Source organism: Pseudomonas sp. IT-P395 (assembly GCF_949767675.1).
Classification (GTDB): Bacteria; Pseudomonadota; Gammaproteobacteria; order Pseudomonadales; family Pseudomonadaceae; genus Aquipseudomonas.
Genome location: NZ_CATKPW010000011.1, coordinates 114,365 through 337,281, shown reverse-complemented (window position 1 = coordinate 337,281; position 222,917 = coordinate 114,365). Strand labels below are relative to the sequence as shown.

Genomic DNA, 222,917 nt, shown 5'->3' with positions numbered 1-222,917 from the left:
CGTGGTGCTGATGAATCCCGGCGATGTGCATGCGTGCAATCCGATCGATGATCAGCCCTGGTCGTATGTGATGCTGTACGTCGAAACGCCCTGGCTGACGGATTTGCAGCATCAGTTGGGGTTCGCCAGTGATCTTGAGTTTCGGCGTTTCTCCACTACTCATCTCGACGACACCGCGCTGTTCAACGACCTGAATGGACTTTATGAAACATTGGTCGACGAACAGCAGGACGTACTGCGCAAACAAAGCGCTGCGGTGGAGTTTTTCAGCGACCTGCAACTGCGGTTGAATCCCGCCGGCCCCTCGCTGCGCGAACCCAATTTCAAGCTGGAACGCGCGGCCGATTTCATCCGCGAACACTGTACCGAGCTGCTGAACCTCGACGACATCTGCACGGCGGCACAACTGTCGCCTTCGTACCTGATCCGTGCCTTCAAACAGCATTACGGCATGACGCCCCACGCCTTTTTGGTCAACCAGCGCATCCAGTTCGCCCGCGAGCGTTTGCGCAGTGGGCAGTTGATTGCCGATGTGGCGCTGGAAGCCGGGTTTGCCGATCAGGCGCATTTTCAGCGAGCCTTCAAGCAACATTTGGCGGCAACGCCCGGCCAATATCGCGGCTGATGGTTTGCCCCGATTGATCGCTGGCCAACACATTCAGATATTGACATATCGGTAAATTCCGATATCGTCGCGGCATGGACCTACTCGAAATCTTCAAAGCCCTCTCGAACCGCACACGCCTGGAAATCCTCAAAGGCCTGAAGGATCCCGAGAAACATTTTCCTCCCCAGGATGAAGGTGACGTGCACACGGTGGGCGTTTGCGTCAGCAGTATTCAGGAAGGCGTCGGGCTGTCGCAGTCGACGGTGTCCGATTACTTGGCGACGCTGCAACGCGCAGGCCTGGTCGAGGTCAGGCGCATTGGGCAGTGGACCTATTACAAACGTAACGAAGCAGCGATCAGTGCGCTGGCCGAGATCATCGGCAGCGAGCTGTAATTTTTTGCCCCAATATATCGATAATTCCCGATATCCCTTTTTACCGAAACGAGGAAATGCAATGAAAGCGATGATCCTTACTTCATTTGGCGGCGCACAATCGTTCGAACTTTGTGAAGTGCCCAAACCAGTGCCACACGCGGGAGAAGTGCTGGTCCGGGTGCACGCCACCTCCATCAATCCGCTGGATTATCAGGTGCGCCGTGGCGACTATGCCGATCTGGTGCCCCTGCCAGCCATCACCGGGCACGACGTCTCTGGCGTTATCGAAGCGGTCGGCCCGGGGGTGACAGCGTTCATGCCGGGTGACGAAGTCTGGTACACCCCGCAGATTTTCGACGGTCCAGGCAGTTATGCCGAGTACCACGTCGCGGCCGAAAACATTGTCGGCAAGAAGCCGGCCGCACTGAGCCATCTTGAAGCGGCGAGCCTGAGTCTGGTGGGCGGCACGGCGTGGGAAGCGCTGGTCGTGCGGGCGGCGCTCAGAGTCGGCGAGAGCATTCTGATCCACGGCGGCGCGGGCGGCGTTGGTCATGTCGCGATTCAGCTGGCCAAAGCCATCGGCGCGAAGGTCTTCACCACTGTGCGTGAAGGCAATTTCGAGTTCGCCAGGCAGATGGGCGCCGATGTGCTGATCGATTACGAAAAGGAAGATTATGTCGCCGCGATCCTGCGCGAAACCGAGGGTCGTGGCGTCGATGTTGTGTTCGACACCATCGGCGGCAACACCCTGGCGCGCAGCCCCGACGCCCTCGCACAACTGGGCCGCGTGGTATCGATCGTAGACCTTGCCCAACCGCAAAACCTGATTCAGGCCTGGGGCAAGAACGCCAGCTACCACTTCGTGTTCACCCGACAGAATCGCGGCAAACTCGATGAGTTGAGCGCATTGATCGCCAACGGTCAGTTGCGCCCGCACGTTGGCGCGGTCTATCCGCTGGCCGACATCGGTCTCGCCCATGCCCGGCTGGAAACGCCCAACAACGGCGTTCAAGGGAAAATTGCGATTGCTGTCGTGCCGTCGCCCGAACTCGCCAATCGCTGAACTCAGTCCCGAGGAGAACATCATGATTTATGAGATCGCTTTACTGCCCGTTCACACAGGGAACAGCGAAGCCTTCCGGCAGGCATTTGCCGGGGTCGAGCCACTGCTCAGGCGCGCCAAGGGTTACGGCGGGCACTTGCTTGCGCAGGGAATTGAAACGCCTGAGGTGTTCAATCTGATTGTGCGCTGGCAATCCCTTGAGGATCACACGCCGGGGTTTGAAGCGAGTGAGGACCATCGGCTGTTCATGCTGGGTCTGGAGGAATATTTTTCCGAAGAGCCGAAGGTGTATCACATTGAGGGCGGCGCCTTTCAGCAGCCGTTCGACTAATAATCTCTCGGCTACACCGCGATTCATTGTAGGAGTGAGCCTGCTCGCGATAGCGGCGTATCAGTCGACATCTATATTGACTGATACATCGCTATCGCGAGCAGGCTCACTCCTACAGGGTTTACGGTAGCAGCAGGTAGATAGCACTCAGCGCCAACAACCCCGCCATGCTCCGATTGAACCAGCGCATCCCCGCCGCGTTGCTCAGATACCCACGCAAAAACGTCCCGGCATAAGCCCAGCAGCCGACCGACAGATAACAGATCACCAGATACACCGCCGCAAACTGCCACACCAGCCGCGCCTCGCCATCGGCGACAAACGCGCCCATGCCCGCGACGCAGGCCAGCCAGGCTTTCGGGTTGAGCCATTGCATCACCGCGCCGTACAGCATAGATGGCGCCCGCCCGGAATCCTTGGCGTTCAACTGTCCATCATCCACGGCCAGCTTCCACGCCATGAACAGCAGAAACGCCACGCCGGCCAGTTGCACCACCCGGGTCATGAACGGCCAAAGCTTGAGCACCTCATGCAAGCCCAGCCCCATCAGCACCAGCAGCAACACAAACCCCAACGTGGCCCCGGCGACATGCCGCTGACTGGCGCGAAAACCGAACTGCGCCCCGGAACTCAACGCCACAATATTCACTGGCCCCGGCGTGATCGACGCCGCCAACGCAAACGCCGCCATCGAAACAATCAGACTCATCGCACACCTGCTTCAAATCGAGGAACAAGGTGCTCACCCTAACCAGCACCCGATCCCCGGTATTGAAGAAAATGCCCCTGTGATCCTGATCGTTCCCACGCTCTGCGTGGGAATGTAGCCTGGGACGCTGCGCGTCCCCTTCAGAGCCGAACGCAGAGCGTCCGTTGAGGTATTCCCACGCGAAGCGTGGGAACGATCACATGACCCACCGCTTTCGCGAGCAGGCTCGCTCCCACATTAAAATCTACGCTCAGTCCAGACGCGGCACGGTGAAGCGGAATTCGCTGCCCTGCCCCGGTTCGCTCTCTGCGAAAATCCGCCCGCCGTGGGCTTCGACGATGCCTTGGGTGATGTACAAACCCAGGCCGGTGCCGGTCGGATTGCCCTCTTTCACCGTCCAGTAACGATCGAACACGTGCGGCAGGTGCTCCTTGGGAATGCCCTCGCCGCTATCGCGCACGGTGAAGACAATGTCATCGCCGACCGACGTCGCATGCACGCCCACCCTGCCCAGTCGCGGAGTGAATTTGATCGCGTTGCCGACCAGATTGGACAGCACCTGGAACAGCCGCTCCGGGTCAGCATGAATGCGCAGATCAGGATCGGCCGCGAAGGAAATGCTGATGTCCTTGTCCAGTGCCAACGGTGCAAGCAGCGCCTGCGCCTCTTCGAACATCTGCGCGACATCGAGCTTTTGTGGGGTGATGGAGTAGCGCCCGGCGTCGATTTTCGAGGTGTCGAGCAAGTCCTCCAGCAGCGTGTTCATGCGTCCGGCAGCCTGCTGCATGGTGTCGATGGCCGTCGAGATGCGCCGCGAAGTGTGCGGGCCGTCGGAGCTGAAGGCCTTTTGCATCATGCCGCAGAGCATCGAAATCACGGTCATCGGGTTGCGCAGATCGTGGGAGACCACCGCCACCAGCTCATCGCGGGCGCGCACCGCTTCCTGCTCGCGGCGCACCTGCCGGGCCAGATCGTTTTCCAGTGCCGAACGGCGCAGGTCATTGGCAGCGAACAGGTCACCGTGGCTCCACTTGGTGGATATCCCGGCCATCTCGACTTTCCAGATTTCAAACGAGGTGCGCGGGCGCAAGCGCAGGCCGGCATCGGAGTTTTCCAGGTCCAGCGGCTTGCGTGGATCGCCGCTCCAATTGATGTTTTCCTTGACCTCGGGGCGGAACCAGAACACGCCGTTGTCCACCGGTTTCGGCAGGCTCATGGCGAGCACGCCGCTGGCCACCTGCTGGAACTGCGCGGCCGGCGGATAGACGCTGGCCAGGTGATGACTGGCAAACACCGCCTCGCCGCTGTCCTGCAGCCACTTGTGCAAGGCGCGAATGTCTTCCGGCTCCGGGCAGTTGCCGTAGCGGTGCAGTTGTTTGTCTTCGATGATTGCAATACCGCCGGCATTGGTCAGCGCCATCAGGGTCTGCGGCTGATTGGCGAGGCCGTCGAAGACATTCTGCGGCGAGTCGATCATCGCTTGATTGAGCAGCGCCAAGGCTTCGACTTTTTCTTCGCGCTGACGGCTGATCTCCAGCGCTTCCATGGCGCTGATCTGCAGCGACAGCACCTGGCCGATGGTCTGACACGCCGCGCGCAATTCGTGCGGCACGTGCAGTGGCTGACGATTGCCGCAACTGATCAGGCCCCAGAGCTTGTCACCCTTGAGAAGGGAAATGCTCATCGACGACAGCACGCCCATGTTCTTCATGTACTGACAGTGGATCGGCGACACGCTGCGCAGGGTGGCGAAACTCAGGTCCAGCGGCGTGTTCGTGTCCGGGCGCAACTTTGGCAGCAGCGGCACTGGTTGATAGTCGGCATTGGGGATGATCCGCAGCCAATTGGTGCGATACAGCTCGCGCGCTTGTTCGGGAATGTCCGAGGCCGGGAAGAACAGGCCATTGAACACTTCCATCGACGGGTCGGAGGCTTCGGCGATGACCTGACCGTGGCCCTCCTCCTCGAAACGATAGATCAACACCCGGTCGTAACCGGTCATGGCCTGGATTTCCTTGACGCTGATGTCGTACAGCGCCTGCAACGTGGTCGCCGCTTGCAGACGCTGAAGCATGCGCCCCAGATGAGTCTGGTTGCCGGCGACGTTGCGCGGCTGGAAGTTCTCGACGTGGATTTCCAGCTCCAGGATCAATACGCCCTGATGACGATGCAACAAGCCCTCGAACGCGGTGCCGTTGAGCCTGAAGCGCAGCGGCTGCAAGTCGGACAGCGACGGTTGCAGCAAGGCCTCGCGCACTTTTGCCGCTTCGGCGTCGCCGATCAGGCTTTCCAGCGGCTGGCCGATCAGGCTTTGCGGCTCTCGGGCCAGCAACGTTTCGACATTGGCGCTGACCTGAATGATCACCAACTCAGGCTCGCTCAGGGTCAGCAACAAACCGTGGGGCTGGATCGCACCGGGAAAACGGATCGGCTCATCGGCACAGTTGGCCAGCAGTTCTTCAAAGGCTTCTTTGTCTTGCGGGTTCATGCCAGTACCTCCCGGCTTTCGAGCCAGCGCTCGAAACAACTGAATGTGGTTTGTGCCGCTGTGACGACGGCGGCGCGCTCATCGGCGCTCATCGGCTGATTGCCCAGATATTCGATGAAATCGCGCCAGCGCCGGCCCGTGGCGGCGCCGTAGATATCGAGAAAGGCCGCGCCGTTGTTGGCTTCCAGGCCTAACCGTGAAGAGATTTCGCGGCGCAGAATCTGCCCGCCGAGCGTCGCGCCCTCGAGGACGTAGAGCACGCCCAGGCAGGCAGCGCTTGAGTCGATGATCGGCAACTGCTGGCAGTGCGGCAGGCTTTGCAGCGCTGCGGCGGATACGCCCAGAGCTAGCAGGTCGGCGCGCAGGGTTGGCGTTTTGAGGCGGGGCGCCAGATCAAAATCGGTGGGGATTGCATCGCTTTGCTGCAGTGCGTTTTCCAGCGGTAAATAGAAGCCGTAATAGGCCTGCACCAGCCGGACAAAGGCCTGGGTATCGAGGGTATCGGAGAAAAAGGGAAGGCGTTTTTCCAGCGCGATGTGCAGCTCGGCAGTGCCGGCTCGCAGATCTTGCAGCACCGGTGGCACATAAACTTCACGGGCCTTTGCTTGCATGTAGATCGCTCTTGGTGGGGCCGCCTGGGGCCAAACGGGGTGAGTGCAACGTCGGCGAAATTTTACACGGCTATCGCGGTTTCTGACCGGCCGGATAGTTATTTCTGCCGAAACCATCACCCTCTGAGTCATTCAGAGTGAAGGCATCTGCAAAAAGTTCGACCGCGTTGCCCAACGGCGCCGGGCGCTGTACCGCGACAGCACCGCGTGACTGTATGGGTCTGGGCGCCCGGAGGCTGTGATAAAAATATCGTTCTCGTTACTGGAGTGCCGCCATGGATCTCGCCACGCTCATCCTGTTTCTTCCGGCCTGTTTCGCCCTGAACATGGCCCCCGGGCCGAACAACCTGCTATCGATCAGCAACGCCACGCGTTATGGCTTTCGCCGCGCCTGCACGGCGGGTATCGGGCGGATTCTGGCGTTTGCCGGGATGATCGCGCTGGCCGGTGCCGGTCTGTCGGTGGTGTTGCAAACTTCAGAATGGTTGTTCCATGCGATCAAGATCATTGGCGCGGCGTATTTGCTGTACTTGGCCTGGCAGTTATGGCGGGCCAATCCTGAGGCCGAGCAGCAGATGACGGGCGCGACCGTTGGCTTCTTTGCGTTGGCGCGGCAGGAGTTTCTGGTGGCGGCGGGCAATCCGAAGGCGATCCTGTTATTTACCGCGTTTCTGCCGCAGTTCGTCGACCCGGCACGCCCGGTGCCGGCGCAGTTTGCGGTGCTGGGCGTGCTGTTTCTGCTGCTGGAGTGGATCGCCATCAGCGCCTACGCGTGGATGGGCCTGCACATGCGCCGCTGGTTCGCCGAGCCGCGCGGAAAACGAATGTTCAATCGTTGCTGCGCAGGCCTGCTGTCGGCGGCGGCTTCGGTGCTGTTGATGGCCAAACGCGCTTAAGCCTCGGACGGGCCTTTGAGTTCGACCTGATTGCCGTCCGGGTCGAAGCAGTACAGCGACAGCCCTTTGCCTTCGGCGCCGAAGCGTGACTCGGCTTTTGCCACGCTCAGGCCGAAGGATTGCAGGTGTGCGCTTAGCGTTTCTTCGTCGAACGGTTCGATGCGCAGGCAGAAATGATCAACGTTACGCCGCTCGCTGCCGGCCGCCCCGCCGCCCTTGCGGCCGAGTTCGCCTTGCAGGTCGACCAGATCAATCATCGAAGTGCCGGCGCGCAGGTGTATCAGGCCCAGCGGTTCGTTGCGTTTGACCACTTCGGCGCCGAAGACTTGACCGTAGAAGTCGATGCTGCGTTGCAGATCCGCGACGCGCAGGACGATGTGATCGATATGTTGGATGGAAAATGGATGCATCGGGCACACCTCAACAAACGGTAGGAGCTGCCGATAGCGGCGATCTGGGATTTTGGGACGCGGAGCGTCCCAGGCTGCATTCCCACGCAGAGCGTGGGAACGATCAAGATCGCAGCCTGCGGCAGCTCCTACACGGTAGTTCAGGGGATTTGAAAATTCACTGTCGATTTTTCGGTGGAGCCATCGACAAACTGGTTTTACTCTCGAGCCATGAACATACAAACCGCTGTCCTGCCGCCCCACGCCGAAATGGTTCGCGCCATGCTCGAACGCGACACTGCCTATGAAGGCGTGTTCTTTACGGCCGTGAAAACCACCGGAATCTTCTGCCGCCCCAGCTGCACGGCGCGCAAGCCGAAACCGGAGAACGTCGAGTTCTTCGCCCAGGCTGATGACTGTCTGTCGGCGGGCTATCGCGCCTGCCTGCGTTGTAAACCGCTGGACGCGGCGGCCATCGCGCCGGACTGGGTGCAGCGCCTGCTCACCGCCGTGGAGGCCGATCCAGAGCTGCGCTGGAGCGACGCACAACTGCTCGCTGAAGGCATCGAGCCGCTAAAGCTGCGCCGTTGGTTCAAGCAGCACTTCGGCATGACCTTCCATGCGTGGCTGCGAACGCGCCGCTTGGGCATGGCGCTGGGCGGGATCAAGCAAGGCACCTCGATTGATCACGCCGCGTTTGATTCCGGTTATGAATCGCTCAGCGGTTTTCGTGATGCTTTCCAGAAGTCGTTCCACATCACCCCCGGTCGCGCCGAACACAGCGAGCCGCTGCTGTTCACCCGACTGACCACCCCGCTGGGGCCGATGATTGCCATGGCCGAGCGGCGTGGCCTGGTACTGCTGGAGTTTCTTGATCGCCCGGCGCTGACCCGCGAAGTCGAAGAACTGCAACACCGCTACGGCTATGCGGTCGCGCCGGGGCACAACCCACATCTGCAACAGATCGAGCAGCAACTGGCGCAGTATTTCGCCGGTCAACTGACGACCTTTACCGTGCCACTGCACCTGCCCGGCAGCGAGTTCGCCCGGCAGGTCTGGTCGGCGCTGCTGCAGATACCTTACGGCCACACCAGCACCTACGGCGCCATCGCCGCCGGTTTGGGCAAACCCGGCGCCAGTCGCGCGGTCGGTCTGGCCAACGGGCACAATCGGTTATCGATTGTGGTGCCCTGCCATCGGGTGATCGGCGCGGATGGCTCGCTCACCGGCTATGGTGGTGGACAACCGCGCAAGGCGTTTCTGCTGCGGCTGGAAAACGCCGCCGTGCAACTCACCCAACAACTGGCATTCTGACCCACCGAATCAACTGACAAGAAGGATTTTTGATGAACGCGCTCGCTACGCAGTTTCACCAGTTGCACCAGCAAGGTCTGTTGATTCTGACCAATGTCGCCGACGCCACCGGTGCGCGACTGGTCGAGCACCTGGGCGGTAAAGCCGTGGCCACCAGCAGTGCGGCAGTGGCCTGGGCTCACGGTTACCCGGACGGCAACACCCTGCCCCTTGAACGTCTGGTGTCGACGGTGGAATCCATCGCCCGGGTGATCAGCATTCCCTTGACCGTGGATGTCGAGGCCGGCTATTCCGATGACCTCGGGCCCGTCGCCGAAGTGCTGGATGCGGTGATCGCAGCGGGGGCAGTGGGCATCAATATCGAGGACGGTTCTGCCGACCCCGAGTTGCTCGCGCGCAAGATCGAAGTGGCGCGACAGGTGGCCAACAAGCGCGAGGTGCAGCTGTTCATCAATGCACGCACCGATGTCTATCTGAAAAGCCTTGTGCCGGCCGAGGATCGCGTCGCCGAAACCCTGCACCGCGCGGCGCTGTATCAAGCGGCCGGCGCGGATGGTTTGTTCGCGGCGGGCGTCACCTCGGCCTATGAAATCGAGGCCATCTGCAAAGGCACGACGCTGCCGGTCAATGTCCTGGGTTTCGCTTGCCTGCCTTCGCCGCAAGAACTGCAAGCGCTGGGCGTGCGCCGCTTGAGCGCGGGTTCCGGCATCGCCGAATTCCTCTATGGCGCCATGGGCGGGCTGGTGAAAAGCTTTCTGGCCAGCGGCAAACTCGATACCCATGATCTCAAGGCTTTCACCTACGGCGAAGTCAACGGCTTGCTGAAATAACATGCCTGATGCCTATCAAGCGGCCAGCGAGTTTCTGTCCGCGCTCGATGCGGACTGGCAACGCCATATCGCAGCGGTCGGCCCGTGCCGGCATCAACCGCATCCGGCGCGTGATCCCTACGAGTCGCTGGTGCGGGCGATTGCTTATCAGCAACTGCATGCCAAGGCCGGCGATGCGATTGTCGGGCGGCTGGTGGGGTTGTTTCCTGGGCAGTCGTTTCCGCGGCCGGAGCAAATCCTTGCGACGGATTTTGAGCGCATGCGCAGTTGCGGGTTTTCCGCGGGCAAGATTGCGACGATCCAAGGGATTGCCCAGGCGACGCTGGATGGCGTGGTGCCGGATTACGCCACGGCGCTGGCGATGGACGATGAGGCGTTGATCGAACGTTTGGTCAGTTTGCGCGGGGTGGGTCGCTGGACGGTGGAGATGTTGCTGATTTACAGCCTGGAACGCATGGATATTCTGCCGGCGGATGATTTTGGTGTTCGCGAGGGGTATCGGCGGTTGAAGGGGCTGGAGGTGCAGCCAACGCGCAGGCAGATGGTTGAGATCGGGTTGGCCTGGAGTCCTTTTCGGACGGTGGCGGCGTGGTATTTGTGGCGGGTGCCTAAACCGCTGCCCTCACCCTAGCCCTCTCCCAGAGGGAGAGGGGACTGATTGGGGGAGATTGGAGATTCACGTCGACCTGAAATAACGTCTTTGAAACCATGAACGCCAAGACTTCTCAATTCCATAATCGACTGCCCTCACCCTAACCCGCCCGAAACGTCGGACCGCCCAAAGGTAGAGGGGACTGATTGGAGGATATTGGAGATTTTACGTCGACCTGAAATAACGTCTTTGAATCCATGAACGCCAAGACTTAGATCCATAATCGACTCGGTTTTTCAGGTCGATGTATAACGCAAGACTCCTCGCTCGGCTCCCTCTCCCTCCGGGAGAGGGCTGGGGTGAGGGTCTGCTTTTCACAGCCCGGACTTCAACCGGCTGAACGCCCGCATCAGCGCCCGATTGAACGCCTTGCCATTATCATTTTTGCTGTACAGCGTGGCCCTGACGGCGGCCGAGGGATACGTCCCCGGATCATTGCGTATTGCGGCATCGACCAAACCATCCGCCGCCGTGATCGCATTGGCGTAGTGAATGGTGTCGGTGATCGGCGCAATCACTTCCGGCGTCATCAGATAATCCATCAGCGCCATCCCGGCCTGGGGATGCGGCGCGTCCTTGGGCACGACCATGGCATCGAACCAGATCAACGTGCCCTCTTTCGGAATCCGGTAACTCAATGTGAACGGCTTCTTCGCCGCCTCCGCCTGCCCCGCCGCAATGGCGACATTGCCGTTCCACGACATCGCCACGCAGGTATTGCCATTGGCCAGATCGCTGATATTCAGATCATTGTCGAAATAGCGGATATACGGCCGGATCTTCGCCAGTTGCTGCTCGGCGAGTTTCAAGTCATCAAGATTTTGCCGATTGATGTCCAGCCCCATGTACTTCATGACAGCGGCAAATACTTCGTTGGGATCGTTGAGCAGACTCACCCCGCAATCGGCGAATTTCGAAACCACCGCCGGATCGAACAACATCGCCCAACTGTCCGTCGGCGCCTCGGGTAACCGCTGTTTTATCGCCTCCTCCTGATAGCCGAAGCCAGTGGTGCCCCAGGCGTAAATCCCGGCATAGCGATTGCCCGGATCGAACACCGCCATGTGCTGGCGAAACTCTTCACCGACCCCGGCGAAGTGAGGCACCCGGGCCTTGTCCAACGGCTGGATCGCGCCGCTCTCGATGGCCCGCGACAGGTGCTGTCCGGCGGTCAACACCAAGTCGTAACCGCTGCGCCCGGTAAGCAGTTTGGTCTCGACGGTTTCCAGCGAATCAAAGTGATCGGCGACCACATGAATGCCAGTCTGCGCCTCGAAATTCTTCAGGGTATCCGGCGCCAGGTACTCGCCCCAGATGTACAGATTTACTACCGGTTTGGCGGTGTCGGCAGCCTGCACACACAAGGGGGCGAGCACCAGCATCAAGGCTTGAGTCAGTTTGTGCAGGCGCATGGTCAGGCTCCTTTTTTCAGGCCGGCGTATTGCGGCATGGTGATGCACGCGACGTTGCCGCCGCCGAGAAGGATTTCCCGGGAGTTCTCGATGCCGACAATCTTGTGCTGCGGGAACAGTTCGGCCAGCGTCGCCATGGCAACCTTGTCGTTACGATCACCAAACAGCGGCACAACGATCGAGCTGTTGCCGGCGTAGTAGTTGATGTACGACGCGCAGATTTTCGTGCCGGCCTGACGAGTGTGGGTGCTGTCCTGCTGGTCGAGGCCGTCGGCTTCTTCGGCGGTCCACTCGAGCACGTCCGGTTGCGGCAGCTTGTGCACGATCAACTCGCGGCCACGGCTGTCGCGGGTGCTGCGCAGGATGTCGTAGGCTTCTTGATAAATTTCCCACTGCGGATCGTCGCGGTTGTCGGTCCATTGCAACACCACTTCACCGGGACGCGCAAAGCAGGCGAGGTCGTCGACATGGCCGTCGGTTTCGTCGAACTTGCAGCCGCGTGGCAGCCAGATGACTTTCTCGGCGCCGAGGTAATCGGTCAAGCGTCGGGTGACTTCGTCCTTGCCCAGATGCTGGTTGCGATTGCGGTTGAGCAGGCATTGTTCGGTGGTGAGGATGCTGCCCTCGCCGTCACTCTGGATGCCGCCCAACTCGGCAATCAGCGGCGCGCGGTAGCGGTCGAAGCGCTCAATTTCGAGGATCTTGCTGGCGATCTGGTCGTCCTTGTCCCACGGGTAATAGAGACCGCCGTCAAGACCGCCATAGGCGTTGAATTCGAAGTCGACGCCGCGCACTTCACCGCTCTGATCGTTGACCACAAAGCATGGGCCGCTGTCGCGAAACCAGGTGTCGTTGCAGGTCATCTCGACCACGCGCACTTGCGGCGGCAACTGCCGGCGGGCCGTGGCGAACTGCGCGGCCGATGCGCACACGGTGACCGGTTCGCTGTGGGAGATGGCGGTGACGATCTGCACCCAGACTTTCTGCGCCGGTTTGGCGCCGTTGCGCCAGACATCGGTGCGCTCCGGCCAGCCGAGCCAGCAGCCGGACTTGGTTTCGAATTCGCCGGGCAGACGGAAGCCGTCCTGTTTGGGGGTGGAGTCGAGCAAACGTGCCATGGTCAAACCTCGTCTTCGCGATGGGAATGACCACAGGCTAAGGGCGCACGCAGTACGCCCGCCAACGATGATTATTGCGGAACAGTTGAATTCAACTCATCAATCGGCCAGTTGATCGTTGAACCATTCGAGCATCTGCGCCACCGCCGGACGCTCCAGCCGCAGCCGTTCACAGACCAACGCATATTGGCCGAGGGCAGTCATGCTGGATGCGAAGGGCCGCACGAGGCGACCACTCTGTAAATCCTCCTGCGCGGTGAGGTTATCGCCCATGGCCACGCCCTGCCCTTGCGCCGCCGCTTCCAACGCCAAACCAGCGTGGGCGAAATACAACTGACGCTGCGGACGTAGATCACCGGCGTGGCTGGTCAGCCACGCGGTCCAGGTCTTGCCGTCCTGATCGTCGTGCAGCAGGCAGTGACGGGCCAGATCCTTCGGGGTTTTCAAGCTGCCCTGGTTGAACAGGCCGGGGCTGCACACCGGGAAGAACTGCAAGGCTGGCAGCGGCCGCACGAAGTAGGCGCTGCTGTCCACCGGGCCGGTGCCATAGGTGATCGCCAGGTCGATGTCTTCGCCGGGCGCCGTGGCGTCGATCGGTTGTTCGTAGAGGTGCAAGGTGATGTGCGGATAACGCGCGTAGAAATCAGTGAGGCGACTCATCAGCCACTTTTGCGCGAGTTCGGCAGTGACGGCCAGTCTGAGCACCGCCAGCGACGACGGATCGCGCAATTCATCGCAGGCATCGCCGATCAGTTCGAAGGCTTGTTGCAGGCTTTGCATCAGCCGCCCGGCGGCGATGGTCGGGCGGATTTGTCGGCCTTCGCGGATGAACAGCGAGACGCCGAGTTGTTCTTCGAGCTGGCGGATCTGATGGCTGACGGCGCTGTCGGTGACGCACAGTTCGGCGGCTGCACGGCCGAAATGCGCGTGGCGGGCGGCGCATTCGAAGGTGCGCAGGGCGGCCAGGGAGGGGAGTCGTCGCATGGGGGGTGGTCCGTTTTTTTAGTCATGCTGACTGGCTCGTCGATATGAGTCCAGCCCGTTACCCTCACCCCAGCCCTCTCCCGGAGGGAGAGGGGGCCGATCGGGGGATATTGACGATGTACGCCGACCTGAACGTGCTTGGGTGAATCCATAATCGACCGGATTTCCCAGGTCGATGGATGACGCAAGACAACTCGGTCAGTCCCCTCTCCCTCTGGGCGGTCCGACGTTTCGGGAGGGTTAGGGTGAGGGGCTTTTGCCTGTATCGCACTGTATACCCGGAAGCCGCAGACACACCCAACGCACAATTCCCCATCCTGCCGACACATCACCGATACACCCCAAAGCTGAAATGACCCGGTCGATTTCACTCAATTCACCGGAGACGCCTCATGACCACCACCCTTTCAACTGCGGTCAAATCCCTGCACCTGAACCTCGACCGCGCCGGTACCTGGCTCGCCCCACTGACCCTGCGCCTGTTCATCGCCTGGGAATTCTTCGAGTCCGGACTGGAGAAATTCAACGGGCAGAACTGGTTCGAAGACATCCAGGACAAATTCCCCTTCCCGTTCGATCACCTGCCGGCAACGCTCAACTGGGAATTGTCGATGTGGGCTGAACTGATCTGCGCACTGGCGATTCTGGTGGGCTTCGGCACACGAATCTCGGCGATCTCGCTGATCGTGGTCACCGTCGTCGCCACCGCCGCCGTGCACTGGCCGGCTGACTGGTCGTCACTGAGCGAGTTGGCGCAGGGTTATGCGATCACTAACAAAGGTTTCGGCAACTTCAAGCTGCCGGCGATTTACCTGGCGGCGCTGCTGCCGCTGGTGTTCGCTGGCGCCGGCAAGTTGAGTGTCGATGCGTGGCTGGCGCGGGTGTTCTGGAACCAGAGCACCCGCTGAGGCTCAATGCGCCCGATCAAGGCCGGCGAGCAAGGCGCTGTCACGGCTGTAGATGTCCGGTGAGTAACGCACGCGGCCGCTGCTGTCGACCTGTGCCGTCCAGTAAGTCATCAGGATCGGCACCGGCGCTGACAGGCGAAATTCGTGGGTGGTGCCGGTGGCCAGCAGGGTTTCGGTGCGGGCCTTTTCTGCGGGTGTGAGCAACAAGTCGCGCAATTGCATCGGATGCTCGACCCGCACGCAGCCGGAGCTGAAGGCGCGCGGGCCTTTTTCGAACAGCGCCTTGCTCGGCGTGTCGTGCAGATACACCGAGAACGGGTTGGGGAAGCGGATGACCATTTGCCCCAACGGATTACGCGGCCCGGCATCCTGACGCAGCATGATGTTGCCGGGGTTGTCCCAGTCGATGTCCGCTGCCGCCAGCGGCTGACCGTTGGCGTCGAGCACTTGCAGGTTCTGGCGGCTGAGGAAGGTCTGGTCCTTGCGGATTTCCGGCAGTTTGTCTTCTTTCCAGATGGTCGGCGGCACGGTCCAGGTCGGGTTCAGGGTCAGGCGTGTCACCCGGGATTTGAGCAACGGCGTCTGGCGCTCGGCGCGGCCAACCTGAGTGCGCGTTTGCCACACCGCCACGCCGCCCTGATACAGCGTCAGTTCAGCGGCGGCGACGTTGACCAGCAAGCCATTGGGCTCCAGGTCCTGGGCCATCCAGCGGAAACGCTCGAGGTTGACCCGCAACTGTTCGCGGCGGGTCAGCGGACTGATGTTGAGTTCAGCAATCGTTCCCGGCCCGACCACACCGTCAGCCTGCAAGGAATGGTTGGCCTGAAAACTCTTCACGGCGTCGACCAGCACGCCGTCATACGCATTGCCGGGTGTGCCAATGATCTGGGTCAGATAGCCCTCGCTGTACAGACGCTGGGCCAGTTCCGGTACGCGTTTGTCTTCCATGGCCGGGCGCAGCAGCGGCCCGTTGCCCACCGCTTGCCATTGCGGCAAGGTTTTGAGCCGTTGCGCCGCATAGAGCTGACGCAGGTCCTGATATTGCGCCAGACGCGGACGGGCAAGGTCGAACGCAGCGGGAATGTCGTGCAGGCCGGGAACGGCGATGGCCAATAATTCCGCCTGACGGTCGCGCGGAGTGGCGTCGGCATGCCACAGCGGTTCGAAGTGCGATTGCAGCAGGAGACCGTAGTGCAAATCCTGCAGGGCCTGGAGATAGTTGCGACTGATGTCGATGTCGGCACACAACTCGCCATCCTGAGGCGCAGTGGTGGCGATCGGATAGTTTTTTGGATTGAGGCCATCATCGGCCAACAGCTGTAATTGCGCATGCAACACCGGCAATCGTGCGGATTCGTTAGCCCACACCGGCATCCAGTCCTGCTGCTGGTAGAACGCTTGCAGTTGCGTCAGCGCCGGGCCGTTGAGGCGCGTGGCAATCGCCGGACACGACTGCGCCAGACTGATCAACACCGCCTGCAACGGACTTTGCGGCTCGACCGGCATTTCCGCCGGTGGTGTTGGCAATGTCTCCAGCGGTGGCAGCGGCTCATCGGCACAAGCGACAAACGGCGCAGCGAGCAAACAAATGCTCAAGTAGCATGCGTACTTTTTGAACAACTGCTTTACTCCAATCCATGGCCGTCTAGATGATGGCCAACCTTACATCAGGTGCGCTGAACAGTCAGGCTCGATCTGCGGGCTTGCGGGTATTGACTGGGAGTCAGGAGCCAAAGTGCCAAATATGTAGCAAGTGAGGACACTTTATAAAATGTTGACGTTTTTGCGCCGACTTCTGCTGACTGCCACCGCTATCGTCGTGACCAGTCCAGTTTTTGCCGCCGGCAAACCATCGCCGGTTCTCTTCACCAGCCTCGCGCACGCCGCGCCAGAACTCAATCCCCAAGCGCTGAAAGGTGCTTTGAACGCCATGCAATGCGCGGTCAACAACGGTGCGAAGCCGTCCCGCCATCTGGCGATCATCGACTATTCGCAACCGTCCACCGAACGCCGCCTGTGGATCTTCGACCTGAGCAAAAAGAAATTGGTGCTGCGCGATCTGGTCGCCCACGGCTCCAACTCCGGGGAAAACTTCGCCACGCAGTTTTCCAATGTCGAAGGCAGTTACCAGTCCAGCCTCGGCCTGTTCCGCACCCAGGAAAGTTACAGCGGCACCCACGGTTATTCGCTGCGCATGGACGGTCTGGAGCCGGGTTTCAATGACATGGCCCGCGATCGTGCGATCGTCATTCACGCCGCCAGCTATGTGAATCCGTTGTGGAGCAAGAAACAGGGGCGCATCGGCCGCAGCCAGGGCTGCCCGGCGGTACGACCACAGATTGCCAAGCAGGTGATCGACCGCTTGAAGAACGGCCAGTTCATGTTTTCGTGGTACCCGGATCAGCGCTGGTTGAAGTCCTCGCCTTATCTGAACTGCCAGCCGCAGCAGGTGGCGAGCATCCTCAATACCCACGCGAGCTGACCGACCACCACAAATCCCCTGTAGGAGCTGCCGAAGGCTGCGATCTTTCGACTTTGACTTTTAGAAGCAAGATCAAAGATCGCAGCCTTCGGCAGCTCCTACAGGGAGATTCGCAGTCACTTTCATTACAACTTTGTCATTCAGCTGTCGGTTTGCCGTGCGGATCGCTCGGTAGCCTGAAGTTGTCCCGGCGCCAATGCCGATCAACTTTGACCACTGAGTGACTGATCATGAAAAGCCTCCTGCTCGCCTTCACCGCCCTCCTCGCCACCGGCAGCGCGTTCGCCGCGAACATGCCCGACACCGCCGTGATTCATGACAAATCCGGCTTCTACGTCAAGCTGGATGTCGACAAAGTCCTGTCCAGCACCGATATTTCACAAGCGTGTGGCGTGGTCCCGGCGCAAATGAATTATCTCGACCATCAGGGCCGCGAGCATGTGCTGGACTATCAGGTACAAGGCAGCGGTTGCATCAATGACCATTGAGACTGATCGATGAATATTCTGGTTGTCGAAGACGAACCCAAGGCCGGCAATTACCTGCTCAACGGATTACAGGAACTGGGTTACAGCGTCAGCCTCGCCCGCGACGGTGCCGACGGGCTGCACCTGGCGCTGGAACACAGTTTCGATGTGATCGTGCTCGATGTGATGATGCCGAAAATGGATGGCTGGGAAGTCCTGCGCCGGTTGCGCAAGGAGGCTGACACGCCGGTGCTGTTCCTCACTGCTCGCGATGACATTGCTGACCGCGTCAAAGGCCTGGAACTGGGCGCTGATGATTACCTGATCAAGCCGTTTTCCTTTGCCGAACTGGTGGCGCGCCTGCGCACCCTGACCCGGCGCGGGCCGATCCATGAAGACGAACAACTGCAAGTCGCCGACCTGCAGATGGACGTACTCAAGCGCCGCGTGAGCCGTGCCGGTGTACGCATCACCCTGACCAACAAAGAGTTTGCGTTGCTGCAGTTGTTCGCCACGCATACCGGGCAAGTGCTGGCGCGTTCGCTGATTGCCTCACGGGTGTGGGACATGAATTTCGACAGCGACACCAATGTGGTCGATGTCGCCGTGCGCCGCTTGCGGGCGAAGATCGATGATCCGTTCCAGCTCAAGCTGATCCACAGCGTGCGCGGCATCGGTTATCGCTTCGATACGCAGCCATGAGCAGCCCTCGGCCGTATTCGTTGACCTTGCGCCTGGCGCTGGTGTTCGCCCTGCTTGCGTTCGCCTCGCTGGCTGGCCTCGGCGCTGCGCTGTACAACGAACTGGAGCAACAGTTGATCCGCCGTGATGACACAGCGCTGGTCAGCCGCGTCGATCAGTTGCGCACCTTTCTCAACGACAGCAACACTCTGGAGCTGATCAAGAACAAACCGGCGCTGTTCCAGAACATGCTCGGCAACCACGAAGCACTGCTGACCATCGGCACGCCGGGGCAACCGCCGCTGCTGGTGGTCAACCCGGGCAACCTGAATACACCGACGTTGCCAGCGGTGCCCATCGATCATGCGATGACACTCAAAGACGTACAGTATCTGCCGAGTGTCGACGGCGTGCCGTTTTCGGCGGTGGCGGCGAGTATCGATTCCGGAGAACTGGGCAATCTGCAAGTCACCACCGGGCGCCTGATGAGCGAGCGCACGGCGATGCTCGCCAATTACCGTTTGAGTGTTTATGGACTCGCCTCGCTGGCGGCACTGTTACTGGCGGTGGTTGGCTGTTTGCTGGTGTATCGCGGTTTGCTGCCGTTGCGGCAACTGGCGAAGCACGCTCATGGCATTGGTGTCGGCAACCTTGGCGAACGCCTCGCCAGCAGCGGTGCGCCGCGAGAATTGCAGCCGATGATCGAGGCGTTCAATGCCATGCTCGACCGCCTCGCCACGGGTTTTGCGCAATTGAGTCAGGTGTCCACCGACATGGCCCATGAACTGCGCACGCCGATCAACAATCTGCTCGGCGAAACCCAGGTCGCGCTGCAGCAGAATCGCAGTATCGAGGCTTATCAGCAGTTGCTCGCCTCCAACGTCGAAGAGCTCGAACGGCTGACGCGGATGCTCGACAACATGCTGTTTCTGGCCCGCACCGATCCGGACAGTGCCCTGAGCCAGCGCCAGGAGCTGGACGCGGCGGATGAGATGCAACGCATTGCCGATTACTTTGAAGGATTGGCGGCAGATGTCGGGATGAGTATCGAGGCCCGTGGCAGCGGTGTGATCTGGGCCGAGCCGATGCTGCTACGCCGCGCACTGGCCAATCTGTGCGCCAATGCGATCAAGTACGGAGAGGCGGATTCGACGGTGCAGGTGGAAGCGATTGCCGAGGCGGATGGCAGTTATTTGCGGGTGCGCAACCACGGCACGACCATTGCGCCTGAGCATCTGGCGCGGCTGTTCGAACGTTTTTACCGGGTCGATCAGTCCCGTGAACGCTCGGCGCAATCCAATGGTCTGGGCCTGTCGATTGTCGCGACCATCATGCAGTTGCATCAGGGCCGCTATAGCGTCAGCAGTGTCGATGGCATCACCTGCTTCGAATTGTTCTTCCCTGCCCGGCAATCACCTTCCTCGACTTTTCCGCCGTCATCGCTGGCAAGCCAGCTCCCACAATGATTGGCGCTGAATCCAGATTTCCGGCCAACCCAAAACCCTGTGGGAGCTGGCTTGCCAGCGATGAGGTCAGCTTGATCAACATCAACTTTCCCTGACCCGCAGCTACCGCGAGCAGGTCGAATCGGCGCGCTGTCGCTCCCACAGCTTGATCTCGGCTCGGCTGATGATCAGGGCTGTCAGCATCAGTGCTGAGGCGACGCCGAAAGTGATATGCAATCCACTGGCAATCGCCGTTGCCGGCGCTTGCGTCGGATCCCCCGCCGCCAGCGCAAACACCGCACCCATTACTGCCGCCCCGGTAATCAAGCCAAGATTGCGCGCCAGCCCGAGCATCGCCGAAACCACGCCGCGCTGCTCCTGACGAACTCCGGCCATCAACCCGGTGTTGTTCGCCGCCTGAAACAGCGCATAGCCGACGGCGACCACTGCAATCGGCAGCAAATAGGCGGGCAACCCCAGACTCATCGGCAACAGCGCCAGCAAGCCACAACCGCAGGCCATGCCAAGCAACGCGCCCGGCACGATCCGGCGCGCGCCGAAACGATCCACCAGACGCCCGGCCGGCACACCGCCAAACGCAGACAACAGCGGTCCGATCGATAACGCCACGCCGACCATTGTGCTGCTGAGACCCAAACCCCGGTGCAAGTAAAACGGACCGACCACCAGCGTGGTCATCATCACCGTGGTCACCAGCAACGTCAGCGTCAGACTGCTGCTCAATCGCGCGTCGCTAAACAGCGACAAACGAATCAGCGGCGACTTGGCCTTCATCTCGACCACGATGAACAATCCTGCGCCGCCCAGGCTGGCCAGCAGCAATGGCACGGTGAAACCTTCAAGGGTCATTGCCAGCGCATAGGCCGCCAGCGTCAACACCAGCACCACGCTGCCAGAATAATCGAACGCGACTCGCGGCCCTGTTGCCCGATCCGCCGGCAAATAGCGGTACACCAGCCACGCATTGAGCAAGCCCAGCGGTACGTTGAGCAAAAATATCGCCTGCCAGCCGACATGCGTCATCAACAGCCCGCCCAGCGACGGCCCGAGACTGGTGCCCGTCGCCGACATTGTTGCCAGCAACCCCATCGCGCTGCCCGCCCGCGATTTGGGCACCGCATCGGCCACCAACGCCACGGTCAAGGCGAACATGATCGCCGCGCCGACGCCTTGCACCGCTCGCGCACCGATCAGCCAGCCCAGTCCCGGTGCCAGCGCGCAGGCCAACGAAGCGCTGGTGAAAATGCCGATCCCGATCAACAGCAATCGACGTCGACCAAAGCCATCGCCCAGCCGCCCGACACTGACGATCAGCGTGGTGATCGCCAGCAGGTAAGCCAGCACGATCCATTGCACCTGTTGAAACGTCGCCTCGAACGCCGTCGCCAGAATCGGCAACCCTGCGTTGGCAATACTGGTGTCCAGCGACGGCATCAACATCGACAGGGCCAGACTGGTCAGCGCCCATCGGGCCGAAGTGCTCAGGGATTCTTGGGACATGGCAGGCTCACAGTGCAAAGGTGACCGGCCATAGCCTGAGCCTCGACAACACACGGCGCAAGACGCATGCTTTGCACTCAATACCTGCATGGAACGCCATGTCATGAGCGCCCCGGATCTGAACCTGCTGATTACCCTCGACGTGTTACTGCGTGAAGGCAGCGTCGCCCGCGCCGCCCAGTGCTTGCGGTTGAGCCCGTCGGCCATGAGCCGCGCCCTTGCCCGTCTGCGCGAAACCACCGGAGATCCGTTGCTGGTGCGAGCGGGTCGTGGCTTGGTGCCAACACCCCGCGCATTGGAATTACGCGAACGAGTCAGCCATCTGGTGCAAGACGCCGAGGCGGTTTTACGACCTGCCGAAGTGCTCGACCCCGGCCGCTTGCAACGCACCTTCACCCTGCGCAACACCGACGGTTTTGTTGAAACCTTTGCCGCCGCTCTGCTCGCGCGGATCGCCGAAGAAGCACCCGGCGTGCGCCTGCGTTTTGTGCAGAAAGCCGACAAGGACAGCACGCCGTTGCGCGAAGGCCGTGTCGATCTGGAAACCGGCGTGGTCGACGACAGCACCGACCCGACGCTGCACAGCCGCATCCTGTTTCAAGATCAGTGGATCGGTGTAGTGCGTGAGGGGCATCCGTTGAGCGCGGGAAAAATAACCAGCAAGCGCTTTGCCGGTGGCCAGCACATTCTTATCTCCCGACGTGGGCGCAGCAGCGGCCCGGTCGACGAAGCACTGCTCGCGTTCGGACTGACGCGGGACATCGTCACCTCGTTCGGTGGCTTCTCGGCAGCGCTGACGCTGGTGCGGGAATCAGACCTGATTGCCACCGTTCCACAACGTCATACGAGCAAACTGCGCACGGGCCTGCACAGTTTCGCCCTGCCCTTCGCGATGCCGGACATCAGCGTGTCGATGCTCTGGCACCCGCGCATGGACGCCGACCCGGCGCATCGCTGGTTGCGCGATTGTGTGCGGCAGGTCTGCGCTTAACGCGCGTCGCCACCCGCTGGTTTGTAGAAGAGGAATTTTTTCGTTTCGGCAGTCTTGCGGTACTCCTTGGCCCAGCTCGGATGCACGTTGCGGTCGTGGAAATACAGCGCGCCGTTGGTGCGATCCTTGAGTTGGCGGTTCAGCGCTTTGCGGGCGATGTCCTTGGCCAGCGTGTATTCGGCATCTTCCTTGACCTGATCCGGACGCCCATCGCACCACCAGGAAAACTGGCAGCTTTTGGTTTCCGAGCCTTGTTTGACGACAGCACACACCGTGTCGGGAAAGCCTTCGTGGCCGAGGCGATTCATCACCACACTGGCCACGGCTTCCATTTCCGGCGTGTCTTTGCCTTTGGCTTCCCAATAGATACTGCGCGCCAGGCAAGTGATCGGATCATCCAGCGGCGCGGCGCCGACCGGGTCCACTGCCTGCACTTCGGTGGGGGTAATGGCTTCGGCTTTCGGTGCCGGTGCGGCGCTGACTTTGTCCGCCGCTTTCTCTTCCAGTACTTGGGCTTTTTCTTCAGCCTTCGCTTTGATCGGGGCCTGATCGGTGGCCCATGCAGAGCCTGCCAACAAGGTGAATACGAGACAACCCGCCCATCCTTTCAATCCCATGTGTGTTCTTCCGGCAGCGCCCGAGTCGGGCAAGGTGTTACGTCGGGGAGACACCCGTATCCCGGGGTCTTCGGTGAGTGTAGACGGCAAATCCATCGGCAAAGTTGCGCAGAAAAACCGCTGAATGAAGAAAAAAGACATTGCACTCCCCGGGGGCCTTTCGCGCATCATGGGCGCATTCAGCTCCAGGGAGATTTCCATGCGCTTCATGCCATCCGTTTTGCGTCTTGCCGTTTTGTCCGTGGGCGTTATGTTTGCCATTCCGGCCATGGCTGGCGATGAATCGCAACTGATCGAGTCGATCAACAGCTACCGCAGCCAGCCGCAGCGTTGCGGCAGTCAGGCGTCGAATGAACTGCCACCGCTGTCAGCTGATCCACGGCTGAGATTACGCGCTACCGGTGCCGTCGATCTGCAGCAAGCCATGGCCAGCGCCAGTTACCCGATGGTCAATGTGCAGGCGATCACGCTCAACGGCCCGCGTGATGCGGCGTCGGCGATGAAGGCAATTCAGGAGAGTTTCTGTCAGGTGGTGCTCGATCCGCAGTTCGTCGATGTCGGTGTCAGCCGCGATGACCGTGACTGGCGCATCGTGCTGGCGCGGCCGCTGCTGTCGGCCAAGCTCGGTGACGCGCAAAGTGAGGGACAGAAGTTGCTCAATGAACTCAATGTCGCCCGTAGTCAGGCGCGTCAGTGTGGTGGTCAGGCGTTCGCCGCTGCCGCACCGCTGGCGTGGAACGCGACGCTGGGCACGATCGCCCAGGATCACAGCCGCGACATGGCCAACAACAACTACTTCGACCACAAGGACCGCGACGGCCGTACTCCCGGCGATCGCGCCGAACTCGCCGGCTACAGCGGCCAACAGGTCGGCGAAAACATCGCCGCCGGACAAGACACCGTGCACAAAGTCGTCGAAGGCTGGCTCGCCAGTCCCGGCCACTGCGCCAACCTGATGAACCCGCAATACCAGGAACTCGGCGCCGCCTACGCGACCGACCCGAAAAGCAGTGCCGGTATCTACTGGACCGCGATGTTCGGCGCCCAGTAACTCAAATCTCAAACACACCGCCCCCACAGGGGCTTGAGTTGATCAGTAGATCTTCGGCCGAACCGAGATCCAATGTGGGAGCGAGCCTGCTCGCGAAGAGGCCCTTACATTCAACATCAACATTGTCTGACCTGACGCCTTCGCGAGCAGGCTCGCTCCCACAATGATCGGTGTAATGCTCATCATCCCTGAACAACACAAAACCCTGTGGGAGCTGGCTTGCCAGCGATGAGGCCCGCCCCTTCAACATTGATGTCGACTGACCCACCGCTATCGCTGGCAAGCCAGCTCCCACAGGGTCAGCAGTCGCTCGGAAGATTGAGGCAATAAAAAACCGCAGCCTGGCTGCGGTTTTTCAGGCTCAGTGGGTCCTCATCCCCGCTGCATACATCGCCAGTTTCAGCAGGATCGCCACCACCGCCAGCGACACCACGCTGCCCAGCCAGATCAACAACAGCCAGCCCAGACGCTTGTACCAGCGGCTGTTCTTCACTTCGCGCGAATCAATGGTAGCCATCGCCAATCCTCACTTTGCCGCGGAATACGTAGTAGCTCCAGAAGGTGTACATCAGGATCACCGGCAGGATGAACAGTGCGCCGATCAACGCAAACAACTGGCTCGACGGCGGTGACGCGGCGGCCCAGATGCTCACCGACGGTGGGATGATGTTCGGCCAGATACTCAGCGCCAGGCCGATGTAACCGAGCAACATCAGCACCAGCGTAAACACGAATGGCCAGTGCGTATGGCGCTGACGCAACGTACGCAGCAGCCCGAACAGCGCCAGCGACGCCAACACCACCAACCCGGCAAACACCTGCAGATGCCCGTGTGTCGACCAGCGTGTCGCCAGCTCCGGATGCAGTTGCAGGGTCCACACGCCGATCACCAGCACCATCGCCATCAACAGCAAGGCCAGCGGCCGGGTGAACAGACGCATCCGCGACTCCAGCATGCCTTCGGTCTTGACCAGCAACCACGTACTGCCGAGCAACGCATACGCGATCACCAGCCCCACGCCACACACCAGCGGAAACGGTGCCAACCAGTCCAGACCGCCGCCGGCAAACTGCCGATCAACTACCGGAATCCCGGACACGTACGCGCCAATCACCACACCCTGGGAGAACGTCGCCAACAGCGAGCCACCGATAAACGCCTTGTCCCACCAATGACGTTTTTGCGGCGAAGACTTGAAGCGAAACTCAAACGCCACGCCACGGAAAATCAGCCCGCAGAGCATCAGGATCAGCGGCAGATACAACGCCTCGAGAATCACCCCGTACGCCAGCGGAAACGCGCCATACAACGCCGCGCCACCGAGCACCAGCCACGTCTCGTTACCGTCCCACACCGGCGCGACGGTGTTCATCATCACATCGCGTTCCTGCTCATCCGGGATCAGCGGAAACAGGATCCCCAGGCCCAGATCGAAGCCGTCCATGATCACGTACATCATCACCCCGAAGGCGATGATCACTCCCCAGATCAACGAGAGATCGATACCTTGAATACCCATGACTCAATGCTCCTTCATAGGGGCGGTAGCCGCCGAAATCGGTCGACGCGGCGCCTGCAACTCATCGCCCGCAGGCGGATGTTCGTAGTGCGGCTGCGGGCCTTTTTTCACCAGTTTCATCATGTAGCCGATGCCCACGCTGAACACGGTGAAATAGATCACCACGAACAGCGCCAGCGACGTGCTCATCTGCGCCACCGAGTGATGCGACGCTGCGTCATGGGTGCGCAACAAACCATAAACCACCCACGGCTGACGCCCGACTTCCGTGGTAATCCAACCGGCCAGCAGCGCAATCAGCCCGCTCGGCCCCATCAACAACACCAGTCGCTGGAAGCCGCGATGCTGATAAAGCTTGCCGCCCCGGCGCAGCGCCAACCCCAGCAAACCAACGAGGATCATCAACATCCCCAACCCGGCCATGACGCGGAAGCTCCAGAAAATCACGGTCGAATTCGGCCGGTCTTCTTTCGGAAAGCTCTTCAGCGCCGGGATCTGCTTATCGAGGCTGTGAGTAAGGATCAGGCTGCCGAGATAGGGAATCTCCAGCGCATACTTGGTCTTCTCCGCCTGCATATCAGGGATGCCGAACAGCACCAGCGGCGTCGGGCCGTTGTCGGCGTTTTCCCAGTGACCTTCGATGGCGGCGATTTTTGCCGGTTGATGTTCTAGCGTGTTCAAGCCATGGGCGTCACCGACCACTGCCTGGATCGGCGCAACGATCAACGCCATCCACAACGCCATGGAAAACATCTTGCGCACCGGCGCCGTGTTATTGCCGCGCAGCAAATGCCAGGCAGCCGAGGCACCGACGAAGAACGACGTGGCGACAAACGCGGCAATCGCCATGTGCGCCAGCCGGAACGGGAACGACGGGTTGAAAACGATCGCCAGCCAGTCCAGCGGCATCACCCGACCGTCGACGATTTCAAAGCCTTGCGGCGTCTGCATCCAGCTGTTGGACGCAAGAATCCAGAACGTCGAAATCAACGTACCGATGGCGACCATTACCGTGGCAAAGAAGTGCAAGCCACGGCCGACACGGTTCCAGCCGAACAGCATCACCCCGAGGAAACCGGCCTCAAGGAAGAACGCAGTCAGCACTTCATAGGTCAAAAGCGGCCCGGTGATGCTCCCGGCAAAATCCGAGAAGCCGCTCCAGTTGGTGCCGAACTGGTACGCCATGACCAGTCCCGAAACCACGCCCATGCCAAAATTGACCGCGAAAATCTTCGACCAGAAATGGTAGAGATCACGGTAGGTGTCATTGCGGGTTTTCAGCCACAGGCCTTCGAGTACCGCGAGGAAACTCGCCAGGCCAATGGTGATCGCCGGGAAAATAATGTGGAACGAAACCGTGAACGCGAATTGAATTCGCGCCAGGTCCAGTGCCTCCAGATTGAACATGATGATGTCCTCATCCAGGCTGAAAAGCGGCAGCACGAACCCGGGCCACCGCCAGACGCGAACGCCTGCAGCCAGTCAAATTGCCAATGTTTTTATGAGTCGCGGGTTACGCCAGCGACGACGGGATCAGGTTGCTGACCTTCGCGGCTTCGAGGCGGATCGCGACGAACTTGGAGGTCGGCGTATACGTGCGGTCGCCGTAGCTTTCCAGCGGTACCAGCGGATTGGTCTCCGGGTAATACGCCGCCGCCTGCCCTGGCGGAATGTCGTAGGCAATCAGGGTGAAACCGCTGACCCGACGCTCGCGCTCGTCGTCCCACAGCGCTACCAGATCAACCTTCTGCCCCGGTTCAAAGCCCAGGCGCTGGATGTCCTGCTCGTTGGCGAAGATCACATCGCGCATGCCGTAAACACCGCGATAACGGTCATCGAGGCCATACAGCGTGGTGTTGTACTGATCGTGGGAACGCATGGTTTGCAGAATCAGATGCGGCTTGACCGGCAGGTTGCGCACGCCCTCGCTGATCAAGTGCTCGGGCAGCACGCACGGGGTGAATTGAGCCTTGCCGCTGGCGGTGTTCCAGACCCGATCCGAAGCGTCGTTACCGAGGTGGAAGCCACCCGGAATCAGCAGCTTTTCATTGAAGTTTTCGAAGCCCGGAATCACGTCGGCAATCAGGTTGCGGATGCGCCCGTAGTCGCCCACCACCCACTCCCAATCGATCGGGTGTTTGCCCAAAGTCGCGGCGGCGATCCCGGCAATGATCGCCGGCTCGGATTTCAAATGCGCCGACTTCGGCTTCAGTTGACCGAACGACAAATGCACCATGCTGAAGGTATCTTCGACGGTCACGCCTTGCGGGCCTTCAGCCTGGATGTCGATGTCGGTACGCCCGAGGCATGGCAGAATCAGCGCGTCGCGACCGGTGACCAAGTGGCTGCGGTTGAGCTTGGTCGCAATGTGCACCGTCAGGTCGAGTTTGCGCATGGCGGCGTGGGTGCGCGGGGTGTCCGGCGTGGCTTGGGCGAAGTTGCCGCCCAGACCGATAAACACCTTGGCTTCGCCGCGTTCCATGGCGCCGATCGCCATCACCGTGTTGTGCCCGTGCATGCGCGGCACGTCGAAGTTGAAGCGTTTTTGCAGCGCGTCCAGCAAGTCCTTCGGCGCCAGTTCGTTGATGCCCATGGTGCGGTCGCCCTGCACGTTACTGTGGCCGCGAACCGGCGACAGCCCCGCGCCCGGACGGCCGACGTTGCCGCGCAGCAGTTGCAGGTTGATGACTTCCTGCAGGGTTGCCACTGAATGCACGTGTTGGGTCAGGCCCATGGCCCAGCACATGATCACGCTTTTGGCGCGGCCATACATGCGCGCGGCCAGTTCGATGTCATGCAACGGCACGCCGGACTGCTCGAGAATGTGCTCCCAACTTGTCGCCTCGACTTCAGCCAGATAGCTGTCGAGCCCTGTGGTGTGCTCGGCAATGAACGCATGATCGAACACCGGCTCGCCGCCAGTCGCCTGAGCTTCGCGTTCCCACTGCAACAGGAATTTGACCATGCCGCGAATCATCGCCATGTCGCCACCAAGGGCTGGGCGGAAGTACGCGGTGTTGGTCGCTTCCCAGCCGTTGCTGAGCATTTCGATCGGGTTCTGCGGGTTCTGGAAACGCTCCAGGCCACGCTCTTTCAGCGGATTGATACAGACCACTTGCGCGCCACGTTTCACCGCTTCACGCAGCGGTTCGAGCATGCGCGGGTGGTTGGTGCCGGGGTTCTGGCCGATAACGAAAATCGCATCGGCGTGATGCAGGTCCTCGTAGACCACGGTGCCTTTGCCGACACCGAGGGTCTCGATCATGCTCACCGCACTGGCTTCGTGGCACATGTTCGAGCAGTCGGGGAAGTTGTTGGTGCCGAAGGCGCGGACGAACAATTGATAGAGAAACGCCGCTTCATTGCTCGCACGGCCGGAGGTGTAGAACTCGGCCTCGTGCGGCGATTTGAGGTTTTTCAGATGATCAGCGATCAGCGCAAAAGCATCTTCCCAGCTGATTTCCACGTAGCGGTCGACCCGCGCGTCGTAGCGCATCGGGTGGGTCAGACGACCCTGATATTCCAGCCAGTAGTCGCTCTGCTCGGCCAGGCTCGACACCGTGTACTTGTTGAAGAACGCCGGGTCGACCAAACGCCCGGTCGCTTCCCAGTTCACCGCTTTCGCGCCGTTTTCGCAGAACTTCAACATGCTCGCGCCGGGCGCTTCACCCCAGGCACAACCCGGGCAGTCGAAGCCGCCGTTCTGGTTGGTCTTGAGCATGGCACGGATGTTTTTCAGGGCGTTTTCGCTGCCCAGCCAGCTTTTGGTCAGGCTGATGACAGCGCCCCAACCGGCAGCGGCGCCTTTGTAGGGTTTGTAACGGTCGACTTGTGACATGGGACTCTCCATGACGATGCACACAGGCATGAACCTGATTCGGTTAAACAGCGACGGCCGACTTTCAAGGTTGAAAAGGGGTCGTTGGGTTTGCCGGGGCAAGGATATGAACCGTTACAAAACATTGTCTAATCGCTATTAATTACCGCCTTATCGAAAGCATCTATCACGGATTAAAACCCTTTATTTACGGGGCTTTGCGAAACTAACGAAGCAACTTTTTGCGCAAAATAATTCATCATCGACGGGATCAATCAGCTGTTCATTAACAGTGATTGGACGGCACTTAAAGTTAGCCATAACCTGCGCTGACCAAACTCCTTCAACCGGGGTTTTCATTCCTGCGAGGCTGTCATGTCAGAGCGTGTCTTGATCGATGGTTACAACCGCCGCGTCGACTATCTGCGCATGTCGGTGACCGACCGCTGCGACTTCCGCTGCGTCTATTGCATGGCCGAAGACATGCAGTTTCTGCCCCGCCAACAAGTGCTGACGCTGGAGGAAATCTATCAACTGGCGCAGAGTTTTGTGGCGCTGGGGACGCGCAAGATTCGCCTGACCGGTGGCGAGCCGTTGATCCGCCCGGGCGTGGTCAAGCTCTGCGAGCAGATCGCCGCCCTGCCCGGCCTGCGCGAACTGTGCATGACCACCAACGGCTCGCAACTGGGCAAACTCGCGGCGCCGCTGTTCGACGCCGGGGTCAAACGCCTGAACATCAGCCTCGACAGTCTTGATCCGCAGCGCTTCAAACAGATGACCCGCACCGGCGATCTGGCGCAGGTGATCAACGGCATCGATGCTGCGCGCAAGGCCGGTTTCACCCGCACTAAACTCAATGTTGTGGTGATGCAGGGCCGTAATGATCAAGAGATCAACGATCTGGTCAGCTTCGCCATTGACCGTCAGCTCGACGTCTCTTTCATCGAAGAGATGCCGCTGGGGATCATCAGTGAACACAGCCGCGCCGAGTCGTTTTTCTCCAGCGCCCAGGTGCGAGAAAAGATTGCCGAACGCTACACCCTGATCGACTCGGCGGAGTCGACCCAAGGCCCGTCGCGCTACTGGCGGCTGGCCGAGGCGCCGGAGATTCGTCTGGGTTTTATCTCACCGCACAGCCACAACTTTTGCGGCACCTGCAACCGCGTACGCCTCACCGTCGAAGGGCGCCTGCTACTGTGTCTGGGTAACGAGCATTCGGTGGATCTGAAAGCGCTACTGCGCGCCCACCCGGGCCAACCGCAGCGGCTGGAGAAAGCCATTGTCGAGGCGATGAAGCTCAAGCCGTATCGACATAATTTCGAAGTGAACGACGATGTTCAGGTTGTGCGCTTCATGAACATGACCGGCGGCTGATCCCGCCAGTTTCATCGGTTATCGGAACCGCACAGCATGATCATCAGACCCAAGGTCAACCAGTTCGCCATTCTCTTCACCCTCAAGGGTTCGATCGCCAAGCGCATCGCCCTGCGCACGCTGATGGTCACCCTCCTTGCCTCGGCTATCGTGCTGGTGGAAATCCTCCATCCGAGCAACTTCACCAAGGTCAATGCCACGCCGTTTACCTTGCTCGGTTTGTCGCTGTCGATCTTCATGAATTTTCGCAACAACGCCTGTTATGACCGCTGGTATGAGGCGCGTAAAGCCTGGGGCGAAGTGATCGTGCACATTCGCTCGGTGATTCGCGAAACCCATGTGATTCGTGAATCGGCTGAGCGCAAGCCGTTGTTGCTCAATCTTTGTGGTTTTGCCCATGCGTTGAACGCGCGGTTGCGTAAAGAAAGCGAAGCGGATGCGAGCAGCCAATGGATCATGCCGAAACCTGATCCACAGACGCCCGATTACAGTGGGCGCATTCTGCAAACGGTCGGGCAGCAGTGTTCCGATTTGCATCAGAACGGTGAACTGACTGAGTGGCGCTACATGTTGCTGGCCAACCATTTGACCAGCCTGACCCAGGCGCAAGCCGTGTGCGAACGGATCAAGACCACGCCCCTGCCGTTTCCCTACACGCTGTTGCTGCACCGGACGATTTATCTGTTCTGCATCCTGCTGCCGTTTGCCATGGCCGAACCGTTGGGCTGGCTGACACCGTTGTTCACAGCGATTGTTAGCTACACGTTCTTTGGCCTCGATGCGATTGCCGATGAACTGGAAGACCCGTTTGGCCGCGACGAAAACGACCTGCCGACTGATGCGCTGGTACGCACCATCGAACGCGACATCCTCGCCGAACTCGGCGCCGAAGTGCCGCCGGCGCTGAAGCCAGTGGACTATGTGCTGAGCTGATCCGTAGCTCTCCAGACACCTCAAAACCCTGTGGGAGCTGGCTTGCCAGCGATGAGGCCGTGTCAGCCAACGTCAATGCCAACTGACCTGCCACCATCGCTGGCAAGCCAGCTCCCACACGTTCTGTGTACATCCTCAACATCAAGCATCACCACAAATCATTGTGGGAGCTGGCTTGCCAACGATGAGGCCGTGTCAGCCAACGTCAATGCCAACTGACCTGCCGCCATCGCTGGCAAGCCAGCTCTCACAGGTTCTGTGTACATCCTCAACATCAAGTATCACCACAAATCATTGTGGGAGCTGGCTTGCCAGCGATGAGGCCGTGTCAGCCAACGTCAATGCCAACTGACCTGCCGCCATCGCTGGCAAGCCAGCTCCCACACGTTCTGTGTACATCCTCAACACCAAGCATCACCACAAATCATTGTGGGAGCTGGCTTGCCAGCGATGAGGCCGTATCAGCCAACGTCAATGCCAACTGACCTGCCGCCCTCGCTGGCAAGCCAGCTCCCACAGGTTCTGTGTACACCGCGGATATTGATGCCCCCACAGTTTGATTGGTGGTGAGGTCAGAACAGTTCGTTGAAGGGGATGAAGCGCAGCGGGTCGCCGAGGCTGTGCGTGCTGTTCTCGGCGATTTCCACCAGGCCATCGGCCCAGGTCGCGCCAAGCAGGACGCCGGAGCTTTGATTGGGATAGAGCACCGCACGCCCCGCCTCCAGCCGCACCCGCAGGTATTCACGGCGGCCGCCAGCCTTGTGCCAGTCGAAACCTGCATTGACCGTAAAACTCAGCGGCATGACATCTTCCACACCCTGAATACGCAGCAAATACGGCCGCGCCAACAAGCCAAACGTCACCAGCGCCGAGGTCGGATTGCCCGGTAAACCAATCACCGGCACCGTGCCAAAATGCCCGACCGTCAACGGTTTGCCAGGCTTGATCGCCAGTTTCCACAACAGCGGTTTGCCGCTGTCGCGCAGCACTTGCCCGAGGCAATCGGCATCCCCGGCTGACACGCCGCCCGTAGTCAGAATCAGATCAACGCTTACTTGCAGTTGCTCAAGTTTGAGCCGCGTCTGCGCCGGGCGATCCGGGAGGATGCCGGCGTCGATCACCTCGCAGCCCAATTCCCGCAACCAGTGGCCGAGCAATACGCGGTTGCTGTTGTAGATGCTGCCGGGGCGCAACGGCTGACCCGGTTCGACCAGTTCATCACCGGTCGACAGTAGCGCCACACGCGGGCGACGCACCACGTGCAGTTGCGCCAACCCTTGTCCGGCGGCGACTGCCAGTTCGAACGGTCCAAGGCGTTTGCCGGCGCGCAGCAGGATGTCGCCGACGCGATTTTCCTGACCTTGCGCGCGGATGTTCTGCCCCGCCTTCAGCGGCTGCAAGAAGCGCACGCGGCCGTCCTCCAGCACTTCAACGTTCTCCTGCATTTCGACGCAGGTGGCGCCGGGCGGCAGCGGCGCGCCGGTAAAAATCCGTGCGCAGGTGCCGGGCAGCAACGTGTCCGGTGCCAGCCCGGCGTAAACCTTCTGTGAGACCTTCAGCGGCTGTCGGTGCAGATCGGCGAGATTGAGCGCGTAACCGTCCATGGCACTGTTCGGCCACGGCGGCAAGTCGAGGGTCGCCACCAGATCACTGGCCAGCACCCGCCCACGCGCCTCGTCGAGCGCCAGCAGTTCGCTGTCGGCCAGACGTTGCTCATTGGCCATGCACAGCAATTGGTCGAGGGCGTCCTCGACCGGCATCAACGGTGCTTTGCTCATCCGCGTGACCCGCAGGCTTGCACGGCTTTCAGGTGCGGGACGAAGTTGCACGGGCGATGACGGTTATCCAGCTGCTCGGCAAGAATGCCTTCCCACGCCGTGCGGCAGGCGCCGGTCGAACCCGGCAGGCAGCACACCAGCGTGCCGTTCGACAGCCCGGCCAGCGCGCGGCTTTGCACGGTGGACGTACCGATGTCCAGAATCGAAATCGCCCGGAACAGCTCGCCGAAGCCGTCAATCTGCTTATCAAACAAGCAGGCCACCGCTTCCGGCGTGCTGTCGCGACCAGTGAAACCCGTGCCGCCAGTGATCAGCACCACCTGAATGCCTTCGTCGGCAATCCAGTTCGCTACCTGAGCGCGGATTTTGTACAGATCGTCCTTGAGCAAGTTGCGCTCGCTCAACGTATGACCGGCTTCCAGCAACCGACTGACCAGCAACTGGCCCGAGGTATCGCTGGCGTAATCGCGCGTATCGCTGACCGTCAGCACGGCAATATTCAGGGGGACAAACAGGGCATCGGCTTTGGCACTCATGGCAGTTCTCCGGCAGCAGTCAATCAACATTGCCGAGCAGCCTAAGTGCCACTTATGAGTACTGTCTAATCACTCTGGCCAACCACATTATCGACCGGCTCTATCGGTGCCTTTCACGTTGTTCAGGGCCAGTAAAACCGGGCCTGATAGAGCTGATCGATAGCGCCTTAAATACTTCCGATTGGACGAACAACTGTTCAAGTGAGATCGTCGCACCCTGCGCTTTTCGTGCGTCTCGCGCATCCGCGTCAATACTCAATCAAAAAATCCAATCGAGCAGGTGCCATCGTGGACATCAAACAACTCAAGTTCCTGATCGCGCTGGACGAAACCCGCCACTTCGGCCAGGCCGCCGCACGCTGCCACATCACCCAACCGACGTTGTCGATGCGCCTGCGTAATCTCGAAGATGAGCTGGATCTGGTGCTGGTCAACCGTGGCCAGCGCTTTGAAGGGTTCACTCAGGCCGGCGAACGCGTGCTGGCCTGGGCGCGCACCTTGCTCGCCGCGCATGACGGTTTGTTCGCCGAAGCGGCGGCGTGTCGTGGGCAACTGGTGGGTAGCTTGCGTCTGGGTCTGGTGCCGCTGAGCAGCTTCAATCCGGTCAATTACATTCAGGGGTTGTCGGGGACGTATCCGGAGTTGAAGTTCAGCCTGTCGTCGCTCAGTTCCGACGAGATCATCGCCGGTTTGGGCAACAATCAGCTCGATCTCGGCGTGTGCTACCTCGATCACGTCAACCCGAACTATTTCGAGTTTTTCGAGATCGGCGAAACCCGCGTCGGCCTGCTCTACGACAACCGCCACTTCCATTTCGAAGGCTCGGAAATGAGCTGGGAAGACGCCGCCGAATTACCGCTGGGGATGATCACCGCCGGCATGCATTACCGTAAATCCATCGACTTGAGCTTCCGCAGCCGTGGGCTCAGCCCGCAGCCGATCATGGAAAGCGATTCGACCTATCAGCTGTTGCAGGCGATTCACCAAGGCTTCTGCTGCGCGATCATGCCGCTGGACAGCGGGCTTGAGGAGCCGATCGAGCACCTGTCGTTCATGCAGTTGCCGGATGCCAGCGTGCTGGCGCCGCTAGGCCTGGTGATGCGCAAGACCGAGCCGCGTTCGGCGATTGCCGAGAAGTGTTTTGCCGAGGCGCGGAAGTTGTTTGGGGTTGAGGTTTCTGCCGAATAAGCAAGGGTGGATGTCCCGGCCTCATCGCTGGCAAGCCAGCTCCCACAGTTTCCGATGTGATCACAGTTTCTGTGCACGACACAGAAACCTGTGGGAGCTGGCTTGCCAGCGATGGGGCCTGACCAGCCAAGACAAATCCTGGTTGATCGACCAAAGCAATCACCACATCGGAACAAGCGATTGGACGCACTTTTAACGCCCCCGTAGCCTGAACACTCTTCAGCGCTTCGGGACTTTTCAGATGCTCTGCCACGTCGAAACCCTCACAGAATCCACCAGCGAACCCAACGCCCCCGCGCCACAACCGGCGCAAGTGGCGTTTCGCGAATACCTGCCCGCCGCCGCCATCTCCCACGCCGCGCTGGCTTCGGAAATCGCCCTCGCCATCAGCTACAACGGCCTCAGCCAGGCAGTGATGATGGTCTCGCCCGGCAACCTCGAAGACTTCATCCGTGGCTTCAGCCTGAGCAACGCGATCATCGACAGCGTCGACGAGATCTACGACATCCGCCTCACGCATTTCGATCAGGCCTGTCAGGCCGATGTGCAGATTTCCAGCCGGGCGTTCTGGGCCCTCAAGGATCATCGTCGGCAAATGACCGGCACCAGTGGCTGCGGCATCTGCGGCGTCGAAGCGCTTGAGCAGGCGTTGCCGCAACTGCAGATTCTGCAACCGTCAGCACTGCCGCCGGCCGAACATTTCGACGGCATCCGCCAACGCATCGAAGCCGCTCAACAACTGGCCCGCAGCAGCGGTGCCTTGCATGCCGCGCTGTTCTTCGACGCTGACGGTGAAGCCTTGCTGTGCCGCGAAGACATCGGCCGCCACAACGCCCTCGACAAGCTGATCGGCGCGATGCAATTCGCCGCCGTCGATGCCGCTGAAGGCTTTGTCGTGGTCACCAGCCGTTGCAGCCTCGAACTGATTCACAAAGCCGTGCGCGCCCGCCTCGGCACCCTCGTCAGTCTGTCCGCGCCTACCGCGTTGACCGTGCGCTGGGCACTCAAACACCGACTCAATCTGATCCATGTACCGCACCGCAACGCCCCGCGAATTTACAGCCCGATCCAGGAGTTTTCCGCATGAGCCACACCCTCACCCACCTTGACGATCAGGGCCGCGCCAACATGGTCGACGTCAGCGACAAAGCTGCGACCCGCCGCGAAGCCACGGCGCAAGCCTGGGTGCAGATGCGCCCGCAAACCCTGCAAATGATCCAGGCCAACGGTCACCCGAAAGGCGATGTCTTCGCGGTGGCGCGGATCGCCGGCATCCAGGCCGCCAAACGTACCCACGAGCTGATCCCGCTGTGTCATGCGCTGCTGCTCAGTTCGATTCACGTCGAACTCACGGCCTGCGAACCGGACCGCGTGCAGATCACCAGCACCTGCCGCCTCACCGGCCAGACCGGCGTCGAACTCGAGGCGCTGACCGCCGCCAGCGTTGCCGCGTTGACCATTTACGACATGTGCAAAGCGGTGGACCGGGCCATGGTTATCGGCGATATCCGCCTGCTCAGTAAACAGGGCGGTCGCTCGGGACACTTTCAATGGGAGGACGCGCAATGATCCTGATCAACTACTTCGCCAGCTACCGTGACCGGCTCAATCTGGGCGGTGAAAAAATTCCGCTGACTGACACGCTGGGCTGCGTGGAAGACGTGCGGCAAATGCTCATGCAGCGCGGCGATCTGTGGCGTGAAGTGCTCGGCGCCGGCAACCTGATGTGCGCGGTGAATCAGGAGTTGTGTCAGCCGAGTCAGGTGATTGAGGATTTCGATGAAATCGCGTTTTTCCCGCCAGTGACCGGAGGTTGATCGATGGCTATTCGCGTCCAGCACAAAAGCTTCGACGTCGGCCAGTTGACGGCTGATCTGCACGCGCGCAATCCACGGGTCGGCGCGGTGGTGAATTTCGTTGGTTATGTGCGTGATCTGAATGTTGGTCAGAGCGTGAATGAATTGTTTCTTGAGCACTATCCGGGCATGACCGAAAAAGCCCTCGAACAGATCGCCGAGGAGGCCCGCGAGCGCTGGCCGCTGTTGGGTGTGGAGATTGTGCATCGGGTCGGTGCGTTGTCGGTGAGTGAGCCGATTGTGTTTGTCGGGGTCAGCAGCAAGCATCGGCATATGGCGTTCGAGGCGTGCGCGTTCATCATGGACGTGCTCAAGACCCGTGCGCCGTTCTGGAAGCGCGAGACTACGCCTGAGGGTTCTCACTGGGTCGAGGGCCGTGAGAGCGATAGGGATGCGGCGTTGCGCTGGAGCCTGGCGCATGCCTGAAAAGCAAAAGCCCCTCACCCTAGCCCTCCCGAAACGTCGGACCGCCCCGAGGGAGAGGGGACTGATTGGGGGATATTGCAGAGATTCACCGACTTGAAAGATTGGCTCTGAATCCATAATCGACTCGATCTTTCAGGTCGATGGATAACGCCAGACACCTCGGTCGGCCCCCTCTCCCTCTGGGAGAGGGCTGGGGTGAGGGTTAAAAGTCTGATTAGATAGCCACTCCGCCAGGATTCAACTCCGGAGTCTCGCTTGAGCACAGCGCCGAACAACCTGCCCCGCCCCGATCCCGTCACCCTGCGCCAGGCCTGGCGCTTCTGGCTGAAACTCGGCTGCATCGGTTTCGGCGGGCCGGCCGGGCAGATCGCGATCATGCATCAGGAGTTGGTCGAGCGTCGGCGCTGGATCTCCGAAAAGCGTTTTCTGCACGCACTCAACTACTGCATGTTGCTGCCCGGCCCCGAGGCTCAGCAACTGGCGACTTACATCGGCTGGCTGCTGCATCGCACCTGGGGCGGTGTCATCGCCGGTGCGCTGTTTGTGCTGCCGTCGCTGTTCATTCTGATTGGCTTGTCGTGGCTGTACGTCGCTTTCGGTGACGTGCCGGCGGTGGCCGGGGTGTTTTACGGGATCAAACCGGCAATCACCGCGATTGTGTTGCACGCCGCACATCGCATCGGCTCGCGTGCATTGAAGAATGCCTGGCTGTGGGCGATTGCCGGGGCGTCGTTCGTGGCAATTTTCGCCTTCAATCTGCCCTTCCCCTTGATCGTCCTCGGGGCTGCGTTGATCGGCTATCTGGGCGGACGGTTCGCACCGCAGCGGTTCAGCAACACAGGGGCGCGCAACAGCGAGAAATCCTTCGGCCCGGCGTTGATCGATGACGATACGCCGGCCCCCGAACATGCCCGTTTCAGCCTGCCGAAGCTCCTGCGTCTGGCTTTGATCGGCGCAGTGCTCTGGTGTTTACCGATGGCGTTGTTGACCGCATTATTCGGCTGGGACGGCACGTTCACGCAAATGGCCTGGTTCTTCACCAAAGCCGCCCTGCTCACGTTTGGCGGCGCCTACGCGGTGCTGCCTTACGTTTATCAGGGTGCCGTCGGGCATTACGGCTGGTTGACGCCGACACAGATGATCGACGGCCTCGCCCTCGGCGAAACCACCCCCGGCCCGCTGATCATGGTGGTGGCGTTTGTCGGTTTCGTCGGTGCCTACGTGCAACCGGCGTTCGGCCCAGAACATGCCTTTGCCGCCGGCGCACTGGCAGCAACGCTGGTGACCTGGTTCACCTTCCTGCCCTCGTTTCTGTTCATCCTCGCCGGCGGGCCATTGGTGGAATCGACGCACAACGAACTGAAGTTCACCGCACCGCTGACGGCAATTACCGCCGCCGTGGTCGGGGTGATTGTGAATCTGGCGTGTTTCTTCGCTTATCACGTGTTCTGGCCGAATGGCTTTAACGGGGCGACAGATGTTTTTTCAGTGGCGCTGGCCGTTGCGGCGGCATTGGCCTTGTTCGTGTTCAAACGCGGTGTGATCAGTGTGTTGATCGTTTGCGCCCTCGCCGGGCTGGGCTTTGAACTGATGCGCTGAACCCTGGCCTGCGAATCTCCCGTTTACACGCCCGCGAATTCCCCCTTACTATCCGGGCACACCGGTCGGCGGGCATCCCCCGCCACCGACGTTTTCCGCCAACGGAAACACGCGTTATGAGTACGTCACTACAACAACCAGAATCGTTGAACGTCTCTACCCTGCGCGCCCTCTCTCACAGGGGCGGCGTATGAATCGTATCGTCAATCTCCCCATGGCCCTGCGCCGTTCCAAGCTGCGTCACTCCGCACGCCCGCCGGATATCGCCCGGTCTGTCTGATCGCGTCCGCTAAAGAACCGCGACAGTCCCCTGCTTCTTGATATCCCTGCCAGGACACCTACGCCTTTTTGCCGCGTCGTGTCCGGCCCGAATCTGCGCGCCTGTGCGGCGCCATCGTGAGTGATTGATTATGAAATTCGCAGCCATCGAAGACGCACGCCTGTTCCTTGACCAGAACCCCGATATCGACATGATCGAGTTGTTCATTCTCGACGCCAACGGCGTGCCACGCGGCAAGCTGTTGCACCGCGAAGAACTGCTCGCCGTGTACCAAAGCGGTCGACCGCTACCAAGCACCATCCTCGGTCTGACCGTGCAGGGTGAAGACGTCGAGAACTCCGGCCTGGTCTGGGACGTCGGCGATATCGACTGCCGCGCCTATCCGCTGGAAGGCAGTCTGGTGCGCCTGCCATGGCGGCAGATTCCGACCGCCGCCGTACAGGTCAGCATGCACCCGACCGAGGGCATGCCTGCGAGCATCGCCGACCCGCGACACTTGCTGATCAAGGTCATCGACGGGCTCAAGGCCGAGGGTTATCACCCGGTGATGGCCTGCGAACTGGAGTTCTACTTGCTCGATGCCAAACGCGATCACAACGGCCGTCCGCAACCGGCACTGGACGCTGACGGTGGTCGACCGCGACACACTCAGGTGTACGGTTTACGCGAACTGGAGCAGATCGAACCGTTCCTCGCCGACCTCTACAGCGCCTGCAAACTGCACGGCATTCCGGCGCGCACGGCGATCTCCGAATACGCGCCGGGTCAGGTCGAAATCACCCTCGAACATGGCGACGCGCTGGAGGCGATGGATCAGGCGGTGCGCTACAAACGTCTGGTCAAAGCCATCGCCCACAAGCACGGCATGCAGGCAACGTTCATGGCCAAGCCGTTCGATGATCTGGCCGGCACCGGCATGCACATGCATGTGAGTCTGGCCGATGGCGCGGGACACAATCTGTTTGCCTCGGAAGACCCGGCCGGCACGCCGCTGCTGCGCACGGCGATTGGCGGCATGCTCGCGTCATTGCTCGATTCGCTGCTGCTGTTCTGCCCTAACGCCAACTCGTACCGGCGCTTTCAGGCCAACAGCTACGCGCCGCTGGCGCCGACCTGGGGCGTCGACAATCGTACTGTCAGCCTGCGCGTGCCCGGTGGCCCGGCCAACACCCGGCACATCGAACACCGCATCTGCGGCGCCGACGCCAACCCGTATCTGGCAGCGGCGGCGATCCTTGCCGGGATTCATCGTGGCATTCGTGAAGACCTTGATCCGGGTGCGCCGGTCGAGGGCAATGGTTATGCGCAGGCGAAGGAATTGCTGCCGACGGATTGGCTGACGTCGCTGCAGGCGCTGGAAAATTCGGTGTGGGCGCGGGATGCATTGGGGCAGGAATTTCTCGGGGTGTATCTGGCGGTGAAGCGTGCCGAGTATCGACAGTTCATGGCCGAAGTGGGTGAGCAGGATTGGCGGTGGTATCTCACCGACGCCTGAATATTCACCACTATCCCTTGTAGGAGTGAGCCTGCTCGCGATGAGGCCATGTCAGTCACATCATAGGTGAATGACACACCGCTATCGCGAGCAGGCGAAGGCCTACAGGGACCGCGTACAACCGAAGAATTTGTGTGGACACTGACATGACCGAACGCTGCAATTCCTACTACACCGCCACCCTTAACCAAGACACCGACTACCCGACCCTGCAAGGCCGGCACAAGGTTGACGTGGTGATCATCGGCGGCGGCTTTACCGGCGTCGCCACCGCCGTCGAACTCGCTGAAAAAGGCATCAAAGTCGCCATCGTCGAAAGCCACAAAATCGGCTGGGGCGCCACCGGGCGCAATGGCGGACAAGTCACCGGCAGCCTTTCCGGCGACGGCGCGATGCGCAAACAGATGCGCGCGAAACTCGGCAATGAAGTCGATGATTTCATCTGGCACCTGCGCTGGCGCGGACATGAAATCATCCAGCAACGCGTCGAGAAATACGGCATTCAATGCGACCTCAAACACGGCCACTTGCACGCCGCGTACAAGCCCAGCCACATGACTGATTTGCGTAAGGATCATGAAGAAGCCGTACGGCGCGGATTAGGCGATGAAGTCAGCCTGCTCGACCGCAGTCAGGTGCGTGATCTGCTGCAAAGCGACCTCTACCACGGCGCAATCAAGAATACCCGCAACATGCATCTGCACCCGCTCAACCTGTGCATCGGTGAAGCGCGGGCGGCGGAAAGTCTCGGGGCGCTGATCTTCGAAAACAGCGAAGTGCTGGAGATCATTCACGGCGCTACACCCGGTGTGCGCACGGCTCACGGGCAGATCGACGCCAATCAGGTGATGCTCGCCGGCGACGTCTATCACGAGCTCGAACCGGGGCAGCTCAAGGGCAAGATTTTCCCGGCCATGGGCGGCATCGTCACCACCGCACCGCTCGGCGATCTGGCGAAACAGATCAACCCCGAAGACCTCGCGGTGTACGACTGCCGCTTCGTCCTCGACTACTACCGCCTCACCGCCGACGGCCGCTTGTTGTTCGGTGGCGGCGCCAACTACAGCGGCAAGGATTCACGGGACATCGCCGCCGAGCTGCGCCCGTGCATCGAGCAGACCTTCCCGGCGCTCAAAGGCGTGCAGATCGATTACCAGTGGAGCTGCGCAATGGGCATCGTCATCAACCGCATCCCGCAACTGGGCAAGCTCTCGGATAACGTCTGGTATTGCCAGGGCTACTCGGGGCACGGCATCGCGACCACGCACATCATGGGCGAAATCATGGGCCGGGCGATCACCGGGCAGATGGAGCAGTTCGATACGTTTGCCCAGTGCCAGCACATTCGTGTGCCGATGGGGGATTTGCTCGGTAACCCGTTGTTGGCGGCGGGGATGTGGTACTACCAGATGCTTGAGCGACTTCGCTAAGCCTGTGTTGATCCTGCTGACCCCATCGCTGGCAAGCCAGCTCCCACAGTGTCCGTGGCGTACCCAAATTTCATGTACACCGCAAAAACCTGTGGGAGCTGGCTTGCCAGCGATGAGGCCATCAGCCCCACCCCAAAACCTCAATCCGGCAACTGCTCCACCACAATCCCCAACCGCCGATAATCCTCGACACTCCCCGACGCCACATGCCGCTCGGTAATCAGCGTATGCAGGCGCGAACACGGCGCCACCACAAACGGCTCCACCGCCCCGAGCTTGTCCGCCGTGGTCACCGCAATCACCCGCGCGGCGCCATCGAGCATCGCCTGCTTCACCGGCACTTCATCGAAATGCAGCGAAGTGATCCCCACTTCCGGATGAATCGCACAAACCCCGGTAATCGCCAGATCCGCCCTGATCCCGGCCAGCAGCCGTAGCGCCTCATGCCCACCCGCCGCCATCGTCCGCGGGTTCAACTGGCCGCCAGCGAGAATCACTTTCACAGCCTTGAATTCAGACAGGGCAATCGCCGTCATCGGTGAAGCGGTCACCGCCGTGATGCTGATATCTGCACGCAACGAGCGCGCAACTTGTAGCGTGGTCGAGCCGGAATCGAACAGCACAATCTGCCCGTCTTCAATTTCCTGCGCGGCCCGTTGCGCCAGGCGGACTTTCACTTCATCAGTCTCATCCAACCGCGTGAAGTAATCCTTGCCGGAGTCTTTCGGACGCGGCAATGCCCCGCCGTGTACGCGTTGCACCAGCCCGGCGTTGTCCAGTTCGGCGAGGTCGCGGCGGATGGTGTCTTCGGACACCGCAAAGTGCTGACTCAGCTCGGAGGCCATGACCTTGCCGTCACGTTCGAGGAGCAAAAGGATTTTCTGCCGGCGCAGAGAGGGCAGTTCGGCTGCGGAATGATCGTGCATGGTTATGCCTGTTTATGCTTGTAATTGCAGGTTTCGCAAGACTAGCGAAAGCCCCAAGTAAACACAAACCGACCGGGTATCAATCGTTTCGATCATTGGAATCGACAAGGCGAATTTTTTCTTTGCTTTCAACCTGTTCAGAATGGCCGCACTTCTAAAAGGCTCAGGATGAATACCTCATGAATCTAAATTTTGCGTTTGCGTGCATGATCGTCGTGTCGTTTGCGATTGCCCTCGGCCACGCCTGACTGCGCCTCAGACCGACGCCAGCAAATGCGCGCGCAGCCATTTGTGCGCCGGATCGCGATGCGAGCGTTCACCCCAGAACATCGCCATCTCGTAACCGGGTACTTCCAGCGGCGCGTCGACCACTTGCAACGCCGGGTTGCCACGCACCAGGCGTGACGGCAGCATCGCCACCAGATCGGTGGCCGCCAGCACCGACATCGCCATCAGAAAGTGCGGCACCGACAACACCACTTTGCGCATCAGCCCGACATCGGCCAACGCTCGATCAGTCACCCCGAAAAAGCCTCCGCCCTCGCGCGACACCATCACGTGTTCCAGCGCGCAGAACTGTTCGCGGCTCGGCGCATGCATCAAACCTGGATGCCCGACTCTACCGGCCAGCACATAACGCTCGGTGAACAGCGGCCGTCGATGCAGCTCCGGCGGCGCATCTTCGGTGATGTGCAGCGCCAGATCGAACACGCCTTGCTCGGCCTGTTTGACCAGATGCGCCGGGGTCAGATCGATCACCGCCAGCCGCGTGCCCGGCGCCTGTTCACGCAAACTGCTCAGCGCCGGCAACACCACCGTCGACTCGCCGTAATCGGTCGCGGCGACTTTCCAGGTGTGCGTCGCCAGCGCCGGGTCGAACGCACTGGCCGGCGCCACCGCCCTCTCCAACGCCTCCAACGCTTCGCGCAACGGCTCACGTAACTCATCGGCGCGTGCCGTCGGGCGCATGCCACGCGGCCCGGGCAACAGCAGCGGATCGCCAAAGATGTCGCGCAACTTGGCCAGATGCACGCTCACCGACGGCTGCGACAGGTTCAGGCGCTGCGCCGCGCGGGTGACATTGTGCTCCGACAGCAGCACATCAAGGGTCAGCAGCAGATTGATATCCAGTCGTCTCAAATTATTCATGGCTATACCAGACATATCAGACATTCATTTCCAATATACCGGTTGAACGCCGATCCTGCAGTCACTCAGCTAACGGAGCTTCAACATGAAAGTGCTACTGGTTTACGCCCATCCAGAACCGACTTCCCTCAACGGCTCGCTGCGCGACTTCAGCGTCCAGCGCCTGCAAGCCGCCGGCCACACCGTGCAGGTCTCAGACCTCTACGCGATGAACTGGAAAGCCAGCCTCGACGCCGAAGACGCCCCTGAGCGCGATGCGACGAAACCGTTCCACGCCTCCCTCGACTCGAAAGTCGCGTACGCCGAAGGCACTCAGGCTGCCGACATCGCCCGTGAGCAGGAGAAACTGCTGTGGGCTGACGCGCTGATCCTGCAGTTTCCATTGTGGTGGTTCACCATGCCGGCGATTCTCAAAGGCTGGGTCGATCGGGTGTATGCATACGGCTTTGCCTATGGCGTCGGCGAACATTCCGACAGTCGTTGGGGCGAGCGTTATGGCGAAGGGAAAATGAAAGGCAAACGGGCGATGTTGATGGTTACCACTGGCGGCTGGGAATCGCACTATGCGCCGCGCGGGATTAACGGGCCGATGGATGATTTGCTGTTTCCGATTCAACACGGGATTTTGTATTACCCCGGTTTTGAAGTGGTGCCGCCGTTTGTGGTGTATCGGACAAGTCGGATGGATGCGGCGCGGTATGCCGAGACTTGTGATGAACTGGGGCGGCGGCTGGATGAGCTGTGGAGTACGAGGCCGATCGGGTTTCGGCAGCAGAATGGTGGGGAGTATGAGATTCCTGCTTTGACTTTGAAGAGCGATATCGCGCCGGATAGCGAAGGCTTCGACGCACACATCCGCTAGTGCCGCATCGACCACGTAGAGCAAAAGCCCCTCACCCTAACCCTCTCCCAGAGGGAGAGGGGACTGACCGAGTTGTTTTTCCGAGCTACGCCGACCTGGAATATCGAGCCGAACTCAAGTTTTGAACAGCCCACAATCGACTCCCTTCCCCCCCTCGCCCACTTGGGAGAGAGGCGACTGACCGAGTTGTTTTTTCGAGCTACGCCGACCTGGAATATCGAGCCGAACTCAAGTTTTGAACAGCCCACAATCGGCTCCCTTCCCCCTCGCCCACCTGGGTGAGCGGGCTGGTTTTTTTTCGAGCTACGCCGACCTGGTATATCGAGCCGAACTCAAGTTTTGAACAGCCCACAATCGGCTCCCTTCCCCCTCGCCCCCCTGGGGGAGAGGGCTGGGGTGAGGGGGATGGATCTAACTGACACGCAGCAACATGCAGGCATCAGTGGCTCCGGTCAGGTTTCCTCCCGCGCCCTCCGCACCTGCACCAACAACGCCGGGGCAAAATGCAGCAACACCATCCGGCTCAAATGATGAGTCAGGATAAATACCACATTCAGCCCGCCACCAAACGCGACAATCGCAATCGTCTCAATCGCCCCCGGCATGTACGCCAGCCATAGCGACAGCGGATCACTGCCCAACCAGCGTGCCGCGACTTCAGCAAACACCGCCGCCACCACGATCATCAAACCCACTGAGACCAACGCCGTGCGGCCATGACGCCCCAGTTCCGCGACGCCAAGTCCCTGAAACCTTGAGCCGATCCGCACGCCGAGAATCAGCGCCGCCAGATTCAAACTCCAGTCCGGCATGTGAAAACCGTGCAGCCATCCCGACTTCACAAACACCGCCGTGATGATGATCGCGGTGAGCATGAACGGCGCCGGGACACCGATCACCAACAGCAAGCGTCCGAGCAGTACGCTCAATGCGATCACCGAAAACGCGGTCAGTGCCATGCCTGTCGTTAAAGGATCACCATCGGCAACCGCCACCGCAGCCGCCTGGCCGGGAATCAGGAAACTCACCAGTACCGTGATCAGCAGCAAGCGCATCAGATGCACAATGATGACCTTGCTCGACGCTTTCTCCGACTCGAGTAAATCGAACACCGCTGCCAATGCGCCGGGATAAACCGCCAACAGCGCATCGGTACGGTTCCAGCCTGCGCCGCGCGTCAGCCACCATCCGGCCAACGCGATTTGCACCGTCAGGCAAATCAGCAACACACCAAGGCTAGGCAACATCGTCGAGGCCGTCTCGCTGTCCCACGCTTCGAACATCAGCCCGGTGGCGATACCCAGCGTGACCTGGATGTAGCCCAGTCCATAAGGCGTTGCCGGCGCGATACCGGTTTTGCTGGCAAACAATGCGGTGACGACAATCGAGCCTAACAACAAACCGTGGGGCACGCCTTCGAACTGCAACAGCGCGCCGAAACCGGCAGCAATCAACAAACAGAGAATGGATTTCATAGTCGCCTTCCTGGCTATCTGCCTGACACACCACAACCCCTGTAGGAGCCTTCGGCAGCTCCTACAGGGAATGTATTCGTTTTCAGCCGCGCAACCGTCCAATCGCGCGACGGTATTTCTCGATCCGCTCCAAATCCTCCCAACTTGGTGAGGCAATTCGCGACAGGTCGCTGTTCTCCTCCAAGTCCGCCAGCTTCACCACCCGACCGATCGGGTTCTGTGCGGCGCGGTCGACGAAGTCTTCATAGGATTCGCCCGGCACTTTGGTCACGGATTCGATAGCGCTCAAAACGTCTTCGCTGAAGCCTTCTTTGCGCAGATCAACGAGGCTGATGCCGCAATCCTCAACCACATCGTGCAGCACAGCGACGATGCGTTCTTCCAATGTGGTCATGCGCAACATGACTTTCAGCGGATGCAAAATATACGGCGCGCCGCCCTTGTCGACCTGCCCGGCGTGGGCCGTGGCGGCGATGGCGATTGCACGTTCGAGGGTCTGGGTCATGGGGTTCTCCGAGGGTTAAACGCCGTAGCGGCCGCCGACATGGATGTTGCGTTTGAGCCAGTTGCCGATGGCCTTAAGACGCCCGACTGGCTTCGCTGACCCGCAATGCCGCTGAAGGATCAGCGACACCAAACCAGCCTGATCGGCTTTTGGATGGGCATCGATCAACTCGGCAACCCACGCGCAATCAGCCTTATTCAAATGCTCACGCCACTCTCCCGGCCAGGCGTCCAGCTCATCCAGCGCCAACCATCGCGCACCGCCATGCTCCATATGCCCGCCGGACATCGACTGTTCGAAACAGAAAGGCGTGTCTGGCTTTGCAGGGTCAATGTGAAACAGATAGATGTCGTGGAATGGATGCTGCGAGGGGGGCGCGTTATTGCGGCTGCCGATTTCAATCATGGGCAATGTTCCAATCCTTGGGCGCTGAATGTTTCCGATTGTTTCGCAGTGTACGCGATAGGAGCAAATCAAAAACCCGATGGAACCCCCTCCTCCGCACAATCTCGAAACTGTATCAGCGCCAAATCCTCGATCAGACACGGCGCCATTGGAGAGGAAAGCCCGATGAACATTCGATTCCTGCTTCTGATCGCCCCCTTCGCCGTCATCCCCACCTGCGTCATGGCCGAAGGCTGCGACGTCCAGACCCAATCCTCCAGCGCCTCGGTGCCAGCGGTGGAAACCCACAGCTGTTATGAATATGAAGGCATGCCGGTCAACTCAATCGACTGGTCGTGCAGCAACGAAAGCAAGGACATGCTGAGCAGCACTAAAACCAAGGTTGAACACTGCGCCGATCACTATCAGGCCACGTGTATCGCCACGATCACCCAGGAATCCCTGGCCAACCCGCATTCCACCAGCAAGGACAAAAACGCCAAAGCCCTGAATATCCCCGACAACGCGCAAGTGACCACGTATTACTACGACGTGGAGCATTTGGCGCAGGCGCGGATTGATTGTGAGAATGGTGGCGGGCATTGGAAAACGAAGTAAACGACTGATTTCCATGCCAGCGACAGGCAAAGAAAAGCCCGGCTCAAAAGGACCGGGCTTTTTAGTGCGCAATATCCGTTAACCACCGCCGTTACCACCACTGCTGCTACCGGACGGTTGACCCGCAGGGCTGGGCTTGGAGGCAGAAGGCACCGGCCCATTGTCGGTCTTGCCACCATCACCACCCTTGGGCAGCGAGTCGGCATCCGGGTCGGCATTGGTGGCTGGAGACGCCGGATCACGCGTCTGGCTGTTGCCGTCGTTCGCTGTCGGGGTCGGCGTTTCGCCGGCCGCGATCGCGTACAGCGAACTGCCGGACAGCAAGGCCGCGAGGGTTAACACCGCGATTTTATGGTTCAGCATGGTGGTTCTTCCTTTGCTGGGTGAGTTACAGCATTGGAAGAGTGGCTGGCTCGAAGGTGCGGTGTATTGGATGAATGGTCATGGTTTAGGCGAAAAAAAACCGACGCCTGTTCAGGCATCGGTTTCCCCTATTGGTGACAGGAACCGGATATCAGCGCTTCATCGCTTCACACTGGCTGCGCAGAATCTTTAAATCGGCACTCATTCTTTGGGCGTACTGACCAAGCAGGCAGAGAAGTATTTGTTCTGGAATTCAGTGGTCGCGGCCGTTTGCTGCTCTGCGGTTTCGCGCCGTGGCTCTTCATACGCATCTTGAATGAGCCTCTGATACATCTTGGTGATCAACTTATTCTCATTTTTTTCCGAAATGTCCCAAAGCGTCGCCATGGGAGCGCCATCCTGACGTGCCTGCATCACGACCATCGCGGCGTTTTCAAGGATCTTGCAGCCTTTCAGATATTCGGTTTTTGAGATGGCCTGTGCGGAAAAGCTGCAAGTAAGTAATGCAGCACAGACAAAGAGACGATTACGTAGCACAGTGGTCTTCCTTGGAAAAATGGCCCGGGACTCTATCATCGATATCGTAATGCCATCAATTCGAACTGATCTGCAAGGTTCAACGTTTCAGGGCTTCGCAGCGGGTGCGCAGGTCATGGTTGTCGATATTCCCGCAACTGCTGCCGCCGGTCGTGGCGTTGCAATAGGCTCGTTGATCATGGTCATCGATGTTGCCGCATGAACTGTTGCCCTGCTCCGCATTGCACCGCGCACGCAAGTCGTGATTATCAATATTGCCGCAACTGCTGCCGCTCTTCTTCGCGTTGCAGTAGGCGCGCTGATCATGGTCATCGATGTTGCCGCAGGAGCTGCCACCCAACTCGGCGTTGCACGAGGCGCGCAAATCGTGATTATCGATATTGCCGCAACTGCTGCCGCTCTCCCTCGCATTGCAATAGGCCCGCTGATCGTGGTCGTCGATGTTCCCGCAACTGGCGAACGTGTAACTGCTGAACATCAACAACATGGCGAGTAATAGTCTCATCACACACTTCCTTGGGTTGCCAGGAAACAGCCTGGCACTGGTTGATCCTGTTCAATGAGCGTCGCGACAAGCCATCAAATTGACATCGCTTTTTAGGAAAGTTCCAAATCGAGGGGTGTGCGGATTTGAGTTCTGAAAAAGGCGTAGGAAAACGCGTCGTGTGGTGAGGGGATTCGTCCGTCGAGGGCGATGAAGTGGCACAGACATGGCGAGCTTTTTTGCCCTGAGACTTCGAACGCATCGGATTACGTCGATTGCACCTTGAAACGCGGTTTTACGGCATTCCAACCGGCTCCCTCGCCGACCGGTTTTGCGTCCTACAAGTCGGTTGGGGCTGATGAGATTGCTGCCTAGGGGCTTTGTAAAGAGCGAATGAAAAACAACCGAAGAAAGGATAGGCATTAGACCATGAGAAAATCCTGACTTTTTGGTGATATGCCTTATCGCATATCGCTTTAACAACCTGTCAACTTTAACAGGTGTATTTTTCGCAGATATATATAAATTTAGTTAGGTAATATCTCATTCACTGAAATCACCGGAAGGAATAAAACATGAATATCTATCGCGACTCTATTCGAGCTCTCTTGGTAGCCAGCGCGATTGGCTATGCCAGCCTTTCGATGGCTGGAATGGTAGATACCGAACAATCAGTACGTGGCGATAAGGCTGTATATGTAACCTGTACGGAAGCCGAAAAACGCAATGGTCAATGCCAAGACAAATGACGCTTGCAGAACAGCAGACGAAAAGAAACCGCAATAACGCGGTTTCTTTCTAACTACCGTCTTCTGATAACTGCAATTAAACCACACACTAGCGTGTCAGAAATTCGCCGGCGTATTCGCACTAATAATCTCAGCCTCATCCGCCCCGATATTCCGAAACTTATGCGGCAGCGTGGTCGGGAAGTAATACCCATCCCCTGCATTCAACACACTCACCGACCCATCCACGGTCAACTCAACCGTACCCCGAGTCACCAGTCCACACTCCTCACCCTCAGCATGCACAATCGGCTCTTCCCCCGAACTCGCACCCGGTGCGTATTGCTCGCGCAGCAAGCGCATCTGCCGGCTTGGCACCGAGGCGCCAATCAGCAGCAGGCGCAGGCCGTGGCGGCCGAGGTCGGGTTGTTCGTTGGCGCGGAAGACGTATTGGTGTTCGCGCGGGGGTTGGTCGAAGGTGAAGAAGTCGGCCAGGGACATGGGTATGCCTTCGAGCAGCTTTTTCAGTGAGCTGACGGAGGGGCTGACGCGATTTTGTTCGATCAGGGAGATGGTGGCATTGGTCACGCCGCTACGCCGGGCCAGCTCGCGCTGGGAGAGTTTGTAGCTTTCGCGTACTAGTTTGAGTCGAGAACCCGTATCCATGACTGCCTTATGTGAGAAGTACTTAGGCTCTGCGCGAAAACTGCCTGCGCGACGATCATGCTGCGTTAAAAACAGGCTCGGAATGCTCATGTAGGGCCCTACACTCCGCTTCCTCGCCTGTTTTTGCCTTGCCTGATCGCCGCTCGGCGGTTCTCGCGCAGACCCACGGGTAATGGGGGGGGGGTGGCGGGTTCCGCGCGTGGGGCGCGGATCACGTTGCTCCCGTGTCCCGGAACCGTGAAAGGCGGCTATTAAATCACGTTTGCCGGTGTTGCTCAGCAGGTTCGATGGACGGTGGGTGAAATGAACCTGCCGGTGGTAATTCTGGGCTGAATACAAAACCTGTGGGAGCTGGCTTGCCAGCGATCGGGTGGCACATTCAACATCCCTTTTGCTGAAAGACCGCCATCGCTGGCAAGCCAGCTCCCACAGGTTTTGTGGTGTGTCAGCGGGAGTGATGGTGTCTTTTCTAACCTCATCACGAGCAGGCTCACTCCTACAATTTAAGCTTTAGTGTTTCGGTCGGATTGATGTTGTGTTTGCTGGCCTCATCGCTGGCAAGCCAGCTCCCACATTTGGATATCAGGGAGTGTTGCGATAAGAAAAACCGGCGGGGTCTTGGGGCCGCCGCCGGGGAGGTAACTTAGATGCCAAAGCGGTCGCGCAGCGAGTAGTAGACGGCGCCGAGGGCAGTCAGTGGCGCGGAGAAGGTGCGACCACCGAGCATTGGCATGTGCGGCAGCGATGCGAAGGCGTCGAAGCGTTCGGCGTCGCCGCGGATCATTTCCGAGATCAGTTTGCCGGCGAGGTGCGAGCAGGTGACGCCGTGGCCGCTGTAGCCTTGCATGTAGTAGGCGTTCTTTTCGATGCGGCCGAATTGCGGCATGCGTGACATGGTCAGCAGGAAGTTGCCGGTCCAGCGGTAGTCGATCTTGACGTCTTTGAGCTGCGGGAAGGTCTTGAGGATCTTCGGGCGGATCAGTTGTTCGATGTCGTCCGGTTCACGCGCGCCGTAGACCACGCCGCCGCCGTAGAGCAGACGGTTGTCGGCCGTCAGGCGGTAGTAATCCAGCAGGTAATTGCAGTCTTCGACGCAGTAGTTGTTGGTGATCAGGCTGCGCGCCTGTTTTTCGGTCAACGGTTCGGTGACGACGATCTGCGAACCGCACGGCATGCTTTTCGCGGTCACGCGGTTGTCGAGACCTTGTGGCAGATAAGCGTTGCCGGCGATCAACAGGTACTTGGCGCGGACCTGGCCTTTGGCGGTGCGCACAACGTTCGGCTCGCCGTATTTGATTTCCACGGCCGCCGATTGCTCGTAAATCTTGCCGCCCAGACGCGTGATCGCCGCCGCTTCACCGAGCGCCAGGTTCAACGGGTGAACGTGGCCGCCCTGCATGTCCAGCAGGCCACCGACGTAAGCATCGGAGCCGACTTCGCGACGAATGTCAGCCGCGTCGAGCATCTTCAGATTGCGGTTGCCGTAACGCTCCCAGCTGCGCTTTTGCTCAGCCAGACCGTTGAGTTGTTTTTTGTTCATCGCTGCGAAGATGCCGCCCGGGCGGTAGTCGCATTTGATGTCGTATTCCTTGATGCGCGAACGAATGATGTCGGCGCCTTCGAAGATCATGCTGCCGAGAATTTCTGCGGTCTTGTCGCCGTAGCGCTCTTCGATCACATCGACGTCACGGCTGTAGGAGTTGACCAGTTGACCGCCGTTGCGCCCGCTGGCGCCGTAGCCGACTTTCGCCGCTTCCAGCACCGTCACTTTGTAGCCGGCTTCGGTGAGGAACAGCGCCGAGGACAGACCGGTGTAGCCGGCGCCGATGATGCAGACGTCGCACTCGACTGACTCTTCCAGAACCGGAAAGTCGATGACTTCGTTGCGGGTGGCGGCGTAGTAGCTGTTTACGTGTTGTTGCTTCATTTTATTGTTCTCCGAAGGTCGCTCATCAAGAGCGACCACCGCTGTCGAAAATCAGAGCTTGATCCAGGTCGCTTTCAGCTCGGTGTACTTGTCGAACGCGTGCAGCGATTTATCGCGGCCGTTGCCCGATTGTTTGAAACCACCGAACGGTGCGGTCATGTCGCCGCCGTCGTACTGGTTGACCCAGACGCTGCCGGCACGCAGGCCACGGGCGAAGGTGTGCGCCTTGCTGAGATTGCTGGTCCAGACGCCGGCGGCGAGGCCGAAGATGCTGTCGTTGGCGATCTGCAGCGCTTCTTCCGCAGTGTCGAAGGTGATCATCGACAGCACCGGGCCAAAGATTTCTTCCTGAGCGATGGTCATCGCGTTGGTCACGCCGTCGAACAGCGCCGGTTGCACATAGAGGCCGCCGGTTTCTTCGAGGGTGCGTTGGCCGCCGGCGATCAGTTCGGCGCCCTGCTCGCGACCGATGCTGATGTAGCGCAGCACATTGTCGAGTTGACGCTGATCGACCACGGCACCGACGGTGGTAGCCGGATCGAGTGAATGACCGGGTTTCCACGCTTGCAGCGCTTCCACCAACAGCGGAATGAATTGCTCGCGAATCGAGCGCTCGACCAGCAAGCGCGAACCGGCAGTGCAGACTTCGCCCTGGTTAAAAGCAATGGCGCCGGCCGCCGCTTGTGCTGCCGCGCGCAAATCCGGAGCGTCGGCAAACACCACGTTCGGACTCTTGCCCCCGGCTTCGAGCCAGACGCGTTTCATGTTGCTTTGGCCGGCATAAATCATCAGTTGCTTGGCAATCGCTGTGGAGCCGGTGAAGGCCAGCACGTCAACGTCGATGTGCAACGCCAGCGCCTTGCCGACGGTGTGGCCGAAGCCTGGCAGAACGTTGAACACGCCTTTCGGAATGCCAGCATCGAGCGCAAGTTGAGCGATGCGGATTGCGGTCAGCGGCGATTTTTCCGAAGGTTTCAGAATGAACGAATTGCCTGCCGCCAGTGCTGGAGCGAATTTCCAGCTGGCCATGATCAGCGGGAAATTCCACGGCACGATGGCCGCAACTACACCGGACGGCTCGCGAGTGACGAGGCCGAGTTGGTCGTGCGGCGTCGCGGCGACTTCGTCGTAGATCTTGTCGATGGCTTCGGCGCTCCAGCGAATCGCATTGGCGGTCGCCGGGATGTCGATGCTCATCGAATCGCTGATCGGTTTACCCATGTCGAGGGTTTCCAGCAGCGCCAGTTCTTCCTGGTTCTGCAGGATCAGATCGGCGAAGCGGATCAGGATGCGCTTGCGCTCGGCCGGGGCTTTTTTCGCCCAGATGCCGGACTCGAAAGACTGACGCGCGACGTCAACGGCGAGGTTGGCGTCGGCTTCATCGGTGCTGGCCACGGAGGCGAGGAAACGGCCATCGACGGGGCTCAGGCATTCGAAGGTATCGCCACTGATGGCCGGGCGGTATTCACCGTTGATGAACGCGCGGGCTTCGATGGTCAGGGACTGGAAGCGTTGTTCCCAGTCGTTGCGGGTCGTTGTCATTGTTGTGGCTCGACAAGGGGGGAATTGGGGGGCTGTCTGGTTGCGATGTCTGGCTTGAGGTGGCTGCCCTCACCCTAGCCCTCTCCCGGGGGTAGAGGGGACCGATTGGGGGATGCTCAGAATCTCCGCCGACCTGAAAAATCTTTGCCGATTCCATAATCGACTGGATCGTTCAGGTCGCTGAACATCTCAAGACAACCCGGTCAGTCCCCTCTCCCTCGGGGAGAGGGTTAGGGTGAGGGGCTCTTCAGCTTTTGAGGGCCTCAGCCGATCACACCGTATGCAGATACCAGTTGTACTCAAGGTCTGAAATCGAGTTCTCGAACTCGGCCAGCTCGCTTTCCTTGCACGCGACAAACACGTCGATGTACATCGGGTCGATGTAGCGGGCCATGACTTCGCTGTCGTCCAGCTCGCGCAGTGCATCACGCAGGTTGTTCGGCAGGCTCTGTTCGTTCTGCTCGTAGCTGTTGCCTTCCACCGGGGCGCCCGGTTCGATCTGATTGGTCAGACCGTGGTGAATACCGGCCAGCACCGACGCCATCAGCAAGTAGGGGTTGGCATCGGCACCGGCGACGCGATGCTCGATACGCACGGCGTCGGCCGAACCGGTTGGCACACGGACCGCAACGGTGCGGTTGTCGATGCCCCAGCTCGGCGAGTTCGGTACGTAGAACTGCGCGCCGAAGCGGCGGTACGAATTGACGTTCGGGCAGAGGAACGCCATTTGCGCAGGCAGGGTCTCCAGCACACCGCCGATCGCGTGACGCAGTGCGGCGTTCTGCTCGGGATCCTCGCTGGCGAAGATGTTGTTGCCTTCTTTGTCCAGGATCGAAATGTGCACGTGCAGACCGTTGCCCGCCTGGCCCGGATACGGCTTGGCCATGAAGGTGGTGTCCATCTCGTGGTCGTAGGCGATGTTCTTCACCAGACGCTTGAGCAGGACGGCGTAGTCGCACGCCTTGATCGGGTCGGAGACGTGATGCAGGTTGACTTCGAATTGCGCCGGGGCGCTTTCCTTGACGATCGCGTCAGCCGGAATGCCCTGCTCTTTCGCGCCTTCGAGGATGTCTTGCAGGCAATCGACGTATTCGTCGAGATCGTCGATCAGGTACACCTGAGTCGACACCGGACGCTTGCCGGACACTGGCGAACGTGGCGATTGCGGACGACCGTTCACGTTGTCCTGATCGATCAGATAGAACTCGAGTTCGAACGCGGCGCAGATGGTCAGACCAAGATCGTCGAATTTGCGCACGACGTTGGCCAGCACTTCACGCGGGTCAGCGAAGAACGGCTGGCCTTCGATCTCGTGCATGGTCATTAGAAGTTGTGCGGTTGGGCGCTTCTGCCACGGCTCGATGCTCAGGGTGCCGGGGATCGGATAGCAAATGCGGTCAGCGTCGCCGATGTCCAGACCCAGGCCGGTGCTTTCCACCGTGGAGCCATTGATATCGAGCGCGAAAAGCGAGGCCGGCAGGTTGATGCCTTTCTCATAAACCTTATGAAGACTGGTGCGTTCGATGCGCTTGCCGCGCACCACACCGTTCATATCCGCAATCAGAAGGTCGACGTACAAAACCTCAGGATATTTCTTAAGGAATGCGTTTGCTTCGTTGAGTTGAACGGTACGCAGAGGGACCGACATGATGCACCTATTTAGCTGTTAATTATTATGTTCACTGCTGTTTCGCCGAGCCAGTCAACCCGAACGGCAAAGTGAAGTCAATAGCGAACAGATGGCCGCTCAGGGTTTATTTTTCGGGCTTTTTTTAACACTCGCGTGCCAATACAGGCGCCACAGACCCTGAAATCATGAAGATATGATGAACGGCGTTTAGAATTTTTTACATGACAGTTGTTAATTAAAATCAACGAGGCTAAGCTCCGGAAAAGCTCGTTCAAGTGTCAAACTTCGAGGTGAATAAAAATGGCATTCAAGCCATTGATCGGCGTTACTGCGTGCGTCAAACAGATTGGCCTGCACCCCTATCACATCAGCGGCGACAAGTACGTACGTGCTGTCAGCGTTGGCGCTGAAGGGCTGCCAGTGGTCATTCCTTCTCTTGGCAACCTGACTGAAATCGAAGACCTGCTCGGTCAACTCGACGGCCTGTTGCTGACCGGCTCGCCCTCGAACGTGGAACCCTTCCACTATCAAGGCCCGGCCAGCGCCCCCGGCACGGATCACGATCCGGCGCGGGATGCCACCACCCTTCCTTTATTGCGTGCAGCCATTGCGGCGGGCGTTCCGGTGCTCGGTATCTGCCGAGGCTTCCAGGAAATGAACGTGGCGTTCGGCGGTAGCCTGCATCAGAAGGTGCATGAGCTGCCGGGCATGCTCGATCACCGCGAAGCCGATAGCCCGGACGTGGCGGTGCAATACGCACCGGCCCACGCCGTGACCGTACTCGCTGGCGGTGTGTTCGAAGCACTGGAGCTGCCGGGCGAGTTCCAGGTCAACTCGATTCACAGCCAGGGCATCGACCGCCTCGCGCCCGGCCTGCGCGCCGAAGCGGTGGCGCCGGACGGTTTGATCGAGGCGATCTCGGTCGAGCACAGCCCGACTTTCGCCCTCGGCGTGCAATGGCACCCGGAATGGCAAGTGCTGGACAACCCGAACTACCTGAAGATTTTCCAGGCATTCGGCGCGGCTTGCCGGCAACGGGCGGCGCGGCGCAACAAACGCTGACACAACCCAAAAGATCACACCGATTTACTGCCCCCTCGGAAGTCGGGTGTGCCTGCGCGCATCCGTCATTCGTGAACAGCAACACCCGTAATAACAACAAGTACGACCCAGGCAGCCAGGACGGCGGCGCCGACCAAGCCGGATCGGTAAGTGCAATACCTGTCAGAACAATGCAAAACCCTGTGGGAGCTGGCTTGCCAGCGATGAGGCCGTCACCTTCAACATTAATGGTGACTGACCCACCGCCATCGCTGGCAAGCCAGCTCCCACAGGGTATTGCGGCGATTCGACCGGAGCAGCGCTTACAGGCTTGCAATCCACTTAAGCCCGGCCACATTGGCCAGGCGAACGAAACCTGTTGGGAGTTTCACATGGCAAACGCCTCCAGCACTTACAGGAAGGCACTTGAAGGTCATCAGCAACCGAAAAAGGTGCTGGTGAAAGTCGATCGTGTCACCAAGAAGTTCGACGAAACCGTGGCCGTGGACGATGTGTCCCTGGAGATCCATCAGGGCGAAATCTTCGCTCTGCTCGGTGGCTCCGGTTCGGGCAAATCGACCCTGCTGCGCATGCTCGCCGGTTTCGAGCGCCCGACCGAAGGGCGGATTCTGCTCGACGGCGTGGACATCACCGACATGCCGCCGTACGAGCGGCCGATCAACATGATGTTCCAGTCCTACGCGCTGTTCCCACACATGACCGTTGCGCAGAACATCGCCTTCGGCCTCAAGCAAGACCGTTTGCCCGCCAGTGAAATCGACGCCCGTGTCGATGAAATGCTGCGTCTGGTGCACATGACCCAATACGCCAAACGCCGCCCGCACCAGTTGTCCGGCGGCCAGCGCCAGCGCGTCGCCCTCGCCCGCTCGCTGGCCAAGCGTCCGAAGCTGTTGCTGCTCGACGAGCCGATGGGCGCGCTGGATAAAAAGCTGCGCTCGCAGATGCAACTGGAACTGGTGCAGATCATTGAACGCGTCGGCGTGACGTGCGTGATGGTGACCCACGACCAGGAAGAGGCCATGACCATGGCCGAGCGCATCGCGATCATGCACCTCGGCTGGATCGCTCAGATCGGCAGCCCGGTCGACATCTATGAAGCACCGGTCAGCCGCATGGTCTGCGAATTCATCGGCAACGTGAACGCCTTCGACGGCACCGTGGTGGAAGACCTTGAAGGTCACGCGATCATTCACAGCCCGGACTTGCAGCAGAAGATCTACGTCGGTCACGGCGTCAGCACCTCGGTGCAGGACAAGTCGGTCACCTACGCGATCCGTCCGGAAAAAATGCTCGTCAGCACCACCCAACCCGAGTTCCGCTATAACTGGTCCGAAGGCAAGGTGCATGACATCGCCTACCTCGGCGGTCACTCGGTGTTCTACGTCGAATTGCCCGGTGGCAAAATCGTCCAGTCGTTCATGGCCAACGCCGAACGCCGTGGCGCGCGCCCGACCTGGGACGACAAAGTCTACGTGTGGTGGGAAGACGACAGCGGCGTGGTACTGCGCTCATGAGAACCTTCAATCAGCAATTCCTGCGCCTGGTGCCCAGCGGGCGAAAACTGGTCATTGGCATCCCGTTCATCTGGCTGTTCCTGTTCTTCATGCTGCCGTTCTTTCTGGTGATGAAGATCAGTTTCTCGGAAGCCGCGCTGTCGATCCCGCCGTACTCGGAGATCTACACCTACGCCGAACAGAAATTCCAGCTGCTGCTGAACATCGGCAACTACACCATGCTCGGCGAAGACGAGCTGTACCTGTCGGCCTACCTCGGTTCGCTGAAGGTCGCGGCTCTGAGCACGATGATGTGTCTGCTGATCGGTTTCCCGATGGCCTACGCGATCACCAAGACCGGCAAGGAAACGCAAAACGTCCTGCTGCTGTTGATCATGATGCCGACCTGGACCGCGATCCTGATCCGCGTTTACGCGTGGATGGGCATCCTCAGCAACAACGGTTTGCTTAACGCATTTCTGATGTGGACGGGGCTCACCGATCACCCGATCGAGATCCTCAACACCAACACGGCCGTGTATATCGGCGTGGTCTACGCCTACCTGCCGTTCATGGTGTTGCCGCTGTACGCCAACCTCGTCAAGCACGATGGCAGCTTGCTGGAAGCCGCGCAGGATCTGGGCTCGAGCAACTTCAACAACTTCTGGAAAATCACCGTGCCGCTGGCCAAGAACGGGATTATTGCCGGCTGCATGCTGGTGTTCATTCCGGTGGTCGGTGAGTTCGTGATTCCGGAACTGCTCGGTGGCCCGGAGACGCTGATGATCGGTCGCGTGCTGTGGCAAGAGTTCTTCAATAACCGCGACTGGCCGGTGGCGTCTGCGCTGGCGGTGGTGATGCTGTTGATCCTGATTGTGCCGATTCTGCTGTTCAACCGCAGCCAGGCCAAAGAGATGGAGGCACGGGGATGAAACGCTTCGGTTTTTCCAAGTTCATGTTGATCTTCGGCCTGATGTTCATTTATCTGCCGATGCTGATTCTGGTGATCTACTCGTTCAACGCCTCGAAACTGGTGACGGTGTGGGGCGGCTGGTCGGTGAAGTGGTACGTCGGTTTGCTCGACAACACGCAACTGATGGGCTCGGTAGTGCGCTCGCTGGAAATCGCCTGCTACACCGCGATCGCTGCCGTCGCGTTGGGCACCCTCGCCGCTTTCGTGCTGACTCGCGTCACGCGCTTCAAGGGTCGCACGCTGTTTGGTGGTCTGGTCACCGCGCCATTGGTAATGCCTGAGGTGATCACCGGCCTGTCGCTGTTGCTGCTGTTCGTGGCGATGGCGCAGTTGATCGGCTGGCCGCAGGAGCGTGGCATCGTCACGATCTGGATCGCCCACACCACGTTTTGTGCCGCTTATGTCGCGGTGGTAGTCTCCGCCCGCCTCCGCGAGCTGGATCTGTCGATCGAAGAAGCGGCGATGGACCTCGGTGCGAAACCGTTCAAGGTGTTTTTCCTGATCACCATTCCAATGATCGCGCCGTCGCTGGCCGCGGGCGGGATGATGTCGTTTGCCTTGTCGCTGGATGACCTGGTATTGGCCAGCTTCGTTTCCGGACCAGGTTCGACGACGTTGCCGATGGAAGTGTTCTCGGCGGTGCGTCTGGGCGTGAAACCTGAGATCAACGCCGTGGCCAGCCTGATTCTGCTGGCGGTGTCGCTGGTGACTTTCCTGGTCTGGTACTTCGGCCGCAAGGCAGAAGCCAACCGCAAGCGGGCGATTCAGGAAGCGATGGATCAGACCGCAAACGAGTCGTGGCGACCACAGCAACAAGCCGCCACCGCATAACCCTGTAGGAGCTGCGGCACGCTGCGATCTTCTGATCTTGATGTGAAAGATCAAAAGATCGCAGCCTCGTTTCACTCGACAGCTCCTACACATGCTGGCGCTGTTAACCGAGTTTTGGCTTTGTGTTTTTGAATAAAAAGAATGGAGTTGTACCAATGAAAATGTTTGGCAGGACTCTGCTGACACTGTCCTTAATGGGCGCGATGGTCATGGGCGCCCAGGCCAACGACAAGGTGCTGCGTGTTTACAACTGGTCCGATTACATTGCACCGGACACCGTCAAGAAGTTCGAAGACGAGACCGGCATCCGCGTGACCTACGACGTCTTCGACAGCAACGAGACCCTTGAGGCGCGTTTGCTGGCGGGCAAATCCGGCTACGATCTGGTCGTGCCGTCGAACAGTTTCCTGGCCAAGCAGATCAAGGCTGGCGTCTATCAGACCCTGGACAAATCGAAGCTGCCGAACTGGAAGAATCTCAACCCGGTGCTGCTGAAAAACGCCGCCGCCAGTGATCCGGACAACGCCCACGCGTTCCCGTACATGTGGGGCTCGATCGGCATCGGTTTCAATCCGGCCAAGGTCAAGGAAGTGCTCGGCGCCAACGCCCCGACCAATTCCTGGGACTTGCTGTTCAAGCCGGAAAACGCTGAAAAACTCAAAGCCTGTGGCATCAGTTTCCTCGACTCGCCGACCGAAATGATCCCGGCCGCCCTGCATTATCTGGGCTATCCGGTGAACGACAAGGACACCGCGCACATCAAGGAAGCCGAGGCGCTGTTCATGAAGATTCGCCCGAACGTGGCGTATTTCCATTCCTCGAAATACATCTCCGATCTGGCCAACGGCAACATCTGCGTGGCGGTCGGTTACTCCGGCGACGTGCTGCAGGCCAAGGCCCGCGCCGTGGAATCGGGCAACAACGTGGTGATCGACTACAGCATTCCCAAGGAAGGCGCCGGCAGTTTCTACGACATGGTCGCCATTCCGCGTGATGCGGCGAACGTCGAGAACGCCTACCTGTTCATGGACTTCCTGATGCGTCCGGACATCATCGCCGAGATCACCAACAGCAACGGCTACAGCAACGCCAACGCGGCGGCCACGCCACTGGTGGATGAAGCGATCCGCAACGACCCGGGCTCGTACCCGTCGCAAGCGGTAATGGCGACGCTGTATGCGGTGCCGGATCAGCCGATTGCCACGCAGCGGATCATGACCCGTGGCTGGACCCGGGTGAAACTCGGGAAGTAAGACTACGGAGTTGGAGTTTCAACAACCCTGATGAACATGTGGGAGCTGGCTTGCCAGCGATGACAGTAGGTCAGGCAAAGGTGATTCGGATGTGCTGACCCCATCGCTGGCAAGCCAGCTCCCACAGGGTTTTGTGATCACATTCAGACAGTGCCAGGCCCAGGATTTCTTAGCTTAAATAATTCAATGATTTCCCGTTCACGCAGCGCCTTACCACCGCTGCACCCTGCTATGAACGGCCTCACCTGGCTCCCTCGGCTCAGGTGAATTCTCAGGCGCCTTCGGGCGCCTTTTTTTGTGCGCTCACATCAGCGACCAATCTTGCAGGATCCGATAGCGCCCCTTGTGTGATTCGAACAGGGCGAAGCGTTCGGCGCGCAGGAAGAACTCCGGCGGCGTGGCCGACTCAGGCTCCGGCGCACGGTAGTCACGGGCCAGCGTCAGATGCGGGCGAAACTCGCGGGTTGTTTCTTCAAAGCCAAACGGCAACATCGCCTGCTCCAGCGCGTAGACCAAGCGCAGCAACGCCTGCGGAGCCTGCTCCGGCGCCAGCGACAACACCCCGGCGCGATGCCAGACCTGCAAGTGGTTCAACGAAATCTTCAACGCCTCTCCCGGCGTGCGCACTTGTCCGGCCGCCTCGCAGACGTCGTTGATCTGCGCCAATGGCACCGCGCCGAGAAACAGCAGCGTCAGGTGAAAATTGTCCGCCGGCACCGGCTTACCGGTGCGCAACCCCAACTCCCCGCGCCACTGAGCGATCGCCTTGCGTTGCGCCGGCGGGCAATCGAGGGCGAAAAACAGTCGCTTCGCTTCATCGGTCATGGCCCTGCTCCCCTGTCCATCGTTATTCGCCGGATTCTACACAGCCTGATCAGACGACTCGTGACAGGAAGCTATAGTTCAAGGATTGCCATCAACCGGAGGCCGCCATGCGCGAGATCCTCAGCAAAGAACCATGGTGGGCGCGACCACCGCATCCCGGGCAGGACGAGAAGGAGCTGGAATGGGGCTGGCTGGTGCATTACAGCGAGGGTGAGCCGCGTTTCGAGTTCGTCCGCGAGCGGCCCACTGACGAACAGATTCGCGAGCGCAAAAGCTGCCGCATCACCCCCTCATTCGAGTGAGGCCCCCTGTAGGAGCTGCCGAAGGCTGCGATCTTTTGATCTTGTTTTTTTACAATCAACATCAAAAGATCGCAGCCTTCGGCAGCTCCTACGAGTTTCAGTGACCTTTTTGTTGACTGACACACCGCATTCGCGAGCAGGCTCGCTCCCACAGGGTTTTGTGGTGAAGCATGAATCTTGCCCATTTCAAAATCTGGTTCAAGGTTCGAGGATGTTCTTGAAGCCGCCAAAGATCATGCGTTGTCCATCGAACCCCATCGGATTGACGTCCGGTTGCATGCGCGGGTCTTCCATCATTTTGCCCATGCCGGCATCACGGGTGGCTTTGTCCGGCCAGATCAGCCAGCCAGATGAAACTGTTTCGCCTTCCTTGAGCTTGACCGCCATCGGGAACGACGTGACCTTGCCCTCCGGCACGTCATCGCCCCAGCATTGAACCACGTCCTGTGCGCCGTATTCCTTGAACAGTTTCGCCGCGATTTCACAGTGTTTTTTGTACTGCTCACGATTTGCATTCGGCACCGGTGCGACAAAAATATCGATGTAAGCCATGATCACTCTCCTTGCATGTTGGTTTCGATCTGCTGGTTAGTCGATTGCGGTGGCTGCCATTCGACAGGATTCACGCCCAAGCCGACCGACGGCTCATCGCCCCCACCCAGATTGCGCTCGACCTGCCCGGCCATGTGCAACGTGCCCGCCATGACGCCAGTCGTCGGGTTCTGCACCAGTTTCATCCAGGCCTTGTCGAAGGTGCTGCCCAGACTGCTGCGGATCAGCGCTTCGCTGTCAGGGCGGTCATTGGCCTGAATGATCGCGCGAATGCCGGCCACACCGACCGAAATCAGTCCGCCAGCCAGTTTTCCGGCCGCTGCTGCGACTGCGCTGGCAGCCCCACGCGGGGCCATTTCCGCTTCCATCCGCTGACTGGCGCGCTTGGCCACCGGGGCCATGCCGGCATCGGTCGAGGCAATCCCCTTTGCGCCGCCCTCAGTGTGGATCTTGTCGATCAGCGCAGCGTAGGCCGGCAGCGTATTCAGCGGCTCGGTGCTGATGACCTGAAACAGCGAGGCATCCCGCGCCGGTGGCGGGCCAAGCGCAATGGCCGGGACTTTCTGCAAACGTCCATTGAGCTGACCAACGGGCACACCATGGCGTTGGGCGATGAGCGGCATCTGCTGCGCCATCAACTGCGCATAGAACGCCGTGGCCTGACCAAGAATCGCATCCGGATCGATCTCCACCGCCACCGGCGCCAGCACCCTTTCCTGATACTGCTCAAGCAGATACGCCGCGAGACGCTTGGCCGAGGCGTCCTGCTCGCCACCGGCATTGATCGTGTACCAACTGACCTTCATCGACAGCCATTCCTGGGTCCAGTAGCTGCTGAACCACGGGATGAAATTTTCTTCAGTTTGCTGATAGACCCGAGTGCGCCAATGTTCCATCGAACCACGGGCGAAGACTTTGACTTGCTCGGTGGACTGCTGCGAAGCACTGACGATTTCCCGGTCGATCTGCTGCCAGGTCTGCGGCGAGACGAACACGGCCTGCGGCGCTGCCACCGGCACCCGCGCCGAGGTGGCGCAGCCGGCCAGCAACAACAGTGCGGCGACGAGCAGCGCACGCGGGTTCACGGTGGCGGTTTCCTTCAAATGTGTGAGAGGCAGATTTGATTATAGGTGGGTCAATTGAGCCTGATGTTGGAAGTACCGGCCTCATCGCTGGCAAGCCAGCGCCCACAAGGATTTCCAGCGGCCGCAGATTTTGTGATCACCTCAGAACCTGTGGGAGCTGGCTTGCCAGCGATGAGGCCATCAGCAACACCCAAAAAACCCCAACCATCACTGCCATCGATATTCACCATCGCCACGATTGCCTTCCGCCCACCGCCCATCAAAGGCACGATTGAGCCATCCGAAACACAGCGAGGAGTTCACAACATGATTCACACCCACGTCACACTCTCCGTGAGTTTCCCGGTGTTCGGCAGCAACTATTACGACCAGCACGCCGTGTCGCACAAAGCGCAGGCACTGGTGTTCAACGAAGATTTCGAAGATCTGTTGATGCCCGCTGCGACCAATCACTTCAGCAATGAAGTGGTCGGCATCAACGATCAATTCCGTTTTCTGAGCGACATTCTCGCCACCCATTTGCTGGACATCGAGGCCTCCGTGCCTGCGCGATCCAGCGTCCGGGCGAGCGCTCACTTTTCTTGAGTATCGAGTGCTAAACAAAGAGGGCGTCCCATCGCGGGACGCCCTCTTGCGTTCAATCAGTCATCATCCCGATCACGATAGTAACGACGCCCGTCGCGGCGATCATCGCGGTCATCCCAGCGCCGGTCATGGTCGTAATTGCGGCCATGATCGCGGTCGTAATGCCGGCCATGGCGGTGGTCATCATCAAAATCCGCGACACAGCCACCGAGCATTACGGCGGCGGTCACGGTCAGCAGCATCGTTGTTGCGCGCTTCATTCAACACTTCCCTAAAACCAAGGTCTTGACGACGGAATCGGCCACACTGCCCGCTCCTTCAGGACGCAGTGCGCGCAGCCGCAGATACGACCGGGCAAAACGCCGTTGATTCAATGGCCACTATCGACCGTTTGTCGCCCCGCCCGCGCTGCCCGAGCGGCGGCGAAATGCCACCTATACTGCTTGCAACCAAGCCCCACGCAATGGATCTGCGCCCTCAATAACAACAAGCAGAGGTGGACCATGGTCTGGCAGCAAATTTACGACCCGTTCGGCAACCCGGTGATCTCCACGCTCATGGCCGCCGTACCGGTGGTGGTGATGCTAGCGGCACTGGCGTTTTTCCACGTCAAGGCACATCTGGCAGCGTTATTGGCGCTGGCTTCCGCCCTTCTCATATCGATTTTCGCCTTCGGCATGCCGGCGAGCATGGCTGGCTCTGCGGCGTTGTTTGGCGCGGCCAATGGCTTATTGCCGATCGGCTGGATCGTCCTCAACATCATCTTTCTGCATCGCCTGACCACCGAGAACGGCTCGTTCAAAGTGCTGCAGGACTCACTTGCGCGCATCACTGATGATCGACGTTTGCAGTTGCTGCTGATTGCGTTCTGCTTCGGTGCATTTTTCGAAGGTGCGGCGGGATTCGGCACGCCAGTGGCGGTGACCGGGGCGATTCTGATCGGCCTCGGCTTTTCGCCGCTGGCCGCATCCGGCTTGGCACTGATCGCCAACACCGCGCCCGTGGCTTTTGGCGCACTAGGTACGCCGATCATCACCCTGGCCAAAGTCACCGGGCTGGATGAAATGGAATTGTCGATGATGGTCGGTCGGCAGTTGCCGTTTTTCTCGGTGCTGGTGCCGTTCTGGTTGATCTGGGCATTCGCCGGGTGGCGCAAGATGCTGGAGATCTGGCCGGCGATACTGGTGGCCGGGGTGAGCTTCGCCGTGCCGCAATTTCTGGTGTCGAACTACCACGGGCCAATGCTGGTTGACGTGATCGCCGCGCTGATTTCCATGGCCTGTCTGACGCTGTTTTTGAAGGTGTGGAAACCGGCGACCATTCACACCTCGGCAGCGCTGTCAGGGCGCGTCGACAACTCCAAAGTCGAGGAGGAAAAAGTCACCGCCAGCGCCGCGTTCAGTGATCAGGCACGGCCGGCGGTGATGCGCGCGTGGATGCCGTGGATCATCCTCACCGTGTTTGTGTTTGCCTGGGGCACGCAGGGCTTCAAGAACATGTTCGACACCCGTCCGGCGATTGATCCGGTCACCCAGTCGGCCAAGCTTGATCCCACAGGCAAACCGCTGCGCGAAGCCAACCCGATTTTCGCCCCGGCGGTGACCTTCACCACCCTGCACCTGCAAATCGAAAAAGTACCGCCCGTGGTTGCCACGCCGAAAGCGGAAGAAGCGGTGTACAAATTCACCTGGCTCACCGCCACCGGCAGCGGGATTCTGCTGGCGGCGATTGTCGGCGGTTTGTTGATGGGCTATTCGATTCCGCAACTGATCAAGCAATACCTGCGCACCTTGTGGGTGGTGCGGTTTTCGCTGATCACCATTGCAGCGATGCTGGCGCTGGGGTTTCTCACGCGTTACTCCGGACTCGACGCGACCATGGGTCTGGCGTTTGCAGCGACGGGGATTTTCTATCCGATGTTCGGCACGCTGCTCGGTTGGCTGGGTGTGGCGTTGACCGGCTCCGATACAGCGTCAAACGTATTGTTTGGCGGCTTGCAGCGGGTGACTTCGGAACAGCTCGGGATCAGTCCGGTGTTGATGGCGGCGGCCAACAGCTCTGGCGGGGTGATGGGCAAAATGGTCGATGCGCAATCGATCGTGGTCGCCTCCACCGCGACCCGCTGGTATGGGCATGAGGGCGAGATTCTGCGCTACGTGTTCTTCCACTCGATCGTGCTGGCGATTCTGGTCGGCGGGCTGGTGACATTGCAGGCGTATGTGGCGCCGTTTACCTCGATGGTGGTCGGCGGGCATTGAGACTGGATGATCTGGCCCCATCGCTGGCAAGCCAGCTCCCACAGGAACTCATGCTGTAAACAAAATTTCGTTCACAACATCGAAACCTGTGGGAGCTGGCTTGCCAGCGATGAGGCACTGACATTCAACACTCATGTTGACGGACAAGACGCCATCGCGAGCACGCGAAGGCCTACAGGGGATTGTGTCGTACCGTCGATTAATGAGCCACACGCATAACTCTATAGCGAAAATCCGACAAAACCTTTTCCTCCCTCCGGCAGTCACTCCTTAACGAGACCGGCGATGACGCTGGCTGCCCGCTTGGGCCAACCACGACCCTGCTGCCCTGATGAAGAGAGAAAAGGAATCGAACCATGACGATTTCCCGACGCGGATTTCTGATCCTCGGCGCCGTGACCGCCACCGCCTTCGCGATGCCGCCGTTTATCAGCCTCAAGGCCTACGCGGCCAATCTGGAGCAACCGGCCATGAGCAAAGTGACGATCAACGTCAACGGCAAGCCGCGTGCGCTTGACGTCGACACCCGCACCACCCTGCTCGATGCCCTGCGCGAGCATCTGCACTTGACCGGCAGTAAAAAAGGTTGCGACCACGGCCAGTGCGGCGCCTGCACGGTGATCGCCGATGGTCGACGCATCAATTCTTGCCTGACCCTGGCGGTGATGCATGAAGGCAGTGAGATCACCACCATCGAAGGCCTCGGCATGCCCGACAATCTGCACCCGATGCAGGCCGCGTTCATCAAGCATGACGGCTATCAGTGCGGTTATTGCACGCCAGGCCAGATCTGTTCGGCGGTGGCGGTGATCAAAGAGATCCGCGACGGCATTCCCAGCCACGTCAGCCCCAGCCTGACCGAGCAACCGCAACTGATCGCCAGTGAGTTTCAGGAGCGCATGAGCGGCAATATCTGCCGCTGCGGGGCTTACTCGAACATCATTGAAGCGATCACTGAAGTCGCGGAGGTGCCGGCATGAGACCGTTCAATTACAGCCGCGCCGACTCCCCCGCCGCTGCCGCTGCGCAAGCGGCACAGGTCGAAGGCGCACGCTTCATCGCTGGCGGCACCAACCTGCTGGATTTGATGAAGCTAGACATCGAAACCCCGCTGCATCTGATCGACGTCAATCACCTCGGCCTGGATCAGATCGAAGCCACCCCCGAAGGCGGATTGCGCATCGGCGCACTGGTGCGCAACACCGATCTGGCTGCCGATGCGCGCATCCGCAAAGACTACGCCCTGCTCTCCCGCGCGTTGCTCGCCGGGGCTTCCGGGCAGTTGCGCAACATGGCGACCACTGCCGGCAACCTGCTGCAACGCACGCGCTGTCCGTACTTTTACGATACGAATCAGGCCTGCAACAAACGCCAACCCGGCAGTGGTTGCGCAGCGATTGGCGGGGTCAGTCGGCAACTGGGGATTATCGGCGTCAGCGACGCGTGCATCGCCACACACCCGAGTGATATGGCGATTGCCATGCGTGCCCTCGATGCGCAGATTGAAACGGTGAAACCCGATGGCACGACACGCAGCATCGCCATGGCCGATTTTCATCAATTGCCGGGCACCACGCCGAACATCGAAACCAGCCTGACGCCTGGCGAGTTGATCACCTCGGTGACACTGCCCGCGCCCGTCGGCGGCACCCACGTTTATCACAAGGTGCGAGATCGCTCGTCCTATGCGTTCGCGCTGGTCTCGGTCGGCCTGATCCTGCAAAAGGACGGCAGCGGCCGCATCGCCGTCGGCGGTATCGCACCGAAACCGTGGCGGGTTGAAGCCGCCGAAGCATTGTTGCCCAAGGGCGCCAAAGCGGTCAGCGAACGCCTGCTCGATGGCGCCACGCCGACCCACGACAACCAATTCAAACTGACCCTGGTCGAGCGCACGCTCGGTTCGGTGTTGGCGCAAGCGAGGGATGAAGCATGAAATTCGACACGCCCGCCACCACCAACCCGATCGACCAGTTGAAGGTTGTCGGCCAGCCCACCGACCGCATCGAAGGGCCGTTGAAAACCTGCGGTCAGGCGCCTTACGCCTATGAGCAGCATGAAGCGGTGGCCAATCAGGCTTACGGCTTTATGGTCGGCTCGGCCATCGCCAAGGGGCGCATCAACAATATCGATCTTGAACAGGCGAAAGCCGCGCCAGGTGTGCTGGCCATCGTCACCGCCGCCAACGCCGGCAAACTCGGCAAAGGCCAATACAACGCCGCGCATTTGTTGGCCGGGCCGGAGATTCAGCACTACCACCAGGCGGTTGCGCTGGTGGTTGCCGAGACCTTTGAACAGGCGCGCGCCGCTGCGCAAATGGTCAAGGTCGACTACGTCGCGGCCAAAGGCGAATTCGATCTGGCCAGCGTGCGCGACCAAGGCGTCGAGCCGAAAGACGAATTGCCCGACGTCAGCCATGGTGATTTCGCCAAGGCGTTCGCCGCCGCGCCGGTGCAGTTCGGTCAGACGTACACCACGCCGGATCAGTCCCACGCGATGATGGAGCCGCACGCCACACTGGCGGCTTGGAAAGGCGATCAACTGACCTTGTGGACATCGAACCAGATGATCGCCTGGAGCGTCGACGACATCGCCACTACGCTTGGTTTGCCTAAAGAAAAAGTCCGGCTGATTTCGCCGTACATTGGTGGAGGTTTCGGCGGCAAGTTGTTCATTCGCGCCGATGCGATTCTTGCCGCCCTCGGTGCGCGCATGGCTGGCAGACCGGTGAAAGTCGCCCTCGCCCGCCCGCAGATCGCCAACAACACCACCCACCGCCCGGCGACGATTCAGCGCATTCGCATGGGTGCGACGGCGGACGGCAAACTCACCGCGATCGCCCACGAAGGCTGGTCGGGCAACTTGGCTGAAGGCAAGGTCGAGGTCGCGGCGCAACCGAGTCAGTTGTTATACGCCGCTGAAAATCGACTAGTGAGCATGCGCCTCGCGCCGCTGGATCTGCCCGAAGGCAACGCCATGCGTGCACCTGGTGAAACGCCGGGGCTGATGGTGCTGGAAATCGCCATGGACGAGATGGCCGAGCAGCTCAAGCTTGATCCGGTCCAGTTCCGCATTCTCAACGACACCCAGGTCGACCCGGTGAAAACCGAGCGGCCATTCTCGCAGCGGCGCCTGATCGAATGCCTGCAAACCGGCGCGGAGAAGTTCGGTTGGGACAAGCGTAATGCGCAACCGGGAACACGGCGTGAAGGTCGCTGGTTGATCGGAATGGGCGTGGCAGCGGCGATCCGCAACAACCTGCTGGTCAAGTCGGGCGCGCGGGTGCGGCTGGAGCACGATGGCAAGGTCACGGTGGAAACCGACATGACCGATATTGGCACCGGCAGCTACACGATCATCGCGCAGACGGCGGCCGAGATGATGGGCGTTGGTTTGAAGGATGTGAGCGTGCATCTGGGCGATTCGAACTTTCCGGTGTCCGCAGGTTCCGGCGGGCAATTTGGCGCTAACTGCTCAACGGCTGGGGTGTATGCCGCGTGTATGAAGTTGCGTGAGGCGGTGGCTGGCAAGTTGGGCATGGCGGCGGATCAGGCGGAGTTTGTCGACGGTGAGGTGCGCGTCGGCAGCAAGAGCGTGCCGTTACGCAATGCCGCGCAAAACGGCGCTGTGGTGGCTGAGGACAGCATCGAATTTGCCGACCTGGCCGAGCAGTATCAGCAGTCAACGTTCGGTGCGCACTTCGTTGAGGTTGCGGTGGATGCCGCGACCGGTGAAGTGCGTGTCCGCCGCATGTTGGCGGTGTGCGCCGCCGGGCGCATTCTCAATCCGAAAGCGGCGCGCAGTCAGGTGATCGGCGCGATGACCATGGGCGTCGGTGCGGCGTTGATGGAAGAGTTGGCGGTGGACAAGAAGCTGGGTTTTTTCGTCAACCATGATCTGGCCGGGTATGAAGTGCCGGTGCATGCCGATATTCCGCATCAGGAGGTGATTTTCCTTGATGAGACTGATCCGGTGTCTTCGCCGATGAAGGCCAAGGGGGTTGGTGAGTTGGGGATTTGCGGGGTCAGTGCGGCGGTGGCGAATGCGATTTACAACGCCACGGGGGCTAGGGTGCGGGAGTATCCGATCACCCTCGATAAAATCCTCTCTTCACTGCCGGAGATGATCTAAACGCCTGAAAAGAGCCCCTCACCCTAGCCCTCTCCCAAAGGGAGAGGGGACTGATCCGGGGATATTTGAGGGCTGCACCGACGTGAACGTCTTGCTGTGAATCCATAATCGATAGAGCATTTTCAGGTCGATGGATAACGCTTTGCTGTGAATCCATAATCGACCCGGTCTCTCAGGTCGATGGATAACGCCAGACACCTCGGTCGGCTCCCTCTTCCTCCGGGAGAGGGCTGGGGTGAGGGAAGCGCTTCACTCGGAACGCGAATACTGCTCATCACTCACCTGCTCCATCCAATCCACTACTTTGCCATCCAGTACTTCAGCGATAGCGATATGACTCATCGCCGTGCCAGGCGCCGCGCCGTGCCAATGCTTGGCCCCCGGCGCAATCCACACGGTATCGCCAGGACGAATCTCACGCACCGGCTGCCCCCATTCCTGTACAAACCCAAACCCCGCCGTGACGATCAAGGTCTGTCCCAACGGATGCGTATGCCACGCGGTGCGCGCGCCCGGCTCAAACGTCACCGTTGCGCCACTGACCCGTGCCGCGTCGGAGCCTTTGAACGGCGCATCGACACGCACAGTGCCAGTGAACCAATCTGCCGGGCCTCTGGCCGAAGCTTGTGAGCCATTGGGTGTCACGGTCACGCGCGGATTGTCATTGGCCTGCACCTCACCCGCCAACAGGGAAAGGGTCAACGCAGAAGCGGCAATCGGGTTCATGGCAATTCCTCCAGATAATCAATTCCACTACTTTACCCAGCCGAACTCTTCCGATAATCGACTAGAATTCAAAAAAACTTATGCAGGACACTCATCAATGCTTCGGGAAAACGCCACCGACCTCCTCGCCTTCCTCGCCGTGGCCCGCGAGCGCAGTTTCACCAAAGCGGCGGCCAAACTCGGCGTTTCGCAATCGGCGCTCAGTCACACGATTCGCGCGCTTGAAGCCCGTTTGGGCTTGCGCCTGCTGACCCGCACGACTCGCAGCGTCTCGCCCACCGAAGCCGGCGAACACCTGCTGCAAACCATCGGCCCGCGCTTCGAAGAAATCGAACTGGAACTGGCGGCGCTGAGCAACCTGCGCGACACCCCGGCGGGCAAGATCCGTATCAGCGCCACCGATCACTCGCTGAACTGGTTGCTGCGCCCGGTGCTCAAGGATTTTCTGCCGCAGTACCCGGACATATCCATCGAGGTCTGCTGCGATTATGGTTTCGTCGACATCGCTGGCCAGGGTTTCGACGCCGGTGTACGCCTGGGCGAAGACGTCGCACAAGGCATGATCGCCACCCGCATCGGCCCCGACATGCGCATGGCGGTGGTGGGCTCACCCGCCTATTTCGCCAAACGCACCCCACCGCAAACGCCACGCGATCTGACCGACCACGCCTGCAACAACCTGCGCCTGCCCACCAACGGCGGGTTGTACAGCTGGGAGTTCGAAAAGGCTGGCGAAAGCCTGAAAGTGCGGGTGTCCGGCCAGATCACCCTGAACGGCGTTTACCCGTTGCTCGACGCTGCGCTGGACGGTTTCGGATTGAGCTATATCCCGGAGAACGTCGTCGCGCCGTATCTGGCCGACGGCCGTTTGCTGCAGGTGCTTGAGGATTGGTGCCCGACGTTTGCCGGGTATCACCTGTATTACCCGAGCCGACGTCAGGCTGCGCCGGCGTTTGCGTTGTTGCTGGAGGCGTTGCGCTATCGCGGTTGATGGCTTGTCATTTTTTATAACAACCCGCAGCGCCCCAAAACGCCTTGGCTAACGTCGCCGCCTCTTTCACAGAATTCGCAGTCACGGTTGCAAACTGTCCACGCTGCGCTCCCATACACATATATTTTTCATCAAGCGCGTAAGCAGCAAACAGAATGAACACGAGGCAAACTCCGGTAAAACAGGCGAATCGACGGCTTTGCGCATCCATGATGATTCTTCCTGAGCGAAGTAGTGTCATCATGATTACGTGCTGACAAAGCCCCTCCAACTGTCAGATCTGACAGTTTCCAAGACCATTTGGAAATTAAAACCCTCCGCCATCGAAGCAAACGGAGGATCCCGGCTCGCTCAACCTGCCAACGCAATCAACTGATGCCGCTGCGCATCGGTGAGCATCGGCCCGAACCCGGCCCTGGCGTTGTCGGCCATGTAACGCGGATTACCCGTGCCTGGGATCACACAAGTCACCGCTGAATGCGAGAGCAGAAACTTCAAAGCCAATTGCGGCCAACTGTTGACCTGCACATCGGAAACCCAGCCTGGTAACGGTTTGCCCTTCAACCGCGCGAGCAGATCACCACCACCAAACGGCCGGTTGCAGATCACCGCAACACCGCGCTCACGGCACAGCGGCAGGATGCGTTTCTCCACGCCACGGTCATCGAGGGCGTAATTGATTTGCAGAAAATCCAGTGGTTCGGCCTTCAGCACCGCCTCAACTTCGTCGTAAGCCGAGGGCGTGTAATGGGTGATGCCGATGTAACGGATGCGCCCCTGCGCTTTCCATTCACGCAGGGTCGGCAAGTGGGTCTGCCAGTCGAGCAGGTTGTGGATCTGCATCAGGTCGATGTGTTCGGTGCGCAGCAGGCTGAACGACTGCTCCATCTGCGCAATGCCCTCCTCGCGCCCGCGCGTCCACACCTTGGTCGCCAGGAACGCCGGCGAACGTGGTTCGTGGATCGACAGCAGCTCACCGGTAGTTTCCTCTGCCCGGCCATACATCGGTGAACTGTCGATCAGTGTGCCGCCCTTTGTGAACAGCTCATCAAGCACCGCCGGCAATTGCCGATAGGCCGGGTCACCGGGAGCGACGTCGAAGCCGCGATAGGTGCCCAGGCCCACGATTGGCAGCGACTCGGCGCTGGACGGGATGGCGCGGGTCTGCATGGCGTGGCCTCCGGAAGTCGCGGACGTAGTGGTTGTGGCCAACGCCCGATCAAAGGTGAAGACCGCCGAAACCCCGGCAGCCAGCGTAAGCAATCGGCGACGGGAGTAACCCTCAGTGTGGCTCATGCTGGTTCCCCTGCTGCGTGGATCTGTTGCACGTTGTGTGTATGGCTCGTCCGTTGGCAGCGCTGGACTACACTGCGACAGCGATCCTCCACACCCCGTTAAAAGTAGCCGAATGTCCCGAACCCTGATGTCACTCGTCGCATTGATCGTTGCCGTGTACCTGGTGCTGTGTGCGGCGCTGTTCTTTTTTCAGCGTTCGCTGATCTATTTTCCACAGCCCAATGCCGTCACAAGCGCCGACTCACAACTGACCTTGTCGATGCCGGACGCGCAGGTTTCGGTGCTCACCCGCGAGCGGGTCGGGTCGCGGGCGCTGATCTATTTCGGCGGCAATGCCGAGGATGTATCGCGCAATCTGCCGGACTTTGCCGAGGCGTTTCCTGATTACGCGGTGTATCTGCTCAACTATCGCGGTTTCGGTGGCAGCGGCGGCTCACCGTCAGAGGCGGCGATTGCCGAAGATGCCTTGGCGCTGTTTGATCAGGTGTACGCCAGCCACCCGCAGGTTTCGCTAATTGGCCGCAGCCTGGGATCGGGCGTCGCCGTGCGTCTGGCCAGTCAGCGCCCAGTACAACAGTTGATTCTGGTGACGCCTTACAACAGCCTCGAAGAAATCGCGGCGCGGCAATACCCCTGGGTGCCGGTGAAGTGGTTGCTCAAGGATCGTTTCGAGTCAGGCAAGTACGCCGCGCATATTCGCGTGCCGACGCTGTTGCTGGCGGCCAGTGACGACGAGGTGATTCCGCGCGCCAGCACCCAGCGTTTGCAGGAGAGTTTCCCGCAAGGCGTGGCGGTGCTCAGGGTGGTGCCGGACTCGGGGCATAACTCGATTTCCGACCGTGCGCAGTATTTGCAGTGGATGGCGGATGTGTTGAATCGCTGATGTGTTGGCTGGGCGGGCGCCATCGCTGGCAAGCCAGCTCCCACAGTTTTTGTGGCGAGCACAATTTTGTGTACGACGCCGCACCCTGTGGGAGCTGGCTTGCCAGCGATGAGGCCAGTCCAACCACGCTTGATCTTCCTGAAACAACCAGCGCCTCGTCGCCCCACAACAAAACCCCTCCCCGCCCCTTGAACCAAGTCCAAAAAGCCCAGTCCTACCCGCGCCGCTTTCTGCGGTTCACTCAACTTTTGCGCTGTCCTCCTTCAGAGCTGCCCGTCTCATGCGCCACGCCGTTCGTTCGTCTCGCTTCGTTTCGCTGTGCCTGCTGATCCTTTCGCCGCTGTTCGCTGAAACCGCCCATGCCGGTGCGGAACGACAACTGGTGGCTGCCATCAACGACTATCGTGCCCATCCGCAACGCTGCGATCGACGCCCGGCGCAACGGCTGGCACCGTTGGCGCTGAAGTCCACCCTGGCTCTGCCGGTCGGTTATCGCTACGCCGGTGGCATGCGTGAAGCGTTGAAGTCGTCCGGCTATTCCGCCGTCGCGGTGCGCAGTATTCGCGTGATCGGCGCCGAGGATGCCGAAGAAGCCTTCGACCTGCTGCAGAACGACCACTGCGCCGCGCTGCTGGATGCGAGCTACGCCGACATCGGTGTCAGTCGTTCGCGCAATGAATGGCAGGTGGTGTTGGCGCAACCGGTGCTCGACAGCCGCGTTGGCGATAACCGCAGCGTCGGCAAGGCGCTGCTCGCTGAGGTCAACGCCGCGCGCGCCCGGCCACGGATGTGCGGACGCCAGCGCTTCGCCGCCGCCCGGCCATTGAGCTGGAACGCCGCGCTGGGCGCCGCCGCACAGGGACACAGCAAAGCCATGTCTTACGGCAACTATTTTGCCCACCGCGACCCGGATGGCGACCTGCCCGCCGATCGTGCGCGTGCGGCGGGTTATCGTGGTCGGCAAATTGGCGAAAACATTGCGGCTGGACAGAGTTCACCGGGCAAGGCCATGGCCGGATGGCTGGCCAGTCCCGGGCATTGCGCCAACCTGATGAACCCGATGTTTACCCAGGTTGGTGCCGGGTTTGCCAGTGAGGCGCGCAGTGATGAAGGGGTTTACTGGACGATGGTGTTTGGTGCGCAGTGACTGCCAGCGTCCAGCCCCAATCTCAACAGTTCCTTGCGCAGCATTGACGGCGATCGCACGGCCAATCCGGCCTGCCAGTCGAGTGGCAATAAGCGATTGAGCTTTTGCTGGCTGACCTCGGCTGGCGCCAGAAAGCAGCTTTTGCGGTCGCGGATACTGATCACATTCAGCAGCCCGTCATCGCCCTGCTCTGCCATCCAGCGCTTGATCATCGGCCGGTGTTTTTGCAGCAAGGCATCGGCATCCCACACCGTCATTTGTGCGAAGAAGCCAGGCAGGTTGCTCTCGGGTTTCATGCGCTTCGAGTCGGCTGCCAATGCAGCGGCCAGGTCCGATTCGATGCGAGTCTGGCATTCGAGAAAATATTGTCGGGGCCAGTCTGACGTCAGCTTTGAGCGTGAAGCGAGGTCGACGTAAGCCTCAATGTCCGCTGGTGTGGTCATCTGCCCGCAGAAGTTCAGCGTGTTGTCGAGAATCGCGGTGGCCAGCAAAGCGGCACTTTGTACGCTGATCTGCGGCAGCACACCGGCCGTCTGCCAGCGCTGAAAAACCTGGGTTGCCGCAGCGCCGATCGGACGAATATCGGCGGCAGACCCAAGCTTCTGCTGCCAATAGGTTTCGTACCCTGGATGGTGATCGATGATTTCTACCACCCGCTCGAGCACCACCATCGGGTCGAAATGGTGATAGTCCGAGACATCGACCAGGACAAACTCATCGTCCAGCGTCGGCGGGTAATCGTCAAAAGCAGCAGCCCAGCCGAGCACAGTGTGCGAAACGCTGGCGTTGGGTTGTGCGTTACTGGCGGCGCGGGCGGGAATGCCTTGCAGGTTGAGCAATTCTGCGTAGGCGATGCAGCAGGCGTAGGCGTCGATGTCCAGATAGGACGCGCCGGAGGTGATGATTTTCATGGGCCGGCAAAATCGCACATTGTCATGACGTTGTGGTGACAGCGAAAAGATCGCAGCCTCCGGCAGCTCCTGCACAGGATCTATGGTTTCCCTGTAGGAGTTGCCGAAGGCTGCGATCTTTTGATCTTCAGGCTGCGCGCTGTCCTCCCGCGACCATCGCCGAAGCCGCCAGCATCGCCCGCAACAACACCGCACAGCCGGCCGCCAGATCATCCGGCGCGGCGTTCTCGATTTCGTTGTGGCTGATGCCGCCCTCGCACGGCACGAAGATCATTCCGGCCGGGCCGAGTTCGGCGAGGAAAATCGCGTCATGCCCAGCGCCGCTGACGATGTCCATATTCGACAAGCCAAGCCCTTTCGCCGCGCCGCGCACCGCTTCCACACAGCCTTTTTCGAAGTACAGCGGCGGGAAGTCTGCTGTCGGCGTCAGTTCATACGTCAGACCGTGTTCCTCACAGGTGGCTTGGATGACTTGTTTAACCTCGGCAATCATCGAGTCGAGACGCGCCGGTTCCAGATGACGGAAGTCGAGGGTCATGCGCACTTCACCGGGGATGACGTTGCGCGAGCCGGGATAGGCTTGCAGGCAACCGACGGTGCCGCAGGCGTGGGGTTGATGGCCGAGGGCGGCGCGGTTGACGGCGCCGACGATCACCGAAGCGCCGACCAGTGCATCTTTGCGCAGGTGCATCGGTGTCGGGCCGGCATGCGCTTCGACCCCGCGCAGCTTGAGATCAAACCACTTCTGCCCCAACGCACCGAGTACCACGCCGATGGTTTTCTGTTCGTCTTCGAGGATCGGGCCTTGTTCGATGTGCGCCTCGAAATAAGCGCCGACCTTATGCCCGCTGACTTCGCGCGGGCCGGCGTAGCCGATGGCGTTGAGCGCTTCGCCAACGGTGACGCCGTCGGCATCGACTTTGGCGAGGGTTTCTTCGAGGGTGAATTTCTCCGCAAACACCCCGGAGCCCATCATGCACGGGGCGAAGCGCGAGCCTTCTTCGTTGGTCCAGACCACCACTTCCAGCGGCGCTTCGGTTTCCACGCCAAGGTCGTTGAGCGTGCGCAGGACTTCGACGCCGGCGAGCACGCCGAAGCAGCCGTCGAATTTGCCGCCGGTGGGTTGGGTGTCGATGTGGCTGCCGGTCATCACCGGTGGCAGATTCGGATTGCGCCCGGGGCGACGGGCGAAGATGTTGCCGACAGCATCGACCGTGACGCTGCATCCGGCGTCCTTGCACCATTGCACAAACAGGTCGCGGGCCTGGCGGTCGAGATCGGTCAGGGCCAGGCGACACACCCCGCCCTTGACCGTGGCGCCGAGTTTGGCCAGCTCCATGAGCGACGCCCACAGGCGATCGCGGTTGATGTACTGATGGCTCGATTGCAGAACGTCTACGGCTGCGTTCATGGGGATCTCCTCAGGCTGCTTTTCTTATGGATGTCGCTGTGGTGTCTGGTAGACCGCTATCGCTGGCAAGCCAGCTCCCACAGGTTCTTGAGTGAACACACAATTTGTGTACGACTCGATCCCTGTGGGAGCTGGCTTGCCAGCGATGGGGCCCTCATTCACACCGCTGTTTTCACGACCGAAGGCTGTGAACGCATCACGCACAACCCGTAATAAATAATCCCGCCCAGCGCCGAGCCGGTGAACCAGCCATAGCTGTAAAACCAGCTGAACGCATCGCTGCCCAGCGACAACAGGGTCAGTATCACCGGCACGCCAAACGCAACAAAACCGGCCCAGTTCCACGCTGGATAAACGTCGTCGCGGTACAACCCGGCCAGGTCCAGTTGCTGTTTCTTGATCAGGAAATAGTCCACCACCATGATCCCGGCGATCGGCCCGAGCAGGCTCGAATAGCCCAGCAACCAGTTGGAGTAAACGGTTTCCAGGCTGACATCGGAAACAATCAAACCGAGTTTTTTCAGCAGCTCATGGCCCATCAGCGCCAGCCCGACAAACCCGGTCAGCAACACCGCTTTGGTGCGGTTGATCACCTTGGGCGCGATGTTCTGAAAGTCGTTGGTCGGCGAGACGATATTGGCAGCAGTGTTGGTCGACAGCGTGGCGATGATGATCAACGCCATCGCCACCGCCACCCACACCGGGCTCTGGATGTGGCCGATCAGACTGACTGGATCAGACACGGTGACGCCGACCAGTTTCACCGACGCAGCGGTCATGATTACGCCAAGGGAAGCGAACAGAAACATGGTCAGCGGCAGACCGAAAATCTGCCCGAGGATCTGATCTTTCTGGCTCTTGGCGTAACGGCTGAAGTCCGGAATGTTCAGCGACAACGTCGCCCAAAACCCGACCATCGCCGTCAGCCCAGCGGCGAAGTAACTCACCACACTGGCGCCCTCCGGACGTTTCGCTGGAATCGCCAGCAGCTCGGTCATCGACACATTGGGCATCGCCCACACCAGCAGGCCGATGCCCACCGCTACCAGCAACGGCGCCGACAAGGTTTCCAGCCATTTGATCGACTCGGCGCCACGAATCACCACCCACAGGTTCAGCGCCCAGAAGATCATGAAGCCAATCACCTCCCCGGTGCCGCCGAGGGATTTCCAGCCCTCGAACACCGAGCCGAGAAACAGGTGTATCGCCAGCCCGCCGAACATCGTTTGAATACCGAACCAGCCACACGCCACCAATGCCCGAATCAAACACGGCACGTTGGAACCGAGAATGCCGAACGATGAGCGCAGCAACACCGGAAACGGAATGCCGTACTTGGTGCCGGGAAAGGCGTTCAGTGTGAGCGGAATCAGCACGATAACGTTGGCAAACAGAATCGCCAGCAACGCCTCACCGACGGTCAGGCCGAAGTAAGCCGTGAGTACACCGCCGAGGGTGTAGGTCGGCACGCAGATCGACATGCCGACCCACAACGCGGTGATGTGCCATTTGTTCCAGGTTCGTTCGCGCACCTTGGTCGGTGCCATGTCGTGGTTGTAACGGGGACTGTCGAGGACGTCGCTGCCGGCTTCGAGTTCATACAAGCCGTCGCGCTCGGTCACTTGCGATCTGTTCTGTTGCATGGCCGCTCCACTGTTCTTCTGATTATTTTTTGCTCATCAGGCGGCTTGCACACGAGGGTGCGAGCCGGACGATGGCCGGAGGAACTGACAACTTTCGTGCACCGGCCATGGTGTCAGCGGCGGCATCAATAAACGTGCCGGGTGCCCCGCTTGCGCATCGGGCCGAGCATTAAACGCTTTGCAACTTTCTGATATTCATCAGTTTTAATTATTCACCGGGTGAGTTCGCGGAAACTTGTCTGGGTGCTCAGGCTAAACACCTGGCAAGTTGTCCGAACAGACAGGACTCAATCTGGTGCACTGCATTTATTTTCATCGTGAGCGAGCAACCGCAGCTCAACTTCAAGCGGCTGATTTCACATAGGAAATCTTGCTCATATTTCCATCCTGTCAAGTGCGTCAAAATGGTGAACGGCCTCACCATTTTGGTGATTTACGTTTTTTATCGTTATTTTTCATACACTTAAAACAGTCATAAGCTTATAAAAAATAATCTTGATCTATTGCAAATCTGCGACTAGTTTCTATTCCTGACAGCGCTGACAGGAATACACCCTGCAACGCCGTACATCAATAAAACATCTAGAACCGACACAAGTCGGTCAATGCCTGCGAGGAACTCGGAATGTCTCTGTTGATCCGTGGCGCCACCGTTGTTACCCATGATGAAAGTTATCGCGCCGACGTCTATTGCGCCGACGGCGTGATCAAAGCCATCGGTGAAAACCTTGATATTCCCGCCGGCGCCGAAGTACTCGACGGCAGCGGCCAATACCTGATGCCCGGCGGCATCGATCCGCACACCCACATGCAACTACCCTTCATGGGCACTGTGGCCAGTGAGGATTTCTACAGTGGCACGGCGGCCGGTCTGGCCGGCGGCACCACATCGATCATTGATTTCGTGATTCCCAATCCGCAGCAGTCGCTGATGGAAGCCTTTCATCAGTGGCGCGGCTGGGCGGAAAAGTCCGCCTCCGACTATGGCTTCCACGTCGCGATTACCTGGTGGAGCGAGCAGGTGCGTGAGGAAATGGCCGAGTTGGTCAGCCATCACGGCATCAACAGTTTCAAGCATTTCATGGCCTACAAGAACGCGATCATGGCCGCCGACGACACGCTGGTGGCGAGTTTCGAGCGCTGCCTGGAACTCGGCGCGGTGCCGACCGTGCACGCGGAAAACGGCGAGCTGGTTTATCACTTGCAACGCAAGTTGATGGCCCAAGGCATCACCGGGCCGGAGGCGCATCCGCTGTCGCGGCCGTCGCAGGTTGAAGGCGAAGCGGCCAGTCGGGCGATTCGTATCGCTGAAACCATCGGCACACCGTTGTATCTGGTGCACGTTTCGACCAAGGAAGCCCTCGACGAAATCACCTATGCGCGCAGCAAGGGTCAGCCGGTGTACGGCGAGGTGCTTGCCGGGCATTTGCTGCTCGACGACAGCGTCTATCAACATCCGGACTGGCAGACCGCTGCCGGTTACGTGATGAGCCCGCCGTTCCGCCCGCGCGGTCATCAAGAGGCGCTGTGGCACGGGTTGCAAAACGGCAATCTGCACACCACCGCGACTGACCACTGCTGCTTCTGCGCCGAGCAGAAAGCCGCCGGGCGCGATGACTTCAGCAAGATTCCCAACGGTACGGCGGGTATCGAAGATCGCATGGCGGTGTTGTGGGATGAAGGCGTCAACAGTGGTCGTTTATCGATGCAGGATTTCGTCGCCCTCACCTCCACCAACACCGCGAAGATCTTCAACCTCTATCCGCGTAAAGGCGCGATTCGCGTCGGCGCCGATGCCGATCTGGTGCTGTGGGATCCACAAGGCAACCGCACCATTTCCGCCAAGACCCACCATCAGCAGGTGGACTTCAACATCTTCGAAGGCAAGACCGTGCGCGGCGTGCCGAGCCATACCGTCAGCCAGGGCCGGCTGGTCTGGGCCGATGGCGACCTGCGCGCCGAGCGTGGCGCCGGTCGGTACATCGAACGGCCGGCGTACCCGGCGGTGTTTGATTTGCTGAGCAAGCGGGCTGAGTTGCATAAGCCGACTGCTGTGAAACGCTGATCCCCCGAAGATGATCGTTCCCACGCTCTGCGTGGGAATGCAGCCCGTGACGCTCCGCGTCACTGGACGCGGAGCGTCCCTAGAGGCATTCCCACGCAGAGCGTGGGAACGATCAAACCACTGCCCATCAGAGGCAGAGATCCTCAATAACCGTGAGGCACAAACCCGTGATCGAGACCCTGAACCATCTCCCCCACCCGCACGAAAGCGCGGCCGCCCTTGCCGGGCATTTCACCGATCTGGCGCCGCCGCTCAACGACCGGCAGGCGCATCTGGAAGCCTCGCGCTGCCTGTATTGCTATGACGCGCCATGCGTGAATGCGTGCCCGAGCGAGATCGACATCCCGTCGTTCATCCGCAATATCCACCAGGACAACGTCCCCGGCGCGGCGCAGAAAATCCTCTCGGCGAACATCCTCGGTGGCAGTTGCGCCCGGGTCTGTCCAACCGAAATCCTTTGCCAACAGGCCTGCGTGCGCAACAACGCCCACGAATGCGCGCCAGTGTTGATCGGCCTGCTGCAACGCTATGCCGTCGACAACGCACACTTCACCGAACACCCGTTCCAGCGCGCCGCCACCACCGGCAAGCGCATCGCCGTGGTCGGTGCCGGACCGGCCGGTTTGTCCTGCGCCCACCGCAGTGCCATGCACGGCCACGACGTGGTGATTTTCGAAGCACGGGAGAAGGCTGGCGGCCTCAACGAATACGGGATCGCCAAGTACAAACTGGTCGACGATTACGCGCAGAAGGAACTGGATTTCCTCCTGCAGATCGGTGGTATCGAGATTCGTCACGGGCACAAGCTCGGCGAGAATCTGACCCTGAGTGAACTGCATCAGCAGTTCGACGCGGTGTTCCTCGGCCTCGGTCTCAACGCCAGCAAGCAACTCGGTTTGGCCCACGAAGATGCCCCGGGCCTGCTCGCCGCCACCGATTACATTCGCGAACTGCGTCAGGCCGATGACCTTACGCAACTGCCGCTGGCCGAGCGCTGCATCGTGCTCGGCGCCGGTAATACGGCGATCGACATGGCCGTACAAATGGCCCGCCTCGGTGCCCGTGATGTGAATCTGGTGTATCGGCGTGGCGCGGCGGATATGGGCGCCACCGACCATGAGCAAGACATCGCCAAAGCCAATCAGGTACGCCTGCTGACCTGGGCGCAACCGGAAGAAGTATTACTTGACGATCAGGGTCACGTGCGCGGCATGCGTTTCGCCCGCACCGATCTGGTCGAAGGACGCCTGCAAACCACCGGCGAAACTTTCGAGCTGGCTGCTGACGCGATCTTCAAAGCCATCGGCCAGGCCTTCGACGGCAGCGCCCTCGCCGACCCGCTAGCCCGCGAACTCAAGCGCCAGGGCGAGCGCATTCAGGTCGATGAAAACCTGCGCACCAGCATCCCCGGCGTGTATGCCGGCGGCGATTGCACCAGCCTCGATCAAGACCTCACCGTGCAAGCCGTGCAGCACGGCAAACTCGCCGCCGAGGCGATCAACGCTCAACTGATGCTTAACGTGGAGGCTGCGTAAATGGCCGATCTGTCGATTGTCTTCGCTGGCATCAAAGCGCCGAATCCGTTCTGGCTGGCCTCCGCGCCACCGACTGACAAGGCTTACAACGTGGTCCGCGCGTTTGAAGCGGGCTGGGGTGGCGTGGTCTGGAAAACCCTCGGTGAGGATCCGGCGGCGGTCAACGTGTCGTCGCGTTATTCGGCGCACTACGGCAATAACCGTGAAGTGTTGGGCATCAACAATATCGAGCTGATCACCGACCGTTCGCTGGAAATCAACCTGCGCGAAATCACTCAGGTGAAGAAGGACTGGCCGGATCGCGCACTGATCGTTTCGCTGATGGTGCCGTGCGTCGAGGAGTCGTGGAAACACATCCTGCCGCTGGTCGAAGCCACGGGCGCTGACGGCATCGAACTGAATTTCGGCTGCCCGCACGGCATGCCCGAACGTGGCATGGGCGCGGCGGTCGGTCAGGTGCCGGAGTACGTCGAGCAGGTGACGCGCTGGTGCAAGACCTATTGCTCGCTGCCAGTGATCGTCAAACTGACGCCGAACATCACCGACATCCGCGTCGCCGCCCGCGCGGCCCATCGCGGTGGCGCCGATGCGGTGTCGCTGATCAATACGATCAACTCGATCACCAGCGTCGACCTGGAACACATGGTCGCCCTGCCCACCGTCGGCAGCAAAAGCACGCATGGCGGTTATTGCGGCTCAGCGGTGAAGCCGATTGCGCTGAACATGGTCGCCGAGATTGCCCGCGATCCAGAAACCCAAGGCTTGCCGATCTGCGGCATTGGCGGCATCGGCAGTTGGCGCGATGCGGCGGAATTCATGGCGCTGGGCAGCGGCGCAGTGCAGGTGTGCACGGCGGCGATGCTGCATGGTTTCCGCATTGTCGAGGAGATGAAGGACGGGCTGTCGCGGTGGATGGACAGTCAGGGCTACGCCAACATTGCCGAGTTTTCCGGGCGTGCGGTGGGCAATACCACGGACTGGAAGTACCTCGACATCAACTATCAGGTGATCGCCAAGATTGATCAGGAGGCGTGCATTGGCTGCGGGCGCTGTCACATTGCTTGCGAGGACACTTCACACCAGGCGATCGGTAGTCTGAAGCAAGCGGACGGCACGCATAAATATGAAGTGATTGATGAGGAGTGTGTGGGTTGTAACTTGTGCCAGATCACTTGCCCGGTGGCGGATTGCATCGAGATGGTGCCGATGGAGACTGGCAAGCCGTTTCTGGACTGGAATCATGATCCGCGGAATCCGTATCACGTTGCGGTCTAGCCCCTCACCCTAACCCTCTCCCAAAGGGAGAGGGGACTGATTGGGGGATATTTTAGAAATCCACCGACCTGAACGATTTGCTTTGAATCCATAATCGATTCATGCACAAGCACGAACTGCCTTGAATCCATAATCGACTGGTTTTTTCAGGTCGATGTACCTCTCAAGACACCTCGGTAGGCCCCCTCTCCCTCTGGGAGAGGGCTGGGGTGAGGGTCAGCTTTTGCTTTCAGGGTTCCAGCCCGATCCCCCGCAATATCACACTTGTCACCGTCTGCACCGCCCGCTCGAACTGCATGTCCGACAACGGCTGGTGCTCATTCAGAATATTCACCTGATGATCAAAGTCAGCATAGTGCTGAGTCGACGCCCAGATCATGTACAGCAGACTCGACGGCTCCACCGGCAAAATCCGCTTGTCCTCGACCCACTGGCGAATCTTCGCTTCCTTCATCTTCGCCCAGTCATACAGGCTGACATCCAGCGCCTCACCCAACGTTGGCGCGCCGTGGATGATCTCATTGGCCCAGACTTTCGAACCGTACGGCCGGCTGCGCGAGTGGTTCATCTTGGCGCGGATGTAGCTGCTCAGCACCACGCGCGGATCATCAAACATCTCGAAGCACAGTGCGTCTTGCTTCCACACTTCCAGCAGGTCGAACAGCACCGCGCTGTACAGCTCGCTCTTGGTGCTGAAGTAGTAATGCAGGTTGGAACGTGGCAGTTGCACTTCAGCCGCGATGTCGGCCATGGCCGTGCCGCCAAAGCCTTTTTCGGCGAAGACTTTTTCCGCCGCGAGGAGAATTTTCTCGACGTTGTTGCGACGAATCTCGATCTTGTGATTGCCCATGAGGGCTCCCTGACAACAGCGTTGCCCAAGACTAGCATCCGCTCTGGTCCGCGGGCGACCGCTGCAAACAAAACTTCGTGCTGGCGTGAGCGGATGGCTAAACTGACGCTTCTTCACTCCTGCCTCAGAGGTATTCGCGATGCTGTTCAAGAACGTCCTGACCACCACTGCCCTGCTCGCTTCGCTGTTTGCCGCATCCTCGGTATTTGCCCACGCCCACCTGAAAAGCCAGACCCCGGCCGCCGATAGCACAGTCGCCGCTCCCGCCGATTTGCGCCTGACCTTTTCTGAAGGCGTCGAAGCCAGTTTCACCAAAGTCACCGTGACCAAGGATGGTGCGCCGGTCGCCGTTAAGCCGTTGACCACCGAAGGCGACAAGAAAACCCTGATCGTCACCCCGGCCGCTCCGCTGACCGCCGGCGAGTACAAAGTCGAATGGCACGCGGTGTCGGTCGATACGCACAAAAGCGAAGGCGCTTATCAGTTCAAGGTTGGTCAGTAATTCATGAGTGAAGCGCTGGTGCTGTGCCGCTTTGTGCATTTCATCGTGGTGTTGATGCTGTTCGGGGCCTGGTTGTTCAGGCCGTTGCTGCTCAGGGATGAAGCGCTGCAAGTGGACCGGCACCTGGCGCGACTGACGCGTTGGCTGGCCGTTGTGGCGCTGGTCAGCGGGATTGCCTGGGCGCTGTTGATCACTGCGAGTATGGCCGGTTCGGTAGCGGCGGCGTTTGATCCGGACACGGTTGCACTGGTGTTGGGCAATACGTTTTTCGGTCAGGTGTGGCGCTGGCATCTGCTGATCAATGCCGCGCTGTTGGCGTTGCTGCTTACGCCTTGGCATTCGAACATGCCGTTGCGGCTGGGCCTGAGCGTCTTGCTACTGGCAACCCTCGCACCGGTCGGGCATGGCGCCATGCTCGATGGTGTGAGCGGGCAATTGCTGATTCTCAACCAGATCGTGCATCTGACCTGCGTGGCCGCGTGGCTCGGCGGACTGTTGATGCTGGTGATGATTTTGCGTCAGCCGACGGAGCCGATGCGTGAAGTTTTGCGGCGTTTCAGCGGGATCGGTTATGCCTTGGTCGCGGGGCTGCTGATGACCGGTTTGATCAATGTCCGCGTGCTGACCGGCCAATGGTGGCCGACCCCGCTGTTCAGCGGGTTTGCGTTGATTCTGTTGATCAAGGCGCTGATCGTGCTGGGGATGCTTGGGTTGGCGCTGTTCAACCGCTTGCGGGTTGATGATTGCGAACAGCGCATGGGCGCGCTCCGGCGCAGTGTGATGCTGGAGTGGTTACTCGGCATTGGTGCCGTAGCCGCCGTATCCCTGCTCGGCACTCTACCGCCAATGATCACAACCTGAAACACGATCCCCCCTGTGGGAGCTGGCTTGCCAGCGATGGCGGTGTGTCAGGAACAGATATTTCGGATATGCCGACGTCATCGCTGGCAAGCCAGCTCCCACAGGGTTATCTGTTGATCAGTGAGGTTGGGTGTTGCCCGCTGCGGTGTCGATGCTGACCACCACCGACATCCCCGGACGCAACCGTTCCTCTTCCTGTTGATCCGGATCGATGGTGATCCGCACCGGCACCCGCTGGGCAATTTTCACAAAGTTGCCGGTCGCGTTATCCGCCTGCAACAACGCAAATTCAGAACCAGTCCCCGGCGAAATATGCTGCACATGCCCGGTGAATTTACGGTGGTTCAAGGCATCGACGGTGAAGCGCACCGGTTGCCCGACGCGCACATTGTCCATCTGGGTTTCCTTCATGTTGGCGATCACCCATTTCTGGTTCGGCACCAACGCCATCAACTGCGCCCCGGAGTTGACGTAGGCGCCGAGGCGCACGCCGATCTGCCCGAGCTGACCGTCACGCGGGGCAACGATACGCGTGTTCGACAGATCAATGCGCGCCAGTTGCACTGCCGCTTCGGCGCTGGCCACCGCTGCTTCCAGCGAGCCGCGATTGACGATCACCGTTTGCAGATCCTGGCGGGCAATTTCCAGATTGGCCTTGGCCTGCGCGACCGCCGCAATGCTTTGCGCATTGGCCGCCAATGCTACGTCCATCTCTCGTTTCGACACCGAACCGTCGCGCACCAACTCCTGATTACGGCGCAGATCGGCCTCGCTTTTACGCAACTGCGCTTCGCTGTCAGCCTGTACGGCCTGACGCAATTTGATCGTCGCCTCGGCGCTGTTGCGTTGCTGCACCACATTGGCCAATGCAGCTTTCTGCACCGCCAACTGCGCCAGCGACTGGTCGAGACGCTGCTGATAGATGCGGTCGTCCAGCCGCACCAGCAAATCGCCGGCCTTCACGTACTGGAAATCCTGCACCGGCACTTCATACACATAGCCGGCGAGTTGCGGGCCGATGATCGTCACCTGCCCGCGCACCAGTGCGTTTTCGGTGGTCTCGACCGCACTGCTGAACGGCGGCAATTGCCAGGCATACAGCACGATCAACACACCGACGATGGCAATCGCCGCGAAGCCCATTGAAGAGATGATGCGCACCCGCAGCGAGCGCGGCTCGGTGTTCGGTGATGACGGCGGCGCCACACCTTCAGGCGTGGCGGCAATGGCATTGGTGGTCGTGGTGGTCGATTCGGTCATGAAGAAGTGGCACCGCTCGAAGGTGTGGATGGCGCAGGGGCGACGGCTTTGGTGGTGCTCATCAGCCACAGCGCGCGAATGGACAGCCAGATCATGGTCAGCACCGCAATCACGGCGATCAGCATGAACACATCGTTATAGGCCAGCACGTTGGCCTCACGGGTGGCGGCATTGGACAGGCTGCGAATACCCGCCAGGTTGCGCAGACTCGGGTCGGCCAACAGCGAACCGTAGGCCGAGCCGCCGCTCTGCACGCGTGCAGCCACCAACGGGTCAGACAGCGTCAGGTGCTCAACGATGTGACTGGAATGAAATTTTTCCCGGACGATCTGGAAGGTGCCCAGAAGCGCCGCGCCCAGCAGGCCGCCGAGGTTATTGCAGATCCCGAACAGCACCGAAAAGCTCACCAGATTACGCGGATTGGTCAGCACGTTACGAGTACCGAAAACCATGGTCGGGCCGAGGAAAAACGTGCTGCCGAAGGCCAGCAGGAATTGACTGAAATAGAGGTTTTCCGGGCGCGTCAGGTTGTTGGAAAAACTATCCATCACCGACCCGGTGGCCATCAGACCCAGCGAGATGATCAACGGCATCAGCAGGTGCTTGGGGTCGATCGTCAGTGCGCTGGTCAACAGTCCCGCAACACTGCCGATCAGCATCACCACGTACAGGCTGTGCAACTGCTCATAGCCCATGTTCAGGTTCTGCATGAAACCCACCGCACCAGTGGACTGCTCCGAGGTGACCATGCGAATCAGGGTCACCGCCAGCGCCAGGCGGATCATCGTCCCGCTGCCCAGCCAGCGGGTCATCAGCAGCGGGTTGCTGCGGTTATGTTCGATGGCCAGACCGGCGATGATCAAGGCAATCGAAGCAGCCAACGCATAGCCGATCCAGTCGGCCTCCAGCCACCAATCGATCCGCCCGAGCGACAACACCGCACACAGCAACGCCACGCCAGTGGCGAGAATGGCAAAGGTGAGAAAGTCGAGTTTTTCAAAGGTTTTGAAGCGGTCGCCCGGCGGCAACTTGAGCATCAATACACAGCCCAGCGAGAGCAGCGCCATGCCCAATTCGAACAGGTACAAACCTCGCCATTCGGCAATCAGCAGCAAGTCTTCGGAGAACAACCGCGCCAGCGGCAAGGCCAGTTGCGAGGTGCCGAGGCCGAGCACCAGCGCCTTCATCCGCCACTTCGCCGGGAACGCCTGAACCATGTAATACAGACCCAGCGAACTCAGCGCTGCGCCGACCATGCCGTGGGCCGCGCGCACCGCCACCGCCGAATTGAGGTCATTGACGAACAAATGGCCGAAGGTCACCAGCGCATACAACACCAGGAACACTTCGGTGAACGCACGCAACCCGAACTGCTGGCGAAACTTCACCAGCAGCAGGTTCATCGACACGTTGGTCATCACGAACGCTGCCGGCAGCCAGGCCATTTCCGCGGTGGTCGCACCGAGTGCGCCTTGCAGGTAAGGCAGGTTGGCCACCACCAGCGAGTTGCCCAAACCACCGGTGACCGCCACCAGCACACCGACCAGCGCATAGGCCAGGCGCTTGGGATTGGAATGCAACGGCGTCGAGGGGGAACCGGGCAGACTGGGTTTTTCGTGGGGCTGCCAGTTGCGCGGGGCGTATTGATCCATTGCAAGGCCTTGTGCGGAAGGTGGGTGAAGTTTGCCGCAAATTCACCGGCAACACACATCCCATGGACAACACAGATACTTGTAGGAGCTGTCGAGTGAAACGAGGCTGCGATCTTTTGATCCTGTTTTTTTTAAAAAGCCAGATCAAAAGATCGCAGCGTTCCGCAGCTCCTACAAAGTGATCTGCGTCGCGACGGCAAGTCATCGTATAACTTGCTGTTGACATTCCCGTAAAACCTAGGAAATATCCGCACCCATGTTGTACGACGACGTATGACAAATAATAAAAACAACAAACGAAACAGGGAGCGTCACAGTGAGCACACTCGTCTGCAGTTCCGTCCGCCCTTCCCGCTTTGCCACGCTTCGCCCGCGTTCCACCCTCGGCCTGATCGGCTGCAGCAGCCTTGCCTTGGCCTTACCGATGAGCGCCGATGCCGAAGGCTTTCTCGAAGACAGCAAAGCCACGCTGAACCTGCGCAACGCCTACTTCAACCGCAACTTCGTCAACCCGGCCTACCCGCAAGGCAAGGCTGAGGAGTGGACGCAAAACTTCATCCTCGATGCCAAATCCGGCTTCACCCAGGGCACTGTGGGGTTCGGCCTCGATGTGCTGGGAATGTATTCGCAGAAGCTCGATGGCGGCAAAGGCACGGGCGGCACGCAACTGTTGCCGATCCACGATGACGGACGCCCGGCCGACAACTTCGGCCGCCTCGGGGTAGCGCTGAAAGCCAAGGTATCGAAGACCGAATTGAAGGTCGGCGAGTGGATGCCGGTGCTGCCGATCCTGCGCTCCGACGATGGCCGCTCGCTGCCGCAGACCTTTCGCGGCGGCCAGATCACCTCCACCGAGATCAATGGCCTGACTGTCTACGGTGGCCAGTTCCGTGGCAACAGCCCGCGCAACGACGCGAGCATGGAAGACATGTCGATGAACGGCCGCGGCGCGTTCACTTCCGACCGCTTCAACTTTGGTGGCGGCGAGTACAGCTTCAACGACAAGCGCACGCAGGTCGGTGTCTGGTACGCCGAACTCACGGACATCTACCAGCAGCAGTATTTCAACCTCAGCCACAGCCAGCCGTTGGGCGACTGGACGCTGGGCGCCAACCTCGGTTTCTTCACCGGCAAGGAGGACGGCAGCGCTCAGGCCGGCGACCTCGACAACAAAACCGCGTTCGCCCTGCTTTCGGCCCGCTACGGCGGCAACACCTTCTATGTCGGTCTGCAAAAGCTCAGTGGCGACGACGCGTGGATGCGGGTCAACGGCACCAGCGGCGGCACCCTCGCCAACGACAGTTACAACGCCAGCTACGACAACGCCAAGGAACGCTCCTGGCAGCTGCGCCACGACTACAACTTCGTCGCCCTTGGCGTTCCCGGTCTGACCCTGATGAACCGTTACATCAGCGGCGATAATGTGCACACCGGGACCATCACTGACGGCAAGGAATGGGGCCGCGAGTCGGAACTGGCCTACACCGTGCAGAGCGGCCCGTTGAAAAACCTCAACGTGAAATGGCGCAACGCGACGATTCGCCGGGACTTCAGCACCAACGAGTTTGACGAGAACCGGATCTTTATCAGTTATCCGATTTCGTTGTTGTAAAGCCAGTCGCCACACCGAGCTTCCCTGTGGGAGCGAGCCCGCTCGCGAAGGCGGCGTGTCAGTCGATACAAGAGTTACCTGGACCGGCCTCATCGCTGGCAAGCCAGCTCCCACAGGATTTTGTGGTGAATGCGCTAATTGAAAACAACGCTGATACCTGTGGGAGCTGGCTTGCCAGCGATGGCGGCGGCAGATTCAGCATTGATGTTGATTGATACACCGCTTTCGCGAGCAGGCTCGCTCCCACAAGGAGATTGCATTGCAACGAAGGAGTCGCGGTGATTGAAAAGTGAATGAGCTCCTTCCGTCATTTACACCAAAAGTCGCGTTGACAAGTTCCGGAAACCCTACCGATACTTCAGCGCAGTCATACGACAACCTACAACAAACCTAATAACAACGTGTAAGGGATTGCCATGACGTCTACCTCTACTCCCCGCGCCCCGTTCAACCGTCTGCTGCTGACCGGCGCCGCCGGTGGCCTGGGCAAAGTCCTGCGCGAACGGATGCGCCCTTATGCCAATGTCCTGCGCCTGTCGGACATCGCCGCCCTCACCCCGGCCATTGATGATCGTGAAGAAATCGTGGTCTGCGATCTGGCCGACAAACACGCCGTGCACCAACTGGTCGAAGGCGTCGATGCGATCCTGCATTTTGGCGGTGTCTCCGTCGAGCGGCCCTTCGAAGAAATCCTCGGCGCCAACATCTGCGGTGTGTTTCACATCTACGAAGCCGCGCGCCGGCATGGCGTCAAGCGGGTGATCTTCGCCAGTTCCAACCACGTCATCGGCTTCTACAAACAGGATGAACCACTCGACGCCAGTGCCGCGCGCCGCCCCGACGGCTACTACGGTTTGTCCAAGTCCTACGGCGAAGACATGGCCAGTTTCTATTTCGATCGCTACGGCATCGAGACCGTGAGCATCCGCATCGGCTCCTCGTTCCCCGAGCCGCAAAACCGTCGAATGATGCACACCTGGCTGAGCTTCGACGACCTCACGCAATTGCTCGAACGCGCGCTATACACGCCAAACGTCGGCCACACCGTGGTCTACGGCATGTCCGCCAACAAGGACGTCTGGTGGGACAACAAATTCGCCAGCCACATCGGTTTTGCCGCGAAGGACAGCTCCGAGGTGTTCCGCGAAAAGGTCGAAGCGCAACCGCTGCCGGCCGCCGATGACCCGGCGCGGATCTATCAGGGCGGCGCGTTTGTCGCCGCAGGTCCGTTCGGCGACTGATCACTCTGACAACGACGCAAGGGAATGAGTATGCAAGCCGATTTGATCGTCGATGCGCGCAACGCCGTGGGCGAAAGCCCGGTCTGGGTGGCAGAGGAAAACGCGCTGTACTGGGTGGATATTGCCAACGGCGGGCTGCAACGCTGGAGCGCCGAGACCGGCCATGTGCATGCCTGGAAAACCCCGCAGATGCTCGCCTGCATCGCGCGCCACAGCCGTGGCGGCTGGGTCGCCGGCATGGAAAGCGGCTTCTTCCATCTGCACCCGCACAGCGACGGCAGCCTCGACAGCGAGCTGCTCGCGAGTGTCGAGCACAACCGTGACGACATGCGCCTGAACGATGGTCGTTGCGACCGTCAGGGCCGCTTCTGGGCCGGCAGCATGGTGCTGAACATGGGCCTGAACGCGCCCGAAGGCCGGCTCTACCGCTACGGTGCCGGGCAGTCTGGCGTCATCGAAGCGCAGCTCGACGGTTTCATCGTGCCCAACGGCCTCGGTTTCAGCCCTGACGGCAAGACCATGTACCTGTCAGATTCGCATCCCGACGTACAACTGATCTGGGCGTTCGATTACGACACCGAGACCGGCACACCGTCGAACCGCCGCGTCTTCGTCGACATGAACCACTTCCCCGGCCGCCCCGATGGCGCGGCCGTGGACGCCGAAGGTTTCTACTGGATCTGCGCCAACGATGCCGGCCTCATCCACCGCTTTGCCCCGGACGGTCGTCTTGATTTCTCGCTGGAAGTGCCGGTGAAGAAACCGACGATGTGTGCCTTCGGCGGCAGCCGCATGGACACCCTCTTCGTCACCTCGATTCGTCCCGGCGATGACCACGATCCGCAATCCCTGGCCGGCGGCGTTTTCGCCCTCAACCCCAACGTCAAAGGCCTGCCGGAGCCGCTGTTCAACGATTCCCTGTAATACCCGCTTGTACTGCACCGCTGCGCCTTGAACACAAAAATAACAAGACTGGAGACTCACCCCCATGAACTTCAAACGCACCTTGCTGGCCGCTGCACTCCCGCTGATGGTTACCTTCACTGGCGCCGCTCAGGCCCTGCAACTCAAATTCGCTGACATTCACCCCGCCGGTTATCCAACCGTGGTGGCCGAAGAAAACATGGGCAAGACGCTGACCAAGGAGACCAACGGCGAGCTGACTTTCCAATACTTCCCCGGCGGTGTGCTGGGCTCAGAAAAGGAAGTCATCGAGCAGATGCAAGTCGGCGCCGTACAGCTGTCTCGCGTCAGCCTGGGCATCGTCGGCCCTGTCGTTCCAGACGTGAACGTGTTCAACATGCCGTTCATCTTCCGCGACCATCAACACATGCGTAACGTCATCGACGGCGCAGTGGGCGACGAGATCCTCGACAAGATTACCAACTCCGAATTCGGCCTGGTGGCCCTGGCCTGGATGGACGGCGGCACGCGCAACGTCTACACCAAGAAACCGGTGCGCAAGCTCGAAGACCTCAAGGGCATGAAAATCCGCGTGCAAGGCAACCCGATGTTCATCGACATGATGAACGCCATGGGCGGTAACGGCATCGCCATGGATACCGGCGAGATCTTCAGTGCCCTGCAGACCGGCGTGATCGACGGCGCGGAAAACAACCCGCCAACCCTGCTCGAACACAACCACTTCCAGAATGCGAAGTACTACAGCCTCACGGGCCACCTGATCCTGCCAGAGCCGATCGTGATGTCGAAAATCACCTGGGAAAAACTGACCCCGGATCAACAGGCGCTGGTCAAGACTGCCGCCAAGGCTGCCCAGGCCGAAGAGCGCGTGCTGTGGGACAAGAAGTCCGCTGCCAGTGAAGAAAAACTCAAGGCCGCCGGCGTCGAGTTCATCGAGGTCGACAAAAAACCCTTCTACGACGCCACCGCACCGGTGCGGGAAAAGTACGGCGCGAAGTATGCCGACCTGATCAAGAAAATCGAAGCCGTTCAGTAACGCCTCCCGCTCCGTCCTCATGAACAAGGCCCGGTGCGCCCGATGACTGCGGCGCGCCCGGTTACGGTGGAACCCGATGAAGAATCTACTGCTGCGTATCAACGACAAGATCTACATGACGTGCATCTGGGTCGCCGGCCTTTCCGTCCTGGCGATTTCCCTGATGATTCCCTGGGGCGTGTTCGCCCGCTACGTGCTGGGCACCGGTTCGAGCTGGCCCGAGCCCACGGCGATCCTGTTGATGATGGTGTTTACCTTCATCGGTGCCGCCGCCAGTTACCGCGCCGGCGCGCACATGGCCGTGGCCATGCTCACCGATCGCATGCCAGCGCACGTGAGATCCGCGGCGGCGATTTTTTCCCAACTGCTCATGGCGGCGATCTGCATCTTCATGACGATCTGGGGCGCCAAGCTGTGCATGTCCACCTGGAACCAGTTCATGGCAGCCCTGCCCGATCTGCGCGTTGGCGTGACCTACTTGCCGATTCCCGTGGGCGGCTTGCTGACGCTGGTTTTCGTGCTGGAAAAACTCTTGCTCGGTGACCAGAGCAAACGGCGGGTCGTGCAGTTCGATCTGGTTGAAGAAAGTGAAGGTGCCGCTTAATGGACGCTCTGATTCTGCTGGGCAGTTTTATCGTATTGATCCTGATCGGCATGCCGGTCGCCTACGCGCTCGGCGCGGCCGCGCTGATCGGTGCATGGTGGATCGACATTCCGTTCCAGGCGGTAATGATCCAGGTCGCTTCGGGGGTGAACAAATTCTCGCTGCTGGCCATTCCGTTCTTCGTCCTGGCCGGGGCGATCATGGCCGAGGGCGGCATGTCGCGTCGATTGGTGGCGTGTGCCGGGGTGCTGGTGGGTTTTGTCCGCGGCGGTCTGTCACTGGTCAACATTGTCGCCTCGACCTTTTTCGGCGCGATCTCCGGTTCGTCGGTGGCCGACACCGCGTCGGTGGGTTCGGTGCTGATTCCGGAAATGGAACGCAAGGGCTATCCACGGGATTTCTCCACCGCCGTGACTGTCAGCGGTTCGGTGCAAGCGCTGCTGACCCCGCCCAGCCATAACTCGGTGCTTTACTCCCTGGCCGCCGGCGGCACGGTCTCGATTGCCTCGCTGTTCATGGCGGGCATCGTGCCGGGCTTGCTGATGAGTGCCTGCCTGATGGTGCTGTGCCTGATTTTCGCGAGAAAACGCGATTATCCCAAAGGTGAAGTGATCCCGATGCGCCAGGCGTTGAAAATCGTCGGCGAAGCCCTCTGGGGCCTGATGGCGATGGTGATCATCCTCGGCGGCATCCTGTCCGGCATCTTCACCGCTACCGAATCGGCGGCCATCGCCGTGCTGTGGTCGTTCTTCGTCACCATGTTCATCTACCGCGACTACAAGTGGCGCGAACTGCCGAAACTGATGCACCGCACAGTGCGGACGATTTCGATCGTGATGATCCTGATCGGTTTCGCCGCGAGCTTCGGCTACATCATGACCCTGATGCAGATCCCGGCGAAGATCACCACGCTGTTCCTGACCCTGTCGGACAACCGCTACGTGATCCTGATGTGCATCAACGTCATGCTGCTGTTGCTCGGCACGGTGATGGACATGGCGCCGCTGATCCTGATCCTGACGCCAATCCTGATGCCGGTGATTCTCGGCATCGGCGTGGATCCAGTGCAGTTCGGCATGATCATGCTGGTGAACCTGGGGATCGGACTGATAACGCCGCCGGTGGGTGCGGTGCTGTTTGTCGGTTCGGCGGTGGGCAAGGTCAGTATCGAGAGCACCGTGAAGGCGCTGCTGCCGTTCTATGCCGTGCTGTTCCTGGTGTTGATGCTGGTGACTTACGTGCCGGCACTTTCGCTGTGGTTGCCGCACTTGGTGTTGTAACAACCTGAAAGATCGCAGCCTCGTTTCACTCGACAGCTCCTACAGGGAAACGCAATCCCTGTAGGAGCTGCCGAAGGCTCGGGCCGCGATCGGACGATCTTTTGATCTTCCAATACTCACGCCCGCAACAACATATACCCCGCCACCACCAGACAGACACTGGCAAAACCCACCTGCAACGCCCGCGCCGGCACGCGCGCGCAGAGCTTACGGCCGATGATCATGCCGACAATGCTGGCGACGATGAACGCCGCGCCCTGCCCGTCAATTCGCACACCGGCGTGAAACGAGCCGATCACCCCGATTGCCGAAATCAGACTGATCACCATCAACGACGTCGCAACAATCCCGCGCATCTGCACATCGGTCAGTTGCTTGAACGCCGGCACAATCAAAAAGCCGCCACCGACACCGAGCAATCCGGACACCACGCCGGTAATTGCGCCTAACGCAGCCAACGTTGCGGTGCATTTGGCGGTCCAGTCAAAGCGCCCGGTTTGTTCATTGAGCATGCAGTTCTTCTGGCCCCAACTGGCGTGACCGTGATCGCTCGGCCCCTCCTGCTGACGCTCGCGGCGCAGCATGCGCCAGGCCACCATGACCATCAGCAGACTGAACAGGATCATCAGGATTTTCTCCGGCAACTGGTGCGCGAAGTAGATTCCCAACGGCGAGAACACCGCACCCAACGCCGCAATCAACAACGCCGCGCGATAGCGCACCAGGCCATGACGCAGGCCGTCGATGGCACCGACCGCCGCCGCACTGCCGACCGCAAACAGCGCCACCGGCGCCGCTTGCGTCATCGTCCAGCCAAGCCCGAGCACCAGCGCCGGCACCGCAAGAATCCCGCCGCCGGCCCCGGTCAAGCCAAGGACCAACCCCATCACCACGCCAAACAGACTTGCCAGCAACATAGGGTTTTCTCAGTCAACCTTGGACAGACCAGTCAGCCACTCGCGGCCCTTGAGCATGCCGTTCCAGTAGAACCACGGCAGCAGCGACGCCTTGAGAAACCACGCCGAACGCCGCGCCACTGTCGGGTCTATCGGGAAGGTCGGCAGCAACTTACCGGCATAACCGAACTCGGCGAGGATCACTTTGCCCTTCTCCACCGTCAGCGGGCAGGAGCCGTAGCCGTCGTACTTCAGCGGTAGCGGTTGTTGCTTGCGCAGGGCCAGCAGGTTTTCCGCGACCACCACCACTTGCTTGCGCACCGCTGCGGCGGTTTTTGCGTTGCTCGTGCCGCAGATATCACCGAGTGCAAACACTTCGGAGTAACGCGGGTGCTGCAGGCTGTGAGGGTTGACCTCACACCAGCCAGCCGCGTCAGCCAAAGGACTTTGCGCGATGAAATCCGGCGAAACCTGCGGCGGCACGACGTGCAGCAGATCGAAGGTTTTCGCCTCGCGGATGACATTGCCATCGGCATCCTTGATCTCGAACCACGCGGTTTTCGCCGGGCCGTCGACCTTGACCAGATTCGAATTGAACGCCAACTGCGCGTTGTACTTTTCGATGTACTTCATCAACGGCGGAACAAACGTCGCCACACCGAACAGCGCGGCGCCGGCCAGGTTGAATTCGACATTGATATTGTTCAGCGCACCGTTTTTACGCCAGTGATCGCAGGACAGGTACAGCGCCTTTTGCGGCGCGCCGGCGCATTTGATCGGCATCGCCGGTTGGGTGAACAGCGCTTTGCCGCCGCGAAGTTTCTGCACCTGATCCCAGGTGTACTGCGCATGCTGATAGCTGTAATTGGAGGTGACGCCGTGCTGGCCGAGGCTTTCCTGCAAACCTTCGATTTTCTCCCAGGCCAGACGCAGGCCGGGGCAGACAATCAGGTTCTGATAGCTGACGGTACGTTGATCATTGAGGGTGAGTTGGCGTTTGTCCGGGTCGATCGCGGTGACTGCCGCTTGCAGCCAGTTCGCTTGCTTTGGCATGACCTTGTTCATCGGCCGTGCGGTGTCTTTGACGTCGTAGGCACCACCGCCGACCAGCGTCCACGCCGGTTGATAGTAATGCTGGGCGCTGGGTTCGATCACGGTAACGTTCAGAGCCGGATCACGTTTGAGCAGACTGGCGACGAAACCGATACCGGCCGTACCGCCGCCGATGACCACGATGTCCGCACTGATGGATGGGCCCCAGTGTTGATCGTTCATTGCTTGTTCCTTTTGCTGCACGCAAGGATTTCTCAGCCTTCACACAAATCCATTGTAGGGGTTGTGTGTTGGCTGGCATTTATTGATGGCCGAGACTTTTCAGCACTGCCCCGCAATACAGTCCGGAGAGAGTTTTCATGACCTGAATGACTTCCGGACTGGCAAGGCCGTAAAAAATGTATTTGCCTTCACGACGGGTCGCGACCAGGCCTTCGTCACGCAAGATGCCCAATTGCTGAGACAGCGTCGGCTGGCGCACACCGGTCATCTTTTCCAGTTCGCCGACATTGCGTTCGCCCTGGGTCAGTTGACAGAGGATCAGCAGGCGATCCTCATTGGCCATGGCCTTGAGCAAGGCGCAGGCCTTGGAGGCCGAAGCGCGCAGTTGGGCGACTTCACATTCGGTCAGACTGGATTGCATTTGCACGATGCCTTCAAGGTCACTTAAGCTGCGAACATTATGTTTTTAGATAAAGTGTTGCAACCCATTTTCCTCGTTCAGGTTGGTGTCCATGCCCGCGCAGATTGAAGCTTTCCTCGACCCCGCCTCCTCGACTTACAGCTATGTGGTCTATGAAGCCGACGGCGGGCAATGTGCAATCGTCGATCCGGTACTCGATTACGACGGCGCCGCCGGGCGCACCTGCACCGCCCAGGCCGACAAAATCATCGCCTTCGTTCGCGCCCACAACCTGCAAGTGCAGTGGCTGCTGGAAACCCACGCCCACGCCGATCACCTGTCCGCCGCGCCGTATCTGCGCCGAGAGCTGGGCGGGAAAATCGCCATTGGCGAATCGATCAGCAAAGTGCAGAACGTGTTCAAGGCGCTGTTCAATCTGGAGCCTGAGTTCTGCGTTGACGGCTCGCAGTTCGATCACCTGTTCGCGCCGAACGAATCATTCAGGATCGGCAATCTCAAAGCCACTGCCCTGCATGTGCCGGGGCATACACCGGCTGACATGGCCTATCTGATCGATGGCGAGCAGATTTTGGTAGGCGACACCCTGTTCATGCCGGATGTCGGCACCGCGCGCTGCGATTTCCCCGGCGGCAACGCCCATCAGCTGTTCAACTCGATTCACAAAATACTGGCCTTCCCGGCCAGCGTGAAACTCTACGTTTGCCACGATTACCCGCCCGAGGGCCGCGACGCGCAGTGCCAGACCACTGTCGGCGAACAGCGCAAGAGCAATATTCATGTGCACGACGGCATCGATGAGGCAGCGTTCGTCGAGATGCGCACAAAACGTGACGCCGGGCTGGGCATGCCGACGCTGCTGCTGCCAGCGATTCAGGTCAATGTGAGAGCGGGGAATTTGCCACCGGCGGAGGAAAACGGTGTGGTTTACCTGAAGATTCCGCTCAATTCCCTATAGGAAAAAACCACCCGCCCCATTGCAGGATTATTTTTCCTACGAACACTGGCGACAGTGATGAACTGGTGAAAATCCTGTAAGCGAGCAGACTCCATTGGGCAAACATTCAATGGAGTTTTCGCAATATGGATATTCGTCGTAATCACCGTGACATGACCGCGCAACAGAAATCCGCATTCATCGATGCCATCCTGAGGCTGAAAAACAACGTCGACAGCGTCCTGCGCCCCGGACAGCAGAGCCGCTACGATGACTTTGTGCAGATCCACAAGAATTCGATGGGCCGGGGCAATCCGCTGGTACCCAATCCGCATCTGAGTCCGCTGTTCTATCCGTGGCATCGAGTTCTGATTCGCCAGTTCGAACTGGCCCTGCAGTCCGCCGCCAGTGACACGACCATCACCCTGCCCTACTGGAACTGGCAACTGACCGGAGCGGACAACCCCTTCACCTCGGACTTCATGGGGTCAAACGGTGACAACCTGCAAGATCAGCGTGTCACCAGCGGCGCGTTTTCCAGGGAGCACTCGCAATTCGATGTCAGGGTCTGGGACGAGGGCGTTGGCAACACCGGCATTCGTCGAAATCTGGGGGCAAGCGGCGCACTGCCCACCCCGCTGGATGTTATTTCGGCCCTGAACAGAACGCCTTACTGGATGAATGAAAGCGGCTGGGAAAACATTTCGGAAAGCCTTTTGCACAATCCGGTACATGCCTGGATTGGCGGCAGCATGGCACAAGCCTCCTCACCCAACGATCCGATATTCTTCCTGCACCACTGCTACCTCGACTTGCTGTGGGAGCGCTGGAAACATCAGCATGCTGGAACCCCAGGCTTTACCAATGAGGCTGGCTCGGCCACCAACGAAACCGTGCTGGTCTTTCATCCGGCCAATGAACTGGCGCCCTGGGAGCAAACCTTTACCGTCCAACAAACCCTCTATACCGCGGAACTCGATTACCGATATGACTACATCTGACTTCAGTTACCTAACGTCAGGCCGTTCGCTGGCAAGGGCAATGCAGTCTTGTAGCGCACCTGTTTGAGCGCAAAGCTCGATCGGATATTCGCCACACCGGGAACCTTGGTGAGGAAGTCCATCATGAAGCGTTCGAGCGACTGAATCGTCGGCACCAGGACCCGGATGAGGTAATCCGGGTCTCCGGCCATCAGGTAGCACTCCATCACTTCCGGGCGATCGGAGATCGCCTCTTCGAAATGCTGCAGCGCTTCCTCAACCTGCTTTTCCAGGCTGACGTGAATGAACACGTTCACATGCAGCCCCAGCAGATCAGCATCCAGCAGCGTGACCTGCTCGCGAATCAGGCCCAATTCTTCCATGGCCTTGACCCGGTTGAAGCACGGCGTTGGTGACAGGTTTACCGAGCGTGCGAGGTCGGCGTTGGTGATGCGCGCATTCTCCTGAAGGCTGTTGAGAATGCCGATGTCGGTACGGTCCAGTTTGCGCATGAGACAAAACCACCTGTTTTTTATGTTTATGCAGAATTTCTATCTGCAAATCGTCTCCAGCGCAACGAAACAGAGATAAATATTCTTCTTGCCCGGGCCTATGATTGTTGTAGGACAAGATTTCTTCTACCGAAGAATGACTGCCAGCTCACTACAAGAAATTCACAAGATCGAGCGTAGAAGCCATGACCCAAGCGTATGAACCGCTGCGTCTGCACGTCCCTGAACCCTCGGGCCGTCCAGGCTGCAAAACCGATTTTTCCTACCTGCATCTGACCGATGCCGGTACGGTGCGCAAACCTTCCATCGACGTCGAACCTGCCGACACCGCCGACCTGGCGCGTGGGCTGATTCGCGTGCTCGACGATCAGGGCAACGCCCTCGGCCCATGGGCCGAAAACGTGCCGGTCGAGATTCTGCGTAAAGGCATGCGCGCCATGCTCAAGACGCGCATCTACGACAACCGCATGGTGGTCGCCCAGCGTCAGAAAAAAATGTCGTTTTACATGCAAAGCCTTGGCGAAGAAGCCATCGGCAGCGCTCAGGCCCTGGCCTTGAACATCGACGACATGTGCTTTCCGACCTATCGCCAGCAAAGCATTCTGATGGCCCGCGAAGTGCCTTTGGTCGACCTGATCTGCCAACTGCTGTCCAACGAGCGCGATCCGCTCAAAGGCCGCCAGTTGCCGATCATGTACTCGGTCAAGGAAGCCGGTTTCTTCACCATCTCCGGCAACCTCGCGACCCAGTTCATTCAGGCCGTCGGCTGGGGCATGGCCTCAGCGATCAAGGGCGACACGAAAATCGCCTCGGCATGGATCGGCGACGGCGCCACCGCCGAATCGGACTTCCATACCGCCCTCACCTTCGCTCACGTTTATCGTGCGCCGGTGATCCTCAACGTCGTGAATAACCAATGGGCGATTTCGACCTTCCAGGCCATCGCCGGTGGTGAAGCCACCACCTTCGCCGGACGCGGCGTCGGTTGCGGCATCGCTTCGCTGCGCGTGGATGGCAACGACTTCTACGCAGTTTATGCCGCCTCTGCCTGGGCCGCTGAACGCGCCCGCCGCAACCTCGGCCCGACCATGATCGAATGGGTCACCTACCGCGCTGGTCCGCACTCGACCTCCGACGATCCGTCGAAATACCGCCCGGCCGATGACTGGAGCCACTTCCCGCTCGGCGACCCGATCGCCCGCCTCAAGCAACACTTGATCAAGGTCGGTCACTGGTCTGACGAAGAGCACGCTGCCGTCAGCGCCGAGCTCGAAGCCGAAGTGATTGCCGCGCAGAAACAGGCCGAACAGTACGGCACCCTCGCCGGCGGCCAGATTCCAAGCGCCGCGACCATGTTCGAAGACGTCTACAAAGAGATGCCGGAGCACTTGAAGCGCCAGCGTCAGCAGTTGGGGATCTGACATGAACGATCACAACAACAATATTCAGTTGGAAACCGCTATGACCACGACCACCATGACCATGATCCAGGCCCTGCGCTCGGCCATGGATGTGATGCTTGAGCGTGACGACAATGTCGTGGTGTTCGGTCAGGACGTCGGTTACTTCGGCGGCGTGTTCCGTTGCACCGAGGGCCTGCAGACCAAGTACGGCACCTCCCGCGTATTCGACGCACCGATCTCGGAAAGTGGCATCGTCGGCGTGGCCGTCGGCATGGGCGCGTACGGTCTGCGTCCGGTCGCCGAGATCCAGTTCGCCGACTACGTCTACCCCGCCTCCGACCAGATCATTTCCGAAGCGGCGCGCCTGCGTTATCGCTCGGCTGGCGAGTTCACCGCACCGATGACCCTGCGCATGCCATGCGGCGGCGGCATCTATGGCGGTCAGACCCACAGCCAGAGTATCGAGGCGATGTTCACTCAGGTGTGCGGCTTGCGCACGGTGATGCCGTCCAATCCGTATGACGCCAAAGGCCTGCTGATCGCCTCCATCGAAAACGATGACCCGGTGATCTTCCTTGAGCCGAAACGCCTGTACAACGGCCCGTTCGATGGCCACCACGACCGCCCGGTAACGCCGTGGTCGAAACACCCGCAAGCCCAGGTTCCGGACGGCTACTACACCGTGCCGCTGGACGTCGCGGCGATTACCCGTCCGGGCAAGGACGTCACCGTGCTGACTTACGGCACCACCGTTTACGTGTCGCAAGTCGCTGCCGAAGAAAGCGGCGTGGATGCAGAAGTCATCGACCTGCGCAGCCTGTGGCCGCTGGACCTGGAAACCATCGTCAAATCGGTGAAGAAAACCGGCCGCTGCGTGGTGGTTCACGAAGCCACCCGCACCTGCGGTTTCGGCGCCGAACTGGTGTCGCTGGTGCAAGAGCATTGCTTCCATCACCTGGAAGCGCCGATCGAACGCGTCACCGGTTGGGACACCCCCTACCCGCACGCGCAGGAGTGGGCGTATTTCCCAGGGCCGTCCCGAGTGGGCGCAGCGCTGAAACGGGTTATGGAGGTCTGAATGGGCACGCACGTTATCAAGATGCCGGACATCGGCGAAGGCATCGCAGAAGTAGAACTGTCGCAGTGGCACGTCAAGGTTGGCGATCTGGTGGTTGAAGATCAGGTGCTGGCGGATGTGATGACTGATAAGGCGATGGTCGATATTCCGTCGCCAGTGCACGGGAAAGTGATTGCGCTCGGCGGTCAGCCGGGTGAGGTGATGGCGGTTGGCAGTGTGCTGATCAGCATTGAGGTTGAAGGTGCCGGTAACTTGAAAGAGTCCGCCGCACCCGCGCCGGTCAAAGAAGCACCTGCGGCGCCGAAAGTTGAAGCTGTTGTTGAAAGTAAACCTGCTCCAGCCGCCCCGCGTCCGGCTGCTGTTTGCCAAGGCCCGATGGTTGCTCGTGAAGCGGACGAACGCCCGCTCGCTTCGCCAGCCGTGCGCAAACACGCGCTGGATCTGGGGATTCAATTGCGCCTGGTACGCGGCACTGGCCCGGCCGGTCGCGTGCTGCACGAAGACCTTGAAGCCTATCTGGCACAAGGTCAGTCCAACGTTTCAGCACCAGTCGCCGCCGCTTACGCCCAACGTAACGACGAAGAACAGATTCAAGTCATCGGCATGCGCCGCAAGATCGCCCAGCGCATGCAGGACGCTAACCAGCGTGCCGCGCATTTCAGCTACGTCGAAGAAATCGACGTCACCGCGATTGAAGAACTGCGCGCGCATCTCAATGAAAAACACGGCGCCAGCCGTGGCAAGTTGACCTTGCTGCCGTTCCTCGTCCGCGCTCTAGTTGTGGCCCTGCGCGACTTCCCGCAGATGAACGCCCGTTATGACGACGAAGCCCAGGTCATCACCCGCCTCGGTGCGGTGCATGTCGGCGTCGCCACGCAAAGCGATGTTGGCCTGATGGTGCCGGTGGTGCGTCATGCCGAAGCGCGCAGCCTGTGGGACAGCGCCGCGGAAATCTCGCGTTTGGCCAACGCCGCACGCAATGGCAAGGCCAGCCGCGATGAATTGTCCGGCTCGACCATCACCCTGACCAGCCTCGGTGCATTGGGCGGTATTGTCAGCACGCCAGTGTTGAACTTGCCGGAAGTGGCGATCGTCGGCGTCAACAAAATCGTCGAACGGCCGATGGTCGTCAAAGGCCAGGTGGTGATCCGCAAGATGATGAACCTCTCCAGTTCCTTCGATCACCGCGTGGTCGACGGCATGGACGCGGCCCTCTTCATCCAGGCCATTCGTGGCTTGATCGAACAACCTGCCACTTTGTTTGTGGAGTAAGGCGCGCATGCAATCTCTGAACACTACGCTGCTGATCATCGGCGGCGGCCCTGGCGGTTATGTGACGGCGATCCGCGCCGGGCAACTGGGCATTCCAACGATTCTGGTCGAAGGCCAATCGCTGGGCGGCACCTGCCTGAACATCGGCTGCATCCCGTCGAAAGCGCTGATTCATGTGGCTGAGCAGTTTCACCAGACCCAGCACCACAGCCAGCATTCGGCGCTGGGCATCAGCGTTGCCGCGCCGAGCCTCGACATCACTAAAAGCGTCGAGTGGAAGGACGGCATTGTTGATCGCCTGACCACCGGCGTCGCTGCCTTGCTGAAAAAGAACAAGGTTCAGGTCATCAATGGCTGGGCCAAAGTCATCGACGGTAAAACCGTGGATGTCGGCGACACGCGCATCCAGTGCGAGCACTTGGTGCTGGCCACCGGTTCGACCAGCGTCAATCTGCCGATCCTGCCGATTGGCGGGCCGATCATCTCCTCCACCGAAGCGCTGGCGCCGACATCCGTGCCGAAACGCCTCGTCGTAGTTGGCGGTGGTTACATCGGTCTGGAACTGGGCATTGCTTATCGCAAGCTTGGCGCCGAGGTCAGTGTGGTCGAGGCGCAGGATCGTATCTTGCCGGCCTATGATGCGGAGCTGACGCAACCGGTGCATGACGCGTTGAAGCAACTGGGCGTTAAGTTGTATTTGAAACACAGCGTGCTGGGTTTCGATGGCACGTTGCAGGTGCGCGACCCTGAGGGCGAAACCCTCAACCTGGAAACCGATCAGGTGCTGGTCGCCGTCGGCCGCAAACCGAATACCCAGGGCTGGAACCTCGAAGCGCTGAATCTGGATATGAACGGTTCGGCGATCAAGATCGACAGCCGCTGCCAGACCAGTATGCGCAACGTTTACGCCATCGGCGATCTGAGCGGCGAGCCGATGCTGGCCCACCGCGCCATGGCCCAAGGCGAGATGGTTGCCGAATTGATCAGCGGCAAAACCCGCGAGTTCAACCCGACCGCCATCGCTGCCGTGTGCTTCACCGACCCGGAACTGGTGGTGGTCGGCAAGACGCCGGACGAGGCTAAAGCTGCGGATCTGGACTGCATTGTTTCCAGCTTCCCGTTCGCCGCCAATGGTCGGGCGATGACGCTGGAGTCGAAAAGCGGCTTCGTGCGCGTGGTCGCTCGTCGGGATAATCATGTGATTGTTGGCTGGCAGGCTGTGGGCGTTGGCGTGTCGGAGTTGTCGACAGCGTTTGCGCAAAGCCTGGAAATGGGCGCGCGGCTGGAAGACATCGGCGGCACCATTCATGCGCATCCGACCTTGGGTGAAGCGGTGCAGGAAGCGGCGTTGCGTGCCCTCGGGCATGCGTTGCACCTGTAGCTGCGTTGATCGTTCCCACGCTCTGCGTGGGAATGCAGCCGGGGACGCTCTGCGTCCCAAAAGCCGAACGCGGAGCGTCCGATGAGGCATTCCCACGCAGAGCGTAGGAACGATCAAGCGTGGGAACGATCAGTGGAGCGAATTCCGGCTGCGAAACCGCTCAAGAATGAAGTATTGTTGTGCCCATCCAAAAAACGTCAGAAGCCTTGAACCGTTTCGACGGTTGTTCAGTGATAGAGGGTGTCATGGGTAACGAAAGCATCAATTGGGACAAGCTGGGTTTTGACTACATCAAGACCGACAAGCGCTATCTGTCGTACTTTCGCGATGGCGAGTGGGACAAAGGCACCCTGACCGAAGATAACGTGCTGCACATCAGCGAAGGCTCGACGGCCCTTCACTATGGCCAGCAGTGCTTCGAAGGCATGAAGGCCTATCGTTGCAAGGACGGCTCGATCAACCTGTTCCGCCCGGACCAGAACGCCCTGCGCATGCAACGCAGCTGCGCGCGTCTGCTGATGCCGACGGTCGACACCGAGCAGTTCATCGAAGCGTGCAAAGCCGTGGTTCGCGCCAACGAGCGCTTTATCCCGCCATACGGTACTGGCGGCGCGCTGTACCTGCGTCCGTTCGTGATCGGCGTCGGTGACAACATCGGTGTGCGCACCGCACCCGAGTTCATCTTCTCGATTTTCTGCATTCCGGTCGGTGCCTACTTCAAGGGCGGCCTGACCCCGCACAACTTCCAGATCTCCAGCTACGACCGCGCCGCCCCACAAGGCACCGGCGCAGCCAAGGTCGGCGGCAACTACGCCGCCAGTCTGATGCCGGGCTCGAAAGCGAAGAAAGCCAACTTCGCCGACGCGATCTACCTCGATCCGATGACCCACACCAAAATCGAAGAAGTCGGCTCGGCCAACTTCTTCGGGATCACCCACGACAACAAGTTCATCACCCCGAACTCGCCGTCGGTGCTGCCAGGCATCACCCGCCTGTCGTTGATCGAACTGGCCAAGACCCGTCTGGGCCTGGAAGTGGTTGAAGGCGACGTGCTGATCGACAAGCTGTCGGACTTCAAGGAAGCCGGCGCTTGCGGTACGGCTGCGGTGATCACGCCGATCGGCGGCATCAGCTACAACGACCATCTGCATGTATTCCATAGCGAGACCGAAGTGGGTCCTGTGACCCAGAAGCTCTACAAAGAGCTGACTGGCGTGCAGACCGGCGACATCGAAGCGCCAGCGGGTTGGATCGTCAAGGTTTGATCTGACGGCTGCTTATGTAGAAAAGCCCTCCACCGAGTGATTGGTGGGGGGCTTTTTTATGGCGCTTGGCGCAGTATTTGTGGCGTGCTTGAGATTCTTTCCCCCTCACCCCAGCCCTCCCGAAACGTCGGACCGCCCCCAGGGGGGCGAGGGGGAAAGGGAGGCGATTTTTGTGCTTTTCAAAACCTGAGTTCGACTTGATCGTTCAGGTCGATGTAGTACGCGAGAACACCTCGGTCGGCCCCCTCTCCCTACGGGCGGTCCGACGTTTCGGGAGGGCTGGGGTGAGGGTAAGCTCTTAGCTCTTCAAGGCAATCCGTTTACCTGCGCGACTGGCAATCCCACTCGCCTGCCCATTCTGCTGCTTGCCCATCCGCGCCTGCGTAATCAACCCTGGAATCAACTCCCCCTCCGGCAAATTCTTCCAGAACCGCGCCGGCAAATGCCCCTGCATGACCTTCTCGTTCAACCGCGCCGGATTGAAGATGTGGCTGTAATAGGTCAGCCACAGATCCCCATGAGGATCGTCGACATTCTGCGCCAACTGCTGCCATTCCAGCGGGCATTGACGCTGATGGATCAGTTGCTCGCCATCGTAATAAACCCCATCGCGCGGCGTGGCGATCAACCAGCGATGCCGGCCCATCCTCCCGATGAAATGCTCACTGGCGCTGTGCAGTATGTCGTGGGCCGGCTCATGCCACGCCACGTATTGCGGACCCGCGCTGGATGACGGCCGCTCGATGAAACGCACAAACGCATGCAGATGATGGGCTTCTCGATTCACTTGTTTGATCCGTCGCTGCAACTCACTGCCGAGTTTGTCACCGGCCATCATCGCCGTGCGGTCGCCGTGGCTGACGCGCCACAACACTTCATACAACAGGCTCCAGCGTTGATCGCCGCGATAGCGTGAGGCTTGTTCCAAGGTGTCGATCAGTGCACGTGGGATTCTCGCCATAAACGGCCCCTGCCCTTCAGGCACCGGCTCATCACTGGCAAACAGATCAGCCACGCCTTGCGAAGCCCAGCTCACCAGACTCGGATCGACTTCATGGCTCAGCAGCCAGCGCGCCTGCTGGCGCCACGTGTCGAACAAATCGTCGCAATCAAGATTGATCATCCCCACAGCCCCATCTGCTGCGGCATCGGCCGGTCGCGCAATTGCTGATAGAGCATATGGCTGGTGACCTCGGCCTGCTGCGGGTGGTAGTCGCTGGTGATGATGAACGGCTTGGCCTTGGCCAGCACGCAGCGCATGCGCGCGACGTCTTCGTAACGAATGCGCCGCTGGCGACGTAGCTCGACCAGACGTTCGGTGGTGCGCAAGCCGATACCGGGAATACGCGCGATCAAGGAGGCTTCGGCACGGTTCAGATCCAGCGGGAACACCTCGCGATTCTGCAACGCCCAAGCCAGTTTCGGGTCGATGTCCAACGCCAGATTGCCCGGTCCCTTGAGCAATTCATCAGCGCTGTAGCCGTAACTGCGCAGGAGAAAATCGGCCTGATACAAACGGTGCTCGCGCATCAGCGGCGGCGCGGCCAGCGGCACGCTTTTCGGGCTGTCGGGGATCGGGCTGAAGGCCGAATAGTAGACCCGGCGCAGACGGAAGTTGCCGTACAAGGCCTGGGCGCTGTGGAGGATGGTGCTGTCATCAGTGTCGTCGGCGCCGACAATCAATTGCGTGCTCTGCCCGGCTGGAGCGAATTTCGCCGAGCGCGGTTCGTTCAACACGGTCTGCACGCCGGTGTAGATGGTGTTCATCGCCTGCTTGATCGACTTGATGTCCTTCTCCGGCGCCAGCACTTGCAGGCTGGCATCGGTCGGCAGTTCGATGTTGACGCTCAAGCGATCGGCGTAGCGCCCTGCTTCTTCGATCAATGCCGGATCGGCTTCGGGGATGGTCTTGAGATGGATGTACCCGCGAAACTCATGCTCTTCGCGCAGCAGCTTCGCCACCCGCACCAGTTGCTCCATCGTGTAGTCTGCCGAGCGAATGATGCCGGAACTGAGGAACAGCCCGCTGACGCAGTTGCGCCGGTAGAAATCCATGGTCAGCGCGACGACTTCTTCGGGGGTGAAGCGTGCGCGCGGGACATCACTGGAGCGGCGGTTGACGCAGTACTGGCAATCGTAAAGGCAGAAATTGGTCAGCAGAATCTTCAACAACGACACGCAGCGCCCGTCCGGCGTGTAGCTGTGACAGATGCCCATGCCATCGGTCGAACCCAGCCCGCTCTTGCCCTCGGAGCTGCGCTTGGGCGCGCCGCTGCTCGCGCAGGAGGCGTCGTACTTGGCGGCGTCGGCGAGGATGCTCAGCTTGTCGATGATTTGCATAGCGCGGGCTCTATACTGTTTGCATATACAGTATAGGGTCGTCTGCGGTGATACAAGGTGGCAGATGCGCCCCTCGTCGGTCAGAAGCTGAAAATCAAAAGATCGCAGCCTTCGGCAGCTCCTACATGGATTGGGTAGGGTCGAGATTTATCGGGTGTACGCAACTCCTGTAGGAGCTGCCGAAGGCTGCGATCTTTTGATCTGCCCGTCTACCGGCCACTCAACACCAAACCGCGCGCTGATCTCCTTGCGCCCCAGCGCCGTCAACGCCAGCGCCCGACTGTCCAGATCCTGGGTCACCCAGTTGCGCTTCAACGCGGTCTGCAACAACGCCGCGCCTAGCGAGCCACCGAGATGCGGCCGGCGCATGCTCCAGTCCAGGCACGGGCAGGCAAATTTGCGGCGCAGCGTCGTCAAATCCTGCACGTCTATTCCCAAACCAAGAAACAACGCCTCGCCACTGTCACTCAAGCGATACGCCTGCTCGTCGGTTGCCACCAGCCAACCGGCTGCGATCAAGCGGTCATGCAGCATCACCGCCAGCGTCCCGGCCATATGGTCATAGCAGGTGCGCGCGAATTGCAGGCGATCCGGGGTGTGAGGCTTGAACGTCGGCGCGGCGTTCTGGCCAATCACCATCAACGCTTCCAGCGCCTGCGCCACGCGCTGATCGGCAAGGCTGTAATAACGATGGCGGCCCTGCACATGCAGGCGCAGCAGGGCCAGGTCCTTGAGTTTCGCCAAGTGCACACTGGCGGTAGAAGCGCTGACTTCGGCGATCGTCGCCAATTCAGTGCTGGTGCGGGCGTGGCCGTCCATCAGCGAACAGAGAATTTTGGTCCGCGCCGGCTCGGCGATGGCGGCAGCCACCTGCGATACGCCGATGTCTTGATGTTCTGCGTGCATAGTTCGCTCCCGGACGAATCGTCGTCGTTGCGCAGTGGAGATAGTAGCAACACTTTCCCCGCCGACAAGGATGCAAACCATGAACCCGATCAGCGCCGCAACGCAAGTCGATCCTTATCCCTACTACGCCGAACTGCGCGCAGCAGGTGGGCTGACGTTTCATCCGGAGTTGAAACTGTGGGTCGCCAGCAGCGCCCGCGCGGTGTCTGCGGTGTTGGCCCACGCCGATTGTCGGGTGCGTCCGGCGCAAGAACCCGTACCCAAAGCGATTGCAAAAGGCATGGCTGGCAAGGTCTTCGGCCAATTGATGCGCATGAATGACGGTGAGCGCCAGCGCTGCCCGCGTTCTGCGATTGAGCCTGAGTTGGCCGCGCTCGACCTTGAGGCCGTCGACAGACTGGTTGCCACGCGGCTGATCACAGCGGACGCCGACGGTGTGTACAAGGCAATGTTTCGAGGCCCGGTGTGCGTGGTCGCGGCGCTACTGGGTTTCAGCCCTGCGCAAGCGCGGGCGATCAGTGAATTGACGGCGGACTTCGTCGCCTGCCTGTCGCCGTTGAGCAACGACCTGCAATTGGCCGCAGCAGATGCGGCGGCCGAACACCTGCGCGGCTACTTCATCGAACTGCTCGCCGAACCTGCCAGCGATTTTCTCGGCGCGATCCAGCAGCGCTTTAGCGGCGATGAAGAAACCCTGATCGCCAACCTGATCGGCCTCTGCTCGCAGACGTTCGAAGCCTGCGCCGGCCTGATCGGCAACACGTTGTTGGCGCTACGTCGTCAGCCAGCACTGCACGGCGAATCCATTGAGGCGCTGCTCAGCGAAGTGCAGCGCTTCGACCCGCCCGTACAGAACACCCGGCGCTTTGTCGCCGCGTCCTGTGAGATTGCCGGTGTGCGGGTCGAAGCAGGCGATGTGATTCTGGTGCTACTGGCCTCGGCCAATCGTGATCCGGCGCTTAACGAACGACCGGAGGAATTTGTGCCACAGCGCGCCAACCGCCGCAGTTTCAGTTTTGGCAGTGGTCGGCATCAGTGTCCGGGGCAAGCGTTGGCGATGAGCATTGCCGGGGCGACGGTGAGGGAAATACTCGAAAACGGTACCGATCTGAATCGCCTGAACTGGCACTACAAGCCTTCGCTCAATGGGCGCATTCCGCTGCTCAGCGACGTGGGCGCCTGACAGTCCGCCTTCGCGAGCAAGCTCGCTCCCACAGGGTTATCGGATGTGCGCACTATTGTGGTCACCCGATAGCAATTGTGGGAGCGAGCCTGCTCGCGAAGAGGCCAGCCCAGTCACTGCAAATGCTGGCTCAAACCGCCCACTGCAAAATCAACCAGCTATTAGCGCCGCTGATCACCACAAACAACCCCCAGGCCAGCACCCGGGTTGGCCAGCGGTTCACAAACGGCCCCATCAGCTTTTTATCATTGGTCATGCGGATCAATGGATACAAGGCGAACGGCAACTGCAGACTCAACACCACCTGACTCAGCACCAGCAACTTGCCAATCGCGTTATCGCCCATCAGCCACACGCCGATAAACGCTGGAATCAACGCCAGCCCGCGAGTGATCAAGCGTCGCTGCCAGCACGGAATCCGCAGATTCAGGTAACCCTCCATGATCACCTGGCCAGCGATGGTACCGGTGAAGGTCGAACTCTGCCCCGACGCGAGCAACGCCACGCCGAACAACACACTGGCCAGCGCACCGCCGACCAGCGGATCGAGCAAGTGGTAGGCGTCCTGAATGTCCACCACGTCGGTGTGCCCGGACTGATGAAACGCCGCCGCAGCGAGAATCAGGATCGCCGCATTGACCAGCAACGCCAAGGCCAGCGAACCGATGGTGTCGATGCGCGCCAGTTTCACCGCATCCTGCTTGCTTGCCAGGTCCTTGCCGATCATCCGCGTCTGCACGATCGAGGTATGCAGATAAAGGTTATGCGGCATCACCGTCGCGCCGAGAATACCGATCGCCAGGTACAACGGCGCCGCCTCGCCAATCGCCGCCAGCGACGGTTTGAAACCCTGGGCGACGTCGGGCCAGTACGGTTTGATCAGCAACAGTTCAACGAAAAAACACACGCCGATGGTTGCAACCAGCACCAGCATGATCGCTTCCAGTCTGCGGAAACCGCGATTTTGCAGGGCCAGCACCAGCAAGGTGTCGAACGCCGTCAGGGCAATGCCGAAGGTCAACGAACAACCAAGCAGCAAGTGGAACGCCAATGCGCAGCCGAGCACTTCGGCCAGATCGGTGGCGATGATCGAGATTTCCGCCAACACCCACTGCAGGCGCGCGGTCGGTGTGCTGTAGCGCTCGCGGGACAGCTGCGCCAGATCGCGCCCGGTGGCGATGCCCAGTCGCGAGCACAGGCACTGCACGACCATGCCCGCCAGACTCGCCAGCAACACCACGAACAACAGGCTGTAACCGAAGCGTGAACCGGCCTCGATGGCGGTGGCCCAGTTGCCCGGATCCATGTAACCGATCGACACCAGCAACCCGGGGCCGGCGAAACGCAGCACGCGTTTGAAGAACGACGCATTGGGATCAACCGCAACACTGCCGGCCACTTCCGGCGGGCAAAACGGCGCGGTGGCGATTTTGGGCAAGCTGAATTTCACGCACACATCCAGAAACAAGTCGAAAGACGCAGCTTAGAGGTTTCCGCCACAGCCTTGAAGCGCAAAAGAATCTATCGACTCACCCCCAACAACTGCTCGCGCAGCTCAGGATTGCGTGTGCGCGGATCGAGCCAGATATCGAAAAACGCCCGGGCAAACAGCGGATCATCAATCTCGTGCTGCAATTGCTGGCCGACAAAAAACCGCGCGCCCTGCCCCGGCAAATACACGCCGGTAATCCGCGTGCCAGCCTGCACATCGACGAACGATTGCTGCATCTGTACCTGCCACCCGGCCAATTGCGCCGGGCTGACGCGGGCACCGGCCAGACGTTTGATTTCATCGACGCTGGCCTTGACCAGATCGTCGCGAGAAATGTTACGGCGGTAAATCAACTCCAACGCAAACGGCTGGCCGTCGACCAGGGGCCGCGCGGCACTCCACAGGCGCGCGTTGTAGACATCGAAACCGAACACACTGAAATCGCCGGTACCGATGATCTGCGCGCCGGGCACCGCGTCCTGCCAATTGGCCCAGGTCGGCGTCAGCAACAACGCCCACAAACCGATGCCGCAACATCCGCGCAACACCTTCGGTGTTCTGTTCATCGCGTTATCGACTCCGGCAAGCCCTGATAATCAGAGCATAGTCGGGTATTGCCCCCGACACTTTGTATACAAAAACTGCGCACATAGGCAGCAATCGCCGATCGACAATGCTAACGTGGCGAACCTTCAACGGATGGAGACTCCTGCGTGCTGATCCTCAAACTGCTGCTGATTCCCGGTTTTCTGCTGCTGATTTCCCTGGCGGGCAAACGCTGGGGGCCGAGCGTGGCCGGGTGGCTGTCGGGGTTGCCGGTGGTGGTCGGGCCGATTCTGTTTTTCCTCGCCATCGAGCAGGGTCCGGGGTTTGCCGCGCAGTCGGCGGTGGCGGCGTTATCGGCGATGTTCGCGATGATTGCGTTCTGCATCACCTACGCGCAGGTCGCGCAACGGGCGAACTGGCCGTTGGCGCTGACGGCGTCGCTGACGGTGTGGGCCGTGATTGCTGGGGTGTTGTCGCTGATTCCGGCGTCACTGCCTTTTTCCGTGGCGGCGGCGGCGATTGCGTTGCTGGCATCGCCTTATCTGTTTCCCACAGTGCAACCGGTGCTCAGCGGCACGGCGCCGAAGTCGGACAAACTGATCTGGCGGATGATCGCCGGCGCCGCGTTGACTATGGTGGTGACGATGCTCGCCAGCACCGTCGGCGAGCGCTGGAGCGGTTTGCTCGCGGTATTTCCGGTGCTCGGCAGTGTCATGGCGGTGTTCTCGCAACAAACGCGCGGCCCGGCATTTACCGCTGCATTGTTACGGGCGACGGCGACCGGCATGTATTCGTTTTCGGCGTTTTGTCTGGTCTCGGCGCTGACCTTGCCAAGCATGGGGCTGAGTGGATTCGCCGTCGGTGTCGCAGTGTCGGTGGCCATGCTCGGCGTGACCAAACGCCTGTTGGCCCGTCCGCTGGCGAAAGCGCAGGTGCAATAACCACTCGGATCATTCGCGCTGGAACGCCCGGCCCCCTCCGTGGGATGATCGCCCGCCTCGCGCGACCATCCACCGGAGATTCACATGTCATTGTTGAGCAAAAAAGCCGTCGTCCTGCTGGTGGCGGCCCTCGCCGGTTTCGGCGCCCTCCACGCGCAAGCGGCCAAGAAAAATGCCGGCACCGAGAAAGTCTCGATGCTCGATGGCAAATTCACTTTTGTACTGCCTAAAGGTTTCGTCGCCGACCCGCTGCCGACCAGCCCGAGCGGGACCACGGGCACGATGTACACCAACGAGGCCACAAAAACCGTGGTCATTACCGCTGAGAACAAGATTCCCGAAGGCCAGCACGTCAAGGACAACGACGGCCAGTTCCTCGACGGCAGCGTGTCGAGCTTCATCGAAGACCAGCGCAAAGCGCTGCCGGACTTCAACAAGCTCAGCGAAAAGAGCCTGACCCAGAAAGGCACCGGCCTTGGCTTGCGTCAGGTCGACAGCACCGCCACCCAGGGCGGCGGCCAGACCCTCAACACCACGCTGATGGCCGGCTCCGGCACGAAGATGGCGCTGGTGCAGGTGATCTCCCGCGCCAGCGACAAGAAGGGTCACGATGCCCTGGTGAAAACCATCCTCAAGGATTGAGCTGCTGCAACCAGCCGTTCAAGTCGCGCAGCTCGGCCGCACTGATGCTGTGGCCGACGCCGGGATAGGCATGGAACTGCGGTTTATAACCGAGTTTCTGTAACTGAGCGTTGGCCTCGGTGCCGTTCTTATACGGCACCGGATCATCGGCGGTGCCGTGGCCGATAAAGATGTTCAGCGGCAACGGCTGCTGTTCGCTTTTGAGTTCAGCCTTCAACACTGGCAATAAACGCCCGCTCAACGCCGCGATCCCGCCGACCGCCACTGGCGGCCGCAGCCCGACCTCGTAGGTCATCATCGCGCCCTGGCTGAAACCGATCAGGTACACCTTGTCCGGTGTGGTGTGATATTTCTTCGCTGCTTGCGCGATAAAGTCGCGCAGCTTCTGGCCACTGACCTTCAGATCATCGGTCTCGCCGTTGTAGGCGCCTTCGCCTTTCTTGCGAAACCACTGGAAACGTCCTTCACCGAGCGACAGCGGCGCCTGCACCGACAGGTAGTTGTATTGCGCCGGCAGCTGAAATTTCATGCCGATCAGATCGGCTTCGTTACTGCCGTAGCCGTGCAGGAAAATCACCAGCGGCCGCGGTTCGGCATCGGCGTGAACCAGTTCGAGGTACTTGAGCGGCAGATCGGATTGCAGCGTGGTTTGCGCCTGCACAGCAGTGGACGCCAGCAGGGTCAAGAGAGCAAAGACCTTCAACATAGAGCCTTCCTTCACGGAGTGTCGGGTTCGGGGGGGAGCCTAACATCCTGCGGCGAAGATCCAAATTCGGTGGTGCTGTCGATGCCGCCATCGCTGGCAAGCCAGCTCCCACAGGATTTGTGTGAACACAATGTTTGTGAACACCGTCAATCACTGTGGGAGCTGGCTTGCCAGCGATGAGGCCAGTGAACCCAGCGTAGATCCATCAGTCGTTGGTCAACTTGCCCGTCCGAAACGCCACCCGCCCCGCCACTTTCGCCTGCCAGATCCCCGGCTCGGTGTAGCGCCCGCGATCCAGCGCAAACAGCACGCCACTGGTGCCCGCGCGCACGGTGGTCACGCGATCCTGCAACGGATCGACCACCTCAAACAGCGCATCACCCTTCTCCACCCACTCGCCAGCATTGCGCAGAAAACTCACCACGCCATGGTGCGGCGCGAACAGGTATTCGGTGCCCTCGAACGGTAGGCCTTCACAGCACTCGCTTGGCGCCGCCGGCCACTCGCCGCTGATGAAACCCTGCTCCGCGAGGAAACCGAGGATCGCCTCACAATTGGCCTGCGCCTGATCGACCCGGGTGTCGCCCATGCTGCCCAGTTCCAGCGTGGTCGCCAGATTCGCCGCCGGAATCGCAGCGTTAGGGAATGCCCGCGCCAGACGCAGCCACGGCGTCGAGCAGGATTCATCGAACGAACTGCCGCCGGAATCTTCACACAGCAGCGCCACGCCGGCCTTCAAGCGTGCCGCCAGCGATTGCCACTGAGGCCAGTGCTGCGGCAGTGCGTACAAGTGAATCGCCGCGTCGAAATCGCAATGCAGATCGAGGGTGATGTCGGCATCGCAGGCATGGCGCAACAGCAAGCGATGCAGGGCTTCCAGTTGCGACGCCGGTGCCGGCAATTCATCAAAGACCTGACCCATGGTTTGGCGGATCAGCGCGACGTTGGCCTCGGCATCAGCGCCCAGACGCTCACCGATCAACGCCCCGACCGGCGCGCTGAGTTCGACGAAGGCGCGGTTGAAGTTTTTGCCGCTGCCGAGTTCGAAACGGCCCATGTGCGCACCTTGCACGTGTTGATCGAGGCCGATCGGGTTGGCCACCGGCACCAATTCGATCACGCCCTGCAAACGGCCTTGCTGCTCTAACTCATTGAGGCGTTGCTTGAGTTCCCACGCGGTGCGCATGCCCGGCAGTTCATCGGCGTGCAGGCTGGCCTGGATGTACACCTTGCGGGTGCCCGCGCCGTAGCGGAACACGCTGAGCGAGCGCTCGCTGCCCAAGTGGCTCCAGGGCAGAACATGGTCGATGCGTTGCATGGGAAGACTCCGATGTTTCTGTAGGAGCTGCCGAAGGCTGCGATCTTTTGATCTTGTTTTTCACAAACAAAGTCAAAAGATCGCAGCCTTCGGCAGCTCCTACATGGGAAATGTGTGAAACAGGATAAATCATGGGCGCAAAAAAAGTGGCCACCGCGCAAACGGGGCCACTTTTTTCTACGGCGTATTAATGGCCGTACACATCAAAGTCGAAGTACTTGTCCTGGACTTTCTTGTACTCGCCATTGGCGCGGATTTCGGTGATGGCTTTGTTGAATTGCTCGGCCAGCGCGGTATCGCCCTTGCGCACCGCAATGCCGGCGCCGCCGCCGAAGTACTTGGCGTCTTCATAGATTGGGCCAACAAATTCGAAGCCTTTGCCGGCGTCGGTTTTCAGGAAACCGTCGCTGAGGTTGACCGAGTCGGCCAGCATCGCGTCGATACGCCCGGAAACCATGTCGAGGTTGGCTTCCTGTTGCGAGCCGTAACGCACCAGATCGATCCCGGCCGGCACCAGCACTTCGGTGGCGTAACGGTCGTGGGTACTGGCACGCAGCACGCCGACTTTCTTGCCTTTGAGCTCGGTCAGCGGGTCTTTGACACCGGAGCCTGCCTTCATCACGAAGCGCGCCGGGGTGTGGTAGTACTTGATAGTGAAATCGACGTTCTTCTTGCGATCATCGGTGATGGTCATCGACGACAGGATCGCGTCGATCTTCTTCACTTTCAGCGCCGGGATCAGGCCATCGAACTCTTGCTCGACCCAAGTGCATTTGACTTTCATCTGCGCGCACAGCGCATCGCCGATGTCGACGTCGAAACCGGCGAGTTTGCCGTCAGGGGTTTTCATCGAGAATGGCGGGTAACCGGCTTCGATACCGATGCGGATCGGCTTGGCGTCTTCGGCCACGGCGGTCAGGGACAACATCGACAGTGCCAGGGCACCGAACATCACTAGCTTCTTCATTTATAACTCCTGTGTGCGGAGGCTTTTATTGGCAGCTTTCGATTCAGCGTTCGGTCATGGCCAATTGGCTACAAAAACCGAAGTGGCCGGCAGTCTATGGCGGCGCGCACAGGGTAAATTGTGTTTAAGCGACAAATACTTATGAAAGATCGGCGCACCGATTGACCGGGGTCAACGGGTGCGCCGTCGTGGTGCAAGGGCTGTAGGACAAGCGCTTTTTTTGCTCAGGAATTCTCTTAAAAGAACGTCAGCATTCGCAGCCGATGGCGGTTTTGGCGGCTTGTTCAACGCTCAGTTGAAAACCTTCATCCAGCCATCCGGTCACGCCGCCGATCATCTCCTTGACCGGGTAACCCAGCGCCGCCAGTTTTACCGCCGCCTTGTTCGCGCCGTTGCAGTGCGGGCCGGCGCAATAGACCACGAACAGCGTGGTTTTCGGGTAAATCGCCAACTCCGCCGCCGTCAGCAAACGGTTCGGGATATTGATCGCGCCCGGCACATGCCCGCGCTCATAGGCCAGTGGTCCACGGACATCGACCAGAACAAAATCGATCTCGCCAGCCTCTTGGCTGCTGAACACGTCGGAGCAATCGGTTTCGAAAGTCAGACGATTGCTGAAGTGCATCAGGGCGATCGCCGACGGCGCCGCAGGGATATCGCGAACCAGGCTGGTCATGGGTGTTGCTCCTTTATCTGAACGGGTGTGAACAGACTTTATCGAGCGGCCGCTTGCGGCTACAGTGGCGCACAAGACACTCACCGGGAATTTTCCGCCAAATGCCGACATCACCAGGTCTGGTCGCGATTCTGGCCTACGACGGCCTCTGCACATTCGAGTTCGGCATCGCCGTGGAGGTCTTTGGCCTGACCCGGCCGGAGTTCGATTTCCCGTGGTACACCCACGCCATCGCGGCGGTCGATCAAGGTCCGATGCGCGCCTTGGGCGGCATTCAGGTGCTGGCCGATGGCGGTCTGGAATTGTTGGCCGAGGCGCACACCATCATCATTCCCGGCTGGCGCGACCGCAACGCGGCGGTGCCTCCAGCATTGATCGACGCGCTGTGCCAGGCCCATGCCCGGGGCGCGCGCTTGCTGTCGATCTGCTCGGGTGTATTTGTGCTGGCGGCCACCGGCCTGCTCGACGGGCATGGCGCGACGACGCATTGGCGTTACACGGCGGAACTGGCGCAGCGCTTCCCGGCAATTGCGGTCGATCCGGATGTGCTTTATGTCGATTCCGGCCAGTTGATCACCTCGGCCGGCAGCGCTGCCGGAATCGATGCCTGCCTGCATCTGGTGGCGCGGGACTTCGGCACGCAAGTCGCCAACTCGGTGGCGCGGCGTCTGGTGATGTCGCCGCAACGCACCGGCGGTCAGGCGCAGTTCATTCCGACCCCGGTCAGCCCGACACCGCGCAACGATCTGTCGCGGGTGATGCAATGGGCGCGCGAGCGCTTGCATGAACCGCTGGAAGTGCGTGATCTGGCCAGTGAAGCGGCGATGAGTGAGCGCACGTTTCTGCGGCGTTTTACCGAGGCCAGTGGGCAGTCGCCGAAGGCGTGGTTGCAGCATGAGCGATTGGCGCGGGCGCGGGAGTTGCTGGAGAGTACGCCGCATAACACCGAGCAGATCGCCGAGCGTTGTGGCTATCGGTCGGTGGAGAGTTTTCGTGTGGCGTTTCGCGGGGTGGTGGGGGTGCCGCCGTCGGTGTATCGGGAGCGGTTTGGGCGGGGCGTGAGGGTTGAGTCCTGAGGTGACTTTGACGGCGCCTTCGCGAGCAGGCTCGCTCCCACAGTTTGGAATGCGTTCCCCCTGTGGGAGCGAGCCTGCTCGCGAAGGCGTCCAGTCAAACGCAGCATCATTTAGACATCAGCCACAAGGCTACAGCGCCTTGCGCCTTTGCCTACAACTACGCCAGAATCCGCCGGCTTGTGCGGCTTGGGGGCTGCCGGTAACTTGGTTCGCGTCACTGAATGTTCAGTGATCGGGTTTAGTCGCTCGGTAATCCACTTAAACTGCACAACGTTCCAGACAGTAGGTATTTCCATACCTCACTCAATGGTAGCTGTGCGCAGGGCGCCTTCGGGCGCGCCGGTTTTGGTGGGTTTACCGGTCGACTAACCTGTGTACAGCTGCCACCTTTTCGTTTAGTCGCGAGGTGGTGTCGGCATCAATTTGGAAACCTACACAATGTTCAAAGTCACGCCGAATCCACCTGAAACAGAAGCGGAAGTCGATCCAAACCCAACATCTCCCTATTCCACACCGGGCTCCAGAAAACTCCACGAAGCCGCCGAACGCGCCCTCGATCACTACCTGAAACCCACACCGCCTTCACCACCGCGCAGACCCAGCACCATGTTCCTCGTCGACCCCAACACCGGCGCCGAAGACCTCATGGCCCACGCCTGCGAATCCATGGCTTCGGCCAGCATCATGCTCAGCGACTTCGCCGCCCTGCTCGACTCGCCCTACCGCAACACCGTGCTCGGCATCCAGCAAGTGGTCATGCTCGGCGAACTCGCGGTCAACCGCGCCCTCGACAAAATCGACCCCGCACTGAGGCAATAAACATGTCCAACAAAACCGATGCACAAGTCGTCGCGGCACTGGTGGCCATGGGCTTCAACGAGCGGGACGGACGCTGGGCACAGAACGCCTGTCTGGTGCTGTTCGAAAGCGAACGCGAAACCATCGTCGCCTCCGCCGTCACCGTCCTTCCCCAACTCGATGAACTGGAAATCGACGCCGTTCTACCCGCTCTGCGCCGCGTAACCCGCCGGTTCCCCTCACTGCAAAAAACCGTGGCCGACACACTGGCCGAAATGGCCCACGCAGCCTGATTGACCGCGTGATCGTTCTTCGCGAGCAGGCTCGCTCCCACAGGTGTTCACGGTTACTCGCGGCATTCGAGTACACCGCCGTTCCAATGTGGGAGCGAGCCTGCTCGCGAAAGCGTTCTTTCTGCATCGGGCGCGTGAGTCACTAAGCTCGAAAATCCGCGAGGATAAAGGGTGTGTGGTCACGCAAGTAAACGTCGACATCGTCCAGCGAGTGCAACGCTTCACTGGATGACTCCACGCGTTCTTCATCGTCATGACGAATGACCGTGACGAAAAAGGTTTCTTCCTGTCGGACCAACGTCGCAGTGCGTTTGACTGGTCGCCCATCCTCCTGAGCAAAGGACATCGCACGTAACGTTTCATTTTGCAGAGCTTCAGACACGCTTGCTTTTAGGGCCTTGCGTTTGGCGAGCAGTTCTTTCGCGACTACCCAACTGCCAACTGCAGTGGCAGCGGAAACGAAATACATGTAGTTGTAAGTCGATCCTCTGCGCGAGGCATGCCTCTCCACCAGCCAATCGGCAACTTGTGAAACCCACTGCCACACATCCATCGCATTTATTCCCAAGCGTAAAAAACGACCCGGTTTCAATCCTCCCGCGTCAACACTTCCAACAACTCAATCTCAAACACCAGATTCGAATTCGGCGGGATCTTGCCCATCGTCCGCTCGCCATAGCCCAAATGCGCCGGCACCAGCAATTTTCGCTTGCCCCCCACCTGCATGCCCATCAAGCCCTGATCCCAACCCTTGATCACCCGCCCGGTGCCAATCACGCACTGAAAAGGTTTGCCACGGCTGTGGGAAGAATCGAACTCGCTGCCGTCTTCCAGCCAACCCGTGTATTGGGTGGTGATCAGCGCGCCTTTGACGGCGGCTTTGCCTTCGCCGACCTGAAGATCGATTACCTGCAGTTCATCATTCATAACATTCACTTTATTGTTCAGCCGGCCGCCGTTTTCCCAGAAATGCCGGGGATTGGCAACCTGCCAGCGCAGATCAACATGTATCCGAACCGAGTATTGAAGCATTAACATAGCCAACCGCCACTACTCTACGGATCGATTCGCCATGCTGGCAGCACCCGAATGACTGTGTTCTGGATCAGCCTCGCCGTGGGCGTGATCATGCTGACCGTCATCGCATTGCTGCTGTGGCGCGAACGCGATTTGCGCAGGCAGCTCGCGCAGTATCGGGATCTGCTGAGACGGGCCGCCGATGGCCAACACATTCAGCAAGACGGCGACGTCGAGCGCTTCAAACGCAGCCAGTACTTTGCGCGCATCGGCACTTGGGACTGGGAAGTCGACACGGATCGGCTGTACTGGTCGGATGCGATCTACGGCATGTTCGGCTTCAAGATCGGCGAGATCATGCCGTCCTACGCGTTGTTCTGTTCTTGTGTCCATCCAGACGACCGCACCAAGGTGCGCGAAGGCGAACTACGCTGCCTGGAGACCGGCGAAAATCACGATGAGGAATACCGCGTGGTGTGGCCCGACGGCACGATTCGCTGGCTGCGGGAAACCGGCAACGTGGTGCGCAACGACCACGACGCGGTGGTGAAAATGATGGGTGTGGTGCGCGACATCACCGAAGAAAAAGCCTCGGCCAGCTACCTGCAACACCTCGCTCACTTCGATCCGCTGACCGGCCTGCCCAATCGCCTGGTGCTGGAACAACGTTTGTCCGAAGCGCTGGATCAAGCTCGCCAGACCGAGACTCGTGTCGCACTGGTGTTCGTCGACCTCAACGGTTTCAAAACCATCAACGACCGCTACGGCCATGCCGCCGGCGACCGGGTGCTGATCACCATGGCCACGCGGCTGAAACGCATCCTGCGTGCCACCGACACCGTCGCGCGCATTGGCGGCGATGAGTTTGTGGTGATCCTGCAAGGCCTGGCGCCGAGCCTGAGCTTGCAGGACGAAGCTCGCAGCATCTGCCAGAAAATCTTCATCGAACTGTCGCCCCCGATCAGCATCGGCAACGACCAGCGCCACATCGGCACCAGCCTTGGCGTGGCGGTGTTTCCGGACCATGCGACAGCCATGGATCGCTTGCTGCACGTCGCAGATCTGGCGATGTATGAGGCCAAGCGCAGTGGCAATAATCAGTATCGGCTGGGGGGTGGGCAGGTGATGAATCAGGTTCGGGTCGATTAGCTCGATCAGTCCGCGGGCAGGCCAAACGGAACACCATTGAAGGTATGCGTGCAGCAACGGCAATGAGGTTTCATATCCTCGGCAGTCAACTGCGGGTTGACGATTTGCAACTGCTTTTGCCCATCGACGAACAGGCCGTTGAAGTAGGCCGATTCGCCCAGTCGCACAATGTCCTCGCGATCCTCTTCGTGGATGGCAACCATCCAGAACACCGGCTCTGGCCGATCAAGGCGAGATACCGCTTCGCTGAAAATCTCATCCCAATGACCACCGACGCGGGATAACAGAAAACGAAACAACGGCGTGTAGTCATAGCCGTGGTGTTTGATGCCGTGCATCGAGCCACGCATGGCCTCGCTGCGGCTCTGCGCTTTGGTGTTTCGTTGATCGCGGTAGTGCCCGCCGGGGTTGTTGCGCCAGACATTGTGGGCGGTGGTGTTTTCTTTGCGATACAGCGGTTTCTTTTCCAACCCGTTGCTCCTGAGTTCATGGGGTCTCCACGCACTCTACTATTTACCAGATCAATGCTCGATTACGATGTTTCTTCCATGACCAACTGCTACGCTCTGGCAATCTCCTTTAAAGCCAGTCGCTCATGATTACAAAAACTGCCGTGAGCACCTATAAAATCTTCTGAAATGATACCCGTGACAAGGACTCACACAATGCTCTTTGATCCAGTTGACACCGCCCTCCTGCATTTCCTTCAAAACCCTATCAGAAACATTGATTACCTGGATAAAAAATGCGCCGACCCAAGTTGGTATGTTCGTACAGCGCATCGCATCCCTTTGATTCGCAAGCTACTGACAAACGAACAACTTAAATCACTGATCGGGCATCAACTCTTAAAAAACCTGCGCCAAATAAAAACGTCAGCAAAAGAAACCTTGAAGCCTCACCCAAAACTGACAGGCAAAAACAATATCGACCTTTTCATGTCGACACTCAACCAATACTTCAATATAGAAATATGCTCCACCCTTCTCAAGACTGCCCCTCCAGAATTCCACACCTCTATAGATCTTTATCGGAAACAGGCTCTGTTCGGAAAGCTTGAATACAATTGCAACCGCGCTACCGAAAACCTTGAACTTGATGAATCCTACATTTATTCAATTCTAAAAAACCCAGAACTCTGGAAAACCTACTATTTAAGTGAAACCTATTTCCTGCTGACTCTCGACTTGATGCAAGCCTCCTATAGCGGTGACGAACTCCTGATTAAACCCACACCAAAACTGCAATCCAGTTTGCGCCAACGGTGGCTTGCGGAAACTTCAGAATTCCACTCAACCATCAGCGATCTGGTACTCCTGAATCATTATCGAGAAATTATTGATCAAGGCAAATTCCTGTCCTTTAGCGACAAGGACGCCTTGACAGACTACTTCCTGGATAAATGCCTTTCCATCCATGTAGGTTTTCTCTCGCCTGCGCTAAAGAACAATAGCCGTTATCATTACCTGCGAGACATAGTTTTTGTTGCAGCCTTCCTTGAGATTCGAGCCCTACAAGGTCACTCAAGGACTCATTACGCAGCCTTCTCAGGCTACATCAACCCCGCTTCACTCAGTTACATGAACAGCGCTTTGTCCAGCGAAGATTTACCGAAAGTGGACTCGGCACAAAGCTTTATCGCCGTACAAGGCAGTGAATACATTCACGGCCCGTTAAAACTAAAATACGGACTAAAAAAACTGGTAGGTTTACTGCTGGGAAATATAAAAGACCCGAAAAACCCTCATGACGTAAAGAGTCTATTTGGCAACAACTTCGAACAAGAACACATGATTGATTACATACGAAGCATCAATGGCAACAGATACATTGTGCACCCAGGCTTCAAAGCCGGCACAAACGCAAAAATAAAGAAATATGACATCGACCTTGTCATCGAGGACTCCCAGCACAATACATTTTATTTTATCCAGGCAAAATATCGACTAAGTGATCAACCGACCTTTTTGAGTGAACAATATGAAGTCATGCAAAAAGACGACTTCCACAAAGGTTACGCACTGCAACTACTCTCACTCAAAAACAATCTCGCAGACAAAAGCATACGAGACAAGTTAAATGGCCTGGGGCTGTCGGCCGCCGCCGAAAAAAACAGTCACTTCATTCTTCTGCACAACATGCCATTCCTAAATTTCCATCAAGTCCACGGCATATATTTTTACGAGTGGAATCTCTTCAGGAATTTACTGAAAAACGGAAAGATCCACGTCAATCAAAATCTACAGATAAAAGAAGAATACACGTTAACCGACGAACAGCTCTGCGAACCTGATCGAATCGTAGATGCGTATTTTGGTGAAAGCGCCAGCGGACGGCAAAATGCAATCAATTACTTACTTTATCTGAACACCCAAGTCACCTATCGCCTTGGTCATCTAAAAATTCGTAGCGATATCATATAAGTAATTGAGTGAATGGCCGAAGACCAACCCCTGAACTGGCTGGTCATCAGCTCGAGTGAAGTGCTGGACGATGGTTCGATCTAGCGCTCGACCGGTTTCATCTCGACAATCGTCCCGTTGGTGATCATCACCATGACGTACTGATCATTGATCTGAACCCACTGCGCTTGCGGCTCGGGTTGTTTCAGACCTTTCTGTTTCCAATTAGTGATGGCTTTTTCACTGCGCTGATAAATATCCGGAGCACGGTCGTTGACCTTCAGCTCGCGGTCGCTGACCGGGGATTGCACGGCTTGTTCATTTGAGGTTTGCGCCGCTTGAACAAGTGGGCTGATCCCGGCAATGCCGGCGACGAGGGCCAGGCTGGCGATTAGGGTTTTGCTGTTCATCGGTGAACCTCCTGTGATGTGTGCTACCTGAACTCGGACTGCCGGGTTCAGGAAACATTCCTTGTTTTTTCCGTGAGCAGGCTGGGGATTGTAGTTGTCTGTGAGGCCGCCATCGCTGGCAAGCCAGCTCCCACAGGGTTTCTTGGTGTTGCAGAAACAGTAGGTACACCGCAAAAACTGTGGGAGCTGGCTTGCCAGCGATGGCGTCGGCACATTCAACATCTTCATTGACTGACAAACCGCTATCGCCAGCAGGCTGGCTCCCCAAGGTTTATCAATAACCTGAAAGGATTGATCCACTTTGCACATCAATCCATGCCAACAATGCAATTAACATCCAGTTACACCTGCGCCACCATCCACCTCAATAAAAACCGTGCGCCGCCCTCCCGTCGCGCACGTCATAAAAGCGGTGGAGTACTTTTCTATGACAGCCTCAATCCCACACAACGGCTCGCGGGCCGGTGCCATTTTCCGGGTGACCTCGGGCAACTTCCTCGAACAGTTCGACTTCTTCCTGTTCGGCTTCTACGCCACGCAGATCGCGGCAGTGTTCTTTCCGGCGAGCAGTGAGTTCGCCTCCCTGATGATGACCTTTGCGGTGTTCGGTGCAGGCTTCTTGATGCGTCCACTGGGCGCCATCGTGCTCGGTGCGTACATCGATGATGTCGGCCGGCGCAAAGGTTTGATCGTCACCCTGTCGATCATGGCCAGCGGCACGATATTGATTGTGCTGGTGCCCGGTTACGAAAGCATCGGCCTGTTTGCCCCCGCACTGGTGTTGATCGGGCGCTTGCTGCAAGGCTTCTCGGCCGGGGCGGAACTGGGCGGTGTGTCGGTGTATCTCGCCGAGATCGCCACGCCGGGTCGCAAAGGTTTCTTCACCGCTTGGCAGTCGGCCAGTCAGCAAGTGGCGATCATTGTCGCCGCTGCTTTGGGCTATGCGCTGAACGCGTGGATGGCGCCGGATGTGGTGGCCGATTGGGGCTGGCGGATTCCGTTTTTCGTCGGTTGCATGATCGTGCCGTTCATCTTTTTTCTGCGCCGTAACCTGGCGGAAACCGAAGAGTTCGCCGCACGCAAACACCGCCCGAGCATGGGCGAAGTGTTCCGCACTCTCGGCCAGAATTGGGGCGTGGTACTCGGCGGCATGTTGATGGTCGCGCTGACCACCACCGCGTTTTACCTGATCACCGTGTACGCGCCGACCTTCGGCAAAACCGTGCTGCACCTGAGCACCTCCGACGCGTTGCTGGTGACCTTGTTGGTCGGTGTGTCGAACTTCTTCTGGCTGCCGATTGGCGGCCTGTTGTCCGACCGTATCGGCCGGCGCCCGGTGCTGATCGCGATGTCGCTGCTGGCCCTGGCCACCACCTATCCGGCGCTGTCGTATCTGGTGCAGGCGCCGAGCTTCAGCCACATGCTGCTGTCGCTGTTGTGGCTGTCGTTTATCTACGGCTTGTACAACGGCGCAATGATTCCGGCGCTCACCGAGATCATGCCGGTCGAAGTGCGGGTTGCCGGTTTCTCCCTCGCCTACAGCCTGGCCACCGCCATTTTCGGTGGTTTCACCCCGGCGATGTCGACCTTTCTGATTCAGTACACCGGCGACAAAGCCGCGCCGGGTTACTGGATGAGCATCGGTGCGCTGTGTGCCTTGTGCGCCACTCTTTATCTGTACCGCCGTGCCGGTGGTCGTCTGCAACCTGTCGCGGCCTGAGGAAAACTCGCCATGAAAAAACTGTTTACTGTCACCGCCCTGCTCGCCGGTCTCGCGTTCAACCTCGCGGCCCAGGCCGAAGAATTGAGCGTGATGACCTCCGGGGGCTTCACTGCCGCCTACAAGATTCTCGGGCCGAAATTCGCTGCCAGCAGCGGCAACACACTGACCACCAGCCTCGGCCCGTCGATGGGCAAAGCACCCGAGGCGATCCCCAATCGCCTCGCGCGCGGTGAGCACGCCGACGTGGTGATCATGGTCGGCTACGCCCTCGATGACCTGATCAAGCAAGGCAAAGTCGACCCGGCCTCGCGCGTTGAGCTGGCGGATTCGCGGATCGGCTTGGTGGTGCGCGAAGGCGCGCCGAAACCGGACATCAGCAGCGTCGCCGCCTTGAAGAAAACCCTGCTCGACGCGCAGTCAGTGGCTTACTCCGACAGCGCCAGCGGCGTCTACATCGAGCAGCAGTTGTTCAAGAAACTGGGCATTGAAGATCAGTTGAAGCCGAAGGCCAAAATGATTGCGAAAATCCCGGTCGGCTCGGTGGTTGCCACTGGCGACTATCAATTGGGCTTCCAGCAGGTCAGCGAATTGCTGCCGGTGCCGGGCGTGAGCTTCGTCGCGAAGATTCCGGAATCAGTGCAGTCGGTGACGCGTTTTGCCGCCGGGATTCCAGTCGGTGCGCAGCATCCAGAAGAAGCCAAAGCCCTGCTCGCCTACCTCGCCGCGCCGGCCGCACAAGCTGACGTGCAAGCCACCGGACTGGACTCGGTCAAGCGCTGACAATCGGCGGCTGGACCTTCATTTCCACCACCAGCCGCTCCAGTTCCAGTGCCGCCGGGGTCAACGTGCGACCCCGGCGCTTGATGATGCCGACACTGCGCATCACTTGCGGATCGGTCAGTGGCACCCGCGTCAGGATCGGATGATCCGGCCCGGGCATCGCCATCAGCGGCACCGCCGCCACACCCAACCCCGCCTCCACCAGACCGATCATCGTTGTCACATGCCGGGTTTCGCAGATGCTCGAACGCTGCGGCACCACCGTGCTCAACGCCTGATCGAGCAGAAAACGGTTGCCGGAGGTCTTGTCCAGCGAGATGTAATCCTGCTGATAGAACTCGTCCCAGCTCACACTGCTGCGTTCGGCCAACGGATGATCGCGGCGACAAGCGACGACGTAGCACTCCTGCACAAGCGGTTCGAACTCGACTTTGGCATCCTGCGTGCCGAGAAAACTCAAACCGAAATCCGCCTCGCCATTGACCACCGCACTCAACACATCGTGCGCGCTGGAGTCGAGCACTTTGACTTTGATGCGCGGGAATTGCTGGTGATAGCGCGCGATCACACGGGGCATGAAGTAGTACGCCGCCGAAGGCACGCAAGCGACGGTGACATGGCCCAAACGGGTCGAAGCGACTTCGCTGATGCCCAGCAACGCGACATCCAGATCATCGAGCAAACGCTCAACGCTGGGCATGAAACCGCGCCCGGCCTGGGTCAGGCTGACCTTGCGTGTAGTGCGTTCGAAGAGTTTGACGCCGAGGGCGTCTTCGAGCTTTTCGATGCGCCGGCTCAACGCCGGTTGCGACAGGCGCACAGTGTCGGCGGCCTTGCGGAAACTGCCCTGCTCGACCACGGCGCGAAAGGCTTGCAGGTCGTTAAGGTCGAAGTTGATGGCCATGACGGGACTCGGGAGATTGATTCGCAGAGGCTATCAATGTAACCAATTGATGCGATTTTTTACACCGCCCGTTCTGTCGAGAATTGCCGCTGGATAGCAGCAAGATTGCGTCGGCGAATCCAGCCGCTGGCCAGACGAATCAGCAGCCAATACGGGGTGAAGAGCATTTTGCTGCGCGTGGTGGCGCAATACACAAAGGTTTCGGTGCGCAACGTGCGCATGCCTTGTGGATGTTCGATGACCTGAAAACGCAGCAGCAGTTTCGCCGCGCTTGGATCATCCAGCGCCTTGAAGGCTTGAGCATCAGCGATATGGCCAGTCTTCAGGTCCGGGCGCCAGAAGCGTCCTGCCAGGCCCAGAGACACTTCTGTCGGGGTGCGTTCCAGTAGCGTGAAAGCGTCAAAACCGAAGGGGGCGGTTTGCGCCTGCGAAGCTCCGCCCGCCAATCTTCGTAGTATTTTTCCCGGCAACTCGCGCAGGGATAACAGCGCATCGACGACGCGGTCTTCACGCATGTCCAACGCGCAAACGGCGGCGATGATGTCCTCGGGTTGCGCACGAATCGCACCCGACTCATGCCGCTCGTGAAACTGAAACAGCGGCAGAAAAGGCGAAGGATATTGCCACGTCAGATTGTCTTTGCGGCCGATGATGCCCAGTGCGCTGCAGAGTTTTCGCTTCATGAAACAGCTGTCCCGTGATCAGAGGATTTGAACCAAGGCGTGGCACCTTTGAAGTCGATCCGAGGATCGCCGCAAGGGTGCCATGTCATGCCATTGAGGAGCGGTCAGGCCTGCAAACGCTCACTCGGAGCCAGAGCCGGTTCGTCCGCCAGAGCGGTTTTCTCCGGCACTTCGCAAGGTGCCACAGCGGTCGTGCGACGCAGATCGACCTTCAACGCGCCCCACGACAGCCCGGCACCGAAACCGCACAGCACAACGTGCTCGGCCTGCGGCGTGCCGATCGCGGCATGACGCGACAACACAATCGGAATCGAGGTGGAGCTGGTATTGCCAACGCCATCGATGTCGACCGGCATCTTTTCCGCCGCCACGCCGATCATCCGTCGCAGGTAATTGAGCATGAACGCGTTCGCCTGATGCAGTACCAGCAAGTCCAGCGCAGCAGGACTTGACCCTGTCGCCTCAAGCAAAGCCTTAACGGTCTGCGGGACCCGGCTCAGGGCAAAATTCATCACCGCCGTGCCATCCATCTGCAAACGTTGGATGGTCGCGCAAACGTGGCTGCCCGCCTCCCGGGCGTAGGCGATGTCGGACTGCAGCGCCGCACCGCCGCTGCCATCGGCGCCGCAGAGGAACTCGAACTTGCCTGCACCCGGCTCCAGCAACGTTGCCGATGCAGCGTCACCAAACAGCATCTTCACATGGCGGTCGCGTTCGTCGAGGATTCGCGTGGTCACGTCCCCGGTGCACAGGAGGATTTTCTTGCAGGCACCGGATGAAATCAGCGCGCCCGCCTGAACCAGCGCACTGATATAGCCGGAGCAACCTGCGGCCACATTCAGTACCAGGCAATGCTGCGGCAGGCCGAGGGCCTGCTGCACCATGAAACCGACACCCGGCACCCACGAGTCGGGCGTCTGGGTCACCACGATCAGACCGTCGATGTCCTGTGCCGCAGCATGCCCTTGATCGAGCAGGTTGCGGCACGCGGCGATGATCAGATCAGAGGTGTGCAGGGTTTTGGTTTCGCGGATCGACTGGATGCCGGTGCTCTTGGCGATGCGCGCAACTTCCTTGGCGCCGAACAGTTCGGCGAAGTCCTCTTCCGTCACACGACGCTCGGGCAGCGCCGCCGTGACCGCCCGAATGGCGACGCCCTCAATGGTCAGCAGGCTCATGCGGCGTCCTTGATTTTGCAGTCGATCAGATCGAACAGATCCTGCACCGTGACCACACGCTCGATCTCCTCGCCCGACACGCTCACGCCGACTTGTTCGAACACCAGCGCGATAATCCCGATTCGCGCCATCGAGTCCCAGTTGTCGCTGTTTTCCAGCCGCGTCTCACCGTGCAGTTCGTCCACCGGGATGAACAGGATTTCAGCGATACTTGCGCGCATTTTTACCAGATCAACCATGGGTCATTTCCTTATAACGTGATGAGTAAACCGGTCTCACGACTGGGCGAGAACGCCGGGGTGACGCATTTTCTTGAAGCGGCTGGTGTACAGCGGCGTCTCGGCGATGGAGACCACCCGCGGCAGTTGTTCCTGCGCCAGTACGCCGCGAACGTGTTGATACAAGCGGACCTTGAACGCTTCCAGGCTTTCCGGCTCGAACAGCGTGAAACGCGCGGCGACGATCTGCCCGAGCAGTGGGTTGGGCTGCGCGTAAACGACCACATCCGAGACGTTTTCCAGGCCCATCAGCACACTTTCCACGTGTGACGGAAAGACCTTTTTGCCACCGACGTTGATCAGATCGACCGCCCGCCCCGTGACCCGGAAATAGCCCTCGTGCTCCTCGGCCAGGTCATGGGTGATCAGGTAGCCGTCGCTCGACAGGTCACCGGCGCTGGCAAGGTAGCCAAGCATGTTGGTTGCGCCGCGCACGTGCAGAATGCCGTCGACCACCCGCAGGCTGTAGTTCGGGTCTTCGATCTTCATCCACGCGCTGTCGCCGGCCTTGCTGCGGCACGGCAGCACGCCGATCTCCGACATCCCGTACAACTGCTGCAATTGCACGTGCGGCATGACGTTGGCAATGCGCTGGATGGATTCCGGTGAACTCGGTTCGGAGCCGAAATAGATGCGCTGCAGACTGCTCGTGTCCCACTTCTGGAAGACCCCGGTGATCGTCGCCAGGTTCAGCAGCGTCGGCGAAACGTGCAGGGTTTGCACGTTGAACGATTCGATGCAGCGACCGACCTCTTGCGGCGAGCGCTCATTGGGCAGAATCAACGTGCCATGGGTGGCGAGCGCCTGCAGCACGGTCACCAGGCCGCCGATGTGATCGAACAGCAGAAACGCCAGAATCGCACCGCAGTGTTCGGCACTCAGGTAGCGCTCGAAGAACGGCGCGATGCTGTGCACCACGCCTTTTGCCGGGCCTGTCGAGCCTGAAGAAAACACAATGAAACCGGCCTGACGCCGCGACAGCAGTCCGTCTACAGTCGGTGGCACGACAGGGTTGGCGTGCTGGACAACCGCCAACTCCGGCGTCCCGCCGATAACGGAAAACCTCGCGCCCGCCGCACCCGCCAACTGCGCGAGCTGTTCCTCGCCCTTGGGCACAGACAGCGCCACCACGTTGTTGTGCAGCCACAACGCGAACAGCATGCAGACGCTGTTGAAGCTGTAGTTGTCGACCAGCAGTACGCAGGAATCACTGACGGATTTTGCCGCCAGTTCCGCGCTGTACACGCTTATCTGCGCGTGCAACTGGTCATAGGTAAAGCGGCCCTCATCGCTGACGATTGCCGGTTGGCTGCCGGCGCTTTTCAGATGAGCCAAAAATGCTGCTACTTGCATACCCAACCCTCCCGCTCGATCAAACGGCCTGAACTGAAGCTTGCGCCGCAGACAACCGGTCCATGATGTAGGCGATCAGCGTGCCCAGTGTGGCAAACGGCGTGGCGGTTTCGGGCAGGTCGGTTGTATCGGCCAGACGCACCTCAACGCCAAGCTGGCTGCGCAGTTTTTCCTCGACATCGACAATGATCGAGACCAGGGTCAGGGAATCGATGCTGCCGTCCACGCCGTAAAGGCGACTGTCTTCGCCACGGGACAAATCGATCGGGGTGCCCAGCAACAGATCCTGTTGCCGAACGGCTGACTCGGTCAGCGCTTTGACTTGATTGAACATTCCAACATTCCTTTATTGGCTGATGCAGGTCCCTGCATTCACTACGCTTGAGACAATGGCGAGTGCGTTTTCTGGTGATCGGCCAGCGCCGTGCGCATGTCGACGAATATCCCGCTCTTGATCCCATAGGCATCGGGCGCGTCAATCACCGCCAGCATGTCCTTCGCGCGTTGCGCAGGTGACACCATGTAACCGGGCGCCAGGGCTCGTTGCTGCAGCGACTTGAGGTCGGCGAAGTCGGCGGTGCGCTGGCTGAAGCTCACCTGCCGGGACAGACCGGTATCAACGTTGCACAGACCGAGCACCGCGAAGAAGACCTGCGGATTTTCCTCGGCGTAAACACCGCCCAATGCCGCCAGCGCGGCTTTCGACAGGCTGTATGGCAGCGTGCCCGCGCGAAAGCGCACGCCCGCCATCGAGGCTGACAGCACGCATGTCGTCGGGCGCCGGGAAGACGACAGCACGAGGTCAAGCATGGCTTTATTGGCCAGCACGTTGACGTTGAGCACATGCTGCAGCTCATCCAGCGAGAATTCCGCACCACGCCCGGGGACGTTGCCGCTGACCCCGGCATTCAGGAAAACCCTGTCGACGCCCTGTTCCAGAACGCTGGCAAAGTTGTCCTCGAACAGCTCGTCCATCGCGCTCGGCCGGGACAGATCGAACGACCGAAAATGGAAGTCCGGATAGTCCATCAGGCCATAGGGCTGACGACGCGAAGTGCCGAAAACCGTATGCCCGTTTTGCAAATGAAGCAGCGCCAGCGCCTCGCCGATGCCGCTGCTCACGCCCGTGATAAACACCCGCAGGCTGGCCTTCTCGCGAGATTCTGCAGTCGGGTTACGCGTTACGGTGTGCATCAGAATTTACCGGCCGAAAAGCCGCCATCGACCGGCATCACCGTACCGGTGACAAACGACGATGCGTCACTCAGCAGCCAGAGGATTGCGGCGGAAATCTCGCCGGGATTGGCGAAGCGCTTCATCGCCGTCACTTGCAGCTTGTGCCGGGTGGACTCCGGGTTGGCTTTCAGGCGCTCTTCCGAGTTCATGCCGCCCAATGTCGGCCCGGGGCATACGGCGTTGACGCGAATCGAATGCCGCTCAGGCAGGGCTTCTTCAGCGCATTCAATCGCGCAGACCTGGGTCAGCATGTTCAGCGCAGCCTTGCTGGTGGAATAGGCGCTTTGTTTGGCAACCCCCAGCAAACCGGCGCAAGACGAGACGTTCACGATCGAGCCACCCGCGTGCTTCGAGATCAGATTGGTTTCGTGCTTGAGCAACAGCAGCGGGCCCAGCAGATTGATTTCCAGTACGCGCTTCCAGTCAGCGAAATCCATGTCGCGAATCGGCGCGTGTTTTGAGGTGACGCCGGCATTGTTGACGGCCAGATCGAGTCGACCGTGCCTGTCGTTGATGAGGCGGAACAGCTCGATCACCGAGGCTTCGTCGGTGACGTCGCTGCGGATGAACGTGCAGTTTTCGCCGAGACGACTTTGCGCGGTCAGGCCATCGTCTTCGTTGCGGCCGGTGATGTAACAGATGCAGCCGGCTTCGATCAGCTTCTGGCTGACATCAAAGCCGATCCCACGTGTGCCCCCGACAACGAGAGCGATCTTGGCGGTGAAGTTCATTGCAGGTTTTCCTCATAGTGCTGTTGGAGTTGTTCTGGCCGGCGGTAGGCAGGATTGACGCAGCAATACACGCGCTCGGCCATGGGCTCTTTTTTGTCGCGGAAACAAAACGCATCGCCTCGGCAGCGGTTGAGCTGATCGGCTCGCCCCGCCAGTTGCTTGGCGACGAAGTCGTTGTCGGCGAGCATGGCGCGGCCGAACCCGACGAAATCGGCATCGCCACTGGCGATGATTTCATCGGCTTGCGCCACATCCGCGACCGAACCGGTAAAGCCCAGCGGAATCCGCACGAAACGCTTCAGATAGCGGCAGCCTTCCCGCGACATGGCCAAGGCCTGTCCGGTATTTTTGAAAAAGAAACGGAAGGTCTCGCTGATGCCCAGCGAACAGGTAATCGCTGCGACCCCACTGGCCTCCAGCGCGGCGACGACATCACCCAACAGCGCGGCGTGCTGCCCTTCTGCACCGAGGCCGTCATCCATGCCCAGGCGCACAGTGACCGCGACCTTGTGATCGGTGGCCTGGCGGATCCCGTCGACAATCGAAAGCAACAGCCTGGCGCGCTTGAGCGGCGTGCCGCCCCAGTCATCCACGCGCCGGTTGGTCTTTGGCGAAAGGAAGCTGCTGATCAAATAGCCGTTGGATGCCTGTAGCTGGATCAACGTGGCACCGGCCTGTTGCGCATAGCGGGCGGCGACGCAGAACTGTTCGATGCAGCGCTGGATCTGTACCTCCGTCATCGCCACTGCCCGTGCCTCGGGGTACGCACTGAGGATGCTCGGCGACGCGATGGCGCTGGGGGTCAGAATGATTCCCTGCTTCGACGGCAGTGACTGCGGCCCGTAATGCTGCAGTTGCACGCCCAACGGGAAACCACGCGCCCGCGCCGCTTCAAACAGCGGCCGCAGGGCCTGCGCGTGGGCCGCCGAAGTCAGACGCAGACCACGGCTGTTGTAGCGTGCATCGGCGTCGACGCTGGCATTGCCGAGAAAGCCAAAACCGGCACCGCCGTCCATCAAAGCTTGATAGACCGAGAAAAACGCCGGTTGCGGGAAGCCGTGTTCGTCACACAGATCCATGCCGAGCGAGGAAAAATACAGTCGATTTTTCGCCACTGCCTGCGTGCCGAAATGCAGCGTTTGGGTGGCCGCCTGGAAAGTCGGGGTTGCCACGATCATTGCTGCAAGGCCGCAAGGGCCGGCTCATCGAGGTGGACAAAGCCGCGCTTGATCATGTCGCTGATCACTTGCAAGCCGTTGAAATCTACCTGGGCGAATTTCCACGAAGAATGCTCGCCCTGCCCGACGCGGCGGATGCCGGCGGTAAAACTCAATTTGCCTTCATAGACGATGTGCAGAGTGACCGGCTCGGACATATCCGCCGTTGTCGTCACGCAACCGCTCTTGCCCAGGCCCAATAGCTGCACTTCAACTTTGCGCCCCTGCGCGTCGCTGATCGTGCAGGCCAGCTTCAACGGTTGCAGCGGTGCAAACCAGTCGTTGCAGTAGATGAAAATATTGCGGGTTTTTTCGAACAGCGGCATGTCGATCACGGTGGCTTTGGTGTCGACGGTGGCGAACAGGGTCTGACGTTGATAGAACGCGACGCGCAGATGGATTTTCTTCGGCGACGTGGCATCGCTCGGGGTCATGTTGTCGACCACCAGTTCGATCGGATACATCAGCTCTGCGTAAGCGAAAAAACTCGCGTTCAGCTCATTGACGCTGACGGTGACGGCACCGCGCGCATGATCGGTGTGGTGATACAGATGGTGATAAACCGCTTGCCGCGCCGCCTCGATGAACATCGTCCCCGGCACATGTTCGTGCGCCTTGCGATAGAAGAAATAATTGTCGGCGTTATTGATGAAGCGGAACGAACTGGCGCGGCGAATCGCCGGGATCGATTCGCACAGCGCGGCCACGCTGGTTTCCAGGCTGTCGCTGCGGATTCCAGCTGCCTCCAGTTGTGCGGCGACGATCTGATAAGGCAGCGCCCTCAGCCGATTCCATTCATCATCGGCACGAACTTCTTCCATCCGGTTCTTTTTCTGCAGCGCTGGCGCAATCTCGAAGCGGCGTGGCAGGTAGGCGCCTGCAGCGTAATTGCGTACCAACGGGTTATGCCCGTTAGCTTCAACCAGTGTGTCGTTCACATACAGCGGCAGCGCGTCTCTGGGGGCGCCAATCAAAACGTCGTCAGCCGAACCTTTGTGCAGGAGGTCGGGCGCAATGCTGTCGTTATTCATCGTTATCAGCTCATCTCGGTAGTTGTTTTATTTGTTGTTCTGCGGGGCTGGCGTAGCCTTCGGTCAAGAGGCTTCCATCACGTCGCGCTCTTCTTCGCTCAGTTGCCTGGCGATGACGGTGGATGGCTGCCATGACTCGACACCGTGAATGACCGGCTTGTCCGCCAGAATCTGTTCGATGAGTTCTTTCTCGCGCAGTCGCGCCGCCGCAATCGAGCGCTGCTTGACGTGGCCGTAGCCGCGAATCGAATCCGGCAGATTTGCCCAGGCGACGAACGCCGACAGATTCTCCGAGTTCAATTTCGGTAACAGGCGTTGCAGGGTTTGCTCGTAGTCATTGAGCAAGCGACGCTCTTCGCGGCGTTCGGCAGAGAAGCCCAGCGGATCGAACCGGGTGTTGCGCAACACCCGGCCCTTGGCCAGGACCTTCAGCAACGGCAGGATCCAGCCGGAAAACGCGATCTTTTTCGGCTCGCCGGTGCTCTCCTGGTTCTTGCGCAGCAGCGGCAAGGCAAAGTGAAATTTCAGGCGAACGCCGCCATCGAAGCGGGCCTTCAGCGAGTCGGTGAAACTGCGCGTGGTGAGCAGCCGTGCAACCTCGTACTCGTCCTTGTAAGCCATCAGCTTGAAGAGGTTGCGTGCCACTGCCTGGGTCAGCGCGCTGTCATTACCGGCCGCCGGTAGCGCTCGCAGTTGCTCGATGACCTTGCGGTAACGCGCCGCATACGCTGCATTCTGGTAGCTGGTGAGGAATTCGCTGCGATGGTTGATCAGTTGTTCGAGGCTTTCGTGGCGACCGCGCATGTCGCTGATGTCGCGGATCGCAATCGTCGACACGGCATCCATGGGTTGCTCCAGGTAAGGCGCGACAAAAGCTGAATCCTGCGCCCACAACCGGCCCCAGGCGAAAGCCAAATGGTTGGTCGCGGCGCTGCCGGCCAGATCAATGGCTTTTTTCAGCGCCGGCAGCGACACCGGTATCGTGCCCTTCTGCCACGCGTAACCGAGCAACAGCATGTTGGCTTGCATCGGGCTGACCAGGCTGTTCGCCAACTCCCCGGCATCCAGGCTGTGAAAGTGTTCGGCGCCGACTTTCTGCTGCAGAAATGTTTGAATCGCGTCGGTTTCTATACCCAGTCCGGTATTGCGCAACATTGCGCCAGTCTGGGTCAGGGCACTGTTGGCGATGACCACGGTTTTGTCCGGTCGCAGCGTTGCCAGCGCATCGTCTTCACTGGCCACGACCAGATCGGCCGCGAGTAGCAGGTCGGCACCGCCGATGTCGATGCGGTGCTGGTGCAACGCATCGGCGTCGCCAGCCAGACGTATGTGGCTCAACACGGCGCCGCCCTTTTGCGCAAAACCGGTAAAGTCGAGCACGCTGACCGCACGTCCGTCGAGGTGGGCGGCCATGGCAATCGCCCGCGCCACGGTCACCACACCGGTACCGCCAACACCCGCCAGGAGCATTTCATACGGCAGGTCGAGCGCACGCGCGACTGGCGGCAGCGCCAGCGCTTCGGCCCGCGCCAGCACCTGGGCGCTGTCGGCGAGTTTGCGCGGTCGTTGCCGCAGCTTGCCGGTCACTGTCACAAAGCTTGGGCAGAAGCCCTTGATGCACGACAGATCGGTGTTGCACGAGTGCGGATCGATGCGGCGCTTGGCACCGAACGAGGTTTGCACCGGGATCACCGACAGGCAGTTGGATTTGACCTGGCAGTCACCGCAACCTTCACAGACCGCTTCGTTGATGACCACTTCAGTCTTCACCAGCGAGGCCGGCAATTGCTTCTTGCGTCGACGACCTTCGACGGCACAGACCTGATCGAAAATCAGCACGCTGACGCCACGGGTCTCGCGCAGTTGCAACTGCACTTCTTCGAGCTTTTCACGGTGAAAGACTTCGATGCCCTGAGGCAGACTGTCATGCGCCTGGTACCGCTGCAGGTCGTCCGCCACCACCACGATTCGCTGCGCGCCTTCGGCCTTGAGCAGTTCAACGGCTTTCTTCACCGTGAGCTTGCCGTCGATCGGCTGGCCGCCGGTCATGGCCACCGCGTCGTTGTAGAGCAGCTTGTAGGTGATGGTCGCGCCGGCCGCGATGGCCTGTCGCACCGCGAGGAATCCGGAGTGAAAAAAGGTCCCGTCGCCGATGTTCTGGAAGATATGCGGGGTCTGTACGAACGGTGCCTGGCCCAGCCAGTCGACCCCTTCTCCACCCATCTGCACGCTGCCGGTGGTCGAGCGTTCAGGCATGCGCGCGGCCATGGCATGGCAACCGATGCCGAGCCGCGCTTCACTGCCCTTGGGCACCTGAGTGGAGGTGTTGTGCGGGCATCCGGAACACAGATAAGGCGTGCGCCGGATCCACTCTTCAACTCGCGAGACGCTGGGCAGGCACCAGAAATCCGGGAGACTCAGGTCAATGCCCATGCTTTGCAGACGCTGCTTGAGCAGTACGGCGATGCGCGACGGACGCAGCTCTTCGTGATCCGAGATCAGTGGTTGGCCGTGTTCGTCGGTCTTGCCGATGATCACCGCACGCTGGTCATGCGCAGCGTTGTAGTACTTCTGTTTGAGCTGCTCTTCGACAATCGCTTGCTTCTCTTCGATGATCAGCACATTGCCGGCGCGTCGGGTCCAGGCGTCCAGCACAGGCGACAGCGGATAGACCAGGTTGATCTTGAGCAGCGCGACGCCGGCGTTTTCCAGTTGCTCAAGGGAGATACCACATTGCTGCAAGGCCTGGCGCACGTCGCCATACGCCTTGCCCACCGCACCGATGACCAGCGTCGGCCGGGCGGGCGCGGTGACCGCGGTATCGATCGGGTTCGCCAAGGCAAAGGCGCGGGCGGCGTCGAACTTGAACGCGGTCCGGCGCTCGATCTGCATGCCCGGCAGGTCCGGCCAGCGCCAATGCAGCCCGTCTGGTCCCGGATTGATCTCGGGGGTGACGAATTCGGGTAGCGGGATCGATTCAACGGAGGCAGTTGCCTCGACGGTTTCGGTGATGGCCTTGAAGCCCACCCACAATCCTGAAGTGCGTGACAGCGCCCACCCCCACAGACCGCAGCGTTCGTAATCATCAAGGCCTGCCGGATGAATCACCGGCAAACCCCAGGCGATCAGCGTGCGGTCGGATTGATGCGACATCGATGACGACACGCAACCGTGATCGTCACCAGTGACCACCAGAACCCCACCGTTGGGCGACGAGCCATAGGAACTGCCGTGCTTGATCGCGTCACCGGAGCGGTCGACCCCGGGCCCCTTGCCGTACCACATGCCGAACACGCCGTCATACAGACGCTGCGGATCAGTTTCGACGCGCTGCGTGCCGATCAGGGCCGTGGCTGCCAGATCTTCATTGATCGCGGGCAGAAAACGGATGTTCGCACTCTCCAGAACAGCCTTGGCCTTGACCAGCTCGCGGTCGACACCACCCAGCGGTGACCCTCGGTAGCCACTGACGAACCCCGCCGTGCGAATGCCGTTGGATCGATCCAGTTCAGCCTGGGACAGCAGCAACCTCACCAGCGCCTGCTGGCCACTCAAAAAGACCCGTTCGTTGGGCAGTGCGTGTTCCCGGCAGTAGATCGAGCGACTGTCATACCGCTCGATACGCGACAATGGCGCCTGAGTCTCATCAGTCGCGAGTTTGTCCGGTTGCAGCCGTTGGCGTTCTGAATCAATGGAATCCAAGTACACAGTTTCAAATCCTTATGAAAACTTCACATTAAATGTGCTTAATTGCGCACTACAGCAGAGGTTGCATCAAAACACTTGATCACTACTCGACGAATTCACGAGGTATAAGCACTTGAATAGCGCGCGCAAAAAAAATGCACTCGCACGGCTCCGCGACTTATCGAGAACCGATCGATTTTTTTGTACTTTCGTTATAAACGCGGCACGAAATCCAAGTACAAAACTTCAAATCATTATGAAATCTTTACTTTGAAAGTTGTATTTATCTCGATAGCGAGTACAACTTCAGGCTGCACTGAAGTCGTCGTCAAGAGCCGTTCAAAAACGCGTCACCTGCGGTTTTGGAAGCCAACAGACCGCAAAGGGGTTTTCGATTTTTCAGGAAGATGAACTCGTCTGAACCCGCGGCTTCCCGGGGCTCTATCGAGTGACTGCCATGAATTTGGCGACGCCATAATGACGCCAGGATTTCAGTCGACGCATGATCTTGCGTCACGCTGCGACCGATATGGGGAATGAGGTGAAATCGCAGAGATTCCGATCCAATGGAGTCCAGATACAAAGTTTCAATTCCTTGTGAAAACTTCTCGCGACCATCCTGGTCGCTTTATTACAGCCGTTATATACAGCCAGCATCTCGGGTGAAAAATAGTAGATTCGGAGCCTTCAGCTTGTCAATCGCTGTAACAAACATTTAATCAGAAACTGACCATTACGAACTATCCAGTTCACGTAACTGCTTGGCGTAATACTGGCATTGCGAGCTTCGCATTATCGACCACCCGCGCACTCGCCGATCAAGACTGAATGGATCTTCCAATTAAAAACTTCGCCCATCGCCAGCGATTATCGAGTTATCGCGCAATGGCTCGGCAATATCACGCGCATTACATCAAGTCCAAAGTATTGCTTTTCATAACCAGATAATTGGCGAAGCGTCTTTGGCCGGAAAACAATTCCACGGCGCCTGACACTCTTCAACGCAAGACCTCGCGCGCCCATCAAAAGACATTAACCGCAAATCGCCCCCCCGAAAGTGCCAGTGGTGTGACAGGAACTCAGCCCTTATCCTTGTCACCCCCGCCGTACCGTTGTCAGGAGTAACCCCCATGCCCCATGAAGGCAATCTGTTGCAAGCCGCCGTCGTTTTTCTGTTCGCGGCCGTGCTCACCGTGCCTTTGGCCAAACGTCTGCAATTGGGTGCCGTGCTCGGTTATCTGTTTGCCGGGGTGATCATCGGCCCGTCGGTGCTCGGCCTGATCGGCAATCCGCAAAGCGTCGCGCATATTTCCGAACTCGGTGTGGTGTTGCTGTTGTTCATCATTGGCCTTGAGTTGTCGCCGCGACGCTTGTGGGTGATGCGCAAATCAGTGTTCGGCGTCGGCCTGGCGCAAGTGCTGCTGACCGCTTCGGTGATCGGCGTGCTGGCGTTGTCGGTGTTTGGCCAACCGCTGAACAGTGCGATTGTGCTTGGCCTCGGTCTGGCGCTCTCATCCACGGCATTCGGTCTGCAAAGTCTGGCCGAACGCAAGGAACTGACCAGCCCCCACGGGCGGCTGGCATTTGCGATTCTGCTGTTCCAGGACATCGCCGCGATCCCGTTGATTGCGCTGGTGCCGATGCTGGCCGGTGGTGCGCACGACACCAGCAACGCCGAGAGTCTGAATCACGCACTGCAAGTGCTCGGCGGTATCGCGGTGGTCGTGGTCGGTGGGCGTTATCTGTTGCGTCCGGTGTTCCGCGTGGTGGCGAAAACCGGTCTGCCGGAAGTGTCGACGGCCACGGCGTTGCTGGTGGTGATCGGTACGGCGTGGTTGATGGATCTGGTCGGTGTGTCGATGGCGCTGGGGGCGTTTCTTGCCGGTTTGCTGTTGGCGGATTCGGAATATCGCCATGAACTGGAAGCGCAGATCGAGCCGTTCAAAGGGTTGCTGCTCGGGCTGTTTTTCATCAGTGTCGGCATGGGCGCCAACTTGAGTTTGCTGCTCAGCGCGCCGATCACCGTGTTGGGGCTGACGCTGCTGTTGATCGGTTTGAAGTTACCGCTGCTGTTCGTCGTCGGGCGCCTGGCCGGTGGCTTGAACAAGGTCAGTGCGATTCGCCTTGGCATCGTGCTGGCAGCCGGTGGTGAGTTCGCTTTTGTGGTGTTCAAGATTGGTCGTGATCAGGGTCTGTTCGAACCACGCCTGTATGACTTGCTGGTGCTGACCATCACCCTGTCGATGGCGGTAACACCGTTGTTGCTGTTGATTTGCGCGCGGCTGGTCAGCCCGAAAGTGCAGCCGGTGGAAGTGCCGGAAAAATACCGTGAAATCGACACTGACACCCCGCGTGTAGTGATCGCCGGCATGGGCCGGATGGGTCAGATCGTGGCGCGGATTCTGCGTGCGCAGAACATCAAGTTCGTCGCGCTGGACACCTCGGTGGAAACCATTGAACTGTCGCGCAGCTTTGGCGGTGTGCCGGTGTTCTACGGCGACCCGATGCGCCCGGAAATCCTCAATGCGGCCAAGGTCGGCGAGGCGGAATATTTCGTGATTGCCACGGACGACCCGGACACCAACATCAAGACCGCCGAGGTGGTGCGCAAGCTGTATCCGCACATGAAGATCATCGCTCGGGCACGTAACCGTCAGCATGTGCACCGCTTGGTCGATGTCGGCGCGGAAGCGATTCGTGAAACCTATTACTCGAGTCTGGAAATGAGTCGACGCACCTTGGTCGGCCTCGGTTTGACCCAGGCCCAGGCCGATGCACGGATCAAGCGCTTCAAGCACCACGACGAACAGGTGCTGGAGGCACAGCACGCGATCTACGACGACGCGGCCAAAGTCCTGCAAACCGCCCAGGAAGCCCGGGCGGAACTGGCGCGGTTGTTCGAATCGGATCAGCTCGAAGAAGAATCACGCCAAACCTGAGCCACACCCGATTGTTCCCACGCTCCGCGTGGGAATACAGCCCGGGACGCTCTGCGTTCCAATTCGCAAGCTGGAACGCGGAGCGTCCCTTGAGGCATTCCCACGCGGAGCGTGGGAATGATCATCTTGCCAAGGTCAGACCAGTTCCAGTTCCAGCTCCTGTTTGACCGGCGCGACTTCAAACCGATCCGCCAGAAACGGTGTGATATCCAGCGGCAGCGGTTCATCGTTGACCAGTTTGTCCAGCAGCACGCCGGTAATCGCCGACGTCAGAATCCCGGTGCGGAAATGCCCGCAGGCATTCAGATAACCCTCCACCCCGCGCATCGGCCCGAGAATCGGCAACTCATCCGGCGAACCCGGGCGCAACCCCGCCCACGTACGCTTGAGGTTGACGTCTTTCAGCTCCGGCAGACACCGCACTGCGCCCTGCACCAGCCCGGCGATTTCCGGGTAGGTGGTGGTGACGTCGAAGCCTTTGTCTTCAGTGGTGCTGCCGGTCAGGATCTCGCCGTTGTCCTTTTGCGCCACGTAGCAGTCGCTGGTGGTCAGGCAGCCGTTGAGGATTTTCGGCATGCGCTCGGTGAGCAGAATCTGGCCTTTCACCGGTTTCACCGGGATGCGAATCCCCGTCGCCCATTCGCTCAGATCCGCCGCCCAGGCACCGCCGGCGTTGATCAGCGTCTTGCAGTGGAATACGCCCTCTTCAGCCGTCTGCACACCGGTGACGCGGCTACCGTGGTGCAACACGCCGGTGACGTTGGTGTTGACGAAAATGTCGACGCCGTTCTGCCGCGCGCCTTCCATGTAGGCATCGGCGAGGCGGAACGGGCTGACCTGGTGATCGCAGAGAAATTCCAGTGCCCCACGTGCTTCATGGCTGACGCTCGGTTCAGCCTCGCGCAGCGCCGCCTGATCAAGCCAGCGCACCTGGTCGGCCAGGTGCGGAATGCAGCCGACGATGTGCTCGGCGTAGAGCCGGTCTTCGTCGTCGTAGATGACGAATTTCAGCCCGGTCTTTTCGAACTTGAAATCCATCCCGTGATTGTCTTTCAGCTCACGGTGCAGCGCCGGGTACAACGCGTTGGACTGCAAGGCAAAATCGAAAAACGACTCCGGCAGAATGTGCGGTGTGCTCGCGTCCACGGCGACCGCCGCGCCCTGGGTTTCGCGTTTGCGGTTGGCCGACATCATGCGGAAGAAAATCACCCCGCAACCGAGGCCGACCGACTCACCGATCGCCCACAAACCGCCGGCCGAGGCACGGGTCGCGTTGCCCGGGCGCTTGGCGTCGATCAGTGCGACCTTGAGGTTTTTGCGCTTGGACAGTTGATAGGCGCAGGACGCCCCGATCACGCCACCACCGGCGATGACCACGTCGTAGAACTTACTCATGGGCAGCGGCCTCCGTGCCGATGGACTGGAACGCGGAAAAGGGAATCGGATCGATCGGGAAACGCGGGCGCAGCCAACCAACGTCCTTGCGTCCGGTGGCCTGGCGCAGGCGGTCGCTGCAGTAGCCGACGCACATCCGTCCCTGGCAATCGCCCATGCTCACGCGGGTGCGCATTTTCAGACTGGCGATGTCTTGCACGCCCTGCTCCAGCGCCAGGTCGATGTCGGCGCGGGTGGCGTGTTCACAGCGACAGATCACCGTGTCGGCGGCGGGCAATGCAGTCTGGCCGACGCCACGTTCGGTGTAGCGATCCACGGCGGCGCGGAAACGCACGATGGCTTTGAGTTTGCTCAAGTAGCGGTCGCGACGAACCCGCGCCAGCTCTTCTTCGAGCACTCCGCGCTGCAGCAGAATCGAGGTAGCTGCGATCTTGCCGGCGAGCATTGCCGCTTCACCACCGCGAATCCCGCCCATGTCTCCGGCCAGATGCACGTGAGGTTCGTTGCTTTGCTGCCAGACGTTGGCGTTGGCGCGCAGATAACCGTCGTCGCTGAAGCCATGATCCAGGCCCATCTGCTGACTCAGTTGGGTGCGCGGAATAAAGCCGTAACCGACCGCGAGGGTCTTGGCTTCGAAGCGCTCGACGCGGCTCATGTCTGGTTCCCACGTGGCCGAGTACGGCGCGACGCTGACGCTTTTCAGCTCGCCCTCGCCGTGCGCTTCGACCACGCCCCAACCGTAGTTCATCGGGATGCCGTGCAGTTTCAGGTAGGCGAGCATGCTCAAACCGTCGAGAAACAGCTGCGGCTTGTTCAGCAGCGCCAGACTTTCACGGGCAATCTTGCCGAACGCACAGGCTTCATACACGCCCGCGACGCTGACGCCCGAAGCGTGCAACTGCGTAGCCACCAGCGGCAGCAACGGCCCGGTGCCGGCGATGATCACCGGCCCCTGCGGCTTGACCACGCCGCTTTTGATTTGCAGTTGCAGGCCGCCGAGCATGATCACCCCCGGCAATGTCCAGCCGGGAAACGGCACGCTGCGTTCGTGGCAACCGGCAGCCAGGAGCAATTGCGGATACTCGATTTCGTGCAATTGCTCGTCGCCATCCAGCACCACCAGCGCGCGGGTGCCTTCGGCGCCGACCACACGATGGTTGAGGCGCACGTCGATCAGCCCGGCCTGCTCCTGAAAATCACCGTGCAGTTTGCCCAATGCTTCGGAGTAACGCGGGCCGAGATAATCCAGTTGCACGCCATCACGCAGCGGCCCGCGATAAACCACGCCGCCAAGCCGCGATGCTTCTTCAAGCAAGGTGCAGCGCACACCGTGGCGCGCCAGTTCGATGGCCGCTGCCATCCCCGCCGGGCCACCGCCGACAATCACCGGTTGCAGGTTCATACGACCTCCTGCGCAGTGATGCGGTTGACCTGGGTTTCAATCTGCATGCCGTCGCGCACGACGGTCTGACAGGCACGGCGTTTGTGCCGGCCATTGATTTTCACCAGGCAGCACTGGCACACGCCCATGCCGCAGTAGGCGCCGGTGATCTGGTCGTGATCATTACGGGCAATCTGGCGAACGCCGAGGGACTGGATAACGCTGAGGACGGTTTCACCAATGGCGGCGGTGACCGCTTGGCCGTTGATATGGACGGTCATATCCGCCTGCGCCAACGGCTGGATATCGAAAGTTCTTTCTTGGCAGTGCATTGCGATGTTCATCCGTGAAAGTTCGGTTGAGGTGGTGTCAGCTCCTTGCTGCACTACACCGGGTCGACGCGTTTATTGTTGCTGTGATTGGGGCGTCGACACGGGTACTCCGTCAGCGCAACAAGGTGCGCGTGAAGCACTGTAGTTCATACCTCAGCAAAGGCCTGGATCATTTACGTTAGGCGATCTCGCCGCAGAAAATATTGATCCAGGCCAGTGAAAACGATTGGATTGTCCAACGATCAGTTGGAGAAGACGAACTGCCCTTTGATCTTTTTTGCACCGAAGAACCCCAGGTCAGGAAACAGCAGGTTTTTCAGCCAAGCGACGAAAAAGACCATGGCCAACGTGATCGCTACGCCAATCACCGTGCCTATCGGATCTTCGCCATAGTCCTTGAACATACGTGGCATCTGGGTGATGGAGAGAAATACATACACGGTGTAGGCCTGCGCCACGTTGCGGTAAAAGCCCCAAGCGAACAGCAAAGGTACGACACCGGCAAACAACCCCATGCCGATGGCCCAACCGGTGCTGATCGTCAGACCGAGGAAATAACCGCCCACCAGCCCGATCAACGCCTGGATATAGGTCAGCCCGAGCAGCACCTTTATCTTGCCGGCGTGACGATCAATCAGTTCTGGATCGGGCCACGAGCCGATCAGATACGCCAGCACCTTGTCCTTGACTGCGCCGCCGGACAACGCCTTGAAGGTTTCGGTTTTCGAGCGACCGGCGTTGAGCATCTCGCTCACCTGACGTTTGATTTCCTTCTTGTTCAACGTTCTCATCCTTAATCAGAGGTCTATCGAAATACAGCACAGCGCGGATTCTCGCCTTGTTGCCCGCCAGAAAGCAAAAAGCCGCTTCCACCCGAAGGTGGAAGCGGCCGAGGCATGGGCCTCAATGGAGCAATCAGTGCACGAACAGGGCGATCAGGATGATGATCGGGATCGGTACGCCGAGGAAAAACAGCAGTAATGAGCGCATGGTCATGCTCCTTGTTTAACGGACTGGAGTGGTCGTGGTGTAGGTGTCGACTTCTACGTACTCAACGGCATCCCGACGACGACCGCCGTAAGTAGCCGCGAGGCTGGCGAAGAACGCACCGGCCAACAGCGAGATGAACATCCACAGCGAGGTCCAGGCAGCGACTTTCGCAGCGGTGTCGGCGGCTTGTTGAGCTTTCAGTTTGGCGTCGGCCAGGGCTTTCTGAGTGCGGGCGTAGATTTCATCGACGCGGCGCTCGGCATCGGCCTGAGTCAGGTTGGTCCGCTGGGCGACCAGTTGCGCCAGGTAGGTACGGTCTTCGGCACTCAGCTGACCGTTGGCCAGGCTTTGTGCAAAGATCCGCGCCACGGCGCCATGCGCTGCGTCATCGCTGACCGAGGCTGGACGGTCATCGCGAAACAGGCTGTCGATGTAGTAACCGTACTGGTTGCTGTCGGTGTTGGCCGCCGCAGAACCGGCCGCTTGGGTCATGGCGCTGGCAGCACCGCCAGCGACACTGGCACCGGCCTGCACACCACCACTGATCACGCTGCTGACCGAGCCGACCACCAGCACCGCGGTGACCAACGTCGCCACACACCAGGCAAGGAAGCCGTGCGCGGTGTCACGGAAATACACTTCGTCACCGTGCATGTTCGCCCACTTCACCCGCAGGCGACCGGCGATGTAGCCACCCATGCCGGAAGCGATGATTTGCGTCGCCGCCAGCCAGACGATTGTCGAAATGCCCAGGCCCTTGGCGCTGACGCCCTCTCCGGCCCACGGTGAAACGGCAGAGAAACCCAAACCAAACCCGAGCAGGACTAAAATCATCGACAGTGCAGCGGCAGCCGCAGCACCGGCGAAAATCGCGCCCCAGGACACGCCCGAAACGCTGCTCGACTCTTCAACGGCGGGATAAAACCCATCAGGGGATCTATTCATTGTTGTTCTGCTCCAGGCATGAAAAATGGTGTTACAACTCGTCAGCAGATGAATTGCAGTGACCGTGCCAGTCGCGATAAATAAATAAATCTCTTATTTTCAATCAGTTAGAAAGAATGAACTTCCTCGGACCATGCAAATTGCAACAAGGACCGAATAACAGCGGGTTTTATGCATTGGCACAAATGCCAGTTATTTACGTTTGTAGCTTTTGTTGCCGCTAGGCGTCAGGCAATACACCCCGCCACGTGGGCCAGTGCAAAACGATCCCGTGCCGCAGGCGCAACCATCATCACTTTGCAGGAGGTTTTGTGGACGGGCCTGCTGGGGCTCGCCAAACATCGCCGCGCAGCTTTTCTTCGAGCCGCTGATGGAACCGTCATTGCACAGGAACAGGTCGCCATCGCAGCGAGCGATCCCGCCTTTTTTGCCGGAACACGGCGTATTGGCCGCCCATGCCGAAGCGCTGAACAGCACCAGCAACAGACCGGTAATTGGCATCCAGCCACGGCGAATGGAAATACGCACGGGACAACTCCTGTAGAGAATTATGGCCAGATGATATCAACGTTCCGGCAAATTAATCCCCAAAGCGCGCAAATGACAGCTACAACATGAAAGTTAATTTAAAGCGTCGCCGGAATTTCTTGGCAAAATGCTGCCATTCCGTTTGAACCGATCAGCAGGCCTGCCTATGACTCGTATCTTGACCATCGAAGACGACGCCGTGACCGCCCGGGAAATCGTCGCCGAACTGAGCAGCCACGGGCTGGAAGTCGACTGGGTCGACAATGGCCGCGAAGGCCTCGACCGCGCCGTGAGCGGCAACTACGACCTGATCACCCTCGACCGCATGCTGCCCGAACTCGATGGCCTGGCCATCGTCACTACCCTGCGCACCATGGGCGTGGCCACGCCGATTCTGATGATCAGCGCGCTCTCCGATGTCGACGAGCGCGTACGCGGCTTGCGCGCCGGCGGCGATGACTACCTGACAAAACCGTTCGCCACCGATGAAATGGCCGCGCGGGTTGAAGTGTTGCTGCGTCGGCAGAACAGCGGCGCCACTCAGGCCACGACGCTGCAGGTCGCCGACCTCGAACTCGACTTGATCAGCCACGAAGCGCGACGTGCCGAACAGGTGCTGACGCTGCTGCCGACCGAATACAAATTGCTCGAATTCCTCATGCGCAACAGTGGCCAGATCCTCTCGCGCATGATGATTTTCGAAGAGGTCTGGGGCTATCACTTCGACCCCGGCACCAACCTGATCGACGTGCACATCGGCCGTCTGCGCAAGAAGATCGACGCCGCCGGCCATGTGCCGCTGATCCGCACCGTACGGGGCTCGGGTTATGTCATTGCCGAACCCGTCTGACGGCTGGCGCTCCTCCAGCAGCCGTTTGCTGGCGCTGTACAGTTCGCTGTTCGTGGCCTGGAGCGCGATCCTTATGGGGGTCATGTATTACGAGGTCTCCGGCTACCTCGACAACCTCGCCAAACACTCGCTGATGCAACGCCAGCACCTGTTTTCGCACTTTCGCGGCGAACAGCTGGAAGACGCCCTCGCCGCCAGCATGACCTTCGACATTCGTGGCATCGACGCTTATGGCCTGTTCGATGCCAACGGCGTTTACCTCGGCGGTGCGTTGCAGCAGATCCCCGAAGGCCTGCCGCTGGACGGCAAGATCCACATGCTTGCCGAATGCGCCGACTCCGACGACCCGACCCTGCCCAATGACAGCTGCGACGCGGTGGCCACGCAAACCCGCGACGGCCGCTGGCTGGTGCTGCTGCGCGACAACGGCTCGCTGTTCGCCGTCACGCGGATCATTTTGCATGCGTTGTTCTGGGGCGTATCGCTGACGATTCTGCCTGGAATCGCCGGTTGGCATTTGCTGCGGCGTCGGCCACTGCGGCGGATCAGAGCCATTCAGGACAGCGCCCAGGCGATCGTGGCCGGCGACCTGACCCATCGCCTGCCACTGTCCAATCGCCGCGATGAACTGGACATGCTCGCGGCCATCGTCAACGCCATGCTGGAGCGCATCGAGCGTTTGATGAATGAAGTCAAAGGCGTCTGCGACAACATCGCCCATGATTTGCGCACCCCGCTGACGCGCCTGCGCGCGCAGTTGTATCGCATGCAGCAGCAGGCCGGCGAAGGCTCGCAGGAAGCAGCGCAACTGGATCTGGTGCTGGCCGAAGCCGACACGCTGATGGCGCGGTTTCGCGGGTTGCTGCGGATTTCCGAACTGGAAGATCGCCAGCGTCGCTCAGGTTTTGTCGAACTCGACCCGGTGCAGTTGCTGGAAGAACTGCATGAGTTTTATCTGCCACTGGCTGAGGAAGGCGAACTGCGTTTCGAGCTGAACATGCCGGAGACGTTGCCGCCGCTCAATGGCGATCGGGCGTTGCTGTTCGAGGCGCTGGCGAATCTGCTGAGCAACTCGATCAAGTTCACCCCACCGGGCGGTACGGTGATGCTGCGCGGGGTGAACGCAGGTGGGCAGACGCGCATTGAAGTGCATGACTCAGGACCGGGAATTCCCGAGGCTGAGCGTGAAGCGGTGTTCCAGCGTTTCTATCGCGCCGAGGGTGGGCAACCGCAGGGTGGCTTTGGCTTGGGGCTGTCGATTGTGGCGGCGATTGTCAGCTTGCATGGCTTCAGTCTTGAAGTCGGCAGCAGCGATCTGGGCGGGGCGAAACTGCTGCTCGATTGCCGGCAGAGCCTGATCGAAAATTCCTGATCCCTGACATGATCGTTCCCACGCTCTGCGTGGGAACGATCATCAACTCAGGCTGGGTAATTGGCTCGCAGTGCCTCGAGGCCACCCTGATAGATACCGCTGAACAGCGCCACCACCTCCTCATCACTCACGCCTTTGGCATTGAAGCGCCCCGACCACGTCACCCGTGCGCCCTGCCCCTGTGCTTCAACCTTGATCGTCGCCAGATAGTCAGTCGCCGGGAACGGTGCCTGTTCAATCGAATAGCTGTAAGTCTTCGCCGCGTTATCGAACACTTGCAGACGCTCGACCACCACAGCGCCGTCAGCGGTCTGCAAGGTGCGCACGCGGCCGCCATCGCTCAGTTCACTGTTGGGTATAAAGGGCAGCCAATCGGGCAGCGTGTTAAAGCCGCCGATCAATTGCCAGACCTGATCGGCCGAAGCCGGAATATCGATGGTTGCAGATGCTGTTGGCATAAATAAACGTCTCTCCAGAATTCAGATAGTCAGGCTGTCGACCACGCCGCCATCGACGCGCAAAGCGGCGCCAGTGGTGGCCGACGACAGCGGCGAAGCAATGTAGGTCACCAGATGCGCGACCTCTTCGACATCCGCTACGCGCTGGATGATCGAGGTCGGGCGGGCCTTGCGTACAAAGGCGTCGGCTTCATCGCGCAGGTTACGCCCGGATTCGGCAGCGGCATCCTTGAGCATGTCTTCGAGGCCATCGGTGAAGGTCGGCCCCGGCAGGATCGCATTGACCGTCACCCCGGTACCAGCCAGACGTTTGGCCAGACCGTGCGACACCGCCAGATTGGCGCTTTTGGTCACGCCGTAATTGATCATGTCGGCCGGTGTGGCGACGCCGGATTCCGAGGACAGGAAAATCACCCGGCCCCAGCCCTGCTCGACCATCGCCGGCACGTAATGCCGAGACAGGCGCACGCCGGAAATCACGTTGACCTCATAGAAGCGCGTCCACTCGCTGTCCGGCGCTTCGAAGAAATCCACGGCGTCGAAGATGCCGAGATTGTTCACCAGAATGTCGGCACGCGGTTCGGCGGCGAACAGTTTCTGCGCGCCTTCGGCGGTGCCCAGATCGGCCGTCAAACCACGCAGTTGCGCGCCCGGCACCTTCTCGCGAATGCTCGCCAGCGCTTGCTCGACCTTGCCGGTATCGCGACCGATCACCACTACCGTGGCGCCGGATTCGGCCAGCGACTGGCTGATGCCCAGACCAATGCCGGCGGTGCTGCCGCTGACGATGGCCAGTTTTCCACTCAGATCAATCTTCATGCTTTCACCTCATCGATTGGCAATGGTGCACGTTCGGAAACCAGTTTGGCGTCGCGCATCGCCTGCCAGAAACCGGCAGGAATAACGGCTGACAATGCGCCGACATCCTCAGCGATACGACCGGGTTTGCTAGCGCCGGGAATCACTGCAGCGACCGCCGGATTGGCCAGCGAAAACTGCAGCGCAGCGGCTTTGATATCGACGTTGTAAGCGGCGGCGATGCGCTTGATCTGCTCGACCTTGGCGATGACCTCAGGGCTGGCCTGCTGGTATTCGAAGTGCGAGCCACCGGCCAGAATGCCCGAGCTGTAAGGGCCACCGACAACGATTTCAACGTTCTGCGCCAGCGCCGAATCCATCAAGCGTTGCAACGGGCGCTCGTGATCCAGCAGCGTGTAGCGGCCGGCCAACAGGAAGCCATCCGGCTGCGCTTCGCTGAGGTCGAGGGTCAGTTCGCACGGCTCGACTTTGTTCACGCCCAGGCCCCAGCCTTTGATCACGCCTTCTTCGCGCAAGCGGGTAAGGACTTTGAACGCGCCGGTGCGGGCCTGATTGAAGTATTCCAGCCATTGATCACCGTAGAAGTCCTGCGCGATGTCGTGCACCCAGACAATGTCGAGGCGATCGGTTTGCAGGCGTTTGAGGCTGTCTTCGATCGAACGCATAGTCGCGTCGGCGCTGTAGTCATTGACGATCTTGTTCGGGCGACCGTGTTCGAAAACCCCGCTCTTCTCGCCGAGATCGCGGGCGGCGGCGTCTTCGACTTCATCGAGAATCACCCGACCGACCTTGCTGCTCAGCACGTAGTCGTCACGTTTGTATTGCTTCAGCGCTTCGCCGAGGCGGATCTCCGACAGACCGGAGCCGTAGAACGGCGCGGTGTCGAAGTAACGCACGCCGGCATCCCACGCGGCATGCACGGTGGCTTGCGCTTCGTCTTCGGGGATGGCGCGGAACATGTTGCCCAGTGGCGCGGTGCCGAAGCCCAGTTGGCCGGGCAGTTTGTCTTTCAAGCTCATGGGTTTTTCCTCAATAGGTTCTGGGTCTGTGTGACCGTTGAGCAGATCCTAGATTGCGACACCGAGACCGTCCAAGACATAATGCGCAGCACTTGAGTCCCTAAAGGTCTGACATGATCGACATCCGCCAATTGCGCTACTTCGTTGTCGTCGCCGAGGAAGAACACGTCGGTCGCGCCGCCGAACGGCTGCATATTTCCCAGTCGCCACTGAGCCGGCAGATCGCCCAGCTCGAAGAGCGCCTGGGTCTGACGCTGTTCGAGCGCAGCCAGCAACGTATTCGCCTGACTCGCGACGGCCAGACTTTTCTTGCCGAAACCCGCGCCCTGCTCACCCACGCCAATCGCCTCGAGTCCCTCGGCAAACGCCTCGGTCGCGGTGAAGAAGGCGGTTTGTGTATCGGCTATATCGAAAACGCCATGCACGCCGGCGTCCTGCCCAATGCCTTGCGCGTGTTGCGTGCGGATCGTCCCAACGTCCATGTCGCGCTGTACAACCTCAGCTCCGCCGAGCAATTGGAAGGCTTGCGACAGCGTAGTCTCGATATCGCCTTGGTGAGTGAGCCGCCGACCGATGACGACCCTGATCTGTTGGGCTTTCAGGTGCTGGATGATCCGATGCTGCTGGCGTTGCCGGAACACCATCCATTGGCGCAACAAGCGGGGTTGAGTCCCGATGATCTGGCTGATCAGGAATGGATCGGCGTGCAGCCGCGTCAGGATGCCAATGATGAGTTCGTCAGCGCCTGCATCCGCGCCGGCTTCACCCCGGATGTGCGCATGCAGGCGACCGAACCGTTTACCGCGCTGGGTCTGGTGGCGTCGGGGCTGGGGATTGCGATGATCCAGAAAGGCCTGAGCCATAACGCACCGCCGGGCGTGGTGCTGCGCGAGCTGCCGTGGCTGACCTTGACCACGCCATTGTGGGCGGCGTGGCACCGGATCAATTTGCGGCCGCTGGTCGAGACTTTCAGGAAAGTCCTGACTGACGACAAGATATCCGCTGACTGACAGGCTCGCTCCCACAGGTTTTGCGGTGGATCTACACTCAACGGATACGCCCCAGCCGTGAGTTGACCATGAAAATGTCCGCACAAATGACCGTCGTCGCGGTACTCGCCACCCTCGCTTATCTGGGGCTGGCCGTGTGGGGCATTGGCGGTGTGGCGATGTTCTTTTCCCATGGCTCGCTGGTGATCGTCGCACTGGCGACGGTGGCCATGGTGATCGCCTCACTGTTCAGCGAGGTCAACCTCAGCTCCGGTGAGCGTGAAGATCGCGCCAATCGCTGGGTGATTCCGGCGTTTGGGGTGATCGGGCTGGTCAGTGGTTTCTTGCCGGCCTATTGCGATCGGGTGAATTTCTGGACAGTAGGCGGTGAAGGCGTGCGCTGGCTCGGCGCGTTGCTGTTCATCATCGGCGGCGCGCTGCGATTGTGGCCGGTGTTTGTGCTGGGGCGGCGCTTCAGTGGATTGGTGGCGATTCAGCCGGGGCATCGGTTGGTCACCGATGGCATTTATCAACACCTGCGTAATCCGAGTTATCTGGGGCTGGTGGTCAATGCCGTGGGCTGGGCGCTGGCATTTCGCTCGGTGGTCGGCTTGATGCTGGCGGCGCTGACGTTGATTCCGCTGATTGCCCGGATTCATTCGGAGGAGGCCCTGCTGCGTGCGCAGTTTGGGGCGGAGTACGAGGCTTATTGCGCGCGCAGTTGGCGTTTGGTGCCGGGGGTTTACTGACCACAGGGCAACACTTAACCCTGTGGGAGCTGGCTTGCCAGCGATAGCGGTAGTTCAGTCAAATTTATAGTGACTGACAGGGCCTCATCGCTGGCAAGCCAGCTCCCACAGGGACTGTGTTGTGTCAGTTTTTTTGCAGGTGAAGTTTGCCGTCGTTGTCGACCTTGACCTGCACCGCAGCATAACTGGCCAACGTCGCATGGGCCGTTTCCAGCGGATGCTGATGCGTCGTGGTGATGATCATCAGCGGTGCACCGGCCGCTTCGGCAGCCTGAATACCGACGGTGGCGTCTTCAAAGATCAGGCAATCATGCGGCTCCAGGCCCAGTCGTTTGGCCGCCAGTAAATAGCCGGCCGGGTCGGGCTTACCCGCCTTCACATCTTCAGCGGTGATCATCACCGCAGGCTCTGGAATCCCCGCCGCCGCCATGCGCCGCAACGCCAGATCCCGTGGCGCCGAGGTCACCATCGCCCAGCGATCTTTGGGCAGGCTGTTGAGAAACTTCGCCGCGCCGGGAATCTCGACAATGCCTTCAACGTCTCCGATTTCCGCCTCGGTAATGAACGCCGCTTGGGCATCAGCATCCACCCCCGGCAGGTTCAGACGGGTGATGGTATCGATGGCGCGCACGCCATGAATGGTCGGCAAAAAGGTCTCCACATCGACGCCATGGCGCACGGCCCAGGCTGACCAGATCCGCTCGGCGGCGGCAATGGAGTTGAGGACAGTGCCGTCCATGTCGAACAGAAACGCGCCGAACGCGCGATCGAATACAGCATCGTGAGCAGACAAAGGTTCGCATCCTCTGGCAAAAGACCGGGCGGGCAATGTAGCACTTGCCCGGCCGATTCACCCAGCGTGTCAGTGCAGGCGCGGTGCCTTGGATTTGAAGGCGCTGTCGACGCAATCGAGCAATTGACCAATGGCCCACGGCTTTTTGATGAACGCCACCGGATGCTTGACCCCGGAGGTCTCGGGCGTTTCATAACCGGACATGACCATCACCGGTTTGTCCGGCCAGCGGTCGCCGACCAGGTTGGCCAGATCCGCGCCATTAAGGGTGCCGGGCATGGTGATGTCAGTCAGCAGCAACGCCACGTTCGGGGCGTTTTGCTCAAGGTAAAGTGATGCGGCGTCGGCACTGGTCTGCGGCTCGACCTTGAAACCTTCCTCCTGAAGAATTTCGCAGAGAAACTCCAGAATCAACGGATCGTCCTCAACCACCAGAATCAATCCGTCAGGAAGGTGCGCGCTCGCCGTCGGTGTTGGGCACATGGAACTGCACTCCCTGAATTGCATTAACGATTTAGCGGCTTGAATCCGCTGCTTAACTGGTATGAGCAGCGGGCTCTGCAGAAATTCATTTTTGATACAGGTCTTTTGTGAAAGGCCATTTTTGCCCGTCGCAGGCAATCGTTCGCGACGGCGTATTTGTGGTTAAAATGCCGGCCCTTTTGCTTGCCGATCCTGACTGATGAACCCTGAAGCCCTCGCCATTCTCCACGCCCATCTGCTGCCGGCCCTCGCTGCAGCACCGAGCGAAACCCGTCGCCTGTTCCACGGGCGCGGACGCTGCTGGGCCGGGCTGGAGCAGTTGACCGTGGACTGGCTGCAAGGCGTGGTGCTGGTGTCGCTGTTCAAGGAGCCGGCACCTGAGCAACTGGACAATCTCAAGGCGTTGCTGCTGGAACTCACGGGGTCCGCCGAATGGAAACAGTCTGGCGCACACACGCTGTTGATCCAGCATCGCTATTTGCCGCAGAGCACCGCCGAATGGCTGCTGGGTGAAGAGATCGACGAAATGAGCATCGTCGAGGGCGGCTTGCAATACCGCGTCGACCTGGGCCGCAAGCAAAACACCGGGCTGTTTCTCGACATGCGTTACGGGCGCAACTGGGTGCGCGAACAGGCCAGCGGCAAACGCGTGCTCAACCTGTTTGCCTACACCTGCGGTTTTTCCGTGGCCGCCATCGAGGGTGGCGCGAGCCATGTGGTCAACCTGGACATGTCCCGCGCCGCGCTGAGCCGTGGCCGCGACAACCATCGCTTGAACGGCCATGACCTGAGCAAAGTCAGTTTCCTCGGCCACGACCTGTTCAAGTCCTGGGGCAAGGTGATCAACAGCGGCCCGTATGATCTGGTGATCATCGATCCGCCGTCGTTCCAGAAAGGCAGTTTCCTGCTGACCAAGGATTACCAGCGCGTGCTGCGCCGTTTGCCGGAATTGCTCACCGCGCAGGGCACGGTACTGGCGTGCATGAATGACCCGGCGTTCGGTTCGGACTTTCTGATTGATGGCGTGACGCAGGAAGCGCCGAGTCTGCATTTTGTAGAGCGGCTGGAGAATCCGCCGGAGTTTCCCGACATTGATCCTGAAAGCGGACTCAAGGCTTTGGTCTTCCAGCGCACCCCCTGACACCCCGCCATCGCGCAAACACCACGGCCCCCTGTGGGAGCTGGCTTGCCAGCGATGAGGACGGCGCAGTCGACATCTTCATCGCCCGACATACCGCCATCGCTGGCAAGCCAGCTCCCACAGGTTTTGCGGTGAATCAGGGAGTTGGTGGGCGCAACACCAGCGCAAACAACTCACCATGCCCGGTGACATTGAGCTTGTGATACAGATTGCGGCGATGCACCTTCACCGTCTCCGGCGAGATGCCCATTTGCTGGGCCATCGCCTTGCTGGAGAATCCCTGCAAGATCAGCCGCGCCGTATCGACCTCGCGCACCGACAGCCGCGCATCGAAACGATCAAGCAACGTTGCCAGATCACCGACCGGCGTTTCCGCCAGCGCGCCCTGCGGCGGCAGCAACTGCACATGCCGACGCATCGCCGCCAACACCCAGTCACGCACGCACAGCAGTCGACCCTGCTCGGCCATGCCGAACGGCGTCGAACGGCCCAAGGACAAACCGAGCACGCCGCCCTCGACATTGATCATGAACTGCAACTCGTCCTCGCCCACCACTGAACGAAAATAGCTCTGGTAGTACTCGCTGTGCAGAAACTGGTCCGGCGCCACCGAGGCGAGGCTGTGCAAGCCGTCGGCAATGCCGGTCGATGCGACCTGGTAAAACGGATCGAGCAGGTACATGCCGGCGCTGTAACTGGCCAGTTCTTCCTGCTCGTCGGGACGGCCCTGGCTGTCGAAGTCGATCAGCAACTGCGGCGCCTGCCCGGCTTTCATCAGCGCCACCAGCGCGTTGTCCAGCGGCACCAGCAGCCGCAACGTATCGACCAGCGCGCGCCAGAAACCCTCTTGGCCAACAGCGGCGAATACCCGCGCCAGACTTTGATGCACCGGCAGTTCCTGCAGTAACGCGTCCACGCACTACCCCTTTTGAGTAACCCATGATGGGAATGGGTCAGGCGTGACCGGCCCGATAGGCTGAGCACTCCTGTTCATCACCGGCCTGCACAGGCCAGGAGTGCCGCATCATGCGTCGTCACCGTGGCTGTATCAACCTCAGCATAAAACTGGGCCTGCTGGCCGGTCTCAGCGCCAGCTCAATTGCCATGGCCGCCGACGCGCAGAGCGTGCATGTCTACAACTGGTACGACTACATCGGCCCGAACACCCTGCACGATTTCCAGCGCGACAGCGGTATCCAACCGGTCTACGACACCTTCGACAGTGCCGAAGTCCTTGAAGGCAAACTGATGACCAGCCGCAGCGGCTACGACGTGGTGGTGGCGAGCAACTTCAGCCTGCCGACGCTGATCAAGGCCGGCGCCCTCGCCCCGCTGCCGCGCGAGCAACTGCCGGGCTGGAAGAATCTCGACAGCGACTTGCTGGCGAAACTGGCCAACAACGATCCCGGCAATCAATACGCGGTGCCGTACCTGTGGGGCACCAACGGCATCGGCTACAACGTCGACAAAGTGCGCGCGGCGCTCGGCGACAAGGCGCCGGTGGATTCGTGGGATCTGGTGTTCAACGAAGACAACCTCGCCAAACTCGGCCAATGCGGCGTGGCGATGCTCGATTCACCGTCGGAAATGCTGCCGGTCGCCCTGCACTATCTCGGTCTGCCACCGAACAGCACCGATCCTGAAGACTATAAAAAAGCCGAAGCGTTGCTGCTGAAACTGCGCCCGCACATTGCCTACTTCAACTCGTCGAAATTCATCAGCGACCTGTCCAACGGCAACATTTGTGTAGCGGTCGGTTGGTCGGGCGCGATGCTGGAAGCCAAGACCAATGCCGAGCAAGCCAACAACGGCGTGAAGATCGCCTACAGCCTGCCCAAGGAAGGCGCGCCGGTGTGGTTCGACACGCTGGTGCTGCTCAAGGACGCGCCGAATCGTCCTCAGGGTCTGGCCTTTATCGACTATCTGCTGCGCCCGGAAGTGATCGCGCCGGTCAGTGATCATCTGTCTTATCCCAATGGCAATCGCGCGGCGACGCCGCTGGTGGCCGCCGCCACGCGGGACAACCCGGCGGTTTATCCCTCCGCCACGGCGATGGCCACGCTGTACACCCTTGAACCCCTGCCCAAAGCCACCGAACGGGTGCGCACACGAGTGTGGAGCAAGGTCAAGAACGGCCAGTAACCCGTTTTTGAACATTTCACAAAACCCTGTAGGAGCGAGCCTGCTCACGATAGCGGTCTGCCTGATAACACTGTTTTGCCGGACAAACCGCTATCGCGAGCAGGCTCACTCCTACAGGTTTTGTGATTCACCAGACATTTTTTAGAGAGACAGAAATCAATGAAACCTCGTGCCCGTGACCTCAACATCCGCATTGGCCAACTACCTCCCGGCCCGCTCAACGCCATCACCGATGTCCCCGGCGTGCGCGTCGGCCACAGCAATGTGCGCGGACGCAGCAGCGCCGGGCGTGACATCTGCACCGGCGTCACGCTGATCGAACCGCGTCCGGGTTCGACCAATCAGCAACCGTGTTTTGCCGGCGTGCATGTGCTCAACGGCAATGGTGACGCCACCGGACTTGAGTGGATTCGCGAGGCGGGTCTGCTGACCAGCCCGATTGCGTTCACCAACACCCACAGCCTCGGTGTGGTGCGCGATGCATTGATTGCACTGGATCGCCAGCAACAACCGGACGACGGTCGCCTCTACTGGAACATGCCGGTGGTGCTGGAAACCTTTGACGGCTTGCTCAATGACATCAACGGTTTTCACGTCCAGCCTGAACACGTCGCCGAAGCGCTCTTCGCCGCCGTGGATGGTCCCGTCACGGAGGGCGCCGTCGGCGGCGGTAGCGGCATGATCTGCCATGAATTCAAGGGTGGCATTGGCACTTCGTCGCGGCGCTTGAACGCTGCCCAGGGCGGCTGGACTGTCGGCGCAATCGTACAGGCCAACCACGGTATTCGCAGTGAGTTGCGGGTCGACGGCTACCCGGTCGGACGTTACATGGAGCAGAAAGATTCGCCGTTCTTGCGCGCCTCATTACCGCATCCGGGCATGGGTTCGATCGTCGTCTGCCTGGCCACCGATGCGCCGCTGTTGCCGCACCAGTGCACACGTCTGGCGCAACGCGCGAGCCTGGGCCTGGCGCGCACCGGCGGCGGTAACGAGGATCACAGCGGCGACATCTTCATCGCCTTCGCCACCGGCAACGCTCACGTGCCGCCCGCGGCCTACGAAGGCAAAGGCGCGCCGACCTGCGATGGTTTGCGCATGGTCAACAATGACCACATCAGCGAGCTGTTCCTGGCCGCGACCGAAGCGGTTGAAGAAGCGATCATCAATGCGTTGCTGACCAGCGACAGCACCGAGGGTAACGGCCATTCGGTGCCGGGACTGGATGCCGAAACCCTGCTCGCTGCCCTCGAAAAATCAGGCTGGCCCGGCGCCCGCTGACACCGTAAAAACACTGTAGGAGTTGCCGAAGGCTGCGATCTTTTGATTTTGCTTTTAAAAGACAAGATCAAAAGATCGCAGCCTTCGGCAGCTCCTACAGGGGTTATGTGAAGATTTGGCTGCCGAGTTCCCTTGCAACCGCCAACTGCTCCCGTGGATCGCGCAACTCCGATTCCGGCAGCAACGTCGAACTCAGCACTGTCGTCCCGCAGTAATCGAAAATCCCGTGTTCAATCTGCGCTTTCATCGCCGCGCCATAGCCATGGCGTTCATAGGTGCGCGCATCCGCGCCGGCGAGGCCGACCAGGTGCACACGCAGGCGCTGCAGCAGCTTCACATGCTTGAGGTCACCACTGAAATCAAAAGCCCAGCCATTGCTGAACACCCGATCAATCCAGCCTTTGAGCAATGCCGGCATCGACCACCAGTACACCGGGTACACCAGCACCAAGGTATCGGCGCGGTCGATGCGTGCCTGCTCGGCCAGGACATCGGCGGGCGGCGCGGACTCACGGTGATGTACGGCGAAATCGGCCGCGCCGAAACGTGGTTCGAAGCCTTCGGCAAAGAGATCGGCGATTTCAAAAGTGTTGGCCGGGTTAGCCTGAACAAGGCTTTCGGCAATTTGCGCGGCGGCGCTGTGGGTCAGCGAGCGTGGGTCGTGATGCGCGACGACGATCAAGGCGTGCATGGCAATTCTCCGGTTGGTGATTGCTCACCAAGGCTTATATACTCTTGGTAAGTTACGAACAGTAAGTTACGTTTGGTATATAAACGATGTCAACCACTGAAATCAGCCAACCCGTCCCCCCGGCTCCGCGGCGTCGCCTGTCCCGTGAAGATCGCCTGCGCCAATTGCTCGATGTCGGCTGGCAAATCATCCGCGCCGAAGGCACCGACGCCCTGACCCTCGGCTATCTCGCCGAAATGGCCGGGGTGACTAAACCGGTGGTGTACGATCATTTCGTCACGCGCTCCGGATTGCTCGCAGCGCTCTATCGGGATTTCGATGCACGACAAACGTTGCTGATGGACGCCGCCGTCGCCCAAAGCGAGCCGACACTGACCGGCATCGCTGCGGTGATTGCCACCGCGTACGTTGATTGCGTGATGCTGCAGGGCAACGAGATACCAGGGATCATCGCTGCGCTGGCGAGCACCCCGGAACTGGAGAAGATAAAGCGCGAGTACGAGGCGATCTTCCTTGAAAAATGCCGCCGCGATCTGGCGCCGCACGCGAGCGGCGGGCAGATCAGCCAGGCCGCATTGCGGGCGATGCTCGGCGCCGCCGAAGCGCTGTCGCACGCGGCGGCCAACGGTGAAATCAGCACGCAAGAGGCCAGTGACGAACTGTTTGCGACCATCTTGGCCATGGTCGAACGCGCCGCCGCCCGGGCGACTGGCGGTACTTGAGCCGCCACTTGCACACTCCTACGATGGAATCACGCAGTAGCTCCGCTCTTCGAGCACTGCGTAGGCACGGGTGCTCTGAACCCCAATCAAGCCCGTGCCTTGCTTCATGCGCACCTTGAGCCTCACGGGCTCCACTTCCTCCCCATCAAAGAGCTTTGAGGCTCTTTTTTTGTCTGCGTAAATCAGCAGTCCGGCGGTGCGTCGGCGCAAATCGAGCGCCAGGCCGCTTGTGCCAGCAACTCGCGATAGTCCGCCGGGCTGCCCTTCACTCGTCCGGCCAACCAGGCGCGGCAGTAACTGTCGGCCTGGCCGATGATCAACGACGGCAACAGTTCGGCGGGCAGCGCCTTGAGTTCGGCAGCGCGTCCCGATTCGGCCAGCCAGTCGCGCAGACGCAGATTGCGGGTCTTGTTGCGCTCGGTCAGTTCGTCTTTGAACGGCCCTTTGGTCACGGCAAATCGTGCGTGGTACTGGAAGCGCGCCCACTGCGGTTGACGTTCGACCCAATCGACGTAGCTGAACACCAGCGCCTGCACACCTTCCTCGGTGGTTTTCGCAGCCTCCAGATAGGCATCGCGCAGGCGCGCCTGATCCTCCAGCGCGGTGAAAAACAATGCGGCGACCAAGCCCTCCTTGTTACCGAAATGGTGATAGATCGCCCCGACGCTGGTGTCGCACTCGGCGCGAATCATGTCGATGGTGGTGGCCTCGATCCCCTGTTCATTGAACAGGCTCAGCGCCTTGCGAAAGATATCGCGCTTGAGTTCGGCGCGACGGCCGGGGTAACTGCGTTCCAGTAGATCTGCGGTGTCCATGCGGCTGACTGCCTGAAAATCGGATTGAAAGGCACACGTCGTGCCCATGAAAAAAACACGCACAGGTTGACAGATTTCCCGCAGACCGAATACCGTTCCGTTACAGAATATTATTCTGTAACGGAACATCATTCTGCAAATTCACTTTTCGCGAGGCGTTTCCATGAGTCAGTTTCTCAGCATGTTCAACAGCGCAGGTCCGCAAGCCTTCAGCCAGATGGCCTGCCAGGTCGCGCCGTACTTCAGCACCATCAACCCGCTGGTGACCGAGTTGCGCGCCAATGCGGCGACGGTGCAAGTGCCGTTCCGTCGAGAGATCACCAATCACCTCGGCACCGTGCATGCCATTGCCATGTGCAACGCCGCAGAACTCGCCGCCGGGATGATGACCGATGTATCGATCCCGGGCGGCGCACGCTGGATCCCCAAAGGCATGACCGTGGAGTACCTGGCCAAGGCGAAAACCGATGTGACGGCAGTGGCCAGTGGTGAAGGTGTGGATTGGCAAAGCGAGGGCGACAAGATCGTCACCGTGGATATTCGCGACACCGAGGGCAAGCACGTGTTCACGGCGCGGATCACCATGAACGTCAAACTCGGCTGAATGACGCGCACAAAAAAGCCCTTGCTGCGCCATTCACAGCAAGGGCTTTTTCAGCGATGTGAGGTCAGTGTACGGTCAGGCGTTGCCGGACAAATTCTTCGGTGTGGCGGGTGGTCTGATCGAGGTGTCGATCGCGCTGTTTCTCAGCATCGAGCATCGCCCGCTTGCCGTTTTTCTGCAGTAGATAGGTGTGGATCTGCTGGACTTCCAGCGACCGGTAAATCGGCGTGGTGTCGATAAATCCGCGCAGGCCGTTGCTGCGGTAATGCCGGGTGCTCATCAATACCTGCGTTTCCCGTGAACCGATCACTTCAAAACCCAAGGCTTCGAAGTACGGGACTTTACCCACGGTGCAGGCCAGTTCCGCGTGGGGATAACGCCCGAGCATTTCGCCGATCAGCGCCCGCGCCACGCCCTGACGCCGATGCCCTTCGCGCACGGCCATATAAGCCACGCTGCAGGCTTCCCAATCGCCCTGCACCGGCAGGTACAACAGAAAACCGATCACTTGCTCTGGATCATCCTCGTCGGTGGCGACCAGCAACTCGACGTCGGTGCCCTTCTCGCCATTCAACGCTTCCAGATACAGATGCACCTCATAGCCGACCGCGTACTGATAGACGTTGTACAGCAGGTTGCTCGGGCCGAGACCGACCGCGCTGATGTCGGTCAGGTAATCGACGACCATTTGCAGGATCTGGCTGTTGACGCCTTCGGGGCATGGGGTTTTGTAGTGGGTGATGCGTGGCATGGCGGGCAAACTCCGGCAGAAAAAACACGTCCCCGACGACTGCAATCGGTGAACAGCGACATCATACCGTGCCACCGTCGACTGTCTGCCAAAAGCATAATCCGCCCCTACGGGGCATCCATGGGGAGATTTAAGCTCAATGAGCCCGCCGCCATTCATTATCTGTTGGCTATATTATTTATGCTGATTAAATCAGTGCCTGACCAAAGGAAAGACTACAACTTAGTAATCCCAAGGAGCACCGTTTGAATGACCAGGCAAGCGCATACGCATACGTCTTCAAAGGAATTAGTCATCCTGTTCCATTCAATCGGAGGATCCCAGGCTAAGCTGGCCGATCTTGAAGCTACCGTATTGAGCGCCTGCATCGAAAACAACCAATCAGTTCCTGACTTTTTCTACCCTACCCTCGACACCAGCATGATGTCGTTCGCCGATCCCTGCGACATCACGCTATCGGTGATGCGGCAGATTGATGAGATTTGGCAAACATCAAACGGTGCGTACTCGGGGATATATCTGGTGGGGCACAGCATGGGTGCCCTGCTTGCACGCAAGGTATATGTGTGTGCTTGCGGGGAAACGCCAGAGGCTCCATTCGAGCCTCAGCTCAGCGGGCAATCGCCGCGAATCTGGGCCAATCGAGTAAAGCGCATAGTCCTGCTCGCCGCTATCAATCGCGGCTGGCGCCTGTCCCCCCATCTGTCGATCAGCAATTTTCTTCGTTGGGGCGCGGGCGTTCTCCTTGGCAACACCATCATGGCGCTGACACTGGGGCGATACACTCCACTGGTTTTTCATATTCACTATGGCGCGCCTTTTCTGACCAACTTGCGTTTGCAGTGGATGGCAATGCGCAGGTCATTCAAAGCCAGGTCCTGTGATCCGGTCATCACCATCCAGTTGCTTGGGTCCACTGACGATCTGGTCTCTCCCGAAGACAATATCGACCTGGTGGCGGGGGATGATTTTTATTACCTCGACGTCCCCATGTCCGGCCATGTGAATGTCGTCGAGACAGATGGGAGCGAAGCGGGCCAAAAGCGTTCACGTGTCATATCTCTGGCACTCACTGGCACGCCTGACAGCCTGAAAGAGGGGTCGATCTTACCGACCGATCAGGATCTGCCCAAAGCCGAAAGTGATGTAACCGATGTGGTCTTTGTCATTCACGGCATACGCGATCAAGGCTACTGGACTCAAAAAATAGCGCGCCGGGTGGTTGCCATGGCTCGCCAGCGCAACAAGTTTATCGATCGCCAGAAGGCGCCGGATACCACCAAGACGGAAAAAAAACAGATCATCAAAACCGAGACATCCAGTTATGGGTATTTCGCCATGCTGCCCTTTCTATTACCCCACATCCGCCGCAAACGTGTGGAATGGCTGATGGATCGTTATGCTGAAAACAGGGCCCTTTATCCGGATGCACAATTTTCCTATGTAGGCCACAGCCACGGGACCTACATGCTGGCCAAAGCACTTGATGATTATGCTTGCCTTCGCTTCAAACATATTGCGTTCGCTGGCAGTGTTGTCAGCACGCGATATGACTGGAGCACTCTGATCAGCCTCGGCCGAGTAAAAAGTGTCGTCAACTTTGTTGCCAGCGCCGACTGGGTCGTCGCCGTTTTTCCGCGCACCTTTCAGATGCTTGAACTCCAGGATCTGGGGAGCGCCGGACACGATGGATTCCAACAGGAAAACGCCGCACTGTTCAAATCCGAGTACGTGAAAGGCGGTCATGGCGCAGCATTACGCGAGGAAAACTGGGACGTGATTGCGACGTTCATTCTCGATGGCAGTAAACCGGCAGAACCTGACTTGGCGCACCAACGCCAGTCATGGACGGTTCAATTAGGCAATTATGCGCCGCAGCTAGTGCTGCTGGCGCTGTTTCTGGTGTTGTGGGGCGGTTACATCCTATTGGCGCCGCTGCTGTCCCTGAGTCATGCCCATTGGACCAGCCTCGTGGCTTTCGCAATGTATGTGTGGGGGGTATGGAAAGTTTTGACGTGGTTTTGAACTTCGCAGCACTTGCTGGTACACCGATGTTTACGTCACCGGTCACGATCGTCCAACCTCGCAGCCAATGCGCATGAAGTGGAACCGGTAGCGTCACTGCTGTGGCGCCACCACTTTGAATTTGATGGCGATGTCCTTGGACACCACGCTGTCCGCCCACTCCCCCGCGCCGAGGCCGAACTCGTCGCGCTTGAGTATCAGGTCACCGTCGAAAATGCCGATGGCGCTGCCCGGTTTCAGTTCCACCGGCACCTGCACTTCGCGGGTAATGCCCTTGAGGGTGAGTTGTCCGTCGATCAGATAGCGACGCTCGGCCAATCGGGTGAAACGTCGGGATTCGAACACCGCCACGGGAAATTTTTCAGTGTCGAACCACGCCGGTTTCACCAGCTCGGTGTTGGCGTCTTCGCTGCCGGCATCGATGCTGGTGAGGTCGATATGCAACGTGGTGTGGGCGTTGGCAAGGTTGTCGGTGTCAAAGTCCAGCGTCGCCTCGAACTTGCCGAAGGTGCCGTACATCCGCGAGCCCATCTGGTTGTAGGTAAAACTGATCTGGCTGGCGGTGGTGTTGACCCGCGTGTATTCGACTGCCTGCGCGGCACAGACGACGCACAGCGAACACGCGGCAGCCAGCAGCGATCGGATCGACATCGGATTCTCCAGGCGGGGCTTGCCGTCGAGGGACTCGATTGACTTAAGCAAACATCCGTCCGATACGCCAGCGCCTACACCAAGCGCTCGATTTTCTGATGCTGCCAGACCAGTTTGTAATACAGGGTCTGCAGTACCAGCATGCCCAGATATGCCACCGGAAACGCCATCCACACGCCTTGCAAACCATATTGCCCGTCCAGCCAGTACGCCGCTGGCAGCTGCACACCGACCACGCAAATGATCGCAATGATCACCGGCACCAACACCGTGCCGCTGGCGCGCATGATCCCGCCAATGATGGCCTGGAAGCCAAACACCAACAGGCTCCACAACATGATGTGCAGCAGATGCTCAGCCATCGCCCGGGTCGAGTCCTCGGTCAGGAACAGTCCCAGCAACCAGTGCGACAACAGGTAACCGAGCACGATCAGGCCGCCGGTCAGGCATACGTTGATCAACAGCCCGGTGCGCAGGATCGGCCCCATGCGCTCCAGCCGCCCGGCGCCGATGGCCTGTGCACCGAGGATCGACGCGGTGATTGCAATCGACAACGCCGGGAACTGCACATAGTTGACGATCTGCGTCACCGCGCCATACGCCGCCGTCGCTTGCGAGCCGTGCTGGTTGACCAGCGCCAGAATCACCAACTCCGACAGCGACAGTACAATCATCTGCACGCCGGTCGGCAGGCCGATGCGCAACACCTTGCCGAGAATCACCCCGTCGAGGCGCAACGCAGCAAAGAACTCGCGGTCCGGCGCCAGTGGATGGCCCTTGCGAATAAGGCGCCACGCCAGCCATGCCATCGCCGCCAGGTTACCGGCCAGCCCCGCATACGCCGCGCTCTGAATGCCCAGTTGCGGCAAGCCGAACCAGCCGCGAATCAGCGCCGGTGTCAGGGCCAGCCCGACGCAGGTCGAGACCATCAGCGCCAGCAATGGCGACAGCGTATCGCTGACCCCGCGCAACAGCTGCGTGAATAACACAAACACCAGCAGCGACGGCAAGATCCACATCATCACATGGGCATACGCCACCGCATCGTCGAGCACATCTGCCGGCGTGCCCAGCCCGGTCAGCGCCTGTCGCGCGAACACGCTGCCCAGCACCGCAGCCACCAGACCGATCAACACCCCGAGCAACAGCGTCGCCCCGGCAATCGCCTTGACCATGTGCGGCTCACGCGCGCCCCATGCCTGACCGATCAACACCCCGGCGCCCGCGCCGAGGCCGATCACCAGTGCGATAAAGAAGAACACGATGGGAAACATCCCCGACACCGCTGCCAACGCCTGGGTGCCGAGCATCTGGCCGATGTAGATGCTGTTGACCGTGCCCGACATCGATTGCAGAAAATTGGACAGCACCATCGGCGCGAGGAACAGCAGGTAGGTGTGCCAGAGTGGGCGTTGGGCGACGGCTTGCATTGAATAGAGGTCCATCTCGACGGCGGGAGGGCTGATGGAGGATAGCTTCGATGAGTTGCACGCGGGGCGCAATTAACATTTCAAATCGGTGTTTATCAGCGGTGCCCGTGCCTGTGTAATTGCCACGCATCTGTAGGCCCCGGTTCAGGGCTGTGGTAAACAACTGCCCACTTTCATCTCTCTCATTGAGGCTCTGTTCATGCCGCACTTTGCCAATCTGTTGACCGGCACCCTCCTCGCCCTGCTCGCCACCAGCGCTCACGCCGCCGCGCCCGCCGAATCGTTGAAGCCGTTGCTGGAAACACTCAACGAACGTCTGAACATCGGCGACCTCGTCGCGCTGACCAAATGGGACAGCGGCAAGCCGATTCAGGACAGCCCGCGTGAGGCGCAGGTCATCGCCAATGCTCGCACGCTGGCCGCCGAGCGCCAACTCGACCCGGAGGACGTGGCGCAACTGATTGCTGCGCAAATGGAGGCGAACAAACTGGTGCAGTACGGTTTGCTCGCACAGTGGCAAGCGACCGGTAGCGCGCCGGACACCCCGCGCCCCGACCTGGGCAAGCAGATCCGCCCGCGCCTGGATGAACTGCAAACCCGCCTGCTGCAGCAATACGCCGCCTTCACGCCGTATCGCCATGACGCCAATTGCCCGGCGTGGCTGGCCAAGGCGCGCAGTGGCCTGGCCCACGATGCGTTGCATGAACTGGCCCTGACGCGGGCGACCGGTGAGCTGTGTGTGCGATCACCAGCCCCATGAAACGGGGGTTCGGGCATACATTGCTGGCGTCGATAGTCACCATCACGTCAATGAAGTTCTCATAAATAATCCACGGCGTAACATCGGCTCCAGACAAACAACTACCCCTTGGAGCACACGATCATGAAACGCCAAACCCTTCTCGGCATCGCTTTCTCGGTTTTCGCCATTAACGCTTTTGCCGCCACTGCGGCACACACCCAGGTCGCTGAAGGCGGCTCGGACAAGCTGATTGAAAGTCGTGTTGCCGAGGGCGGTTCCGATCGTCTGCTCGAACGCCGCGTTGCCGAAGGCGGCTCCGATCGTCTGATCGAACGCCGCGTTGCCGAAGGTGGTTCCGATCGCCTGCTCGAACGCCGTGTTGCCGAAGGTGGTTCCGATCGCCTGCTCGAACGCCGCGTTGCCGAAGGTGGTTCCGATCGCCTGCTCGAACGCCGTGTTGCCGAAGGTGGTTCCGATCGTCTGATCGAACGCCGCGTCGCTTAACGCTGCGGCTTCATCACAATCGCAATAAAAGCCCGGCCTGATCAGCCGGGCTTTTTCACGTCCGCCGCCATCCATTCCCCGACTGGCCACCCACCGCCCATTGCGCATACCATGCGGGCACAACTCCAAAACAGACCTCGCCTGCCCATGCTCAAAGCCAGTCTGCGTAGCCACCTCACCCTTTGGTTTACCGGTTTATCCCTGCTGACACTGCTCAGCGTTGGCTTCTATGTCGGTCACATCGCCACTGAACAAATGAAGCAGGCCAGCGGCAATGCGCTACTCAACACGGCGCGCTCGGCCGCATCGTTGCTGGGTGAACAACTGCGCGAACGCCAGTTGGAGGTTTATCTGCTCAGCCGCGCGCCGCATCTTGAGCGTGGCGATCTGGACAACCCGGCGATTCTGAAATCGATGCAACTGCGCACTCAGGCCCGCGCTGAGTATGCGTGGATGGGCGTGACCGATGCCGAGGGCAAGGTGCATCAGGCCGTCAACGAGTTGCTGGTCGGTCAATCAGTGCAACAACGGCCGTGGTTCCAGGCCGGTTTACGCAGTGAGTACACCGGCGACCCTCACGAAGCGGTGTTGCTGGCGAAATTGCTGCCGGGGCTGCCGAACGGTGAACCGCTGCGTTTCATCGATTTCGCCGCGCCGATCCGCAACGCCGACGGTCAGGTGATTGGTGTCCTGGGCGCCCATGCACACTGGAGCTGGGTCACGCGCATTGTTGAGTCGGCGGCGTTTTCGCATAAAAACTCAATGCCGGATATCGAAGCGTTGATCATCGATCACGATGGCAAGATTCTCTATCCCGAAGCACTGATGGGCCAGCAACTGGCGGCGACTGATTCGAAGTTGCAGGGCTGGACCGCGGGTAACGGCTTCCTCACCAGCATGGTCAGCGTCCCGACGCCATCGAGTACGGCGCTGTCGTGGTCGATTGCCGTGCGCCAGCCACTGGAAACCGCGCTGCAACCGGCGCGCCTGCTGATGTACAAATTGCTGCTACTGGGGGTGGTCGCAGCGGTGCTGTTCGGCCTCGTCGCCTACTATTTGGCGCTGTATCTGAGCCGCCCGATCGAACAGCTCGCCCGTTCGGCCCGACAGGTGCAGAACAAGGAACCCGGCGCGCAATTTCCGCTGCAACACCCGGTGCGAGAAATTGCCCAGTTGGGCCAGTCCATTGATGCGATGACGCAATCACTGCTCGGCAAAGAGCGCGAACTGCAAGAGGCCAATGCCTCGCTGGAAGCCACCGTGGCGCAACGCACCGCAGCGCTGACGCAGGCCAACGCCGAACTGTTGAGCCTGGCAACTCACGATGGCTTGACCGGCGTGTACAACCGTCGCCGTTTCGATGAAAAACTCACCGAATACACACTGCTGTTCCGCCGCACCGGACGCCCGTTTTCCCTGCTGCTGATCGATGCCGATCACTTCAAACAAATCAATGACAGCCACGGCCACTCTGCGGGCGATGAGGTGCTGCAACAGTTGGCGCAGTTGATTCAGAGCAGCCTGCGCACCACCGATTTCGTCGCTCGTTACGGCGGCGAAGAGTTCGCCGTGCTGTTGCCGGAAATCGCCCAACCCGACACCCCGGAAGTCGTCGCCGAGAAGATTCGCGCGGCGGTTGCCGAGGCCGATTTTCCGGTGGTCGGGAATGTAACGGTGAGCATCGGTGTCGGCCTGGCGGATCCGGCCGACAACAGCCACAACGCATTGATCAAGCGCGCCGATCAGCAGCTCTATCAAGCCAAAGCAGCGGGCCGTAATCAGGTCGCATGATCAGCCCTTCACTGTTTCAGGTGTTCGACCAGCTTACCGACCACCAGATCTGACACATGGCTGAATGCCTTGCGCAACGCCTCGGGATCCGTGGCGTACTGCTCCGGTGTGTAGGCGATGGTGTTGGCATCGTTGGACACGGAAATGGTGTCGAAATTGCGCCAGACCGCTGAGCCGTTGCGCTTGATTTGAGCCGTGGCGCCGATCACCGGGTACAGCACGGTGCTGAAGTTCTTCAGGCAGAGTCCCCATTGCGATACCAGAATTTCGACCTCGGCATCGGCTCGCTCACCCTCGCCCACCACGGTAAACAGATGCTCCTGCTGCACGCGATTTTCGAAGCTTTGCCGAATCAACTTGCTCAGGTCAATGTCATGGGTCTTCATGTTGTTGCGAATCGCCAGAGTAATATCTCCGGTGGACACGTCCGCCGCTTTTGTCCCTGCGACGGAGCCCGCCCCCGTCAACGCACCGGCACCAACGGTCGAAGCACCGGAGGCCATGCCCGCCGCTGCGCCGGCTCCAGCGCCCAGGCCTGCACCCCAGGCTTGCGTCATGCTGGTGTACTGAAAGTTGTCGACGGCGACAAACACCGGCAGCACTTTCAGGGTCTTGATCTGCTGGCGGTCTTCAACGCTGAGATCTTTGGTCACGCAACCCGTTAGCAAAACGAAGGCAGCAATAACGCCGAACAATTTTCTCATGTCACATTCAATCCGGGACTTGGGTGTCCGGCATATCGCCCGAACACAGCAATACTTGAATCGCGGACAAGTCCCGGCGAACTCCAAAACTTCAGCTATCTTTTCTGCGATTCACCGATCATGGGTGAATCCTCGAGCAAGGAAGCTATATGAATCGCCGCCATCCTCGTCAGGGCCTGTTTGCCCTGACATTTGCTGCCGCCCTGTGCGCCATCGCCGCGCCGGCCTTCGCCACCGAAACCGCGCCCCTCGGTCCCGTTGCCGGCCCCGTCGCCGGGACCAAAGTCACCGAACCCTATGTGCGCATGATGGCGCGCGAAGCGTATTTCTGGGGTTGGCCAATGGCCAATATTTTCAACCGGCGCCAAGCGTTCAAGGACCTTCCCGAGCCCGGCTTGATGGGCGGCATTGTGCCGGTGGCACCGATCAATCGACTGTCGATGCTCAGCGACTACATCGACCCGGCCGAACGCCTGGTGGCCTGCCCGAATCAGGACGTGGTCTACGGCGCCGGCAGCATTGCCCTGGATCTGGAGCCGGTGGTGCTGCAGGTACCGGATTTCGGCAGTCGCTTCTGGGTCTATCAGGTGGTTGATGTGCGCTCCGACAGTTTTGCCGAACTCGGCAAAATGTATGACACCCAACCCGGTTTCTATCTGCTGGTCGGCCCCGACTGGAAAGGCACGGTGCCGGCCGGGATCAATAAAGTGTTCCGCGCGCGCAGCAACACCGGTTTCGTGATTCCCCGCGTGTTCCAGGACGACAGCGCTGCCGACCGCATGGCCATTCAAGCCTCGTTGTCGGGCGTGGATATGTATCCGCTGTCGCAATACGACGGCAAGGTCAAACATCGCGACTGGGCAAAACTGCCGAAATTTCCGGCGCAAGCTGCTGGCAGCGGTGAAACCAGATGGGTGATGCCGGAGAAATTCTTCGATGAACTACCGGCCCTGCTCAACGACGCCAAACCGCTGCCGGGTGAAGAAGCGCGCTACGCACAAATGACCGCGCTCAGCGCGATCGCCAAGGCCGACCCACAACTCAAGGCCGCGATGATCGACGAAGCGAAAAAGGCCGACAGCGAGGTGATCGATCCGTTGTTGCAGTTCCGCAACTACGGTCTGCCATTGCCCGATCACTGGAGCACCGTGAGCAACGGCGCCGCATTCGGCACAGACTATTTCACCCGCACCGCCGTGGCGCGTTCGAACATCTTCGTCAACCAACAGAAGGAGACCAAGTACTTCTATCAGGACCTCGACAAGTCCGGCACCCGCCTCAATGGTCAGAACGGCTACACCGTAACTTTTGCCAAAGGCCAGCTGCCGCCAGTGAAGGGCTTCTGGTCACTGACGCTGTACAACGAACAGCATTTCTTCTCGCCCAACGAGCTCAAACGTTACTCGATCGGCACCAAGAACAAGTCGCTGCAAACCAACGCCGACGGCTCACTGACGATCTATGTGCAAAGCAACTCGCCGGGCAAGGACAAGGAAAGCAACTGGTTGCCAGCGCCCAGGGACGCCGGGTTTTCCCTCTACATTCGCGCGTACTGGCCTGAGCCGGCTGCGCTGAACGGCCAGTGGGTGCCGCCCGCCGTCGTGAAAACCAATTGAGCGCAACAGGGAGGTCGTGATCATGAATATCTTCATCAAAGCCTTGAGTCTGGCCGCCTCGGTCAGTCTCGGCGCACAAGCCGCCTCGCATTATCAACAACTGGCTGACCTGCCTTTCGCCGGGGGCTATCCGACGCTTGATGGTGTCGCCCAGTTGAAGGAAGAATTGCTGTTCCAACGCGGCGTGCAATCGTATATCTGGGCGCTGCCGGCGCTGAACATGTACGCCATGAAAGAGGGTTCGGAAAAAGCCTTCGGCGCCGGCTACAACGTGTTGCCGATCTGGAAGGATCGCCTCAACGCCAAGACCCGCGTAACCACGCCCAACTCCGATGTGATTTACGCCATGGGCTATCTCGACCTGAAGCAGGACGGGCCGATGGTGATCGAAGTGCCGCCGGGGTTGCAGGGCATTCTCGATGACTTTTTCCAGCGACCGATCTGCTCCGAGGCCCAGATCGAAGGGCGGCAATGGTGCGGTGACGTCGGCCTGCCGGGGCCGGACAAGGGCAAAGGCGCGAAATATCTGCTGCTGCCGCCGGACTACAAGGGTGACGTGCCGGCCGGCTATCTGACCTATCGTTCACGCACTTACGGCGTGTTCGTGTTCTGGCGCGGCTTCTTCAAAGACCCGCAACAGCTTGAAGCGCCGGTCAAGGTCATGGAGCAAACGCGCATCTATCCGTTGGGCAAACAGGCCAGCGCCAAGCCGATGCAATTTCCAAACGCCTCGAAAACCCCGGTCAACATGCTCTACCCCACCGACAGCAGCGCCTTCGACATGCTCGCGCGGTTCATCGATCACGAATACGTCGACCCGCAGGACATGGAGATGCGCGGCATGCTCGCCGCACTGGGCATCGTCAAGGGCCAGCCGTTCAGCCCGGATGCGGCGAGCCGCAAGCTGCTCGACAACGCGGCGAAAACCGCGAGCAAGATCGGTCATGCCATCTCGTACACGCCGCAAACCATCGTCGCTAACGGCACTTGGTACCCGGATCGCAAATGGCTGAACGTATTCCCCGGCAATGCGACCTTCACGGCGGACACCTTCAACTACATTGACCCACGGACAGGTTTCTTCACCAATGCTTACTCGGCCAGTCCGGGCATGGCGGTGAACATGGAAAACGTCGGCGCCAAATACCCGGCCACGTTCGTCGATGCCAAGGGAGAGTTTCTCTCCGGCAGCCACCACTACACGCTCAACCTGCCCAAAGGTATTCCGGCGGCATTGTTCTGGTCGGTCACCGCGTATGACTCGATCACGGCGTCCGGCGTGGATAACGGCCAGCCGTTCCCTTCGCTGAACACCATGGACAAACCTGTGACCAATGCCGACGGTTCGATTGACGTGCACTTCGGCCCGGACTCACCGGGCGCAGGCAAGAACTGGATCAAGACCCTGCCGGGGCAAGGGTTCTTTGTCATCCTGCGCTTGTACGGGCCGACCAAGGCATTCTTCGACAAGGCGTGGAAACCGGGAGATTTGCACAAGCAGTAAACCGGCAGGCTGCGATCTTCACGTCTTGTTTTTAGAAGCAAGACCAAAAGATCGCAGCCTTCTGCAGCGCCTAGCGTTATTGCGAGAAGGTCTGGAGGTAAGCCAGCAGATTATCGAGCTTCTCTTCGTCGCTCAGCCCCCAGAAAATCATCCGCGTGCCGGGCACCACGCCTTTCGGGTCCTTCAGATAGGCGATCAGCGTTTCGCGATCCCAGGTCACCCCCGAATTCTTCATCGCCTCGGAATACACGTAATTAGCCGAGGTACCGGCGGGCCGGCCGATGATGCCGTTGAGTTGCGGGCCGAATCCGGGACGGGCCGATTCGCCAACCTGATGGCAGCCGCCGCACAGACGCGGGAAGATTTTCGCGCCGGCTTCGGGGTCGCCTGCGGCATGGCTGAACGTACTGAACAGGCTGGTGCCGAGAATCACGGCGAGTGACAGTGCAGCGGTGTTTTTCATCGAGGGTTCCGGGTCGGTCTGCATCGGGCGGCGCAAGGGTAGCATTTTGTTTTTACAGGTAAGCGCCAATGATCTTTCTGATTTTGCTTAGTGCCTGACGCAACACCTCCATGTCGACTGAACCCAATGCCAAACGAATCGCATGCGGTACATTGCCCGACACCGAAAACGGCTCCGCCGTGGTGACCGAAATCTGCTCGTGCATCAGCTCGACGACAATCTGGTCGGCGCGCACGTCTTCCGGCAGCGGCAGCCACAGGAAGTACGACGCCGGATGGCCAATGCTCGGCAACCCTTTCAGCACTTCGGCCGCCAGCGCTTGTCGCGCCTTGGCGTCGTTGCGCTTCTGCTCCTCAAGCAGCGTCACCGTGCCGTCGTCGAGCCAGCCGCAGGCAATGGCGGTCATGATGCCCGGTGTGTTCCAGGTGGTGGCGCGGATGATGCGCTCCAGAGCCGGTACCGTTTCTGGCGGGGCGCCAATGAAACCGACGCGCAGGCCGGTGGCGATGTTTTTCGACAGACCCGAGACGTACACCGTGCGTTCCGGTGCCAGATCGATCAGCGTACGCGGTGGGTTTTCCACCAGAAATGCGTAGGCCGCGTCTTCGATGATCGTCAGATCATGTCGACGGGCAATCGCCACCAACTGCTCGCGCTGCGCCAACGGCATCACCCAGCCCAGCGGATTGTGCAACGTCGACATGCTGTACACGGCGCGCACCGAGCGGCTGCGGCAGAGTGTGTCCAGCGCTGCGAGATCCGGCCCCTGCGCACTCAGCGGAATCGCCACGACTTCCAGGTGCAACGCTTCGGCCAGTACCTTGAACCCGGAATAGGTCAGGGCGTCGGCAGCAATCACATCGCCGGGTTTGAGCAATGCCATCAACGTGACGGCGAGGCCTTGCTGGGCGCCATTGACGATCAGCACTTGCTCGGCTTCGACCTGCACGCCGCGCGTCAGCAGATGCCGAGCGACTGACGCGCGCTCGTGGGCACGACCGGCGTGCGGCTGATAACGCAGCAACGCTTCCAGATCTCCCGACAACGCCAACTGGCGCAACGCAGTGCGCAAAAGGTCAGCCTGACCGGGCAATGACGGGTAATTGAAATTGAGGTCGATCATGCCGACCGCAATCTGCTTCTGGTCGATGCCCTGCCCCGGTGCCAGCGAGGTTTCGCGGACAAACGTGCCACGGCCGGCCTCGCCGCTGACCAGGCCCATCGCCTCCAGCTCCGCGTACACCCGCGAAGCCGTGACCAGCGCGAGCCCCTCCTCAGTCGCCAGTTGCCGATGGGTTGGCAGTCGCGTACCCGGCGGCAACTGGCCCGAGCGAATGTCCGCCGCATAGGCATCGACGATTGTCTTGTAGCGCGAACGTGGCATGCCGGATGTATCCATGACAATTCTTTGATTGTGCTGATTCTCGGCTCTAGTATGGCCGCAATGCAACCCACTTCTGAGCGTGATCTGCTATGGAACGGACTTCTAATCTGACGACCCCGGCACTGGAAAAAACCAGCGGCTGGATCAACGGTTTTATCGGCGTAGTGATCTTCAGCGGCTCGCTGCCGGCCACGCGTCTGGCGGTGCTGGAGTTCGATCCGGTGTTTTTCACCGTGGTCCGCGCTGCCATCGCCGGGGTGTTGGCGGTGGCACTGCTATGGCTGTTTCGCGAGCCGCGCCCGGCGCGCGATCAGTGGTTGTCGCTGTTGATTGTCGCGCTGGGCGTGGTGCTTGGCTTTCCACTGCTTACCGCCCTGGCGCTGCAACACGTGACGTCGGCGCACTCGATTGTGTTTGTCGGATTGCTACCACTGGCCACAGCGATTTTTGCTGTGCTACGCGGCGGTGAGCGGCCGCGACCGGTGTTCTGGATTTTCTCCATTCTCGGCAGCGCGCTGGTGGTCGGCTTCGCGCTCGCGCAAGGGCTGACCGCCTCGCCCACCGGCGATCTGCTGATGCTCGCCGCCATTCTGGCCTGCGGCCTCGGCTATGCCGAAGGCGCGAAGTTGTCGCGAACCCTCGGCGGCTGGCAGGTGATTTGCTGGGCACTGGTGCTGTCGCTACCGGTGATGGCGGTTTTGAGTCTGTGGCTGGCGCCCGCCTCGTTCAGCACGATCAGCCTGTCGGCGTGGGTGTGTCTGGGCTATGTGTCGCTGTTCAGCATGCTGATCGGCTTTGTGTTCTGGTATCGCGGTCTGGCTCAGGGCGGGATTGCGGCGGTGGGTCAGTTGCAATTATTGCAGCCGTTTTTCGGTCTGGCGCTGGCGGCGACGCTGCTGCATGAACACGTCAGCCTCGGCATGCTTGCCGTGACGCTGGGCGTTATCCTGTGTGTTGCCGGGGCGAAGAAATTCGCCAAATGATCCTCAGGCGCCGGCCTTCCACTCGCGAGGGCTGAGCCCGGTCTTGCGCCGAAACGCCCGGGCCAGCGCCGAAGGACTTTCGTAACCGACCTCCTCGGCAATCAGCGCAATCGGCTTGCCTTCACGCAAGCGTTTCTGCGCCAGACTGACGCGCCAGCTCAGCAGATAATCGGCCGGCGTCTGCCCGACGACACGGCGAAACTGTTCGGCAAACCCGGCGCGGGACAGGTTGGCGACAGCGGCCAGATCCGCCACGCTCCAGGGCTTTTGCGGTTGCTCGTGCATCGAGTTCAAGGCGCGCGAAAGACGTGGATCGGCCAGCCCGGCGATCATTCCCGGTTGTTGTTCGCGGCTGCTGATCAAGTGCCGCAGCAACAGAATAACCAGCAGTTCGAACAGTCGATCCATCACCGCCACGCGCCCGCAATGCCCTTCGAACGCTTCCTTGAACAGCCATTCCACGGTGTTGCCCAGTTCCGGAATATCCGTCAGTTTCAGCACCAGATAATCCGGCAGTGCCGCCGCCAGCGCATTGCCGGAACCGCCATCAAACGTCAACGTTGCGCAGACTACTTGGGTGTCCATCGCCTCGTCGGCGAACATGCGATGGGCGAAGGGTCTGGGAAAGAAGATCAGCGACGGTTCACTGAGGCGAATCTCGCGTTCGCTGCCCGGTTTGAGCAGCAACTCGCCTGCCTGCAACAAATGAACATGGCCGCATGGCTCGCCGTCGTGAACGCTGAGGCCGCAAAACGTGCCGCTGTGAAAGGTCCCGGCATTGACGCCGAAATGGCTGAGCAAGGTAGACAGGCGATCCATGGACGGCTCCAACAGTTATCGGGCGGCTTGTATTCTTTTCAGCGCTGAGACTGCGTCGCGACCTTCGCGAGCAAGCTCGCTCCCACATTTGAAATGCATTCCCCTGTGGGAGTGAGCTTGCTCGCGAAGACGCCCGTCCAGTCACTACAAATCTGTCAGCGAACGCCAGATCTGGACGATCTGCCGCATATCCTCGACGATTTGCCGCCAATCCACCAGCCTCACTCAATAACATGACCTCCATCCCCGGCGCACTTCGCACCGGATTTTCGGAGAATCACCATGAGCCGCATCCACGCTATCAGCCTCGAAACCGCCACCGACGCCAGCCGCCCAGTACTGGAAGGCGTGAAAAAGAAAATCGGTTTCCTGCCCAACGTATTCACCACCCTGGCCAAAGCGCCGGTGGCCCTGGAAACCTACGTGCAAGCCTCAGCAATCCTCGGCAAGACCTCACTGAGCGCCCAGGAAAAAGAAGCGGTGTACCTCGCCACCTCGCAGGTCAACGGTTGCGATTACTGCCTGGCGGCGCACACCTTGTTTGCCGGCAAGGCCGGGCTCTCGGCACAGGATATCGTCGCCGCCCGCCAAGGCGAACTCAACGCCTACGCCGCCCTCGCCCGTCAGTTGACCGAAAGTCGCGGCCACTTGAGTGATGAACAGATCGCCGCCGCCCGCACTGCCGGTATCGACGATGTGAAGATCATTGAAGTGATTGCACTGGTGGCCGTGCAGAGCCTGACCAACTACCTGAACAACGCGGCGCTGACGGATATCGATTTCCCGGCCATCGATGCCTGATCAAAACCTGACAAACACTGTGGCGAGGGCGCTTGCTCCCGCCGGAATGCGCAGCAGCCCCTCAATATTTTGTGGGGCGTCTCGTCTCCGGCGGGAGCCGGCGCCCTTGTCACAAATCGTTTTGTCTCACGCATCGTGCAATGATGTGCGCAGACCTGAAAAAACAGTTTCACTGCGAGCGGGCGTGCTGAAACCAAACACCGCGCGCAAAGGTCTTTCTTCACACGCAGATGCCCGGAAAGACACGATTCCCATGACAGACTGGTTGCAAGACAACGGTGAGATGGCCGAGCAGATTCGACGCCATGATTGGGCAAGCACCCCGCTGGGTCCGTTGCAAAACTGGCCCGATGTGCTCAAGACCACGGTCTCGCTCAGTCTTGCCTCGCACTTTCCTCAAGCCATCGTTTGGGGGCCAGAACTGATCACCTTGTTCAACGACGCCTTCCTGCCGATTCTCGGCGCTAAACCGAACGCTCTGGGAAGACCTTTCAGCAAGATCTGGGAAGAAGCCTGGAGCGAGATCAGCCCGATTGCCGATGCGGCGTACGCCGGGCAAGCCACTTACATCGAAAACTTTGCGCTGACCATCGAGCGAGGCAGCGGACCGGAGCAGGCGTTTTTTACCTTCTGCTACAGCCCGATCCGCGATTCGCTCGGCAACGTGGTCGGCATGCTCGATACCGTTACGGAAACCACCCAGACGGTTTTTCTCAACCAGCGTCTGGCCGTGCTTGAGGCGCTCGGCAACGCCGTTGCCAACGCGACCGATGCCCAAGCCATTCTCGCCATCACCACGCGTCTGATGGTCGAACATCTGCAGCTGTCAAACTGTGCCTACGCCGACATGGACGCCGATGAGGACGGTTTCACCATTCGCGGCGATTGGGCGGCGCCCGGCTCGCCAAGCATCGTCGGCCACTATCGACTGCGCGACTTCGGTGAGAAAGCCGTGACCTTGCTACGTGCCGGCGAACCGCTGATCATCCATGACAACCGCAGCGAACTCGCCCCTGAAGAATCGGCAACCTTCCAGGCCATCGGCATCACTGCAACCATTTGCGTGCCGTTGATCAAGCAAGGACGACTGACCGCACTGATGGCGGTGCACGACAATGTGCCGCGAGCCTGGTCGCGCTTCGAACAGTCACTGCTGAGCGAAGTCACCGAGCGTTGCTGGGCGCACATCGAACGGGTCCGCGCCGATGCCAACGTGCGTGAAGGCCTGCTGGCGCTGGCGGAACTGAATGCCACGCTGGAACAGCGGGTCGAGGAACGCAGCTTGCGTCTGGCCGAAACGGAGTCGGCGCTGCGCCAGTCACAAAAGCTTGAAGCCATCGGCCAGTTGACCGGCGGTGTGGCCCATGATTTCAACAATCTGCTGACTATCATTCGCTCGTCAGTGGATTTCCTGCGCCAGCCCAACCTGCCGCAGGAGCGTCGTCAGCGCTATATGCGCGCGGTTTCCGACACCGTCGAGCGCGCCTCCAAGCTGACCAGCCAATTACTTGCTTTTGCCCGGCGTCAGCCGCTCAACCCGCAAGTGGTCGATGCGGGCGAACGGTTGGCGAACATCGGTGAAATGCTCGAGTCTGTCACGGGCGCGCAAATTCATGTCAGCGTCGAACGGCCGGACCAACCCTGCTACATCCGCGTCGATCTGAGTCAGTTCGAAACCGCAGTGATCAATATCGCGCTCAACGCCCGTGACGCGATGAATGGCCAAGGCCTGCTGAAATTGCGCCTTGAGTGCGACAAACCACTGCCAGCGATTCGCGGTCATGGCGGCGCCAGCGGCCCGTTTGTGTCCATCGCACTGTCGGACACCGGCGGCGGTATCGATGCGCATACTCTTGAGCATATTTTCGAACCGTTCTTCACCACTAAAGATGTCGGCAAAGGCACAGGGCTCGGGTTATCGCAAGTGTTCGGCTTTGCCAAGCAATCGGGCGGTAATGTCGATGTGTCCAGCCTGGTCGGTCACGGAACGCAGTTTACGCTGTACCTGCCCCAGGTACCGGCGGTTGCGCCGCAGGCCAGCGAGACGTCGGACGAAGGCGAACTGCAGGCGCCGCATGAAAAGCGCCGGGTGCTGGTGGTCGAGGACAATCTGGACGTTGGCCGCTTCGCCAATCAGATCCTGCAGGATCTGGGCTATGACACGACGTGGGCCACCAACGCCGAAGAAGCCTTGAAGTTGGCAGGCGAAGACGCAAGGGCTTTCGACGCAGTGTTTTCCGATGTCGTCATGCCCGGTATCACGGGAGTCGCGCTCGCCAGGGAATTGCGCCGTCGCCGCCCGGATCTGCCCGTGATACTGACCTCCGGCTACAGCGAAGAACTGGCGCGCTACGGTCACGAGGGTTTCGAGTTTCTCGCCAAGCCCTACTCGGCCGATCAGGTCTCGCGGATTCTCAGCAAGACCTGGCTGAAGGCGTCAGCGTCAGCGTCAGCGCCAGCGCCAGCGCCAGCGCCTTCAGTCGTGGTCGACACCGGCACGCTTGAGTAATTTTTTGCAGCGCTCAGACAAATGAAACACCTGCAAATGCTTACCCGCCTTGGCATATCGCTCGCGCAAAGTCTTCAACGCCGCAATCGCCGAGTAATCGACAAAACTCAAATGCCGACAATCCAAAGTCACCCGGGCCGGATCATTGGCCGGATCGAACTGATTGAGGAACGGCGTGGTCGAGGCGAAAAACAGCGTGCCGTGCAGACGATAGAGCTTGCTGCCGTCAGCCTCCAGATGCTCATCGGCATACAGCTCACGGGCCTGCTGCCAGGCAAAGTTGAGCGCCGCAATAATGATGCCGCACAGCACCGCAGTGGCCAGATCGGTAAACACGGTGATGGTGGTCACGGCGATGATCACCAGCACATCATTGAGCGGCACTTTGTTGACCACCCGCAACGACGCCCAGGCGAAGGTCTGCTGCGACACCACGAACATCACGCCGACCAGCGCCGCCAGCGGAATACGCTCGATCAACGGCGACAGGAACAGAATGAACAGCAGGATCAGCACGCCAGCAACCACGCCGGACAAGCGCCCGCGCCCGCCGGAACTGAGGTTGATCACGGTCTGGCCGATCATCGCGCAACCGCCCATGCCACCGAACGCGCCGCTGACCATGTTGGCCGCACCGAGCGCCACGCACTCGCGATCCGGGTAGCCACGGGTTTCGGTGATTTCGTCGGTGAGGTTGAGGGTCAGCAGGGTTTCCAGCAGACCGACCAGCGCCATCAGGATTGCGTAAGGCGCGATGATGCGCAGGGTTTCCAGACTCCACGGGATGTCCGGCAAGGCGAACGTCGGCAAGCCGCCGGCGATGTGTGCCATGTCGCCAAGGGTGCGGGTCGGCAGGCCGAACAGGTAGACCAGCAGACCGACGCCGAGAATCGCTACCAGTGCCGGCGGCACCGCTTTCGTCAGACGCGGCAGGATGTAGACGATGGCCATGGTCAGCGCCACCAGTCCGGCCATCAGGTACAACGGCGTACCGCTGAGCCAGTCTTCACCGCTCTTGAAATGCTCCAGTTGCGCCAATGCAATGATGATCGCCAGGCCGTTGACGAAGCCGAGCATCACCGGGTGCGGCACCATGCGCACCAGTTTGCCCAGGCGCAGCAGCCCGAACGCCATCATGATCAGACCGCCGAGCAACACCGTCGCCAGCAAATACTGCACGCCGTGTTGCACCACCAGCGCGACGATGACCACGGCCATCGAACCCGCCGCGCCGGAGACCATGCCTGGCCGGCCGCCGAACAACGCCGTCAGTGTACAAATGATGAAGGCGCCATACAGGCCCATCAGCGGATTGAGGTGCGCCACCAGCGCGAACGCAATGCATTCGGGCAACAGGGCAAACGAGGTGGTGAGTCCGGCCAGGACATCGGCGCGCAGACGAATCGGTTTCATGGCTTACCTGATTGAGCAGCCGTCGAGCGCGACTGCAGGTGTTCGGAGAAAAGAGGGTTGCGGATGTTACGGAATTGTCCGGGATCGGGCCAGTGAACGCTGACACTTGTCGGCTCGGGCTTTATGCTGGCGCGTTCCTGTATCCATTGAGTTGAACATGTCTGCCTTTCTGAGCGCCCGCGAGGTGTGCCAGCGTTTGCGTGAAGCGGCGCTGGGTGTCCTCACTTTCAAAGTCTGCGAGATGCCTGACGAGGCGGGGCGGGTCGCGGTCGATATCGAGGGCTGGCACCTGCTGCTGGACTTTGAAGGTAGCCGGTTACATCACTGTGAATTCGCCCGCAATGGTGATGGGCAAGAAGGCGCGCTGGAGAGCTGGCAGCGTTATGGCACCGATCCGGTAAGTTTACTCAGTACCTGGGAATTGGCGCAGATCGAGCGATTGCTCAACACGCAGACGAACGAGGTTGCCCAATGATGGCACTCTGCCCATAATTCGCGCCCTCCTCTATTCCCACGCAAGGAACTGCCGTGAAGAAGTCGCTGTTGTTGATCCCGATGCTGGCCCTGCTACTGCAAGGCTGTGGCATGACCATGACTCGTTACGAGCCAAGCTTCGAGAACGTGCAGAAGCTCAAGCAAACCCCGCCGCTCCACGCGATCAGCAATCCTCAGGTCACGGCCGAATCCGGTGAAGGTTCGCTGGTGGTTCGCGCCAACCCGGTTCGCTCGCCGTCCGGCAGCATCCCGGCGCACATTCAGGATGCGATCACTGAAGAACTGCGCAAGGCCGGCCTGCTCGATCCGCAGGCGCAGCGTCAGTTGAAAGTGTTGGTGGTGAAGAACGAACTGTCCGCAGGCATGGGCACGGGCGACGGCAAACTCGCCGCTCGCTTCACCCTGCTCAACGGCAACGATGTGGTGTACGACGCCACCAAGAATGTCAGCAGCCAGTGGAGCAGCAGCTTTTTCGGCTTCATTGCGATTCCGAACGCGGTCAACGCTTACAACCCGATGGTGCGTGACCTGCTGAAGGAACTGTACAGCGATCCACAGTTCATTCAGGCCCTGAAGTAAGAGCAAAAAAAGAGCCGCGATTGCGGCTCTTTTTTTCTTCAGGCCATTGGAATAGCGGTTTCGAGTGCCGAGTACTTCAGGTTTTTGCTATCGACCATTTGCTTGAGCAGCGCGTTGACCTGACGGGTGAAAGTGTCATTCACCGCGTCTTTCGGTGTGTTGGCCATCAGCGGGATGAACCAGATACCGATCCAGGTACCGATCGCATCATGATTGCTCGCGGTGGTCAGGGCCTGACCCTGGCCATCCATGCCTTCCAGGCTCATGGAGTACTGATCGGTGCCGTACGCCGGGATCACCCCCAGGCTGAAACCACTAATAAAGCCCAGTACCATGGAACCGGCATTCGGCGGATGGTTGTACATTTTCAGACGCAGGCTGTAGTCCCCCGGCTGCTTCTGGAACTCGTCCAGGGTGACACGGCCGAACAGACCCGAGTCAGTGAGGATTTTTTGCAGCTGTGGTTTCAGTTGATCACGTGCTTGCGGCACTTCCACGGCGGAACCACTTTTCGGCTCGCCCTGATAGAAATCGAAATCGACGTATACGTTTGGCTTATTGGTGTAGCTGGCCATCGACGGCATGGTCACCGGCGCCACTTCGTCTTTGGTGAAACTGGCACAACCGCCCAGCGCAAGTACCAGCCCCAGCGCCAGAATTTTCCCGAATTGCATGATGATCCGTCCCTATGTATACACATCCAGATGATGGCATTGCGCCTTCATTTTGAAGGCCGGGCGGATTCTAGAGAGAGCGGCGGTCGGGCGAAAGCCTGAATTCGGGAAATCGCAAAAAAATTTGCTCAGCCCTGCCGCAAGTCGAGGATGTAGGTGTAATAACCGCTGTCGCGCACGTAGCCGAGGGATTCGTACAAATCTTGCGCCATAAGGTTGTTGGTGGCGGTTTCCAGCACCAGCCCCTTGGCACCGCTCGCCAAGGCAAAGTCACGCGCCGTGTTCATCAGCAATCGACCCACCCCGCGTCCACGGACAGCGGGTGCGGTGAACAAGTCGCTGAGCAGCCAGGTGCGGTGGGCATCGATGGACGAGAACGTCGGGTACAACTGCACGAATCCCAGCGCCTCGCCGTGTTCATCCTGCGCGAGAAATATCGCCGATTCGCTGGCAGCCATGCGTTCAGCGATGAAGGCCCGCGATTGCAAAAGGTTCGATGGTTGCTGGTAAAAGCCTCGATAAGCGTCGAACAACGGCGCCACCGCATCCAGGTGTGTGACGTCGGCCCGCAGTACCTGAAGAGTCATGTCCCCGCTCCGTTTCCAAGCAATGATCGAAACAGCATAGCGCCGTCCCTCGAGTGTGCTGGCCTCATCGCTATATAGTTTTGTATATTGCGAGACCGAAATCGCCAGAATCTATCCATGCCGTCCAGCCAACCTGTATTGCCATGAGTGCCATCCGCGTCCGCAACGAGCAGTTGATCCTCGCCGCTGCCCGCGAAGAGTTCGCCGCCAACGGCTTCGACGCCACCCAGACTCGCGATATTGCGGCGCGTGCCGGGGTGCCCAAGGCCAATCTGTATTATTACTTTCAGACCAAGGAAAACCTCTACTGCAAAGTACTGCTGGGGTTTGTCGAGCCGCTGTTGGAAGCTTCAGCGGCGCTGCGTGAAAGTGATGACCCGCTGACGGGGCTGCGTGCTTACGTTGCCGCGCGGATTCGTATTGCTCGCGAGCATCCGGCGATTGCCAAGGTATTCAGTGGCGAGTTGCTGCTGGGCGGTCGACAGTTGCCGGCTGAGTGCCGCGATCTGTTGCAGGCCGAAGCGCGGCGTAATGTTGAATGCCTGCGCAGCTGGATCGATCGCGGCTTGCTGGCGCCGGTGGATCCTGAGCATCTGATGCTGTTCATCTGGTCGGCAACGCGCACGTACACCAACATTGGCTGGCAGATGGGGCGGATCATGGGGCGCGAAGTGCCGCAGGATGAGGATTATCAAACGGCGGCGCAGACGATTACGCGGATGGTGCTGGAGGGTGTCGTGGTGACGCCGCGGGTGGGCGGGATTCGTGGGGTTTTGTTTGCGACGTGAGCGGATGGGCTACCCCCGCAGATCAGGGCATGAAGTCTACGGGCAGCTCCAGATGAGCTTTCATGCGCTCATTCCAGTCGTGCAAGGCATCGGGTAGAACTTTTTTCCATTTCGCCACGTTGGTGTAGTAGCGCAGACGCGAATGGCCGGAACTGTCGTAGGTCACCAACAACACCCAGAAATGGCCATCGGATGAGCGCATCACGATGCCGGTGCCACCCAGACCGCGCATCCACATCTCCCAGACCTGACTGCCCGGCACATCGGTGCCTGGCTCACCCGTCATCAGGGAGCCGGACTTTTCCACCAGTGTCTGATAATCACCTTTGAGCAAGGTGTGCAGTGCCTGGTTCTCTTCCGGTGTTTGTGCAAGGCCCAGGCTGAGCATGTCGTAATCCAGTGTCAGCGGGTGCTCCGAGGCGACAAAACGGCCGGTGTAGTAGACGCCCAATCCGGCACTGCAATACCCGCCTTCCCCTGCAAGCGAAATATCCAGCACACCGTTGATGGGAGTGAACAACAGGGTGCACTCATCTTCCGAGTAAACGGCTTTACCGTCGTTGAGTGTGGCAACGCCATCCAGATCACCGGAGTTGGCACCCTCAGCCGCCGTGATGTCGATGCTGATGTGCGTGGCATCGCGGCGCTGGGTTATCACCGTTGCCGAGGTTGAAGTCCCCGGCGGTATGAGTTGCCAGGTTGCGTCCCAACTGAACGGCTGGGTAGCGTGTTCGAGCTCGCTCAGCCGCATCAAATACTCGCGGCGCAAACAGGCCGTCTGATCGCCGCAGGCGTTGCGACTTTTCAGCCACTGCCGCTGGTCAGCCTTGAGGGCTTTGGCATCGGGGACACTGGCCAATGTCGAATGCCAGAGCTTGCCCAGCTTCTCGTCGAGCAGCGAAATCTGCGGGTCGCCACAAACGGCTTTTTCGGTTTTGTTGTTGGCCGTGGAGCAATCGAAACTGCTGGCGTGGGTAACAGAGGCAAACGCAAGGGACGTCAGCAGCAAGGCATAACGCAGGGAGATCGCGAACATCGAGAGATTCCATTCTTCGGACGGCGCGCAGTATGCCAGTGCTGCCAGCGGAAATCCCTGATGTACATAGCAATCAGGGTTTCGCAATCACTGTAGGAGTGAGCCTGCTCGCGATAGCGTTCTGTCAGACGATGCTGCATCAAATGCCACACCGCTATCGCGAGCAGGCTCACTCCTACAGGTTTGGTGTGGGTAGTCAGAACCTGATGTCGGCGGCGGGTTTGACGTCGATGCGCGCCACGGAGCCGGTCAGGTGCGCCAGATCCTTGTTGTGCTCGGTGATGATGTCTTCGGCGCTCATGTTGCCGTTGTCGACGGTGGAATGCGCGTCGGCGGCGAGCACCACGTCATAACCCAGTTGATGGGCCTGGCGCACGGTGGCATTGACGCAGTAATCGGTTTGCAGACCGCAGATGAGCAGTTTTTCGAAATCTTCGCTCGGCAACAGTTTGCGCAAGTCAGTCTGGTAGAACGAATCCGGGGTGGTCTTGCGTACGCGCAAGTCTTTCGGCGATGTATCAAGCCCTTCGGCCAGTTGCCAGCCTTCGGCACCATGGGCCAACGGGCTGTCCTTTTCTTCATGCTGGATCAGCACCACTGGCACACCTGCCTTGCGCGCGCGGGCGCTGAGGCCGTTGATGGTGTCGATTACACGGTGAATGTCATGGCACTGGTATTCGCCCGAGCAGAGGGCGCGCTGGACGTCGATGATCAGCAATGCGGTGGTCATGATGAGCCTTCCTTGATCAGTCCTTGAGACGGGGGCGGATGTGAGCCCGCCCCCTTTTTTACGCTTCTTAGTAACCCAGTGACAAGCCAGTGTTGCGGCGTGGATCGTTGGCGCCGTAGAAACGGTTTTTCCCGACGGGTTTACCCCCCAGCGACGGTGCGCCGACCAGAATCGCGGCAATGTGATTGGCGTCCTGCGGCCCGGCGAATTTGTGGCCCCAGCTTTCGAGGAGCTTCTTCGTGTCGGGGCTGGCGGCGAAGTCTTCGAGGTTGGTTTCTTCCGGCATCCACTGCTGGTGGAAGCGTGGCGCGTCGACCGCCTCCTGCAAGCCCATGCCGTAGTCGATGACATTGAGCATGGTCAGCAACGTCGCGGTGATGATGCGGCTCCCGCCCGGCGTGCCGACCACCATCACCACTTTGCCGTCCTTGGTGACAATGGTCGGGCTCATCGATGACAGCGGTGCCTTGCCCGGGGCAATCGCATTGGCTTCACCCTGCACCAGACCGTACATGTTCGGCACGCCGACCTTGGAGGTGAAGTCGTCCATTTCATCGTTGAGGATCACCCCGGTCTTGCTTGCCATCACGCCGGCGCCGAACCAATCGTTGAGGGTGTAGGTGACCGACACCGCATTGCCCCACTTGTCGACGATCGAATAGTGGGTAGTGTTACTGCCTTCATGAGGCGCTACACCAGGCTTGAGCTCAGCCGACACGCCGGCCTTTTGCGGCTGGATGGCATCGCGCAGTTTGGTCGCGTAGTTCTTGTCCAGCAGGTGCTCGATCGGATTTTTGACGAAATCCGGATCGCCGAGATAGCTGTTGCGATCGACATACGCGTGACGCATCGCTTCGATCTGGTAGTGCATACCCTGAGCGGAATGGAAGCCCAGGTCCTTCATCGGATAGCCTTCGAGGATGTTCATGATCTGGCAGATCACCACCCCGCCAGAGCTTGGCGGCGGCGCCGAGACCACGTGGTAACCACGGTAATCACACTCCACCGGTGCCAGTTCGCGGGTCTTGTATTTGTCGAGGTCAGCTTGAGTGATGATGCCTTTGTTGGCCTGACTGGAAGTGACAATGGCATCGGCTACCCAGCCTTTATAGAAGCCGTCGGCGCCTTTCTCGGAAATGGTCCGCAGGGTCTTGCCGAGGTCCTTTTGCACCAGTTTCTGCCCGACCTGCATCGGCTCGCCTTTGCTGAGGAAGATCGAGCCGGAATCGCGCATGTCCTTCTTGAACACGTCGGTGGCGTACTCCAGCAGCTCGACGTCACCCTGCTCCAGTTCGAAACCGTCTTCCGCCAGTTTGATCGCCGGTGCGATCATTTCCTTGCGTGGCTTGGTCCCGTATTTGCTCAGCGCCAGTTCCATGCCGGACACCGTGCCCGGTACGCCCACCGCCAAATGTCCACGGGTGCTGAGATCGGGAATTACGTTGCCTTCCTTGTCGAGGTACATGTTGGCGGTGGCCGCCAGCGGGGCTTTTTCGCGGAAATCGAGGAAGGTCTTACGCCCGTCCGCCAGTTGAATGGTCATGAAGCCGCCTCCACCGAGGTTGCCCGCTGCGGGGTAAACCACCGCCAGCGCGTAACCCACGGCGACCGCCGCGTCGACGGCATTGCCGCCACTTTTCAGTACGTCGACGCCGACATGGGTGGCCAGATGTTGCGCGGTGACCACCATGCCGTTTTCGGCGGCAACCGGAGCGACTGACGCCGCGTGAGCCATGAGACAGCTGAGTGCCAGTGAGGTCGCTATCAGCGACTTGGCCAAAGGTTCGTACTTCATGAGTCGATCTCTTTTTTGTTGTTTTCAGGGTCTGTGCAAAACAGAGGGGGAACGCTGCAAGAGCACCAAGCAGTATGGTCGGCTTTGCGTATTGCGCCTCCCCGATCAGGCAGTATGCTGGGCGCTGTTGCCGCCCTGATCCGGAGTCTGCCGTCATGCCTTACACGTTCATCACCCTGCCCTCGCCCGTCGGCGAGCTGAAGCTGGTCGCGAACGGTTCACGACTGGCGGCCATCCTCTGGGAAAACGACAAACCGAACCGTGTGCGCCTCGGCCCGATGAGTGAGGCACCCAACAATCCGATCCTGATTCGAACGGCTCGACAACTTGAAGAATATTTTTCCGGGACGCGTGACTGTTTTGATCTGGAACTGGATTTCGCTGGCACCGACTTTCAGAAAAAGGTCTGGGCGGCGCTGCTGACCATTCCATTCGGCGAGACGCGGACCTACAGCCAGATTGCCGAACAGATAGGCAATCCCAGCGCCGTGCGGGCAGTGGGCGCAGCGAACGGACGCAACCCGATCTCCATTGTCGCGCCGTGTCATCGAGTGATCGGCGCGTCGGGGAAGCTCACCGGGTTTGCCGGTGGGCTAGAGGCGAAAGAGCGCCTGCTGACACTTGAAGGTGGCGACTGGTCGCAGATTGGCAAAACCGGGGATTTGTTTTAGTCAGTCAATACAGATCAAGAGATCGCAGCCTTCGGCAGCTCCTACCTGGAATGCGTTTTCCTGTAGGAGCTGCCGAAGGCTGCGATCTTTTGATTTATTGGGCAAAAAGGTTATTCATCGCCGCATATTGCAACAGCATGATGGTCTTGGCGTCGCAGATCTCGCCGCGCTGAAACGCCGCCAACGCGTCGTCGAATCGCCACTCCAGCACTTCCAGTTCTTCGGTCTCCTCTTCCAGACCACCACCGTCGCTAACCTTCGATGCGGCGTCGTATTCGGCAATGAAAAAATGCAGTTTCTCGGTCACCGAGCCAGGGCTCATGTAAGCCTCGAACACCTTCTTCACATCGTGCACGCGATACCCGGTTTCCTCTTCGGCTTCATCGCGAATCCGTTGCTCCGGCGATGCACCTTCGAGCAACCCGGCCGCCACCTCGATCAACAAACCATCGTGGCCATTGACGAATACCGGCAAACGAAACTGCCGGGTCAGCACCACCGTGCGCTGCTCGCGGTTGAACAACAGAATCGCTGCACCGTTACCACGGTCGTAGACCTCACGGGTCTGACGCTGCCACTCGCCATTGTTGCGGTGATAGTCGAAGGTGATTTTCTTCAGTAGATACCAGTCATGGGACAACACTTGAGTGTCGACAATGTTGACCCGCTCGGCTGTGTTGGACATGACGCCTGATCCTGTTCCTGAGTAAGTCGCCATGGTCGAATAATTGCGCAAACAAAAAAAGCCCGGCAGCGCTACCGGGCTTCTTCATTTGCAACTAACGAGCGATAAACGATTGCTTATCATCGAAAGCTTGCCCTGCGGCGGGTACCCCGTGAATCAACGGCCCATAACGCCGGCTGAACTCCCAGTTGTATGGCACGCCATCCTTGCTGGTACCGTTATCCCAATTCACCGACCAGGTCATCAGGCCTTTGATCGGTATCCCCTTGATCGCCAGACGCTTGAGGACATTCCCGACCACGGTTTTGTCGATCACATAACCGGTGGCTGCCGCATCGTTATTGGCCGGCAGACCGATGACGAACTTGTCCGCCGGGATCCGCGTGAAGCCACGTGTGCCGGTCACCAGACTTTCGGTCAGGTAGTAAAGGAAATCCTCCTTCAGCGCATCGTTGTTCTGCGCAATCCACGCACCCGCGCCGTTGTTCGCCTCCGGTACCCAAACGCCGTCACCGCCCTGGTTGTAGAACTGTGGGGCGATGAAGTCGTAGTAGCCTTCCAGTGCCTGCAAATAGCTGATGTATTTCCCGGTGCTGGTCAGGTACGGAAACTCCGGAGCCATGCTGATGATGAAGTGCTTGCCCTGGCCTGCATAGTGATCCTTGACCAGTTTCAGTGCGGCCGGCAGAACTGTCTTGTTGGCAGCGAAATCAATCGCGCTCTGTTCAAGATCGATGTCCAGACCGTCGAAGCCGTAGGTTTCCACCAGACGAATGATTTCATTGGCCAGCGGTTGTTCCTGACCGCTGCGCAATTCGATGTGCGCATCGGCGCCGCCGAGGGAAATCAACACGGCCCGTCCCTGGCTGTTGAGTACGCCGACCTGGCGGCGGAACTCGGCATCGGAAACGTTGAACGGTTTGAAGGTCGGAATCCCGCTGCCCTTCATAAAAGCGACCGCAACCACGTTGTACTCCTTGGGCACGTCCTCCAGCGAGAGGCTGGCAAAGCGGCCCTGGCGGTAACCATCGCTCGGGCCTGCGGGCCAGTTGTGCCAGAAGCCCATAAGGACCTTTTTGCCGGCAATGCTCGGCATCAGCGAGGCGGCATCGCTCGCCGCGTTTTGCACTAAAGAGAAATCGATTTTTGACATGTTCTAATCCTTCAGAACGTGTGGGTTTGGCGACGCTGCGCCGTTATTTGAAGTCGACGTCGAAAGCCTGATAGAAGGCGTTGCCGGTGTTGGCGACGATCCACATCAGCACGATCACGTGATGGCCTCTTTTGTTGGCCGGCAGTTTCACCGCGTGATTGACCTTGGCCTTCAACTCATTCGGGTAGCTGTAATAAGGCACCTGAGTGTAGAAGTCCTCGAAGAACGGTTGGGCTTCCAGTTGCGCACGGGTAATACGCTGTTTCGGGTCCCAGCCGTCCTTGGTGATCAGCCAGCGGTAGCCGCGGGTGGTGTGCGGTGCGGTGTATTCCCACTTGATTTCGAGGGTTTGTCCCGGGGTGACATTGAGCAGCGGCCAAGTGAACGGACGAGCGAGTTTCTTGCTCATTTCGTCATTGGTGAAGTTCACACAGTCGCGGGCATCGGTCTTGCCGCCGCTGAGGATGTAGCCATCGGCCGGTGGCGTGACGCTGTCCGAGTCGCTCTGGTAAGGCGCCGGAAATGGCCCCGCCGCCAGCGCCGGGAAGTTCTTGCCGCCTTCCATTTCGTTGACCTGCCAGGCGCCGAGCAATCCTTGCTCAATCGCTACCGCACCGCGGCTTGCAGGGGAAATGACACGACCGTGTCGCAGTTGGGTTTGTGGTTGATTCATGTTTTTCACTCCGTTGATTTAAGAACTCTCCTTTCCGAGGAGAGGCCTTCAAGCTAACGGAGACGGATTTTTTGTCCATCGGCGGTTTTGTCGCAGTCAGCAGCCTTGAACCGTAAAAACAGCGCAAACACTGGATGCATATACAGTCTTTTGCGACAACGCCCACCAGAGATGACGACAAAAGATTACACGCCAATGCTACAAAGACTGCCATTCAGTGATTACGGCAATTGTTCCTGAAACTCCTTTTCGTATTGCCCGGCGAGTTGTTCTTTCTGTTTTTCGCTGAGCAATTTGCCAGCCATCTGGAAGAACTTCTGTTCCTCTTCCTTCAGGTGATGGTGAACTTTGTCAGAGAGCTTTTTGGCGGTGGCCAGCCAGGCCGGGCTGGACATCTCGGTCTCATCGAGTTCTTCCATCATCTCGTCCATTTCATGATGTTCCGCGATGGCATGGCGGCTCAAATCGACACCGTCATCAAGCTCCATCAACGGAATGTAGAAATGGCGCTCTTCGGCGGTTTCATGGGCCTGGAGTTCTGCCTTGAGCTGTTTGTAGGCTTCGACCCGCTCCGGCGTATCGCCGCTGGTTTCGATCAAGGTCTTGGCGTAAGTACGCTGGCGGTCATGGCTTTCGCGAAGGGCTTCGAAAATATTCATGGGGGTTCCTCATCAACCGCGTGCTGGAATGACGCTGTAAAGCCTAGACCCCGAGGCGAGAGCGGCAGTTCCACCGGGTTGAAGAAGGGCTTGGAAGATAGCCGCGGGGCAGGATAGGCTGCGAATTCAAACAACAAGGAAGTCATGCATGAACTTGCGCATCGAGCTGTCACAAAACCCGACCGAAGAAGAACGCACAGCCATCCTCGCGCCGCTGCGTGCGCACAACGTTGCCAACGCCGGACCGTCGACCTTCGAGCCGATCGCTCTGTTAGTGCGTGATGAACACGACGCGATCCTCGGAGGTTTGTATGCCCACACGTTCTATCGTTGGCTGTTCATTGAGTTACTGGCCGTGCCGGAGCAAGGTCGCGGCAAGGGTATCGGCTCGCAGTTGATGCAGAGGGCGGAAGATCTGGCACGGGAAAAAGACTGCGTTGGCATCTGGCTCGACACCTTCTCCTTCCAGGCACCGGAGTTTTACAAGAAGCTTGGATTTAGCGAATGCGGAGAGATTCTGGATTATCCACTGGGGCATAAGCGGCATTTCTTCCAGAAGCGATTGATCGGTTGAATGTTGCGGCCCCTTCGTCGGAAGGCCATCCGGAGCGAGCCTGCTCCGGGCGGCCTTCCGGCGAAGGCGGGTTGAGCATCACTGCGACAATTGCCCCTACAGGCAGGTCGCCAACGCCGCCAACCGGCGCTTGGCGACAAAGTCATCCTTCTGCGCGTAGTAATTCAACGTCGTGCCCGATGCCTGGGTAATCACGTCGACAAACGACTCTGCCGAACGGGTGTACACCGTCGTCCCGCCGGACTTGCGCGGTTCCAGATACGCCGCCGCATCCACACCGAACACCGCTTCGTCCTGCCAACCAAACTGCACACACTGCGCCACGACTTTTTCAGCCTTGTCCGACGTCAACACCTTGTACGGGGTTTTCGTGCGAGCATCGTCCATCACCGAGCCTGCGCAACCGGCCAGCAATGTCGCGGCCAGCGCTACCATCAGAATTCGCATTGCATTCGCTCATTCAGAAAAAAGCGGACTGTATCATCGCAGCAGCAGGAATCGTTCTGCTTTACTGCATTTATAGCGCGACACGCGCAGGTCGCTGCGGCAACCTAAGCTCATCAGCCTCACAAGGAAAACACATGGCGCCTACCGACCAGCGACATGAACATGCCCTGAAAGTGTTTCTCGACGCGCGTCCCGAACTGCGCGAAACCCTCGATCACCTCAACCCGTTGCTGGCCCAGGCCAAAGGCGAAACTCAAGCGCAGTATCGCGAAGAGCGACTGCATGAAGCGTTTGAGGCTGAAGCGGAAAGTCTCGGGCTGTTTGCCTGGGAGCTCACCTTGCAACTGACCGCTGATTCGTCTGAGGAATACCAGGCGCAGCGTCTGGAAGTGCATCGCGAAGTCGCGGAAATGGCCGGAATGGATTGGCTGGAATATTGCGATCTGTATGGCATAGAGCCGTAACCTCCGCCTAAGGACACCGCCACTCATGCTGCCATCCGCCTCGACTCACCGCGCCAGCCCCGGCCACCTGCACACACAGAAGTGGCGCGGGCGGATTGGTCTGGCGCTGGTGGCCAGCCTCTCGGTACTGGCCGGAATGACCGACGCCATTGGCTTTATGGCCAGCGGCGACTTCGTCTCGTTCATGAGCGGCAACACCACCCGACTCGCCGTGGCGATCAGTGATGGCGATGTCGGGTTGACCGTGCGCCTGGTGATTCTCGTCGCAACGTTCGTTGTCGGTAATGCTTTGGGTGTTGTAGTTGCACGCTTGGGCGGACGCCGGGCGTTGCCTCTGCTGCTGTGTATCGCCACCCTGCTGTGCGCGGCGGCGGCCTGGCCATTCGACACGCAACTGCCAGCGCTGCTGGCGGCGATCATAGCGATGGGCATGCTCAACGCGGCGGTCGAAGAAGTGAATGGCTTGCCGGTCGGGCTGACTTACGTGACAGGCGCGTTGTCGCGGTTCGGCCGTGGATTGGGCCGCTGGATGCTTGGCGAACGGCGCAGCGGCTGGCGGGTGCAGCTGGTGCCCTGGAGCGGAATGTTTATCGGCGCGATTCTGGGCGCAGTGCTGGAGCATCATCTTGGACTCAAGGCGATGTTCGTCAGCGGGTTGCTGGCCGCGATGATCGGGCTGCTCTCCCTGAAAATTCCGCGGCGCTGGCAACTGGGCTACATGCCTCGCTAATCAACGCCCGCCCCGTGCTCCCTGTAGGAGCTGTCGAGTGAAACGAGGCTGCGATCTTTTGATCTTGTTTTTCAAAATCAAAATCAACAGATCGCAGCGTGCCGCAGCTCCTACAGAGATCGTGTTTCCCTGTAAGCGCTGCGATCCTTTGCGGCCTGCAATGCTTTATCATGGCCGCAGTTTTGCTGATCGAGTCCGTCATGAAGTTTGCCATCGCGCTGTTTTCCGCCGCCCATGCGCCCTCCTCGCGCCGCGCCCTGCTGTTTGCGCAGGCTGCGCTGGCCGGCGGGCATGAGATCGTCCGGCTGTTTTTCTATCAGGACGGCGTTTATAACGCCTCGGATGCGCTCGTCACCCCGCAGGACGAACTGGATTTGCCCAAACAATGGCGCAGCTTCATAACCGAGCAGAATCTGGATGGCGTGGTGTGTATCGCCGCCGCCCTGCGTCGCGGTGCGCTCAACGCTGAAGAAGCCAAACGCTATCAACGTGACGCCGTCTCAGTCAGCGCGCCGTGGGAATTGTCCGGCCTCGGTCAGTTGCATGACGCGGTGCAAGACGCCGACCGTTTGATCTGCTTTGGAGGTGCGTGAGATGGCCAAGTCCCTGTTGATCATCAGCCGCGAGTCGCCGTGGTCTGGCCCCGGCGCCCGTGAAGCGCTGGACATCGTGCTGGCCGGTGGCGCCTTCGATCTGCCCGTTGGCTTGCTGTTTCTGGATGATGGCGTGCTGCAACTCGCCGCCGGGCAAAACGCCAAGACCCTGCAACAGAAAGACCTCAGCGCCAACCTGCAGGCGCTGCCGATGTTCGGCGTAGAAGAACTGTTTTACTGCGCCGACAGCGCCAGCACACGCGGTCTCGGCAATCTGTCGCTGGCTGAAGCGCAGCCGCTGGCCGCCGAACAAATCACCGCCCTTATTGACCGTTACGACCAGGTGATCACCCTCTGATGTCGACTTTGCATGTGTTGTCTCATTCCCCGTTCGGCGACGATCGCCTGAGCAGTTGCCTGCGCCTGATCGGCAGCGCTGATGCCCTGCTGCTGTCCGGCGATGCCGTCTATGCATTGCAACCGGGCACAGCGCCATTCACTGATCTGCAAAGCCGCCAGATCAAACTGTGGGTTCTGGCCGAAGATGCACAGGCTCGCGCCATCGAAGTCCCGGACTGGGCCGAAGCGATCGATTACCCGGCCTTCGTCGAACTGTCGATACACCACGACAAGGTCAACAGCTGGCTATGAATTCCATGACCGTCGGCGCCCGCGCCATCGAACTGGACAAGGATGGCTTTCTCGTCGACCTCAGCGACTGGTCGGCTGAGGTCGCCAGCGCCCTCGCCGCTGCCGAAGAGATCGAGTTGACTCCGGAGCACTGGGAAGTCCTCGAGCTGCTGCGCAGCTTCTACGCCGAATTCCAGCTGTCACCGGCCACCCGGCCGTTGATCAAGTACACCGCGTTGAAACTCGGCCCGGACAAAGGCAACAGCCTGCACCTGAACCGACTGTTCAAAGGCACCCCCGCCAAACTCGCCGCGAAACTGGCGGGCCTGCCCAAACCGACGAATTGCTTATGACCGACTTTCCAGCGCTGACCCTCGAAACGCCTGCCGAACATCCGTTCGCTCAATTCGTGCGCATCCTCGGCAAGGGCAAACGCGGCGCCCGCGACCTGACCCGCGAAGAAGCCCGCGAAGCGATGGGCCTGGTGCTCGACGACAAGGTCGAAGACACGCAGCTCGGCGCGTTCCTGATGTTGCTGCGGCACAAGGAAGAAAGCGCCGAGGAGATGGCCGGTTTCACCGAAGCCCTGCGCGAGCGCTTGCAGGCCCCCAAGCTGAACGTCGATCTGGACTGGCCGACCTATGCCGGCAAAAAGCGCCATCTGCCGTGGTACCTGCTGGCAGCCAAGTGTCTGGCACAGAACGGAGTGCGCATCTTTATGCACGGCGGCGGCGCGCACACGGCCGGGCGGCTGTACAGCGAGCAATTGCTCGGCGAATTGAACATCCCGTTGTGCCGGACCTGGCAGCAGGCCGGCACGGCGCTGGACAATGGCGGGCTGGCGTTCATGCCGCTGGTGGACTGGGCGCCACAACTGCAGAAGATGATCGACCTGCGCAACACCCTTGGCCTGCGCTCGCCGATTCATTCGCTGGCGCGGATTCTCAATCCGCTGGGCGCGCGTTGTGGGCTGCAGAGTATTTTCCATCCTGGCTATCAGGCCGTGCATCGCGATGCCAGCGGCTTGCTCGGCGACACGGCGATTGTGGTCAAGGGTGACGGTGGCGAAATCGAGATCAACCCGGATGCCAACAGTCACTTGTACGGCACCACTGGCGGCGAGAGCTGGGACGAGGAATGGCCGCAATTGTCGGCGCAGCGCCACGTCAAACCGGCAACTTTGGACGTTGAACATCTGAAAGCGGTGTGGCGTGGCGACGTGGTCGACAGCTATCCACAAATGGCCCTGATTGCGACCATGGCCCTGGCCTTGCGCGGCCTCGGTCAAAACCGTGAGCAAGCCTTCGCCACCGCCGAGCAATACTGGGCCGCGCGGAACAAATCGATTTAACCGATCATTCACGCCCGATCTTTGCGCTTTTTGTTCGAACTCATCGGAATAGACTCGACTCCAACGATTATTGGTTTACGGAGTCTTGATCATGGGTTTACTCGTCGATGGCCACTGGCAGGACAAGTGGTACGAAAGCAGCAAGGACGGCGCGTTCCAGCGTGAACAGGCCAAACGCCGCAACTGGGTCACCGCCAACGGTGAACCCGGCCCCAGCGGTGAAGGCGGTTTTGCCGCTGAAGCCGGGCGCTATCACCTATACGTTTCCCTCGCTTGTCCATGGGCGCATCGCACGCTAATCCTGCGCAAGCTCAAAGGCCTGGAAAGTCTGATCGACGTCTCGGTGGTCAGTTGGCTGATGCTGGAAAACGGCTGGACCTTCGACACGGCACTCGGCTCGACCGGCGACAAGCTCGATGGCTTCGACTTCATGCACCAGCGCTATACCGCCGACACGGCCGATTACACCGGCCGCGTTACTGTGCCGGTGCTGTGGGACAAGAAGCTCAAACGCATCGTCAGCAACGAATCAGCGGAGATCATCCGCATGTTCAACAGCGCGTTTGATGATCTGACCGGCAATGATCTGGATTTCTACCCGGCGCCGTTGCGCGGTGAAATCGATGCGCTGAACGAGCGGATTTATCCGGCGGTGAACAACGGCGTGTACCGCGCAGGTTTTGCAACGTCGCAACAGGCTTATGAAGAAGCGTTCGATGAGGTGTTTGCCGAACTCGATCACCTTGAAGGCGTTTTAAGCGCAAACCGCTATCTGAGCGGCGAATACCTCACTGAAGCTGACGTGCGCCTGTTCACTACGATCATCCGGTTTGATGCGGTGTATCACGGGCACTTCAAGTGCAATCTTCGGCGCATTGCCGATTATCCGAACCTGTCGAACTGGCTGCGGGAGATGTATCAGTTGCCGGGGATTGCCGAGACGGTGGATTTCCAGCACATCAAGAATCACTACTACGGCAGTCACAAGACGATTAACCCGACGGGGGTTGTGCCGAAGGGGCCGGAGCAGGATTTCACCGTGGCGCATGATCGGGCGCGGTTGGCTGGGAAAGGGGTTTGGTTGAAGGGTTAATAGCAAAAAGCAAAAGATCGCAGCCTTCGGCAGCTCCTACAGGGAACGCATTCTCATGTAGGAGCTGCCGAAGGCTGCGATCTTTTGATCTGACTCAGACCTGCGCCTGAGCCCCTTCGAACCACGCCAGTTTCTCGCGCAGTTGCACCACTTCACCAACGATCACCAGTGTCGGCGCATGCACTTCATGCTCCGCCACCAATCGCGGCAGATCGGCCAGCGTGCCGGTAAAGACCCGCTGATTGACCGTGGTGCCCTGCTGAATCAATGCCGCCGGGGTATCTGCTGAACGACCATGCTTGATCAGTTGTTCACAAATGACCGGCAAGCCGACCAGACCCATATAGAACACCAGCGTCTGCGCCGGCGCGACGAGGTCGACCCACGGCAGATCGGTGGAACCGTCCTTCAAATGCCCGGTGACAAAGCGCACCGACTGCGCGTAATCACGATGCGTCAGCGGAATCCCTGCATACGCCGCACAACCGCTGGCAGCTGTGATACCCGGCACCACCTGAAACGGAATGCCATGAGCGGCCAGTTCTTCGATCTCTTCGCCGCCACGGCCGAAGATAAACGGATCACCGCCCTTCAACCGCACCACACGTTTGCCGGCCTTGGCCAGATCGACCAGTTGCTGGTTGATCTGATCCTGCGGCACGGCGTGATCAGCACGACGTTTGCCGACATAAACCCGCTCGGCATCGCGACGGCATAGCTCAAGAATCGCAGGTGCAACCAAACGGTCATAGAGCACCACGTCGGCTTGCTGCATCAGGCGCAAGGCCTTGAAGGTCAGCAGATCCGGATCGCCCGGGCCCGCGCCGACCAGATACACCTCGCCGGTGGTGACCATGGCTTCGCCATCGATCTTGGCTTGCAGCAGACGTTCGGCCTCGGCGCCCTGCCCGGCCAGTTGCCGATCGGCAATCGGTCCCTGAAAGACATCTTCCCAGAAACCACGACGCTGCTGTACATCCGGAAACAGGCTTTTCACCTGATTACGGAAACGCGCGGCGAGCCCGGCCAATTGGCCGTATGTCGACGGAATCCAGGTTTCGATCTTGGCGCGGATCAAACGCGCCAGCACCGGTGCATCGCCGCCGCTGGACACGGCAATGATCAGCGGCGAGCGATCGACGATCGCCGGGAAGATCACGCTGCACAAGGCCGGCGCGTCGACCACGTTGACCGGCACGCAGCGCTTATGAGCATCGGTGGAGACTTGTGCGTTCAGTGTCTCATCGTCGGTAGCGGCAATAATCAGCCCGCAACCGTCCAGATCTGCCTCGACGTAACCACGCAACAGGCATTCACCGCCAGAAGCAGCGACCAGCTCACGCAGTTGCGTTTCGATTTCAGGTGCGACCACCCGCAGCAGCGCACCGGCATCGGCCAGCAGGCGGGATTTGCGCAAGGCAATTTCCCCCCCACCGACGACCAACACACGACTGCCGCGCAGGTTGTGAAACAGCGGCAGATATTTCATTTAGCCGATGACCTCAAGGCCACCCATGTACGGCTTCAGCACGTCCGGCACACGGATCGAACCATCGGCCTGCTGGTAGTTTTCCAGCACGGCCACCAGGGTACGGCCAACAGCCAGACCGGAACCGTTCAAGGTGTGCACCAGCTCAGGCTTGCCGGTTTCCGGGTTGCGGAAACGCGCCTGCATGCGACGGGCCTGGAAATCGCCGCAGTTCGAGCACGAGGAGATTTCGCGGTACTTGTCCTGGCTCGGGATCCACACTTCCAGATCGTAAGTCTTGACCGCGCTGAAGCCCATGTCGCCGGTGCACAGTGCCAGGGTGCGATAAGGCAGACCGAGCAATTGCAGCACCTTTTCAGCGTTGGCAGTCAGACCTTCCAGCGCTTCCATCGAAGTCGATGGCTCAACGATCTGGACCATTTCAACTTTGTCGAACTGGTGCTGACGGATCATGCCGCGCGTGTCGCGACCCGACGCGCCGGCTTCGCTGCGGAAGCACGGAGTATGGGCAACGAACTTGATCGGCAGCAGTTTCGAGTCGACGATTTCGCCGGCAACGATGTTGGTCAGCGATACTTCGGCTGTCGGGATCAAATACAGATCCGCTTCGCCTTCGCGCGCGATCTTGAACAGGTCTTCTTCGAACTTCGGCAGTTGACCGGTGCCTTGCAGTGCCGGCGCCTGAACCAGATAAGGCGTGTACGCCTCTTCGTAGCCGTGCTCGTTGACGTGCAGGTTGATCATGAACTGCGCCAGTGCGCGGTGCAGACGGGCGATCGGGCCACGCAGCAAGGCGAAACGAGCGCCGGACAGCTTGGCGGCGGTTTCGAAATCCAGCCAGCCGAACTTCTCGCCCAGCGCCACGTGGTCTTTCACTTCGAAATCGAATGCAGTCGGCGTGCCCCAGCGGCGGACTTCAACGTTGTCGTCTTCGTCTTTGCCGACCGGAACGGATTCGTGTGGCAGGTTCGGGATACCGAGCAGGATCGAGTCCAGTTCGGTCTGGATCGCGTCCAGTTCGACTTTACCGGCACTCAGTTCGCCCGCCATGCGCTCGACGTCCGCCATCAACGGCGCGATGTCTTCGCCGCGCTGCTTGGCCTGACCGATAGATTTGGAACGCGCGTTACGCTCAGCCTGCAGTGCTTCGGTGCGGGTCTGGACGGTCTTGCGCTGTTCTTCCAGCGCTTCGATGCGCGCGGTATCCAGGGCAAAGCCACGGGAAGCCAGGCGGTCCGCTACGTCCTGAAGGTTGCTACGTAACAGTTTGGAATCGAGCATGTCGGTTTCTCGTTATCAAAGTTTGGTCAAAGACAGGCCAGCCCACGTCGCGAGCAGCCCGCCGAATACGCTGAGCGCCGCATAGCCCAGGGCCAGCGGCACTTGCCCGCTTTCTAGCAGGCGCACCGTATCCAGTGAAAAGGATGAAAAAGTCGTCAGCCCCCCGAGGAAGCCGACCATCAACCCGGCACGCACCTCGATCGGCACCTCCGGGCGTATCAAAAACAGGCCGTACAACACGCCAATCAGCAGACAGCCCACGATATTAACGGCCAGCGTCGCGGTATAGAAGTGCCGCGGCCAATTGGCGTTGACCCAATTGCCGGTAGCGAAGCGCAACAAGGTGCCGGCAACCCCGCCGGCGGATACCGCAATGATCAATGGAAGCACTATTTTCTCCGCTGCCGAGGGCTTAAACGGTCAAGTTGGGCGAGGTGGTTGAGCTTCTCGCCGATCTTCAACTCCAGGCCGCGCGGCACCGGTTGGTAAAACGGTATCGGCTCGAGTTCTTCCGGGAAATAGTCTTCGCCGGCGGCGTAGGCGTCTGGTTCGTCATGGGCGTAGCGGTATTCGTCGCCGTAGCCCAATTGTTTCATCAGTTTGGTCGGCGCGTTGCGCAGGTGCAGCGGCACTTCCAGCGAGCCGTTTTCGGCGGCGGCACGCAGCGCGGTTTTGAAGCCCATGTATACCGCGTTGCTTTTTGGCGCACAGGCCAGATAAGTAATGGCTTGAGCCACCGCCAACTCACCTTCGGGGCTGCCGAGGCGTTCCTGCACTTCCCACGCGGCGAGGCACAGGCTCAATGCGCGCGGGTCGGCGTTGCCGATGTCTTCGCTGGCCATGCGCACCACGCGTCGGGCCAGGTACAGCGGATCGCAACCGCCGTCGATCATCCGCGCAAACCAGTACAGCGCGCCATCGGGGTTGGAGCCGCGTACCGATTTGTGTAGCGCCGATATCTGGTCGTAGAACGCTTCGCCGCCCTTGTCGAAACGCCGGCGCGTGTCGCCGAGCAGGCTTTGCAGCAGATCGATGCCCATCTCGCTGTTGTCATCGGCCAGATCGGAGGCATTCTCCAGCAGATTGAGCAGACGCCGGCCATCGCCATCGGCGGCCGATAGTAGCATCTGAAAACCCTCATCGCTGAGGGTCAAGTTACGTTTGCCCAGCCCGCGCTCTTCGGTGAGCGCGCGGTGCACCAGTTTGCGCAGCGCCGCTTCGTCGAGGCTTTTCAGCACGTAGACGCGGGCGCGCGACAACAGAGCGTTGTTGAGCTCGAACGAAGGGTTTTCGGTGGTGGCGCCGATGAAGATCAGCGTGCCGTCTTCAACGTACGGCAGGAATGCATCCTGCTGGGACTTGTTGAAGCGGTGCACTTCATCGACGAACAGAATCGTGCGCTTGCCGTACTGGCCGGCCTGCTGCTTGGCGATTTCAACGGCCTGACGTATCTCCTTGACCCCGGCGAGCACCGCCGAGACCGTTTCGAAGTGCGCATCAGAGACTTCCGCAAGCAACCGCGCCAAGGTGGTTTTACCCACGCCCGGCGGGCCCCAGAAGATCATCGAATGCAGGGCACCCTGCTCCAGCGCCTCACGCAGAGGTTTGCCGCGAGCGAGCACGTGCTCCTGACCGACGTACTCATCCAGATTGGTCGCACGCAAACGCGCGGCCAGTGGCTGGGCAATCGGTGCACTGCGAAACAGATCCATCACGTAGCGTTGAAACCTCTATTTTGCCGATCATTGACCCTGTAGGAGTGAGCCTGCTCGCGATAGCGGTGGGTCAGACGATGAAGATGTGACTGACAAATCGAATCGCGAGCAGGCTCACTCCTACAAAGGGTTTTGGGTTTATTCCTGGATTACGTCGGCACCCTTGGGGATGTCGAACTTGAACTTCGACGCTGGAACCGGCTCATTGGCCTTCACCCCGGTAAACAGGATATTGGTGCGCTGGCCGACGCTGTCGATCAGTTGCATATCGTTAAGCAGATTATTGCGGAAGGACAGGCGCAGATTATCGAACAAGGTGTCCTTGGTTTTCGGCTTGAGGGTGAAGTCGATCACGCCGCCCGCCTCTTTCGCGGTGATATCAAAGCTCTGGCTGATCTTCGACACATCACCGGACAACAGCAGCGCCGGGGTCTGGGTCAGACGCTCGTCGAGCTTCTTGATGGTCGCCTGCTCCAGATCCGGGTCCCACAGGGTGACTTTCTTGCCGTCGGAGACCATGGTCTGCTCGGCCGGCGCATTGGTGTGCCAGTAGAACAGGCCCGGACGCTGCAGGGTCATGTCGCCGGTGGTTTCCTGCAACTGCGTGCCGCTGCCGTCGAGGGTCAGCTGCGAGAAGTTCGCGCTCAGGGTCTTGGATGTTTCCAGCAATTGGGTCAGACGCGCCACGTCCTTGTCATCGGCGTGGGCCGTGAGCGTGGTCAGCGCCAGTACTGGCAACAGCATGCGGATAAGGCGCATGGGAGTCCTCTTGAATACTCGTTGGGAGAGCGGCGGCACATCATTGTCCCGCCTCTTGCGTTTGCAATCAGTCGCGTACCGGGCCCGGGGCCAGGACTTCACGGGAACCGTTGGTGTTCATCGAGGTGACGACCCCGGCCATTTCCATGGCTTCGATCATCCGTGCGGCGCGGTTGTAGCCGATCTTCAGCTTGCGCTGTACAGCGGAAATCGAGGCACGACGGCTTTCCAGAACAAACTGTACAGCTTCGTCGTACAGCGCGTCGGCTTCCGGATCATCGCCATCGCCACCACCGCTGCTGCCTTCAAAACCGCTGCCGGCTTCTTCGACACCGTTGAGGATGTCGTCGTTATATTCCGGCGCGCCGCGCAGTTTCCACGCCTCGACCACACGATGGACTTCGTCATCGGAAACGAATGCACCGTGAACCCGGATCGGCAGGCTGGTGCCCGGCGGCATGTAAAGCATGTCACCGTGGCCGAGCAGTTGTTCGGCGCCGCCCTGGTCGATGATGGTCCGCGAGTCGATCTTGCTCGACACCTGGAACGCCATACGGGTTGGAATGTTGGCCTTGATCAGACCGGTGATCACGTCCACCGACGGCCGCTGGGTCGCGAGGATCAAGTGAATACCGGCCGCCCGCGCCTTCTGGGCAATACGGGCGATCAGTTCTTCAACCTTCTTGCCGACGATCATCATCATGTCGGCGAATTCGTCGACCACCACAACGATGGTCGGCAGCTTCTGTAGCAACGGCGCTTCGTCGTGGATGCTTTCGCGCTTGTACAGCGGATCGCTCAACGGCTCGCCGGCGTCCTGGGCCTCCTTGACCTTGGCGTTGAAGCCGGACAGGTTTCGGACACCCATCTTCGCCATCAGCTTGTAGCGGCGCTCCATCTCGGCGACGCTCCAGCGCAGGGCATTGGCGGCATCCTTCATGTCGGTGACGACCGGGCACAGCAGGTGCGGAATGCCTTCGTAGATCGATAGTTCCAGCATTTTCGGGTCGATCATGATCAGCTTGGCGTCTTCCGGGCCGGACTTGAACAGGATCGACAGAATCATCGCGTTCACACCCACCGACTTACCGGAACCGGTCGTACCGGCCACCAGCAAGTGCGGCATCTTCGCCAGGTCGGTGATGACCGGCTTGCCACCAATGTCATGACCGAGTGCCAGGGTGACCGGCGATTTGAAGTTGTCGTACTCGGGCGTCGACAGCACCTCGGAGAAACGTACGATCTGCCGGTCTTCGTTGGGGATCTCGATACCGACGGTGGTCTTGCCCGGAATCACCTCGACCACCCGCACACTGGTCACGGCCAGGGAACGTGCAAGGTCTTTGGCGAGGTTGGCGATGCGGCTGACTTTTACGCCGGCGGCCGGCTGAATTTCGTAACGGGTAATCACCGGGCCTGGGTGGATCGAATCCACCGTGACCTCGACCCCGAACTCCTTCAGCTTGATCTCCAGCAAGTGGCCAACCGCCGCCAGGGATTCCGGTGAGTAATTGAGTTGTTTCTTTTCCGCCGGATCAAGAATCGAGATCGGCGGCAAGGTGCCTTCCACGGCGCTGTCGACGAACAACGGCACCTGTTTTTCCTTCTGTACGCGCTTGCTTGGCTCGGGCGCCTTGGCCGGAGCCGGGGCGATAACCGGCGGCACTTGTTTCTCGCGATCGGACATGTGCTTGCTTAGGGCTTGCTCACGTTCGATCAGGCGTTCTTTGACTTTGGCCTGCTCACGTTTGTCGGTCACCGTCGGCGCGACCACGTCGTGGACGCGATCGTCGACTTCACGCAGTTGCGCAACCAGTTGTTTGCGTTCGGTACGTGCCGACCACCAGCGATTGAGCGCGCCTTGAAACAGTTCGAACAGATCAAGGGTGATCTTGCCGGTGATGTCCATCACTTTGAACCACGACAGGTCAGTGAACACCGTCAGGCCAAACAGGAACAACGCAATGAACAACAGCGTGCTGCCCTGAATGTTCAGCGCATTCTTCGCCAGATTGCCGAGACTTTCGCCCAGCGCGCCGCCCGCACCTGCCGGCAGACCCGACGCTGCGTGGAAATGCAGATGCGCCAGCGCCGCGCCGGACAGCACCAGAAACACCAGACCGATCAGGCGCCAGGAGAACAGCCAGCCGCTCCACTGCCACGGTTCGTGGCGCTGACGGAAGATCTGGTAGGCCTTGATCGCCAACAGCAGCGGGAAGATGTAGGCGAAGTAACCCAGCACCATAAACAATATATCGGCGCTGTAGGAGCCCGCCGGGCCGCCGAAATTCTGTACGTCGTCGATCTTGCTGTTGTGGCTCCAGCCTGGATCGTCCTTGCCGTAGGTCAGCAAAGCCATCATCAGGAACAGGCACAAGGCACCGATGGCGATCAATGCACCTTCCTTGAGCCGGTAGTGCAACTGTTGGCGCCAGAGCGGAACGACTGTTTTTGGTGCTTCGGTGGATTTCTTCAAAACGCTTCTTTTCCTGCGCCCAAGGCGCGTCCATCTATTGAATGACGATAAAAAACTGCCCAATCCAGGCAGGTAAAAAAGTGAACGAGCGCAACTGAGACTACTTTTAACACTGCGTCGCGCATTTTATAAACACAGCGCAGCGCGAATATTCTGTAACAGCCCGGCATTGTACGGGTTTGTGCGTCTGATGCCATGCTTCAAGCCCCAGGATTGAGCATAGTCAAACACACAGAAGCCGCGACTCAATTTGAGCATGCATTACCTTTTGTGACAAAGGCTTATGAGGTGTATTTGATGAACGTAGCGAAGCATTCACGCCTGATCATCCTCGGCTCCGGTCCGGCCGGTTACAGCGCTGCCGTGTATGCCGCCCGCGCCAACCTCAAACCCGTGGTCATTACCGGCCTGCAGGCCGGTGGCCAGCTCACCACTACCGTCGAAGTCGACAACTGGCCCGGCGACGTCGAAGGCCTCACCGGCCCGGTACTGATGGAGCGCATGCAGAAACACGCCGAACGCTTTGCCACAGAGATCGTTTACGACCACATCCACACCGCCAAGTTGCAGCAGCGCCCGTTCGAGCTCACTGGCGACAGCGGCACTTACACCTGCGACGCACTGATCATTGCCACCGGGGCCTCGGCGCAATACCTGGGACTGCCTTCAGAGGAAGCCTTCGCCGGCAAAGGCGTATCCGCCTGCGCGACCTGTGACGGTTTTTTCTATCGCAATCAGGTGGTCGCCGTGGTCGGCGGCGGCAATACCGCCGTCGAGGAAGCACTGTACCTGTCGAACATTGCCAAGGAGGTGCATCTGATCCACCGCCGCGACAAGCTGCGTGCGGAGAAAATCCTGCAAGACAAACTGTTCGAGAAAGCCGCGAACGGTAACGTGCGCCTGCACTGGAACCAGAATCTCGACGAAGTACTCGGCGATGCCAGCGGCGTCACCGGCGCACGACTGCGTGACAGCCATACCGGCGAAACCCGTGAACTGGCGCTGGCCGGCGTGTTCATCGCCATCGGCCACAAACCCAACACCGATCTGTTTCAAGGGCAACTGCCGATGCGCGACGGTTACTTGCAGGTAAAGGGTGGCAGCGACGGTGACGCTACCTCCACCGAGATTCCCGGAGTGTTTGCCGCCGGCGACGTGGCCGACCACGTTTACCGCCAGGCGGTGACGTCGGCGGGCGCCGGCTGCATGGCCGCGCTCGATGCCGAGAAGTATCTGGACGACATTCCGATCATTTAACGGCACACTTTATCGCGGGCCGAACAGCCCGCACCGCCCTCCCCTTCTGCAAGCCTGGATGCCATGCTGACTTGGTTACAACGTAATTCCCTGACTTTTCCGCCGCTGGAAAAGGCCATGCGCGACCCCAACGGATTGCTCGCCGCCGGTGGCGATCTGTCGGCCGACCGGCTGATTCAAGCTTATCGCCATGGCTGCTTTCCGTGGTTCTCCGAGGGCCAGCCGATTCTCTGGTGGTCGCCGGATCCGCGCACGGTGTTGTTTCCCGACGAACTGCATGTCTCGCGCAGCCTTGGCAAACTGCTGCGCCAGGAACGCTATCAAGTGACCTTCGATCAGGACTTCGACGCCGTGATCCGCGCCTGCGCTGCACCACGAGACTACGCCGACGGCACATGGATCACCGAAGCCATGCAGGACGCTTACATCGAATTGCACCGGCGCGGCTTCGCTCATTCGGTCGAAGTCTGGGATCAGGGCGAGCTGATCGGCGGTCTGTACGGCCTGGCGATGGGCCAACTGTTTTTCGGCGAATCGATGTTCAGTCGCGCCGACAATGCGTCCAAATTCGGCTTTGCCAACCTGGTGCGGCATCTGAAAGACTCGGGATTCGTGCTGATCGATTGCCAGATGCCGACCGATCATCTGCACAGCCTCGGCGCGCGGGCGATTCCTCGCCAGCAATTCGCCGACTATCTGGAAAATCACCTGGATCAACCCAATCGTGCCACTTGGGTTTGCTGAGCGACTTTTGCGCGCGTGGCTTACACTTAATTCACCAGCTTTTCCCGAGGGTTGATCATGACCGAGTTGGCGCGGTTGAAGTTCTATGCCACTCAGCCTCACTCTTGCAGTTATCTGCCCGAGGAGCAGGCCACGACCCTGTTTCTCGATCCGAGCCAGCCCATGGATGTGCATGTCTACGCAGACCTGTCGGAAATGGGCTTTCGTCGCAGCGGCGATCATCTGTACCGCCCGCATTGCCAGAACTGCAATGCGTGCGTGCCTGCGCGCATTCCGGTGGCGCAGTTCACCCCCAATCGTCAGCAGAAGCGGATTTTCAAACGCAACACGGATTTGCAGGTGCGCCCGGCCAAACCGCAGTTCAGCGAAGAATATTTCGATCTGTACCAGCGCTATATCGAACAACGCCACGCCGACGGCGATATGTACCCGCCGAGCCGCGATCAATTCTCGACTTTTCTGGTACGCGATCTGCCCTTCTCGCGCTTCTATGAGTTCCGACTCGACGGACGGTTGCTAGCCGTGGCCGTGACCGACTTACTGCCGAACGGTTTGTCGGCGGTGTACACCTTCTACGAACCGGCCGAGGAACGCCGTAGCCTTGGCCGATTTGCCATCCTCTGGCAAATCGCCGAGGCACAGCGCCTCGGACTTGAGGCGGTGTACCTCGGTTACTGGATCAAGAACTGCAAAAAGATGAACTACAAGACGCAATATCGCCCCATCGAATTGCTGATTAATCAGCGCTGGGTCATCCTCAACTAAACCCAAGCCGTAAACCCCTTGGCGTAAACCCCATTTTTCGGGCACAATGCACGCCGCTTTTGCCTGGCGCAGTTGCACCGGGCCATTCATTGGATACCGAGGGCTTTACTGCATGTCGAAAGAAGACAGCTTCGAAATGGAAGGCACTGTCGTCGACACCCTGCCCAACACCATGTTTCGTGTGGAGTTGGAAAATGGGCACGTCGTAACCGCGCATATTTCCGGCAAGATGCGCAAGAACTACATTCGTATTCTTACCGGTGACAAAGTGCGCGTCGAGCTGACGCCCTATGACTTGAGCAAAGGGCGCATCACTTACCGCGCTCGTTAATCAAGTCAATACAAAACGCCCGGTTTATGCCGGGCGTTTTTGTTTGTGCGTTTTGGGGGTTGGTTTGGGTTTGGGGGCATATCCGTTGCTGCGGGTGCCGCCGCTGGCGGTTTCGCTCTTACAGCGAGTCACCTTTTCCAAACGCCGAAAAGGTAACCCAAAAGGCTTTGCCCCGGCGTACGGCACTTCGCTGAGGCTCAGTGTTCCCTCGCTACGGTGTCCATCCGGGGGCATCGCCTACGGTTTGCTTCGCTGCACCTCCTCTCGATGTATGCGGCTGCGCCGCACGGCGCTGCGCGCCTAACCCCCGGATGGACACCTACGCTCGGCCTGCCGAAGGGGCAAAAGATCAAAAGCCAAAGCAAGATCAAGAGCCAGAGCCAGAGCCAGAGCCAGAGCCAGAGCCAGAGCCAGAGCCAGAGCCAGAGCCAGAGCCAGATCAAGAGCCCCTCACCCTAGCCCTCTCCCGGAGGGAGAGGGAACTGACCTTGGTGTTTGGGCGAGGTACGCCGACATGTGATACCGAGTCGAACTCAGATTTTGAAAAGCTCAAAAATCGGCCCCCTCTCCCTCTGGGAGAGGGCTGGGGTGAGGGGTGAATCCAACACCAATCCAAAGCCGAACACGCTGTTGCTCCTCACCACTCAACAGGATGAGCGTTAGCTCGGCTGCGGCTTTTGATCTGCAAGGCGACGTCGGAAGGCTGAGTGGAGGGATTGATCCGGGCGTGGGAGCGCAGCGACCGTTTGGCGAAGCCAAACACAGCGAGAGGAGGTGCAGCGAAGCAAACCGTAGGCGCTGCGCCCGGATCGATCCCGGAGCGAAGGAACCCCGAGCCCCAGCGAGCGGGCCGCACGTAGGAGCAAGCGTTTTTTGCTTACTTTTTTTGGCGTTTGAAAAAAAGTGAGTCGCCGTAAGGGCGAAACCGTAATAAGCCATCACCGCAGCAACGGATATTCACCCAAAAAACCCAAACAACCAATAACAAAAAGGCGCCCGAAGGCGCCCTCTTGATCCAAGGCCATCAGGCCATTTCTGCGGTAGTCTCGAAGTCAAACGTCAACTCACCATCCTTGATGTCGATGTGCACCACACCGCCATGCTCGGCCAGCTCGCCAAACAGAATCTCCTCCGCCAACGGACGCTTGATCTTGTCCTGAATCAGACGCGCCATCGGACGTGCGCCCATTGCCGAGTCATAACCACCCGCCGCCAGCCAACTCCGCGCAGCATCAGTGACCTCAAGCAGCACACGCTTGTCTTCAAGCTGCGCCTGAAGCTCGGTAAGGAACTTGTCCACCACACTTTTGATGACCTCATGGCTGAGGCGACCAAACTGGATAATGGTGTCCAGACGGTTACGGAACTCCGGTGTGAAGCTCTTCTTGATCACTTCCATCGCATCAGACGAGTGGTCCTGATGGGTGAAACCGATCGAAGCCCGCGCAGCCGTTTCGGCACCGGCGTTGGTGGTCATGATCACGATCACGTTGCGGAAGTCCGCCTTGCGCCCGTTGTTGTCAGTCAGCGTACCGTGGTCCATCACCTGCAGCAGCAGGTTGAAGACTTCCGGATGCGCTTTCTCGATTTCATCGAGCAGCAATACGCAGTGCGGCTGCTTGGTGATCGCTTCGGTCAACAGACCGCCCTGATCGAAACCGACATAACCTGGAGGGGCACCGATCAGACGCGATACGGTGTGACGCTCCATGTACTCGGACATGTCGAAACGCACCAGCTCGATCCCCAACGCCTTGGCCAATTGCCGCGCGGCCTCGGTTTTACCGACACCGGTCGGGCCTGCGAACAGGAACGAACCGACTGGCTTGTCAGGCGACTTGAGGCCGGCACGAGACAGCTTGATCGCGGTTGACAGCGAATCGATCGCCGCGTCCTGACCAAACACCGTCAGCTTCAGGTCACGCTCAAGGTTACGCAGCAACTCCTTGTCGGAGCTGGTGACGTGCTTAGGCGGAATCCGCGCGATTTTCGCGACGATGTCTTCGACGTGCGGCACCTCGATACGCTTGGCGCGCTTCTCGACCGGTTGCAGACGCTGATAGGCGCCCGCCTCGTCAATAACATCAATGGCTTTGTCCGGCATGTGTCGGTCATTGATATAGCGCGACGCCAGTTCAGCAGCGGCACGCAGCGCTTCGTCGCTGTATTCGATGTTGTGGTGCTGTTCGAAACGCCCTTTCAGGCCGCGCAGGATACCAATGGTGTCTTCCACCGATGGCTCGACGACATCGACCTTCTGGAAGCGACGCGCCAAGGCACGATCCTTCTCGAAGATGCCGCGAAACTCCTGGAACGTGGTCGAACCGATGCAGCGAATGTCGCCAGACGACAGTAGCGGCTTAAGCAGATTCGAAGCGTCCATGACTCCGCCCGACGCAGCGCCCGCACCAATAATGGTGTGGATCTCGTCGATAAACAGAATGGCTTGCGGACGTTTTTTCAATTCATTGAGCAACGCCTTGAAGCGCTTCTCGAAATCACCGCGATACTTGGTGCCCGCGAGCAGAGCACCGAGATCGAGCGAATAAACAACACTACCGGCCAGCAGATCCGGCACCTGGTTGTCGACAATGCGCTTGGCCAGACCTTCGGCAATCGCGGTTTTACCCACGCCTGCTTCACCGACCAGCAGCGGATTGTTTTTGCGCCGACGCGCGAGAATCTGCGCGACACGTTCGACTTCCGATTCACGACCGACCAGCGGATCGATACGACCCTGGCGCGCGAGTTCGTTGAGGTTGCTGGCATAAGCATCCAGAGGATTGCCTGAAGAAGAAGACTCACCGCCCTCGTCGTCCTGCATATCTTGTTCACCTTCAGAGTGATCGCCATGCCCCGGCACTTTGGAAATGCCGTGTGCGATGTAATTGACGACATCGATGCGCGCAACGCTCTGCTGTTTCAGCAGGAACACTGCCTGACTCTCTTGCTCACTGAAGATGGCAACCAGCACGTTGGCGCCGGTTACTTCGCGTTTGCCCGAGCTCTGTACGTGGAAAACAGCACGTTGCAGTACACGCTGGAAGCCCAGGGTTGGCTGGGTTTCGCGATCTTCGTCATGAACGGGGATCAATGGCGTGGTGGAGTCGATGAACTCCTGCAGGTCATGCTTGAGTTTGTCGAGGTTTGCGCCGCAGGCACGCAAAACGGTGGCGGCAGCCTCATTGTCCAATAGGGCCAGCAAAAGGTGTTCGACGGTCATGAATTCATGACGTTTCGAACGAGCCTCCTTGAAGGCTAGATTGAGGGTGACTTCGAGCTCGCGGTTTAACATAGCTTCACCTCATACCCAAGTGGTCGGCGATTAACCGTCCTTCTCGATTTCACAGAGTAGCGGATGCTGGCTTTCCCTGGCGTACTGGTTGACCTGCATGGCCTTTGTCTCGGCGATGTCGCGGGTAAACACTCCACATACTGCCCGTCCTTCTGTGTGGACGGCCAGCATGACCTTGGTCGCCAGCTCGCGATTCAGGTTAAAAAACACCTCGAGCACTTCGACGACGAAATCCATCGGTGTGTAGTCATCGTTGAACAAAACCACCTTGTACATCGGCGGCGCCTGTAACGCAGGCTTTGCTTCCTGAACAGCAACGCCTGCCGAATCGTCGTCGTGCTCCTGTGGAAGATCCTTTTGGAGAAGCGGGCGATCCTGATTGAATGTTAGTCGAATCTGGCTGATTGCATGCATGGAAAGAAAGGTTCGTCAGTTGTGCAAATACAGTGGTGGGGGCGGTTGTACGCGTTTTCAACTCCGACTGCCCGGTCACCTTGACTATCGGGAAAACGGTGTTACAACCAATAGAGCCCACAGTGGGTAAAAAAGATCCGCGGAGTCAATCCTTTTAACGGATTAGATTGCGGATGAATTGGATGATACTCCAGCGATGGAGTCTGTTGCAGAGGGATTTGAGCATGGCTGTCGGCAAGGTGAAATGGTTCAACAATGCCAAGGGATTCGGCTTTATCAATACCGACGCCCGTGAAGGCCGCGATGAGGATGGCAAAGAGATCGACTTTTTTGCTCATTTTTCTCAGATTAAGATGGACGGATACAAAACCCTTAAGGCCGGGCAGGCGGTGGTTTTCAGCATTATCCAAGGCCCCAAGGGGCTGCATGCCGTAAACATCCAGTCAGTCGAACCATCCAGTGCCATTGATAGTGCAGCTGTCAGCGCTGCTGCCGCTGCCGCAACTGCCAAAGCGTGAGCTGACTGATCTTCACCTGAATATCCCAAGCAATAAAAAACCGCCTGACTCAATGAAGAATCAGGCGGTTTTTACGTGCCCGCGTTTTACATATGCGAAATCAGCGCATCGCCAAAGCCCGAAGACGAAACCAGCTTGGCCCCGTCCATCAGACGCTCAAAGTCATAGGTCACAGTCTTGGCCGAAATAGCGCCGTTGGTGCCCTTGATGATCAGATCCGCCGCCTCAGTCCAGCCCATGTGGCGCAGCATCATTTCTGCCGAGAGAATCAGCGAACCCGGGTTGACCTGATCCTTGCCGGCGTACTTCGGCGCCGTACCGTGGGTCGCTTCGAACATCGCCACGGTGTCGGACAGGTTGGCGCCCGGCGCGATACCGATACCGCCCACTTCCGCCGCCAAAGCGTCGGAGAGGTAGTCGCCGTTGAGGTTGAGGGTCGCGATCACATCGTATTCGGCCGGGCGCAGCAGGATCTGCTGGAGCATGGCGTCGGCGATGGCATCCTTGACCACAACATTCTTGCCGGTTTTCGGGTTTTTGAACTGCATCCACGGGCCGCCGTCGAGCAGGGTCGCGCCGAATTCTTCGGCGGCCACTTCGTAGGCCCACTCTTTGAAGGCACCTTCGGTGAACTTCATGATGTTGCCTTTGTGCACGATGGTCAGCGAATCGCGGTCGTTGTCGACCACATATTGCAGGGCCTTGCGCGCCAGGCGCTTGGTGCCTTCCAGCGAAACCGGCTTGACGCCGATGCCGCAGTTTTCGTCGAAACGGATTTTGGTGACGCCCATTTCTTCTTTAAGGAATTTGATGACTTTGGTGGCTTCCGGCGAACCGGCCTTCCACTCAATACCGGCATAGATGTCTTCGGAGTTCTCGCGGAAGATGGTCATGTCGACGTCGCCAGGCTTTTTCACCGGGCTTGGCACGCCTTCGAACCAGCGCACCGGGCGCAGGCAGACGTACAGGTCGAGTTGCTGACGCAGGGCCACGTTCAGCGAGCGGATGCCGCCACCGACCGGCGTGGTCAGCGGGCCTTTGATGGAAACCACATAATCCTTGACAGCATCGAGAGTTTCCTGAGGCAGCCAGGTGTCCTGATCGTAAACCTGAGTGGCTTTTTCCCCGGCGTAGACTTCCATCCAGGAAATCTTGCGTTTACCGCCGTATGCCTTTTGAACTGCAGCATCGACAACCTTGATCATCACCGGGCTGATGTCGACACCAATGCCGTCACCTTCGATGAAGGGGATGATCGGGTTATCAGGAACATTGAGAGAATGGTCTGCATTGACGGTGATTTTGTCGCCGACGGCTGGAACCTGAATCTTCTTGTAACCCATGCTGAACTCCATTGTTTGGATTGAACATCTGGCTTGGTTCGAGCGTAACCCAGTTAAATCAACACGCAAACCCTCTGTTCGTGGCGCGGCTACATCTCGTTTCGTACAAGCCTGAAAGCAAAGGGAAAAGCGCCAAACTCAAGCATTCGCGACGACTCTACGCCCCACCCCGCCCTGCGACCTTTAGACCAATGGACGAGAATCGTTGCATATGAACCATCGGCAGATTGCCAGCTACCTATGTATAATGCCGCCCGCTGACCACAGGGTCACGACGGCTGGCCTCTCTAGCACGAGACTTTCCGCCTGATTGGTCGGGTTGTTACCGCAGTCCGACTGCTTGACGCTCTACTGATGCACCCAACATCACCGCGAAGAATCTCGACATTCGGTTCATGGATGACTTTGAACGAACGCGCTTACCCGGCGCCCCTCGAGTTTCTGCGCACGCTTTAGCAAAGAAGAGAGAGTTAATCCGAATATGCCCACCCGCTCGAAGATCATCTATACCTTCACCGACGAAGCTCCAGCCCTCGCCACCTATTCCCTGCTGCCGATCATCGAGGCGTACACCGCTTCGGCCGATATCGCCGTGGAAACCCGCGATATCTCTCTTGCAGCACGTATTCTGGCCAGCTTCCCCGAGCAACTGGGCGACAAAGCCGTAGCCGACCACCTCGCCGAACTGGGCGACCTGGCCGTTACGCCTGAAGCCAACATCATCAAGCTGCCGAACATCAGCGCTTCGGTGCCACAGCTGCAAGCCGCGATCAAAGAACTGCAAGCTCAGGGTTACAACCTCCCGGATTACCCGGAAACCGTGACCAGCGACGCCGACAAAGACGCCAAGGCGCGTTACGACAAGGTCAAGGGCAGCGCCGTGAACCCGGTTCTGCGTGAAGGCAACTCCGACCGTCGCGCACCGCTGTCGGTTAAAAACTACGCTCGCAAGCACCCGCACAAAATGGGCGCCTGGGCCAAAGACTCCAAGTCCCACGTCGCTCACATGAGCACCGGCGATTTCTACGGCAGCGAAAAAGCTGCTCTGATCGACGCCGCTGACGCCGTGAAGATCGAGCTGATCGCCAAGGACGGTACTGCTACCGTTCTGAAAGAAAAAACCACCGTTCAGGCCGGCGAGATCCTCGACTGCGCCGTGATGAGCAAAAACGCCCTGCGCGCGTTCATCGCTGCTGAAATCGAAAGCGCCAAGGCTCAAGGCGTGCTGCTCTCGGTTCACCTGAAAGCGACCATGATGAAGGTCTCCGACCCGATCATGTTCGGCCAGATCGTTGCCGAGTTCTACAAAGACGCCCTGACCAAGCACGCTGACGTGCTGGCCGAGATCGGCTTCAACCTGAACAACGGCATCGGCGATCTGTACGCGCGCATCAAGGCCCTGCCGGCCGAGCAGCAAGCGCAGATCGAAGCCGACATGGCCGCGGTCTACGCCGCTCGTCCATCGCTGGCGATGGTCAACTCCGACAAAGGCATCACCAACCTGCACGTGCCGAGCGACGTCATCGTCGACGCCTCGATGCCGGCAATGATCCGTGACTCCGGCAAAATGTGGGGCACCGACGGTCAGTTGCACGACACCAAGGCGGTGATCCCGGATCGCTGCTACGCGACCATCTACCAGGCTGTGATCGAAGATTGCAAAGCCAATGGCGCTTTCGATCCGACCACCATGGGCAGCGTGCCAAACGTTGGCCTGATGGCGAAGAAAGCCGAAGAGTACGGCTCGCACGACAAGACTTTCCAGATCAAGGCTGACGGCGTGGTTCGCGTCACCGACAGCAAGGGCAACCTGCTGATGGAACAGGCTGTTGAAGCCGGCGACATCTTCCGCATGTGCCAGACCAAAGACGCGCCGATCCAGGACTGGGTCAAACTGGCCGTCAACCGTGCTCGCGCAAGCGCAACTCCAGCGATCTTCTGGCTGGACCCGATGCGCGCTCACGACGGCGTAGTGATCGAGAAGGTTCAGGCTTACCTGAAGGATCACGACACTGCCGGTCTGGACATCCAGATCATGGCGCCGGTCGACGCGATGAAGTACACCCTGCAGCGCACCCGCGAAGGCAAGGACACCATTTCGGTGACCGGCAACGTACTGCGTGACTACCTGACCGACCTGTTCCCGATCATGGAACTGGGCACCAGCGCCAAGATGCTGTCGATCGTGCCGCTGATGAACGGCGGCGGCCTGTTCGAAACCGGCGCCGGCGGTTCGGCTCCGAAGCACGTGCAGCAACTGGTTGAAGAAAACTTCCTGCGCTGGGATTCGCTGGGCGAGTTCCTCGCACTGGCAGCGTCCCTTGAGCATCTGGGCGTGAACTACAACAACCCGAAAGCACTGGTGCTGTCGAAAACCCTGGACCAGGCCACTGGCCAGTTCCTCGACAACAACAAGTCGCCATCGCGTAAAGTCGGCAACATCGACAACCGCGGCAGCCACTTCTACCTGGCGATGTACTGGGCTCAGGCCCTCGCTGCCCAGACTGAAGACGCTGCACTGCAAGCGCAGTTCGCGACCCTGGCAAAAACCCTGACCGAGAACGAAGCAACCATCGTTGCCGAGCTCAACGCCGTTCAGGGCAAGCCAGTCGACATCGGCGGTTACTACCACGCCAATGCCGAGCTGATCAGCAAGGCCATGCGCCCAAGCGCAACCCTCAACGCGGCGATTGCTGCGCTGGTTTAAGGTTGTAAAGGGAACATCACAAACCCCGGCCTCGTGCCGGGGTTTGTGTTTCCGGGCTTTATGATCACCACAAAACCCTGTGGGAGCTGGCTTGCCAGCGATAGCGATGGATCAGTCACCTTCAATGCTGAATGATAGGCCGCCATCGCTGGCAAGCCAGCTCCCACAGGGATCGGGTTCCAATATTCAAAAACGAGGACACCGTATGGAATGGCTCCCCCACATCACCGTCGCCACCATCGTCGAGGATAACGGTCGCTTCCTGATGGTTGAAGAACACAAGGCCGGGCGTAACGTACTCAACCAGCCCGCCGGCCATCTCGATCCGGACGAAACCCTGATTGATGCCGCCGTGCGCGAGACCCTCGAAGAAACCGGCTGGGACGTCGAGCCCACCGGCGTGATCGGCATTTACTTGTACACCGCACCGAGCAATGGCGTGACCTACCAGCGCGTGTGCTTCAGCGCCAAAGCCGTGCAACATCACGCTGATTACCAACTCGACGACGGTATCGTCGGCGCCAAGTGGCTGACCCGCGACGAATTAATTGCTCAGCGCGACAACTGGCGCAGCGAGCTGATCATCCGCTGCATCGACGATTATCTGGCCGGCCATCACTTCAGCCTCGAACTGATCCGCCCTTCTCTTTAGCCTTGAGGCCGCGAGCCTGCTAGAATCGCGTCCTTTTTCAAGACACTCATTGAATCCCTATGCGTGATCCAGCCCCTTCTGACACATCCAAGAAGCGCGTCATTGTCGGCATGTCCGGCGGCGTGGACTCTTCCGTTTCCGCTCTCCTGCTGATCGAGCAGGGCTTTGAAGTGGAAGGCCTGTTCATGAAGAACTGGGAAGAAGACGACGGAACGGAATACTGCACCGCCATGGACGACCTGGCGGATGCTCAGGCTGTCTGCGACAAAATCGGTATCAAACTGCACACCGCCAACTTCGCTGCAGAATACTGGGACAACGTGTTCGAGCACTTCCTCGCCGAATACAAGGCCGGCCGCACGCCGAACCCGGACATCCTGTGCAACCGCGAAATCAAGTTCAAGGCGTTCCTCGACTACGCCATGATGCTCGGCGCCGACCTGATTGCCACCGGCCACTACGTGCGCCGCCGCGACATTGATGGCCGCACCGAACTGCTCAAAGGCCTCGATCCGAACAAGGATCAGAGCTATTTCCTGCACGCCGTTGGCGGCGAACAGATTGCCAAGACCCTGTTCCCGGTCGGCGAACTGGAAAAGCCGGAAGTGCGCGCAATTGCCGAGAAGTACGAGCTGGCGACCGCCAAGAAGAAGGATTCCACCGGGATCTGCTTTATCGGCGAGCGGCGTTTCAGCGACTTCCTCAAGCAATACCTGCCGGCGCAACCGGGCGAAATCAAAACCACCGAAGGTGAAGTCATTGGCCGTCACCACGGCTTGATGTACCACACCATCGGTCAGCGCCAGGGCCTCGGCATCGGCGGTTTGAAAGACGCCGGCGATGAGCCGTGGTACGTGCTGCGCAAGGATCTCGACAGCAACGAGCTGATCGTCGGCCAGGGCAACAACCATCCATGGCTGTTCTCCAGCGCCCTGCTCGCTTCGGAAATCTATTGGGTCAACCCGATCGACCTGAGCCAGCCGCTGCGCCTGACCGCGAAAGTGCGTTATCGCCAGAGCGACCAGGCCTGCACTCTGGAAAAAACCGCCAGCGGCTACCGCGCTGTGTTCGACGAGCCGCAACGCGCGGTGACGCCGGGCCAATCCGTGGTGTTCTATGACGGTGAAATCTGCCT

The 222,917-nt window shown here is 59.7% G+C and carries 221 protein-coding genes and 1 pseudogene (2 of these 222 running past the window's edge); 111 read left to right on the top strand and 111 right to left on the bottom strand.

What is annotated here, in order from left to right; translation table 11 throughout:
- From ACM6IN_RS10185 to ACM6IN_RS10170, 4 genes are all read left to right on the top strand, one after another.
- Window positions 1–625, top strand: the 3' portion of a protein-coding gene (locus tag ACM6IN_RS10185; protein ID WP_414915916.1) for a helix-turn-helix domain-containing protein. It extends 209 nt beyond the left edge of the window; only the last 625 of its 834 coding nucleotides appear in the window; its start codon lies off the left edge, out of view; the stop codon is at window positions 623–625.
- A 74-nt stretch (window positions 626–699) separates the two neighbouring features.
- Complete coding sequence (locus tag ACM6IN_RS10180) at window positions 700–1,002, top strand: ArsR/SmtB family transcription factor (protein WP_007910618.1); 303 nt, start codon at window positions 700–702, stop codon at window positions 1,000–1,002.
- 61 nt (window positions 1,003–1,063) lie between these two features.
- Window positions 1,064–2,047: a zinc-dependent alcohol dehydrogenase family protein gene (locus tag ACM6IN_RS10175; RefSeq protein ID WP_414915915.1), complete on the top strand. Its 984-nt coding sequence runs from the start codon at window positions 1,064–1,066 to the stop codon at window positions 2,045–2,047.
- Window positions 2,048–2,069: 22 nt separating this feature from the next.
- The gene (locus ACM6IN_RS10170) at window positions 2,070–2,378 is read left to right on the top strand and encodes an antibiotic biosynthesis monooxygenase family protein (RefSeq protein WP_414915914.1); all 309 of its coding nucleotides are present in this window, start codon (window positions 2,070–2,072) and stop codon (window positions 2,376–2,378) included.
- 121 nt (window positions 2,379–2,499) lie between these two features.
- Here the strand turns inward: ACM6IN_RS10170 and ACM6IN_RS10165 are convergent, their stop codons facing one another.
- The 3 genes from ACM6IN_RS10165 to ACM6IN_RS10155 all read right to left on the bottom strand — a co-directional run bounded on the left by ACM6IN_RS10165 (window position 2,500) and on the right by ACM6IN_RS10155 (window position 6,186).
- Complete coding sequence (locus tag ACM6IN_RS10165) at window positions 2,500–3,087, bottom strand: LysE family translocator (RefSeq protein WP_414915913.1); 588 nt, start codon at window positions 3,085–3,087, stop codon at window positions 2,500–2,502.
- 250 nt (window positions 3,088–3,337) lie between these two features.
- On the bottom strand, window positions 3,338–5,575 hold the full coding sequence (locus ACM6IN_RS10160) for an ATP-binding protein (protein ID WP_414915912.1): 2,238 nt from the start codon (window positions 5,573–5,575) through the stop codon (window positions 3,338–3,340).
- On the bottom strand, window positions 5,572–6,186 hold the full coding sequence (locus ACM6IN_RS10155; RefSeq protein WP_007915661.1) for a biliverdin-producing heme oxygenase: 615 nt from the start codon (window positions 6,184–6,186) through the stop codon (window positions 5,572–5,574). The genes ACM6IN_RS10160 and ACM6IN_RS10155 overlap by 4 nt, the downstream gene beginning before the upstream one ends.
- A 275-nt stretch (window positions 6,187–6,461) precedes the next feature.
- Between ACM6IN_RS10155 and ACM6IN_RS10150 the strand changes: the two genes are divergently transcribed.
- Window positions 6,462–7,082, top strand: coding sequence for a LysE family translocator (locus ACM6IN_RS10150; protein WP_095113563.1), 621 nt, complete (start codon window positions 6,462–6,464; stop codon window positions 7,080–7,082).
- On the opposite strand, the gene ACM6IN_RS10145 is transcribed toward ACM6IN_RS10150, so the two are convergent.
- A complete protein-coding gene (locus tag ACM6IN_RS10145; RefSeq protein ID WP_414915911.1) occupies window positions 7,079–7,492 on the bottom strand; it encodes a VOC family protein in 414 nt (137 codons plus the stop codon). The genes ACM6IN_RS10150 and ACM6IN_RS10145 overlap by 4 nt on opposite strands.
- 210 nt (window positions 7,493–7,702) lie before the next feature.
- Between ACM6IN_RS10145 and ACM6IN_RS10140 the strand changes: the two genes are divergently transcribed.
- The 3 genes from ACM6IN_RS10140 to ACM6IN_RS10130 are packed head-to-tail and all read left to right on the top strand — an operon-like array spanning window position 7,703 to window position 10,246.
- Complete coding sequence (locus ACM6IN_RS10140) at window positions 7,703–8,785, top strand: bifunctional transcriptional activator/DNA repair enzyme AdaA (protein WP_007915654.1); 1,083 nt, start codon at window positions 7,703–7,705, stop codon at window positions 8,783–8,785.
- A 32-nt stretch (window positions 8,786–8,817) separates the two neighbouring features.
- A complete protein-coding gene (locus ACM6IN_RS10135; RefSeq protein ID WP_414915910.1) occupies window positions 8,818–9,615 on the top strand; it encodes an isocitrate lyase/PEP mutase family protein in 798 nt (265 codons plus the stop codon).
- Window position 9,616: 1 nt separating this feature from the next.
- On the top strand, window positions 9,617–10,246 hold the full coding sequence (locus ACM6IN_RS10130; RefSeq protein ID WP_414915909.1) for a DNA-3-methyladenine glycosylase family protein: 630 nt from the start codon (window positions 9,617–9,619) through the stop codon (window positions 10,244–10,246).
- Window positions 10,247–10,581: 335 nt separating this feature from the next.
- On the opposite strand, the gene ACM6IN_RS10125 is transcribed toward ACM6IN_RS10130, so the two are convergent.
- The 3 genes from ACM6IN_RS10125 to ACM6IN_RS10115 all read right to left on the bottom strand — a co-directional run bounded on the left by ACM6IN_RS10125 (window position 10,582) and on the right by ACM6IN_RS10115 (window position 13,781).
- A complete protein-coding gene (locus ACM6IN_RS10125) occupies window positions 10,582–11,679 on the bottom strand; it encodes an extracellular solute-binding protein (protein WP_414915908.1) in 1,098 nt (365 codons plus the stop codon).
- Between the two features lie 2 nt (window positions 11,680–11,681).
- Complete coding sequence (aguA, locus tag ACM6IN_RS10120) at window positions 11,682–12,797, bottom strand: agmatine deiminase (RefSeq protein WP_414915907.1); 1,116 nt, start codon at window positions 12,795–12,797, stop codon at window positions 11,682–11,684.
- A gap of 99 nt (window positions 12,798–12,896) precedes the next feature.
- Window positions 12,897–13,781, bottom strand: coding sequence for a LysR substrate-binding domain-containing protein (locus ACM6IN_RS10115; RefSeq protein ID WP_007915644.1), 885 nt, complete (start codon window positions 13,779–13,781; stop codon window positions 12,897–12,899).
- Window positions 13,782–14,173: 392 nt separating this feature from the next.
- On the opposite strand from ACM6IN_RS10115, the gene ACM6IN_RS10110 reads away from it, so the two are divergent.
- The gene (locus tag ACM6IN_RS10110) at window positions 14,174–14,689 is read left to right on the top strand and encodes a DoxX family protein (RefSeq protein ID WP_414915906.1); all 516 of its coding nucleotides are present in this window, start codon (window positions 14,174–14,176) and stop codon (window positions 14,687–14,689) included.
- Window positions 14,690–14,692: 3 nt separating this feature from the next.
- Here the strand turns inward: ACM6IN_RS10110 and ACM6IN_RS10105 are convergent, their stop codons facing one another.
- On the bottom strand, window positions 14,693–16,309 hold the full coding sequence (locus tag ACM6IN_RS10105) for a L,D-transpeptidase family protein (RefSeq protein WP_095113570.1): 1,617 nt from the start codon (window positions 16,307–16,309) through the stop codon (window positions 14,693–14,695).
- Between the two features lie 151 nt (window positions 16,310–16,460).
- On the opposite strand from ACM6IN_RS10105, the gene ACM6IN_RS10100 reads away from it, so the two are divergent.
- From ACM6IN_RS10100 to ACM6IN_RS10085, 4 genes are all read left to right on the top strand, one after another.
- Entirely contained in the window at window positions 16,461–17,171 is a 711-nt protein-coding gene (locus tag ACM6IN_RS10100) for a murein L,D-transpeptidase catalytic domain family protein (protein WP_007918401.1), read from the top strand.
- 230 nt (window positions 17,172–17,401) lie between these two features.
- Window positions 17,402–17,659 carry a DUF2790 domain-containing protein gene (locus ACM6IN_RS10095; RefSeq protein ID WP_414915905.1) on the top strand — a complete coding sequence of 86 codons (258 nt, stop codon included), beginning with the start codon at window positions 17,402–17,404 and terminating at the stop codon, window positions 17,657–17,659.
- A gap of 9 nt (window positions 17,660–17,668) precedes the next feature.
- Complete coding sequence (locus ACM6IN_RS10090) at window positions 17,669–18,340, top strand: heavy metal response regulator transcription factor (protein ID WP_414915904.1); 672 nt, start codon at window positions 17,669–17,671, stop codon at window positions 18,338–18,340.
- Window positions 18,337–19,785 carry a heavy metal sensor histidine kinase gene (locus ACM6IN_RS10085; protein ID WP_414915903.1) on the top strand — a complete coding sequence of 483 codons (1,449 nt, stop codon included), beginning with the start codon at window positions 18,337–18,339 and terminating at the stop codon, window positions 19,783–19,785. Before ACM6IN_RS10090 ends, ACM6IN_RS10085 begins: the two co-directional genes overlap by 4 nt.
- A gap of 102 nt (window positions 19,786–19,887) precedes the next feature.
- Here ACM6IN_RS10085 and ACM6IN_RS10080 read toward each other — a convergent pair whose 3' ends face one another.
- Window positions 19,888–21,285 carry an MFS transporter gene (locus tag ACM6IN_RS10080; protein ID WP_414893704.1) on the bottom strand — a complete coding sequence of 466 codons (1,398 nt, stop codon included), beginning with the start codon at window positions 21,283–21,285 and terminating at the stop codon, window positions 19,888–19,890.
- Between the two features lie 103 nt (window positions 21,286–21,388).
- Here ACM6IN_RS10080 and ACM6IN_RS10075 point away from each other — a divergent pair, with 103 nt between their 5' ends.
- Window positions 21,389–22,276 (top strand): LysR family transcriptional regulator, encoded by an 888-nt coding sequence (locus ACM6IN_RS10075; RefSeq protein WP_095113573.1) that lies wholly within the window; start codon window positions 21,389–21,391, stop codon window positions 22,274–22,276.
- Here the strand turns inward: ACM6IN_RS10075 and ACM6IN_RS10070 are convergent.
- The gene (locus ACM6IN_RS10070) at window positions 22,273–22,893 is read right to left on the bottom strand and encodes a cell wall hydrolase (protein WP_123376714.1); all 621 of its coding nucleotides are present in this window, start codon (window positions 22,891–22,893) and stop codon (window positions 22,273–22,275) included. The genes ACM6IN_RS10075 and ACM6IN_RS10070 overlap by 4 nt on opposite strands.
- 199 nt (window positions 22,894–23,092) lie before the next feature.
- On the opposite strand from ACM6IN_RS10070, the gene ACM6IN_RS10065 reads away from it, so the two are divergent.
- The gene (locus tag ACM6IN_RS10065; protein ID WP_007918421.1) at window positions 23,093–23,944 is read left to right on the top strand and encodes a CAP domain-containing protein; all 852 of its coding nucleotides are present in this window, start codon (window positions 23,093–23,095) and stop codon (window positions 23,942–23,944) included.
- A 361-nt stretch (window positions 23,945–24,305) separates the two neighbouring features.
- On the opposite strand, the gene ACM6IN_RS10060 is transcribed toward ACM6IN_RS10065, so the two are convergent.
- The 4 genes from ACM6IN_RS10060 to ACM6IN_RS10045 all read right to left on the bottom strand — a co-directional run bounded on the left by ACM6IN_RS10060 (window position 24,306) and on the right by ACM6IN_RS10045 (window position 29,302).
- A complete protein-coding gene (locus ACM6IN_RS10060; protein WP_414915902.1) occupies window positions 24,306–24,461 on the bottom strand; it encodes a DUF2474 family protein in 156 nt (51 codons plus the stop codon).
- Window positions 24,448–25,464, bottom strand: a complete 1,017-nt coding sequence (gene cydB, locus ACM6IN_RS10055; RefSeq protein WP_414915901.1) for a cytochrome d ubiquinol oxidase subunit II — start codon at window positions 25,462–25,464, stop codon at window positions 24,448–24,450. Before cydB ends, ACM6IN_RS10060 begins: the two co-directional genes overlap by 14 nt.
- 3 nt (window positions 25,465–25,467) lie before the next feature.
- A complete protein-coding gene (locus ACM6IN_RS10050) occupies window positions 25,468–26,871 on the bottom strand; it encodes a cytochrome ubiquinol oxidase subunit I (RefSeq protein WP_414916087.1) in 1,404 nt (467 codons plus the stop codon).
- 106 nt (window positions 26,872–26,977) lie between these two features.
- Window positions 26,978–29,302, bottom strand: coding sequence for an FdhF/YdeP family oxidoreductase (locus ACM6IN_RS10045; RefSeq protein WP_414915900.1), 2,325 nt, complete (start codon window positions 29,300–29,302; stop codon window positions 26,978–26,980).
- Between the two features lie 354 nt (window positions 29,303–29,656).
- On the opposite strand from ACM6IN_RS10045, the gene moaA reads away from it, so the two are divergent.
- Together moaA and ACM6IN_RS10035 are read left to right on the top strand one after the other, a co-directional pair.
- The gene (gene moaA / locus ACM6IN_RS10040; RefSeq protein WP_007918429.1) at window positions 29,657–30,655 is read left to right on the top strand and encodes a GTP 3',8-cyclase MoaA; all 999 of its coding nucleotides are present in this window, start codon (window positions 29,657–29,659) and stop codon (window positions 30,653–30,655) included.
- 36 nt (window positions 30,656–30,691) lie between these two features.
- On the top strand, window positions 30,692–31,588 hold the full coding sequence (locus ACM6IN_RS10035) for a bestrophin family protein (RefSeq protein ID WP_095113578.1): 897 nt from the start codon (window positions 30,692–30,694) through the stop codon (window positions 31,586–31,588).
- A 572-nt stretch (window positions 31,589–32,160) separates the two neighbouring features.
- Here the strand turns inward: ACM6IN_RS10035 and glp are convergent.
- Complete coding sequence (gene glp, locus ACM6IN_RS10030; RefSeq protein ID WP_414915899.1) at window positions 32,161–33,366, bottom strand: gephyrin-like molybdotransferase Glp; 1,206 nt, start codon at window positions 33,364–33,366, stop codon at window positions 32,161–32,163.
- The gene (gene moaB, locus ACM6IN_RS10025) at window positions 33,363–33,902 is read right to left on the bottom strand and encodes a molybdenum cofactor biosynthesis protein B (RefSeq protein ID WP_007918937.1); all 540 of its coding nucleotides are present in this window, start codon (window positions 33,900–33,902) and stop codon (window positions 33,363–33,365) included. The genes glp and moaB overlap by 4 nt, the downstream gene beginning before the upstream one ends.
- 288 nt (window positions 33,903–34,190) lie before the next feature.
- Here moaB and ACM6IN_RS10020 point away from each other — a divergent pair, with 288 nt between their 5' ends.
- The 8 genes from ACM6IN_RS10020 (at window position 34,191) to ACM6IN_RS09985 (ending at window position 42,176) form a co-directional block, all read left to right on the top strand.
- Entirely contained in the window at window positions 34,191–35,090 is a 900-nt protein-coding gene (locus ACM6IN_RS10020) for a LysR family transcriptional regulator (RefSeq protein ID WP_007918939.1), read from the top strand.
- A 241-nt stretch (window positions 35,091–35,331) separates the two neighbouring features.
- Window positions 35,332–36,177 (top strand): formate dehydrogenase accessory sulfurtransferase FdhD, encoded by an 846-nt coding sequence (gene fdhD / locus ACM6IN_RS10015; RefSeq protein WP_414915898.1) that lies wholly within the window; start codon window positions 35,332–35,334, stop codon window positions 36,175–36,177.
- Window positions 36,174–36,659, top strand: a complete 486-nt coding sequence (gene moaC / locus ACM6IN_RS10010; protein ID WP_414915897.1) for a cyclic pyranopterin monophosphate synthase MoaC — start codon at window positions 36,174–36,176, stop codon at window positions 36,657–36,659. The genes fdhD and moaC overlap by 4 nt, the downstream gene beginning before the upstream one ends.
- On the top strand, window positions 36,656–36,907 hold the full coding sequence (locus tag ACM6IN_RS10005; protein WP_007918946.1) for a MoaD/ThiS family protein: 252 nt from the start codon (window positions 36,656–36,658) through the stop codon (window positions 36,905–36,907). The genes moaC and ACM6IN_RS10005 overlap by 4 nt, the downstream gene beginning before the upstream one ends.
- 3 nt (window positions 36,908–36,910) lie before the next feature.
- Window positions 36,911–37,372, top strand: coding sequence for a molybdopterin synthase catalytic subunit MoaE (gene moaE, locus ACM6IN_RS10000; RefSeq protein WP_095113580.1), 462 nt, complete (start codon window positions 36,911–36,913; stop codon window positions 37,370–37,372).
- A gap of 255 nt (window positions 37,373–37,627) precedes the next feature.
- Entirely contained in the window at window positions 37,628–38,971 is a 1,344-nt protein-coding gene (chrA, locus tag ACM6IN_RS09995; protein ID WP_007918950.1) for a chromate efflux transporter, read from the top strand.
- A 410-nt stretch (window positions 38,972–39,381) separates the two neighbouring features.
- A complete protein-coding gene (locus ACM6IN_RS09990; protein ID WP_123376706.1) occupies window positions 39,382–40,746 on the top strand; it encodes a glutamine synthetase family protein in 1,365 nt (454 codons plus the stop codon).
- Window positions 40,747–40,892: 146 nt separating this feature from the next.
- Window positions 40,893–42,176 carry an NAD(P)/FAD-dependent oxidoreductase gene (locus ACM6IN_RS09985; RefSeq protein WP_414915896.1) on the top strand — a complete coding sequence of 428 codons (1,284 nt, stop codon included), beginning with the start codon at window positions 40,893–40,895 and terminating at the stop codon, window positions 42,174–42,176.
- A gap of 140 nt (window positions 42,177–42,316) precedes the next feature.
- On the opposite strand, the gene ACM6IN_RS09980 is transcribed toward ACM6IN_RS09985, so the two are convergent.
- Together ACM6IN_RS09980 and ACM6IN_RS09975 are read right to left on the bottom strand one after the other, a co-directional pair.
- The gene (locus ACM6IN_RS09980) at window positions 42,317–43,102 is read right to left on the bottom strand and encodes a DeoR/GlpR family DNA-binding transcription regulator (protein WP_414915895.1); all 786 of its coding nucleotides are present in this window, start codon (window positions 43,100–43,102) and stop codon (window positions 42,317–42,319) included.
- A 255-nt stretch (window positions 43,103–43,357) separates the two neighbouring features.
- Window positions 43,358–44,251 (bottom strand): LysR family transcriptional regulator, encoded by an 894-nt coding sequence (locus ACM6IN_RS09975; protein WP_414915894.1) that lies wholly within the window; start codon window positions 44,249–44,251, stop codon window positions 43,358–43,360.
- A gap of 85 nt (window positions 44,252–44,336) precedes the next feature.
- Here ACM6IN_RS09975 and ACM6IN_RS09970 point away from each other — a divergent pair, with 85 nt between their 5' ends.
- Complete coding sequence (locus tag ACM6IN_RS09970; protein WP_414915893.1) at window positions 44,337–45,113, top strand: NAD(P)H-dependent oxidoreductase; 777 nt, start codon at window positions 44,337–44,339, stop codon at window positions 45,111–45,113.
- A gap of 452 nt (window positions 45,114–45,565) precedes the next feature.
- Here ACM6IN_RS09970 and ACM6IN_RS09965 read toward each other — a convergent pair whose 3' ends face one another.
- The 3 genes from ACM6IN_RS09965 to ACM6IN_RS09955 all read right to left on the bottom strand — a co-directional run bounded on the left by ACM6IN_RS09965 (window position 45,566) and on the right by ACM6IN_RS09955 (window position 47,498).
- Window positions 45,566–46,588, bottom strand: a complete 1,023-nt coding sequence (locus ACM6IN_RS09965; protein ID WP_414915892.1) for an AbrB family transcriptional regulator — start codon at window positions 46,586–46,588, stop codon at window positions 45,566–45,568.
- Between the two features lie 82 nt (window positions 46,589–46,670).
- Complete coding sequence (locus ACM6IN_RS09960) at window positions 46,671–47,093, bottom strand: HD domain-containing protein (protein ID WP_123376700.1); 423 nt, start codon at window positions 47,091–47,093, stop codon at window positions 46,671–46,673.
- A 15-nt stretch (window positions 47,094–47,108) separates the two neighbouring features.
- A complete protein-coding gene (locus ACM6IN_RS09955; protein WP_007919303.1) occupies window positions 47,109–47,498 on the bottom strand; it encodes a hypothetical protein in 390 nt (129 codons plus the stop codon).
- Between the two features lie 165 nt (window positions 47,499–47,663).
- On the opposite strand from ACM6IN_RS09955, the gene ACM6IN_RS09950 reads away from it, so the two are divergent.
- Window positions 47,664–48,095 (top strand): hypothetical protein, encoded by a 432-nt coding sequence (locus ACM6IN_RS09950; RefSeq protein ID WP_414915891.1) that lies wholly within the window; start codon window positions 47,664–47,666, stop codon window positions 48,093–48,095.
- Window positions 48,096–48,173: 78 nt separating this feature from the next.
- Here ACM6IN_RS09950 and ACM6IN_RS09945 read toward each other — a convergent pair whose 3' ends face one another.
- The 3 genes from ACM6IN_RS09945 to ACM6IN_RS09935 form a co-directional block, all read right to left on the bottom strand.
- Entirely contained in the window at window positions 48,174–48,458 is a 285-nt protein-coding gene (locus tag ACM6IN_RS09945; RefSeq protein ID WP_007919300.1) for a hypothetical protein, read from the bottom strand.
- Between the two features lie 201 nt (window positions 48,459–48,659).
- Window positions 48,660–48,995, bottom strand: coding sequence for a hypothetical protein (locus ACM6IN_RS09940; protein WP_093440784.1), 336 nt, complete (start codon window positions 48,993–48,995; stop codon window positions 48,660–48,662).
- Window positions 48,996–49,074: 79 nt separating this feature from the next.
- The gene (locus tag ACM6IN_RS09935; RefSeq protein ID WP_007919295.1) at window positions 49,075–49,500 is read right to left on the bottom strand and encodes a hypothetical protein; all 426 of its coding nucleotides are present in this window, start codon (window positions 49,498–49,500) and stop codon (window positions 49,075–49,077) included.
- Between the two features lie 554 nt (window positions 49,501–50,054).
- On the opposite strand from ACM6IN_RS09935, the gene ACM6IN_RS09930 reads away from it, so the two are divergent.
- On the top strand, window positions 50,055–50,228 hold the full coding sequence (locus tag ACM6IN_RS09930) for a hypothetical protein (protein WP_414915890.1): 174 nt from the start codon (window positions 50,055–50,057) through the stop codon (window positions 50,226–50,228).
- 96 nt (window positions 50,229–50,324) lie between these two features.
- Here the strand turns inward: ACM6IN_RS09930 and ACM6IN_RS09925 are convergent, their stop codons facing one another.
- The 4 genes from ACM6IN_RS09925 to ACM6IN_RS09910 all read right to left on the bottom strand — a co-directional run bounded on the left by ACM6IN_RS09925 (window position 50,325) and on the right by ACM6IN_RS09910 (window position 55,990).
- Window positions 50,325–50,873 (bottom strand): cupin domain-containing protein, encoded by a 549-nt coding sequence (locus ACM6IN_RS09925; protein WP_007950154.1) that lies wholly within the window; start codon window positions 50,871–50,873, stop codon window positions 50,325–50,327.
- Window positions 50,874–51,516: 643 nt separating this feature from the next.
- Entirely contained in the window at window positions 51,517–52,800 is a 1,284-nt protein-coding gene (locus ACM6IN_RS09920) for an NAD(P)/FAD-dependent oxidoreductase (RefSeq protein WP_095113594.1), read from the bottom strand.
- A 51-nt stretch (window positions 52,801–52,851) separates the two neighbouring features.
- The gene (locus ACM6IN_RS09915; protein ID WP_414915889.1) at window positions 52,852–54,342 is read right to left on the bottom strand and encodes an aldehyde dehydrogenase; all 1,491 of its coding nucleotides are present in this window, start codon (window positions 54,340–54,342) and stop codon (window positions 52,852–52,854) included.
- Between the two features lie 271 nt (window positions 54,343–54,613).
- Window positions 54,614–55,990, bottom strand: coding sequence for a glutamine synthetase family protein (locus tag ACM6IN_RS09910; RefSeq protein WP_007918694.1), 1,377 nt, complete (start codon window positions 55,988–55,990; stop codon window positions 54,614–54,616).
- Between the two features lie 282 nt (window positions 55,991–56,272).
- On the opposite strand from ACM6IN_RS09910, the gene ACM6IN_RS09905 reads away from it, so the two are divergent.
- The 5 genes from ACM6IN_RS09905 (at window position 56,273) to ACM6IN_RS09885 (ending at window position 61,584) form a co-directional block, all read left to right on the top strand.
- Complete coding sequence (locus ACM6IN_RS09905) at window positions 56,273–57,034, top strand: gamma-glutamyl-gamma-aminobutyrate hydrolase family protein (RefSeq protein WP_007918691.1); 762 nt, start codon at window positions 56,273–56,275, stop codon at window positions 57,032–57,034.
- A 371-nt stretch (window positions 57,035–57,405) separates the two neighbouring features.
- Entirely contained in the window at window positions 57,406–58,548 is a 1,143-nt protein-coding gene (locus tag ACM6IN_RS09900; protein ID WP_007919249.1) for an ABC transporter ATP-binding protein, read from the top strand.
- 29 nt (window positions 58,549–58,577) lie between these two features.
- Entirely contained in the window at window positions 58,578–59,459 is an 882-nt protein-coding gene (locus ACM6IN_RS09895) for an ABC transporter permease subunit (RefSeq protein ID WP_371042493.1), read from the top strand.
- Window positions 59,456–60,331 (top strand): ABC transporter permease subunit, encoded by an 876-nt coding sequence (locus tag ACM6IN_RS09890; protein ID WP_007919252.1) that lies wholly within the window; start codon window positions 59,456–59,458, stop codon window positions 60,329–60,331. The genes ACM6IN_RS09895 and ACM6IN_RS09890 overlap by 4 nt, the downstream gene beginning before the upstream one ends.
- 155 nt (window positions 60,332–60,486) lie before the next feature.
- Window positions 60,487–61,584 carry a polyamine ABC transporter substrate-binding protein gene (locus ACM6IN_RS09885; RefSeq protein WP_034155530.1) on the top strand — a complete coding sequence of 366 codons (1,098 nt, stop codon included), beginning with the start codon at window positions 60,487–60,489 and terminating at the stop codon, window positions 61,582–61,584.
- Between the two features lie 303 nt (window positions 61,585–61,887).
- On the opposite strand, the gene thpR is transcribed toward ACM6IN_RS09885, so the two are convergent.
- Window positions 61,888–62,409: an RNA 2',3'-cyclic phosphodiesterase gene (gene thpR / locus ACM6IN_RS09880; RefSeq protein ID WP_095113596.1), complete on the bottom strand. Its 522-nt coding sequence runs from the start codon at window positions 62,407–62,409 to the stop codon at window positions 61,888–61,890.
- Window positions 62,410–62,516: 107 nt separating this feature from the next.
- Between thpR and ACM6IN_RS09875 the strand changes: the two genes are divergently transcribed.
- Complete coding sequence (locus ACM6IN_RS09875; protein WP_414915888.1) at window positions 62,517–62,711, top strand: hypothetical protein; 195 nt, start codon at window positions 62,517–62,519, stop codon at window positions 62,709–62,711.
- Window positions 62,712–62,909: 198 nt separating this feature from the next.
- Here ACM6IN_RS09875 and ACM6IN_RS09870 read toward each other — a convergent pair whose 3' ends face one another.
- The 3 genes from ACM6IN_RS09870 to ACM6IN_RS09860 are packed head-to-tail and all read right to left on the bottom strand — an operon-like array spanning window position 62,910 to window position 64,584.
- Entirely contained in the window at window positions 62,910–63,263 is a 354-nt protein-coding gene (locus tag ACM6IN_RS09870) for a DUF1428 domain-containing protein (protein WP_414915887.1), read from the bottom strand.
- 2 nt (window positions 63,264–63,265) lie between these two features.
- On the bottom strand, window positions 63,266–64,348 hold the full coding sequence (locus tag ACM6IN_RS09865) for a hypothetical protein (protein ID WP_414915886.1): 1,083 nt from the start codon (window positions 64,346–64,348) through the stop codon (window positions 63,266–63,268).
- 50 nt (window positions 64,349–64,398) lie between these two features.
- Entirely contained in the window at window positions 64,399–64,584 is a 186-nt protein-coding gene (locus ACM6IN_RS09860) for a hypothetical protein (RefSeq protein WP_414893721.1), read from the bottom strand.
- A gap of 70 nt (window positions 64,585–64,654) precedes the next feature.
- Between ACM6IN_RS09860 and ACM6IN_RS09855 the strand changes: the two genes are divergently transcribed.
- Window positions 64,655–64,933 carry a hypothetical protein gene (locus ACM6IN_RS09855; protein WP_007918828.1) on the top strand — a complete coding sequence of 93 codons (279 nt, stop codon included), beginning with the start codon at window positions 64,655–64,657 and terminating at the stop codon, window positions 64,931–64,933.
- A gap of 56 nt (window positions 64,934–64,989) precedes the next feature.
- Here ACM6IN_RS09855 and ACM6IN_RS09850 read toward each other — a convergent pair whose 3' ends face one another.
- Window positions 64,990–65,193 carry a hypothetical protein gene (locus tag ACM6IN_RS09850; RefSeq protein ID WP_064120858.1) on the bottom strand — a complete coding sequence of 68 codons (204 nt, stop codon included), beginning with the start codon at window positions 65,191–65,193 and terminating at the stop codon, window positions 64,990–64,992.
- 243 nt (window positions 65,194–65,436) lie between these two features.
- On the opposite strand from ACM6IN_RS09850, the gene ACM6IN_RS09845 reads away from it, so the two are divergent.
- The 4 genes from ACM6IN_RS09845 to paoC all read left to right on the top strand — a co-directional run bounded on the left by ACM6IN_RS09845 (window position 65,437) and on the right by paoC (window position 71,319).
- The gene (locus ACM6IN_RS09845; RefSeq protein ID WP_414915885.1) at window positions 65,437–67,191 is read left to right on the top strand and encodes an L-lactate permease; all 1,755 of its coding nucleotides are present in this window, start codon (window positions 65,437–65,439) and stop codon (window positions 67,189–67,191) included.
- 356 nt (window positions 67,192–67,547) lie between these two features.
- A complete protein-coding gene (gene paoA / locus ACM6IN_RS09840) occupies window positions 67,548–68,171 on the top strand; it encodes an aldehyde dehydrogenase iron-sulfur subunit PaoA (RefSeq protein WP_007918834.1) in 624 nt (207 codons plus the stop codon).
- Window positions 68,168–69,124, top strand: a complete 957-nt coding sequence (locus ACM6IN_RS09835; protein ID WP_414915884.1) for an FAD binding domain-containing protein — start codon at window positions 68,168–68,170, stop codon at window positions 69,122–69,124. The genes paoA and ACM6IN_RS09835 overlap by 4 nt, the downstream gene beginning before the upstream one ends.
- Window positions 69,121–71,319: an aldehyde oxidoreductase molybdenum-binding subunit PaoC gene (paoC, locus tag ACM6IN_RS09830; RefSeq protein WP_414915883.1), complete on the top strand. Its 2,199-nt coding sequence runs from the start codon at window positions 69,121–69,123 to the stop codon at window positions 71,317–71,319. The genes ACM6IN_RS09835 and paoC overlap by 4 nt, the downstream gene beginning before the upstream one ends.
- Before the next feature lie 249 nt (window positions 71,320–71,568).
- On the opposite strand, the gene ACM6IN_RS09825 is transcribed toward paoC, so the two are convergent.
- Complete coding sequence (locus ACM6IN_RS09825) at window positions 71,569–72,045, bottom strand: cupin domain-containing protein (RefSeq protein ID WP_414915882.1); 477 nt, start codon at window positions 72,043–72,045, stop codon at window positions 71,569–71,571.
- Between the two features lie 97 nt (window positions 72,046–72,142).
- Between ACM6IN_RS09825 and ACM6IN_RS09820 the strand changes: the two genes are divergently transcribed.
- Entirely contained in the window at window positions 72,143–73,036 is an 894-nt protein-coding gene (locus tag ACM6IN_RS09820) for a LysR family transcriptional regulator (RefSeq protein ID WP_007918767.1), read from the top strand.
- A gap of 7 nt (window positions 73,037–73,043) precedes the next feature.
- Here ACM6IN_RS09820 and ACM6IN_RS09815 read toward each other — a convergent pair whose 3' ends face one another.
- Both ACM6IN_RS09815 and ACM6IN_RS09810 read right to left on the bottom strand, forming a co-directional pair.
- Complete coding sequence (locus ACM6IN_RS09815; protein ID WP_095113604.1) at window positions 73,044–73,247, bottom strand: hypothetical protein; 204 nt, start codon at window positions 73,245–73,247, stop codon at window positions 73,044–73,046.
- 140 nt (window positions 73,248–73,387) lie between these two features.
- The gene (locus ACM6IN_RS09810) at window positions 73,388–74,332 is read right to left on the bottom strand and encodes an aldo/keto reductase (protein WP_414915881.1); all 945 of its coding nucleotides are present in this window, start codon (window positions 74,330–74,332) and stop codon (window positions 73,388–73,390) included.
- Window positions 74,333–74,444: 112 nt separating this feature from the next.
- Here ACM6IN_RS09810 and ACM6IN_RS09805 point away from each other — a divergent pair, with 112 nt between their 5' ends.
- Both ACM6IN_RS09805 and ACM6IN_RS09800 read left to right on the top strand, forming a co-directional pair.
- Window positions 74,445–75,215, top strand: a complete 771-nt coding sequence (locus tag ACM6IN_RS09805) for an alpha/beta hydrolase (RefSeq protein WP_414915880.1) — start codon at window positions 74,445–74,447, stop codon at window positions 75,213–75,215.
- A 280-nt stretch (window positions 75,216–75,495) separates the two neighbouring features.
- Window positions 75,496–76,362, top strand: coding sequence for a CAP domain-containing protein (locus ACM6IN_RS09800; protein WP_414915879.1), 867 nt, complete (start codon window positions 75,496–75,498; stop codon window positions 76,360–76,362).
- On the opposite strand, the gene ACM6IN_RS09795 is transcribed toward ACM6IN_RS09800, so the two are convergent.
- The 3 genes from ACM6IN_RS09795 to ACM6IN_RS09785 all read right to left on the bottom strand — a co-directional run bounded on the left by ACM6IN_RS09795 (window position 76,332) and on the right by ACM6IN_RS09785 (window position 80,327).
- Complete coding sequence (locus tag ACM6IN_RS09795; RefSeq protein ID WP_414893729.1) at window positions 76,332–77,273, bottom strand: DHH family phosphoesterase; 942 nt, start codon at window positions 77,271–77,273, stop codon at window positions 76,332–76,334. The two genes, ACM6IN_RS09800 and ACM6IN_RS09795, sit on opposite strands and share 31 nt — an antisense overlap.
- A 127-nt stretch (window positions 77,274–77,400) precedes the next feature.
- Window positions 77,401–78,684: a Zn-dependent hydrolase gene (locus ACM6IN_RS09790; RefSeq protein WP_414915878.1), complete on the bottom strand. Its 1,284-nt coding sequence runs from the start codon at window positions 78,682–78,684 to the stop codon at window positions 77,401–77,403.
- A gap of 158 nt (window positions 78,685–78,842) precedes the next feature.
- On the bottom strand, window positions 78,843–80,327 hold the full coding sequence (locus ACM6IN_RS09785) for an NCS1 family nucleobase:cation symporter-1 (RefSeq protein ID WP_414915877.1): 1,485 nt from the start codon (window positions 80,325–80,327) through the stop codon (window positions 78,843–78,845).
- Window positions 80,328–80,952: 625 nt separating this feature from the next.
- On the opposite strand from ACM6IN_RS09785, the gene hydA reads away from it, so the two are divergent.
- The 3 genes from hydA to preA all read left to right on the top strand — a co-directional run bounded on the left by hydA (window position 80,953) and on the right by preA (window position 85,202).
- The gene (gene hydA / locus ACM6IN_RS09780; RefSeq protein ID WP_095113609.1) at window positions 80,953–82,392 is read left to right on the top strand and encodes a dihydropyrimidinase; all 1,440 of its coding nucleotides are present in this window, start codon (window positions 80,953–80,955) and stop codon (window positions 82,390–82,392) included.
- A 167-nt stretch (window positions 82,393–82,559) separates the two neighbouring features.
- On the top strand, window positions 82,560–83,927 hold the full coding sequence (locus ACM6IN_RS09775; protein WP_414893731.1) for an NAD(P)-dependent oxidoreductase: 1,368 nt from the start codon (window positions 82,560–82,562) through the stop codon (window positions 83,925–83,927).
- A complete protein-coding gene (gene preA, locus ACM6IN_RS09770; RefSeq protein WP_007918798.1) occupies window positions 83,928–85,202 on the top strand; it encodes an NAD-dependent dihydropyrimidine dehydrogenase subunit PreA in 1,275 nt (424 codons plus the stop codon). It begins immediately after the preceding gene.
- A gap of 229 nt (window positions 85,203–85,431) precedes the next feature.
- Here preA and ACM6IN_RS09765 read toward each other — a convergent pair whose 3' ends face one another.
- Entirely contained in the window at window positions 85,432–86,052 is a 621-nt protein-coding gene (locus ACM6IN_RS09765) for a TetR/AcrR family transcriptional regulator (protein WP_007919317.1), read from the bottom strand.
- Between the two features lie 139 nt (window positions 86,053–86,191).
- On the opposite strand from ACM6IN_RS09765, the gene copC reads away from it, so the two are divergent.
- Together copC and copD are read left to right on the top strand one after the other, a co-directional pair.
- The gene (copC, locus tag ACM6IN_RS09760) at window positions 86,192–86,554 is read left to right on the top strand and encodes a copper homeostasis periplasmic binding protein CopC (protein WP_007950238.1); all 363 of its coding nucleotides are present in this window, start codon (window positions 86,192–86,194) and stop codon (window positions 86,552–86,554) included.
- A gap of 3 nt (window positions 86,555–86,557) precedes the next feature.
- A complete protein-coding gene (copD, locus tag ACM6IN_RS09755; protein WP_414915876.1) occupies window positions 86,558–87,415 on the top strand; it encodes a copper homeostasis membrane protein CopD in 858 nt (285 codons plus the stop codon).
- A gap of 117 nt (window positions 87,416–87,532) precedes the next feature.
- Here copD and ACM6IN_RS09750 read toward each other — a convergent pair whose 3' ends face one another.
- Together ACM6IN_RS09750 and ACM6IN_RS09745 are read right to left on the bottom strand one after the other, a co-directional pair.
- Window positions 87,533–88,675 (bottom strand): HlyD family secretion protein, encoded by a 1,143-nt coding sequence (locus ACM6IN_RS09750; RefSeq protein ID WP_414915875.1) that lies wholly within the window; start codon window positions 88,673–88,675, stop codon window positions 87,533–87,535.
- Window positions 88,672–90,327, bottom strand: a complete 1,656-nt coding sequence (locus tag ACM6IN_RS09745) for an MFS transporter (protein ID WP_414915874.1) — start codon at window positions 90,325–90,327, stop codon at window positions 88,672–88,674. Before ACM6IN_RS09745 ends, ACM6IN_RS09750 begins: the two co-directional genes overlap by 4 nt.
- Before the next feature lie 316 nt (window positions 90,328–90,643).
- Between ACM6IN_RS09745 and ACM6IN_RS09740 the strand changes: the two genes are divergently transcribed.
- From ACM6IN_RS09740 to ACM6IN_RS09715, 6 genes are all read left to right on the top strand, one after another.
- Complete coding sequence (locus ACM6IN_RS09740; RefSeq protein ID WP_007915112.1) at window positions 90,644–91,939, top strand: OprD family porin; 1,296 nt, start codon at window positions 90,644–90,646, stop codon at window positions 91,937–91,939.
- Window positions 91,940–92,355: 416 nt separating this feature from the next.
- Window positions 92,356–93,180 carry an NAD-dependent epimerase/dehydratase family protein gene (locus ACM6IN_RS09735; protein WP_414915873.1) on the top strand — a complete coding sequence of 275 codons (825 nt, stop codon included), beginning with the start codon at window positions 92,356–92,358 and terminating at the stop codon, window positions 93,178–93,180.
- A gap of 30 nt (window positions 93,181–93,210) precedes the next feature.
- Window positions 93,211–94,104 (top strand): SMP-30/gluconolactonase/LRE family protein, encoded by an 894-nt coding sequence (locus ACM6IN_RS09730; protein WP_123376679.1) that lies wholly within the window; start codon window positions 93,211–93,213, stop codon window positions 94,102–94,104.
- 64 nt (window positions 94,105–94,168) lie between these two features.
- On the top strand, window positions 94,169–95,140 hold the full coding sequence (locus ACM6IN_RS09725; RefSeq protein WP_007915104.1) for a TRAP transporter substrate-binding protein: 972 nt from the start codon (window positions 94,169–94,171) through the stop codon (window positions 95,138–95,140).
- A 76-nt stretch (window positions 95,141–95,216) separates the two neighbouring features.
- Window positions 95,217–95,744 (top strand): TRAP transporter small permease, encoded by a 528-nt coding sequence (locus ACM6IN_RS09720; protein ID WP_123376678.1) that lies wholly within the window; start codon window positions 95,217–95,219, stop codon window positions 95,742–95,744.
- Window positions 95,744–97,024 carry a TRAP transporter large permease gene (locus ACM6IN_RS09715; RefSeq protein ID WP_095113615.1) on the top strand — a complete coding sequence of 427 codons (1,281 nt, stop codon included), beginning with the start codon at window positions 95,744–95,746 and terminating at the stop codon, window positions 97,022–97,024. The genes ACM6IN_RS09720 and ACM6IN_RS09715 overlap by 1 nt, the downstream gene beginning before the upstream one ends.
- A 116-nt stretch (window positions 97,025–97,140) precedes the next feature.
- Here the strand turns inward: ACM6IN_RS09715 and ACM6IN_RS09710 are convergent, their stop codons facing one another.
- The 3 genes from ACM6IN_RS09710 to ACM6IN_RS09700 all read right to left on the bottom strand — a co-directional run bounded on the left by ACM6IN_RS09710 (window position 97,141) and on the right by ACM6IN_RS09700 (window position 99,616).
- Window positions 97,141–97,941 carry a sulfite exporter TauE/SafE family protein gene (locus ACM6IN_RS09710; protein WP_007915096.1) on the bottom strand — a complete coding sequence of 267 codons (801 nt, stop codon included), beginning with the start codon at window positions 97,939–97,941 and terminating at the stop codon, window positions 97,141–97,143.
- 9 nt (window positions 97,942–97,950) lie between these two features.
- Entirely contained in the window at window positions 97,951–99,195 is a 1,245-nt protein-coding gene (locus ACM6IN_RS09705) for an FAD-dependent oxidoreductase (protein WP_414915872.1), read from the bottom strand.
- A 79-nt stretch (window positions 99,196–99,274) separates the two neighbouring features.
- A complete protein-coding gene (locus ACM6IN_RS09700) occupies window positions 99,275–99,616 on the bottom strand; it encodes an ArsR/SmtB family transcription factor (protein WP_007915092.1) in 342 nt (113 codons plus the stop codon).
- Between the two features lie 91 nt (window positions 99,617–99,707).
- On the opposite strand from ACM6IN_RS09700, the gene ACM6IN_RS09695 reads away from it, so the two are divergent.
- Both ACM6IN_RS09695 and ACM6IN_RS09690 read left to right on the top strand, forming a co-directional pair.
- A complete protein-coding gene (locus ACM6IN_RS09695; protein ID WP_414915871.1) occupies window positions 99,708–100,571 on the top strand; it encodes an MBL fold metallo-hydrolase in 864 nt (287 codons plus the stop codon).
- Window positions 100,572–100,696: 125 nt separating this feature from the next.
- Window positions 100,697–101,551 (top strand): tyrosinase family protein, encoded by an 855-nt coding sequence (locus ACM6IN_RS09690; RefSeq protein ID WP_007915089.1) that lies wholly within the window; start codon window positions 100,697–100,699, stop codon window positions 101,549–101,551.
- A 2-nt stretch (window positions 101,552–101,553) separates the two neighbouring features.
- Here ACM6IN_RS09690 and bkdR read toward each other — a convergent pair whose 3' ends face one another.
- Complete coding sequence (gene bkdR, locus ACM6IN_RS09685) at window positions 101,554–102,042, bottom strand: Bkd operon transcriptional regulator BkdR (RefSeq protein WP_007915088.1); 489 nt, start codon at window positions 102,040–102,042, stop codon at window positions 101,554–101,556.
- Between the two features lie 185 nt (window positions 102,043–102,227).
- On the opposite strand from bkdR, the gene ACM6IN_RS09680 reads away from it, so the two are divergent.
- The 5 genes from ACM6IN_RS09680 to ACM6IN_RS09660 all read left to right on the top strand — a co-directional run bounded on the left by ACM6IN_RS09680 (window position 102,228) and on the right by ACM6IN_RS09660 (window position 108,441).
- Window positions 102,228–103,463 carry a 3-methyl-2-oxobutanoate dehydrogenase (2-methylpropanoyl-transferring) subunit alpha gene (locus ACM6IN_RS09680; RefSeq protein WP_007915086.1) on the top strand — a complete coding sequence of 412 codons (1,236 nt, stop codon included), beginning with the start codon at window positions 102,228–102,230 and terminating at the stop codon, window positions 103,461–103,463.
- Between the two features lies 1 nt (window position 103,464).
- Window positions 103,465–104,523 (top strand): alpha-ketoacid dehydrogenase subunit beta, encoded by a 1,059-nt coding sequence (locus tag ACM6IN_RS09675; RefSeq protein WP_003224000.1) that lies wholly within the window; start codon window positions 103,465–103,467, stop codon window positions 104,521–104,523.
- The gene (locus tag ACM6IN_RS09670; protein ID WP_123376674.1) at window positions 104,524–105,795 is read left to right on the top strand and encodes a dihydrolipoamide acetyltransferase family protein; all 1,272 of its coding nucleotides are present in this window, start codon (window positions 104,524–104,526) and stop codon (window positions 105,793–105,795) included.
- Window positions 105,796–105,802: 7 nt separating this feature from the next.
- The gene (gene lpdA, locus ACM6IN_RS09665; protein ID WP_414915870.1) at window positions 105,803–107,176 is read left to right on the top strand and encodes a dihydrolipoyl dehydrogenase; all 1,374 of its coding nucleotides are present in this window, start codon (window positions 105,803–105,805) and stop codon (window positions 107,174–107,176) included.
- A 245-nt stretch (window positions 107,177–107,421) separates the two neighbouring features.
- Window positions 107,422–108,441, top strand: a complete 1,020-nt coding sequence (locus tag ACM6IN_RS09660; protein WP_007915073.1) for a branched-chain amino acid aminotransferase — start codon at window positions 107,422–107,424, stop codon at window positions 108,439–108,441.
- A 298-nt stretch (window positions 108,442–108,739) separates the two neighbouring features.
- Here ACM6IN_RS09660 and ACM6IN_RS09655 read toward each other — a convergent pair whose 3' ends face one another.
- From ACM6IN_RS09655 to ACM6IN_RS09645, 3 genes are all read right to left on the bottom strand, one after another.
- Window positions 108,740–109,564: a TIGR03915 family putative DNA repair protein gene (locus ACM6IN_RS09655; RefSeq protein WP_007915072.1), complete on the bottom strand. Its 825-nt coding sequence runs from the start codon at window positions 109,562–109,564 to the stop codon at window positions 108,740–108,742.
- A complete protein-coding gene (locus tag ACM6IN_RS09650; RefSeq protein ID WP_134176637.1) occupies window positions 109,561–110,781 on the bottom strand; it encodes a putative DNA modification/repair radical SAM protein in 1,221 nt (406 codons plus the stop codon). Before ACM6IN_RS09650 ends, ACM6IN_RS09655 begins: the two co-directional genes overlap by 4 nt.
- Window positions 110,782–110,928: 147 nt before the next feature.
- A complete protein-coding gene (locus ACM6IN_RS09645) occupies window positions 110,929–111,687 on the bottom strand; it encodes an ArsR/SmtB family transcription factor (protein ID WP_414915869.1) in 759 nt (252 codons plus the stop codon).
- 79 nt (window positions 111,688–111,766) lie between these two features.
- Between ACM6IN_RS09645 and ACM6IN_RS09640 the strand changes: the two genes are divergently transcribed.
- Window positions 111,767–112,870: a cytochrome P450 gene (locus ACM6IN_RS09640; RefSeq protein WP_414915868.1), complete on the top strand. Its 1,104-nt coding sequence runs from the start codon at window positions 111,767–111,769 to the stop codon at window positions 112,868–112,870.
- A gap of 130 nt (window positions 112,871–113,000) precedes the next feature.
- On the opposite strand, the gene ACM6IN_RS09635 is transcribed toward ACM6IN_RS09640, so the two are convergent.
- A complete protein-coding gene (locus tag ACM6IN_RS09635; RefSeq protein ID WP_095113623.1) occupies window positions 113,001–114,320 on the bottom strand; it encodes an Nramp family divalent metal transporter in 1,320 nt (439 codons plus the stop codon).
- A gap of 71 nt (window positions 114,321–114,391) precedes the next feature.
- Window positions 114,392–114,928, bottom strand: a complete 537-nt coding sequence (locus ACM6IN_RS09630; RefSeq protein ID WP_007915066.1) for a chalcone isomerase family protein — start codon at window positions 114,926–114,928, stop codon at window positions 114,392–114,394.
- Window positions 114,929–115,075: 147 nt separating this feature from the next.
- On the opposite strand from ACM6IN_RS09630, the gene ACM6IN_RS09625 reads away from it, so the two are divergent.
- A complete protein-coding gene (locus ACM6IN_RS09625) occupies window positions 115,076–115,849 on the top strand; it encodes a hypothetical protein (protein ID WP_414915867.1) in 774 nt (257 codons plus the stop codon).
- 84 nt (window positions 115,850–115,933) lie between these two features.
- On the top strand, window positions 115,934–116,491 hold the full coding sequence (locus tag ACM6IN_RS09620) for a hypothetical protein (RefSeq protein WP_007915061.1): 558 nt from the start codon (window positions 115,934–115,936) through the stop codon (window positions 116,489–116,491).
- On the opposite strand, the gene ACM6IN_RS09615 is transcribed toward ACM6IN_RS09620, so the two are convergent.
- The 4 genes from ACM6IN_RS09615 to ACM6IN_RS09600 form a co-directional block, all read right to left on the bottom strand.
- Window positions 116,481–117,197, bottom strand: coding sequence for an alpha/beta hydrolase (locus ACM6IN_RS09615; RefSeq protein WP_095113625.1), 717 nt, complete (start codon window positions 117,195–117,197; stop codon window positions 116,481–116,483). The two genes, ACM6IN_RS09620 and ACM6IN_RS09615, sit on opposite strands and share 11 nt — an antisense overlap.
- A 205-nt stretch (window positions 117,198–117,402) precedes the next feature.
- A complete protein-coding gene (locus ACM6IN_RS09610; protein WP_108226966.1) occupies window positions 117,403–118,515 on the bottom strand; it encodes a M14 family metallopeptidase in 1,113 nt (370 codons plus the stop codon).
- A 187-nt stretch (window positions 118,516–118,702) separates the two neighbouring features.
- Entirely contained in the window at window positions 118,703–119,482 is a 780-nt protein-coding gene (locus ACM6IN_RS09605) for an ABC transporter substrate-binding protein (protein WP_414915866.1), read from the bottom strand.
- A 247-nt stretch (window positions 119,483–119,729) separates the two neighbouring features.
- Entirely contained in the window at window positions 119,730–120,158 is a 429-nt protein-coding gene (locus tag ACM6IN_RS09600; protein WP_414915865.1) for a rhodanese-like domain-containing protein, read from the bottom strand.
- Between the two features lie 101 nt (window positions 120,159–120,259).
- On the opposite strand from ACM6IN_RS09600, the gene ftrA reads away from it, so the two are divergent.
- From ftrA to ACM6IN_RS09585, 3 genes are all read left to right on the top strand, one after another.
- Window positions 120,260–121,234, top strand: coding sequence for a transcriptional regulator FtrA (gene ftrA / locus ACM6IN_RS09595; RefSeq protein ID WP_007915055.1), 975 nt, complete (start codon window positions 120,260–120,262; stop codon window positions 121,232–121,234).
- Between the two features lie 438 nt (window positions 121,235–121,672).
- Window positions 121,673–122,053, top strand: coding sequence for a DUF6124 family protein (locus ACM6IN_RS09590; protein ID WP_414915864.1), 381 nt, complete (start codon window positions 121,673–121,675; stop codon window positions 122,051–122,053).
- 2 nt (window positions 122,054–122,055) lie between these two features.
- Entirely contained in the window at window positions 122,056–122,325 is a 270-nt protein-coding gene (locus ACM6IN_RS09585; protein WP_007915053.1) for a hypothetical protein, read from the top strand.
- Between the two features lie 142 nt (window positions 122,326–122,467).
- On the opposite strand, the gene ACM6IN_RS09580 is transcribed toward ACM6IN_RS09585, so the two are convergent.
- Together ACM6IN_RS09580 and ACM6IN_RS09575 are read right to left on the bottom strand one after the other, a co-directional pair.
- Window positions 122,468–122,878 (bottom strand): hypothetical protein, encoded by a 411-nt coding sequence (locus tag ACM6IN_RS09580; protein ID WP_007915052.1) that lies wholly within the window; start codon window positions 122,876–122,878, stop codon window positions 122,468–122,470.
- 35 nt (window positions 122,879–122,913) lie between these two features.
- Entirely contained in the window at window positions 122,914–123,252 is a 339-nt protein-coding gene (locus ACM6IN_RS09575) for an FKBP-type peptidyl-prolyl cis-trans isomerase (protein ID WP_007915050.1), read from the bottom strand.
- Window positions 123,253–123,414: 162 nt separating this feature from the next.
- Here ACM6IN_RS09575 and ACM6IN_RS09570 point away from each other — a divergent pair, with 162 nt between their 5' ends.
- Window positions 123,415–124,491 (top strand): diguanylate cyclase domain-containing protein, encoded by a 1,077-nt coding sequence (locus tag ACM6IN_RS09570; RefSeq protein ID WP_414915863.1) that lies wholly within the window; start codon window positions 123,415–123,417, stop codon window positions 124,489–124,491.
- Between the two features lie 5 nt (window positions 124,492–124,496).
- Here ACM6IN_RS09570 and ACM6IN_RS09565 read toward each other — a convergent pair whose 3' ends face one another.
- Window positions 124,497–124,961, bottom strand: coding sequence for a hypothetical protein (locus ACM6IN_RS09565; protein ID WP_095113636.1), 465 nt, complete (start codon window positions 124,959–124,961; stop codon window positions 124,497–124,499).
- Window positions 124,962–125,156: 195 nt separating this feature from the next.
- Here ACM6IN_RS09565 and ACM6IN_RS09560 point away from each other — a divergent pair, with 195 nt between their 5' ends.
- Window positions 125,157–126,914, top strand: a complete 1,758-nt coding sequence (locus tag ACM6IN_RS09560) for a hypothetical protein (protein ID WP_414915862.1) — start codon at window positions 125,157–125,159, stop codon at window positions 126,912–126,914.
- A gap of 80 nt (window positions 126,915–126,994) precedes the next feature.
- On the opposite strand, the gene ACM6IN_RS09555 is transcribed toward ACM6IN_RS09560, so the two are convergent.
- Complete coding sequence (locus tag ACM6IN_RS09555; protein ID WP_007915043.1) at window positions 126,995–127,303, bottom strand: RcnB family protein; 309 nt, start codon at window positions 127,301–127,303, stop codon at window positions 126,995–126,997.
- A gap of 427 nt (window positions 127,304–127,730) precedes the next feature.
- On the opposite strand from ACM6IN_RS09555, the gene ACM6IN_RS09550 reads away from it, so the two are divergent.
- Together ACM6IN_RS09550 and ACM6IN_RS09545 are read left to right on the top strand one after the other, a co-directional pair.
- Window positions 127,731–129,023: an MFS transporter gene (locus ACM6IN_RS09550; protein ID WP_095048013.1), complete on the top strand. Its 1,293-nt coding sequence runs from the start codon at window positions 127,731–127,733 to the stop codon at window positions 129,021–129,023.
- A gap of 12 nt (window positions 129,024–129,035) precedes the next feature.
- A complete protein-coding gene (locus ACM6IN_RS09545) occupies window positions 129,036–129,806 on the top strand; it encodes a substrate-binding domain-containing protein (protein WP_414915861.1) in 771 nt (256 codons plus the stop codon).
- Here ACM6IN_RS09545 and ACM6IN_RS09540 read toward each other — a convergent pair.
- From ACM6IN_RS09540 to ACM6IN_RS09490, 11 genes are all read right to left on the bottom strand, one after another.
- Window positions 129,796–130,710: a LysR family transcriptional regulator gene (locus ACM6IN_RS09540; RefSeq protein WP_150775067.1), complete on the bottom strand. Its 915-nt coding sequence runs from the start codon at window positions 130,708–130,710 to the stop codon at window positions 129,796–129,798. The two genes, ACM6IN_RS09545 and ACM6IN_RS09540, sit on opposite strands and share 11 nt — an antisense overlap.
- 59 nt (window positions 130,711–130,769) lie before the next feature.
- Window positions 130,770–131,393: a hypothetical protein gene (locus tag ACM6IN_RS09535; RefSeq protein WP_414915860.1), complete on the bottom strand. Its 624-nt coding sequence runs from the start codon at window positions 131,391–131,393 to the stop codon at window positions 130,770–130,772.
- A 104-nt stretch (window positions 131,394–131,497) separates the two neighbouring features.
- On the bottom strand, window positions 131,498–132,571 hold the full coding sequence (locus ACM6IN_RS09530) for a ketoacyl-ACP synthase III (protein WP_123376660.1): 1,074 nt from the start codon (window positions 132,569–132,571) through the stop codon (window positions 131,498–131,500).
- On the bottom strand, window positions 132,568–132,810 hold the full coding sequence (locus ACM6IN_RS09525; RefSeq protein WP_007915032.1) for an acyl carrier protein: 243 nt from the start codon (window positions 132,808–132,810) through the stop codon (window positions 132,568–132,570). The genes ACM6IN_RS09530 and ACM6IN_RS09525 overlap by 4 nt, the downstream gene beginning before the upstream one ends.
- Window positions 132,811–132,846: 36 nt before the next feature.
- A complete protein-coding gene (locus ACM6IN_RS09520) occupies window positions 132,847–134,202 on the bottom strand; it encodes an ANL family adenylate-forming protein (RefSeq protein WP_414915859.1) in 1,356 nt (451 codons plus the stop codon).
- A gap of 19 nt (window positions 134,203–134,221) precedes the next feature.
- Window positions 134,222–134,536 carry a hypothetical protein gene (locus tag ACM6IN_RS09515; protein ID WP_007915028.1) on the bottom strand — a complete coding sequence of 105 codons (315 nt, stop codon included), beginning with the start codon at window positions 134,534–134,536 and terminating at the stop codon, window positions 134,222–134,224.
- 41 nt (window positions 134,537–134,577) lie between these two features.
- Entirely contained in the window at window positions 134,578–135,396 is an 819-nt protein-coding gene (locus ACM6IN_RS09510) for an SDR family oxidoreductase (RefSeq protein WP_414915858.1), read from the bottom strand.
- Window positions 135,396–136,169: an SDR family NAD(P)-dependent oxidoreductase gene (locus tag ACM6IN_RS09505; protein WP_007915024.1), complete on the bottom strand. Its 774-nt coding sequence runs from the start codon at window positions 136,167–136,169 to the stop codon at window positions 135,396–135,398. Before ACM6IN_RS09505 ends, ACM6IN_RS09510 begins: the two co-directional genes overlap by 1 nt.
- Window positions 136,166–137,347, bottom strand: coding sequence for an NADH:flavin oxidoreductase (locus ACM6IN_RS09500; RefSeq protein WP_414915857.1), 1,182 nt, complete (start codon window positions 137,345–137,347; stop codon window positions 136,166–136,168). Before ACM6IN_RS09500 ends, ACM6IN_RS09505 begins: the two co-directional genes overlap by 4 nt.
- Entirely contained in the window at window positions 137,344–138,417 is a 1,074-nt protein-coding gene (locus tag ACM6IN_RS09495; RefSeq protein ID WP_414915856.1) for an AfsA-related hotdog domain-containing protein, read from the bottom strand. The genes ACM6IN_RS09500 and ACM6IN_RS09495 overlap by 4 nt, the downstream gene beginning before the upstream one ends.
- Window positions 138,418–138,480: 63 nt before the next feature.
- Window positions 138,481–142,125 (bottom strand): indolepyruvate ferredoxin oxidoreductase family protein, encoded by a 3,645-nt coding sequence (locus ACM6IN_RS09490; protein ID WP_414915855.1) that lies wholly within the window; start codon window positions 142,123–142,125, stop codon window positions 138,481–138,483.
- A 1,109-nt stretch (window positions 142,126–143,234) separates the two neighbouring features.
- Between ACM6IN_RS09490 and ACM6IN_RS09485 the strand changes: the two genes are divergently transcribed.
- The gene (locus tag ACM6IN_RS09485; protein ID WP_123376652.1) at window positions 143,235–145,043 is read left to right on the top strand and encodes a monovalent cation:proton antiporter-2 (CPA2) family protein; all 1,809 of its coding nucleotides are present in this window, start codon (window positions 143,235–143,237) and stop codon (window positions 145,041–145,043) included.
- 135 nt (window positions 145,044–145,178) lie between these two features.
- Here ACM6IN_RS09485 and hcnC read toward each other — a convergent pair whose 3' ends face one another.
- From hcnC to ACM6IN_RS09465, 4 genes are all read right to left on the bottom strand, one after another.
- Complete coding sequence (gene hcnC / locus ACM6IN_RS09480) at window positions 145,179–146,438, bottom strand: cyanide-forming glycine dehydrogenase subunit HcnC (RefSeq protein WP_414915854.1); 1,260 nt, start codon at window positions 146,436–146,438, stop codon at window positions 145,179–145,181.
- A complete protein-coding gene (gene hcnB, locus ACM6IN_RS09475; RefSeq protein ID WP_007915004.1) occupies window positions 146,431–147,840 on the bottom strand; it encodes a cyanide-forming glycine dehydrogenase subunit HcnB in 1,410 nt (469 codons plus the stop codon). The genes hcnC and hcnB overlap by 8 nt, the downstream gene beginning before the upstream one ends.
- On the bottom strand, window positions 147,837–148,151 hold the full coding sequence (gene hcnA, locus ACM6IN_RS09470) for a cyanide-forming glycine dehydrogenase subunit HcnA (protein ID WP_042704901.1): 315 nt from the start codon (window positions 148,149–148,151) through the stop codon (window positions 147,837–147,839). Before hcnA ends, hcnB begins: the two co-directional genes overlap by 4 nt.
- 242 nt (window positions 148,152–148,393) lie before the next feature.
- On the bottom strand, window positions 148,394–148,942 hold the full coding sequence (locus tag ACM6IN_RS09465; RefSeq protein ID WP_414915853.1) for a hypothetical protein: 549 nt from the start codon (window positions 148,940–148,942) through the stop codon (window positions 148,394–148,396).
- Between ACM6IN_RS09465 and ACM6IN_RS09460 the strand changes: the two genes are divergently transcribed.
- Window positions 148,926–149,132: a hypothetical protein gene (locus ACM6IN_RS09460; protein WP_150793668.1), complete on the top strand. Its 207-nt coding sequence runs from the start codon at window positions 148,926–148,928 to the stop codon at window positions 149,130–149,132. The two genes, ACM6IN_RS09465 and ACM6IN_RS09460, sit on opposite strands and share 17 nt — an antisense overlap.
- 24 nt (window positions 149,133–149,156) lie before the next feature.
- Here the strand turns inward: ACM6IN_RS09460 and ACM6IN_RS09455 are convergent, their stop codons facing one another.
- Both ACM6IN_RS09455 and ACM6IN_RS09450 read right to left on the bottom strand, forming a co-directional pair.
- Window positions 149,157–150,086 (bottom strand): membrane protein, encoded by a 930-nt coding sequence (locus ACM6IN_RS09455; protein ID WP_007914999.1) that lies wholly within the window; start codon window positions 150,084–150,086, stop codon window positions 149,157–149,159.
- 192 nt (window positions 150,087–150,278) lie between these two features.
- Window positions 150,279–150,587 (bottom strand): hypothetical protein, encoded by a 309-nt coding sequence (locus ACM6IN_RS09450; RefSeq protein WP_042704902.1) that lies wholly within the window; start codon window positions 150,585–150,587, stop codon window positions 150,279–150,281.
- A gap of 193 nt (window positions 150,588–150,780) precedes the next feature.
- Here ACM6IN_RS09450 and ACM6IN_RS09445 point away from each other — a divergent pair, with 193 nt between their 5' ends.
- Both ACM6IN_RS09445 and ACM6IN_RS09440 read left to right on the top strand, forming a co-directional pair.
- Window positions 150,781–151,464, top strand: coding sequence for a response regulator transcription factor (locus ACM6IN_RS09445; protein WP_007914996.1), 684 nt, complete (start codon window positions 150,781–150,783; stop codon window positions 151,462–151,464).
- The gene (locus ACM6IN_RS09440) at window positions 151,442–152,836 is read left to right on the top strand and encodes a sensor histidine kinase (RefSeq protein ID WP_007914995.1); all 1,395 of its coding nucleotides are present in this window, start codon (window positions 151,442–151,444) and stop codon (window positions 152,834–152,836) included. The genes ACM6IN_RS09445 and ACM6IN_RS09440 overlap by 23 nt, the downstream gene beginning before the upstream one ends.
- A 47-nt stretch (window positions 152,837–152,883) precedes the next feature.
- Here the strand turns inward: ACM6IN_RS09440 and ACM6IN_RS09435 are convergent, their stop codons facing one another.
- The 3 genes from ACM6IN_RS09435 to ACM6IN_RS09425 are packed head-to-tail and all read right to left on the bottom strand — an operon-like array spanning window position 152,884 to window position 155,132.
- The gene (locus tag ACM6IN_RS09435; protein WP_150793666.1) at window positions 152,884–153,294 is read right to left on the bottom strand and encodes an SRPBCC family protein; all 411 of its coding nucleotides are present in this window, start codon (window positions 153,292–153,294) and stop codon (window positions 152,884–152,886) included.
- Window positions 153,295–153,315: 21 nt separating this feature from the next.
- Window positions 153,316–154,113: an SDR family NAD(P)-dependent oxidoreductase gene (locus ACM6IN_RS09430; RefSeq protein WP_007914992.1), complete on the bottom strand. Its 798-nt coding sequence runs from the start codon at window positions 154,111–154,113 to the stop codon at window positions 153,316–153,318.
- Entirely contained in the window at window positions 154,110–155,132 is a 1,023-nt protein-coding gene (locus ACM6IN_RS09425; protein ID WP_095113645.1) for an aldo/keto reductase, read from the bottom strand. Before ACM6IN_RS09425 ends, ACM6IN_RS09430 begins: the two co-directional genes overlap by 4 nt.
- Window positions 155,133–155,245: 113 nt before the next feature.
- On the opposite strand from ACM6IN_RS09425, the gene ACM6IN_RS09420 reads away from it, so the two are divergent.
- Window positions 155,246–156,142: a LysR substrate-binding domain-containing protein gene (locus ACM6IN_RS09420; protein ID WP_414915852.1), complete on the top strand. Its 897-nt coding sequence runs from the start codon at window positions 155,246–155,248 to the stop codon at window positions 156,140–156,142.
- A gap of 68 nt (window positions 156,143–156,210) precedes the next feature.
- A complete protein-coding gene (locus tag ACM6IN_RS09415) occupies window positions 156,211–156,870 on the top strand; it encodes a methyltransferase family protein (protein WP_414915851.1) in 660 nt (219 codons plus the stop codon).
- 124 nt (window positions 156,871–156,994) lie between these two features.
- On the opposite strand, the gene ACM6IN_RS09410 is transcribed toward ACM6IN_RS09415, so the two are convergent.
- Both ACM6IN_RS09410 and ACM6IN_RS09405 read right to left on the bottom strand, forming a co-directional pair.
- Entirely contained in the window at window positions 156,995–157,663 is a 669-nt protein-coding gene (locus ACM6IN_RS09410; RefSeq protein WP_007914986.1) for an HAD family hydrolase, read from the bottom strand.
- Window positions 157,664–157,732: 69 nt separating this feature from the next.
- A complete protein-coding gene (locus ACM6IN_RS09405) occupies window positions 157,733–158,146 on the bottom strand; it encodes a response regulator (RefSeq protein WP_095113649.1) in 414 nt (137 codons plus the stop codon).
- Window positions 158,147–158,345: 199 nt separating this feature from the next.
- On the opposite strand from ACM6IN_RS09405, the gene ACM6IN_RS09400 reads away from it, so the two are divergent.
- Window positions 158,346–159,287, top strand: coding sequence for a class I SAM-dependent methyltransferase (locus tag ACM6IN_RS09400; RefSeq protein ID WP_414915850.1), 942 nt, complete (start codon window positions 158,346–158,348; stop codon window positions 159,285–159,287).
- Window positions 159,288–159,423: 136 nt separating this feature from the next.
- Here ACM6IN_RS09400 and ACM6IN_RS09395 read toward each other — a convergent pair whose 3' ends face one another.
- Entirely contained in the window at window positions 159,424–160,203 is a 780-nt protein-coding gene (locus ACM6IN_RS09395) for a helix-turn-helix transcriptional regulator (protein ID WP_414915849.1), read from the bottom strand.
- Between the two features lie 110 nt (window positions 160,204–160,313).
- On the opposite strand from ACM6IN_RS09395, the gene ACM6IN_RS09390 reads away from it, so the two are divergent.
- Window positions 160,314–161,429: an extracellular solute-binding protein gene (locus ACM6IN_RS09390; RefSeq protein WP_414915848.1), complete on the top strand. Its 1,116-nt coding sequence runs from the start codon at window positions 160,314–160,316 to the stop codon at window positions 161,427–161,429.
- Between the two features lie 159 nt (window positions 161,430–161,588).
- On the top strand, window positions 161,589–162,707 hold the full coding sequence (locus ACM6IN_RS09385; protein ID WP_414893761.1) for a P1 family peptidase: 1,119 nt from the start codon (window positions 161,589–161,591) through the stop codon (window positions 162,705–162,707).
- A 103-nt stretch (window positions 162,708–162,810) separates the two neighbouring features.
- On the opposite strand, the gene ACM6IN_RS09380 is transcribed toward ACM6IN_RS09385, so the two are convergent.
- Window positions 162,811–163,398, bottom strand: coding sequence for an NAD(P)H-dependent oxidoreductase (locus tag ACM6IN_RS09380; protein ID WP_414915847.1), 588 nt, complete (start codon window positions 163,396–163,398; stop codon window positions 162,811–162,813).
- An 86-nt stretch (window positions 163,399–163,484) separates the two neighbouring features.
- On the opposite strand from ACM6IN_RS09380, the gene ACM6IN_RS09375 reads away from it, so the two are divergent.
- Window positions 163,485–164,120 (top strand): TetR/AcrR family transcriptional regulator, encoded by a 636-nt coding sequence (locus ACM6IN_RS09375; protein ID WP_414915846.1) that lies wholly within the window; start codon window positions 163,485–163,487, stop codon window positions 164,118–164,120.
- Between the two features lie 182 nt (window positions 164,121–164,302).
- Here the strand turns inward: ACM6IN_RS09375 and ACM6IN_RS09370 are convergent, their stop codons facing one another.
- Entirely contained in the window at window positions 164,303–164,935 is a 633-nt protein-coding gene (locus ACM6IN_RS09370) for a TetR/AcrR family transcriptional regulator (protein ID WP_007908165.1), read from the bottom strand.
- A 163-nt stretch (window positions 164,936–165,098) separates the two neighbouring features.
- On the opposite strand from ACM6IN_RS09370, the gene ACM6IN_RS09365 reads away from it, so the two are divergent.
- Entirely contained in the window at window positions 165,099–165,539 is a 441-nt protein-coding gene (locus ACM6IN_RS09365) for a hotdog fold domain-containing protein (RefSeq protein ID WP_007908162.1), read from the top strand.
- 64 nt (window positions 165,540–165,603) lie between these two features.
- Here the strand turns inward: ACM6IN_RS09365 and ACM6IN_RS09360 are convergent, their stop codons facing one another.
- Window positions 165,604–166,290, bottom strand: coding sequence for a GNAT family N-acetyltransferase (locus ACM6IN_RS09360; RefSeq protein WP_007908154.1), 687 nt, complete (start codon window positions 166,288–166,290; stop codon window positions 165,604–165,606).
- A 249-nt stretch (window positions 166,291–166,539) separates the two neighbouring features.
- On the opposite strand from ACM6IN_RS09360, the gene ACM6IN_RS09355 reads away from it, so the two are divergent.
- On the top strand, window positions 166,540–168,315 hold the full coding sequence (locus tag ACM6IN_RS09355; RefSeq protein ID WP_414893764.1) for an alpha/beta hydrolase: 1,776 nt from the start codon (window positions 166,540–166,542) through the stop codon (window positions 168,313–168,315).
- Between the two features lie 93 nt (window positions 168,316–168,408).
- Here ACM6IN_RS09355 and ACM6IN_RS09350 read toward each other — a convergent pair whose 3' ends face one another.
- Entirely contained in the window at window positions 168,409–168,966 is a 558-nt protein-coding gene (locus ACM6IN_RS09350; protein WP_414915845.1) for a YceI family protein, read from the bottom strand.
- Between the two features lie 74 nt (window positions 168,967–169,040).
- The gene (locus tag ACM6IN_RS09345) at window positions 169,041–170,396 is read right to left on the bottom strand and encodes an MATE family efflux transporter (protein ID WP_007908144.1); all 1,356 of its coding nucleotides are present in this window, start codon (window positions 170,394–170,396) and stop codon (window positions 169,041–169,043) included.
- A gap of 199 nt (window positions 170,397–170,595) precedes the next feature.
- On the opposite strand from ACM6IN_RS09345, the gene ACM6IN_RS09340 reads away from it, so the two are divergent.
- From ACM6IN_RS09340 to ACM6IN_RS09330, 3 genes are all read left to right on the top strand, one after another.
- On the top strand, window positions 170,596–171,156 hold the full coding sequence (locus tag ACM6IN_RS09340; RefSeq protein WP_414915844.1) for a chorismate mutase: 561 nt from the start codon (window positions 170,596–170,598) through the stop codon (window positions 171,154–171,156).
- 123 nt (window positions 171,157–171,279) lie between these two features.
- On the top strand, window positions 171,280–171,642 hold the full coding sequence (locus ACM6IN_RS09335; protein WP_414915843.1) for a hypothetical protein: 363 nt from the start codon (window positions 171,280–171,282) through the stop codon (window positions 171,640–171,642).
- A gap of 147 nt (window positions 171,643–171,789) precedes the next feature.
- Complete coding sequence (locus tag ACM6IN_RS09330) at window positions 171,790–173,433, top strand: diguanylate cyclase (RefSeq protein ID WP_414915842.1); 1,644 nt, start codon at window positions 171,790–171,792, stop codon at window positions 173,431–173,433.
- Between the two features lie 8 nt (window positions 173,434–173,441).
- Here ACM6IN_RS09330 and ACM6IN_RS09325 read toward each other — a convergent pair whose 3' ends face one another.
- A complete protein-coding gene (locus ACM6IN_RS09325; RefSeq protein ID WP_414915841.1) occupies window positions 173,442–174,137 on the bottom strand; it encodes a hypothetical protein in 696 nt (231 codons plus the stop codon).
- A gap of 149 nt (window positions 174,138–174,286) precedes the next feature.
- On the opposite strand from ACM6IN_RS09325, the gene ACM6IN_RS09320 reads away from it, so the two are divergent.
- Together ACM6IN_RS09320 and ACM6IN_RS09315 are read left to right on the top strand one after the other, a co-directional pair.
- On the top strand, window positions 174,287–175,753 hold the full coding sequence (locus ACM6IN_RS09320) for a DUF1254 domain-containing protein (protein ID WP_414915840.1): 1,467 nt from the start codon (window positions 174,287–174,289) through the stop codon (window positions 175,751–175,753).
- A gap of 22 nt (window positions 175,754–175,775) precedes the next feature.
- Complete coding sequence (locus ACM6IN_RS09315) at window positions 175,776–177,257, top strand: DUF1254 domain-containing protein (protein ID WP_414915839.1); 1,482 nt, start codon at window positions 175,776–175,778, stop codon at window positions 177,255–177,257.
- 76 nt (window positions 177,258–177,333) lie between these two features.
- On the opposite strand, the gene ACM6IN_RS09310 is transcribed toward ACM6IN_RS09315, so the two are convergent.
- Window positions 177,334–177,720 (bottom strand): c-type cytochrome, encoded by a 387-nt coding sequence (locus ACM6IN_RS09310; RefSeq protein WP_414915838.1) that lies wholly within the window; start codon window positions 177,718–177,720, stop codon window positions 177,334–177,336.
- Window positions 177,721–177,772: 52 nt separating this feature from the next.
- Window positions 177,773–179,104 (bottom strand): PLP-dependent aminotransferase family protein, encoded by a 1,332-nt coding sequence (locus ACM6IN_RS09305; RefSeq protein ID WP_414916086.1) that lies wholly within the window; start codon window positions 179,102–179,104, stop codon window positions 177,773–177,775.
- 89 nt (window positions 179,105–179,193) lie between these two features.
- On the opposite strand from ACM6IN_RS09305, the gene ACM6IN_RS09300 reads away from it, so the two are divergent.
- A complete protein-coding gene (locus ACM6IN_RS09300; RefSeq protein ID WP_414915837.1) occupies window positions 179,194–180,087 on the top strand; it encodes a DMT family transporter in 894 nt (297 codons plus the stop codon).
- Between the two features lie 3 nt (window positions 180,088–180,090).
- Here ACM6IN_RS09300 and ACM6IN_RS09295 read toward each other — a convergent pair whose 3' ends face one another.
- Window positions 180,091–180,906 carry a cupin domain-containing protein gene (locus ACM6IN_RS09295; RefSeq protein WP_414915836.1) on the bottom strand — a complete coding sequence of 272 codons (816 nt, stop codon included), beginning with the start codon at window positions 180,904–180,906 and terminating at the stop codon, window positions 180,091–180,093.
- A 282-nt stretch (window positions 180,907–181,188) separates the two neighbouring features.
- On the opposite strand from ACM6IN_RS09295, the gene ACM6IN_RS09290 reads away from it, so the two are divergent.
- Window positions 181,189–181,707: a carboxymuconolactone decarboxylase family protein gene (locus tag ACM6IN_RS09290; protein WP_414915835.1), complete on the top strand. Its 519-nt coding sequence runs from the start codon at window positions 181,189–181,191 to the stop codon at window positions 181,705–181,707.
- Between the two features lie 253 nt (window positions 181,708–181,960).
- Complete coding sequence (locus tag ACM6IN_RS09285) at window positions 181,961–184,216, top strand: GAF domain-containing protein (RefSeq protein ID WP_414915834.1); 2,256 nt, start codon at window positions 181,961–181,963, stop codon at window positions 184,214–184,216.
- Here the strand turns inward: ACM6IN_RS09285 and ACM6IN_RS09280 are convergent.
- The gene (locus ACM6IN_RS09280) at window positions 184,184–185,629 is read right to left on the bottom strand and encodes a SulP family inorganic anion transporter (RefSeq protein ID WP_414915833.1); all 1,446 of its coding nucleotides are present in this window, start codon (window positions 185,627–185,629) and stop codon (window positions 184,184–184,186) included. The genes ACM6IN_RS09285 and ACM6IN_RS09280 overlap by 33 nt on opposite strands.
- A 157-nt stretch (window positions 185,630–185,786) precedes the next feature.
- Here ACM6IN_RS09280 and ACM6IN_RS09275 point away from each other — a divergent pair, with 157 nt between their 5' ends.
- Window positions 185,787–186,104, top strand: coding sequence for a hypothetical protein (locus tag ACM6IN_RS09275; RefSeq protein WP_007908121.1), 318 nt, complete (start codon window positions 185,787–185,789; stop codon window positions 186,102–186,104).
- 53 nt (window positions 186,105–186,157) lie between these two features.
- Complete coding sequence (locus tag ACM6IN_RS09270) at window positions 186,158–186,703, top strand: hypothetical protein (protein WP_007908120.1); 546 nt, start codon at window positions 186,158–186,160, stop codon at window positions 186,701–186,703.
- A gap of 38 nt (window positions 186,704–186,741) precedes the next feature.
- Here ACM6IN_RS09270 and ACM6IN_RS09265 read toward each other — a convergent pair whose 3' ends face one another.
- Window positions 186,742–187,377, bottom strand: a complete 636-nt coding sequence (locus ACM6IN_RS09265) for a hypothetical protein (protein WP_007908119.1) — start codon at window positions 187,375–187,377, stop codon at window positions 186,742–186,744.
- A gap of 128 nt (window positions 187,378–187,505) precedes the next feature.
- Entirely contained in the window at window positions 187,506–187,964 is a 459-nt protein-coding gene (locus ACM6IN_RS09260) for a GNAT family N-acetyltransferase (protein ID WP_414915832.1), read from the bottom strand.
- Window positions 187,965–188,107: 143 nt separating this feature from the next.
- Between ACM6IN_RS09260 and ACM6IN_RS09255 the strand changes: the two genes are divergently transcribed.
- A complete protein-coding gene (locus ACM6IN_RS09255) occupies window positions 188,108–188,752 on the top strand; it encodes a TetR/AcrR family transcriptional regulator (RefSeq protein ID WP_414915831.1) in 645 nt (214 codons plus the stop codon).
- Window positions 188,753–188,774: 22 nt separating this feature from the next.
- Here the strand turns inward: ACM6IN_RS09255 and ACM6IN_RS09250 are convergent, their stop codons facing one another.
- The 3 genes from ACM6IN_RS09250 to ggt all read right to left on the bottom strand — a co-directional run bounded on the left by ACM6IN_RS09250 (window position 188,775) and on the right by ggt (window position 192,313).
- Entirely contained in the window at window positions 188,775–189,788 is a 1,014-nt protein-coding gene (locus ACM6IN_RS09250) for a lysozyme inhibitor LprI family protein (protein ID WP_095113672.1), read from the bottom strand.
- Window positions 189,789–189,984: 196 nt separating this feature from the next.
- Window positions 189,985–190,518 carry a cysteine hydrolase family protein gene (locus ACM6IN_RS09245; RefSeq protein ID WP_007908113.1) on the bottom strand — a complete coding sequence of 178 codons (534 nt, stop codon included), beginning with the start codon at window positions 190,516–190,518 and terminating at the stop codon, window positions 189,985–189,987.
- A 67-nt stretch (window positions 190,519–190,585) separates the two neighbouring features.
- The gene (gene ggt, locus ACM6IN_RS09240) at window positions 190,586–192,313 is read right to left on the bottom strand and encodes a gamma-glutamyltransferase (RefSeq protein ID WP_007908112.1); all 1,728 of its coding nucleotides are present in this window, start codon (window positions 192,311–192,313) and stop codon (window positions 190,586–190,588) included.
- A gap of 155 nt (window positions 192,314–192,468) precedes the next feature.
- Between ggt and ACM6IN_RS09235 the strand changes: the two genes are divergently transcribed.
- Window positions 192,469–192,984, top strand: coding sequence for a methylated-DNA--[protein]-cysteine S-methyltransferase (locus tag ACM6IN_RS09235; RefSeq protein ID WP_414915830.1), 516 nt, complete (start codon window positions 192,469–192,471; stop codon window positions 192,982–192,984).
- 94 nt (window positions 192,985–193,078) lie between these two features.
- On the opposite strand, the gene ACM6IN_RS09230 is transcribed toward ACM6IN_RS09235, so the two are convergent.
- From ACM6IN_RS09230 to ACM6IN_RS09215, 4 genes and pseudogenes are all read right to left on the bottom strand, one after another.
- On the bottom strand, window positions 193,079–193,669 hold the full coding sequence (locus ACM6IN_RS09230) for an NUDIX domain-containing protein (protein ID WP_007908109.1): 591 nt from the start codon (window positions 193,667–193,669) through the stop codon (window positions 193,079–193,081).
- Window positions 193,670–193,820: 151 nt separating this feature from the next.
- Window positions 193,821–194,822, bottom strand: a pseudogene (locus ACM6IN_RS09225) (chitinase); the annotation flags it as partial.
- Between the two features lie 43 nt (window positions 194,823–194,865).
- Entirely contained in the window at window positions 194,866–195,495 is a 630-nt protein-coding gene (locus ACM6IN_RS09220) for a lytic polysaccharide monooxygenase auxiliary activity family 9 protein (RefSeq protein WP_095113674.1), read from the bottom strand.
- A gap of 221 nt (window positions 195,496–195,716) precedes the next feature.
- Window positions 195,717–196,154 (bottom strand): hemerythrin domain-containing protein, encoded by a 438-nt coding sequence (locus ACM6IN_RS09215; protein WP_007908104.1) that lies wholly within the window; start codon window positions 196,152–196,154, stop codon window positions 195,717–195,719.
- A gap of 148 nt (window positions 196,155–196,302) precedes the next feature.
- On the opposite strand from ACM6IN_RS09215, the gene ACM6IN_RS09210 reads away from it, so the two are divergent.
- Window positions 196,303–196,728 (top strand): GNAT family N-acetyltransferase, encoded by a 426-nt coding sequence (locus ACM6IN_RS09210; protein WP_007908103.1) that lies wholly within the window; start codon window positions 196,303–196,305, stop codon window positions 196,726–196,728.
- 96 nt (window positions 196,729–196,824) lie between these two features.
- Here ACM6IN_RS09210 and ACM6IN_RS09205 read toward each other — a convergent pair whose 3' ends face one another.
- Window positions 196,825–197,175 carry a hypothetical protein gene (locus ACM6IN_RS09205; RefSeq protein WP_095113675.1) on the bottom strand — a complete coding sequence of 117 codons (351 nt, stop codon included), beginning with the start codon at window positions 197,173–197,175 and terminating at the stop codon, window positions 196,825–196,827.
- A 134-nt stretch (window positions 197,176–197,309) separates the two neighbouring features.
- On the opposite strand from ACM6IN_RS09205, the gene ACM6IN_RS09200 reads away from it, so the two are divergent.
- From ACM6IN_RS09200 to ACM6IN_RS09165, 8 genes are all read left to right on the top strand, one after another.
- Window positions 197,310–197,639 carry a DUF6388 family protein gene (locus ACM6IN_RS09200; RefSeq protein WP_007908101.1) on the top strand — a complete coding sequence of 110 codons (330 nt, stop codon included), beginning with the start codon at window positions 197,310–197,312 and terminating at the stop codon, window positions 197,637–197,639.
- 25 nt (window positions 197,640–197,664) lie between these two features.
- The gene (locus ACM6IN_RS09195) at window positions 197,665–198,369 is read left to right on the top strand and encodes a YoaK family protein (RefSeq protein WP_038369677.1); all 705 of its coding nucleotides are present in this window, start codon (window positions 197,665–197,667) and stop codon (window positions 198,367–198,369) included.
- A gap of 200 nt (window positions 198,370–198,569) precedes the next feature.
- On the top strand, window positions 198,570–198,962 hold the full coding sequence (gene tusD, locus ACM6IN_RS09190; RefSeq protein ID WP_007908093.1) for a sulfurtransferase complex subunit TusD: 393 nt from the start codon (window positions 198,570–198,572) through the stop codon (window positions 198,960–198,962).
- A gap of 1 nt (window position 198,963) precedes the next feature.
- Window positions 198,964–199,320: a sulfurtransferase complex subunit TusC gene (gene tusC / locus ACM6IN_RS09185; protein ID WP_414915829.1), complete on the top strand. Its 357-nt coding sequence runs from the start codon at window positions 198,964–198,966 to the stop codon at window positions 199,318–199,320.
- A complete protein-coding gene (tusB, locus tag ACM6IN_RS09180) occupies window positions 199,320–199,613 on the top strand; it encodes a sulfurtransferase complex subunit TusB (protein WP_007908088.1) in 294 nt (97 codons plus the stop codon). The genes tusC and tusB overlap by 1 nt, the downstream gene beginning before the upstream one ends.
- Window positions 199,610–199,945 (top strand): TusE/DsrC/DsvC family sulfur relay protein, encoded by a 336-nt coding sequence (locus ACM6IN_RS09175; protein WP_007908084.1) that lies wholly within the window; start codon window positions 199,610–199,612, stop codon window positions 199,943–199,945. The genes tusB and ACM6IN_RS09175 overlap by 4 nt, the downstream gene beginning before the upstream one ends.
- Complete coding sequence (locus ACM6IN_RS09170) at window positions 199,942–200,943, top strand: glycosyl transferase family protein (protein WP_414915828.1); 1,002 nt, start codon at window positions 199,942–199,944, stop codon at window positions 200,941–200,943. The genes ACM6IN_RS09175 and ACM6IN_RS09170 overlap by 4 nt, the downstream gene beginning before the upstream one ends.
- Window positions 200,944–201,034: 91 nt before the next feature.
- Complete coding sequence (locus ACM6IN_RS09165; protein WP_007908082.1) at window positions 201,035–202,036, top strand: glutathione S-transferase family protein; 1,002 nt, start codon at window positions 201,035–201,037, stop codon at window positions 202,034–202,036.
- A 94-nt stretch (window positions 202,037–202,130) separates the two neighbouring features.
- Here the strand turns inward: ACM6IN_RS09165 and cysG are convergent, their stop codons facing one another.
- The 6 genes from cysG to ACM6IN_RS09135 form a co-directional block, all read right to left on the bottom strand.
- Window positions 202,131–203,525 (bottom strand): siroheme synthase CysG, encoded by a 1,395-nt coding sequence (cysG, locus tag ACM6IN_RS09160; RefSeq protein WP_414915827.1) that lies wholly within the window; start codon window positions 203,523–203,525, stop codon window positions 202,131–202,133.
- Window positions 203,526–204,806: a serine--tRNA ligase gene (gene serS / locus ACM6IN_RS09155; RefSeq protein WP_007908080.1), complete on the bottom strand. Its 1,281-nt coding sequence runs from the start codon at window positions 204,804–204,806 to the stop codon at window positions 203,526–203,528.
- A gap of 15 nt (window positions 204,807–204,821) precedes the next feature.
- A complete protein-coding gene (gene crcB / locus ACM6IN_RS09150; RefSeq protein ID WP_007908079.1) occupies window positions 204,822–205,196 on the bottom strand; it encodes a fluoride efflux transporter CrcB in 375 nt (124 codons plus the stop codon).
- Complete coding sequence (locus ACM6IN_RS09145; RefSeq protein ID WP_007908078.1) at window positions 205,196–206,518, bottom strand: replication-associated recombination protein A; 1,323 nt, start codon at window positions 206,516–206,518, stop codon at window positions 205,196–205,198. The genes crcB and ACM6IN_RS09145 overlap by 1 nt, the downstream gene beginning before the upstream one ends.
- A gap of 141 nt (window positions 206,519–206,659) precedes the next feature.
- The gene (gene lolA / locus ACM6IN_RS09140; RefSeq protein WP_007908077.1) at window positions 206,660–207,280 is read right to left on the bottom strand and encodes an outer membrane lipoprotein chaperone LolA; all 621 of its coding nucleotides are present in this window, start codon (window positions 207,278–207,280) and stop codon (window positions 206,660–206,662) included.
- Between the two features lie 67 nt (window positions 207,281–207,347).
- On the bottom strand, window positions 207,348–209,756 hold the full coding sequence (locus ACM6IN_RS09135) for a DNA translocase FtsK (protein ID WP_034155142.1): 2,409 nt from the start codon (window positions 209,754–209,756) through the stop codon (window positions 207,348–207,350).
- A gap of 297 nt (window positions 209,757–210,053) precedes the next feature.
- Here ACM6IN_RS09135 and trxB point away from each other — a divergent pair, with 297 nt between their 5' ends.
- The 4 genes from trxB to infA all read left to right on the top strand — a co-directional run bounded on the left by trxB (window position 210,054) and on the right by infA (window position 212,853).
- On the top strand, window positions 210,054–211,013 hold the full coding sequence (gene trxB / locus ACM6IN_RS09130) for a thioredoxin-disulfide reductase (protein WP_414915826.1): 960 nt from the start codon (window positions 210,054–210,056) through the stop codon (window positions 211,011–211,013).
- A 63-nt stretch (window positions 211,014–211,076) separates the two neighbouring features.
- Window positions 211,077–211,757 carry a leucyl/phenylalanyl-tRNA--protein transferase gene (gene aat, locus ACM6IN_RS09125; RefSeq protein WP_414915825.1) on the top strand — a complete coding sequence of 227 codons (681 nt, stop codon included), beginning with the start codon at window positions 211,077–211,079 and terminating at the stop codon, window positions 211,755–211,757.
- Between the two features lie 57 nt (window positions 211,758–211,814).
- A complete protein-coding gene (locus ACM6IN_RS09120) occupies window positions 211,815–212,522 on the top strand; it encodes an arginyltransferase (RefSeq protein WP_007908064.1) in 708 nt (235 codons plus the stop codon).
- Window positions 212,523–212,634: 112 nt separating this feature from the next.
- Entirely contained in the window at window positions 212,635–212,853 is a 219-nt protein-coding gene (gene infA, locus ACM6IN_RS09115; RefSeq protein ID WP_002553999.1) for a translation initiation factor IF-1, read from the top strand.
- A 1,024-nt stretch (window positions 212,854–213,877) separates the two neighbouring features.
- Here the strand turns inward: infA and clpA are convergent.
- Window positions 213,878–216,148 (bottom strand): ATP-dependent Clp protease ATP-binding subunit ClpA, encoded by a 2,271-nt coding sequence (gene clpA / locus ACM6IN_RS09110; protein ID WP_007920210.1) that lies wholly within the window; start codon window positions 216,146–216,148, stop codon window positions 213,878–213,880.
- Between the two features lie 30 nt (window positions 216,149–216,178).
- The gene (clpS, locus tag ACM6IN_RS09105) at window positions 216,179–216,562 is read right to left on the bottom strand and encodes an ATP-dependent Clp protease adapter ClpS (protein WP_011334948.1); all 384 of its coding nucleotides are present in this window, start codon (window positions 216,560–216,562) and stop codon (window positions 216,179–216,181) included.
- 224 nt (window positions 216,563–216,786) lie between these two features.
- Here clpS and ACM6IN_RS09100 point away from each other — a divergent pair, with 224 nt between their 5' ends.
- Window positions 216,787–217,080, top strand: coding sequence for a cold shock domain-containing protein (locus tag ACM6IN_RS09100; protein ID WP_414893783.1), 294 nt, complete (start codon window positions 216,787–216,789; stop codon window positions 217,078–217,080).
- 86 nt (window positions 217,081–217,166) lie between these two features.
- Here ACM6IN_RS09100 and icd read toward each other — a convergent pair whose 3' ends face one another.
- The gene (gene icd / locus ACM6IN_RS09095) at window positions 217,167–218,423 is read right to left on the bottom strand and encodes an NADP-dependent isocitrate dehydrogenase (RefSeq protein WP_007920207.1); all 1,257 of its coding nucleotides are present in this window, start codon (window positions 218,421–218,423) and stop codon (window positions 217,167–217,169) included.
- Between the two features lie 481 nt (window positions 218,424–218,904).
- On the opposite strand from icd, the gene ACM6IN_RS09090 reads away from it, so the two are divergent.
- The 3 genes from ACM6IN_RS09090 to mnmA form a co-directional block, all read left to right on the top strand.
- A complete protein-coding gene (locus tag ACM6IN_RS09090) occupies window positions 218,905–221,130 on the top strand; it encodes an NADP-dependent isocitrate dehydrogenase (protein WP_007920205.1) in 2,226 nt (741 codons plus the stop codon).
- A gap of 205 nt (window positions 221,131–221,335) precedes the next feature.
- Entirely contained in the window at window positions 221,336–221,782 is a 447-nt protein-coding gene (locus tag ACM6IN_RS09085; RefSeq protein ID WP_007920203.1) for an NUDIX hydrolase, read from the top strand.
- Between the two features lie 59 nt (window positions 221,783–221,841).
- Window positions 221,842–222,917: the 5' portion of a tRNA 2-thiouridine(34) synthase MnmA gene (mnmA, locus tag ACM6IN_RS09080; protein ID WP_047601682.1), read on the top strand. It continues 49 nt past the right edge of the window; 1,076 of the gene's 1,125 nt are visible here — the first part of the coding sequence; it begins with the start codon at window positions 221,842–221,844; the stop codon falls past the right edge of the window.

Coding starts and splice junctions, on each gene's coding strand:
- ACM6IN_RS09420 (WP_414915852.1), top strand. CDS start 155,246: ATGATCGACATCCGCCAATTGCGCTACTTCGTTGTCGTCGCCGAGGAA.
- ACM6IN_RS09820 (WP_007918767.1), top strand. CDS start 72,143: ATGCTTCGGGAAAACGCCACCGACCTCCTCGCCTTCCTCGCCGTGGCC.
- ACM6IN_RS09610 (WP_108226966.1), bottom strand. CDS start 118,515: ATGCAACGCATCGACCATGTTCTGCCCTGGAGCCACTTGGGCAGCGAG.
- ACM6IN_RS09650 (WP_134176637.1), bottom strand. CDS start 110,781: ATGCAAATCATCGACAAGCTGAGCATCCTCGCCGACGCCGCCAAGTAC.
- ACM6IN_RS09500 (WP_414915857.1), bottom strand. CDS start 137,347: ATGATCGTGGCAACCCCGACTTTCCAGGCGGCCACCCAAACGCTGCAT.
- aat (WP_414915825.1), top strand. CDS start 211,077: ATGCTGACTTGGTTACAACGTAATTCCCTGACTTTTCCGCCGCTGGAA.
- copC (WP_007950238.1), top strand. CDS start 86,192: ATGCTGTTCAAGAACGTCCTGACCACCACTGCCCTGCTCGCTTCGCTG.
- ACM6IN_RS09275 (WP_007908121.1), top strand. CDS start 185,787: ATGTCTGCCTTTCTGAGCGCCCGCGAGGTGTGCCAGCGTTTGCGTGAA.
- ACM6IN_RS10115 (WP_007915644.1), bottom strand. CDS start 13,781: ATGCGACGACTCCCCTCCCTGGCCGCCCTGCGCACCTTCGAATGCGCC.
- ACM6IN_RS09435 (WP_150793666.1), bottom strand. CDS start 153,294: ATGCCAACAGCATCTGCAACCATCGATATTCCGGCTTCGGCCGATCAG.
- ACM6IN_RS09580 (WP_007915052.1), bottom strand. CDS start 122,878: ATGGATGTGTGGCAGTGGGTTTCACAAGTTGCCGATTGGCTGGTGGAG.
- ACM6IN_RS09540 (WP_150775067.1), bottom strand. CDS start 130,710: ATGGCCATCAACTTCGACCTTAACGACCTGCAAGCCTTTCGCGCCGTG.
- ACM6IN_RS09605 (WP_414915866.1), bottom strand. CDS start 119,482: ATGAAGAAGCTAGTGATGTTCGGTGCCCTGGCACTGTCGATGTTGTCC.
- ACM6IN_RS09585 (WP_007915053.1), top strand. CDS start 122,056: ATGTCCAACAAAACCGATGCACAAGTCGTCGCGGCACTGGTGGCCATG.
- ACM6IN_RS09810 (WP_414915881.1), bottom strand. CDS start 74,332: ATGAGCCACACTGAGGGTTACTCCCGTCGCCGATTGCTTACGCTGGCT.
- ACM6IN_RS09690 (WP_007915089.1), top strand. CDS start 100,697: ATGGATATTCGTCGTAATCACCGTGACATGACCGCGCAACAGAAATCC.
- ACM6IN_RS09215 (WP_007908104.1), bottom strand. CDS start 196,154: ATGAATATTTTCGAAGCCCTTCGCGAAAGCCATGACCGCCAGCGTACT.
- ggt (WP_007908112.1), bottom strand. CDS start 192,313: ATGAAGTACGAACCTTTGGCCAAGTCGCTGATAGCGACCTCACTGGCA.
- ACM6IN_RS09645 (WP_414915869.1), bottom strand. CDS start 111,687: ATGCACGCAGAACATCAAGACATCGGCGTATCGCAGGTGGCTGCCGCC.
- ACM6IN_RS09525 (WP_007915032.1), bottom strand. CDS start 132,810: ATGGTTGATCTGGTAAAAATGCGCGCAAGTATCGCTGAAATCCTGTTC.
- ACM6IN_RS09555 (WP_007915043.1), bottom strand. CDS start 127,303: ATGAACAGCAAAACCCTAATCGCCAGCCTGGCCCTCGTCGCCGGCATT.
- ACM6IN_RS09745 (WP_414915874.1), bottom strand. CDS start 90,327: ATGGATCAATACGCCCCGCGCAACTGGCAGCCCCACGAAAAACCCAGT.
- ACM6IN_RS09925 (WP_007950154.1), bottom strand. CDS start 50,873: ATGGATACGGGTTCTCGACTCAAACTAGTACGCGAAAGCTACAAACTC.
- ACM6IN_RS09735 (WP_414915873.1), top strand. CDS start 92,356: ATGACGTCTACCTCTACTCCCCGCGCCCCGTTCAACCGTCTGCTGCTG.
- glp (WP_414915899.1), bottom strand. CDS start 33,366: ATGAGCAAAGCACCGTTGATGCCGGTCGAGGACGCCCTCGACCAATTG.
- ACM6IN_RS10175 (WP_414915915.1), top strand. CDS start 1,064: ATGAAAGCGATGATCCTTACTTCATTTGGCGGCGCACAATCGTTCGAA.
- ACM6IN_RS09680 (WP_007915086.1), top strand. CDS start 102,228: ATGACCCAAGCGTATGAACCGCTGCGTCTGCACGTCCCTGAACCCTCG.
- ACM6IN_RS09560 (WP_414915862.1), top strand. CDS start 125,157: ATGCTCTTTGATCCAGTTGACACCGCCCTCCTGCATTTCCTTCAAAAC.
- hcnA (WP_042704901.1), bottom strand. CDS start 148,151: ATGCACTGCCAAGAAAGAACTTTCGATATCCAGCCGTTGGCGCAGGCG.
- ACM6IN_RS09425 (WP_095113645.1), bottom strand. CDS start 155,132: ATGAGCTTGAAAGACAAACTGCCCGGCCAACTGGGCTTCGGCACCGCG.
- copD (WP_414915876.1), top strand. CDS start 86,558: ATGAGTGAAGCGCTGGTGCTGTGCCGCTTTGTGCATTTCATCGTGGTG.
- ACM6IN_RS09975 (WP_414915894.1), bottom strand. CDS start 44,251: ATGAATAATTTGAGACGACTGGATATCAATCTGCTGCTGACCCTTGAT.
- hydA (WP_095113609.1), top strand. CDS start 80,953: ATGTCTCTGTTGATCCGTGGCGCCACCGTTGTTACCCATGATGAAAGT.
- ACM6IN_RS09720 (WP_123376678.1), top strand. CDS start 95,217: ATGAAGAATCTACTGCTGCGTATCAACGACAAGATCTACATGACGTGC.
- ACM6IN_RS09510 (WP_414915858.1), bottom strand. CDS start 135,396: ATGCACACCGTAACGCGTAACCCGACTGCAGAATCTCGCGAGAAGGCC.
- ACM6IN_RS09875 (WP_414915888.1), top strand. CDS start 62,517: ATGCGCGAGATCCTCAGCAAAGAACCATGGTGGGCGCGACCACCGCAT.
- ACM6IN_RS09575 (WP_007915050.1), bottom strand. CDS start 123,252: ATGAATGATGAACTGCAGGTAATCGATCTTCAGGTCGGCGAAGGCAAA.
- ACM6IN_RS09400 (WP_414915850.1), top strand. CDS start 158,346: ATGAACCCTGAAGCCCTCGCCATTCTCCACGCCCATCTGCTGCCGGCC.
- ACM6IN_RS09930 (WP_414915890.1), top strand. CDS start 50,055: ATGAATATCTATCGCGACTCTATTCGAGCTCTCTTGGTAGCCAGCGCG.
- ACM6IN_RS09885 (WP_034155530.1), top strand. CDS start 60,487: ATGAAAATGTTTGGCAGGACTCTGCTGACACTGTCCTTAATGGGCGCG.
- ACM6IN_RS10050 (WP_414916087.1), bottom strand. CDS start 26,871: ATGTTCAATCTGGAGGCACTGGACCTGGCGCGAATTCAATTCGCGTTC.
- paoA (WP_007918834.1), top strand. CDS start 67,548: ATGACGATTTCCCGACGCGGATTTCTGATCCTCGGCGCCGTGACCGCC.
- ACM6IN_RS09675 (WP_003224000.1), top strand. CDS start 103,465: ATGAACGATCACAACAACAATATTCAGTTGGAAACCGCTATGACCACG.
- ACM6IN_RS09405 (WP_095113649.1), bottom strand. CDS start 158,146: ATGTGCCCAACACCGACGGCGAGCGCGCACCTTCCTGACGGATTGATT.
- thpR (WP_095113596.1), bottom strand. CDS start 62,409: ATGACCGATGAAGCGAAGCGACTGTTTTTCGCCCTCGATTGCCCGCCG.
- ACM6IN_RS09955 (WP_007919303.1), bottom strand. CDS start 47,498: ATGATTGAAATCGGCAGCCGCAATAACGCGCCCCCCTCGCAGCATCCA.
- ACM6IN_RS09445 (WP_007914996.1), top strand. CDS start 150,781: ATGACTCGTATCTTGACCATCGAAGACGACGCCGTGACCGCCCGGGAA.
- ACM6IN_RS10150 (WP_095113563.1), top strand. CDS start 6,462: ATGGATCTCGCCACGCTCATCCTGTTTCTTCCGGCCTGTTTCGCCCTG.
- ACM6IN_RS09450 (WP_042704902.1), bottom strand. CDS start 150,587: ATGCCAATTACCGGTCTGTTGCTGGTGCTGTTCAGCGCTTCGGCATGG.
- ACM6IN_RS09205 (WP_095113675.1), bottom strand. CDS start 197,175: ATGCGAATTCTGATGGTAGCGCTGGCCGCGACATTGCTGGCCGGTTGC.
- ACM6IN_RS10005 (WP_007918946.1), top strand. CDS start 36,656: ATGATCCTGATCAACTACTTCGCCAGCTACCGTGACCGGCTCAATCTG.
- ACM6IN_RS09375 (WP_414915846.1), top strand. CDS start 163,485: ATGTCAACCACTGAAATCAGCCAACCCGTCCCCCCGGCTCCGCGGCGT.
- ACM6IN_RS09210 (WP_007908103.1), top strand. CDS start 196,303: ATGAACTTGCGCATCGAGCTGTCACAAAACCCGACCGAAGAAGAACGC.
- ACM6IN_RS09700 (WP_007915092.1), bottom strand. CDS start 99,616: ATGCAATCCAGTCTGACCGAATGTGAAGTCGCCCAACTGCGCGCTTCG.
- ACM6IN_RS09335 (WP_414915843.1), top strand. CDS start 171,280: ATGAAACGCCAAACCCTTCTCGGCATCGCTTTCTCGGTTTTCGCCATT.
- ACM6IN_RS09640 (WP_414915868.1), top strand. CDS start 111,767: ATGAACCCGATCAGCGCCGCAACGCAAGTCGATCCTTATCCCTACTAC.
- ACM6IN_RS10170 (WP_414915914.1), top strand. CDS start 2,070: ATGATTTATGAGATCGCTTTACTGCCCGTTCACACAGGGAACAGCGAA.
- tusD (WP_007908093.1), top strand. CDS start 198,570: ATGAAGTTTGCCATCGCGCTGTTTTCCGCCGCCCATGCGCCCTCCTCG.
- ACM6IN_RS09235 (WP_414915830.1), top strand. CDS start 192,469: ATGCCTTACACGTTCATCACCCTGCCCTCGCCCGTCGGCGAGCTGAAG.
- ACM6IN_RS09805 (WP_414915880.1), top strand. CDS start 74,445: ATGTCCCGAACCCTGATGTCACTCGTCGCATTGATCGTTGCCGTGTAC.
- ACM6IN_RS09785 (WP_414915877.1), bottom strand. CDS start 80,327: ATGCAACAGAACAGATCGCAAGTGACCGAGCGCGACGGCTTGTATGAA.
- ACM6IN_RS10140 (WP_007915654.1), top strand. CDS start 7,703: ATGAACATACAAACCGCTGTCCTGCCGCCCCACGCCGAAATGGTTCGC.
- ACM6IN_RS09340 (WP_414915844.1), top strand. CDS start 170,596: ATGCCGCACTTTGCCAATCTGTTGACCGGCACCCTCCTCGCCCTGCTC.
- ACM6IN_RS09915 (WP_414915889.1), bottom strand. CDS start 54,342: ATGACAACGACCCGCAACGACTGGGAACAACGCTTCCAGTCCCTGACC.
- ACM6IN_RS09660 (WP_007915073.1), top strand. CDS start 107,422: ATGGGTAACGAAAGCATCAATTGGGACAAGCTGGGTTTTGACTACATC.
- ACM6IN_RS09390 (WP_414915848.1), top strand. CDS start 160,314: ATGCGTCGTCACCGTGGCTGTATCAACCTCAGCATAAAACTGGGCCTG.
- ACM6IN_RS09900 (WP_007919249.1), top strand. CDS start 57,406: ATGGCAAACGCCTCCAGCACTTACAGGAAGGCACTTGAAGGTCATCAG.
- ACM6IN_RS09590 (WP_414915864.1), top strand. CDS start 121,673: ATGTTCAAAGTCACGCCGAATCCACCTGAAACAGAAGCGGAAGTCGAT.
- ACM6IN_RS10065 (WP_007918421.1), top strand. CDS start 23,093: ATGCGCTTCATGCCATCCGTTTTGCGTCTTGCCGTTTTGTCCGTGGGC.
- ACM6IN_RS09100 (WP_414893783.1), top strand. CDS start 216,787: ATGGCTGTCGGCAAGGTGAAATGGTTCAACAATGCCAAGGGATTCGGC.
- ACM6IN_RS10110 (WP_414915906.1), top strand. CDS start 14,174: ATGACCACCACCCTTTCAACTGCGGTCAAATCCCTGCACCTGAACCTC.
- ACM6IN_RS09360 (WP_007908154.1), bottom strand. CDS start 166,290: ATGCCACGCATCACCCACTACAAAACCCCATGCCCCGAAGGCGTCAAC.
- ACM6IN_RS09670 (WP_123376674.1), top strand. CDS start 104,524: ATGGGCACGCACGTTATCAAGATGCCGGACATCGGCGAAGGCATCGCA.
- ACM6IN_RS09250 (WP_095113672.1), bottom strand. CDS start 189,788: ATGTTCGCGATCTCCCTGCGTTATGCCTTGCTGCTGACGTCCCTTGCG.
- ACM6IN_RS09195 (WP_038369677.1), top strand. CDS start 197,665: ATGCTGCCATCCGCCTCGACTCACCGCGCCAGCCCCGGCCACCTGCAC.
- ACM6IN_RS09550 (WP_095048013.1), top strand. CDS start 127,731: ATGACAGCCTCAATCCCACACAACGGCTCGCGGGCCGGTGCCATTTTC.
- ACM6IN_RS10095 (WP_414915905.1), top strand. CDS start 17,402: ATGAAAAGCCTCCTGCTCGCCTTCACCGCCCTCCTCGCCACCGGCAGC.
- ACM6IN_RS09315 (WP_414915839.1), top strand. CDS start 175,776: ATGAATATCTTCATCAAAGCCTTGAGTCTGGCCGCCTCGGTCAGTCTC.
- ACM6IN_RS09145 (WP_007908078.1), bottom strand. CDS start 206,518: ATGGATCTGTTTCGCAGTGCACCGATTGCCCAGCCACTGGCCGCGCGT.
- ACM6IN_RS09725 (WP_007915104.1), top strand. CDS start 94,169: ATGAACTTCAAACGCACCTTGCTGGCCGCTGCACTCCCGCTGATGGTT.
- ACM6IN_RS09165 (WP_007908082.1), top strand. CDS start 201,035: ATGGGTTTACTCGTCGATGGCCACTGGCAGGACAAGTGGTACGAAAGC.
- ACM6IN_RS09515 (WP_007915028.1), bottom strand. CDS start 134,536: ATGTTCAATCAAGTCAAAGCGCTGACCGAGTCAGCCGTTCGGCAACAG.
- ACM6IN_RS10160 (WP_414915912.1), bottom strand. CDS start 5,575: ATGAACCCGCAAGACAAAGAAGCCTTTGAAGAACTGCTGGCCAACTGT.
- ACM6IN_RS10135 (WP_414915910.1), top strand. CDS start 8,818: ATGAACGCGCTCGCTACGCAGTTTCACCAGTTGCACCAGCAAGGTCTG.
- ACM6IN_RS10035 (WP_095113578.1), top strand. CDS start 30,692: ATGATCATCAGACCCAAGGTCAACCAGTTCGCCATTCTCTTCACCCTC.
- ACM6IN_RS09905 (WP_007918691.1), top strand. CDS start 56,273: ATGGCATTCAAGCCATTGATCGGCGTTACTGCGTGCGTCAAACAGATT.
- ACM6IN_RS09520 (WP_414915859.1), bottom strand. CDS start 134,202: ATGCAAGTAGCAGCATTTTTGGCTCATCTGAAAAGCGCCGGCAGCCAA.
- ACM6IN_RS09910 (WP_007918694.1), bottom strand. CDS start 55,990: ATGTCGGTCCCTCTGCGTACCGTTCAACTCAACGAAGCAAACGCATTC.
- ACM6IN_RS09615 (WP_095113625.1), bottom strand. CDS start 117,197: ATGTTGAAGGTCTTTGCTCTCTTGACCCTGCTGGCGTCCACTGCTGTG.
- infA (WP_002553999.1), top strand. CDS start 212,635: ATGTCGAAAGAAGACAGCTTCGAAATGGAAGGCACTGTCGTCGACACC.
- ACM6IN_RS10165 (WP_414915913.1), bottom strand. CDS start 3,087: ATGAGTCTGATTGTTTCGATGGCGGCGTTTGCGTTGGCGGCGTCGATC.
- ACM6IN_RS09295 (WP_414915836.1), bottom strand. CDS start 180,906: ATGGATCGCCTGTCTACCTTGCTCAGCCATTTCGGCGTCAATGCCGGG.
- ACM6IN_RS10075 (WP_095113573.1), top strand. CDS start 21,389: ATGAGCGCCCCGGATCTGAACCTGCTGATTACCCTCGACGTGTTACTG.
- tusC (WP_414915829.1), top strand. CDS start 198,964: ATGGCCAAGTCCCTGTTGATCATCAGCCGCGAGTCGCCGTGGTCTGGC.
- moaC (WP_414915897.1), top strand. CDS start 36,174: ATGAGCCACACCCTCACCCACCTTGACGATCAGGGCCGCGCCAACATG.
- lolA (WP_007908077.1), bottom strand. CDS start 207,280: ATGCGCCTTATCCGCATGCTGTTGCCAGTACTGGCGCTGACCACGCTC.
- ACM6IN_RS09990 (WP_123376706.1), top strand. CDS start 39,382: ATGAAATTCGCAGCCATCGAAGACGCACGCCTGTTCCTTGACCAGAAC.
- ACM6IN_RS10070 (WP_123376714.1), bottom strand. CDS start 22,893: ATGGGATTGAAAGGATGGGCGGGTTGTCTCGTATTCACCTTGTTGGCA.
- ACM6IN_RS09305 (WP_414916086.1), bottom strand. CDS start 179,104: ATGCCACGTTCGCGCTACAAGACAATCGTCGATGCCTATGCGGCGGAC.
- ACM6IN_RS09265 (WP_007908119.1), bottom strand. CDS start 187,377: ATGCAATTCGGGAAAATTCTGGCGCTGGGGCTGGTACTTGCGCTGGGC.
- ACM6IN_RS09255 (WP_414915831.1), top strand. CDS start 188,108: ATGAGTGCCATCCGCGTCCGCAACGAGCAGTTGATCCTCGCCGCTGCC.
- ACM6IN_RS09370 (WP_007908165.1), bottom strand. CDS start 164,935: ATGGACACCGCAGATCTACTGGAACGCAGTTACCCCGGCCGTCGCGCC.
- ACM6IN_RS09345 (WP_007908144.1), bottom strand. CDS start 170,396: ATGCAAGCCGTCGCCCAACGCCCACTCTGGCACACCTACCTGCTGTTC.
- ACM6IN_RS10145 (WP_414915911.1), bottom strand. CDS start 7,492: ATGCATCCATTTTCCATCCAACATATCGATCACATCGTCCTGCGCGTC.
- ACM6IN_RS09530 (WP_123376660.1), bottom strand. CDS start 132,571: ATGAGCCTGCTGACCATTGAGGGCGTCGCCATTCGGGCGGTCACGGCG.
- ACM6IN_RS09365 (WP_007908162.1), top strand. CDS start 165,099: ATGAGTCAGTTTCTCAGCATGTTCAACAGCGCAGGTCCGCAAGCCTTC.
- ACM6IN_RS09970 (WP_414915893.1), top strand. CDS start 44,337: ATGAAAGTGCTACTGGTTTACGCCCATCCAGAACCGACTTCCCTCAAC.
- trxB (WP_414915826.1), top strand. CDS start 210,054: ATGAACGTAGCGAAGCATTCACGCCTGATCATCCTCGGCTCCGGTCCG.
- ACM6IN_RS09495 (WP_414915856.1), bottom strand. CDS start 138,417: ATGAATAACGACAGCATTGCGCCCGACCTCCTGCACAAAGGTTCGGCT.
- ACM6IN_RS09175 (WP_007908084.1), top strand. CDS start 199,610: ATGAATTCCATGACCGTCGGCGCCCGCGCCATCGAACTGGACAAGGAT.
- ACM6IN_RS09950 (WP_414915891.1), top strand. CDS start 47,664: ATGAACATTCGATTCCTGCTTCTGATCGCCCCCTTCGCCGTCATCCCC.
- ACM6IN_RS09465 (WP_414915853.1), bottom strand. CDS start 148,942: ATGAGAACGTTGAACAAGAAGGAAATCAAACGTCAGGTGAGCGAGATG.
- bkdR (WP_007915088.1), bottom strand. CDS start 102,042: ATGCGCAAACTGGACCGTACCGACATCGGCATTCTCAACAGCCTTCAG.
- ACM6IN_RS09430 (WP_007914992.1), bottom strand. CDS start 154,113: ATGAAGATTGATCTGAGTGGAAAACTGGCCATCGTCAGCGGCAGCACC.
- ACM6IN_RS09825 (WP_414915882.1), bottom strand. CDS start 72,045: ATGAACCCGATTGCCGCTTCTGCGTTGACCCTTTCCCTGTTGGCGGGT.
- hcnC (WP_414915854.1), bottom strand. CDS start 146,438: ATGAGTAAGTTCTACGACGTGGTCATCGCCGGTGGTGGCGTGATCGGG.
- ACM6IN_RS09545 (WP_414915861.1), top strand. CDS start 129,036: ATGAAAAAACTGTTTACTGTCACCGCCCTGCTCGCCGGTCTCGCGTTC.
- ACM6IN_RS09845 (WP_414915885.1), top strand. CDS start 65,437: ATGGTCTGGCAGCAAATTTACGACCCGTTCGGCAACCCGGTGATCTCC.
- ACM6IN_RS09935 (WP_007919295.1), bottom strand. CDS start 49,500: ATGAGACTATTACTCGCCATGTTGTTGATGTTCAGCAGTTACACGTTC.
- ACM6IN_RS09330 (WP_414915842.1), top strand. CDS start 171,790: ATGCTCAAAGCCAGTCTGCGTAGCCACCTCACCCTTTGGTTTACCGGT.
- ACM6IN_RS10180 (WP_007910618.1), top strand. CDS start 700: ATGGACCTACTCGAAATCTTCAAAGCCCTCTCGAACCGCACACGCCTG.
- ACM6IN_RS10125 (WP_414915908.1), bottom strand. CDS start 11,679: ATGCGCCTGCACAAACTGACTCAAGCCTTGATGCTGGTGCTCGCCCCC.
- paoC (WP_414915883.1), top strand. CDS start 69,121: ATGAAATTCGACACGCCCGCCACCACCAACCCGATCGACCAGTTGAAG.
- fdhD (WP_414915898.1), top strand. CDS start 35,332: ATGCTCTGCCACGTCGAAACCCTCACAGAATCCACCAGCGAACCCAAC.
- ACM6IN_RS10085 (WP_414915903.1), top strand. CDS start 18,337: ATGAGCAGCCCTCGGCCGTATTCGTTGACCTTGCGCCTGGCGCTGGTG.
- ACM6IN_RS09440 (WP_007914995.1), top strand. CDS start 151,442: ATGTCATTGCCGAACCCGTCTGACGGCTGGCGCTCCTCCAGCAGCCGT.
- ACM6IN_RS09300 (WP_414915837.1), top strand. CDS start 179,194: ATGGAACGGACTTCTAATCTGACGACCCCGGCACTGGAAAAAACCAGC.
- tusB (WP_007908088.1), top strand. CDS start 199,320: ATGTCGACTTTGCATGTGTTGTCTCATTCCCCGTTCGGCGACGATCGC.
- ACM6IN_RS09750 (WP_414915875.1), bottom strand. CDS start 88,675: ATGACCGAATCGACCACCACGACCACCAATGCCATTGCCGCCACGCCT.
- ACM6IN_RS09385 (WP_414893761.1), top strand. CDS start 161,589: ATGAAACCTCGTGCCCGTGACCTCAACATCCGCATTGGCCAACTACCT.
- ACM6IN_RS09280 (WP_414915833.1), bottom strand. CDS start 185,629: ATGAAACCGATTCGTCTGCGCGCCGATGTCCTGGCCGGACTCACCACC.
- ACM6IN_RS09620 (WP_007915061.1), top strand. CDS start 115,934: ATGTCATTGTTGAGCAAAAAAGCCGTCGTCCTGCTGGTGGCGGCCCTC.
- ACM6IN_RS09245 (WP_007908113.1), bottom strand. CDS start 190,518: ATGACCACCGCATTGCTGATCATCGACGTCCAGCGCGCCCTCTGCTCG.
- ACM6IN_RS09230 (WP_007908109.1), bottom strand. CDS start 193,669: ATGTCCAACACAGCCGAGCGGGTCAACATTGTCGACACTCAAGTGTTG.
- moaE (WP_095113580.1), top strand. CDS start 36,911: ATGGCTATTCGCGTCCAGCACAAAAGCTTCGACGTCGGCCAGTTGACG.
- ACM6IN_RS09960 (WP_123376700.1), bottom strand. CDS start 47,093: ATGACCCAGACCCTCGAACGTGCAATCGCCATCGCCGCCACGGCCCAC.
- ACM6IN_RS09485 (WP_123376652.1), top strand. CDS start 143,235: ATGCCCCATGAAGGCAATCTGTTGCAAGCCGCCGTCGTTTTTCTGTTC.
- ACM6IN_RS10100 (WP_007918401.1), top strand. CDS start 16,461: ATGTTGACGTTTTTGCGCCGACTTCTGCTGACTGCCACCGCTATCGTC.
- ACM6IN_RS09200 (WP_007908101.1), top strand. CDS start 197,310: ATGGCGCCTACCGACCAGCGACATGAACATGCCCTGAAAGTGTTTCTC.
- ACM6IN_RS09570 (WP_414915863.1), top strand. CDS start 123,415: ATGACTGTGTTCTGGATCAGCCTCGCCGTGGGCGTGATCATGCTGACC.
- ACM6IN_RS09920 (WP_095113594.1), bottom strand. CDS start 52,800: ATGAAGCAACAACACGTAAACAGCTACTACGCCGCCACCCGCAACGAA.
- ACM6IN_RS09285 (WP_414915834.1), top strand. CDS start 181,961: ATGACAGACTGGTTGCAAGACAACGGTGAGATGGCCGAGCAGATTCGA.
- ACM6IN_RS09985 (WP_414915896.1), top strand. CDS start 40,893: ATGACCGAACGCTGCAATTCCTACTACACCGCCACCCTTAACCAAGAC.
- ACM6IN_RS09795 (WP_414893729.1), bottom strand. CDS start 77,273: ATGAAAATCATCACCTCCGGCGCGTCCTATCTGGACATCGACGCCTAC.
- ACM6IN_RS09765 (WP_007919317.1), bottom strand. CDS start 86,052: ATGGGCAATCACAAGATCGAGATTCGTCGCAACAACGTCGAGAAAATT.
- preA (WP_007918798.1), top strand. CDS start 83,928: ATGGCCGATCTGTCGATTGTCTTCGCTGGCATCAAAGCGCCGAATCCG.
- ACM6IN_RS09600 (WP_414915865.1), bottom strand. CDS start 120,158: ATGACCAGCCTGGTTCGCGATATCCCTGCGGCGCCGTCGGCGATCGCC.
- clpA (WP_007920210.1), bottom strand. CDS start 216,148: ATGTTAAACCGCGAGCTCGAAGTCACCCTCAATCTAGCCTTCAAGGAG.
- ACM6IN_RS09325 (WP_414915841.1), bottom strand. CDS start 174,137: ATGAGAAAATTGTTCGGCGTTATTGCTGCCTTCGTTTTGCTAACGGGT.
- ACM6IN_RS09120 (WP_007908064.1), top strand. CDS start 211,815: ATGACCGAGTTGGCGCGGTTGAAGTTCTATGCCACTCAGCCTCACTCT.
- ACM6IN_RS09815 (WP_095113604.1), bottom strand. CDS start 73,247: ATGGATGCGCAAAGCCGTCGATTCGCCTGTTTTACCGGAGTTTGCCTC.
- ACM6IN_RS10080 (WP_414893704.1), bottom strand. CDS start 21,285: ATGTCCCAAGAATCCCTGAGCACTTCGGCCCGATGGGCGCTGACCAGT.
- serS (WP_007908080.1), bottom strand. CDS start 204,806: ATGCTCGATTCCAAACTGTTACGTAGCAACCTTCAGGACGTAGCGGAC.
- ACM6IN_RS09380 (WP_414915847.1), bottom strand. CDS start 163,398: ATGCACGCCTTGATCGTCGTCGCGCATCACGACCCACGCTCGCTGACC.
- ACM6IN_RS09695 (WP_414915871.1), top strand. CDS start 99,708: ATGCCCGCGCAGATTGAAGCTTTCCTCGACCCCGCCTCCTCGACTTAC.
- clpS (WP_011334948.1), bottom strand. CDS start 216,562: ATGCATGCAATCAGCCAGATTCGACTAACATTCAATCAGGATCGCCCG.
- ACM6IN_RS09290 (WP_414915835.1), top strand. CDS start 181,189: ATGAGCCGCATCCACGCTATCAGCCTCGAAACCGCCACCGACGCCAGC.
- ACM6IN_RS10060 (WP_414915902.1), bottom strand. CDS start 24,461: ATGGCTACCATTGATTCGCGCGAAGTGAAGAACAGCCGCTGGTACAAG.
- ACM6IN_RS09085 (WP_007920203.1), top strand. CDS start 221,336: ATGGAATGGCTCCCCCACATCACCGTCGCCACCATCGTCGAGGATAAC.
- aguA (WP_414915907.1), bottom strand. CDS start 12,797: ATGGCACGTTTGCTCGACTCCACCCCCAAACAGGACGGCTTCCGTCTG.
- ACM6IN_RS09790 (WP_414915878.1), bottom strand. CDS start 78,684: ATGAACGCAGCCGTAGACGTTCTGCAATCGAGCCATCAGTACATCAAC.
- ACM6IN_RS10155 (WP_007915661.1), bottom strand. CDS start 6,186: ATGCAAGCAAAGGCCCGTGAAGTTTATGTGCCACCGGTGCTGCAAGAT.
- ACM6IN_RS09090 (WP_007920205.1), top strand. CDS start 218,905: ATGCCCACCCGCTCGAAGATCATCTATACCTTCACCGACGAAGCTCCA.
- ACM6IN_RS09835 (WP_414915884.1), top strand. CDS start 68,168: ATGAGACCGTTCAATTACAGCCGCGCCGACTCCCCCGCCGCTGCCGCT.
- ftrA (WP_007915055.1), top strand. CDS start 120,260: ATGCCGACATCACCAGGTCTGGTCGCGATTCTGGCCTACGACGGCCTC.
- ACM6IN_RS09945 (WP_007919300.1), bottom strand. CDS start 48,458: ATGCTGAACCATAAAATCGCGGTGTTAACCCTCGCGGCCTTGCTGTCC.
- ACM6IN_RS10045 (WP_414915900.1), bottom strand. CDS start 29,302: ATGTCACAAGTCGACCGTTACAAACCCTACAAAGGCGCCGCTGCCGGT.
- ACM6IN_RS09535 (WP_414915860.1), bottom strand. CDS start 131,393: ATGAAGCGAAAACTCTGCAGCGCACTGGGCATCATCGGCCGCAAAGAC.
- ACM6IN_RS09505 (WP_007915024.1), bottom strand. CDS start 136,169: ATGAACTTCACCGCCAAGATCGCTCTCGTTGTCGGGGGCACACGTGGG.
- ACM6IN_RS10090 (WP_414915904.1), top strand. CDS start 17,669: ATGAATATTCTGGTTGTCGAAGACGAACCCAAGGCCGGCAATTACCTG.
- lpdA (WP_414915870.1), top strand. CDS start 105,803: ATGCAATCTCTGAACACTACGCTGCTGATCATCGGCGGCGGCCCTGGC.
- ACM6IN_RS09890 (WP_007919252.1), top strand. CDS start 59,456: ATGAAACGCTTCGGTTTTTCCAAGTTCATGTTGATCTTCGGCCTGATG.
- cysG (WP_414915827.1), bottom strand. CDS start 203,525: ATGAAATATCTGCCGCTGTTTCACAACCTGCGCGGCAGTCGTGTGTTG.
- ACM6IN_RS09730 (WP_123376679.1), top strand. CDS start 93,211: ATGCAAGCCGATTTGATCGTCGATGCGCGCAACGCCGTGGGCGAAAGC.
- ACM6IN_RS09355 (WP_414893764.1), top strand. CDS start 166,540: ATGACCAGGCAAGCGCATACGCATACGTCTTCAAAGGAATTAGTCATC.
- ACM6IN_RS09455 (WP_007914999.1), bottom strand. CDS start 150,086: ATGAATAGATCCCCTGATGGGTTTTATCCCGCCGTTGAAGAGTCGAGC.
- ACM6IN_RS09655 (WP_007915072.1), bottom strand. CDS start 109,564: ATGATCAATCTTGATTGCGACGATTTGTTCGACACGTGGCGCCAGCAG.
- hcnB (WP_007915004.1), bottom strand. CDS start 147,840: ATGAACCTGCAACCGGTGATTGTCGGCGGTGGCCCGGCGGGGATGGCA.
- ACM6IN_RS09220 (WP_095113674.1), bottom strand. CDS start 195,495: ATGAATCAACCACAAACCCAACTGCGACACGGTCGTGTCATTTCCCCT.
- icd (WP_007920207.1), bottom strand. CDS start 218,423: ATGGGTTACAAGAAGATTCAGGTTCCAGCCGTCGGCGACAAAATCACC.
- ACM6IN_RS09310 (WP_414915838.1), bottom strand. CDS start 177,720: ATGAAAAACACCGCTGCACTGTCACTCGCCGTGATTCTCGGCACCAGC.
- ACM6IN_RS09350 (WP_414915845.1), bottom strand. CDS start 168,966: ATGTCGATCCGATCGCTGCTGGCTGCCGCGTGTTCGCTGTGCGTCGTC.
- ACM6IN_RS09630 (WP_007915066.1), bottom strand. CDS start 114,928: ATGAACAGAACACCGAAGGTGTTGCGCGGATGTTGCGGCATCGGTTTG.
- ACM6IN_RS09870 (WP_414915887.1), bottom strand. CDS start 63,263: ATGGCTTACATCGATATTTTTGTCGCACCGGTGCCGAATGCAAATCGT.
- ACM6IN_RS09855 (WP_007918828.1), top strand. CDS start 64,655: ATGATTCACACCCACGTCACACTCTCCGTGAGTTTCCCGGTGTTCGGC.
- ACM6IN_RS09260 (WP_414915832.1), bottom strand. CDS start 187,964: ATGACTCTTCAGGTACTGCGGGCCGACGTCACACACCTGGATGCGGTG.
- ACM6IN_RS09320 (WP_414915840.1), top strand. CDS start 174,287: ATGAATCGCCGCCATCCTCGTCAGGGCCTGTTTGCCCTGACATTTGCT.
- ACM6IN_RS09850 (WP_064120858.1), bottom strand. CDS start 65,193: ATGAAGCGCGCAACAACGATGCTGCTGACCGTGACCGCCGCCGTAATG.
- cydB (WP_414915901.1), bottom strand. CDS start 25,464: ATGGGTATTCAAGGTATCGATCTCTCGTTGATCTGGGGAGTGATCATC.
- ACM6IN_RS09170 (WP_414915828.1), top strand. CDS start 199,942: ATGACCGACTTTCCAGCGCTGACCCTCGAAACGCCTGCCGAACATCCG.
- moaB (WP_007918937.1), bottom strand. CDS start 33,902: ATGAGTGCCAAAGCCGATGCCCTGTTTGTCCCCCTGAATATTGCCGTG.
- ACM6IN_RS09415 (WP_414915851.1), top strand. CDS start 156,211: ATGAAAATGTCCGCACAAATGACCGTCGTCGCGGTACTCGCCACCCTC.
- ACM6IN_RS09965 (WP_414915892.1), bottom strand. CDS start 46,588: ATGAAATCCATTCTCTGTTTGTTGATTGCTGCCGGTTTCGGCGCGCTG.
- ACM6IN_RS09705 (WP_414915872.1), bottom strand. CDS start 99,195: ATGAACGATCAACACTGGGGCCCATCCATCAGTGCGGACATCGTGGTC.
- ACM6IN_RS10130 (WP_414915909.1), top strand. CDS start 9,617: ATGCCTGATGCCTATCAAGCGGCCAGCGAGTTTCTGTCCGCGCTCGAT.
- moaA (WP_007918429.1), top strand. CDS start 29,657: ATGTCAGAGCGTGTCTTGATCGATGGTTACAACCGCCGCGTCGACTAT.
- ACM6IN_RS09800 (WP_414915879.1), top strand. CDS start 75,496: ATGCGCCACGCCGTTCGTTCGTCTCGCTTCGTTTCGCTGTGCCTGCTG.
- ACM6IN_RS09710 (WP_007915096.1), bottom strand. CDS start 97,941: ATGTTGCTGGCAAGTCTGTTTGGCGTGGTGATGGGGTTGGTCCTTGGC.
- ACM6IN_RS09715 (WP_095113615.1), top strand. CDS start 95,744: ATGGACGCTCTGATTCTGCTGGGCAGTTTTATCGTATTGATCCTGATC.
- ACM6IN_RS09980 (WP_414915895.1), bottom strand. CDS start 43,102: ATGCACGATCATTCCGCAGCCGAACTGCCCTCTCTGCGCCGGCAGAAA.